Origin of the sequence: Nonomuraea sp. NPDC050202 (assembly GCF_040656115.1) — a bacterium.
GTDB lineage: Bacteria > Actinomycetota > Actinomycetes > Streptosporangiales > Streptosporangiaceae > Nonomuraea.
Map to the genome: position 1 here is coordinate 225,691 of NZ_JBFALF010000004.1, position 223,819 is coordinate 449,509.

Annotated in this window: 213 protein-coding genes, 5 tRNA genes, 2 pseudogenes and 1 riboswitch (2 of these 221 running past the window's edge); of the genes and pseudogenes, 122 read left to right on the forward strand and 98 right to left on the reverse strand. The window is 71.7% G+C overall.

Annotation, left to right across the window (positions count from 1 at the left end; translation table 11 throughout):
- From ilvC to AB0I79_RS14770, 3 genes are all read left to right on the forward strand, one after another.
- A protein-coding gene (gene ilvC, locus AB0I79_RS14760) for a ketol-acid reductoisomerase (RefSeq protein ID WP_357873053.1) crosses the window boundary here: on the forward strand, positions 1–691 show its 3' portion. It extends 293 nt beyond the left edge of the window; 691 of the gene's 984 nt are visible here — the last part of the coding sequence; its start codon lies off the left edge, out of view; the stop codon is at positions 689–691.
- A gap of 76 nt (positions 692–767) precedes the next feature.
- Positions 768–1,343 (forward strand): PadR family transcriptional regulator, encoded by a 576-nt coding sequence (locus tag AB0I79_RS14765; protein WP_357872177.1) that lies wholly within the window; start codon positions 768–770, stop codon positions 1,341–1,343.
- A 56-nt stretch (positions 1,344–1,399) separates the two neighbouring features.
- The gene (locus tag AB0I79_RS14770) at positions 1,400–2,368 is read left to right on the forward strand and encodes an NAD(P)-dependent alcohol dehydrogenase (protein ID WP_357872179.1); all 969 of its coding nucleotides are present in this window, start codon (positions 1,400–1,402) and stop codon (positions 2,366–2,368) included.
- On the opposite strand, the gene AB0I79_RS14775 is transcribed toward AB0I79_RS14770, so the two are convergent.
- Positions 2,358–3,149 carry a type II CAAX endopeptidase family protein gene (locus AB0I79_RS14775; RefSeq protein ID WP_357872181.1) on the reverse strand — a complete coding sequence of 264 codons (792 nt, stop codon included), beginning with the start codon at positions 3,147–3,149 and terminating at the stop codon, positions 2,358–2,360. The two genes, AB0I79_RS14770 and AB0I79_RS14775, sit on opposite strands and share 11 nt — an antisense overlap.
- Positions 3,150–3,276: 127 nt before the next feature.
- On the opposite strand from AB0I79_RS14775, the gene AB0I79_RS14780 reads away from it, so the two are divergent.
- The 4 genes from AB0I79_RS14780 (at position 3,277) to AB0I79_RS14795 (ending at position 6,626) form a co-directional block, all read left to right on the forward strand.
- The gene (locus AB0I79_RS14780) at positions 3,277–4,527 is read left to right on the forward strand and encodes a sensor histidine kinase (protein WP_357872184.1); all 1,251 of its coding nucleotides are present in this window, start codon (positions 3,277–3,279) and stop codon (positions 4,525–4,527) included.
- Positions 4,524–5,171, forward strand: coding sequence for a response regulator transcription factor (locus AB0I79_RS14785; RefSeq protein WP_357872187.1), 648 nt, complete (start codon positions 4,524–4,526; stop codon positions 5,169–5,171). The genes AB0I79_RS14780 and AB0I79_RS14785 overlap by 4 nt, the downstream gene beginning before the upstream one ends.
- 111 nt (positions 5,172–5,282) lie before the next feature.
- Positions 5,283–6,050 carry a type I methionyl aminopeptidase gene (gene map, locus AB0I79_RS14790; RefSeq protein ID WP_357872190.1) on the forward strand — a complete coding sequence of 256 codons (768 nt, stop codon included), beginning with the start codon at positions 5,283–5,285 and terminating at the stop codon, positions 6,048–6,050.
- 312 nt (positions 6,051–6,362) lie between these two features.
- A complete protein-coding gene (locus AB0I79_RS14795) occupies positions 6,363–6,626 on the forward strand; it encodes a hypothetical protein (protein WP_357872193.1) in 264 nt (87 codons plus the stop codon).
- 68 nt (positions 6,627–6,694) lie between these two features.
- Here the strand turns inward: AB0I79_RS14795 and AB0I79_RS14800 are convergent, their stop codons facing one another.
- Entirely contained in the window at positions 6,695–7,621 is a 927-nt protein-coding gene (locus AB0I79_RS14800; RefSeq protein WP_357872196.1) for an adenosine deaminase, read from the reverse strand.
- An 87-nt stretch (positions 7,622–7,708) separates the two neighbouring features.
- Here AB0I79_RS14800 and AB0I79_RS14805 point away from each other — a divergent pair, with 87 nt between their 5' ends.
- Positions 7,709–8,956 (forward strand): helix-turn-helix domain-containing protein, encoded by a 1,248-nt coding sequence (locus AB0I79_RS14805; RefSeq protein ID WP_357872198.1) that lies wholly within the window; start codon positions 7,709–7,711, stop codon positions 8,954–8,956.
- On the opposite strand, the gene AB0I79_RS14810 is transcribed toward AB0I79_RS14805, so the two are convergent.
- The gene (locus tag AB0I79_RS14810; protein ID WP_357872201.1) at positions 8,912–10,105 is read right to left on the reverse strand and encodes an amidohydrolase family protein; all 1,194 of its coding nucleotides are present in this window, start codon (positions 10,103–10,105) and stop codon (positions 8,912–8,914) included. The genes AB0I79_RS14805 and AB0I79_RS14810 overlap by 45 nt on opposite strands.
- 219 nt (positions 10,106–10,324) lie before the next feature.
- Between AB0I79_RS14810 and AB0I79_RS14815 the strand changes: the two genes are divergently transcribed.
- From AB0I79_RS14815 to AB0I79_RS14835, 5 genes are read left to right on the forward strand one after another with little or no spacing between them, the layout of a single operon-like run.
- Positions 10,325–11,377, forward strand: coding sequence for an ABC transporter substrate-binding protein (locus AB0I79_RS14815; protein ID WP_357872204.1), 1,053 nt, complete (start codon positions 10,325–10,327; stop codon positions 11,375–11,377).
- Positions 11,374–12,126, forward strand: coding sequence for an ABC transporter ATP-binding protein (locus AB0I79_RS14820; RefSeq protein ID WP_357872206.1), 753 nt, complete (start codon positions 11,374–11,376; stop codon positions 12,124–12,126). The genes AB0I79_RS14815 and AB0I79_RS14820 overlap by 4 nt, the downstream gene beginning before the upstream one ends.
- Positions 12,123–12,872, forward strand: coding sequence for an ABC transporter permease subunit (locus tag AB0I79_RS14825; protein ID WP_357872208.1), 750 nt, complete (start codon positions 12,123–12,125; stop codon positions 12,870–12,872). Before AB0I79_RS14820 ends, AB0I79_RS14825 begins: the two co-directional genes overlap by 4 nt.
- Complete coding sequence (locus tag AB0I79_RS14830) at positions 12,869–13,648, forward strand: ABC transporter permease subunit (RefSeq protein WP_357872211.1); 780 nt, start codon at positions 12,869–12,871, stop codon at positions 13,646–13,648. The genes AB0I79_RS14825 and AB0I79_RS14830 overlap by 4 nt, the downstream gene beginning before the upstream one ends.
- A gap of 48 nt (positions 13,649–13,696) precedes the next feature.
- A complete protein-coding gene (locus AB0I79_RS14835) occupies positions 13,697–14,593 on the forward strand; it encodes a hypothetical protein (RefSeq protein ID WP_357872214.1) in 897 nt (298 codons plus the stop codon).
- 141 nt (positions 14,594–14,734) lie between these two features.
- On the opposite strand, the gene AB0I79_RS14840 is transcribed toward AB0I79_RS14835, so the two are convergent.
- From AB0I79_RS14840 to AB0I79_RS14850, 3 genes are all read right to left on the reverse strand, one after another.
- On the reverse strand, positions 14,735–15,544 hold the full coding sequence (locus tag AB0I79_RS14840; RefSeq protein WP_357872217.1) for a CAP domain-containing protein: 810 nt from the start codon (positions 15,542–15,544) through the stop codon (positions 14,735–14,737).
- A gap of 196 nt (positions 15,545–15,740) precedes the next feature.
- The gene (dacB, locus tag AB0I79_RS14845) at positions 15,741–17,285 is read right to left on the reverse strand and encodes a D-alanyl-D-alanine carboxypeptidase/D-alanyl-D-alanine-endopeptidase (RefSeq protein ID WP_357872220.1); all 1,545 of its coding nucleotides are present in this window, start codon (positions 17,283–17,285) and stop codon (positions 15,741–15,743) included.
- A 91-nt stretch (positions 17,286–17,376) separates the two neighbouring features.
- Positions 17,377–17,925, reverse strand: coding sequence for a DUF1707 and FHA domain-containing protein (locus tag AB0I79_RS14850; RefSeq protein ID WP_357872222.1), 549 nt, complete (start codon positions 17,923–17,925; stop codon positions 17,377–17,379).
- 89 nt (positions 17,926–18,014) lie between these two features.
- On the opposite strand from AB0I79_RS14850, the gene AB0I79_RS14855 reads away from it, so the two are divergent.
- Genes AB0I79_RS14855 through AB0I79_RS14865 form a run of 3 tightly spaced genes read left to right on the forward strand, consistent with a single transcriptional unit; the run spans position 18,015 to position 21,777 of the window.
- A complete protein-coding gene (locus AB0I79_RS14855) occupies positions 18,015–18,524 on the forward strand; it encodes a PadR family transcriptional regulator (RefSeq protein WP_357872225.1) in 510 nt (169 codons plus the stop codon).
- Entirely contained in the window at positions 18,521–19,201 is a 681-nt protein-coding gene (locus AB0I79_RS14860) for an ABC transporter ATP-binding protein (protein ID WP_357872228.1), read from the forward strand. Before AB0I79_RS14855 ends, AB0I79_RS14860 begins: the two co-directional genes overlap by 4 nt.
- Positions 19,198–21,777, forward strand: a complete 2,580-nt coding sequence (locus AB0I79_RS14865) for an FtsX-like permease family protein (RefSeq protein WP_357872231.1) — start codon at positions 19,198–19,200, stop codon at positions 21,775–21,777. Before AB0I79_RS14860 ends, AB0I79_RS14865 begins: the two co-directional genes overlap by 4 nt.
- Here AB0I79_RS14865 and AB0I79_RS14870 read toward each other — a convergent pair.
- Both AB0I79_RS14870 and AB0I79_RS14875 read right to left on the reverse strand, forming a co-directional pair.
- On the reverse strand, positions 21,737–23,098 hold the full coding sequence (locus tag AB0I79_RS14870) for an MFS transporter (protein WP_357872233.1): 1,362 nt from the start codon (positions 23,096–23,098) through the stop codon (positions 21,737–21,739). The two genes, AB0I79_RS14865 and AB0I79_RS14870, sit on opposite strands and share 41 nt — an antisense overlap.
- Before the next feature lie 68 nt (positions 23,099–23,166).
- A complete protein-coding gene (locus AB0I79_RS14875) occupies positions 23,167–23,928 on the reverse strand; it encodes a hypothetical protein (RefSeq protein ID WP_357872235.1) in 762 nt (253 codons plus the stop codon).
- Between the two features lie 330 nt (positions 23,929–24,258).
- On the opposite strand from AB0I79_RS14875, the gene serA reads away from it, so the two are divergent.
- Complete coding sequence (gene serA, locus AB0I79_RS14880; protein WP_357872238.1) at positions 24,259–25,848, forward strand: phosphoglycerate dehydrogenase; 1,590 nt, start codon at positions 24,259–24,261, stop codon at positions 25,846–25,848.
- Positions 25,849–26,263: 415 nt separating this feature from the next.
- Here serA and AB0I79_RS14885 read toward each other — a convergent pair whose 3' ends face one another.
- Positions 26,264–26,560: a hypothetical protein gene (locus AB0I79_RS14885; RefSeq protein WP_357872241.1), complete on the reverse strand. Its 297-nt coding sequence runs from the start codon at positions 26,558–26,560 to the stop codon at positions 26,264–26,266.
- 100 nt (positions 26,561–26,660) lie between these two features.
- Here AB0I79_RS14885 and AB0I79_RS14890 point away from each other — a divergent pair, with 100 nt between their 5' ends.
- Positions 26,661–27,050 (forward strand): SSI family serine proteinase inhibitor, encoded by a 390-nt coding sequence (locus AB0I79_RS14890; protein WP_357872244.1) that lies wholly within the window; start codon positions 26,661–26,663, stop codon positions 27,048–27,050.
- A gap of 57 nt (positions 27,051–27,107) precedes the next feature.
- Here the strand turns inward: AB0I79_RS14890 and AB0I79_RS14895 are convergent, their stop codons facing one another.
- Positions 27,108–27,512, reverse strand: coding sequence for a C40 family peptidase (locus tag AB0I79_RS14895; protein ID WP_357872247.1), 405 nt, complete (start codon positions 27,510–27,512; stop codon positions 27,108–27,110).
- Between the two features lie 207 nt (positions 27,513–27,719).
- Positions 27,720–27,864, reverse strand: a riboswitch (cyclic di-AMP (ydaO/yuaA leader).
- A gap of 98 nt (positions 27,865–27,962) precedes the next feature.
- Here AB0I79_RS14895 and AB0I79_RS14900 point away from each other — a divergent pair.
- Positions 27,963–29,000, forward strand: coding sequence for a 3-isopropylmalate dehydrogenase (locus AB0I79_RS14900; RefSeq protein ID WP_357872250.1), 1,038 nt, complete (start codon positions 27,963–27,965; stop codon positions 28,998–29,000).
- Positions 29,001–29,227: 227 nt separating this feature from the next.
- Positions 29,228–30,325: a branched-chain amino acid aminotransferase gene (locus AB0I79_RS14905; RefSeq protein ID WP_357872253.1), complete on the forward strand. Its 1,098-nt coding sequence runs from the start codon at positions 29,228–29,230 to the stop codon at positions 30,323–30,325.
- A 31-nt stretch (positions 30,326–30,356) separates the two neighbouring features.
- Here the strand turns inward: AB0I79_RS14905 and AB0I79_RS14910 are convergent, their stop codons facing one another.
- Positions 30,357–30,896: a Uma2 family endonuclease gene (locus tag AB0I79_RS14910; RefSeq protein ID WP_357872255.1), complete on the reverse strand. Its 540-nt coding sequence runs from the start codon at positions 30,894–30,896 to the stop codon at positions 30,357–30,359.
- A 74-nt stretch (positions 30,897–30,970) separates the two neighbouring features.
- The gene (locus AB0I79_RS14915) at positions 30,971–31,615 is read right to left on the reverse strand and encodes an O-methyltransferase (RefSeq protein WP_357872258.1); all 645 of its coding nucleotides are present in this window, start codon (positions 31,613–31,615) and stop codon (positions 30,971–30,973) included.
- 59 nt (positions 31,616–31,674) lie between these two features.
- Here AB0I79_RS14915 and AB0I79_RS14920 point away from each other — a divergent pair, with 59 nt between their 5' ends.
- Positions 31,675–32,322, forward strand: a complete 648-nt coding sequence (locus tag AB0I79_RS14920; protein WP_357872261.1) for a thioredoxin domain-containing protein — start codon at positions 31,675–31,677, stop codon at positions 32,320–32,322.
- A gap of 207 nt (positions 32,323–32,529) precedes the next feature.
- Positions 32,530–34,107, forward strand: coding sequence for a citramalate synthase (gene cimA, locus AB0I79_RS14925; RefSeq protein WP_357872264.1), 1,578 nt, complete (start codon positions 32,530–32,532; stop codon positions 34,105–34,107).
- Position 34,108: 1 nt separating this feature from the next.
- Here cimA and AB0I79_RS14930 read toward each other — a convergent pair whose 3' ends face one another.
- Positions 34,109–35,764 (reverse strand): heparinase II/III family protein, encoded by a 1,656-nt coding sequence (locus AB0I79_RS14930; RefSeq protein ID WP_357872267.1) that lies wholly within the window; start codon positions 35,762–35,764, stop codon positions 34,109–34,111.
- A gap of 112 nt (positions 35,765–35,876) precedes the next feature.
- Between AB0I79_RS14930 and AB0I79_RS14935 the strand changes: the two genes are divergently transcribed.
- On the forward strand, positions 35,877–36,473 hold the full coding sequence (locus tag AB0I79_RS14935) for an HD domain-containing protein (RefSeq protein ID WP_357872270.1): 597 nt from the start codon (positions 35,877–35,879) through the stop codon (positions 36,471–36,473).
- Between the two features lie 33 nt (positions 36,474–36,506).
- Here AB0I79_RS14935 and AB0I79_RS14940 read toward each other — a convergent pair whose 3' ends face one another.
- From AB0I79_RS14940 to AB0I79_RS14970, 7 genes are read right to left on the reverse strand one after another with little or no spacing between them, the layout of a single operon-like run.
- A complete protein-coding gene (locus AB0I79_RS14940; protein WP_357872272.1) occupies positions 36,507–36,863 on the reverse strand; it encodes an antibiotic biosynthesis monooxygenase in 357 nt (118 codons plus the stop codon).
- 17 nt (positions 36,864–36,880) lie between these two features.
- Positions 36,881–37,462: an alkaline shock response membrane anchor protein AmaP gene (locus tag AB0I79_RS14945; protein WP_357872275.1), complete on the reverse strand. Its 582-nt coding sequence runs from the start codon at positions 37,460–37,462 to the stop codon at positions 36,881–36,883.
- Positions 37,463–37,522: 60 nt separating this feature from the next.
- Entirely contained in the window at positions 37,523–38,161 is a 639-nt protein-coding gene (locus AB0I79_RS14950; RefSeq protein WP_357872278.1) for a DUF6286 domain-containing protein, read from the reverse strand.
- Positions 38,158–38,511 carry a hypothetical protein gene (locus AB0I79_RS14955; protein WP_357872281.1) on the reverse strand — a complete coding sequence of 118 codons (354 nt, stop codon included), beginning with the start codon at positions 38,509–38,511 and terminating at the stop codon, positions 38,158–38,160. Before AB0I79_RS14955 ends, AB0I79_RS14950 begins: the two co-directional genes overlap by 4 nt.
- Positions 38,508–38,696, reverse strand: a complete 189-nt coding sequence (locus AB0I79_RS14960; protein WP_357872284.1) for a hypothetical protein — start codon at positions 38,694–38,696, stop codon at positions 38,508–38,510. Before AB0I79_RS14960 ends, AB0I79_RS14955 begins: the two co-directional genes overlap by 4 nt.
- Positions 38,693–39,109, reverse strand: coding sequence for a hypothetical protein (locus tag AB0I79_RS14965; protein WP_357872287.1), 417 nt, complete (start codon positions 39,107–39,109; stop codon positions 38,693–38,695). The genes AB0I79_RS14960 and AB0I79_RS14965 overlap by 4 nt, the downstream gene beginning before the upstream one ends.
- Positions 39,106–39,597 (reverse strand): Asp23/Gls24 family envelope stress response protein, encoded by a 492-nt coding sequence (locus AB0I79_RS14970; RefSeq protein ID WP_357872288.1) that lies wholly within the window; start codon positions 39,595–39,597, stop codon positions 39,106–39,108. Before AB0I79_RS14970 ends, AB0I79_RS14965 begins: the two co-directional genes overlap by 4 nt.
- Before the next feature lie 182 nt (positions 39,598–39,779).
- Here AB0I79_RS14970 and AB0I79_RS14975 point away from each other — a divergent pair, with 182 nt between their 5' ends.
- Together AB0I79_RS14975 and gltX are read left to right on the forward strand one after the other, a co-directional pair.
- Positions 39,780–40,556, forward strand: coding sequence for a fumarylacetoacetate hydrolase family protein (locus AB0I79_RS14975; RefSeq protein WP_357872291.1), 777 nt, complete (start codon positions 39,780–39,782; stop codon positions 40,554–40,556).
- A complete protein-coding gene (gene gltX, locus AB0I79_RS14980) occupies positions 40,549–41,922 on the forward strand; it encodes a glutamate--tRNA ligase (RefSeq protein ID WP_357872293.1) in 1,374 nt (457 codons plus the stop codon). The genes AB0I79_RS14975 and gltX overlap by 8 nt, the downstream gene beginning before the upstream one ends.
- Here the strand turns inward: gltX and AB0I79_RS14985 are convergent.
- Entirely contained in the window at positions 41,816–43,195 is a 1,380-nt protein-coding gene (locus AB0I79_RS14985) for an MATE family efflux transporter (protein WP_357872296.1), read from the reverse strand. The two genes, gltX and AB0I79_RS14985, sit on opposite strands and share 107 nt — an antisense overlap.
- 54 nt (positions 43,196–43,249) lie before the next feature.
- Between AB0I79_RS14985 and AB0I79_RS14990 the strand changes: the two genes are divergently transcribed.
- Together AB0I79_RS14990 and AB0I79_RS14995 are read left to right on the forward strand one after the other, a co-directional pair.
- Entirely contained in the window at positions 43,250–43,795 is a 546-nt protein-coding gene (locus AB0I79_RS14990) for a PadR family transcriptional regulator (protein WP_357872298.1), read from the forward strand.
- A 17-nt stretch (positions 43,796–43,812) separates the two neighbouring features.
- A complete protein-coding gene (locus tag AB0I79_RS14995; protein WP_357872300.1) occupies positions 43,813–44,646 on the forward strand; it encodes an NmrA family NAD(P)-binding protein in 834 nt (277 codons plus the stop codon).
- Here AB0I79_RS14995 and AB0I79_RS15000 read toward each other — a convergent pair.
- Positions 44,624–46,594 carry a M3 family metallopeptidase gene (locus AB0I79_RS15000; protein WP_357872303.1) on the reverse strand — a complete coding sequence of 657 codons (1,971 nt, stop codon included), beginning with the start codon at positions 46,592–46,594 and terminating at the stop codon, positions 44,624–44,626. The two genes, AB0I79_RS14995 and AB0I79_RS15000, sit on opposite strands and share 23 nt — an antisense overlap.
- 164 nt (positions 46,595–46,758) lie before the next feature.
- Here AB0I79_RS15000 and AB0I79_RS15005 point away from each other — a divergent pair.
- Positions 46,759–46,830: transfer RNA gene (locus tag AB0I79_RS15005), tRNA-Gln, on the forward strand.
- Positions 46,831–46,868: 38 nt separating this feature from the next.
- Here AB0I79_RS15005 and AB0I79_RS15010 read toward each other — a convergent pair.
- The gene (locus AB0I79_RS15010; RefSeq protein ID WP_357872305.1) at positions 46,869–47,792 is read right to left on the reverse strand and encodes an alpha/beta fold hydrolase; all 924 of its coding nucleotides are present in this window, start codon (positions 47,790–47,792) and stop codon (positions 46,869–46,871) included.
- A 109-nt stretch (positions 47,793–47,901) separates the two neighbouring features.
- On the opposite strand from AB0I79_RS15010, the gene AB0I79_RS15015 reads away from it, so the two are divergent.
- The 4 genes from AB0I79_RS15015 to AB0I79_RS15030 all read left to right on the forward strand — a co-directional run bounded on the left by AB0I79_RS15015 (position 47,902) and on the right by AB0I79_RS15030 (position 50,009).
- Entirely contained in the window at positions 47,902–49,137 is a 1,236-nt protein-coding gene (locus AB0I79_RS15015; protein ID WP_357872308.1) for a sensor histidine kinase, read from the forward strand.
- Positions 49,137–49,748 (forward strand): response regulator transcription factor, encoded by a 612-nt coding sequence (locus AB0I79_RS15020; RefSeq protein ID WP_357872311.1) that lies wholly within the window; start codon positions 49,137–49,139, stop codon positions 49,746–49,748. Before AB0I79_RS15015 ends, AB0I79_RS15020 begins: the two co-directional genes overlap by 1 nt.
- Positions 49,749–49,842: 94 nt before the next feature.
- Positions 49,843–49,918 (forward strand) — tRNA-Glu (locus AB0I79_RS15025).
- Between the two features lie 18 nt (positions 49,919–49,936).
- A tRNA-Glu gene (locus AB0I79_RS15030) sits at positions 49,937–50,009 on the forward strand.
- A 208-nt stretch (positions 50,010–50,217) separates the two neighbouring features.
- Here the strand turns inward: AB0I79_RS15030 and AB0I79_RS15035 are convergent.
- On the reverse strand, positions 50,218–51,927 hold the full coding sequence (locus AB0I79_RS15035) for a hypothetical protein (protein ID WP_357872314.1): 1,710 nt from the start codon (positions 51,925–51,927) through the stop codon (positions 50,218–50,220).
- Positions 51,928–51,985: 58 nt separating this feature from the next.
- On the reverse strand, positions 51,986–52,702 hold the full coding sequence (locus AB0I79_RS15040) for an IclR family transcriptional regulator (protein WP_043618626.1): 717 nt from the start codon (positions 52,700–52,702) through the stop codon (positions 51,986–51,988).
- Positions 52,703–52,764: 62 nt separating this feature from the next.
- Here AB0I79_RS15040 and leuC point away from each other — a divergent pair, with 62 nt between their 5' ends.
- From leuC to AB0I79_RS15060, 4 genes are all read left to right on the forward strand, one after another.
- Positions 52,765–54,150, forward strand: coding sequence for a 3-isopropylmalate dehydratase large subunit (gene leuC / locus AB0I79_RS15045; RefSeq protein WP_357872317.1), 1,386 nt, complete (start codon positions 52,765–52,767; stop codon positions 54,148–54,150).
- Between the two features lie 15 nt (positions 54,151–54,165).
- A complete protein-coding gene (leuD, locus tag AB0I79_RS15050; RefSeq protein ID WP_357872320.1) occupies positions 54,166–54,753 on the forward strand; it encodes a 3-isopropylmalate dehydratase small subunit in 588 nt (195 codons plus the stop codon).
- On the forward strand, positions 54,732–54,983 hold the full coding sequence (locus AB0I79_RS15055; protein ID WP_357872323.1) for a hypothetical protein: 252 nt from the start codon (positions 54,732–54,734) through the stop codon (positions 54,981–54,983). Before leuD ends, AB0I79_RS15055 begins: the two co-directional genes overlap by 22 nt.
- 99 nt (positions 54,984–55,082) lie before the next feature.
- Complete coding sequence (locus AB0I79_RS15060) at positions 55,083–55,382, forward strand: HU family DNA-binding protein (protein WP_185101339.1); 300 nt, start codon at positions 55,083–55,085, stop codon at positions 55,380–55,382.
- A gap of 53 nt (positions 55,383–55,435) precedes the next feature.
- Here AB0I79_RS15060 and AB0I79_RS15065 read toward each other — a convergent pair whose 3' ends face one another.
- The gene (locus AB0I79_RS15065; RefSeq protein ID WP_357872326.1) at positions 55,436–55,654 is read right to left on the reverse strand and encodes a hypothetical protein; all 219 of its coding nucleotides are present in this window, start codon (positions 55,652–55,654) and stop codon (positions 55,436–55,438) included.
- Positions 55,655–55,706: 52 nt separating this feature from the next.
- On the opposite strand from AB0I79_RS15065, the gene AB0I79_RS15070 reads away from it, so the two are divergent.
- Positions 55,707–56,918: an MFS transporter gene (locus tag AB0I79_RS15070; protein WP_357872328.1), complete on the forward strand. Its 1,212-nt coding sequence runs from the start codon at positions 55,707–55,709 to the stop codon at positions 56,916–56,918.
- A 59-nt stretch (positions 56,919–56,977) separates the two neighbouring features.
- Here the strand turns inward: AB0I79_RS15070 and cofC are convergent, their stop codons facing one another.
- Positions 56,978–57,643 (reverse strand): 2-phospho-L-lactate guanylyltransferase, encoded by a 666-nt coding sequence (cofC, locus tag AB0I79_RS15075; RefSeq protein ID WP_357872331.1) that lies wholly within the window; start codon positions 57,641–57,643, stop codon positions 56,978–56,980.
- A gap of 240 nt (positions 57,644–57,883) precedes the next feature.
- Here cofC and AB0I79_RS15080 point away from each other — a divergent pair.
- The 4 genes and pseudogenes from AB0I79_RS15080 to AB0I79_RS15095 all read left to right on the forward strand — a co-directional run.
- Positions 57,884–58,015: pseudogene (locus AB0I79_RS15080) on the forward strand (RNA-guided endonuclease TnpB family protein); the annotation flags it as partial.
- Positions 58,016–58,130: 115 nt separating this feature from the next.
- A complete protein-coding gene (locus AB0I79_RS15085) occupies positions 58,131–58,841 on the forward strand; it encodes a lysophospholipid acyltransferase family protein (RefSeq protein WP_357872334.1) in 711 nt (236 codons plus the stop codon).
- A gap of 4 nt (positions 58,842–58,845) precedes the next feature.
- Positions 58,846–59,856 (forward strand): NAD(P)H-dependent glycerol-3-phosphate dehydrogenase, encoded by a 1,011-nt coding sequence (locus AB0I79_RS15090; protein ID WP_357872337.1) that lies wholly within the window; start codon positions 58,846–58,848, stop codon positions 59,854–59,856.
- A 64-nt stretch (positions 59,857–59,920) separates the two neighbouring features.
- Complete coding sequence (locus AB0I79_RS15095) at positions 59,921–61,015, forward strand: D-alanine--D-alanine ligase family protein (protein WP_357872340.1); 1,095 nt, start codon at positions 59,921–59,923, stop codon at positions 61,013–61,015.
- A gap of 94 nt (positions 61,016–61,109) precedes the next feature.
- Here the strand turns inward: AB0I79_RS15095 and AB0I79_RS15100 are convergent, their stop codons facing one another.
- A complete protein-coding gene (locus AB0I79_RS15100; RefSeq protein ID WP_357872342.1) occupies positions 61,110–61,541 on the reverse strand; it encodes a DUF3515 family protein in 432 nt (143 codons plus the stop codon).
- 13 nt (positions 61,542–61,554) lie between these two features.
- Positions 61,555–61,788 carry an Lrp/AsnC ligand binding domain-containing protein gene (locus AB0I79_RS15105; protein ID WP_225268994.1) on the reverse strand — a complete coding sequence of 78 codons (234 nt, stop codon included), beginning with the start codon at positions 61,786–61,788 and terminating at the stop codon, positions 61,555–61,557.
- Positions 61,789–61,835: 47 nt separating this feature from the next.
- Between AB0I79_RS15105 and AB0I79_RS15110 the strand changes: the two genes are divergently transcribed.
- Together AB0I79_RS15110 and AB0I79_RS15115 are read left to right on the forward strand one after the other, a co-directional pair.
- Positions 61,836–62,804, forward strand: coding sequence for a thiamine-phosphate kinase (locus tag AB0I79_RS15110; RefSeq protein WP_357872345.1), 969 nt, complete (start codon positions 61,836–61,838; stop codon positions 62,802–62,804).
- Between the two features lie 266 nt (positions 62,805–63,070).
- Positions 63,071–64,954, forward strand: a complete 1,884-nt coding sequence (locus tag AB0I79_RS15115; RefSeq protein WP_357872348.1) for a hypothetical protein — start codon at positions 63,071–63,073, stop codon at positions 64,952–64,954.
- Positions 64,955–65,346: 392 nt separating this feature from the next.
- Here the strand turns inward: AB0I79_RS15115 and rpmB are convergent, their stop codons facing one another.
- The gene (gene rpmB, locus AB0I79_RS15120; protein WP_357872351.1) at positions 65,347–65,532 is read right to left on the reverse strand and encodes a 50S ribosomal protein L28; all 186 of its coding nucleotides are present in this window, start codon (positions 65,530–65,532) and stop codon (positions 65,347–65,349) included.
- Positions 65,533–65,731: 199 nt separating this feature from the next.
- On the opposite strand from rpmB, the gene AB0I79_RS15125 reads away from it, so the two are divergent.
- The 8 genes from AB0I79_RS15125 to mutM all read left to right on the forward strand — a co-directional run bounded on the left by AB0I79_RS15125 (position 65,732) and on the right by mutM (position 73,583).
- The gene (locus AB0I79_RS15125) at positions 65,732–67,276 is read left to right on the forward strand and encodes a DAK2 domain-containing protein (RefSeq protein WP_357872354.1); all 1,545 of its coding nucleotides are present in this window, start codon (positions 65,732–65,734) and stop codon (positions 67,274–67,276) included.
- Between the two features lie 78 nt (positions 67,277–67,354).
- Positions 67,355–69,532 carry an ATP-dependent DNA helicase RecG gene (gene recG / locus AB0I79_RS15130; RefSeq protein ID WP_357872355.1) on the forward strand — a complete coding sequence of 726 codons (2,178 nt, stop codon included), beginning with the start codon at positions 67,355–67,357 and terminating at the stop codon, positions 69,530–69,532.
- Between the two features lie 327 nt (positions 69,533–69,859).
- Entirely contained in the window at positions 69,860–70,426 is a 567-nt protein-coding gene (gene rsmD / locus AB0I79_RS15135) for a 16S rRNA (guanine(966)-N(2))-methyltransferase RsmD (protein WP_357872358.1), read from the forward strand.
- 14 nt (positions 70,427–70,440) lie between these two features.
- Positions 70,441–70,917: a pantetheine-phosphate adenylyltransferase gene (gene coaD / locus AB0I79_RS15140; RefSeq protein WP_225268989.1), complete on the forward strand. Its 477-nt coding sequence runs from the start codon at positions 70,441–70,443 to the stop codon at positions 70,915–70,917.
- A gap of 72 nt (positions 70,918–70,989) precedes the next feature.
- Positions 70,990–71,541, forward strand: a complete 552-nt coding sequence (locus tag AB0I79_RS15145; protein ID WP_357872361.1) for a YceD family protein — start codon at positions 70,990–70,992, stop codon at positions 71,539–71,541.
- A 1-nt stretch (position 71,542) separates the two neighbouring features.
- Positions 71,543–71,722 carry a 50S ribosomal protein L32 gene (gene rpmF, locus AB0I79_RS15150; protein WP_033409409.1) on the forward strand — a complete coding sequence of 60 codons (180 nt, stop codon included), beginning with the start codon at positions 71,543–71,545 and terminating at the stop codon, positions 71,720–71,722.
- A gap of 215 nt (positions 71,723–71,937) precedes the next feature.
- Entirely contained in the window at positions 71,938–72,657 is a 720-nt protein-coding gene (gene rnc / locus AB0I79_RS15155; RefSeq protein ID WP_185111701.1) for a ribonuclease III, read from the forward strand.
- A gap of 80 nt (positions 72,658–72,737) precedes the next feature.
- Positions 72,738–73,583, forward strand: coding sequence for a bifunctional DNA-formamidopyrimidine glycosylase/DNA-(apurinic or apyrimidinic site) lyase (gene mutM, locus AB0I79_RS15160; protein WP_357872364.1), 846 nt, complete (start codon positions 72,738–72,740; stop codon positions 73,581–73,583).
- On the opposite strand, the gene AB0I79_RS15165 is transcribed toward mutM, so the two are convergent.
- Positions 73,531–74,769 carry an MFS transporter gene (locus tag AB0I79_RS15165; protein WP_357872366.1) on the reverse strand — a complete coding sequence of 413 codons (1,239 nt, stop codon included), beginning with the start codon at positions 74,767–74,769 and terminating at the stop codon, positions 73,531–73,533. The two genes, mutM and AB0I79_RS15165, sit on opposite strands and share 53 nt — an antisense overlap.
- 94 nt (positions 74,770–74,863) lie before the next feature.
- On the opposite strand from AB0I79_RS15165, the gene AB0I79_RS15170 reads away from it, so the two are divergent.
- The 6 genes from AB0I79_RS15170 to AB0I79_RS15195 all read left to right on the forward strand — a co-directional run bounded on the left by AB0I79_RS15170 (position 74,864) and on the right by AB0I79_RS15195 (position 83,723).
- On the forward strand, positions 74,864–75,760 hold the full coding sequence (locus AB0I79_RS15170) for a LysR family transcriptional regulator (protein WP_357872369.1): 897 nt from the start codon (positions 74,864–74,866) through the stop codon (positions 75,758–75,760).
- A gap of 10 nt (positions 75,761–75,770) precedes the next feature.
- On the forward strand, positions 75,771–76,055 hold the full coding sequence (locus tag AB0I79_RS15175; protein WP_357872371.1) for an acylphosphatase: 285 nt from the start codon (positions 75,771–75,773) through the stop codon (positions 76,053–76,055).
- A gap of 190 nt (positions 76,056–76,245) precedes the next feature.
- Positions 76,246–76,440, forward strand: coding sequence for a hypothetical protein (locus AB0I79_RS15180; protein WP_043618321.1), 195 nt, complete (start codon positions 76,246–76,248; stop codon positions 76,438–76,440).
- Positions 76,441–76,641: 201 nt separating this feature from the next.
- A complete protein-coding gene (smc, locus tag AB0I79_RS15185) occupies positions 76,642–80,346 on the forward strand; it encodes a chromosome segregation protein SMC (RefSeq protein ID WP_357872374.1) in 3,705 nt (1,234 codons plus the stop codon).
- 76 nt (positions 80,347–80,422) lie between these two features.
- Positions 80,423–81,601, forward strand: coding sequence for a signal recognition particle-docking protein FtsY (gene ftsY, locus AB0I79_RS15190; protein ID WP_357872377.1), 1,179 nt, complete (start codon positions 80,423–80,425; stop codon positions 81,599–81,601).
- A gap of 436 nt (positions 81,602–82,037) precedes the next feature.
- The gene (locus AB0I79_RS15195) at positions 82,038–83,723 is read left to right on the forward strand and encodes a tetratricopeptide repeat protein (protein WP_357872380.1); all 1,686 of its coding nucleotides are present in this window, start codon (positions 82,038–82,040) and stop codon (positions 83,721–83,723) included.
- Here the strand turns inward: AB0I79_RS15195 and AB0I79_RS15200 are convergent.
- The 4 genes from AB0I79_RS15200 to AB0I79_RS15215 form a co-directional block, all read right to left on the reverse strand.
- Positions 83,720–84,535 carry an ABC transporter ATP-binding protein gene (locus AB0I79_RS15200; RefSeq protein WP_357872382.1) on the reverse strand — a complete coding sequence of 272 codons (816 nt, stop codon included), beginning with the start codon at positions 84,533–84,535 and terminating at the stop codon, positions 83,720–83,722. The genes AB0I79_RS15195 and AB0I79_RS15200 overlap by 4 nt on opposite strands.
- On the reverse strand, positions 84,532–85,575 hold the full coding sequence (locus AB0I79_RS15205; protein ID WP_357872384.1) for an iron chelate uptake ABC transporter family permease subunit: 1,044 nt from the start codon (positions 85,573–85,575) through the stop codon (positions 84,532–84,534). Before AB0I79_RS15205 ends, AB0I79_RS15200 begins: the two co-directional genes overlap by 4 nt.
- The gene (locus AB0I79_RS15210; protein WP_357872387.1) at positions 85,575–86,609 is read right to left on the reverse strand and encodes an iron ABC transporter permease; all 1,035 of its coding nucleotides are present in this window, start codon (positions 86,607–86,609) and stop codon (positions 85,575–85,577) included. The genes AB0I79_RS15205 and AB0I79_RS15210 overlap by 1 nt, the downstream gene beginning before the upstream one ends.
- A 71-nt stretch (positions 86,610–86,680) precedes the next feature.
- Positions 86,681–87,754, reverse strand: a complete 1,074-nt coding sequence (locus tag AB0I79_RS15215; protein ID WP_357872390.1) for a PLP-dependent cysteine synthase family protein — start codon at positions 87,752–87,754, stop codon at positions 86,681–86,683.
- A gap of 253 nt (positions 87,755–88,007) precedes the next feature.
- Between AB0I79_RS15215 and AB0I79_RS15220 the strand changes: the two genes are divergently transcribed.
- Positions 88,008–88,592, forward strand: coding sequence for a sigma-70 family RNA polymerase sigma factor (locus AB0I79_RS15220; RefSeq protein WP_043618296.1), 585 nt, complete (start codon positions 88,008–88,010; stop codon positions 88,590–88,592).
- On the opposite strand, the gene AB0I79_RS15225 is transcribed toward AB0I79_RS15220, so the two are convergent.
- Positions 88,589–89,533 (reverse strand): sensor histidine kinase, encoded by a 945-nt coding sequence (locus AB0I79_RS15225; protein ID WP_357872393.1) that lies wholly within the window; start codon positions 89,531–89,533, stop codon positions 88,589–88,591. The two genes, AB0I79_RS15220 and AB0I79_RS15225, sit on opposite strands and share 4 nt — an antisense overlap.
- Positions 89,534–89,552: 19 nt before the next feature.
- Complete coding sequence (locus tag AB0I79_RS15230) at positions 89,553–90,392, reverse strand: DMT family transporter (protein WP_357872395.1); 840 nt, start codon at positions 90,390–90,392, stop codon at positions 89,553–89,555.
- Between the two features lie 91 nt (positions 90,393–90,483).
- Between AB0I79_RS15230 and AB0I79_RS15235 the strand changes: the two genes are divergently transcribed.
- The 4 genes from AB0I79_RS15235 (at position 90,484) to AB0I79_RS15250 (ending at position 93,054) form a co-directional block, all read left to right on the forward strand.
- On the forward strand, positions 90,484–91,095 hold the full coding sequence (locus tag AB0I79_RS15235) for a cupin domain-containing protein (protein WP_357872398.1): 612 nt from the start codon (positions 90,484–90,486) through the stop codon (positions 91,093–91,095).
- Positions 91,096–91,214: 119 nt separating this feature from the next.
- Positions 91,215–91,550, forward strand: coding sequence for a hypothetical protein (locus tag AB0I79_RS15240; RefSeq protein WP_357872400.1), 336 nt, complete (start codon positions 91,215–91,217; stop codon positions 91,548–91,550).
- A gap of 30 nt (positions 91,551–91,580) precedes the next feature.
- Positions 91,581–92,372: a polysaccharide deacetylase family protein gene (locus AB0I79_RS15245; protein WP_357872403.1), complete on the forward strand. Its 792-nt coding sequence runs from the start codon at positions 91,581–91,583 to the stop codon at positions 92,370–92,372.
- Between the two features lie 31 nt (positions 92,373–92,403).
- Positions 92,404–93,054 (forward strand): DUF2461 domain-containing protein, encoded by a 651-nt coding sequence (locus AB0I79_RS15250; RefSeq protein WP_357872406.1) that lies wholly within the window; start codon positions 92,404–92,406, stop codon positions 93,052–93,054.
- Between the two features lie 39 nt (positions 93,055–93,093).
- Here AB0I79_RS15250 and AB0I79_RS15255 read toward each other — a convergent pair whose 3' ends face one another.
- Entirely contained in the window at positions 93,094–95,490 is a 2,397-nt protein-coding gene (locus AB0I79_RS15255; protein ID WP_357872408.1) for a hypothetical protein, read from the reverse strand.
- A gap of 351 nt (positions 95,491–95,841) precedes the next feature.
- On the reverse strand, positions 95,842–97,692 hold the full coding sequence (typA, locus tag AB0I79_RS15260) for a translational GTPase TypA (protein WP_357872411.1): 1,851 nt from the start codon (positions 97,690–97,692) through the stop codon (positions 95,842–95,844).
- Positions 97,693–97,907: 215 nt separating this feature from the next.
- Between typA and AB0I79_RS15265 the strand changes: the two genes are divergently transcribed.
- The 4 genes from AB0I79_RS15265 to AB0I79_RS15280 all read left to right on the forward strand — a co-directional run bounded on the left by AB0I79_RS15265 (position 97,908) and on the right by AB0I79_RS15280 (position 102,487).
- The gene (locus tag AB0I79_RS15265; protein WP_357872414.1) at positions 97,908–98,651 is read left to right on the forward strand and encodes an AMP-binding protein; all 744 of its coding nucleotides are present in this window, start codon (positions 97,908–97,910) and stop codon (positions 98,649–98,651) included.
- 52 nt (positions 98,652–98,703) lie between these two features.
- Positions 98,704–101,118, forward strand: coding sequence for a LuxR C-terminal-related transcriptional regulator (locus AB0I79_RS15270; protein ID WP_357872416.1), 2,415 nt, complete (start codon positions 98,704–98,706; stop codon positions 101,116–101,118).
- A 76-nt stretch (positions 101,119–101,194) separates the two neighbouring features.
- A complete protein-coding gene (locus AB0I79_RS15275) occupies positions 101,195–101,575 on the forward strand; it encodes an AMP-binding protein (RefSeq protein ID WP_357872419.1) in 381 nt (126 codons plus the stop codon).
- A gap of 186 nt (positions 101,576–101,761) precedes the next feature.
- A complete protein-coding gene (locus AB0I79_RS15280) occupies positions 101,762–102,487 on the forward strand; it encodes an alpha/beta fold hydrolase (protein WP_357872422.1) in 726 nt (241 codons plus the stop codon).
- Between the two features lie 197 nt (positions 102,488–102,684).
- On the opposite strand, the gene AB0I79_RS15285 is transcribed toward AB0I79_RS15280, so the two are convergent.
- Positions 102,685–104,118 (reverse strand): aldehyde dehydrogenase, encoded by a 1,434-nt coding sequence (locus tag AB0I79_RS15285; protein ID WP_357873055.1) that lies wholly within the window; start codon positions 104,116–104,118, stop codon positions 102,685–102,687.
- Positions 104,119–104,375: 257 nt separating this feature from the next.
- Here AB0I79_RS15285 and AB0I79_RS15290 point away from each other — a divergent pair, with 257 nt between their 5' ends.
- A complete protein-coding gene (locus AB0I79_RS15290) occupies positions 104,376–105,272 on the forward strand; it encodes a hypothetical protein (RefSeq protein WP_357872424.1) in 897 nt (298 codons plus the stop codon).
- Here the strand turns inward: AB0I79_RS15290 and AB0I79_RS15295 are convergent.
- Complete coding sequence (locus tag AB0I79_RS15295; RefSeq protein ID WP_357872426.1) at positions 105,254–106,567, reverse strand: GH1 family beta-glucosidase; 1,314 nt, start codon at positions 106,565–106,567, stop codon at positions 105,254–105,256. The two genes, AB0I79_RS15290 and AB0I79_RS15295, sit on opposite strands and share 19 nt — an antisense overlap.
- Positions 106,568–106,653: 86 nt before the next feature.
- Here AB0I79_RS15295 and AB0I79_RS15300 point away from each other — a divergent pair, with 86 nt between their 5' ends.
- The gene (locus AB0I79_RS15300; RefSeq protein ID WP_357872429.1) at positions 106,654–107,280 is read left to right on the forward strand and encodes a TetR/AcrR family transcriptional regulator; all 627 of its coding nucleotides are present in this window, start codon (positions 106,654–106,656) and stop codon (positions 107,278–107,280) included.
- A 73-nt stretch (positions 107,281–107,353) separates the two neighbouring features.
- Here the strand turns inward: AB0I79_RS15300 and AB0I79_RS15305 are convergent, their stop codons facing one another.
- Entirely contained in the window at positions 107,354–108,277 is a 924-nt protein-coding gene (locus AB0I79_RS15305; protein ID WP_357872432.1) for an aldo/keto reductase, read from the reverse strand.
- Between the two features lie 81 nt (positions 108,278–108,358).
- Here AB0I79_RS15305 and AB0I79_RS15310 point away from each other — a divergent pair, with 81 nt between their 5' ends.
- The gene (locus AB0I79_RS15310) at positions 108,359–108,718 is read left to right on the forward strand and encodes a MerR family transcriptional regulator (RefSeq protein ID WP_357872434.1); all 360 of its coding nucleotides are present in this window, start codon (positions 108,359–108,361) and stop codon (positions 108,716–108,718) included.
- A gap of 36 nt (positions 108,719–108,754) precedes the next feature.
- Positions 108,755–110,227, forward strand: coding sequence for a penicillin-binding transpeptidase domain-containing protein (locus AB0I79_RS15315; protein WP_357872437.1), 1,473 nt, complete (start codon positions 108,755–108,757; stop codon positions 110,225–110,227).
- A 71-nt stretch (positions 110,228–110,298) separates the two neighbouring features.
- On the opposite strand, the gene AB0I79_RS15320 is transcribed toward AB0I79_RS15315, so the two are convergent.
- Complete coding sequence (locus AB0I79_RS15320) at positions 110,299–112,161, reverse strand: ABC transporter ATP-binding protein (protein ID WP_357872440.1); 1,863 nt, start codon at positions 112,159–112,161, stop codon at positions 110,299–110,301.
- An 85-nt stretch (positions 112,162–112,246) separates the two neighbouring features.
- Between AB0I79_RS15320 and AB0I79_RS15325 the strand changes: the two genes are divergently transcribed.
- From AB0I79_RS15325 to AB0I79_RS15345, 5 genes are all read left to right on the forward strand, one after another.
- Entirely contained in the window at positions 112,247–114,613 is a 2,367-nt protein-coding gene (locus AB0I79_RS15325; RefSeq protein WP_357872443.1) for a LuxR C-terminal-related transcriptional regulator, read from the forward strand.
- Positions 114,614–114,962: 349 nt separating this feature from the next.
- Entirely contained in the window at positions 114,963–115,736 is a 774-nt protein-coding gene (locus tag AB0I79_RS15330; RefSeq protein ID WP_357872446.1) for an AMP-binding protein, read from the forward strand.
- 147 nt (positions 115,737–115,883) lie between these two features.
- Positions 115,884–117,179 (forward strand): extracellular solute-binding protein, encoded by a 1,296-nt coding sequence (locus tag AB0I79_RS15335; protein ID WP_357872449.1) that lies wholly within the window; start codon positions 115,884–115,886, stop codon positions 117,177–117,179.
- A gap of 48 nt (positions 117,180–117,227) precedes the next feature.
- Positions 117,228–118,109: a sugar ABC transporter permease gene (locus tag AB0I79_RS15340; RefSeq protein ID WP_357872452.1), complete on the forward strand. Its 882-nt coding sequence runs from the start codon at positions 117,228–117,230 to the stop codon at positions 118,107–118,109.
- Positions 118,106–118,966 carry a carbohydrate ABC transporter permease gene (locus AB0I79_RS15345; protein WP_357872455.1) on the forward strand — a complete coding sequence of 287 codons (861 nt, stop codon included), beginning with the start codon at positions 118,106–118,108 and terminating at the stop codon, positions 118,964–118,966. The genes AB0I79_RS15340 and AB0I79_RS15345 overlap by 4 nt, the downstream gene beginning before the upstream one ends.
- On the opposite strand, the gene AB0I79_RS15350 is transcribed toward AB0I79_RS15345, so the two are convergent.
- The 9 genes from AB0I79_RS15350 to AB0I79_RS15390 all read right to left on the reverse strand — a co-directional run bounded on the left by AB0I79_RS15350 (position 118,956) and on the right by AB0I79_RS15390 (position 128,694).
- The gene (locus AB0I79_RS15350; protein ID WP_357872458.1) at positions 118,956–119,960 is read right to left on the reverse strand and encodes a 2-hydroxyacid dehydrogenase; all 1,005 of its coding nucleotides are present in this window, start codon (positions 119,958–119,960) and stop codon (positions 118,956–118,958) included. The two genes, AB0I79_RS15345 and AB0I79_RS15350, sit on opposite strands and share 11 nt — an antisense overlap.
- The gene (locus AB0I79_RS15355; RefSeq protein WP_357872460.1) at positions 119,957–120,574 is read right to left on the reverse strand and encodes a histidine phosphatase family protein; all 618 of its coding nucleotides are present in this window, start codon (positions 120,572–120,574) and stop codon (positions 119,957–119,959) included. Before AB0I79_RS15355 ends, AB0I79_RS15350 begins: the two co-directional genes overlap by 4 nt.
- Entirely contained in the window at positions 120,571–121,992 is a 1,422-nt protein-coding gene (locus AB0I79_RS15360; protein WP_357872463.1) for an FGGY family carbohydrate kinase, read from the reverse strand. Before AB0I79_RS15360 ends, AB0I79_RS15355 begins: the two co-directional genes overlap by 4 nt.
- The gene (locus tag AB0I79_RS15365; protein ID WP_357872465.1) at positions 121,989–123,464 is read right to left on the reverse strand and encodes an FGGY-family carbohydrate kinase; all 1,476 of its coding nucleotides are present in this window, start codon (positions 123,462–123,464) and stop codon (positions 121,989–121,991) included. Before AB0I79_RS15365 ends, AB0I79_RS15360 begins: the two co-directional genes overlap by 4 nt.
- Positions 123,464–124,696, reverse strand: coding sequence for a sugar ABC transporter permease (locus tag AB0I79_RS15370; protein ID WP_357872466.1), 1,233 nt, complete (start codon positions 124,694–124,696; stop codon positions 123,464–123,466). The genes AB0I79_RS15365 and AB0I79_RS15370 overlap by 1 nt, the downstream gene beginning before the upstream one ends.
- Positions 124,693–125,454, reverse strand: coding sequence for an ATP-binding cassette domain-containing protein (locus AB0I79_RS15375; RefSeq protein ID WP_357872469.1), 762 nt, complete (start codon positions 125,452–125,454; stop codon positions 124,693–124,695). Before AB0I79_RS15375 ends, AB0I79_RS15370 begins: the two co-directional genes overlap by 4 nt.
- On the reverse strand, positions 125,454–126,542 hold the full coding sequence (locus tag AB0I79_RS15380; protein ID WP_357872472.1) for a sugar ABC transporter substrate-binding protein: 1,089 nt from the start codon (positions 126,540–126,542) through the stop codon (positions 125,454–125,456). The genes AB0I79_RS15375 and AB0I79_RS15380 overlap by 1 nt, the downstream gene beginning before the upstream one ends.
- 133 nt (positions 126,543–126,675) lie before the next feature.
- Positions 126,676–127,641 (reverse strand): sugar-binding domain-containing protein, encoded by a 966-nt coding sequence (locus AB0I79_RS15385; protein ID WP_357872475.1) that lies wholly within the window; start codon positions 127,639–127,641, stop codon positions 126,676–126,678.
- 84 nt (positions 127,642–127,725) lie between these two features.
- Positions 127,726–128,694: a DUF5937 family protein gene (locus AB0I79_RS15390; RefSeq protein ID WP_357872478.1), complete on the reverse strand. Its 969-nt coding sequence runs from the start codon at positions 128,692–128,694 to the stop codon at positions 127,726–127,728.
- A gap of 65 nt (positions 128,695–128,759) precedes the next feature.
- On the opposite strand from AB0I79_RS15390, the gene AB0I79_RS15395 reads away from it, so the two are divergent.
- A complete protein-coding gene (locus AB0I79_RS15395; RefSeq protein ID WP_357872481.1) occupies positions 128,760–130,025 on the forward strand; it encodes an MFS transporter in 1,266 nt (421 codons plus the stop codon).
- Here AB0I79_RS15395 and AB0I79_RS15400 read toward each other — a convergent pair.
- On the reverse strand, positions 130,022–130,996 hold the full coding sequence (locus AB0I79_RS15400) for a LacI family DNA-binding transcriptional regulator (protein ID WP_357873058.1): 975 nt from the start codon (positions 130,994–130,996) through the stop codon (positions 130,022–130,024). The two genes, AB0I79_RS15395 and AB0I79_RS15400, sit on opposite strands and share 4 nt — an antisense overlap.
- An 80-nt stretch (positions 130,997–131,076) precedes the next feature.
- Between AB0I79_RS15400 and AB0I79_RS15405 the strand changes: the two genes are divergently transcribed.
- Positions 131,077–132,249, forward strand: coding sequence for an MFS transporter (locus AB0I79_RS15405; protein WP_357872483.1), 1,173 nt, complete (start codon positions 131,077–131,079; stop codon positions 132,247–132,249).
- Positions 132,250–132,268: 19 nt separating this feature from the next.
- Positions 132,269–132,937, forward strand: coding sequence for a hypothetical protein (locus AB0I79_RS15410; protein WP_357872485.1), 669 nt, complete (start codon positions 132,269–132,271; stop codon positions 132,935–132,937).
- Here AB0I79_RS15410 and AB0I79_RS15415 read toward each other — a convergent pair.
- A complete protein-coding gene (locus tag AB0I79_RS15415; protein ID WP_357872488.1) occupies positions 132,906–133,499 on the reverse strand; it encodes a cysteine dioxygenase family protein in 594 nt (197 codons plus the stop codon). The genes AB0I79_RS15410 and AB0I79_RS15415 overlap by 32 nt on opposite strands.
- A complete protein-coding gene (locus AB0I79_RS15420; protein ID WP_357872491.1) occupies positions 133,496–134,428 on the reverse strand; it encodes an amidohydrolase in 933 nt (310 codons plus the stop codon). The genes AB0I79_RS15415 and AB0I79_RS15420 overlap by 4 nt, the downstream gene beginning before the upstream one ends.
- 632 nt (positions 134,429–135,060) lie before the next feature.
- Here AB0I79_RS15420 and AB0I79_RS15425 point away from each other — a divergent pair.
- Positions 135,061–136,050, forward strand: a complete 990-nt coding sequence (locus AB0I79_RS15425) for a LacI family DNA-binding transcriptional regulator (RefSeq protein ID WP_357872494.1) — start codon at positions 135,061–135,063, stop codon at positions 136,048–136,050.
- A 160-nt stretch (positions 136,051–136,210) separates the two neighbouring features.
- Here AB0I79_RS15425 and AB0I79_RS15430 read toward each other — a convergent pair whose 3' ends face one another.
- A complete protein-coding gene (locus AB0I79_RS15430; RefSeq protein WP_357872496.1) occupies positions 136,211–137,557 on the reverse strand; it encodes an aromatic amino acid lyase in 1,347 nt (448 codons plus the stop codon).
- Positions 137,558–137,566: 9 nt separating this feature from the next.
- On the reverse strand, positions 137,567–137,947 hold the full coding sequence (locus AB0I79_RS15435; RefSeq protein ID WP_357872499.1) for a phage holin family protein: 381 nt from the start codon (positions 137,945–137,947) through the stop codon (positions 137,567–137,569).
- A gap of 132 nt (positions 137,948–138,079) precedes the next feature.
- Here AB0I79_RS15435 and AB0I79_RS15440 point away from each other — a divergent pair, with 132 nt between their 5' ends.
- On the forward strand, positions 138,080–138,355 hold the full coding sequence (locus tag AB0I79_RS15440; protein WP_357872502.1) for a hypothetical protein: 276 nt from the start codon (positions 138,080–138,082) through the stop codon (positions 138,353–138,355).
- A gap of 330 nt (positions 138,356–138,685) precedes the next feature.
- Here the strand turns inward: AB0I79_RS15440 and AB0I79_RS15445 are convergent, their stop codons facing one another.
- Both AB0I79_RS15445 and AB0I79_RS15450 read right to left on the reverse strand, forming a co-directional pair.
- Entirely contained in the window at positions 138,686–139,489 is an 804-nt protein-coding gene (locus AB0I79_RS15445) for an FAD:protein FMN transferase (RefSeq protein ID WP_357872505.1), read from the reverse strand.
- Positions 139,490–139,540: 51 nt separating this feature from the next.
- On the reverse strand, positions 139,541–140,242 hold the full coding sequence (locus AB0I79_RS15450; protein ID WP_357872508.1) for a hypothetical protein: 702 nt from the start codon (positions 140,240–140,242) through the stop codon (positions 139,541–139,543).
- A 51-nt stretch (positions 140,243–140,293) separates the two neighbouring features.
- On the opposite strand from AB0I79_RS15450, the gene AB0I79_RS15455 reads away from it, so the two are divergent.
- The 3 genes from AB0I79_RS15455 to AB0I79_RS15465 all read left to right on the forward strand — a co-directional run bounded on the left by AB0I79_RS15455 (position 140,294) and on the right by AB0I79_RS15465 (position 141,984).
- Complete coding sequence (locus AB0I79_RS15455; protein WP_357872510.1) at positions 140,294–140,686, forward strand: OsmC family protein; 393 nt, start codon at positions 140,294–140,296, stop codon at positions 140,684–140,686.
- Between the two features lie 250 nt (positions 140,687–140,936).
- Positions 140,937–141,863 (forward strand): nucleoside hydrolase, encoded by a 927-nt coding sequence (locus AB0I79_RS15460; protein WP_357872512.1) that lies wholly within the window; start codon positions 140,937–140,939, stop codon positions 141,861–141,863.
- Between the two features lie 44 nt (positions 141,864–141,907).
- Positions 141,908–141,984, forward strand: a tRNA-Lys gene (locus AB0I79_RS15465).
- Between the two features lie 48 nt (positions 141,985–142,032).
- Here AB0I79_RS15465 and AB0I79_RS15470 read toward each other — a convergent pair.
- Both AB0I79_RS15470 and AB0I79_RS15475 read right to left on the reverse strand, forming a co-directional pair.
- On the reverse strand, positions 142,033–142,368 hold the full coding sequence (locus tag AB0I79_RS15470; RefSeq protein ID WP_357872515.1) for a hypothetical protein: 336 nt from the start codon (positions 142,366–142,368) through the stop codon (positions 142,033–142,035).
- Between the two features lie 64 nt (positions 142,369–142,432).
- On the reverse strand, positions 142,433–143,296 hold the full coding sequence (locus AB0I79_RS15475; RefSeq protein WP_357872518.1) for a DUF4429 domain-containing protein: 864 nt from the start codon (positions 143,294–143,296) through the stop codon (positions 142,433–142,435).
- A 49-nt stretch (positions 143,297–143,345) separates the two neighbouring features.
- Between AB0I79_RS15475 and AB0I79_RS15480 the strand changes: the two genes are divergently transcribed.
- The gene (locus AB0I79_RS15480; protein ID WP_357872521.1) at positions 143,346–143,930 is read left to right on the forward strand and encodes an HD domain-containing protein; all 585 of its coding nucleotides are present in this window, start codon (positions 143,346–143,348) and stop codon (positions 143,928–143,930) included.
- A gap of 4 nt (positions 143,931–143,934) precedes the next feature.
- Here the strand turns inward: AB0I79_RS15480 and AB0I79_RS15485 are convergent, their stop codons facing one another.
- A complete protein-coding gene (locus tag AB0I79_RS15485; RefSeq protein WP_357872523.1) occupies positions 143,935–144,645 on the reverse strand; it encodes an FCD domain-containing protein in 711 nt (236 codons plus the stop codon).
- A gap of 134 nt (positions 144,646–144,779) precedes the next feature.
- Between AB0I79_RS15485 and AB0I79_RS15490 the strand changes: the two genes are divergently transcribed.
- Genes AB0I79_RS15490 through AB0I79_RS15510 form a run of 5 tightly spaced genes read left to right on the forward strand, consistent with a single transcriptional unit; the run spans position 144,780 to position 151,236 of the window.
- Positions 144,780–146,384, forward strand: a complete 1,605-nt coding sequence (locus AB0I79_RS15490; protein ID WP_357872526.1) for an ABC transporter substrate-binding protein — start codon at positions 144,780–144,782, stop codon at positions 146,382–146,384.
- Positions 146,381–147,340: an ABC transporter permease gene (locus tag AB0I79_RS15495; RefSeq protein ID WP_357872529.1), complete on the forward strand. Its 960-nt coding sequence runs from the start codon at positions 146,381–146,383 to the stop codon at positions 147,338–147,340. The genes AB0I79_RS15490 and AB0I79_RS15495 overlap by 4 nt, the downstream gene beginning before the upstream one ends.
- Positions 147,337–149,271 (forward strand): dipeptide/oligopeptide/nickel ABC transporter permease/ATP-binding protein, encoded by a 1,935-nt coding sequence (locus tag AB0I79_RS15500; protein ID WP_357872531.1) that lies wholly within the window; start codon positions 147,337–147,339, stop codon positions 149,269–149,271. The genes AB0I79_RS15495 and AB0I79_RS15500 overlap by 4 nt, the downstream gene beginning before the upstream one ends.
- On the forward strand, positions 149,264–150,253 hold the full coding sequence (locus tag AB0I79_RS15505; protein WP_357872534.1) for an ABC transporter ATP-binding protein: 990 nt from the start codon (positions 149,264–149,266) through the stop codon (positions 150,251–150,253). The genes AB0I79_RS15500 and AB0I79_RS15505 overlap by 8 nt, the downstream gene beginning before the upstream one ends.
- A complete protein-coding gene (locus tag AB0I79_RS15510) occupies positions 150,250–151,236 on the forward strand; it encodes a dihydrodipicolinate synthase family protein (RefSeq protein WP_357872537.1) in 987 nt (328 codons plus the stop codon). Before AB0I79_RS15505 ends, AB0I79_RS15510 begins: the two co-directional genes overlap by 4 nt.
- 40 nt (positions 151,237–151,276) lie before the next feature.
- On the opposite strand, the gene AB0I79_RS15515 is transcribed toward AB0I79_RS15510, so the two are convergent.
- The 6 genes from AB0I79_RS15515 to AB0I79_RS15540 all read right to left on the reverse strand — a co-directional run bounded on the left by AB0I79_RS15515 (position 151,277) and on the right by AB0I79_RS15540 (position 156,666).
- Positions 151,277–151,549, reverse strand: a complete 273-nt coding sequence (locus AB0I79_RS15515) for a DUF1876 domain-containing protein (protein ID WP_357872540.1) — start codon at positions 151,547–151,549, stop codon at positions 151,277–151,279.
- 59 nt (positions 151,550–151,608) lie between these two features.
- Positions 151,609–153,267 carry a catalase gene (locus AB0I79_RS15520; protein WP_357872542.1) on the reverse strand — a complete coding sequence of 553 codons (1,659 nt, stop codon included), beginning with the start codon at positions 153,265–153,267 and terminating at the stop codon, positions 151,609–151,611.
- A gap of 76 nt (positions 153,268–153,343) precedes the next feature.
- Positions 153,344–153,715 carry a BlaI/MecI/CopY family transcriptional regulator gene (locus AB0I79_RS15525; protein WP_357872545.1) on the reverse strand — a complete coding sequence of 124 codons (372 nt, stop codon included), beginning with the start codon at positions 153,713–153,715 and terminating at the stop codon, positions 153,344–153,346.
- Between the two features lie 98 nt (positions 153,716–153,813).
- Positions 153,814–154,860: a hypothetical protein gene (locus AB0I79_RS15530; protein WP_357872547.1), complete on the reverse strand. Its 1,047-nt coding sequence runs from the start codon at positions 154,858–154,860 to the stop codon at positions 153,814–153,816.
- Between the two features lie 109 nt (positions 154,861–154,969).
- Complete coding sequence (locus tag AB0I79_RS15535; protein WP_357872549.1) at positions 154,970–155,914, reverse strand: sugar kinase; 945 nt, start codon at positions 155,912–155,914, stop codon at positions 154,970–154,972.
- Entirely contained in the window at positions 155,911–156,666 is a 756-nt protein-coding gene (locus tag AB0I79_RS15540; RefSeq protein WP_357872552.1) for an IclR family transcriptional regulator, read from the reverse strand. Before AB0I79_RS15540 ends, AB0I79_RS15535 begins: the two co-directional genes overlap by 4 nt.
- 119 nt (positions 156,667–156,785) lie before the next feature.
- Between AB0I79_RS15540 and AB0I79_RS15545 the strand changes: the two genes are divergently transcribed.
- Genes AB0I79_RS15545 through AB0I79_RS15555 form a run of 3 tightly spaced genes read left to right on the forward strand, consistent with a single transcriptional unit; the run spans position 156,786 to position 159,720 of the window.
- On the forward strand, positions 156,786–158,030 hold the full coding sequence (locus AB0I79_RS15545) for an extracellular solute-binding protein (RefSeq protein ID WP_357872554.1): 1,245 nt from the start codon (positions 156,786–156,788) through the stop codon (positions 158,028–158,030).
- On the forward strand, positions 158,027–158,908 hold the full coding sequence (locus tag AB0I79_RS15550; protein ID WP_357872556.1) for a sugar ABC transporter permease: 882 nt from the start codon (positions 158,027–158,029) through the stop codon (positions 158,906–158,908). Before AB0I79_RS15545 ends, AB0I79_RS15550 begins: the two co-directional genes overlap by 4 nt.
- A complete protein-coding gene (locus AB0I79_RS15555; RefSeq protein ID WP_357872558.1) occupies positions 158,905–159,720 on the forward strand; it encodes a carbohydrate ABC transporter permease in 816 nt (271 codons plus the stop codon). The genes AB0I79_RS15550 and AB0I79_RS15555 overlap by 4 nt, the downstream gene beginning before the upstream one ends.
- Here AB0I79_RS15555 and AB0I79_RS15560 read toward each other — a convergent pair.
- The 3 genes from AB0I79_RS15560 to AB0I79_RS15570 form a co-directional block, all read right to left on the reverse strand.
- Positions 159,691–160,791 carry a winged helix DNA-binding domain-containing protein gene (locus tag AB0I79_RS15560; protein WP_357872560.1) on the reverse strand — a complete coding sequence of 367 codons (1,101 nt, stop codon included), beginning with the start codon at positions 160,789–160,791 and terminating at the stop codon, positions 159,691–159,693. The two genes, AB0I79_RS15555 and AB0I79_RS15560, sit on opposite strands and share 30 nt — an antisense overlap.
- A gap of 93 nt (positions 160,792–160,884) precedes the next feature.
- Positions 160,885–162,432 carry a clostripain-related cysteine peptidase gene (locus AB0I79_RS15565; RefSeq protein WP_357872562.1) on the reverse strand — a complete coding sequence of 516 codons (1,548 nt, stop codon included), beginning with the start codon at positions 162,430–162,432 and terminating at the stop codon, positions 160,885–160,887.
- Positions 162,432–163,454, reverse strand: a complete 1,023-nt coding sequence (locus AB0I79_RS15570) for a hypothetical protein (RefSeq protein WP_357872564.1) — start codon at positions 163,452–163,454, stop codon at positions 162,432–162,434. Before AB0I79_RS15570 ends, AB0I79_RS15565 begins: the two co-directional genes overlap by 1 nt.
- A gap of 176 nt (positions 163,455–163,630) precedes the next feature.
- Here AB0I79_RS15570 and AB0I79_RS15575 point away from each other — a divergent pair, with 176 nt between their 5' ends.
- From AB0I79_RS15575 to AB0I79_RS15590, 4 genes are all read left to right on the forward strand, one after another.
- Complete coding sequence (locus AB0I79_RS15575) at positions 163,631–166,531, forward strand: AAA family ATPase (protein WP_357872566.1); 2,901 nt, start codon at positions 163,631–163,633, stop codon at positions 166,529–166,531.
- 97 nt (positions 166,532–166,628) lie between these two features.
- The gene (locus tag AB0I79_RS15580; protein WP_357872569.1) at positions 166,629–167,633 is read left to right on the forward strand and encodes a hydroxyacid dehydrogenase; all 1,005 of its coding nucleotides are present in this window, start codon (positions 166,629–166,631) and stop codon (positions 167,631–167,633) included.
- A gap of 85 nt (positions 167,634–167,718) precedes the next feature.
- Positions 167,719–169,335 (forward strand): methionine--tRNA ligase, encoded by a 1,617-nt coding sequence (gene metG / locus AB0I79_RS15585; RefSeq protein WP_357872571.1) that lies wholly within the window; start codon positions 167,719–167,721, stop codon positions 169,333–169,335.
- 33 nt (positions 169,336–169,368) lie between these two features.
- Entirely contained in the window at positions 169,369–171,342 is a 1,974-nt protein-coding gene (locus tag AB0I79_RS15590; RefSeq protein ID WP_357872573.1) for a protein kinase, read from the forward strand.
- Between the two features lie 80 nt (positions 171,343–171,422).
- Here AB0I79_RS15590 and AB0I79_RS15595 read toward each other — a convergent pair whose 3' ends face one another.
- The 3 genes from AB0I79_RS15595 to AB0I79_RS15605 form a co-directional block, all read right to left on the reverse strand.
- Positions 171,423–175,400, reverse strand: a complete 3,978-nt coding sequence (locus AB0I79_RS15595; protein WP_357873060.1) for a protein kinase — start codon at positions 175,398–175,400, stop codon at positions 171,423–171,425.
- A gap of 112 nt (positions 175,401–175,512) precedes the next feature.
- A complete protein-coding gene (locus tag AB0I79_RS15600; RefSeq protein WP_357872576.1) occupies positions 175,513–176,031 on the reverse strand; it encodes a GNAT family protein in 519 nt (172 codons plus the stop codon).
- Between the two features lie 48 nt (positions 176,032–176,079).
- A complete protein-coding gene (locus AB0I79_RS15605) occupies positions 176,080–176,589 on the reverse strand; it encodes a shikimate kinase (RefSeq protein WP_357872579.1) in 510 nt (169 codons plus the stop codon).
- A gap of 38 nt (positions 176,590–176,627) precedes the next feature.
- On the opposite strand from AB0I79_RS15605, the gene AB0I79_RS15610 reads away from it, so the two are divergent.
- Positions 176,628–176,909 carry a hypothetical protein gene (locus AB0I79_RS15610; protein ID WP_080045654.1) on the forward strand — a complete coding sequence of 94 codons (282 nt, stop codon included), beginning with the start codon at positions 176,628–176,630 and terminating at the stop codon, positions 176,907–176,909.
- Between the two features lie 13 nt (positions 176,910–176,922).
- Positions 176,923–177,303, forward strand: a pseudogene (locus AB0I79_RS15615) (ChaB family protein); the annotation flags it as partial.
- A 402-nt stretch (positions 177,304–177,705) separates the two neighbouring features.
- On the opposite strand, the gene AB0I79_RS15620 reads toward AB0I79_RS15615, so the two are convergent.
- The 3 genes from AB0I79_RS15620 to AB0I79_RS15630 all read right to left on the reverse strand — a co-directional run bounded on the left by AB0I79_RS15620 (position 177,706) and on the right by AB0I79_RS15630 (position 180,942).
- Positions 177,706–179,535, reverse strand: coding sequence for a transketolase (locus AB0I79_RS15620; protein WP_357872581.1), 1,830 nt, complete (start codon positions 179,533–179,535; stop codon positions 177,706–177,708).
- A 122-nt stretch (positions 179,536–179,657) separates the two neighbouring features.
- Positions 179,658–180,671: an SDR family oxidoreductase gene (locus AB0I79_RS15625; RefSeq protein WP_357872584.1), complete on the reverse strand. Its 1,014-nt coding sequence runs from the start codon at positions 180,669–180,671 to the stop codon at positions 179,658–179,660.
- A 7-nt stretch (positions 180,672–180,678) separates the two neighbouring features.
- Positions 180,679–180,942: a hypothetical protein gene (locus tag AB0I79_RS15630; RefSeq protein WP_357872586.1), complete on the reverse strand. Its 264-nt coding sequence runs from the start codon at positions 180,940–180,942 to the stop codon at positions 180,679–180,681.
- A 54-nt stretch (positions 180,943–180,996) separates the two neighbouring features.
- Between AB0I79_RS15630 and AB0I79_RS15635 the strand changes: the two genes are divergently transcribed.
- The 3 genes from AB0I79_RS15635 to AB0I79_RS15645 are packed head-to-tail and all read left to right on the forward strand — an operon-like array spanning position 180,997 to position 183,055.
- Positions 180,997–182,022, forward strand: coding sequence for a DNA topoisomerase IB (locus tag AB0I79_RS15635; RefSeq protein WP_357872589.1), 1,026 nt, complete (start codon positions 180,997–180,999; stop codon positions 182,020–182,022).
- Positions 182,023–182,067: 45 nt separating this feature from the next.
- Positions 182,068–182,316 (forward strand): BON domain-containing protein, encoded by a 249-nt coding sequence (locus AB0I79_RS15640; RefSeq protein WP_148442239.1) that lies wholly within the window; start codon positions 182,068–182,070, stop codon positions 182,314–182,316.
- Complete coding sequence (locus AB0I79_RS15645; protein ID WP_357872592.1) at positions 182,309–183,055, forward strand: metallophosphoesterase; 747 nt, start codon at positions 182,309–182,311, stop codon at positions 183,053–183,055. The genes AB0I79_RS15640 and AB0I79_RS15645 overlap by 8 nt, the downstream gene beginning before the upstream one ends.
- Positions 183,056–183,089: 34 nt before the next feature.
- Here AB0I79_RS15645 and AB0I79_RS15650 read toward each other — a convergent pair whose 3' ends face one another.
- Entirely contained in the window at positions 183,090–184,871 is a 1,782-nt protein-coding gene (locus AB0I79_RS15650; RefSeq protein WP_357872595.1) for a SpoIIE family protein phosphatase, read from the reverse strand.
- Between the two features lie 136 nt (positions 184,872–185,007).
- Positions 185,008–185,157: a GPGG-motif small membrane protein gene (locus AB0I79_RS15655; RefSeq protein WP_165959640.1), complete on the reverse strand. Its 150-nt coding sequence runs from the start codon at positions 185,155–185,157 to the stop codon at positions 185,008–185,010.
- A 63-nt stretch (positions 185,158–185,220) separates the two neighbouring features.
- Between AB0I79_RS15655 and AB0I79_RS15660 the strand changes: the two genes are divergently transcribed.
- Positions 185,221–186,174, forward strand: a complete 954-nt coding sequence (locus tag AB0I79_RS15660) for a TIGR03557 family F420-dependent LLM class oxidoreductase (protein ID WP_357872598.1) — start codon at positions 185,221–185,223, stop codon at positions 186,172–186,174.
- Here AB0I79_RS15660 and AB0I79_RS15665 read toward each other — a convergent pair.
- The gene (locus tag AB0I79_RS15665) at positions 186,141–186,734 is read right to left on the reverse strand and encodes a TetR family transcriptional regulator C-terminal domain-containing protein (RefSeq protein ID WP_357872600.1); all 594 of its coding nucleotides are present in this window, start codon (positions 186,732–186,734) and stop codon (positions 186,141–186,143) included. The genes AB0I79_RS15660 and AB0I79_RS15665 overlap by 34 nt on opposite strands.
- A gap of 81 nt (positions 186,735–186,815) precedes the next feature.
- Between AB0I79_RS15665 and AB0I79_RS15670 the strand changes: the two genes are divergently transcribed.
- On the forward strand, positions 186,816–187,988 hold the full coding sequence (locus AB0I79_RS15670) for an FAD-dependent monooxygenase (RefSeq protein WP_357872603.1): 1,173 nt from the start codon (positions 186,816–186,818) through the stop codon (positions 187,986–187,988).
- Here AB0I79_RS15670 and AB0I79_RS15675 read toward each other — a convergent pair.
- From AB0I79_RS15675 to AB0I79_RS15685, 3 genes are all read right to left on the reverse strand, one after another.
- Complete coding sequence (locus AB0I79_RS15675) at positions 187,915–188,895, reverse strand: DMT family transporter (protein WP_357872606.1); 981 nt, start codon at positions 188,893–188,895, stop codon at positions 187,915–187,917. The two genes, AB0I79_RS15670 and AB0I79_RS15675, sit on opposite strands and share 74 nt — an antisense overlap.
- A 187-nt stretch (positions 188,896–189,082) precedes the next feature.
- On the reverse strand, positions 189,083–189,454 hold the full coding sequence (locus AB0I79_RS15680; protein ID WP_357872609.1) for a VOC family protein: 372 nt from the start codon (positions 189,452–189,454) through the stop codon (positions 189,083–189,085).
- A 93-nt stretch (positions 189,455–189,547) separates the two neighbouring features.
- A complete protein-coding gene (locus tag AB0I79_RS15685) occupies positions 189,548–189,892 on the reverse strand; it encodes a PRC-barrel domain containing protein (protein WP_357872611.1) in 345 nt (114 codons plus the stop codon).
- Between the two features lie 195 nt (positions 189,893–190,087).
- On the opposite strand from AB0I79_RS15685, the gene AB0I79_RS15690 reads away from it, so the two are divergent.
- The 3 genes from AB0I79_RS15690 to secA2 all read left to right on the forward strand — a co-directional run bounded on the left by AB0I79_RS15690 (position 190,088) and on the right by secA2 (position 194,284).
- A complete protein-coding gene (locus AB0I79_RS15690; RefSeq protein WP_357872613.1) occupies positions 190,088–190,891 on the forward strand; it encodes an SAM-dependent methyltransferase in 804 nt (267 codons plus the stop codon).
- Between the two features lie 186 nt (positions 190,892–191,077).
- A complete protein-coding gene (locus AB0I79_RS15695) occupies positions 191,078–191,938 on the forward strand; it encodes an EamA family transporter (RefSeq protein WP_357872616.1) in 861 nt (286 codons plus the stop codon).
- Between the two features lie 222 nt (positions 191,939–192,160).
- Positions 192,161–194,284 carry an accessory Sec system translocase SecA2 gene (secA2, locus tag AB0I79_RS15700; protein WP_357872619.1) on the forward strand — a complete coding sequence of 708 codons (2,124 nt, stop codon included), beginning with the start codon at positions 192,161–192,163 and terminating at the stop codon, positions 194,282–194,284.
- Between the two features lie 15 nt (positions 194,285–194,299).
- Here secA2 and AB0I79_RS15705 read toward each other — a convergent pair whose 3' ends face one another.
- Positions 194,300–194,896 carry a nucleotidyltransferase gene (locus tag AB0I79_RS15705; RefSeq protein ID WP_357872622.1) on the reverse strand — a complete coding sequence of 199 codons (597 nt, stop codon included), beginning with the start codon at positions 194,894–194,896 and terminating at the stop codon, positions 194,300–194,302.
- Positions 194,897–194,978: 82 nt separating this feature from the next.
- Here AB0I79_RS15705 and AB0I79_RS15710 point away from each other — a divergent pair, with 82 nt between their 5' ends.
- A complete protein-coding gene (locus tag AB0I79_RS15710) occupies positions 194,979–195,455 on the forward strand; it encodes a DUF1360 domain-containing protein (protein WP_357872625.1) in 477 nt (158 codons plus the stop codon).
- Positions 195,456–195,515: 60 nt separating this feature from the next.
- Here AB0I79_RS15710 and AB0I79_RS15715 read toward each other — a convergent pair whose 3' ends face one another.
- Together AB0I79_RS15715 and AB0I79_RS15720 are read right to left on the reverse strand one after the other, a co-directional pair.
- Positions 195,516–198,065 (reverse strand): hypothetical protein, encoded by a 2,550-nt coding sequence (locus AB0I79_RS15715; RefSeq protein WP_357872628.1) that lies wholly within the window; start codon positions 198,063–198,065, stop codon positions 195,516–195,518.
- A gap of 21 nt (positions 198,066–198,086) precedes the next feature.
- Positions 198,087–198,677 (reverse strand): GNAT family protein, encoded by a 591-nt coding sequence (locus AB0I79_RS15720; protein WP_357872631.1) that lies wholly within the window; start codon positions 198,675–198,677, stop codon positions 198,087–198,089.
- Between the two features lie 106 nt (positions 198,678–198,783).
- Between AB0I79_RS15720 and AB0I79_RS15725 the strand changes: the two genes are divergently transcribed.
- Genes AB0I79_RS15725 through AB0I79_RS15735 form a run of 3 tightly spaced genes read left to right on the forward strand, consistent with a single transcriptional unit; the run spans position 198,784 to position 202,189 of the window.
- Positions 198,784–199,986 (forward strand): acyl-CoA dehydrogenase family protein, encoded by a 1,203-nt coding sequence (locus AB0I79_RS15725; RefSeq protein ID WP_357872632.1) that lies wholly within the window; start codon positions 198,784–198,786, stop codon positions 199,984–199,986.
- Positions 199,983–201,146 (forward strand): acyl-CoA dehydrogenase family protein, encoded by a 1,164-nt coding sequence (locus AB0I79_RS15730; RefSeq protein WP_357872635.1) that lies wholly within the window; start codon positions 199,983–199,985, stop codon positions 201,144–201,146. The genes AB0I79_RS15725 and AB0I79_RS15730 overlap by 4 nt, the downstream gene beginning before the upstream one ends.
- A complete protein-coding gene (locus AB0I79_RS15735; RefSeq protein WP_357872638.1) occupies positions 201,143–202,189 on the forward strand; it encodes an acyl-CoA dehydrogenase family protein in 1,047 nt (348 codons plus the stop codon). Before AB0I79_RS15730 ends, AB0I79_RS15735 begins: the two co-directional genes overlap by 4 nt.
- Here the strand turns inward: AB0I79_RS15735 and AB0I79_RS15740 are convergent.
- Positions 202,160–202,768, reverse strand: coding sequence for a TetR/AcrR family transcriptional regulator (locus AB0I79_RS15740; protein ID WP_357872641.1), 609 nt, complete (start codon positions 202,766–202,768; stop codon positions 202,160–202,162). The two genes, AB0I79_RS15735 and AB0I79_RS15740, sit on opposite strands and share 30 nt — an antisense overlap.
- A 173-nt stretch (positions 202,769–202,941) precedes the next feature.
- Here AB0I79_RS15740 and AB0I79_RS15745 point away from each other — a divergent pair, with 173 nt between their 5' ends.
- The gene (locus AB0I79_RS15745) at positions 202,942–203,709 is read left to right on the forward strand and encodes a nuclease-related domain-containing protein (protein ID WP_357872643.1); all 768 of its coding nucleotides are present in this window, start codon (positions 202,942–202,944) and stop codon (positions 203,707–203,709) included.
- A gap of 3 nt (positions 203,710–203,712) precedes the next feature.
- Here the strand turns inward: AB0I79_RS15745 and AB0I79_RS15750 are convergent, their stop codons facing one another.
- Positions 203,713–205,089, reverse strand: coding sequence for a VWA domain-containing protein (locus tag AB0I79_RS15750; RefSeq protein ID WP_357872646.1), 1,377 nt, complete (start codon positions 205,087–205,089; stop codon positions 203,713–203,715).
- Positions 205,082–205,921: a MoxR family ATPase gene (locus AB0I79_RS15755; protein WP_357872649.1), complete on the reverse strand. Its 840-nt coding sequence runs from the start codon at positions 205,919–205,921 to the stop codon at positions 205,082–205,084. The genes AB0I79_RS15750 and AB0I79_RS15755 overlap by 8 nt, the downstream gene beginning before the upstream one ends.
- 126 nt (positions 205,922–206,047) lie before the next feature.
- Here AB0I79_RS15755 and AB0I79_RS15760 point away from each other — a divergent pair.
- Positions 206,048–206,121, forward strand: a tRNA-Lys gene (locus AB0I79_RS15760).
- 79 nt (positions 206,122–206,200) lie between these two features.
- Here the strand turns inward: AB0I79_RS15760 and AB0I79_RS15765 are convergent.
- Positions 206,201–208,567 carry a right-handed parallel beta-helix repeat-containing protein gene (locus tag AB0I79_RS15765; protein WP_357872652.1) on the reverse strand — a complete coding sequence of 789 codons (2,367 nt, stop codon included), beginning with the start codon at positions 208,565–208,567 and terminating at the stop codon, positions 206,201–206,203.
- Positions 208,568–208,710: 143 nt separating this feature from the next.
- Positions 208,711–209,499 (reverse strand): hypothetical protein, encoded by a 789-nt coding sequence (locus tag AB0I79_RS15770; RefSeq protein WP_357872655.1) that lies wholly within the window; start codon positions 209,497–209,499, stop codon positions 208,711–208,713.
- A gap of 108 nt (positions 209,500–209,607) precedes the next feature.
- Between AB0I79_RS15770 and AB0I79_RS15775 the strand changes: the two genes are divergently transcribed.
- The 3 genes from AB0I79_RS15775 (at position 209,608) to AB0I79_RS15785 (ending at position 211,690) form a co-directional block, all read left to right on the forward strand.
- On the forward strand, positions 209,608–210,018 hold the full coding sequence (locus tag AB0I79_RS15775; protein WP_357872658.1) for a RidA family protein: 411 nt from the start codon (positions 209,608–209,610) through the stop codon (positions 210,016–210,018).
- 76 nt (positions 210,019–210,094) lie between these two features.
- A complete protein-coding gene (locus AB0I79_RS15780) occupies positions 210,095–210,736 on the forward strand; it encodes a hypothetical protein (RefSeq protein WP_357872661.1) in 642 nt (213 codons plus the stop codon).
- A gap of 105 nt (positions 210,737–210,841) precedes the next feature.
- Entirely contained in the window at positions 210,842–211,690 is an 849-nt protein-coding gene (locus AB0I79_RS15785; protein ID WP_357872664.1) for an SDR family oxidoreductase, read from the forward strand.
- A gap of 77 nt (positions 211,691–211,767) precedes the next feature.
- Here AB0I79_RS15785 and AB0I79_RS15790 read toward each other — a convergent pair whose 3' ends face one another.
- The 3 genes from AB0I79_RS15790 to AB0I79_RS15800 all read right to left on the reverse strand — a co-directional run bounded on the left by AB0I79_RS15790 (position 211,768) and on the right by AB0I79_RS15800 (position 215,714).
- Positions 211,768–212,184, reverse strand: coding sequence for a VOC family protein (locus AB0I79_RS15790; RefSeq protein WP_357872666.1), 417 nt, complete (start codon positions 212,182–212,184; stop codon positions 211,768–211,770).
- A gap of 69 nt (positions 212,185–212,253) precedes the next feature.
- Complete coding sequence (locus tag AB0I79_RS15795; RefSeq protein WP_357872669.1) at positions 212,254–213,885, reverse strand: serine/threonine-protein kinase; 1,632 nt, start codon at positions 213,883–213,885, stop codon at positions 212,254–212,256.
- Positions 213,882–215,714 carry a serine/threonine-protein kinase gene (locus tag AB0I79_RS15800; protein ID WP_357872672.1) on the reverse strand — a complete coding sequence of 611 codons (1,833 nt, stop codon included), beginning with the start codon at positions 215,712–215,714 and terminating at the stop codon, positions 213,882–213,884. The genes AB0I79_RS15795 and AB0I79_RS15800 overlap by 4 nt, the downstream gene beginning before the upstream one ends.
- A gap of 126 nt (positions 215,715–215,840) precedes the next feature.
- Between AB0I79_RS15800 and AB0I79_RS15805 the strand changes: the two genes are divergently transcribed.
- On the forward strand, positions 215,841–216,536 hold the full coding sequence (locus AB0I79_RS15805) for a class I SAM-dependent methyltransferase (RefSeq protein WP_357872675.1): 696 nt from the start codon (positions 215,841–215,843) through the stop codon (positions 216,534–216,536).
- Between the two features lie 146 nt (positions 216,537–216,682).
- Positions 216,683–216,799 (forward strand): SEC-C metal-binding domain-containing protein, encoded by a 117-nt coding sequence (locus tag AB0I79_RS15810; protein WP_357873062.1) that lies wholly within the window; start codon positions 216,683–216,685, stop codon positions 216,797–216,799.
- Positions 216,800–216,988: 189 nt separating this feature from the next.
- Here AB0I79_RS15810 and AB0I79_RS15815 read toward each other — a convergent pair whose 3' ends face one another.
- Positions 216,989–217,501: a hypothetical protein gene (locus tag AB0I79_RS15815; RefSeq protein ID WP_357872678.1), complete on the reverse strand. Its 513-nt coding sequence runs from the start codon at positions 217,499–217,501 to the stop codon at positions 216,989–216,991.
- A 110-nt stretch (positions 217,502–217,611) separates the two neighbouring features.
- On the opposite strand from AB0I79_RS15815, the gene AB0I79_RS15820 reads away from it, so the two are divergent.
- On the forward strand, positions 217,612–217,914 hold the full coding sequence (locus tag AB0I79_RS15820) for a YciI family protein (protein WP_357872681.1): 303 nt from the start codon (positions 217,612–217,614) through the stop codon (positions 217,912–217,914).
- Here the strand turns inward: AB0I79_RS15820 and AB0I79_RS15825 are convergent.
- Positions 217,895–219,127, reverse strand: coding sequence for an ATP-binding protein (locus AB0I79_RS15825; RefSeq protein ID WP_357872684.1), 1,233 nt, complete (start codon positions 219,125–219,127; stop codon positions 217,895–217,897). The genes AB0I79_RS15820 and AB0I79_RS15825 overlap by 20 nt on opposite strands.
- Positions 219,124–219,780: a response regulator transcription factor gene (locus AB0I79_RS15830; RefSeq protein ID WP_357872686.1), complete on the reverse strand. Its 657-nt coding sequence runs from the start codon at positions 219,778–219,780 to the stop codon at positions 219,124–219,126. Before AB0I79_RS15830 ends, AB0I79_RS15825 begins: the two co-directional genes overlap by 4 nt.
- Before the next feature lie 187 nt (positions 219,781–219,967).
- On the opposite strand from AB0I79_RS15830, the gene AB0I79_RS15835 reads away from it, so the two are divergent.
- The 4 genes from AB0I79_RS15835 (at position 219,968) to AB0I79_RS15850 (ending at position 223,579) form a co-directional block, all read left to right on the forward strand.
- Positions 219,968–220,498, forward strand: coding sequence for a hypothetical protein (locus AB0I79_RS15835; protein ID WP_357872689.1), 531 nt, complete (start codon positions 219,968–219,970; stop codon positions 220,496–220,498).
- Complete coding sequence (locus tag AB0I79_RS15840) at positions 220,498–221,628, forward strand: peptidoglycan-binding protein (protein ID WP_357872691.1); 1,131 nt, start codon at positions 220,498–220,500, stop codon at positions 221,626–221,628. The genes AB0I79_RS15835 and AB0I79_RS15840 overlap by 1 nt, the downstream gene beginning before the upstream one ends.
- Positions 221,625–222,329, forward strand: coding sequence for an ABC transporter ATP-binding protein (locus AB0I79_RS15845; RefSeq protein ID WP_357872694.1), 705 nt, complete (start codon positions 221,625–221,627; stop codon positions 222,327–222,329). Before AB0I79_RS15840 ends, AB0I79_RS15845 begins: the two co-directional genes overlap by 4 nt.
- A gap of 74 nt (positions 222,330–222,403) precedes the next feature.
- A complete protein-coding gene (locus tag AB0I79_RS15850; RefSeq protein WP_357873064.1) occupies positions 222,404–223,579 on the forward strand; it encodes an ABC transporter permease in 1,176 nt (391 codons plus the stop codon).
- Between the two features lie 30 nt (positions 223,580–223,609).
- Here AB0I79_RS15850 and AB0I79_RS15855 read toward each other — a convergent pair whose 3' ends face one another.
- A protein-coding gene (locus AB0I79_RS15855; RefSeq protein WP_357872697.1) for a hypothetical protein crosses the window boundary here: on the reverse strand, positions 223,610–223,819 show its 3' end. It continues 231 nt past the right edge of the window; only the last 210 of its 441 coding nucleotides appear in the window; its start codon lies off the right edge, out of view; the stop codon is at positions 223,610–223,612.

Here is a 223,819-nt window from a genome sequence, read left to right on the forward strand (position 1 = left end):
CGACGCGCTCTTCTTCGGCCACGGCCTGAACATCCGCTACGGCCTCATCGAGGCCCCGGAGGGCGTGGACGTCTGCATGGTGGCCCCCAAGGGCCCGGGCCACCTGGTCCGCCGCCAGTTCGAGGCCGGCCGCGGCGTGCCGTGTCTCGTGGCCGTCGAGAAGGACGCCTCGGGCAAGGCGCTCGACCTCGCGCTCTCCTACGCCAAGGGCATCGGCGGCACCCGCGCCGGCGCGCTGCGCACCACGTTCAAGGAGGAGACGGAGACCGACCTGTTCGGTGAGCAGGCCGTGCTGTGCGGCGGCGTCTCCGAGCTGATCAAGGCGGGCTTCGAGACGCTGATCGAGGCCGGCTACCAGCCCGAGGTCGCCTACTTCGAGTGCCTGCACGAGATGAAGCTCATCGTCGACCTCATGTACGAGGGCGGCATCTCGAAGATGTACTGGTCGGTCTCCGACACGGCCGAGTACGGCGGCTACACCCGCGGCCCGCGCGTCATCAACGAGGAGTCGCGCCAGGAGATGCGCCGCATCCTCGCCGAGGTCCAGGACGGCACCTTCGCCCGCCAGCTCGTCGAGGAGTTCGACAGCGGCCAGAAGGAGTTCCAGCGCTACCGCGAGGAACTGGCCGAGAACCCGATCGAGAAGACCGGCGCCAAGCTCCGCCCGATGATGAGCTGGCTCAAGGCCTGAGTGTCCGGTACGGCCGGCGGGCGGGGCCTGCTCCCCGCCCGCCGTCTTTCATCCCAACTAGTCAAGGTTGAATAGATTGTCGGCGATTCGCTTGCTGGTCCTGGGCGCGGTACGGCGGCACGGCCGCGCCCACGGCTACCAGGTCCGCAACGACCTGGAGTTCTGGGGTGCGGACGAGTGGTCGAACACCAAGCCGGGTTCGATCTACCACGCGCTGAAGCAGCTGGCCAAACAGGGTTTCCTGCACGCCTACGACATCGCGCCGAGCACGGTCGGCGGCCCGCCGCGCACGGAGTACGAGCTCACGGAGAAGGGCACGGGCGAGTACTTCTCGCTGCTGCGCGGCGCGCTCACCACGCACGACCGGCTGGACCTGCTGTCGGCCGGTCTCGGCTTCATGGCTGACCTGCCGCGCGCGCAGGTGCTGGACCTGCTGCGGCAGCGGATGGAGCACCTGTGCGGCTGGCGGGAGTCCGTGACCGGCTACGCCACTCCCGAAGGGCACATCGGCGAGATCACGCGCCTGTGGGTGCACTCGGCCGAGGCCGGCGTCGAGTGGACGCGGGGGCTGATCGAGCGGATCGAGGGCGGGGCGTACTCGTTCGCGGGCGAGGGCGGAGACCCCTTCGCGGGGGTGCTCGCGGAAGAGTAGCGCGAGGTATGGTTTTCATATGTCAGCATTTTCTTTCATGTGTCAGAGGAGCTGCGATGAAGGCCATCCGGTACTACGCTTACGGCCCGCCTGACGTCATCGAGCTGGAGGAGACCGGCAGGCCCGAGCTCGGTGACGACGGCGTGCTCGTCCGCGTACGGGCGGCCGCGGTCAACCCGGGCGACTGGCACCTGCTGCGGGGCAGCCCGTACATCCTGCGCGCCATGGCGGGGCTGACCCGGCCGAAGGCCCACGGGCTGGGGGCCGATCTCGCCGGGGTCGTCGAGGCGGTGGGCAAGGGCGTCAGCCGGTTCGCGCCCGGCGACGAGGTGTACGGCTGCGCCCCCGGCTCCTTCGCCGAGTACGTCGCCGTCCCCGAGAGCGGGCCGCTGACCGGGAAACCGGCCGGGCTGACGTTCGAGCAGGCCGCGGCCGTGCCCACGTCGGCGCTGACCGCGCTGCAGGCCTTACGCGACAAGGCACGCCTGGAGCGGGGGCACCGGGTGCTGGTCAACGGGGCGGCGGGCGGGATCGGCACGTTCGCGGTGCAGCTCGCCAAGGCGTACGGCGCCGAGGTCACCGGCGTGTGCGGCAGCGCGAACGTCGAGCTGGTGCGCTCGATCGGGGCCGACCACGTGATCGACTACACCAAGGAGGACTTCACCCGCACCGGCCGCCGCTACGACGTCGTCCTCGACAACGTGGGCAACCGCCCGGTGGCCGACTGCCGGCGCCTGCTGACCCCGGCGGGGGCCTACCTCCACAACAGCGGCTCGGGAGGCCGCTGGCTGGGCCCGATGGGCCGCATCATCAAGCTGAACGTGATGAACCTGTTCGTCCGCCACACGCTCCCGTCCTTCGTCACCCGCGAGAACGCCGACGACCTGGCCACGCTCCGCGAGCTGATCGAGGCAGGCCGGCTGACCCCGGTCATCGAGCGCACACACCCGCTGAGCGAGGCCGCCGAGGCCATCGCGCACGTGGAGCGGGGGCACGCGAAGGGCAAGGTGGTGATCACCGTGTGAGACCCGGCTGCGCGTCCGGCAGGCTCGCCTGCGGGGCTGACCCGGGCCTGCGGACGACGAGGACCAGGGCGGCGGCCAGCGCCAGCGTGACGGTCTGGAAGGCGAGCTGCACGCCGTAGTCAGTGGGCTTGATCGGGATGAGCTGGCCCAGGTAGATCGCGGTGTGCACGCCGACCGCCATCCAGATCGCGCCCGTACGCTCCCTGGTGGCCCCGCACAGCAGGAAGAGCGCGATCGCCTGCACCATGAACAGCACCTTCTCCCCCGCCCCTGACGCGGGGCTCTGCGAGAACAGGTGCAGCAGGCCGAACGACACCGACGTGACCACGAGCACGGCGCGAGGGCCGAGCCGGTCGGAGAGCACGTCCCACAGGTGTCCCCGGAACAGCAGCTCCTCCGGGAAGGACGCCCGCAGCACGATGAGCGCGAAGCCGGCGACCAGCCCTGTCACCGGAGGCAGCGGAGCGGCCTGCCCCCAGGTCGCCGCGCCCGCCCACACGGTGACGGCGCAGCCCGCGAGCAGCGCGGCCACGCCCACCGCCGCGCCGAGCACCGCTTGCGGGAACGCCCACCAGGTACGGGTGAGGCCCAGCCCGGACCACGGCGGGCGGCCGGTCAGCCGCCGGTAGGCGTAGAGCAGGCCGAGGGTCGCCAGGGTGATCAGCGGCGGGGCGGCGAAGCCCGAGACGTTCTCGGGCAGGGCACTGACGATCATCATCACGCCGAACGTGACCGCGAGGAGTATCGCGATCGGAGCCAGGATGGCAGCCAGGATTCTCATACCGCCCGACGCTAGGCTCGCACCCGGCGTGCGCACATCGAGCCCGGGATAGATCCGGCCATGACGGAAGTCATGGTGCCTGGGGGAGGATGCCGGCCCGGGCTTCGGCCGCGTATGGTCCGAAGATGTGAAATTTCGGGACGTGGGGCAGCCGCGGGTGCTCACCGTGACGTTCTGGGCCGTGTACGCCGTGATGCTGGCCGGCGGCGCCGTCTCCGTACGCGGCCTGCCCGAGGCGGCGCTGTTCGCCCTCACGATGGTGCTGGTGGCGGGGCTCTGGCTGGTCATGCCGGCCGGCCGGGACGCCGGCGCCGCGCGCAAGCTGGCCGCCCCCGGGCTGCTCGTGGTAGTCCCGTTCGCCGGCCAGTTCGTCGGCGGGCTGCACTCGGCCATGCTGCTCATCGCCATGGTGCACGTGGCCTTCCTGTACGGCATGCGCGTGGCCGTCGGCGTGGTCTGCGCCTACGTCGTCGCCATGGGCGCGGTGATCGTCGTGCTGTCCGGCGGCGACTGGGCGGTGATGGCCGACCAGATCGTGCTGCTGGTGCTGTTCGCGATCTTCTCGCTGGCCATGGCCGCCGCGCTGATCGAGGCCCGCACGCAGCGGGAGGCGGCCCAGCGGCTCATCGAGCGCATCAGGGAGCTGGCGGTGGCCGAGGAACGCGCCCGGATGGCCAGGGACATGCACGACTCCATCGGGCACCAGCTCACCCTGATCAAGATGGGCCTGGAGAACGCGGAACGGTTCAGGCGGCGGCGGCCCGAGGCGGTCTGGGAGGAGGTGGGGCAGGCCAAGGAGCTGACCGTGCAGGCGCTGGCCGACTCGCGCCGCTGGGTGCGGGCCCTGCGGCCGCTCGCCCTGGACGGCCATGTGGGCAGCGGCGCGCTGGAGCGGCTGGCCCGCTCGTTCGACGGCACCGGGGTCGAGGTCGGGTTCCAGGTGGAGGGGGCCGAGCGGCGCATCGACCCGGACTCCGAGCTGGTCCTCTACCGGGTGCTGCAGGAAGGGCTCACGAACGTGCTGCGCCACGCCGGGGCCCGGCGGGTGCGGGCGCGGCTGGCGTACGGGGAGGACCGGGTGGCGCTGACGATCGGCGACGACGGGCGGGGCACGGAGAACACCGCGGACACGGCGGGCGCGGCGGGTGCGGCGGGCATGGCGCGCTCGATGGGCATGGCGGGCATGGCGGGCATGGCGGGCATGGCGGGCATGGCGGGCATGGGTGCGGCGGACGCGGTGGACACGGTGGATGCAGCGGGATTCGGGCTGTCGTCGCTGGCCGAGCGCGTGCGCGGCCTCGGCGGGGCCTTCCGTGCGGGCAACGCGGAAGGCGGCGGGTTCGAGCTGCACGCGGAGGTGCCGGTGGTACGCCCATGACCCCGGGTCGGGTGATCAGGGTGCTGATCGTGGATGATCAGGACCTGATGCGCGCGGCACTGCGCAAGCTGCTGGAGGTCGAGGACGGCATCGTGGTCGCGGGGGAGGCGGCCGACGGCCGGCAGGCGCTGGCGGCCGTGCCGCGCTGCGAACCGGACGTCGTGCTGGTGGACGCCAGGATGCCGCGGATGGACGGCGTCGAGCTGGTCGCCGGGCTCGCGGCGGCGCATCCCGGGCTGGCGGCGCTGGTGCTGAGCACGTTCGAGGAGGACGAGTACGTCTTCGGCGCCCTGCGCGCGGGCGCCCGCGGCTACCTGCTGAAGGACTGCTCCCCCGAGGAACTGGTGGCGGGCATCAGGAAGGCGTACGAGGGGGAGACCGTGCTCGACGGCCCGGTCGCGGCGCGCCTGGTGGCCGAGCTGCGGCTGCGCCCCGCACCGGGGACGGGCGGCTTCAGGGGGCAGGCGTCGCTGTCGGGCAGGGAGCTCGACGTGGCGCGGATGATCGCGGTCGGCGCGACGAACAAGGAGATCGCGGCCCGGCTGTTCATCACCGAGGGAACGGTGAAGAACCACGTCTCCAGCATGCTGCGCAAGCTCGGCCTGCGCGACCGTACGCAGCTCGCCCTGTACCTGCGCGACTAGCGCGACCCCGGCAGGAGAGGGACGGGCCGGGCGGGGTAGAGGTCCCTCCTTGGCTCTCTCCACCATGATCCGTGATAGTAATACCGGTATAGTTATCGGCAAGGAGGGGTCGTGATCGAGTACAAGTCAGCCGGTGAGATCGCCGCTATGCGGGAGTCCGGCAAGGTCGTCGCCGCCGTTCATGCCGCCGTGCGGGAGCAGGCGGCCATCGGGGTGTCGCTCAAGGAGCTGGACGAGGTGGCCAGGACCGTCATCGAGGAGGCCAGGGCGAAGGCGTCGTTCCTCGGGTACCACCCGTCGTTCGGGGCCACGCCCTACCCCGGCGTGATCTGCACCTCGGTCAACGGGGTCATGCTGCACGGGCTGCCGTCGCCGTACCGGCTGCGTGACGGTGACCTGATCAGCATCGACTGCGCGGCGTACATCGACGGGTGGCACGCCGACGGCACGGTCAGCTTCACCGTCGGGGAGCCCCGCGCGGAGGACCTCAAGCTGATCAGGGTCGCGGAGGAGACGCTGGCGGCGGGCATCGAGGCGGCCCTGCCCGGCGGCCGGATGGGCGACATCGGGCACGCGATGTCCACCGTCGGGCGCGGCGCCGGCTACGGCATGCAGAACGACTTCGGCGGCCACGGCATCGGCCGGGCCATGCACGAGGAGCCGTTCGTGCCCAACGAGGCCCGCGCCGGGCGCGGGCTGCGGCTGCGCCCCGGGCTGGTGATCGCCATCGAGCCCAGCCTGATGGCCGGCGGCGGCGACCGCTACTACATGTCCTCCGACGGGTGGTCGGTGTGCTCGGGCGACGGCAGCAGGAGTGTGCACGTCGAGCACACCGTGGCCATCACCGAGGACGGCCCGGTCATCCTGACCTTGCCGTAGGCGTCCGGCCCGGAGGCCTGGACGGATAGTCCGAGATGTGTGGTCATGATGTCCCGTCTTCCCGCGACATAAACCAGCAGGACGCCGCATGAGGCCGCGATCCATGGTCATGGGCCGGTAAGGGCTGAGGTGGTTGCTTATCGCCTAGGGCTACATATTCGTCAAGTTGGGCGATCTCGCCCCACCATTCGGCCATGCGTTCATTTCACCAGGTCAAGAGCAAAATGGCAGCGTTTGTCGAAGTTGAGCACAGGGCAGACCTTCCTCCGATAGCTACGGAGAGTAGTCGAGGGTTATCAGAGGAGAATCGAAATGTACAAGCAAGGGCTCATTCTGGCCGGGCTCGTCGGAGGGCTGCTCATGTCCGGCGGCGCCGCGCTCGCCGACGACGAGGTCGAGGCCAACAGCTCCCACTCCAGCGCGCGGAGCCTCGAGGTCTGCGCCATTGGCGACGCCATCTTCGCGCAGGGGGACGTTGACAAGGGCACGGAGGGCGTTCTCGTCCTTGAGATCGGCGACGTCCTCAGCCAGATCCTCGGCATCAAGAAGGAAGAGAACACCTGCGCGATCGGCTGAAGTCAGTCCTCAGCGGCGAAGTAGTGTAGCTCAGGGGCCCACCCACGGGGTGGGCCCCTTCGCCGTGCTCACGCTCCGTACACGAAGGCCGCTTCGAAGGAGTGGCGCGCGATCCGATCGAGCTGGTCGTCGGTCATCCCCAGCTCGCGCCGCAGCGCCTCGTAGTTGTCGTCCACGTAGCCGCCGAAGTAGGCGGGATCGTCGGAGTTCACGGTCACGACCAGGCCCTCGTCCAGCATCGCGGGCAGGATGTGGTCGCGCAGGGTCGGCACCGCGCGCAGCCGTACGTTGGACAGCGGGCACACGGTCAGCGGGATCCGCTCCGCCCGCAGCCGGGCCACGAGCTGCGGATCCTCCATCGCCCTGATGCCGTGGTCCACCCGCTCGACGCGCAGGATGTCCAGCGCCTCCCACACGTAGTCGGGCCCGCCCTCCTCGCCGGCGTGCGCCACCCGGTGCAGTCCCTCGGCGGCGGCCATCTCGAAGACCCGCCGGAACAACGACGGCGGATACCCCACCTCCGCCGAGTCCAGGCCCACCCCGATGAAGTGCTCCCGGTACGGCAGCGCCGCCCGCAGCACCTGCTCGGCCTCCTCGGCGCCCCGGTCGCGCAGGAAGCACAGGATCAGCGCGGCCGACAGCCCGCTCTCCTTCAGCGCCGCCGACAGCCCGTCGAACACCACCTGCAACGGCACGCCCCTGCTCAGATGTGCCTGCGGGTCGAAGAAGATCTCCGCGTGCCGCACCCCCTGCTCGGCGGCCCGCCGCAGGTAGGCGGTGGCCAGGTCGTAGAAGTCCGCCTCGGTGCGCAGGACGGCCATGTTCTCGTAGTACACGTCCAGGAACGACTGCAGGTTCGCGAAGGAGTACCGCGCGCGGATGGCCTCCACGTCGAAGGTGGGCAGGTCGATCCGGTTACGCCGGGCCAGCTCGACGACGAGCTCGGGCTCCAGGGTGCCCTCGATGTGCAGGTGGAGTTCCGCTTTGGGACGCATGCATGAAGTAAACCGGACCCCGGGGAGCGGAGGTATCGTGCGAACCTCTGAACTCTCACGCTCTGAGCTGGCATAACATCAGATTTCATGAGGCTGTCGGATCTGCTCGCCCGCGAGGACCTACGGCTGACGCTGGTGACGGGCGCCGACGCCGTCGATCGGGAGGTGCTGCGGGCGTACCCGACGGACCTGCCCGACCCCCGCCGCTACCTGCGCTCCGGCGACCTCGTGCTGACCAGCGGCGTCTGGTACACCCGGCCGTCCGACTGCGAGCGCTTCGCCGACGCGTTGTGGGCGGCCGGTGTCGCCGGTCTCGTGGTCGGCCTGATCGTGCTCGGCGAGCTGCCGGAGGAGCTGGTCGAGGCGTGCGAGCGCAGGCGGCTGCCGCTGCTGCTGGCCGCGCCCGACCAGGCGTTCGGCGCGATCAGCGAGGTGGTGACCGCCGAGGGCTTCGCGGCCGAGCAGCGCAGGGCCGAGCGGGCCAGGGCGCAGACGCTGCTCGACGTGCTCGGCCAGATCCCGCCCGGCGAGGTGTCGGCGCACCTGCGGCTGCTCGGCGCCGACCCCGGCCTGCCGACCACCGCCATGGCGGTCGCCAGGACCGGCGGGCCCGAGCTCGACCTGCCCGAGCTGCTGCACGAGGGCCTGGCGAGGAAGGGCCGCCACCTGATCGTGGGCGGCACGCCCGGCGAGGCGATCGTGCTGGTCAACGGCCGCGCCTCGCGCAAGAGCCTGGCCGACGAGCTGCGCGCCCTCATCGCGGGGCAGCGGGCGACGGAGACCGCGGGACGGCCGGGGGCCGGCGCCGCCGGCAGGCCGGGGGCGAGCGCCGCCGGTAGGCAGGGGATGAGCGCCGCCGGTAGGCAGGGGGTGAGCATCGCGGCCGGGATCAGCGAGATGACGGCCAGCGTGTCGCAGCTCGGCGAGGCCCTGGAGACGGCCAGGCGCGGCATGGAGTCGGCGCGCGGCGGGCCCGGGCCCGTGTCGATCATGTCGGTGGCCGACATCGACAGCTTCGACCTGCTGCTGGCCTCGCTCCCGTCGAGCATGCGCCGCTCCTTCCGCGACCACCTGCTCGGCCCCGTGGCGGAGTACGACGCGCGGCACGGCTCCGAGCTGCTGCGCACGCTCGACACGTTCCTGGAGACGTGCGGATCCTGGCAGCGCACGGCCGACGAGCTGTACGTGCACGTCAACACGTTGCGCTACCGGATGCAGCGGATCGAGGAGCTGACCGGGCGGCGGATGTCGTCGATGCGCGACCGTACCGACCTGTACCTGGCGCTGCGCTCAGGCGACGCGGGGCAGGCGGCCCGCGACGACCTGGCCCCGTGAGACCACGGCCACGATGTTCTCGGTGGCCAGGTCCTCGATGCGCTCCCACGGCCGGCCGCGCAGCACGACCAGGTCGGCGCCCAGCCCTGGCGCGACGCGGCCCACGGGCATGCCGATCGAGTCGGCCGCGTCGGAGGTGGCCGCGCGCAGCGCCGACTCGGCGTCCATGCCGAGGATCCGCGTCATGTGCACGACCTCGGCGAGCTGGTCGCCGAACTGCACGTGGTGCCCGTTGGCGTCGGTGCCCAGCACGAACCGCACGCCCAACGCCGCGGCCTGGGCCAGCAGCACGTCACGGGTGGCGACCAGCTCGGCGGCCTTGGCCATCGCCTCGGCCGTGACGGGGACGCGGCCCTGCGCGATGGCCTCGTTGATGAGCAGGGTCGGCGCGACGGGCGTGCGGCGGGCGGCCAGCGTCTCGGCCAGGTCCCGGCTCATCAGCGTGCCGTGCTCGATGGAGTCGACCCCCTCCTCGACGGCGACGCGGATGCCGTCCTCGGAGTGCGCGTGCGAGGCGACGAGCATGCCGAGCGCGTGCGCCTCGTCCACGGCCGCCCTGATCTCGTCGCGGGTGTAGTTCCGCCAGACGTTCTTGTCGCCGATGGACAGCACGCCGCCGCTGGTCGTGAGCTTGATGCCGTCCATGCCGGCCCTGGCCCAGGTCCGTACGAGCTTGCGGCACTCGTCGGGCCCGTCGGCCGTCGGCTTCCTGATCGGGAACGCCGGCGGCACGAACAGGTCGTTGTGCCCGGCCGTCATCCCCACCACGCCGTGCACCTGGATGCGCGGCCCCGGCAGCACCCCGGCGTCGAAGGCCCGGCGCAGCGCGATCTGCGCCTCGTCGCCGGCCAGGTCGCGCAGCGTGGTGACGCCGTGCCGCATGGCCCGCTGGGCGTGCGCGGCGCCGTGCAGCACCTGCTCGTCGCGGGTGGTGGTCAGGGGCCAGGTCGCGAAGTCGGGCGGCTCGCCCGGCCCCGCGTAGCCGACGAGGTGCACGTGCGTGTCCACCAGGCCCGGCAGCACGCACAGGCCGGCGTGGTGCGCCCCGGCCACGGGGGTGACGCCGGTGATCCGGTCGGGCTCCCAGGTCAGATCGACCGGGCCGCGGAATTCGGTACCGTCCCAAAGGGGGATTCCGTCGAGTCTCATCTCGGGCTCGACGCTACCGGAGCCCCCGGGCGGCTGGAGGGATCTACGGTCCTCGCGCGGCGCTCTCGTAGGGACCTACAGGGGCCGCCAGCGGTTTTCCCGGCTTCCCGGCCCGCGGCCGTTCCCCGGGCCGTAGTGTCCGAAACCATCGTCACACGATGGTAATAATCGAGGGATACCGTCCTGACCTGCATGTTCTCGGCCGTTCAAGGAGAATTAATGGCTACCCTCGACCGTCGCGCGTTCCTGCGGACGACCGGTCTGGCCGGTCTGGCGCTCGGTCTGGCCGCCTGTGGCGACGGCGGCACGACGACTTCCGGCGGTGGCAGCGGCGGCGGGTTCGGGTCGGTCAAGCTGCAGCTCTCCTGGAAGAAGAACGTCGAGTTCGCCGGCGAGTACTTCGCCGACACCAACGGCTACTTCAAGGCCGCCGGGTTCTCGCAGGTCGAGCTGCTGTCCGGCGGCGGCTCCGGCACCTCGGTCGAGTCGGGCCTGGCCACCGGGCGCTGCTGGGCGGGCCTGTCGGCGCCGACCATCACCGCGCCCGCCGTGCTCCAGGGCGCGCCGCTGAAGATCGTCGGCGCCACGTTCCAGAAGAACCCGTTCGCCGTCATCTCCCTGAGCAAGAACCCGATCGAGAAGGCCGAGGACCTGGTCGGCAAGAGGATCGGCGTCCAGGACTCCAACGAGCTGGTCTGGAACGCGCTGCTCAAGGCCAACGGCATCGACGCCGCCAAGGTGACCAGGGTGCCGTTCCAGTCGGACCCGTCGATGCTCACCTCCGGCCAGCTCGACGGGTACGTGGGCTTCGTCACCAGCGGCCCGGTCAACCTGCGCATGAAGGGGCACGACCCGGCGTACCTGCTGCTCGCCGACGCCGGCCTGCCGCTGGTCGCCGAGACGTTCACGGTCACGCAGGAGACCATCGACAACGAGCGCGACAAGCTCAAGGCGTTCCTGACCGCCGAGATCAAGGGGTGGAAGGACGCCGTCGCCGACCCGGCCAAGGCCGCCGAGCTGGCCGCCACCGTCTACGGCAAGGACCAGAACCTCGACGTCAAGGAGCAGACCGAGGAGGCCAAGATGCAGAACGAGCTCGTCGTCACCGACGACGCCAAGGCCAACGGCCTGTTCACGATGACGCCCGAGCTGATCGAGCAGAACATCTCCTCGCTGTCCAAGGCCGGCCTGAACATCAAGGCCGAGCAGCTCTTCGACCTGTCGATCCTGAACGAGATCTACCAGGCCGACCCGAGCCTGAAGCTCTCATGAGCGGCATCGGCATCTCCGGCCTGAGCAAGACGTTCGGCAAGGGCCTGACCGCGGTCGAGAACGTGGACCTGCGGACGCCGAAGGGCTCGTTCCTGTCGCTGCTCGGCCCGTCCGGCTGCGGCAAGTCCACGGTGCTGCGCATCCTGGCCGGCCTGGAGGAGCCCACGACGGGCGAGATCCTGGTCAACGGCGAGACGCCGCAGGAGCTGCGCAGGAGCCACCACCTCGGCATCGCCTTCCAGGACTCGGCGCTGCTCGCCTGGCGCAGCGTCGCGGCCAACATCCGGCTGCCGCTGGAGGTGGCCGGCATCAAGCCGGAGCCCGGCGTGATCGAGGACCTGATCAAGCTGGTCGGCCTGGAGGGCTTCGAGAAGGCCCGCCCGGCCGAGCTGTCCGGCGGCATGCGCCAGCGCGTCTCGATCGCCCGCGCCCTGGTGGTCAAGCCCAGCGTGCTGCTGCTCGACGAGCCGTTCGGCGCCCTGGACGACATGACCCGCCAGCGGCTCAACCTGGAGCTGCTGCGCATCTGGACGGAGAAGCCCGCCACCACCCTCATGGTCACCCACGGCATCGGCGAAGCGATCTTCCTGTCGGACCTGGTGGCCGTGATGAGCCCGCGCCCCGGGCGGGTGGTGGAGCTGGTGGAGATCGACCTGCCCCGCCCGCGTACGCCGGAGATGATGCGTACCCCCGAGTTCCACGCCTTCCACGACCACCTCAGCGACCTGCTGTTCGGGCACGGCTCATGAGGCGAGTGCAGGGGCTGGCCGGCGTCGTCGCGCTCGTGGCGATCTGGTGGCTGCTGGCCGCGACCGTGTTCGCCGACGGCGGCGCGGTGCCCACCCCGGTCGCGGTGCTGCGGTCGATGGGCGCCGACGGCTGGGCCTTCTACGGCCCCAACGCCACCGCCACGCTGTCCGCCGCCGTCCAGGGTTTCCTGTGGGGCAACGGGCTGGCCATCGGCGTGGCGCTGCTGGTGCTGCTCGTGCCCCGGCTCGAAGCCGTCGCCACGCAGCTCGCGGTGATCAGCTACTGCATCCCGCTGCTGGCCATCGGGCCGATCGTGCTGGTCGTCTTCGGCGGCGAGGCGACCGTGGTGTTCCTGGCGGCCATCTCGGTCTTCTTCACCACGCTCATCGGCGCCCTGCTCGGGCTGCGCTCCGCCGACCGGGCCAGCCTCGACCTCGTCACCGTCTACGGCGGCGGCCGCCTGGCCAGGCTCCGCTACGTGCAGGTCGTCTCCGCCCTGCCCAGCACCTTCGCCGGCCTGAAGATCTCGGCCCCGTCGGCGCTGCTCGGCGCCATCATCGGCGAGTACCTCGGCAGCAACGACCAGGGGCTCGGCGTGTCCCTGATGATCTCGCAGCAGCAGTTCCAGGTGCCGCGCACCTGGGGGCTGGCGCTGGTGTCCGGCCTCGTCGCCGGTCTCGGGTACGCGATCGTGGCGCTCGTCGCCCGCGTGGTGACGCCCTGGTCGAGAGGGGAAGCCCAGTGATCGGCCGTACCGTGCTGCGGATCGTGGGGCCGCTGGTGCCCTCCGTCGTCATCGTCGTGGCCGCGTGGTGGCTGGCGCTGGAGGCGTTCGGGATCAGCCCGCTCGTCGGCAAGCGCCCGCCGCAGGTCTGGGAGTACCTGGCCGCGTCGCAGGCGCACCGCGAGGCCGTGTTCGGCGCGCTGGGCATCACGATCAGGGACGCGGCCATCGGCTTCGTCGCGGGTATGGTGGCCGCGATCGCCGTCGCCGTCGCGTTCGTGCTGGTGCGGGCCGTCGAGCAGACGTTCATGCCGGTCGCCATGCTGCTGCGCTCGGTGCCGCTCGTGGTGATGACCCCGCTGATCACGCTGGTCTTCGGCCGCGACCTGGTCGGCGTGGCCGTGATCGGCGGCATCGTGGTGTTCTTCCCGGCGCTGGTGAACATCGCCTTCGGCCTGCGCTCGGCCTCGCCGCAGGCCACCGACCTGATCATGGCGTACGGCGGCACCCGCCTCACCGTCCTGCGCAAGGTGGCGGTGCCGACGGCGATGCCCTCGGTGTTCGCCTCGGCGAGGATCTCCGTGCCGGCCTCCATCATCGGGGCGCTGATCGCCGAGTGGCTGGCCACCGGCGAGGGCATCGGCGCCGAGATCCTGCGGGCGATCGGCGGGTTCCGCTACGACGAGGTGTGGGCGGACATCGTGGTCGTCACGGGGGTGTCGATCCTGGCGTACGCGGTCGTCGGCGTGGTCGAGTCGCTCGTCCTGGCCCGCTTCTCGGACCGGCGGCCCCAGTGAGTTGCGCGAGTTGCGCCTGACACGGTGTCAGGCGCTTCACTGGCCGCCATGCTGACCTACACCGGTTCAGGACCTTACTGTTACGCCAATTCGCTGGCCATGATGCTCGGTCCCGCCTCGCCCGGGGCGGGGGTGATCGAGACGCTGACGGGCTCGCCGTTCGGGATGCAGCTCGTCGGCGGCTCCCAGCCGTTCTTCGACCCCTACGGCTGGGACCCCGAGCTCGGGCTCGACGCCGCCGTCGAGCTGCTCGGCTGGAGCTGCGAGCGCAGCCACGGGGGCACGGCGGAGGAGGCGCTGGAGCGCCTGCGGGCCGCCGGCCCGGCCCTGGTGGGGCCCGTGGACATGGCGCTGCTGTCGTACACGCCGGGCGGGGGCGGCGACCATTACGTGGTGGTGCTCGCCGTGGAGGGCGACACCGTCGTGCTGCACGATCCGCACGGGCATCCCTTCGCCACGCTGCCGGCCACCGACTTCCTGGCGGCCTGGCGGGCGGAGTCGGTGGAGTATCTGGACACGTCGTACGTCATGCGCACCGGCTTCGTACGGGTCCGCGACACGTCCGTGGAGTGGGCGTTGCGCGATTGCCTGCCCGCCGCCGTGCGCTGGCTGGAGGGGCGGGACGACCTGCCGGCGCCGCCCGGCACGCTGGGCGGTGCCGCGGCGGCGCTGCGGCTGGCGGAGCAGGTGGAGGGCGGGCTGGCGGGGCAGGCGCGCGGGATGCTGGTGCACTTCGGGGTGCGGGTGGGGGTGCGGCGGCTCGCCGATGCCGCGACCTGCCTGGCCGGCCTGGGGCTGTCGGAGCCCGCCGCGGCCGCCTGGGAGCAGGCGCGCGTGCTCGGTGCCCTGCAACATCCGCTGGTCACGGGTGACGACGAGGCCGTGGCGGCGGGGCTGCGGCGGCTCGCGCCCGGTTACGACAAGCTGCGGTCCGCACTCGGTTAGTGCGGACCCGGCCGCGGTCCTGTGTGCGGGGGGAGGCGCGGCCGGGTCCGCCCGTAGGGGAGCGCATGGGCGTGCGGTGGGAACCGGCTCGGGGTGGGGCCGGTGAAAGCCCGACGCTCCCTTGGTCGGGGGAGTGGTGCTCTAGCGGGAGGCGAAGTCCTGCGTCCAGGTGGGGCCCTTGGCGTGGTGCCCGACGCCGATGTGGGTGAACGAGCAGTTCAGCATGTTGGCCCGGTGCCCGGGGCTGTCGAGCCAGGCCTTGACCACGGCGGCGGCGGTGGGCTGGCCCTTGGCGATGTTCTCGCCGGCCCGGCGGAAGGCGAAGCCGGTGGCCCTGATCCGCTGGCCGAACGCCCGGCCGTCGCGCGAGGTGTGCGAGAAGTAGCCGTGGCGCGCCATGTCCGCCGAATGGCGCTCGGCGGCGAGGTGCAGCTTGGCGTCGTGGGCGAGGGGGCGGCAGCCGTTCTCCGCCCTGGCGCGGTTGGTGAGGGCGACGACCGCCGTCTCGGCGGAGGAGGCGAAGCTCCCGCCGGCCGCCGGGCGCCCGCACGACAGCTTCACCGAGCGCGACTGGCTGGTGCGCCCCTGCGAGTCGAGCGCGATCGTGTAGTAGCGGCGCGGGGTGCCGGCGCAGCTCGCCCTGGCGGTGATCCGGCCGTTGCCGACGATCTGGGAGCCGCTCTTGACGACCCGGTCGGGGCCGGAACCGGCGACCTTGACGCGTACCCTCAGCCGGGCCTGGTCGGCGCAGCCGGACCGGACGGCCGTCGCGCGCACCGTGCCCTGGACGACGGACGGCTTGAGCGCGAGCACGCGGCACGCCTGCCGGGCGGCGGCCTGCTGAGCGGCGGCCTGCTGGGGGACGGCCTGCTGGGCGGAGGCGGCGGGCGCGGGGAGGCTCAGTGCCGTCAGACATCCGACACAGGCCACCGCCTGGAGCTCTCTACGCATACCGTCCTCCGATGAGGGATTCGACTGTGCGTCGAACCCGCATTCTGGTCCCCCCAAGTCGGCTATGTACGGAAATTAGCGACCTAACTTGGAGCTCCAAGTGGCTGAATCGTAATATCACCCGCTCTGATCTCGGTAAACCACAGCGGCCCCCTGGGCGTCAGGGGGCCGCGAAAATCTTTCCGTCAGCGGGTGGCTAGCATGGCGCGGGCTTGAGCCACGAGCACTCCAGGTCGCCCGTCGCGCCCCCGGTCGCGGCGCGGAGCCCGGCGGCGTCCCCCGCGGCCGCCGACCGCGAGAACTGCGCGAGCCGTACGGCGATCTTGTCCTCGATGTCCTTCGGCGAGCCCGACAGGTACTGGTTGAGCATGATCGAGAAGATCAGCGGCTCGCCGTCGGCGCTCGTGACGTAGCCGGACAGCGAGGTGACGCCGGTGAGCGAGCCGGTCTTGGCGTGCACGTTGTTCTCGGCGGGCGTGCCGCGCATCCGGCTGCGCAGGGTGCCGCCGGTGAACCGGTCCGGGTTGCCCGCGATGGGCAGGGACTCGTACCAGGTGGAGAACCACGGCTTGCCGCGAACGGCCGACAGGAGCTGCACGATCGAGCCCGGCGAGAAGCCGTCGCGGCGCGACAGGCCGGAGCCGTCCCGCATGTTGATCACCTGTACGCCGTTCGCCTTGGCGAAGTCGGTGCTGACCTTGAGCCCGGCCGGCCACGTGCCCTGGTTCGCCACCTTGCGGCCCATGGCCTTGGTGAGGATCTCGGCGTGGATGTTGTTGCTCAGCTTCATGAACGGCACGAGCAGCTCGCCCAGCGTCATCGACTCGTGCCGGGCCAGCTCCTTGGCCCCCGAGGGCGCGGCGCCTGCGATGGTCGGCCCGAGCACCTTGACGCCGTGCCTGGCCAGCGACTTGCGGAACAGCGAGGAGACGTACGCGGTGGGGTCGTCCACCGCCACCCACTCCTGGTACGGGTCCGCGACCGTGCCGGTGATCACCACCGTGCGCGTGCCGTGCTGGCGCTCGATGAGCACGTCCGTCTCGGCACCCACCGTGGCCTTGTTGACGATCTTCAGGTAGTCGGTCTCGGGCGTGGTGGAGACCTTGACCTTGTCCCCGTCGGCCGCCACGGACACGATCACCGAGCCGGCGTCGTAGTCCCTGTCGGGCGAGGCCGTCAGCGCCGAGATCGGCGCCGCGTAGTACGCGGTCTCGTCGTCCCAGGCCCAGTCGTTGCCGAGCCGCTGGGAGTCGAACCAGGTGTCGTCGGCCACCAGCTTGCCGGTGACGACCTTGACGCCCGCCCCGGCGACCTCGGCCGCCAGCGCGTCGTAGTCCTCGGCCAGCATGGTCGGGTCGCCGGTGCCGCGCAGCACCAGGTCGCCGGTCAGCAGGGAGCCGGCCTTGCGGCCGGTGCTCAGCACGGTGGTGGGGAAGCGGTAGTCGAGGCCGAGCGTCTCCGCCGCGGCGGCCGAGGTGAACAGCTTGGTGTTGGAGGCCGGGATGAGGAGCTTGCCGGCGTCGGTGGCGTACAGCTCCTCGCCGGTCTGGGCGCTCTTGACCACGACGCCCGCCCTGGCGATCGTGAGCCGCGAGTCGCTGAGGATCTGGTTGATGTCCTGCGCCAGGTCCGCCACGCCCACGGAGGGGTCGAGCGCGACGGCGGGAGAGGAGGGTCCGGACGCCCACGCGAGGGCCGCGACGAGCGCGCCCGCGACGAGGGAGGCTGAGGTGCGCCGCATGGGGTCTCCAAGTCGACTGGGGGATCGCATGAGAGCATGGATCAGCGCAGTCAGCCTGTAATCCGCAAAATTCCGTATTTGTTGGGGCCCGTTAGGTCGGCTGCTCCGACGTCACCATGAACCCGCAGTCGCCGAACGAGACCTCGTCGCCCGACTTCACCCGGGCGGGGCCCACCAGCCGCCACCCGTTGAGCCGGGTGCCGTTCAGCGAGCCGAGATCGACCAGCATCCAGCCGCCGTCGCCCTCGCGGCGCAGCTCGGCGTGGACGCGGGAGACCGTCAGGTCCGACAGCACGAGGTCGCAGGCCGACCCGCGGCCCACCACGTAACGCAGGCGCTCGTCGTCGGGCAGCGCGAGCCGGGGCAGCCGGGGCCGCCGCCAGGCGGACTGCAGCTTGGTGGTGAACTCCGAGACCGAGGAGACGGCGTCGGTCAGCCGCTGCCGGAACGTGGGCCGCCGCGGCAGGTCCGCGACCACCTCGTCGAGCTCGTACCTGTTGCGCGCCCGCAACACCTGGTCCACCCGGCCCACGAAGGTGTCGTGCGAGATGCGGCCCTCTACGGCGCGTTCCCTGAGCTCGTCGATCGCACGGTCACGTTCCCCATCTGAGGCGCGAAAGGGCGGATGCGTGGAGCTCATAGAGCGAGTATCGGCCTCAACCTCGGCTTGTGTCCAGAATACGCGGATCAGGTTGCCCTAGGCATACTGAGTATGCATACTCAGTATCCATGTCGATCAGGCACGGGCTGCTGGCCTTGCTGAGTAGCGGACCGCGGTACGGCTATCAGCTGCGGGTGGAGTTCGAGGCGTCCACGGGGGCGACCTGGCCGCTGAACATCGGCCAGGTCTACACGACGCTCTCCCGCCTGGAACGCGACGGGCTCGTCGCGCCCGGCGGCGCCGACGAGCAGGGCCGCGCGGTCTACACGATCACCGAGGCCGGTCGGGAGGAGCTGGGGCGATGGTTCAGCACCCCCGTCGCCCAGACCGACCGGCCCCGGGACGAGCTCGCGATCAAGATCGCGATGGCCGTGGCGGGCGGCGTGGACGTCGCCGAGGTCATCCACACGCAGCGCGCCGCCACCATGCGCGCCCTGCAGGAGCTCACGAGGGCCAAACGGGGCGCCACCGGCGGCCTCGCGCAGCGGCTGGTCCTGGATTCGTTGATCTTCAAGACCGAGGCGGAGCAGCGCTGGCTGGACCACTGCGAGGCCGTTTCCAAGGAGAAGAACCGATGAGTGTGGTGGAGCTGCGGGACGTCACCCGCGAGCACGGGCAGGTGCACGCGCTGAGGGGGGTGAGCCTGGAGGTATCGGCGGGCGAGCTGGTCGCGGTCATGGGGCCGTCGGGGTCGGGCAAGTCCACGCTGCTCAACCTGGCCGGCGGCCTCGATCTGCCCACCTCCGGGACGGTGACGATCGAGGGCGAGGACCTCTCCCGGGTCAAGGACCTGGCCGCGCTCAGGCGGGGCCGCGTCGGGTACGTCTTCCAGGACCTGAACCTGATCCCGTCCCTGACCGCCGCCGAGAACGTGATGCTGCCCAGGGAGCTCGACGGCGTGCGCACCGGGCAGGCCCGCACCGAGGCGCTGGCCGTGCTGGCGGAGGTGGGCGTCGAGGAGATCGCCGACCGCTTCCCCGAGGAGCTGTCCGGCGGCCAGCGCCAGCGCGTGGCCATCGCCAGGGCGCTGGTCGGAGAGCGGCGGCTGCTGCTGGCCGACGAGCCGACCGGCGCGCTCGACACCGCCACCGGCGACGAGATCCTGGAGCTGCTGCGCGCCCGCTGCGACGCCGGCGCGGCCGTGCTGCTCGTCACCCACGAGCCGCGCTACGCCGCCTGGGCCGACCGGGTGATCCACCTGCGCGACGGGCTCGTCGCCGAGCCGAGCGCCGCGCGGCTGGAGAGCTCCCGATGAGCGCCCTGCGCGCCGCGCTGCGCATCTCCCGCAGGGACGCCCTGCGCGCCAGGGGCCGCACCGCCCTCGTCATGATCATGATCGGCCTGCCGGTGCTGGCCATCACGGCGCTGCTGACGTTGTCGGAGACCACGGACCTGACGGTGCGCGAGGAACTGCCCTCCCGGCTGGGCTCGGTGGCCGACGCGGCCGTCTTCTCCCAGGCGACCAAGCTTCCCGTCGAACAGGACCCCGCCGGCCGGTTCGCCCACCAGAACCCGAACAAGCCCGCCCCGCCGGCTCGATGGACGACCGCCGAGGTCGCCGCGCTGACCGGCGGCCGGGTGATCCCCTTCTACGCCTACTCCACCGAGGCCCGGCTCCAGGACGGCTTCGACCGGGTGGAGCTGCTGGAGATCGACCTGCGCGACCGGCTCAGCGCAGGCATCAGGACGCTGGCCGAAGGCCGGCTCCCGGCCTCGCAGGAGGAGATCGCGGTCACGCCCGCGCTGCTGGGCCGCGGCGTGAGCGTCGGTGGCGAGCTCCAGCTCACCCGGCGGGGCGAGCCGAAGCGCGTGGTCGGCGTCGTGGAGAACCCGACCAGGCCGGGCGTCCTGGAGGTGGTCGGCCCCTACGCGTCGGTGTTGCCGGACAAGACGGACCCGCAGGGCGATGGCTGGCTGCTCGACGCCCCGGCCCCGGTCACCTGGGAGAAGGTGCGCGAGCTGAACCAGGCGGGGCTCCGCGTGGCCTCCCGCGCGGTGATCGAGAGCCCGCGCGCGGAGAACCACCCCTACCTGCACACGCAGAGTGAAGAGTGGCTCTGGATGGCCATCGGCGTGCTCCTCGTCGTCACCGAGACGGTTCTCCTGGCCGGTCCCGCGCTCGCCGTCGGGCTGCGACGGCGCAGGCGGGAGCTGGCCACCATCGCCGCGCAGGGCGGGTCGCCGGCTCACCTGCGCACGATCGTGCTGGCCGACGGGCTGCTCCTGGGCGGCGTGGCGGCCCTGCTCGGCACCGTGCTGGGCATCGGCGCGGGGGCGGTGGCCGAGTCGATCGCGGCCAGAATGCTGGACTGGCGCAGCGGCCCGGTCGACGTGCCCTGGGCGCAGGTGGTCGCCGTTGCCGCGCTCGGCCTGGTCAGCGCGCTGGTGGCGGCCGTGGCCCCGGCGATCCAGGCCGCGCGGCAGAGCCCGGCGCGGGTGCTCGCAGGCCGCCCTGACGAGGTACGTGAGCGCGGCGCCCGTCCGCTGCTCGGGCTCGCGCTGCTGGTGCTCGGCGTGGCGGCGGCGATCTACCTGTCGTCCCGGAGCGAGCTGGCCGTGGTGACGGCGTCCACCGTGGTCCTGTTCGGGCTGATCGTGCTGATGCCCTGGCTCGTCCGGCGCACCGGCCTCCTGGCCGCGCGCCTGCCGCTGCCGGCGCGCCTGTCGGTGCGCGACGCCACCCGGCACCGGGCCCGCACCGTCTCGGCGGTCGCCGCCGTCATGGCCGCCACGATGGGCGCGGTCACCGTCGGCATCGCCTACACCAGCGTGTACGCCAACGAGCAGGGCCTGAACCGGCTGACGGTCCCGCCGGGCACCTTGACGGTGAGCGCGCACGCCGCCGACGAGGCGGCCTGGTCCAAGGTGCGTGCCGTCACTCAGGAGAAGCTGCCGGGTGCGCGCCTCGTACCAGGGCTGGTGGCCGTGGACGGCACCGGGGCGAGCATGGAGACGATGGTGCAGGCGCCGTCTCAGGACTGCCCCGGTGCGTGCGCCGTGTACGGCGTGCTCTATTACGACGTACCGATCGGGGACGATCGGCTGCTCGCGCTGTTCCAGGAGCGGCCGGATCCGCAGGCGGCGACCGCCCTGGCGGCCGGCAAGGCGGTGGTGTTCGACCCCCGGCTGATCAGCGACGGCGCCGTCAGCGTGACGGTGCAGAGGCTTGACGGCGGGGAGAGCGGCAGGGCGACGGTCCCCGTACCGGCCGTGCTGGCACGGGCGGCCCAGGCAGAGCAGGGTGGCGTCGTGTTGCCCGCCTCGGCACTGGCGGCGGCCGGGGTCAAGGCGGTCGAGCGGCGCGTCTACGCCCAGTCCACCTCGTTCGACGCGGAGCTTGCCGTGACCGACCACCGGGAGGCGCAGCGTTTCGGCCGCGACCTGCAGGCGGTGGCGCGCAGCGCCTTCGCGGTGCTGGCCGAGGACTCCAGGGGCGAGAGGCTGACGGTCCTCCTGTCGGCGGCCCTGGTGGCCGCGGTGGTCCTGGTGCTCGGCGGCACGTTCGCCGCTACGGGGCTGGCCGTCGCCGACATGCGCCGCGATCTCGACACCCTGTCGGCCGTGGGCGGCAGGCCGGCGACCCGCAGGCTGGTGGTGGCAGCCCAGGCCGGCTACATCGCCGGGCTCGGCGCCGGCATCGGGCTCGTCGCCGGAGTGGTGACGGGAGGAGCTCTGTCGCAGTCCATGGCCCCGCAATGGCTCGGCGGCAGCCCGATCGTGGTGCCGTGGGCGTTCCTGGCCACGGTCGTTCTGGGGCTGCCGCTGCTGGCGGCCCTGCTCGCGGGCCTGTTCACCCGGACGAGGATGGAGCTGGCGCGGCGGGTGGCGTGAGCCGGTACTTCAGCGTGATCAGCGCCGAAGCGAAGATGATCAGTGCGGGGATCGCGGTCTGACCGATCAGGACCGCGGTCACCGCGCTGTCCGGCTGCTGCACGGGCGTGCTGGGGTCGGACTCGATGAAGCCGCCGATCGTCAGGATGATGCCGAAGATCAGCGCGCCGAACGAGCTGAACCCGCTCTCGATGGCCGTCCACAGCCCGGTCAGCACCCCGGCCCGCCGCTTGCCGGTGGTGACCGCGTCCGCCGCGATCACGTCCGCGAGCATGGAGAACTGCATGAGCTGCAGCCCGGCGTACCCGACGCCGACCAGCAGGATCGTCAGGTGCGCCCACAGCGGGCCGAACAGCGGCGTGGCCATGGCGGCCGTCGTGCCGCCGCCGAACAGCAGGATCGCCAGGATCATCGCGCCGCGCTTGTCGAGGCGCCTGGCCACCCGCACCCACAGCGGCATCGTGAGCAGGATCGGGCCGACCAGCACGGCGAAGAGCGTCTGCGTGGCCGCGGCCGAGCCCAGCGTGTACGTGGCGAAGTAGGGCGCGGCGGCCAGCATCATGCTGACGGCCAGCATCTGCACGCAGGCCAGCACCGTCAGCCACAGGAACGCCGGGTTGCCCCTGATCGCGGCGAACTGCTCGCGCCACCCGCCGCGGTCCGGCTCCGGGGCGCCGGTCATGGGGGCGCGGGCGGTGCCGAAGAACGAGCCGAGCATGGCGAGGAGCAGGATGCCCGCGATCGTGATCGCCATCAGCCGGTAGCTGCCCAGCGTGCCGTCCCCGCCCTCGCTCGTGGCCAGGACCGGCGCGAGGATGCCGCTGATGGCGGTGGCCGCGCCGATGAACACCATCCGCCACTGCAGCAGCGACGTGCGCTCGTGGTAGTCGTTGGTCATCTCGCCGGGCATCGCCTTGTACGGCACCTCGAACAGCGCGTACGCCGTCGCCGCGGCCAGGAAGCACGCCCCCACGTACAGCGCCGCCGGCACCCCGGTCAGCGGCGGCCCCGCGAACACCAGGAAGAACGTGATCGGCAGCGTGCACGCCCCGGCCAGCAGCCAGGGCCGGCGCGGCCCCCAGCGCGAGACCGTCCGGTCGGACCAGCGCCCGACCAGGGGGTTGATGATCAGGTCCCAGACCTTCGGCGCGGTGACCACGACACCGGCCAGCCACGCGGGCACGGCCAGGAAGTTCGTCATGTAGAACAGCAGCAGCAGCCCGGGCACGCCGTTGAAGGTGGCCGTGCAGAACGAGCCCACCCCGTAGCCGAGGCGCACGCCCTTCGGAACGCTGGCCGTGCCCACCGCCGGTGTGATCATCCCCTCATTAGAACCGAGCGAGGGATTGTTTGGGAGGGCCCAGTTTTCCCGGGCCCTCCGCCACGGGCCTAGTCCGAGACGTTGGCGCAGACGACGTGCGCGCCGATCTCGATCATGCGGCGCTCGCTGCGCGCGTCGGCCACCCTGGCCATCAGGATCGGCGCCCCGGAGGCGGCGAACTGCGGCAGCCGGGCGCGTACCAGGCGGTGCAGGTCGCGCACGACGTCCTCGGCGGCCGACATGTGCACCTTCACGTGCAGCATGATCCCCGTCGCCCCGGACGCGGTGCCGGCCTCGGAGATCCAGACGTGGTGCACGAGCGGGAAGTCCATGAGCAGGTACGCGATCGCCTGCCGCAGCGCGGGCAGGATCGGGTGCGTGCACCGGCGGTATCCCGGATCCACCTGCTGCATCGGCCCCGACAGGTGCGGCCGGGGCGCGGGCACCCAGGGCAGCGAGGGGGCGTGCGGGCTCGGCGGGGCCACCTGGGCCAGCGCGGCACCCCTCGACACGGTGGCCATCGCGCCCGTGGCGTAGGCGGCGGGAACCGCCCCCGACAGGACGGGCGTGGGCCCGGTGCGTGTCGTGGTCATGAAGTGCTGGAGATCGTCGATGGGCACGGCCGCGGCGGCTGGTCCGGCCGCGTCGATGACGATCTCGCGCACCCCGGTGACGCGCTGGATGTCCAGGATGGTGTCGGCGTCGCAGGCCGACAGGGAATGGCTGCCGCGGTGTCTGGCATAGGTCGCTGGGCTGGTGTATCCGAGCAGGACCCGGTCACCGGCCTGTGTCGTCCCCAGGACGACGGAACGATCTGGTCGCACTGCCACCAGGACTCCACCGTCGGCAAGAGCGCCCAGCAGGCGATGGGGCGTGCCATGCTGTGCGAGCACGTCGGCAAGCGCAGGATTCCCGATGCTCATATGACGAACCATAGGTAGTCGGCCACGGCTTATCAGGCTAATGGCGAATAAATCTCCCGATCAAGACAAAGATGTGAGCGGAGTGGATGAGTTTGCCGCGAGCTGGGTACGCCGCGTTCCGTCTCACATGCTGGCCCCTCGTGAATACGTTCACAAGCTGCGGATACACTCTGTGGGACCGCTGGGGGGTTCCGTGGACGGTGACCCCCCTCCGCCGTGCCTTAAGGATGCACAGACGTGAACAAGCCCGTCGTTCTGGTCGCAGAGGAGCTGTCCGAGGCTGGCCTCGCCGTGCTCGGTGCTGATTTCGAGGTCCGCCACACCGACGGCGCCGACCGTTCCCAGTTCCTGCCCGCTCTCGCCGACGTGGACGCGCTCATCGTGCGCTCCGCCACCCAGGTCGACGCCGAGGCCATCGCCGCGGCCCCCAAGCTGCGCGTGGTCGCCCGCGCCGGCGTCGGGCTCGACAACGTCGACGTCGAGGCGGCCACCAAGGCCGGTGTCATGGTCGTGAACGCCCCGACCTCCAACATCACCAGCGCCGCCGAGCAGACGATCGCCCTCATCCTGGCCAGCGCGCGCAACACGGCCCAGGCCCACGCCGCGCTGAAGAACGGCGAGTGGAAGCGGTCGAAGTACACCGGTGTCGAGCTCGACGAGAAGGTCATCGGCATCCTCGGCCTGGGCAAGATCGGTCAGCTCGTGGCGCAGCGCCTGCAGCCGTTCGGCGTCGAGCTGATCGCCTACGACCCCTACCTGCCGGCGGCCCGCGCCGCGCAGATGGGCGTCAAGCTGGTCAGCCTCGAAGAGGTGCTCAAGCAGGCCGACTTCATCACCGTGCACCTGCCCAAGTCCAAGGAGACGATCGGGCTCATCGGTGACAAGGAGCTGCACCAGGTCAAGCCGAGCGTCCGCATCGTCAACGTGGCCCGCGGCGGCATCGTGGACGAGAGCGCGCTCTACTCGGCGATCAAGGAGGGCCGGGTCGCGGGAGCCGGCCTGGACGTCTTCTCCAAGGAGCCGTGCACCGACAGCCCGCTGTTCGAGCTGGACCAGGTCGTCGTCACGCCGCACCTCGGCGCCTCCACGCACGAGGCCCAGGAGAAGGCCGGCACCCAGGTCGCGCGGAGCGTGAAGCTGGCGCTGGCGGGCGAGTTCGTGCCGGACGCGGTCAACGTCCAGGGCGGCGCCGTGGCCGAGGACGTCAAGCCGGGCCTGCCGCTGGCCGAGAAGCTCGGCCGCGTCTTCACCGCGCTGGCCGGCGAGGTGGCCACCAAGCTCGACGTCGAGGTGCGCGGCGAGATCGCCGCCCAGGACGTGCGGGTGATCGAGCTGGCCGCGCTCAAGGGCGTCTTCGCCGACGTGGTCGAGGAGCAGGTCACCTACGTCAACGCGCCGCTGCTGGCCAAGGACCGCGGCATCACCGTCGAGCTGGTCACCAGCTCCGAGAGCCCCGACTGGCGCAACGTGGTGACCGTGCGCGGCGTGCTCGCCGACGGCCGCACCGTGTCGGTCTCCGGCACGCTCTCCGGCCCCCGGCAGATCACCAAGATCGTCGAGGTCAACGGCTACGAGATGGAGATCGAGCCGACGGCCCACCTGTGCTTCTACACCTACACCGACCGCCCCGGCATCGTCGGCGTGGTGGGCAGGCTCCTGGGCGAGCACAGCATCAACATCGCCTCGATGCAGGTGGCCCGTGACGTCAAGGGCGGCAAGGCGCTCATCGCGCTGACCGTCGACTCCGCCATCCCCGCCGAGGTCGTCGAGCAGATCGGGTCCGAGATCGGCGCCGAGAGCGGCCGCTCGGTGGACCTGGAGGACTGACCTCCCGGATCTCGCGCAAGGGCCGTCACCCGTCCGGGTGGCGGCCCTTTGTGTCTCAGCATGCAAGATACTAGGACTTCCGAGCAGATCCTCGGGTACTGTGGCTGCTAATGCGCCAGGTGTTCGTACTCATTGCCTGCCGCGGCGGGGCCTGTTAGGGCAGGTCGACGACCCGCCGCGGAGTGCGGCGTTGTGTCGGCCAGTAAGTCCCATTCGTCCGGTCCGTGACCCGGACCACGAGATCAGGCCCGGTCGGATTCGCGACCGGAGTCCGGCTTCCCACTGGAACGCGTCCGCGAAATGAGCTGAGTCACATGTACGACATGTACGCCTGGAACCGCACCGAAGAGCAGCAGGACGAGGCCGCCGAGGCCCTGCAGACCGCGCTGGACCGCCGCGACAACGGCGGCGCCCCTCAGAATTCGAGCCGGTAGAAGACGGCTGTCCGCCGTAGCGCGGGCACGAGCTTGATGATCGAGGCCACCGTCCGGTGCACGGCCGACAGGCGATCGAAGCCGTCGATGTCGAACGCGCTCACCGCCTCCAGGCAGCGCAGCCCCGGATGGATGGCCTGGTCGATCCGCTCGATCGCCTCCGCCGCCATCCGGTCGCCGAGTATCGGGTGCGGGGAGGTCGCGTCGAGCGCTCTGCCGTACAGGGTGGCCAGGAGCGTCGCCTTCTCCCCGGTCAGGTGCACCTTCTCGGATGACATATCCGACACGCTACGCCCGTGGTACCAACACCTGCCCTTCTGGATACGAAGAGTGTTGATAGCGTCGCTCTACGTATTCATCCCTGCAGGAGGTTCCCCCATGCGCGCTTCCCTGAGCGTGATCCGTCGCGCCGCGACCGTAGCCCTGCCCGCTCTGACCGTCGCGGCGCTGCTCGCCGTCCCCGCCCACGCGCAGGAGTCCTACCTGCGCATCACCACCTACCACGGCGGCAGCACCACGCAGTGGTTCCTGACCTGCCGTCCGGAAGGCGGCGTCCACCCCGACCCCGTCGCCGCCTGCGACAGGCTGGACGAGTTCGGCGGCGACCTGGACCGGATCAGGTACCGGCCGGACGTGCCCTGCCCGAAGATCTTCGACCCGGTGCACGTCGAGATCCGGGGCGACTATCGGGGCGAGCCGAAGGACTTCGCCGACGACTACCCGAACCCGTGCTTCGTGGCGCACCTCGCCGCCCCGATCGTGCCCTGACCGCCTGCTGAGGAGGGCGAGCGGCCCCGCGGGGGAAAGCGGGGCCGCTCGGGCTTCTCAGAGGGTGGCGGTCACGTCGGCGGGTACGGATTCGCGGCGCTGTTCGAGCTGTTCGGCCCACTGGCGCACGCCCTTGGGGTCCGGCCGGACGGCACCGACGAAGGCCTGCCTGCGCCAGTCGGAGAGCTTCTCCTCCTTCACCACGTCGCCCGACCGCGGCGCGTGCACCATGTGGCCGGGCTTGGAGATCATCCCGACGTGGCCCAGGTTGCTGAAGAACACCAGGTCGCCGGGTCTTAGATCGTTCCAGGAGATCTTCCTGGAGAAGGCCCCGTACTGCTCGCGGGCCGTTCTCGGCAGGTCGATCCCCGCCTTCTCGTACGCCCGAAGCATGAGCCCCGAGCAGTCGTACCCTCGATCGCTGGTTCCGCCCCAGACGTACGGGATGCCGCGCTTGTTCATGGCGAAGTCGAGGGCGATCTTCCAGGCGGGTCTGGGCGCCTGGGCCTGCCTGATGCGCCGGATCTCGGCGCCGGTGAGGGTGGTGGTGTCCTTGTCGGTGGCGGACCGGGCGGCGACCTCGTCGCCGGTGGCCGCCTGGGCGGCGGGGGTGGCCAGGATGAGTCCGGCAGAAGCTGCTGCCAGGACGATGGCGGTGCGAGACAGAGCACTGTCCTTCCATGCGGCCGACCGGGTTAGCTGACGGGCTCGGGCCTGGAAGACAGCCCTACGGCGATGACCGCCGATTCGCCCCTGGGGGAAAGTGGGTCCCCGGCTCCACGCAGCGGCTGCGTGGATTAGGCTCGACGGACTCTAACGAAACGGTCAAAAGGTCGCAATCCCCCCAAACCGGACGTCCGGAAAATGAGATGGTGTGTTCGTCAGACGAGACGAGCCGGTATGGTTGCCGTCATGGAGTCGCGTAACATCCGCCTGGCCGTCATCCCTGGGGATGGCATCGGCACCGAGGTCGTCGCCGAAGGGCTCAAGGTCCTGGAGGCAGTAGGCACGAAGATCGAGCCCACGCACTACGACCTGGGAGCCGCACGCTACCACCGTACCGGCGAGACTCTCCCCGACTCGGTGCTCGACGAGCTGCGCGGCTACGACGCGATCCTGCTCGGCGCCATCGGCGACCCCAGCGTGCCGCCCGGCATCCTCGAGCGCGACCTCCTGCTGCGACTCCGCTTCGCCTTCGACCACTACGTCAACCTGCGGCCGGTCAAGCTGTTCCCCGGCGTGGCGACCCCCCTGGCCGACACGCCGACGGAGAACATCGACATGATCGTCGTGCGTGAGGGCACCGAGGGCCTCTACGCCGGCACGGGCGGCGTCATGCGGCGCGGCACGCCGCACGAGATCGCCACCCAGGAGTCGCTCAACACCGCCCACGGCGTCGAGCGCGTGGTGCGTTACGCGTTCGAGAAGGCCAAGTCCCGGCCGCGCAGGAAGCTGACCCTCGTCCACAAGACGAACGTGCTCACCTTCGCCGGCGACCTGTGGCAGCGCACGGTCAACCGCGTGGCCGAGGAGTACCCGGAGGTCACCACCGACTACTGCCACATCGACGCGGCCTCGATGTTCTTCGTGACCCAGCCCGAGCGCTTCGACGTGGTCGTCACCGACAACCTGTTCGGCGACATCATCACCGACCTCGGCGCGGCCATCGCCGGCGGCATCGGCCTGGCGGCCAGCGGCAACATCAACCCGGAGGGCGCGGCGCCCAGCATGTTCGAGCCGGTGCACGGCAGCGCCCCCGACATCGCCGGCCAGGGCAAGGCCGACCCCACCGCGACGATCCTGTCCGTCTCCATGCTCCTCGACCACCTCGGCCTGCACGACGAGGCGGCCAGGGTCGAGCGGGCGGTCGCCGACGACATCGCCGGGCGCGGGGCAAGCCGCAGCACCAGCGAGATCGGCGACGACATCACCGCGCGAGTATCCGGCTAGGACCGCCTAGCCCCGTACGCGCCTGGCGGTCCGAGGAGGACTGCCGGGCGCGTTTTCGTGTACCCAGGCCACGGCGGTAATCGGACCAACCACCCCATCAACCGCTTGCCATCCCATATAGCGAGACAATAGGAAGTACGGACCGCCCCCCGGGAGCGCGACAGCTCCCGGAGGGGTGACCGGATTCCGGTAGATTTCGGTAGACCGTAGAGAGAAGGACCGCCGTCATGACCATCGCTCAGAAGCTCAGCTTCGACGTGCAGCTATCCGACCACGCTCGCACCGCAGCCGAGCGGGAGCAGGTACTGGCGAACCCCGGATTCGGGCAGACGTTCACCGATCACATGATCTCGATCGACTACACCGAGGGCGAGGGCTGGCACGACGCCAGGCTCATGCCGTACGGTCCGCTCTCGCTCGACCCCGCCACCTCGGTCTTCCACTACGCGCAGGAGCTGTTCGAGGGCCTGAAGGCCTACCGGCAGATCGGCGGCTCGATCGTCACCTTCCGCCCGTACGCCAACGCCGGCCGCTTCAACCGCTCGGCCGCGCGCATGGCCATGCCCGAGCTGCCGGAGGAGACGTTCGTCGAGTCGCTGGAGCTGCTCGTCCAGACCGACAAGGAGTGGGTGCCCACCACCGAGGGGCACAGCCTCTACCTGCGCCCCTTCATGATCGCCACCCAGGCGGGGCTCGGGGTCAACTACCCGTCGAAGACCTACAAGTACATGGTCATCGCCTCGCCGGCCGCCTCGTACTTCACCGGTGGCGTCAAGCCCGTCTCCGTCTGGCTGTCCACCGAGTACACCCGCGCCGCCCCCGGCGGCACCGGCTTCGCCAAGTGCGGCGGCAACTACGCCGCGGCGTTCGTGGCGCAGCGGCAGGCGGTGGAGAACGGCTGCGACCAGGTCGTGTGGCTGGACGCGCAGGAGCACCGGTACGTCGAGGAGATGGGCGGGATGAACCTGTTCTTCGTCTTCGGCGACAAGCTCGTCACGCCCGCCCTCACCGGCACCCTGCTGCCCGGCATCACCCGCGAGTCGATCCTGGAGCTGGCCGGCGATCTGGGGCTGGAGACGGAGGAGCGGCTCATCACGGTGGACGAGTGGCAGGAGGCGAGCGCGTCCGGCGACCTCACCGAGGTGTTCGCGTGCGGCACGGCGGCCGTGGTGACGCCGGTCGGCACGGTCAAGGGCGCCGACCGCTCCTGGACCGTGGCCGACGGCACGCCGGGCCCGGTGACGATGCGGGTGCGCGAGGAGCTCGTCGGCATCCAGTACGGCGCCCGCCCCGACACCCACAACTGGATCCACAAGATCGGCTGAACCGGCCGGTGGTGAGCCCTCCCGGCAGGGCTCACCACCATTCCCCGGTATTCAGCGACAATTCCCACGGCGCCGGCAGGAACAGCGGCTCGGTGAGCGTCGCGACCGTTTCCCGGCCGTATGCGCGGCCACCCGGCTCGCTGAAGAGCCGCACCGTCCGCTGCGCCGGATCGACCACCAGATAGAGCGGCACCCCGGCCGGCGAGTAACTGCGCGGCTTGACGTAGAGGTCGTCGTAGGAACTGCCCGAAGAAACGATGTCGACGAGCAGCAGCGTCGAATCCCCGTGCACCGCGTAATCCTTGTGCAACCGCGGCGCCCGGGGCACCACCGTCAGGTCCGGCACGTACCGATCGGCCTGACGGCCCAGGTAGACGGTGATGTTCGGCCAGATCTGCCAGCCCCGCTCGACCGCCGGGGCGAGCAGCCCGCGCAGCACCCGGAACATGCACGTGTTGTGCTGCCAGGTGCCCGCCTCGTTGACCACGATCCGGCCGCTCACCGTTTCCACCCGATATTCGGGGTGCAATTCACGCACGGTACGGAATCGCTCTTCGAGGGGCACGGCCATGCACTCCGTCCTTTCTGGCGGCGGAGTGACAGAGCGTATGCCGGAACGGGTGTGTGAATACAGGGCGTGCGGCGCTAGTTCTTTCTGATCAGCGTCATCCCGTCGGCCACGGGCAGCATCACGACGGTCACCCGGGGATCCTCCATCACCAGATCGTTGAACTGCCGCATCTGCACGGTCGTCGGCTCGTCGTGCGCGGGATCGGCCACCCAGCCCCGCCGCAGGGTGTTGTCCGCCAGGATCAGCCCGCCCGGCCGCAGCCGGTCCATCAGCAGCTCGTAGTAGACCGGGTAGTTCTGCTTGTCGGCGTCCAGGAAGGCCAGGTCGATCTGCTGGTCGAAGGCGGTGAGCGTGTCCGCGGCCGGCCCGATCGTGAGCGTCACCCGATCGTCGAGGCCCGCCTCGTGCCAGTAGCGGCGGGCGATGGACGTCCACTTCTCGCTCACGTCGAAGCAGTGCAGCGTGCCGCCGGACAGCCCGCGCGCGATGCAGATGGACGAATATCCGGTGAACGTTCCCACCTCCACGGCCACCCGCGGCGCCATGAGCTGCGTGATCATGGTGAGCAGCCGGCCCTGGTCGAAGGAGATCTGCATGGTCGCGTCCTCGCCCGCGACCTCGGCGGTCTCCCGCTCCAGCGCTGCCAGCAGGGGGTCGGGGGCTGTGGTGTGCTCGGACACGTACCGCGCTACGGCGGCGTCGAGGAGGTATGCCTTCATGCGGCCATTTGCTCCGTTTCGGGTAGGGTCTGCGCGATCAATGAGGTGAGAGTGGGCTGATGAAGAAGCGGTTGATGGCGGTCGCGCTGGCGTGCGTGGCGATCGCCGTACTCGGGGTGCTGGCGTTCTCCCAGGCGGGCGCGTCGTCGTCCGGTGAGGTGACGCTCACCCGGCAGGCGGACGGCTCGATGGTCCTGGCCGACCTGGGGAGCGACGCTCCCGTGCTGGACGTGTACGAGGACTTCGACTGTCCCGTCTGCAAGGACATGCACTCCAAGGTAGACGCCACGATCAGGAAACTCGCGCAGGAGGGCAAGGTCAAGGTCGTCTTCCACACCGTGACGATCTTCGGGGACGAGCCCATGCGCTCCAACTCCATCCGCGCCGCCGCGGCCGCCCGCTGCGTCCCGGCGGCGAACTGGCTGGCGTTCAGGGACGAGGTGTACGCCATGCAGCCCGCGCCGCACGGCACGGCGTCCGGCTTCACCGTCGAGGAGCTGACCAGGGCCGCGCGCAAGGCGGGCGCGTCGGTGGACTCCTGCGTCACGTCGCAGACGTACGCCGAGGCGCACCTGGCGGAGACGGCCAAGATCCCGCTGCAGGGCACGCCGACCGTGGTGCTCGACGGCCAGATGCTGGGCAACGAGGCGTTCGACCCCGCCGCGCTGGAGCGCCTCGTGACCGGAGGCGTCGGCGTGCAGGTGTGAGCTGCGGTGTCCCATGTGGTGAGACCGGTGTGCCGAATGGTGAATGCGTATGGCAGACTGGACGGCACCATGTTCTACGGTCTGCTCATTATCGGCAGGCGCGCTGGCTGACGCAGGGACACCGCCAGCGCGCAGACCTCTCACGTCCGTGAGGGGTCTTTTTGTTTTCCCGAACGCATACCCGACTTCCGCGGAGAAGAGAGACTCATGGCCGACGACCGCTTCCACGTATACGACACGACGCTGCGGGACGGCGCACAACAGGAGGGGCTCAACCTCACCGTCGCCGACAAACTCGCCGTCGCGCGCCACCTGGACGGTCTGGGAGTCGGGTTCATCGAAGGGGGCTGGCCGGGCGCCAACCCCAAGGACACGGAGTTCTTCAGGCGCGCTCGAACAGAGCTCGACCTGAAGCACGCGCAACTAGCCGCGTTCGGCGCGACCCGCCGGGCAGGTGTGCAGGCCGCCGACGACCCTCTGGTGGCCGCCTTGCGCGAATCCGGCGCGCCGGTCGTGACCCTTGTCGCCAAGAGTCACGACCGGCACGTGGAGCTGGCCCTCCGCACGACTCTCCAGGAGAACCTCGCGATGATCCGCGACACGGTCTCTCACCTTCGTGCGGAGGGACAGCGAGTCTTCCTCGACGCCGAGCACTTCTTCGACGGCTACAAGTCCAACCCAGCCTACGCGCTGGAGGTAATCAAAACCGCCGCCGAGGCAGGCGCCGACGTCATCGCCCTGTGCGACACCAACGGCGGCATGCTCCCCGACGAGCTCGCCGAGATCGTCCAGGACGCCGTACGCACCAGCGCCCGCGTCGGCATCCACTGCCACGACGACACCGGCTGCGCCGTGGCCAACACCCTGGCGGCCGTCAAGGCCGGCGCCACCCACGTCCAGGGCTGCGCCAACGGCTACGGCGAGCGCTCCGGCAACGCCAACCTCTTCACGGTCGTGGCCAACCTCCAGCTCAAGCGCGGCTTCGAGCTCGTGCCGCAGGAGTCGCTGGCCGAGATGACCCGCATCGCCCACGCGATCACCGAGGTCACCAACGTCACCCCCAACTCCCACGCGCCCTACGTCGGCATGTCCGCCTTCGCCCACAAGGCCGGGCTGCACGCCAGCGCCATCAAGGTCGACCCCAACCTCTACCAGCACATCGACCCCGCCCAGGTGGGCAACGACATGCGCATGCTCGTCTCCGACATGGCGGGCCGCGCGTCGGTGGAGCTCAAGGGCCGCGAGCTCGGCTACGAGCTGACCCCCGAGCACACCAAGTCGCTGGTCGACCGGGTCAAGGACCTGGAGTCCAGGGGCTTCACCTTCGAGGCCGCCGACGCCTCGTTCGAGCTGCTGCTGCGCGACACCGTGCACGGGGAGCGCAAGCGCCACTTCGAGGTCGAGTCCTGGCGCGTGATCGTCGAGCGCACCAAGGGCGGCGAGCTGGTCAGCGAGGCCACGGTCAAGCTGCACGCCAAGGGCGAGCGCATCGTGGCCACCGGCGAGGGCAACGGCCCCGTCAACGCCCTCGACAAGGCCGTCCGCCAGGCGCTGGAGAAGCTCTACCCCGAGCTGGCCAAGCTGGAGCTGGTCGACTACAAGGTCCGCATCCTCGAAGGCACCCACGGCACCGACGCCATCACCCGGGTCCTCATCACCTCCAGCGACGAGACGGCCGAGTGGGCCACGGTCGGGGTGGCCGAGAACATCATCGACGCCTCCTGGCAGGCCCTGGAACAGGCGGTCACGTACGGCCTGCTCCGCGCGGGCCGCGACTGCAACTAGCTCAGATCAGCCCGGCGGAGAAGGACACGCCGTTCACGGTGACCTTCCCGCCGGAGCACGACACCTCGGGCGAGTCCGTCCCCGGCACGATCACCGTCAGCAGCGACTTCGCCGCCGGGGACACCACCACGTTCGTGGCCTGCTTCGACAGGTACGTGGGGGAGACCCAGCCCAGCTTGCCGCCCCGCTCCACCTTCTGCCCGCCGACCCTGTCGCACGACGAGAACTGCAGCAGGGTGACCTTGAACTTGCCGTCGCCCAGCACGACCTTGCCGCCGCCGTTGGAGACCACCTTGAGTGACGGGGCGAACCGCCAGATGTTGCTGACCTTCTTGCCGCCCGAGGCCGTGTCCAGCACCGCCATCACGTCGTCGCCGTGGTGGACCAGCACCGACCTGGTACGGCTGACCCCGTACGCCTTGTCGGTCACCTTGAACGCCTGCCGGTCCTTGCCGTACGCGGTGTCGGCGAGCTTGCTGGCCGTCCTCGGCCGGAACCTCGCGCCCACCACGGTCGGCACGTTGTGCGCCTCGGGAGAGAGCGTCCAGTAGCGGTAGGAGCTCTTCTCGTAGGAGTGGAACCCGCCGTCCACCAGGATGTCGCGGCCCTCGGCGTAGTACGTCACGCCCAGGTGGTCCTCGTGGCCGTGGAACTTCATGCCGGGCCCGAACCTGATCGAGTAGTACGCCGACTCCGGCTTGCCCCAGGCGGTGCGGCCGAAGACGTAGCCGGCCCGGTACGCCTTGACCTCCTCCTTCGGCGTGCCCGTCTCCATCTTCGGCTCGGTCTCGGCACTGCCGTCGCCGATGGGCACCATGTAGCCGTTGGGCATGGTCGAGTGGGCGATGAAGGACTTCAGGGCCTCGGCCCGCTCGGCGATCGCGCCGGGCACCTTGCGGTCGCACGCCTTCATGTTCGTCATGGCGACCTGGAGGCGGCCGTACACGTACACCGCGTACCTCGGCGCCTGCTCCATGAGCGCGCCCTGGGAGTCCACGTCCAGCTTCACCGTGCTCGTCAGGCGGCTGGAGGCCAGGTTCGCCCAGTCCTTGCGGCCGTACCTGCAGCCGATGCCCATGAGCGCGATGTCCTGGTCGATGCCGTGGTTGTGGCCCTTCTTGTACAGGCTCGGGTTCGACAGCAGCTTGGCGTGCGTGGCCAGGCTGTCCTTCAGCCAGCTCGCGTTCACGTGCCTGCTGAGGCAGAGCAGCGGCTGGGTGCGCAGCGAGACCGGGTGGTCCTTCCAGACGTACGGCTGGGTGCCCCTGGCGCCGTACTTGTTGTGCTCCACCCAGTCCTTGGTGATCTCGGTGGCGCGGTCCAGGTAACGCTGCTCGCCGGTGTTCTCGTACTCGACGACGAGCGTGCCCATCCAGCGCAGCGACTGGAAGACGAACTCCCACGACCGGTTCTTGTACGGGCTGGCGTCCCAGTTGATGGTCTTGCCCAGCTTGTACGCGGGCAGCCCCACCAGCGAGATCTCGCCCTTCATGACGTCCTCGGCCGTCGGCGTGCCGGGCAGCCAGTCGCCCTGGCACTCGGCGGTGCGTGTCACCTTGTCGGCCGCCTGCGCCGGGCCCGCGACGGTGCCGGTCACCATGCCGGTCGCCGTGCCGGATGCGAGCATGAGGGCAAGAGGGATCGCGAGGCGGCGCACGCCAGGTTCCTTTCGGACAAAAAGGTGAAGGCGGAACATGCTTTCGGAATCTCGATCAACTGGTCAAGTTGAGTGCCCGATTCGTTAGCCGCCCGATGAGATGCTGGTGCATGTGAGATACGACGACCTGGTGATCCCCGACACGCCCGCCGCCCGCGGCGCGCTGGAGGTGGCAGCCCAGTACCACACGCCTTCGCTGCTCAACCACTCGCTCCGCGCCTACCTGTGGGCGGCCGCCTACGCGCAGGGCAACGGCATCGCGTTCGACGCGGAGCTGCTGTACGTGTCGGCCATGCTGCACGACATCGGGCTGGCGGCCGAGTTCGACAGCCACACGGTGCCGTACGAGGAGGCCGGCGGGCACGTGGCCTGGGCCTTCTGCGCCGGGGCCGGCTGGTCGCCCGAGCGCCGCGTACGCGCCTGTGAGGTGATCATCCGGCACATGTGGGAGGAGGTGCCCCTGGAGGAGGACCCCGAGGGACACCTGCTGGAGCTGTCGACCGGCATGGACATCTCGGGCCGCCGCACGGACGAGATCCCCGCCGAGGTGCGGCAGGAGGTGCTGGAGCGGCACCCGCGGCTGGAGATCGCCAAGGAGTTCAGCGTCTGCATCGCCGACCAGGGCGCGCGCAAGCCGTCGAGCTTCGCGGCGCGGTTCGTGCGCGACGGCATCGTGGACCGGATCATCCGCAACCCGCTGGACGGCTGACCCGGCCGCGCCTCCGGGCCGGTGCGCTCCCGGTCAGCCCTTGGGGCCGGTGCTCTCGGCGACCTCGAACGTCCACACCTCGGACCCCGTCGCCGCGGGCCCCTGCCCGTGCCCATGACCGTGGCCGTGCCCGGCCTGCGCCGCCGCGGCGGCAGCCTGGGCGTGACCGCGCTGGAACGCCTCGCCCTGCTGCCACTTCTGGAAGTCCTCCTCGGAGCGCCAGCGTGTGTAGACGAGGTACTGCTCCGTGCCCTCCACCGGCCGCAGCAACTCGAACCACTCGAACCCGTCGGCGGACTCCACCATCCCGGCCCGGTTGGAGAAGCGCCGTTCGAGCTCGTCCCGCATCTCGGCGGGCACGGTCAGCACGTTGATCTTCACGACGGACACCAGAGGAACCCCTCTCGTCAGCGCACGACTCGGTGCGGCGAAGGTGAGGGCTCCAGGCTAACGCGGGCCACCGCCGGCACCCGATCCCGGTCCAGCGCGTCCCGCACGTGCGGCAGCGCCACCGTCGACAGGTGCCGGCTCAGCTCGCCCATGGGGGCCGACTCGTCGGCGACCACGCGCAGCCGTACCTCGGGGCGCGGTCCCACCAGGTGCGCGGCGGCGTGGAACACGGCCGGGCTCGACTCCACGTCGGCGGCCACCGCCTGCGCCATCCCCGACTCCGACACCTCCGTGACCCCGGTCGGGCCGTCCTCGATGCGCAGCACGCGCCGCGCATCCCTGCGCCCCTGCACGAGTAGCCACCGCAGCGCCAGCACCGCCACGACCAGCGCGGCCAGCGCGGCCAGCCACCAGATCCACGGGCTGGTCCGCGTGAAGAAGGCGACCACGTTGCCGTCCACGACCGTCGTCCGCGCGGCGGCCCAATTCTGCGGGAACGCGCCCAGCCCGCGGGCCAGCGCCGACCCGCCCAGGATCACCAGCACCAGCCCGACCAGCGCCAGCCCCCACCGGTTGCCCCGCCCGGTCTTCCTGCTCACGGCTGCCCCCTGACGTCCGCTCCCACGCTCACCGCTGCTCCCTGACGTCCGTCTTCCTGCTCACCGCTGCTCCCTGACGTTCACGGACACCCGGTACGGCTCCACGAGGTCCAGCGCGGCCAGCCTGGTGAGCACGGCGCCGCGGACGTCCTGGCCGAACCCCTCCACGTCCCGCCTGCACGTGGTCGGCGTGACGGCGAACGTGTGGCCGCGCAGGGTCGCGCGGGCCGAGCGCACGCCCGGCACCTGCTCGGCCGCGTGCGCCAGGGCCCGGGTGACGCTCCTGGGGCGCAGGCCGATGATCAGGTCGGGGTCGCCGCTGCGTACGGGCACCATCCTCGGCCGGCCCGGCACCAGCGCGATGGCCAGCAACACCAGCCCGAGCAGCGTCGCGACCGCCGCGCCGATCAGTACCCGCGGGTCCGACCACAACGTCGAGCCCGCCCAGGCCAGCATGCGGTCGTACGGGATCAGGCGCAGCGGCCGCCCGGCCAGCGCCGAGATCGTCTCGGCGAGCACGAGCAGGCTGAGCAGCGCGAGCAAGGTGGCGACCACGATGGCCGGGACCCGCCGCGACGGCCGGAAGGCCCGCACCGCGGCCCGGTCGGCGGCCCTGGAGTGCTGCGGTGGAGCGGGAACCCGGTGCGCGCCCGACGGCGGCTCCTGCACGACGTCCCGCCTGGTCTCGTGTGTTGTCATGGCAGGTCTCCGCCCACGTCGGTCATGGTGATGTCCAGGCGGGTGACGTACAGGCCCGTCTGGGCGGCGACGCGGCGGATCACGTGCTCCCGCAACCGCGCCGCCACGGCGTGCAGCGGGGACGGATAGGCCACGCTCACGTTGAGCCGCACGACGGCCTGATCGCCGTGCACCTCCCCGGCCGACGGCGTCCACGGCAGGCCGCGCGGCTGCACGTCGCGCACCTCGGGCACCTCCGCTGCGGCCACGCAGGCGATCTTGCTGACCACCCGGTCGGCGATCTCCGTGCGGCCGCGCCGCTCGGGCGCGGGCAGGGGAGCGCGCCGCTGGGCGGGCACCGTCATGGTCATTTACGCCTCACGGACAGCCCGGACAGGTCGATCTCGCCGGTCTCGGCGATCCGCCCGATCAGGAAACCGACCGCGCCCAGGACCAGGACGAGCAGGAACGCGCCCAGCCCCCCGAACGCCCCGACCAGCCCGAGCACGATGCCGACGGCCATGCCGATGATCGGCATCCACTGGATGTTGTTCATGATCCCTCCACGATGATGTCGTCGATGCGCACGTGCACCGGACGGCCCCCGGCCAGGTCCGCCACGGCGCCGCGCACCTCGTCGGCGGTCTGCGGCAGCGGGCGGTCCAGCGTGGCGACGATGGCGATCTCCACCTCGCGCTCGTCCGCGGACACGCCCGTGAGGCGCCCACCGGGCAGGTACGTGGCCACCGTCCCGAACGGCCCACCGGACAGCCGGGCCACCCCGTGGCAGGCCAGCGCCCGGTCGGCGATCAGCCGTTCCTCGGTGGCGGGGCCGGAGCGCGCTTCACCGGCGGCGCTCGCTGTGCCACCGGCGCTCGCTGTGCCACCGGGGCTCGCCGAGGCGCCGGGGCTTGCCTGGCCGCCCGGGCTCGCCGGGCCGCCGGGACCGGTCGGGGCGGCGGACGTCATTGGACCCGGGGCTCCTGCTCCATGTCCCCCCGGTGCCCGTCAGTCCCCCGGTCGCGGTCCTGCTCCGGCAGGTGCACGTCGTCCACGCGGATGTTGACCTCGGTCACCTCGAGCCCGCACATCCGTTCGACAGCGCCGATCACGTTCTTCCTGACCGCCGCCGCCAGGTCGGGGATCGCGGTGCCGTACTCGGCCACCAGGTCCAGGTCCACGGCCGCTTGCCGCTCGCCCACCTCGACCGAGACGCCTTGGGCGACGTTCCTGTCCCCGCCGACCATGCCGCGCATGCTGCCGAGTGCCCGTGCCGCGCCTCCGCCCATGGCGTACACGCCGGACACCTCACGGGCCGCGAGCCCGGCGATCTTGGCGACGACCCCGTCGTCGATGCTCGTGGTGCCCTTCTCCGTTACCAGCGAGGTCGTGCTCTCCTGGGTCCTGGCCCGTGGCACGGTCCCCGTCGCGCCGGCCCCCGTGGGCCGATTGGACATCGTGTCCGACACGATCCGTCACCCCCTCAGGTGTCTTCTCCAAGGGGAGAGATAACCCCTGTTACACTCCCGAAGCCCTACAAAACGGACTCTGGGTATAAAAATGGACGGCTCCTGACTCGTGCGGGGTGGCGCGCGAAAAAGGTGACGGACCCCTCCGGCGGCGGCGATAGCCTTGTCAGGTGCGTATAGCGAGGTTCTCCACAGGCGAAGGCGTCTCGTTCGGCGTGGTCGAGGGCGGGCCCGGCGAGGAGTTCGTCTCCGCGATCTCCGGCCACCCGTTCGGCCAGGTGCAGTTCACCGGCGAGCGCCTCCCGCTGTCCCAGGTGAAGCTGCTGGCTCCGATGCTGCCGAGCAAGGTGATCGCCATCGGCAGGAACTACGCCGAGCACGCCGCCGAGTTGGGCAACGAGGTGCCGGAAGAGCCCCTCATCTTCATGAAGCCGTCCACCACGGTGATCGGCCACGGCGAGAACATCGCCTACCCCACGTCGCTGTCCGACCGCGTCGACTACGAGGGCGAGCTGGCCGTGGTGATCGGCAGGCTCTGCCGTGAGGTCCCGGTCGAGCGGGTCAAGGACGTCATCTTCGGCTACACCTGCGCCAACGACGTGACCGCACGCGACCTGCAGAAGAAGGACGTGCAGTTCACCCGGGCCAAGGGGTTCGACACGTTCTGCCCGCTCGGCCCGTGGATCCAGACCGATCTCGACGCGAGCGACCTGGCGCTGACGACCACGGTCAACGGCGAGATCCGGCAGAGCGGGCGCACCAGCCAGCTCATCAACGACATCCCCGCGCTGGTGGCGTACGTCAGCGCGGTCATGACGCTGATCCCCGGCGACGTCATCCTGACCGGCACGCCGGCGGGCGTCGGCCCGCTCGAGATCGGTGACGAGGTCAGCGTCGGCATCGAAGGCATCGGCACACTCACGAACAAGGTGGTCTCCCGTGACTGACGTACGGGTGCGGTTCGCCCCGTCTCCAACCGGCATGTTCCACGTGGGCAGCGCCCGCGCCGCGCTGTTCAACTGGGCGGTGGCGGAGCAGTCCAAGGGGCGGTTCATCCTGCGCATCGAGGACACCGATGCCACCCGCAACCGGCCGGAGTGGACCGAGGGCATCATCTCGGCGCTCGACTGGATCGGCATCAACGGCACCAACCCGGTGTTCGAGGGCCCCTACTTCCAGTCGGCCTACGAGCCGCAGCACCGCGAGGCCGTGGCCAAGCTGCTGGCCGACGGCAAGGCGTACTACTGCGACTGCACCCGCGAGCAGGTCCAGGAGCGCACCGGCTCCAAGGACAAGGGGTACGACGGCCACTGCCGCGAGCGCGGGCTGACGGCGGGCGCGGTGCGCTTCCGCACCCCCGACGAGGGCATCACGGTGGTCGACGACCTGGTGCGCGGCCGGGTGGAGTTCCCCAACAACGCGCAGGAGGACTTCGTCATCGCCCGCAGCGACGGCTCGCCCCTGTACGTGCTGGCCAACGCCGTGGACGACATCACCCAGGGCATCACCCACGTGGCCCGCGGCGAGGAGCACCTGCCCAACGCCGCCAGGCAGGAGCTGCTCTGGCCCGCGCTGGGCGCGACGCCGCCGGTCTGGGCCCACCTCCCGGTGATCGTCAACGAGCAGCGCAAGAAGCTGTCCAAGCGGCGCGACAAGGTGGCGCTGGAGGACTACCGCGCGGAGGGTTACCTGCCCGAGGCGATGGTCAACTACCTCATGCTGCTCGGCTGGGGGCCTGGCGAGGACCGCGAGATCATGCCGTGGTCGGAGATGGTGCCGCTGTTCCGGTTCGAGGACGTCAACGCCTCCAACGCGTTCTTCGACGAGAAGAAGCTGCGTGCCTTCAACGGCGAGTACATCCGGGCGCTGCCGCTGGAGACGTTCGAGGAGCGCTGCGCGCCCTACCTCGACCCCTCCTGGGACCGCGAGCTGTTCAGCAAGGTCGCGGCGCTGGCCCAGACGCGCATCGCGGTGCTGTCGGAGATCCGGCAGAACGTCGACTTCCTCTTCCTGGCGGAGCCGGTCTTCGACCAGGCGTCGTGGGACAAGGCGATGAAGAACGCCCCCGAGGAGATCCTCGCCGGCTACCTCGAGCGCCTGGAGACCGTGAGCTGGGACCCTGAGTCGCTCAAGCAGGCGCTGGAGGAGGTCGGCACGGCCCACGGGCTCAAGCTCGGCAAGGCGCAGGCGCCGGTGCGGGTGGCGATCACGGGCCGGACGGTGGGTCTGCCGCTGTTCGAGTCGATCGAGGTGCTGGGGCGGGAGCGCGCCCAGGACCGCCTGCGCGCCGCTCTGACGCGCCTGAAGGGCTGAGGCTCGCAAGCACCACCAGCGCGCCGGTGAGGCTGATGGTGGCTCCCGCGGCCATCGACAGCCACACGCCGGTGATGCCGAGCCACGCGCTCAGGCCGTACGCGAGGGGTAGCTGCACCGCGAAGCCCGCCAGCGTGGCGGCGAGCAGCCGGCTGCCCCTCCCGCTCGCCTGCAGCACCCCGCCGACGGCGATCAGCCCGCCGAAGGGCACCAGGTAGAGCGTCATCCATCGCAGGAACTCCACGGCCACCGCCGGATCGCCGGTGAACAGCCCGGCGACCGGCGCGGCCGGCACGTTCAGCACGATCGCGATCACCACGCCGGCCCCGAGCCCGAGCGCCAGCGGCGACCGCACGGCCTCGGACCGGGCGGTGCGGATCATCGCCGCCTGCCGCAACGCGTAGAACACCATCACACCGGCCAGCATGATCTTCTGCCCGATCCCGTAACCCGCCACCGCCGCCGTGCCGAACCCGGCCACGATCTCCACCAGCGCCATCCCCACCAGCGCGCGTGCCAGGAAATCTCCGGACATGGGCAGCCCGGTACCGATGACCTCGCCGGCCACCCGCCCACGGTCGCCACGGGCCGGCCCGCCCGCAACGGGCCCACCCGCAACGGGCCCACCCGCGACGGGCTCATCCGCGACAGGGCCGTCCGTGACGGGGCCGCCGGCCGCGTCGCGCAGGCGTGTCACGGACGCGAGCGCGACCGCCAGCGTGAGCGCCCGAGCGATCACCGTGGCCAGCGCCGCACCCTGCACCCCCATCCCGAGCCCGTAGATGAACAGCGGGTCCAGCACGACCACGAGCACGTTGCAGATGATCGCGTGCCGCATGGGCCGCCTGGTATCGCCCAGCCCCTTCAGCACCCCGTCCACGACCGTCTGGGCGAAGTACACCGGCAGCCCGCCCAGCGAGATCAGGAAGAAGTCCGCGGTCAGCGCGGGCGAGTCGGTGAACAGCGCCGCCAGCGGCTCGCGCAGCAGCACCCCCGGCACCGCGACGGCCACCGAGAAGACCGCCCACAGTACCCACCCCGCCCTGATGACCGGCCCCAGCGGCGCGTGCCCGTCACGCCGCCCGACCAGCACGGTCACCCCCGTCGGCACGGCCAGGAAGAGGCCGTAGGCCAGGTACTCGGCCGTCGTGCCCACGGTGACCGCCGCGATCGCCGCCTCGCCCAGCCCCGAGACCCAGAGCAGGTCGATCACGCCGACCGCGACCACCGCGGTGAGCAGCTCGACGTAGATGGGCAGCGCCAGCCTGATCATTGATACCTCTTTTCGATATATATCGCTTAGAGGTATAGCGTTACGATGCATGCCATGGCAAGCGGCGGCGACCTCGCTCTCACGATCCTGGGCTTCCTCAACGAGCGCCCCATGCACGGCTACGAGCTCAAGTCCCGCCTCGCCGCGCTGACCGGCCACCTGCGCCCGGTCAGCGACGGCGCGCTCTACCCGGCGATCGCCAGGCTGGAGGCCAAGGGCCTGGTCGAGCGGCACGAGGAGGCGGGGGCCGCGGCCGCGCGCCGGCAGGTGCTGACGATCACCGAGGCCGGCCGCGAGGAGCTGCTGCGGCGGCTGCGCGAGCCCGCCGACCTCGACATCAGCGACCAGGCCAGGTTCTTCGCGCTGCTGACGTTCCTGTCGGCGCTGCCCGACCCGGCCGACCAGGTGAAGGTGCTCAGCCGCAGGCTGGCCTTCCTGGAGGCGCCCGCGAGCTTCTTCTACGAGGGCGGCGAGCCGGTCAGGGCGCGGGACGAGCCGGACCCGTACCGCCGCGGCATGCTGCTGATCGCCCGCGCCTCCAGCCGGGCGGAGAAGGAATGGCTCCGCCAGCGCATCGCGGAACTGAACGTTCCGCAATAGTCCCTAACGTCGTCGCCATGACCTTCTTGGTGACGGGAGCCACGGGCTCCGTAGGCAGGCACGTCGTCGCGCATCTCCTCGAAGCGGGTCACCGCGTCCGCGCCCTGACCCGCGACCCGGCCAGGGCCAGGCTGCCCGAAGGGGCCGAGGTCGTCCAGGGCGATCTCAGCCGTGCCGGAAGCCTCGTGCCGGCCCTGAAGGGCGTCGAGGGTGTGCACCTCATCGACGCCGCCGACTCCGCGTACGCGCCGCTCCAGAACGGCACGGAGATCGTGGCAGCGCTCCGGGAGGCGGGAGTGCGCAGGGTGACGCTGCTCAGCGGCTGGTCACCGGGCACGCTGGAGGCCGCGGTCACCGGCAGCGAGCTGGCCTGGACGTACGTGCAGCCGACCGAGTTCATGGCCAACGCGCTGGCGTGGGCCGAGTCCGTACGGACGAAGGGCGTGATCGAGGAGCCGTTCGCGGCCACCAGGACCGCCATGGTGCACGAGGCCGACATCGGCGCCGTCATCGCCACCGCGCTCACCGAGGACGGTCACGAGGGCCACTCCTACGGCCTCACCGGCCCCGAGCTGCTCGACGTGCCCGCCAAGGTGCGGATCCTGTCGGAGGCGATCGGCCGCGAGATCACCTTCAGGGAGCTGACCGTGGACGAGATGCGCGAGCGCTACCGGGCCCAGGGCGTGCCGGAGCAGATGATCGAGTTTCAGATCGAGGTCTTCGGCAACGTGCCCGAGGGCGCCTACCAGGTCACGCCCACGGTCGAGCAGGTGACGGGGCGGCCACCGCGCACGTTCGCGCGGTGGGCCGCAGAACACGTCGAGGCGTTCAGTCCAGACCGCGGCGCTTGAGCAGCGGCTGGATGCTGGGCTCGCGCCCGCGGAAGTTGCGGAAGGCGGTCAGCGGGTCGAGGCTGCCGCCCCTGGACAGCAGCTCGCGGCGGAAGTGGTCGCCGTTCGCCCGCGTGAGCCCGCCGTTCTCCTTGAACCACTCCACGCTCTCGGCGTCGAGCACCTCGCTCCAGATGTAGGAGTAGTAGCCCGCGCTGTAGCCGCCGGAGAAGATGTGCGCGAAGTAGTTGGTCCGGTAACGCGGCCGGACCAGCGGGAACGCGATCCCGGCGGCCTCCAGCGCGGCCTGTTCGAACGCCTCGGGGTCGGCCACGGTCTCGCCCGGGGCCAGCTTGTGCCAGGCCCAGTCGAGCAGCGTGGCGGCGAGGTACTCGACGGTCTTGAAGCCCTGGTTGAACTTCTCGGCCGCCTGCAGCTTCTCCACCAGCTCGGCCGGCATCGGCTCGCCCGTCTCGTGGTGCTTGGCGTAGTTGGCCAGCACCTCGGGCCAGGTCACCCACATCTCGTTGACCTGCGACGGGTACTCGACGAAGTCGCGGGGCACCCTGGTGCCGGAGACACGAGGGAAGCGCACCTGGGAGAAGAGCCCGTGCAGCGCGTGGCCGAACTCGTGGAAGGCCGTGTTCACCTCGTCGTACGTCAGCAGCGTCGGCCCCGAGGCCGGCTTGGTGACGTTGAGGTTGTTCATCACCACCGGCCGCTGCCCGAACAGCAACGACTGGTCGACCAGGTTGTTCATCCACGCGCCGCCGCGCTTGCTCGGCCTGGCGTACGGGTCGAGCACGAACAGCCCCAGCGGGCTCCCGTCCTCGTCGAACACCTCGTACACGGTCACGTCCGGGTGGTACCCGCCCAGCTCGGGCCGCTCGGTGAAGGCGATCCCGTACAGCTTGGTGGCCGCGAAGAACACGCCGTCGCGGTAGACCCGGCCGAGCTCGAAGTACGGCCGCATGGCCGCGCCGTCGAAGTCGTAGCGGGCCTGGCGCACCTTCTCGGAGTAGTACGACCAGTCCCACGGCTCGATCGGGAACCCGGCCTGCTCCGCCAGCGCCTCGGCCTCCCGCCCGGCGTTGCGGACGGCGGGGCCGACGAGCTGGCCGAGCATCTCCTCGACCGCCTCGACGGTCTTGGCCGTCTGGTCGGCCACCGTGTAGGCCGCGTGCGTGGGGAACCCGAGCAGCGCCGCCCGCTCGGCCCGCAGCGCCGCCATCCTGGCCGCCACCTCGAAGTTGCCGGGGGCCCGGCCGACGCTCAGCTCGTACAGGCGGCGGCGCACCTCGCGGTCGGTGAGCTGGGCCAGGCCGGGCTGGCTGGTGAAGTTGAGCAGCGGCAGGACGTACGTGCCGTCGTCCTGGCGCAGCGACTCGATCTTGGCCTCGTCGAAGCCGTCGAGCTCCTTCGGGTCCGTCACCACCAGCGCCGACTCCGTGGAGGCCTTCAGCAGGCTCTGCGCGAACTGCGTGGAGAGCTTCGACAGCTCCTCGTTCAGCGCGCGCAGGCGGTCCTGATCGGGCTCCGACAGGTCGGCGCCGGCCCTGATGAAGTCGTCGCGGTACTTCTCCAGCAGCCAGGACTCCTCGGCGTCCGCCGTGCTGACCTGCTTGATCCTGGCCCACAGCGCCCGGTTCAGCCGGATCGCGTCGCCGTGCCGGGTGAGCTGGGGGGAGATCTCCTTCTCGATCTCCATGATGCCGTCGGTCGTGTGGGACGCGGCGACGCTGAAGAAGACCGTGGCCGTGCGGTCGAGGATCCGGCCCGACCGTTCGAGCGCGGCGATCGTGTTCTCGAACGTCGGAGTCTCGGTACTGCTCGCGATCGCCTCGACCTCGGCGAGCTGCTCCGCCATGCCGCGCTCGAACGCCGGCAGGTAGTGCTCCTCACGGATGTCCGCGAAGGGCGGCAGCTCGTACGGCAGGTCGCTTGGGGCGAAGAACGGATTCTCGGCCAACGCTCGGGCTCCTCCACGTGGTGTTTTGTCCCCTTCAGCTTGGCACGATCGGGCACGTGGTGGGGGCTCGGGAGGCCGGGTCGGCTAATCGTTTTGGTCTTAGCCCCGGAGCTGGGCTATTCTTTCGGACGTCGCCAAAGCGCTCCGCGAGGAGATCGCAGCGGTGGGGTATGGTGTAATTGGCAGCACGACTGATTCTGGTTCAGTTAGTCTAGGTTCGAGTCCTGGTACCCCAGCATTTGCAACGGACATCTTCTTCGGAGATGTCCGTTTTTCATTTCGCGAGCCCGTCGAGGATTTTCGTGATCTCCCGGTAGGCCCTGCGCGTCGGCGCGTGCGGCGTCCTGACCGTGAAGACCTCGAACCTGTTGCCCGGCGTCGCCTCGTCCGCCTCCCTGATCATGCGGTCCTGCAGGGCCGGCGGGATCACCCGGTCCAGCGACTGCCTGACGTACACGCGGCGCACCCGTCCCCAGGCGTCCTTGCGGCCACGGGCGTCCGCGCTCGACACCTCCAGGCTCTCGTCCGGCAGCGACGAGTTGAGCAGCGCCAGGAACTCCCCGTCGGTCCCCTCGGCCATGAACGCCGCCTTGGCCGCGTCCAGGAACTTCCTGTCGTTCGTGCGCCAGTTGATCCGGATCGCCTTGAGCACCCGCGGATCCCCGACGACACCCGGCAGGATGGCGGCCCCCAGGCTCGTCCTGCCCTCCGGTGTCTCCAGGTACTCGGCAGGGGAGCGCAGCTTCGTGCAGCAGTAGGCGCCGATGTAGACGAGGCGGTCGATCAGGTGGGGCACTTCGTCGGCGGCCTTGGTGATGGTCGAGCCGCCCAGGCTGCCGCCCACGAGGATCACCGGGCCGTACCGGGAGACCCTGCGCACCACGTCCACCGTGGCCTCGACGTAGTCGTCCAGCGTCACCCCGGCCATGGTGGAGGGGAGCGCGGCCAGCTTCGCCAGGTCCTGCGGAGCCTGGTAGGCCACGTGGAGCTGGTCCTCGGGGCCGTGCCCGGGCAGGCTCACGCCCACGGTGCGGTGGCCGCGCAGCGTCAGCTCCGCGTCGCCGCTGGCCACGCCGTTCGAGCCGGTCACGAAGACGAACGTGGTGACCTCCTTCCGCTTGGTCAGGGACGTGGCGGTGGCTCCCGCGCCGGCGGCAGCCGCGAGCTGGAAGGCTGTTCTGCGAGTCAGATCGGTCATGCCTCGATGCTCGCCGAGGACGTACACGGGCCACATCGCCCACCCGGGCGGAGAAGCGGTTGACGGCCGCCATCCACCGATCGGTTGACGGCGTGCCAGGCTTGGGGGCATGAGCTGGATCGACGGGCGCGAGAGGTGGGTCTACGCGGCGCTGGCGTACGCGCTGCTCGCGATCTCCGCGATCACGGCGGCCTGGCAGGGCACAGGTACGGGGCCGGGCCTGATCCCGGCCGGCGGCGGGGCGGGCACCGAGCGGGCCGCCGCGCTCTGGGCCGGGGTGCCGTGGCCGGTGCCGGCGCTGGCGGCGGCCGCCTGGCTGGCTCCCGTTCCCTGGCTCTACCAGCGCCGCGACACGCACAGGGCACTCGTCGTGGTCCACTACCTCCTCCTCATGGCCCTCGCCGCGGCGCTGGCCGTCAAGAGCCTGGCCTTCGTCCTGTTCGTCTCGGCCGGCTACCCGCTGGCCATCGCCATGCTCCCCGGCCGCCTCGTCATGGCCGGCGTCACGCTCACGGCGCTCGTCAACGTGACCACCCAGGCGGGCCCGGGAGCCGGGACGACCCTGCTCACCGTCATCGCCGGCGTGGCCGTGCCGCTGGTCGTGGCCGGCTGGTACGTCTCCGCCGAGCACGACAGGCGCCGCCGCCTCGTCGAGCGCCTGCGCGCCGCGATGGAGGAGAACGCCGAGCTCAACGCCAGGCTCCTCGACCAGGCCAGGCGGGCGGGCGTGCTGGACGAGCGGCACCGCGTCGCCGGCGAGATCCACGACACGCTCGCGCAGGACCTCGTGGCGCTGATCGGCCAGCTCTCCGCCGCCGACCGCGCCCCGCACGAGGACTCCCGCCGCTGCCACCTCGACCGGGCGGCCGAGCTGGCCCGCCGCGGCCTGTCCGAGACCCGCAGATCCGTACGAGCCCTGCGGCCCGAGCCGCTGGAGGACACCGAACTGCCGGACGCGATCGGCCACATGGCGAAGTCGTGGGCGGAGGCGGCGGGTGTGGAGTTGCGGTTCGAGGTCACCGGCACCCCGGTCGCCCTGGCCGCCGGCGTGGAGGCGGCGCTGTTCCGCGTGGCGCAGGAGGCCCTGGCGAACGTGGCGAAGCACGCCGAAGCCACCAGGGCGGCCCTCACCCTGTCGTACACGGACGAAACGGTTCTCCTTGACGTCCGAGACGACGGGACGGGCTTCGACCCGCAGCGGCCCGCTGACGGCTTCGGGCTGGACGGCATGCGGCAGCGGGCCCGCAGCGTGGGCGGCACCCTGGACATCGAGTCGGAGCCCGGCCAGGGGACCACCGTCGCCGCCGCCGTCCCCGCCATCCCGAACGATGAGAGGCTGGACTGATGCCACTGCGCCTGCTGATCGCCGACGACCACCCGATCGTGCGTGACGGCCTGCGGGCGGCGCTCGGCGGCGAGCCCGGCCTGGAGATCGTCGGCGAGGCGGCCGACGGGGCGGAGGCCGTGCGCCTGGCCGCGGAGCTCGCCCCCGACGTCGTCCTCATGGACCTGCGCATGCCGGGCCTCGACGGGGTGAGCGCCATCCGCCTGCTCAGCGGCACCGGGCCGCGGGTGCTGGTGCTGACCACCTTCGACACCGACGTGCTGCCAGCGCTCGAGGCGGGCGCCAGCGGCTACCTGCTCAAGGACGCCCCGCCGGACGAGCTCGTCCGCGCCGTCCTGGCCACCCACCGCGGCGAGACCGTGCTCGCCCCGGCCGTGGCGGGGCGGCTGGCCGACCACCTGCGCAGGCCCGCCAGGGGGAAGCTGAGCAAGCGGGAGCTGGAGGTGCTGCGCCTGGTGGCCGGCGGGGCGACGAACAAGGAGGCGGCGGCGAGCCTGTTCATCAGCGAGGCCAGCGTGAAGACGCACCTGCTGCACATCTACGCCAAGCTCGACGTGCGCGACCGCGCGGCCGCCGTCGCCGAGGCCTTCCGCAGGGGGCTGCTGGGTTGATCTGGTGGGCGGATAAGCGGTTTGGTGTGGTCTTCCGGGTGCGGTAGAGTTACCTGCGTTGCCGGGGAGGCCCGGCAGAGCAGCTTGTGGGCAAGGTCCCGTCGTCTAGTGGCCCAGGACGCCGCCCTCTCAAGGCGGTAGCGCCGGTTCGAATCCGGTCGGGACTACCACTGCCACAAGCCCGCTAAGGTCCCGTCGTCTAGTGGCCCAGGACGCCGCCCTCTCAAGGCGGTAGCGCCGGTTCGAATCCGGTCGGGACTACCTGCTCTTCTCTCCGAGAAGAGCTTTTTTGTTTTTACGGCAAGCGGTGGGCGACGCCACCCGCCGCACGGGGCCGGGCCCCGTCCAGGGAAACGCTCCTCCGGTTCACGAGCTGATCGCCGTTACGTGCGCCCCTGTTGACCGTCGAGAGTCGCCGGCCAAAGCCGAACGCCCCCACCACGACCGGTGGGGGCGTTCGACTGTGACGTCAGACCGAGCGGGCCTTGAACAAGGCTCGGCGGGCGGCCTTGGCGACCTGCTTGTCCGGGTGGACCTGGGAGATGAGGTCAAGGAGCTCCTCCACGTGGGCGTGGGGGATCTTCCAGATCACCTCCAGCAGGTTGTTGACCATCTCGGGGCCGATGTCGCGCAGGCTGCTCACGAACTCCGAGCGGCCCAGGCCCGCCGAGATCGTCCACATGTCGAGGATGAGCCAGTGCGTGTCGTCCTGCGTCGGCTCGGGCGCGCCCTCCACCTCGAGCTGGCTCAGGTGCGTGGCCGCGTACGGGCGCAGCGACGGCTGCTTGAGCGCCGCCTGCCAGGCCGGGATGGCGGCCTCGCCCAGCGTGCCGACGACGCTGGCCGCCTGCACCCTGATCAACGCGTCGCTGTCGTCCTCCGCCGCCGCGTCCAGCAGCTCCTCGGCGGCCTTCTCCGGCTCGCGCAGCCGCATCCAGGCGGCGAACTCGGCGTCGGCTTCCTCCTCGGGCAGCTCGGCGCTCAGCGCGAGCAGCTCGTGGGCGCTCATGGACTCGATGGCGGGCCGCGCGTCGACCTCGATGTCGGCGTCGTCGATGAGGTGGACGACGCCCTCGGTGCCGAGCGGCGTGAGGCGGACGGTGTCGCCGTCGAGCTCGACCATGCCGTAGCCGATCAGCCAGTCGATCGCGGGCGCCAGCGGGTCGCCCGCCGCCTCCCACGCGTCGGAGCCCAGCTCGTCGAGGTCGGCCGCGGCCTCCGCGAGGTCCCGCGCCAGGTCGGCGCGCTCGCGCGAGCCGCCCGCCAGCAGCAGCCGGATGAGCGTTCCCCGCGTCAGGCCCGCCAGGGCCATCGTGAGGTCGTCGTCCTCCAGCTCGGGGTCGCCGTAGTCGACCGAGTGGAGCCCGAGCATCCAGGCGTCGAGCACGTCCTCGTCGTCGTCGAACGGCCACTCCGCGGTGTCGTCCTGGACGGCCACCGTGCCGGCCTCGCCCGGCTCGAGGAACTCGAGGTCCACGGCGAGGTTCCAGATGTTCCAGAGCTGGGGGACGGCCTCGGCGATGGGGCCGTCGGTCTCCGGCCGGGGCAGGCCGACGGCCGCCAGCGCCTCCTCGACCTCGGCGTCGCTGAGCAGGGTGTCCTCGCCCACCGTGCGCCCTGAGCCCACCCAGACGGCCAGATCGCGCGCCTTGGCGATCAGCGGCGCCTGGCGGGCCGCCTCGGCGAGCTCGGCGTCGGGCCGCAGCCTGATCGTGTCGAGCTCGGCCAGCTCGTCGGCGAACGGCTCGAAGTCGCCCAGGTCGCCGGCCTCGTCCTCCTCGTCGTCGCCCTCGGTGTCGTCGAGCAGCTCCTCCATGAGATCGACGAACTCGTCCTCGACGTCGTCCAGCTCTGCCTGCAGATCGGCGAGGCTGTCCGAGCCCTTGTTCAGCCGGCCGGTCTGGGAGAGGAACGTCAGGTACGCGTCCACGGCCGGGAGCATCCCGTCGGCGGCGGCGTCGGGATCCTCCACGACCTTGGGCATGCGGTCGAGCAGCAGGTTACGCAGGTCGGCGCGCTTCCACGTGCCGAGGTCCTGCGAGAAGGCGAGACGGTGCCACAGAGCGGCTGGTCCCACAAGCTCGGGGTCGCTCCCGGGGGCGTTCGCACGCGCCCACATGATGAACTCTTCGAGCAGGGGTCGCAGCTCAGTGGCGGCTACCTCGATGCGATCTGTCACGCACTCAGGCTAGTGCGCCGGGGAGGCAGTCGGCTCCCCAAATACATCCTTTTCCCGATCATGACGTGCGGCGCATCGCCTCGGTGATGCGTTCGGCGGCCGCCATCACGGGCACCGCGTGGAGCCGTCCGGGCGCCCGCGTGAGCCGCTCGATGGGCCCGGAGACGGACACGGCCGCGATCACCTTGCCGCCGCTGCCCCTTATCGGCGCTGAGACGCTCGCCACACCCTGCTCCCGCTCGCCCACGCTGTGGGCCCAGCCGCGGCGGCGCACGGAGGCGAGCGTGGCGGCGGTGAACTTGGCGCCGCGCAACCCGCGGTGCAGCCTGTCGGGCTCCTCCCAGGCCAGCAGGATCTGCGCCGCCGAACCGGCCGTCATGGGCAGCGCGGAGCCCACGGGAACGGTGTCACGCAAGCCGCTGGCACGCTCGGCCGCGGCCACGCAGACCCGTTCGTCACCCTGGCGCCGGTAGAGTTGCGCACTCTCCCCGGTGAGGTCCCTGAGCTGCATCAAGACCGGTGCGGCCACCGCCAGCAGCCGGTCCTCGCCGGCCGCCGTGGACAACTCGGAGAGCCGCGGGCCGAGCACGAACCGGCCCTGCGTGTCACGGCTCACGATGCGGTGGTGCTCAAGAGCGACGGCCAGCCGGTGGGCAGTGGGTCGGGCCAGGCCGGTGGCCTGAACGAGCTGAGCCAGTGAAGCGGGTCCCGCTTCCAGGGCATTGAGTACAAGAACTGCCTTGTCGAGTACTCCGACTCCGCTAGAGTTGTCCATACACCGATACTGCAGTCTCGACATATGAGAAAGCAAGTCGGAGGATTCTCAAGGAGGAGATCATGGGCCGCACACTGGCCGAGAAGGTCTGGGAGCAACACGTAGTCCGTCGCGCGGAGGGCGAGCCGGACCTGCTCTACATCGACCTGCACCTCATCCACGAGGTGACCAGCCCGCAGGCGTTCGACGGGCTCCGTCTCGCCGGCCGGAAGGTGCGGCGGCCCGATCTCACCATCGCCACCGAGGACCACAACGTCCCGACGGTGATCGGCCCGATCTCTGACCCGGTGTCGAAGACACAGGTCGAGACGCTGCGCAAGAACGCCGCGGAGTTCGGCATCCGGCTGCACCCGATGGGCGACGCCGGTCAGGGCGTGGTGCACATCATCGGCCCGCAGTTCGGCCTGACCCAGCCGGGCATGACCATCGTGTGTGGCGACTCTCACACCTCCACGCACGGCGCGTTCGGCGGCATCGCGTTCGGCATCGGCACCTCCGAGGTCGAGCACGTGCTGGCCACGCAGACGCTGCCCGCCTACCGGCCCAAGACGATGGCCATCGAGGTCTCCGGCGAGCTGCCGGTCGGCGTCACGGCGAAAGACCTGATCCTGGCCATCATCGCCAAGATCGGCACCGGCGGCGGCCAGGGTTACATCGTCGAGTACCGCGGTGAGGCCGTGCGCAAGCTCTCCATGGAGGGCCGCATGACGGTCTGCAACATGTCGATCGAGGCCGGCGCCCGCGCGGGCATGATCGCGCCGGACGAGACCACGTTCGCCTACCTCAAGGGCCGCAAGCACGCCCCCGAGGGCAAGGCGTGGGACCAGGCGGTCGAGTACTGGAAGTCGCTGCGCACCGACGACGACGCCGTGTTCGACAAGGTCGTGGAGATCGACGCCTCGACGCTGACCCCGTTCGTCACGTGGGGCACCAACCCGGGCCAGGGCCTGCCGCTGGGCGCGAGCGTCCCGAGCCCCGAGTCGTTCGCCGACCCCGTCGAGCGCTCGGCCGCCGAGCGGGCGCTGGAGTACATGGGCCTGACCGCCGGCACGCCGCTGCGCGAGATCGAGGTCGACACGGTGTTCGTCGGCTCGTGCACCAACGGCCGCATCGAGGACCTGCGCTCCGCCGCCGAGATCCTGCGCGGCCGCCAGGTCAGGACCCGCACGCTCATCGTGCCCGGCTCGATGATGGTCAAGAAGCAGGCCGAGGAGGAGGGCCTGCACGAGGTGTTCAAGGCCGCCGGCGCCGAGTGGCGCGAGGCCGGCTGCTCGATGTGCCTGGGCATGAACCCCGACACGCTCCAGCCCGGCGAGCGCAGCGCCTCCACCTCCAACCGCAACTTCGAGGGCCGCCAGGGCAAGGGTGGCCGTACCCACCTGGTGTCGCCGCAGGTCGCCGCCGCGACCGCCGTCACCGGCCGCCTGACCGCGCCCGCCGACCTGTAAGGGAGATCACGTTCCATGGAAGCCTTCACCACCCACACCGGTACGGCGGTGCCGCTGCGCCGCAGCAACGTCGACACCGACCAGATCATCCCCGCTGTGTGGCTCAAGCAGGTCAGCCGCACCGGCTTCGAGAAGGGCCTGTTCGCCGCCTGGCGCGAGGACCCGACGTTCGTGCTGAACGACCCGGCCTACGAGGGCGGCTCGATCCTGGTCTCCGGCCCCGACTTCGGCACCGGCTCCTCTCGCGAGCACGCCGTGTGGGCGCTGCAGCAGTACGGGTTCCGCGTCGTGATCGCCGCCCGCTTCGGCGACATCTTCCGCAACAACTCCACGAAGATGGGCCTGCTGCCGGTCGTCCTGCCCGGCGACAGGGTCGAGGCCCTGCAGGCGGCCGTCGAGGCGGACCCGAAGCTGGAAATCACCGTCGACCTGGTCGAACGCCAGGTCAGGTGGGCCGATGAGGTCGTGCCCTTCGAGATCGACGACTACACCCGCTGGCGGCTGATGGAGGGCCTCGACGACATCGGGCTGACCCTGCGTCACGCCGACGAGGTGGCGGCGTACGAGAATGGTCGGCAGCCATGGCTGCCGACGACCGTCTAGAAGACGACGAACTGGCGCGGCGGTTGCGCGATGCGCACCGCCGCGTCCGCATGCTCCCCGCCGCCGACAAGGAACGCAGCGCGCGCCGCTATCTGGCGATCTGCGATCTGGCCAAGCGTGATCCGGAAAGGGCCGCCGCCCGCCTTGAGGTGTTTCTGACGGCCCTTGACGAGCTCCTTCCCGGGCCGCTCGACACGCCACGCGATGGGGAAAACACGCTGGGTGATTGAGTTCCCCCGCGATCCCGCCTACTTTCGAGCGCGTAAGGGGTTTCTACGTCGAAGTCGTGAGCTGGAACCCCGAGCCGTAACTGGGGGAGCAGGACTTTCATGAACAAGCGTGAACTCGTCGAGGCCATCGCGGATCGGGTGGGCGACAGGAAGACGGCCACGGAGGCCGTCAACGCGGTCATCGACGCCATCCAGAAGGCCGTGGCCGGCGGCGACAAGGTCTCGATCACGGGCTTCGGCGCGTTCGAGATGGTGAACAAGCCCGCTCGCACGGCGCGCAACCCGTCGACCGGCGCGGAAATCAACGTCGCGGAGAGCTGGGCGCCGAAGTTCCGTCCCGGATCGGATTTCAAAGATCTCGTGAACGAGGGCGGCAAGAAAATCGGCAAGCGGAAGTAACTCCGCGAAGCTTGACCAGCACGCCCGGGCCCACGGCCCGGGCGTGACGTTTGTCACGCGCGCTGGAAATCCTCCGGAACCGGAAATGTGGACAGCGTGACGTAGGCGATCTGCCCGCCCGACATCCCGAGGTTGACCCGCTGACCGGAGCGCAGCAGCCGCAGCGGCCCCGCGTCGAAGGCGGAGGTGGCGAACTCCAGCACGGTCCCGTCGTCGAGGAACACCGTGCCCGAGCGCGTGGTCTCGTCGAAACTCCGTACGGTCGCCTGCACGCGTCCAGCGTAATCGGTTGCCCCCGGGCGGACGAGCACGCACGATCGCGGCATGGGGCCTCGGGGGAACTTCGGGCGCATGGTGTGGTCCAACGGGATCTCCGGTTTCGGCACCCAGGTCACGATCGTCGCCCTCCCGCTGACCGCCGTGCTCACCCTGCAGGCCAGTGCCTTCCAGCTCGGCCTGCTGTCGGCCGTGCAGACGGCCGCGTTCCTGCTGATCGGCCTGCCCGCGGGGGTCTGGGTGGACCGGCTGCGCCGCCGTCCCATCCTCGTCCGGGCCGACCTGGTCAGGGGCGTGCTGCTGCTCACCGTGCCTGCAGCCGCCTGGATGGGCGTGCTCACGCTGCCGCACCTGTACGCGGTCGCGCTCGTGCTCGGCGTGGGGGCCGTGTTCTTCGACGTGGCCCACATGAGCTTCCTGCCCGCGGTCGTGCCCAAGGCGCGGCTGGAGCAGGCCAACGGGCGCCTGGAGGTCACCCGGCAGGTGTCCGTGCTGGCGGGGCCCGGGGCGGGCGGATGGCTGGTGAGCGCGCTGACGGCGCCGTTCGCGCTGCTGGCCGACGCCGTCGCCTACCTCGCCTCGGGGCTGCTGCTGTCGAGGGTGCGGGTGGAGGAGCGGCCCCGCCCCCCGCAGAGACGGCCATTACGGGCGGACGTACGCGAGGGCATCACGTTCGTGATCAGGGAGCCGGTGCTGAACCGGGTGGCGCTCGGCGGGGCGCTCACCCGGATCGCCCTCGGCGTCTGCGCGGTCGGCTACCCGCTCTACCTCGTCGTCGACCTGGGCGTGGACGCCACCACCTACGGCCTGCTGCTGTCGGCGCCGGCCGTCGGCGCCCTGGTGGGCGCGCCGCTGGTGGCCCGGATGACGCGCCGCCACGGCGTCGGCCCCACTCTGTACGGCTCCGCGGTGCTCGTCATCGCGCTCCAGCTCCCCGCCGTGGCCACCGGCCCCGGATGGCGGCTGCTGTTCTTCCCCGTCGCCTCGGCCCTGGCGGCCGCCGCCGCGGTGGTCTTCAACGTGGCCCAGCTCAGCTACCGCCAGCGCATCACCCCTGAGCCGCTGCTGGGCCGCGTGAACGCCAGCATGCGCTTCCTGATGTGGGGCACGACCCCGCTGGGCGGCCTGGCGGGCGGGGTGCTGGGGGAGTGGCTGGGCGGTCACGGGGTGTTCGTGGCCGGCGTGGCCCTGCTCGGGCTGTCGTACCTCGCGATCGTCACCGCCCCCGCGATCAGGCGGGCGGGCGCGGAGGCACGCTGACGCCCGCCACCGCGATCAGGCGGATGCGTGGGGAGGCACGGTGACGCCCGCCACCGCGATCAGGCGGATGCGCGGGGAGGCGCGGTGACGGCGGCGTCCGGCCACAGGTCCGCCACCACCGCGGCCGTGTGCCGGCCCAGCCCCAGCGCGATGGCCGCGCGCAGGTCGTCGGGCGTGTCCACGTCGCGCCTGACCGAGTCGATCCCGGGCACGCACAGCTCCTTGGCCCCGCCGGCCAGGTGCTTGGCCCGCGACTCCCCGCCGAAGCGGGGCGCGAACGGACTGCCGGGCCGTACCCCGTAGAACGTCGTCCCGACGTCCAGCGCGTCGGGCACGAACGCCTGGTCGAACTCGGCCGCCGCCTCCAGCGCCACCGCCAGCTCGGCCGGCCGCAGGGCGGGCAGGTCGGCCTGGAGCGCGCCCACCGCGTCGCCCGGCGCCACGCGTACGGCATGCGCCGCCCCCGTACGCAACGCCGTGTTCAGCCCGCGGTCGGGGTCGGGCACCACGTCGGCGCCGAGCGCGGCGAGCGGCCCCGCGGCGGCGGGGTCGGCCGTCACGACGATCACCCGCGCGACCGGCGGGCAGGAGAGCGCCGCCGCCACGGTGTCGGCGGCGACGGCCACGGCCAGGCGGGTGCGGTGCGGGCCCGTCGCGGCGGCCAGCCGGGTCTTCGCCGCGACCAGCGTCTTCACCGGAATGACCAGGGACCAGCGGATGCTCATCAAGTCTCCTTGAGCGTGGAACCCGTCCTCGCAGGCCCAGGGCGGGGGAAGCTGTGGAAGGGCGGCAGGATCGAACGTGTGCACGACGGGTGAGGGATCGGTACGAGAATGTCGTTGTGGCGTCGCTCGTGCGGCGGAGGTAGGCGGAGGTACAAGTACCGCTTCTACCCGACCGCCGGGCACCAGGCGCGCACGCCGGCCTGCGAGCGCGCCCGGCGCGGGCCGAAGTGGGCCCGCGCCTGCGGTACGGTGCACGACCGGGATGCCAACGCAGCCCGCAACACCCTCGCCGCCGGGCTGGTGGAGAGGCGAAACGCTTGCAGAGCTGATGTAAGACCTCAAGAGGAGTCCTCGGCGGGCGGTCGGCGGTGAAGCAGGAATCCCCGTCCTCCGGGCGGGGAGCAGCCAAAGGCCTAGCATCGCGCCTCGACATCCCGAGCGGCCAACCGGGAGACTTGGGCGCATCCCGTACGGGTTGGAGGAGACCATGAGCCGCCCCACGCGACCGTCGCGTTTTTGGGAGACCTTCGCCGTCGTCGTGGTCAAGCCACTGTCGCGGCTCCTGGTGAAACGCGACTGGCGCGAGGGCGACCGCATCCCGAGGACCGGCGGCGTGATCATCGCCGCCAACCACCTGTCGTGGACCGACCCCGTCCTGCTCTCGCACTTCCTGTACAACAACGGACGCTGGCCGGTGATTCTCGCGAAGTCGGGGCTGTTCAGGGTGCCGTTCCTGGGCTGGGCCGTCCGCTCGCTGCTGGCGATCCCGGTCGAGCGGGGCAGCAGCGAGGCGGCCAGGTCGCTGCGCATCTCCGCGCAGCGGCTCAGCGACGGGTGCGCGATCCTGTTCTACCCGGAGGGCACCTGCACCCGCGATCCCGACCTGTGGCCCATGGTGGGCAAGACGGGCGCGGCCCGGCTGGCGCTGGAGAGCGGCGCGCCGGTCATCCCGGTGGCCCACTGGGGGGCGCAGGAGCTGCTGCCGTACGGTGAGAAGAGGCCCAGGCTGTTCCCGCGCAAAACGTTCCGCGTGAGCGTGGGGCCGCCGGTGGACCTGTCCAAGTACGCGGGCAAGCCGACGCACGCCGACGTGCTGCGCGACGCCACGGCCGACATCATGGCCGCGATCACCGCGCAGCTCGCCGAGCTGCGCGGCGAGAAGGCCCCGGCGACTCCCTACGATCCGGCCGGACGGTGATGGAATGACGAAGGTGGCCGTTTTCGGCGCAGGCTCGTGGGGCACCACGTTCGCGATGATCCTGGCGGAGGCCGGCAGCCGCACCACGCTGTGGGGCCGCAGGCAGGAGGTGGTCGACGCGATCAACCGCGACCACGTCAACGCCGACTACCTGCCCGGCGTGACGCTGCCGGCCGCCCTGCGGGCGACGACCGACCCAGCCGAGGCCCTCGACGGGGCCGAGTTCGTCGTGCTCGCCGTGCCGTCGCAGACGCTGCGCGCCAACCTGACGGGCTGGCGCGGGCTGATCCCGGACGGCGCGGTGCTCGTCAGCCTGATGAAGGGCATCGAGGTCGGCACCACCAAGCGGATGAGCGAGGTCATCCGCGAGGTGGCGGAAGTGCCGGAGGAGCGGGTCGCGGTCGTCTCCGGGCCGAACCTGGTGCCCGAGATCGCCGCGCGCCAGCCCGCCGCCACCGTCGTGGCCTGCGCCGACCTGTCGGTGGCCGAGCGGCTGCAGGCGATCTGCCACCTGCCGCCGTGGTTCCGCCCGTACACCAACCCCGACGTGGTCGGGGTCGAGCTGGGCGGCGCGGTGAAGAACGTGATCGCCCTGGCGGTCGGCGTCTCCGCGGGCATGGGCATGGGCGACAACGTCAGCGCCATGCTCATCACCAGGGGCCTGGCCGAGATCTCCCGCCTGGGGGCGGCGCTCGGGGCCGACGCGCACACGTTCGCGGGCCTGGCCGGCATGGGCGACCTGGTGGCGACGTGCACGTCCCCGCTGTCGCGCAACCGTACGTTCGGGGAGAACCTGGGCCGCGGCATGACGCTGGCGGAGGTCGTCGCGGTCACCAAGCAGACCGCGGAGGGCGTGAAGTCCTGCGAGTCCGTGCTGGAGCTGGCCAGGAAGCACGACGTCGAGATGCCGATCACCGAGGTGGTCGTGGGCGTCGTGCACGACGGCATGTCGCCGTCGGAGGCGGGCATGCTGCTCATGTCCCGCTCGCCCAAGCCGGAGCGTTACGGAGTGTGAGAATGACCTGAATACGGCGTGCTTGGCTCGCTGTGACAGGGACACCCCGGTAGATTCGGACACCATGAGCAAGCCACGCGTCGCCGTCGTTTTCGGAGGCCGCAATTCCGAGCACGCCGTGTCCCTGATGGGCGCGGGCAGCGTGCTGGATGCGATCGACAGGAGCAAGTACGAAGTGGTCCCGATCGGGATCGCCCAGGACGGCAGGTGGGTGCTGGCCGCTTCCGACCAGCGGTTCGCCATCGAGGCCGGAGAGCTGCCGGTCGTCGACACCACCGGCGCGGCGCTGGCGCTGCCGTCGGGCTCCGGCTCGCTGGTCGCCTACGACCCCGGCAGCATCCCCGTCGAGCTGGGCTCGGTGGACGTGGTGTTCCCCGTCATGCACGGGCCGTTCGCCGAGGACGGCACGATCCAGGGGCTGCTGGAGATGGCGGGGGTGCGGTACGTCGGCTCCGGCGTGCTGGCCAGCGCCGTCGGCATGGACAAGGCGTACATGAAGACCGTGATCGCCGCCGCCGGGCTGCCGACCGGCCCCTACACCGTCATCCGCGACCGCGACTGGCGGCTCAACCGCGAGCAGGTGCTCAAGGAGGCCGAGGAGCTCGGCTACCCGGTCTTCGTCAAGCCGGCCAGGGCGGGCTCGTCCCAGGGCATCTCCAAGGCCTCCGACAGGGCCGAGCTGGAGGCGGCGGTGGAGTTCGCCCGGCAGCACGACCCCAAGGTGCTCGTCGAGGCGGCGATCGCCGGCCGCGAGATCGAGTGCGCGGTGCTGCAGTCGCTCGGCGACGAGCCGGCCACCGCGTCGATGCCGGGAGAGGTGCGGGTCGAGGGCGGGCAGGAGTTCTTCGACTTCGAGGCCAAGTACTACCCCGACCAGATGTCGCTGACCGTGCCCGCCGACATCCCGCAGGAGACGGCCGAGGAACTGCGGGCGATGGCCGTGCGCGCGTTCGAGGCGCTCGAGTGCGAGGGGCTCGCGCGGGTGGACTTCTTCTACACGCCCGACGGCAAGCTGGTCTTCAACGAGATCAACACCATGCCCGGGTTCACGTCGCTGTCGGTGGCGCCGCAGCTCTGGGCGGCCTCCGGCCTGTCCTACCCGGCGCTGGTGGACCGGCTCATCGAGCTCGCCCTGTCGCGCTCACCCGGCCTGCGGTGAGACCGTTCGCGCTCACCAGCCTGCGGGGGAGGCCGCTGGCCGCTCACCCGGCCTGCGGGGTGGCTCACCCGGCCTGCGGTGAGGCTGCTCGCGTTCAGCCGGCCTGCGGGGAGAGCTGCGCGATCGGCTTGGACAGGTCGGCCAGCACCTCGGCGGCCACGTGCTCGCCGCCGACCGTGACCTCCACGTAGGCGGTGTCGGTCACGGCCGTGAACAGCGCGGGCTTGTCGGGATCGGGGAACCAGCCCACGCCGCCGATCTCCTGGAGCGTGTCGGTGGGCGCCATCCTGGCGGGCCGGGGCACGCCGCAGCGCAGCGCGACGGCCCCCGAGCCCCAGACGGCCACGTACGGCGACTCGGGCGTGGACGTGCCGCGCTCGTCGCCGTCGAGGGTCTGTGGCAGCAGGGTGGCCAGCTTGTCGCAGGCCGCGACCGCCTCGCCCTCGGGGACGGGTGGCTCGACCTGTACGGTGCCGCCGCAACCGGCGAGTGCCAGGAGAACGAGCAGGACGGCGGCGGCACGCATGCGACGACTACCTCTAGATGTGAACGATCGGGCACGTCAGCGTACGCGTGATCCCGGCCACGGCCTGAATCTGCGCGACGACGAGCTTGCCCAGCTCGTCGACGTTTCTCGCCTCCGCACGAACGATCACGTCGTAGGGCCCCGTCACGTCCTCCGCTTGGGTGACCCCCGGAATCCCGGAGATCTCGCGGGCCACGGCGGCGGCCTTGCCGACCTCGGTCTGGATAAGGATGTAGGCCTGCACCATCACGTCCTCCCGGGCGATTGGATCACGCCGAACGCCCACCGTACCCTGTGTGCGTCAGGAGGTGCGTCATCACAGTCGGAGATCTCGGCGAATTCGGTGTGGTAAATCGTATTACCGCTCGTCTGCCCCAAGGTGAGGCGGTAATGCTCGGCCCGGGTGACGACGCCGCCATCATCGGCGCCCCCGACGGGCGCGTGGTCGTCTCGACCGACCTGCTGCTCGAAGGCAGGCACTTCCGCCGCGACTGGTCCACGGGCTACGACGTGGGCCGCAAGGCCGCCGCCCAGAACCTGGCCGACGTCGCCGCCATGGGCGCCGGCCCGACCTCCCTCGTGGTCGGGCTCGGCCTGCCCGCCGACCTGCCGCTGAGCTGGCTGGACGCGCTGACCGACGGGTTCGCCGACGAGTGCGCCACGGTCGGGGCCAGCGTGGCGGGAGGTGACGTGACCCGGTGCGACCTGGTCGTCATCGGGGTGACCGCGCTGGGCGACCTCGGGGGCCGGGCTCCCGTGCTGCGTTCGGGCGCTCGGCCCGGGCACGTGGTGGCGGTGGCGGGCCGGCTCGGGTACGCCGCCGCCGGATGGGCACTGCTGGAGGCGGGCGTTCCGGCCGACAGCGGCGCGCTGCTGGAAGCCGTGGCCGGCCACCGCACGCCGTGCCCGCCGTACGCGATGGGGCCCGTGGCGGCAGAGCTGGGGGCGAGCGCGATGCTGGACGTCAGCGACGGGCTGCTGCAGGACCTGGGGCACATCGCCGAGGCCAGCGGCGTACGCGTGGAGCTGGACCCCGAGGCGTTCCCCGTGGCGGAGCCGGTGGCGGCGGCGGCCAAGGAGCTGGGGGCCGATCCGCTGGAGTGGGTGCTCGCGGGTGGCGAGGATCACGCCCTTGCGGCGGTGTTCCCTCCGGAGGTACGGCTGCCGGCCGGGTGGCACGTGGTGGGCCGGGTGGTCGAAGGGGAGGGCGTGCTGGTGTATGGGCGCGAAATCGGGCATCGCGGATGGGATCACTTTGGGTGATGATCTGTCCCGATTTAAGTGATATTTTCCGTGTTTGGGGTATGACTAGTGGGATTGCTGTGACAACGGCGTAGCAAAGGTGTTATGAAGATTGGCGGCCACTGTAACCGGAAGAAAGGGCAGCCATGGGCCGCCACGGCACAGGTGGATCCGACGACGGGGATGAACGGGGGGACAGCGCTTTCTGGGGTCCTGACGAGCAGGCCGAGCCGCCAGGCTGGCCATCGCTGCCGGACCGACCGGAGGTGACGGGGCAGTGGGCCCCCATGCCGCGGCGCACCGACGCGCCGCCGCCGCATGGGCCGCAGCCGGAGCCGTTCGAGACCACCGGGGCCTTCGCGCTGCCCAACGACCTCGCCGGCGGCTTCCCGGCTGCCAACGACCCTGCGGGTGCCTTCCCGCCGCACAGAGGGCCGAGGGAGGACGAGGTGGGCCCGTTCGAGACGACGGGCGCCTTCGCCCGGCCGCCGGAATGGGACCAGCCCGCCGGCCACGGCGGCTTCTCCGGCCCCTCGACCGGCGACTTCCCCCCGGCTCCCAACGGGCCGGGCGAGCCCCCCTTCCGCGGCCCCGAGCAGACGGCCGCCTTCGGTGGGCCGGGCATGCCCGGGGCACAGGGCCCTGGGGCGCAGGGCTCCGGCCCTTTCGACCGGCCGAGCCCGCTTGACGCCGCCGCCGAACGCACCAGCTTCTTCGACGTACCGGCTGAGCGCACGGCGTTCTTCGACGGACCCGCCGACCGCAACGGGCCCGCCGACCGCATGGGCGCGCCCGACGGGCCGCCCGGGCATCCCGGGCCGTTCGACGGTCCGGGCGACGGGCCTGGACCCTTCGGCCGGCCCGGTGACGGGACGGGTCCCGGTCCCTTCCGCCAGCCTGGTGACGCGCCTGCGCCGTTCGGCCAGCCTGGTCACGGGCCTGGGCCGTTCGGCCAGCCCGGTGACGGGTCAGGTCCGTTCGGCCCGTCCGGGGCCGATTCGGGGCCGTTCGGCGGGCCTGGGGCGTTCGACGGGGACGCCGACCGCCGCGACCCCTTCGACGACCCCGAGCGCACGGCCAGGTTCGACTCGCCGTCGGACCCCAGCCAGGTCTACAGCGCCCCGCCCGAGCCCGGCGACGTCAAGGTGGCCGGCGAGCCGACCGCCGCGCTGGCCCCGGCCTGGGCGAGCGCGGAGACCGGCTTCCTCGACTCCGGCTGGTCGAACGACACCGACGCACCCGACGAGGAGCCCCGTGGCCGCCGAGGCCGCCGCAAGTCGGGGCGCGGCGGGGGCGGTGGCGGGGGCGGTGGCGGGGACGACGTGCTGGCCGCCCCCTCGGGCGCGGGCAAGGGCCGGGTGGCCCTGCTGTCCGTGGCCGCCGTCGCGGTCGTGCTCGGCGGGACCGTGGCGGGCGTCAAGTTCATGAGCTCGTCGGGTGACCCGGCCGGGTGCCAGGGGACGACGTGCGCGGCCGTACAGGCCACCAGCAGCAATCCGGGCCCGTCGGTGTCCGGGCCCGCCGAGGAGGAGTCCGAGGCGCCGCCCGAGGACGAGCTCGCGGAGGAGGCCGCCGAGGAGACCGAGCCCGCGCAGACGCCGACGCCGACCGCCTCCTCCAACGTCCGCACGCCGCCCCGTACGGCCGCCTCGCCCACGCCCACGCCGAGCAAGAGCAGGACGAAGAAGCCGGCGGAGCCCGCGGACGAGAAGACGGAGGACCCGCCGGTCGAGGAGAGCGCGTCGGAGACCCCGAGCGAGGAGGTCTCGACGCTGGACGACTCCCACACCGACACGGGCGAGGGCTCGCCCAGCGGCAGCACCCCCGTGCCCACCTCCACGGGCACGGTGAGCTCGTCGGGCAGCGGCGCGGGCAGCTCGGTCAACGTCAAGCAGACGATCAAGCAGCGCATCGCCACCTACTCGGCGAACCTGACGCTCTCGAACACCTCTCCCGAGACGCTCCAGAACCCCACCGTCTCCGTCCCGGTGGACGGCCGGGTCACGGACGTGGACGGGGCCGAATGGACTCAGGACGGCGACCTGCTGATCCTGGACCTGACGGCGTCGATCGCGGCCGGGGCCTCGGTGGAGGTCACGTTCACGGCCACGGGCAGGGGTTCGGAGGCGCAGAACTGCGGCCTGGTCGCGGGGGAGTGCGCCGTCACCTGAGCCGGCCGCGCCCGGAGAGGGCCTGTCCCGCACCAGAGGGCCGGCCGCGCCAAGAAGGCCCGCCCACTGCGCAGAAGGCCCGCCCACGGCGCTGACCGGTCGCCTGCACACGCTGAGGAGGGTCGCCTGCACGCGCTGAGGGTCGGGCGCCTGCGTGCCGGCGCCCTCCCTCACACCTGCGCCGGCCATGCCGGCCATGCCTGCGGGCCGGCGCCCTCGCACTGGCGCCGGCCATGCGTGTGCGGCGCCAGTCCTGGCCTGCGCGGCGCCGGGCCTGCCTGTGCGGTCCGGCCCGTTCTCAGGGTGCGGTGCCGGCGGCTCGTGCGTCCCAGGGCATGACAAAGGCCCGCCGCTCCCTCAACGGGAGACGCGGGCCTTCGCGGATGTGCGAACTAGCGGGTGACCTTGCCCGCCTTGATGCACGACGTGCACACGTTCAGCTTCTTCGGCGTGCCGCCGACGACCGCGCGGACCGTCTGGATGTTGGGGTTCCAGCGACGGGGGGTACGGCGGTGCGAGTGGGACACGTTGTTGCCGAAGGTCGGTCCCTTGCGGCAGACATCGCAGACGGAAGCCACGGTATCGCTCCTTAAAACAGTCGATGTAGCCCTGTCCGCTGATGCTTTCCGGGCGGAGGGCATGCCGGGACAACCGGCCAGCCAGACGAGGATATCTGATCCACGCCGATGGGCGCGAACCAGAGCATCTGGACCGGATCCCGAGCGGCGATATTCTCCACGGACAACGGTAGCGCATCCTGGCTGGGTGGGAGGTCGTATGAAGATCCTCGAACCACCCGCCGTGCGGCGCTGGGCCCGCCTGGCCGCCGACGCGCTCGGCCAGGCCAGGACGGAGATCGACGCGCTCAACGTGTTCCCCGTGGCCGACGGCGACACGGGCACGAACCTGCACCTGACCATGCTGTCCGCCGCCGAGGCCGTCGAGTCGCTGCCCGACGACGTGGACGTGGCCGTGGTGTGGCAGACGCTCTCGTACGGCGCCCTGGTGGGGGCGCGCGGCAACTCGGGGGTGATCGTCAGCCAGGCCCTGCGTGGCCTCGCCGAGGTGCTGAAGGACGGCCCCGACCTGCGGGCCGGGCTGCTCAGGGCGGCCGTGCTCGCCAGGGCGGCCGTGGCCAGGCCGGTCGAGGGCACGGTGCTGAGCGTGCTGGAGTCCGCGGCGCGGGCCGTACAGGACGTGGACGGGGATCTGCACGAGGTGGCCAGGCAGGCGGCGGGGGAGGCGCGGGCGGCGTTGCGCCGCACGCCCGGCCAGCTCGAGGTGCTGGCCCGCAGCGGCGTCGTGGACGCGGGCGGCGCGGGGGCGGCGATCGTGCTGGAGACCCTCGCCGAGGTGATCGGCGGCTCCTCCGCCGGCCACTACGACGTGCCCGCGCCCACCTCAAGGGTGTCGCCGATGACGGAGGTGGGGGTGGGGTACGAGGTGATGTACCTGCTGGAGGCCGACGACGGGGCGGTGGCGCGGCTGCGGGGGGAGCTCGACACCATGGGCGACTCGCTGGTCGTGGTCGGCGGCGACGGGCTGTGGAACGTCCACGTGCACGTGCCTGAGGCGGGGCCCGCCGTCGAGGCCGGGATCCGTGCGGGCAGGCCGCACCGGATCCGGATCACGTACCTGGCCGAGCGCGTCCACCGCGGCAGCGCGGGTCGTGGCGTCGTGGCGGTGGCGGCGGGCGACGGGATCGCGGCGCTGTTCGAGGAGTGCGGCGCGGTCGTGGTGCGGCGCGCGCCCGGCACCCGGCCGGCGCTTCCCGCGATGCTGGCCGCGATCAGGGAGGCGGGCAGCGAGGTCGCCGTCCTGCCGAACGACGACGGCGTGCGCCCCGTCGCCGCCGCGGCGGCGGAGATCGCCCGCGAGGACGGCGTGACGGTCAGCGTGCTGCCCACGAAGGCGACCGTGCAGGGGCTGGCGGCGCTGGCCGTGCACGACCCGCTGCGCCGCTTCGACGACGACGTGGTGGCGATGACCGACGCGGCGGGGCACACCCGGTACGGGCACGTGACGGTGGCGGACAGGGAGGCGTTCACGAGCGCGGGGGTGTGCCGGCCGGGTGACGTGCTCGGCATGATCGACGGGGACGTGGCGGTGATCGGCGGCTCGGTCGACGGCGTGGCCACCGTCGTCGTGGACCGGATGCTGGCGGGCGGCGGCGAGCTGGTCACGCTGGTCACGGGCGCGCAGGCGCCGGAGGGGCTGGCGGGCGGGCTGGAGGAGCACCTGCGGCGTACGCGGCCGGACGTGGACCTGGTGGTCTACGACGGGGAGCAGGGCGGCTACCCGCTCCTGATCGGCGTGGAGTGACCTCGGCCACTGCACGAAACCGGTGCCGGCGGCGTCATCGGGGATTCCTGTCGGCCCCAGGCGGTAGAACATAATGCCGTGAGCCGTTTCGACGAGCCTCTGACGAAGGCGCTCGACCCGAAGACCGCCAAGCTGCTGCACAGCGTGCTCGGCCTGGAGACGGTCGGCGACCTGCTGCGCCACTACCCGCGACGCTACGCCGAGCGCGGCGAGCTGACCTCGCTGGACGCGCTGGAGGTCGACGAGCACGTCACCGTGGTCGGCGAGGTGACCAGGCTCATGCGCAAACCCATGCGCAACCGCGGCGGCACCTGGCTGGAGGTCGAGGTCGTCGACGGCAACGGCAGCAAGATCTACCTGTCGTTCTTCGGCAAGGGCTCCCACGTGGCCGAGTCGCGGCTCAAGCCGGGCCGGCGCGGGATGTTCGCCGGCAAGGTGGGGCTGTTCGGAGCCCGCGCGAACCCGCGCTGGCAGCTCACTCACCCCGAGTTCGAGCTGTTCGAGGAGAGCGAGGCGAGCGCGGAGGAGTTCGCGTCGGCCCCGGTGCCGATCTACCCGGCGGGCAAGGACCTGACGCCGTGGGCGATCAGGCGCGCGATCGGCATGGTGCTCGACACGCTCGGCCCTCTCGACGACCCGCTGCCCGCGAGCCTGCGGGCCCGCCACAAGCTGCAGGACCTCGGGGAGGCGCTGGTGGCCATCCACCGGCCGAAGGACTTCGCGGAGGTGGGGCGGGCGCGCAACAGGCTGAAGTTCGACGAGGCGTTCGTGCTGCAGGCCGTGCTGCTCCAGCGGCGCCAGGCCGCCACCGCCTGGCCGGCCAAGCCCAGGCCGCGGCGCGCCGACGGGATGCTGGCCGACTTCGACGCGCGGCTGCCGTTCTCGCTGACCGAGGGTCAGGCCCAGGTCGGCGAGGAGATCGCCGACGACCTGGCGCGCGAGCACCCCATGCACCGGCTGCTGCAGGGCGAGGTCGGCGCGGGCAAGACGGTCGTGGCGCTGCGGGCGATGCTCCAGGTCGTGGACGCCGGAGGCCAGGCGGCCCTGCTGGCGCCCACGGAGGTGCTGGCCCAGCAGCACCATCGTTCGATCACGAGCATGCTGGGCGACCTGGCGCAGGGCGGCATGTTCGGCGGCACGGCGGTCACGCTGCTGACCGGTTCGATGGGCGCCGCCGCCCGCCGTTCGGCCCTGCTCGACGCGGCCTCGGGCACCGCGGGCATCGTCGTCGGCACGCACGCGCTGCTGCAGGAGCACGTGCAGTTCGCCGATCTGGGGCTGGTCGTGGTGGACGAGCAGCACCGGTTCGGGGTGGAGCAGCGTGACGCGCTGCGCGAGAAGGCGGGCGGCGGGCGGCCGCACGTCCTGGTCATGACCGCCACCCCGATCCCGCGCACGGTCGCCATGACCGTCTTCGGCGACCTGGAGGTCTCCACGCTCTCCCAGCTCCCGTCGGGCCGCGCCCCCATCACCACCCACGTCGTCCCGGCCGCCGAGAAGCCCCACTACCTGGAGCGCACCTGGCAGCGGGTCAGGGAGGAGGTGGCGCTGGGCCGGCAGGCGTACATCGTGTGCCCCCGCATCGGCGACCTGGAGGGCGACGAGGGCGACCTGGCGGGCGCGGCCTCCGACGACGAGCGCAGGCCCCCGCTGGCCGTCCTGGACGTGGCCGACCTGCTCACCCAGGGGCCCTTCCACGACCTGCGCGTCGGCACCCTGCACGGCAAGCTCCCGCCGGAGGAGAAGGACGCGATCATGCGCGCGTTCACCCGCGGCGAGCTCGACGTCCTGGTGGCCACGACCGTCATCGAGGTCGGCGTCGACGTGCCCAACTCCTCCGTCATGATCATCATGGACGCCGACCGCTTCGGCGTCTCCCAGCTCCACCAGCTCCGTGGCCGCGTCGGCCGGGGCGGCCTGCCCGGCCTCTGCCTCCTGGTCTCCGACTTCCCCGAGGGCACCCCCGCCCGCGCCCGCCTGGACGCGGTGGCGGCCACGCTGGACGGCTTCGAGCTGTCGCGGGTGGACCTGGAGCAGCGGCGGGAGGGCGACGTGCTGGGCGCCGCGCAGTCGGGCAAGCGGTCGTCGCTGAAGCTGCTGCAGCTGCTCCGCGACGAGGACGTGATCGCCGTGGCCCGCGACGAGGCCGCCACGCTGCTGGACTCGGACCCGGAGCTGACGCGGCACGAGGGGCTGCGGGCGGAGATCGAGCGCCTGCTGGCCGACGAGCGGGCGGAGTACCTGGAGAAGGCCTGACCGCCGCTGGTGGTTTATCGCCGGCCGTACGCGTGGTTGGCCACGTCGGCCGCGCCGTGAAAGATCACGATCTGGAAAAGAACCCAGCCGCGGGGACGGCCTCCCCCCGAATGCCGTCCCCGGCTGGGCCCACCCTCGGGTCAGGTGCCGAGGGAACCGGCGTGCGGAAGGGCTCACGATCACGCCGGTCGGCCTTCACGTGGGTCACCTTGAAGGCCGCAGTCATCATCTTGCGGGCCAGGCCCCCCGATGTGAATCACCCTTGCGCACTCGAGGCAGACACTTGTCCACTCTTGACCTGCGTGAACATGCGGAACAATGGGTCACATGACGCGGATCATCGCAGGCGTGGCAGGTGGGCGGCGGTTGGCCGTGCCGCCGGGGCGCGGCACGAGGCCGACCAGCGACAGGGCCAGGGAAGGGATCTTCTTGACGCTCGATTCACTGTACGGACTCCGCGACGCCCGCGTCCTCGACCTGTACGCCGGCTCGGGCGCGATCGGCCTGGAGGCCCTGTCGCGGGGCGCGGCCGAGGCGGTGCTGGTCGAGTCCGACCCGAAGGCGGTCCGCACGATCAAGGCGAACGTGGCCTCGCTCGGCCTGGAGGGCGCCCAGGTGGTGGCCGACAAGGTGGAGCGGCTGCTGGGCAAGCCTCCGGAGGCGCCGTTCGAGATCGTGTTCGCCGATCCGCCCTACGCCGTGCCGGACGACGAGGTCCAGACGGTGCTGGCGCTGCTGCGCGACAACGGCTGGCTGGCGGGCGAGGCCTTGGTGGCGTTCGAGAGGGAAAGCAGGGGAAAGTCCTTGATGTGGCCGGAAGGCTACGTTGAGGAGAGGGTCCGTCGTTATGGCGAAGCGTCCGTTTGGTACGGTCGCGCCGCCGGGAACCCGTAGACCTGGGAGGCGTCTTGCGCCGCGTAGTCTGCCCGGGGTCGTTCGACCCCATCACCAATGGCCACCTCGACATCATCGGCCGTTCCGCACGGCTGTACGACGAGGTGACCGTGGCAGTCCTCATCAACGTCGAGAAGAGCAGCCTGTTCACGGTTGACGAACGGATCGAGATCCTGCAGACCGTGACCAAGGAATTTCCGAACGTCAAGGTGCAGAAGTTCCACGGCCTCCTGGTCGATTTCTGCAGGCAGAACGACATCCCCGCCATCGTCAAGGGCATCAGGGTGGTCAGCGACTTCGACTACGAGCTGCAGATGGCGCAGCTCAACTACCGCCTGTCGGGGGTCGAGACGCTGTTCATGCCCACGAACCCCGAATACTCGTTCCTGTCCTCCTCCCGGGTGAAGGAGATCGCCCGGTATGGTGGGGACGTCTCGGGTCTGGTGCCCGATCTGGTGCACAAGCTGCTCATCGAGCGGCTCAGGGGCTGACCGCGAGCTGCTATCCTTTCATTTCGGCCTTGTACGACGGCGATTGTTTTCGCCATGCCTAGCGAGAGCAGGATGACTCAGCACCTCGACCCCCGCTCCCCGTGGGTGATCTCCACTCATGACCTGGGTAAGCGTCCGGGGACGATGCGGCAGATGACCCTGACCCTCCCGGCACCGGCGAATCTCGGCGTCGACATGATCGGTGTCCCCAAGGACGCCGAAGTCGAGCTGGATCTCCGGTTCGAAGCAGTGATGGAAGGCGTGCTCGTCTCAGGCACGGCGCAGGCCCCGCTCGCCGGGGAGTGCGCCCGCTGTCTCGACCCGGTCTCCTCGGAGATCGAGGTCGACCTGCAGGAGCTGTTCTTCTACTCCGACGAGGACGCCTCGGAGGAGGATTCGCTGCTCGACGGCGAGCTGCTCGACCTCGAGCCGACGTTCCGCGACGCGGTGGTGCTCGCACTGCCGTTGAGCCCCGTGTGCCGAGAGGATTGCGAGGGGCTCTGCACGGAGTGCGGGATCAAGCTGGCCGAGGCCGGCGACGATCACCGGCACGAGAAGATCGACGCCCGCTGGGCGTCGTTGCAAGGTCTGATTACCGACAAAGATAACGATCAGGAGAAGTGACGTGGCCGTCCCGAAGCGAAAGATGTCGCGGAGCAACACCCGCGCCCGTCGCTCCCAGTGGAAGACGACTGCTGTCGCCCTGGTGAGCTGCCCGCAGTGCCGTTCGCCCAAGCAGCCGCACATCGCGTGCCCCACCTGCGGCACCTACAACCGTCGTCAGGTCATCGAGCCGTCCGCCTGATCCTGTAGCAGTTGACGTGATGCCGACCGGGTGCCAAAGTGCCTCGGTCGGCGTTAACGTCTCAGATGCGTGCGGCGGCGGTTCGCCCGCGGCCGTGGTGGACGCCGGGGCTAACGCGTTACCCCGACGCCCACCACGTTTTCGGGCATCTTCCGCAGTCGGCGCGCCATGGAAGATGTCCGAGGAGGAAGCACGTGGGCGCAGGTCCTAAGCCGGTGGCCGTCGAGGTCGCCAGAGACGAGCTGGAGCGGGTCCTGTCGGTCGGCCTGGACCCCGACATCCTGGAGCGAGCGCTGACGCACCGCTCCTACGCGTACGAGAACGGCGGCCTGCCCACCAACGAGCGCCTGGAGTTCCTCGGCGACTCGGTGCTGGGCCTGGTAGTCACCGACACCCTCTACCGCAACCACCCCGACCTGCCGGAAGGCCAGCTCGCGAAGCTGCGTGCCGCGGTGGTCAACATGCGCGCGCTGGCCGACGTGGCCAGGGGCCTGGGGCTGGGCCGGTTCCTGCGGCTCGGCAGGGGCGAGGAGGGCACCGGCGGGCGCGACAAGTCCTCCATCCTGGCCGACACCCTCGAGGCGCTGATCGGCGCGATCTACGTCGACAAGGGCCTCGACGAGGCGTTCCGGGTGGTGCACCTGCTGTTCGACCCGCTGATCGTCCGCTCGGCCTCGCTCGGCGCCGGGCTCGACTGGAAGACCTCGCTGCAGGAACTGACCGCCTCCGAGGCGCTCGGGGTGCCGGAGTACCACGTCGAGGAGAGCGGCCCCGACCACGCCAAGTCGTTCACGGCCATGGTCCGCGTCGGCGGCGAGTCGTACGGGTCGGGCACCGGGCGCAGCAAGAAGGAGGCCGAGCAGCAGGCGGCCGAGGCGGCGTGGACCCGCATCAGGGCCCGTCGCGACCAGCGTGAGAGCCAGCCCGCGGGCTGAGCCCCCGGGAAGGTACGCGGGGCCGCCGGGCGTTGGCCACAGGGTGACAGTCGTGTACCCCCGTTCGGAAGAGGTCGGAAGTGCCTGAGCTGCCGGAGGTCGAGGTCGTCAGGCGCGGCCTCGCGCAGTGGGTGACCGGGCGCGAGATCGCCTCGGCGGAGGTGCTGCACCCCCGCGCGATCAGGCGGCACGTGCCCGGCGCCGACGAGTTCGCCGCGCGGCTCAAGGGCCGCACGGTGCTGTCGGCGCAGCGCCGCGGCAAGTACCTGTGGCTGCCGCTGTCGGGCCCCGATGAGGCGCTCATGGCCCACCTGGGGATGAGCGGCCAGCTCCTGGTCGTGCCGCCGGACTCGCCGCTGGAGAAGCACCTGCGGGTCCGCCTGCGGTTCGCGGACGGCGGCCCCGACCTGCGTTTCGTGGACCAGCGCACGTTCGGCCACGTGATGCTCAGCCCCCTGGCCGGGGGCGTGCCCGAGCCGATCGCGCACATCGCCCCCGACCCGTTCGAGGCGGCGTTCGACGAGGCCGAGTTCACCCGCAGGCTCAGGGCCAGGCGCACCGAGGTCAAGCGGGCGCTGCTCGACCAGTCGCTGATCAGCGGCGTCGGCAACATCTACGCCGACGAGGCCCTGTGGATCGCCAGGCTGCACTGGGCCCGGCCGACGGAGACGCTGACCAGGCCCAAGGTGGCCGAGCTGCTGACGGCCGTGCGCACCGTGATGGGGGCCGCGCTGGAACAGGGCGGCACCTCGTTCGACAGCCTGTACGTCAACGTCAACGGCGAGAGCGGTTACTTCGAGCGCTCGCTGGAGGTGTACGGGCGGCGCGACCTGCCCTGCTCCCGCTGCGGCACCGCCATCAGGCGCGAGGCGTTCATGAACCGCTCGTCCTACTCCTGCCCCCGGTGCCAGCGCCGGCCGCGCTGACCCCGCCTCGGGCGCCGGTCCCGCCTCCGACGGCGGCCAGGGCCGCGCTGATCACGGCGAGCCCGGCTCCGGCCCACATCACGGCCGAGACCGACAGCCCGTCGGCGATCCGCCCGCCGGCGAGCGCGCCGAGCGCGATGGAGACGTTGAAGGCGCCGACGAACAGCGCCGTGGCCAGCTCGCCGCCGCCCGAGCGCATGATCCACAGTTGCAGGGTCACTCCGACGCCGCCGTAGCCGAGCCCCCAGACCACGAGCGCGGCCAGTGCGGGCACGCCGGTCAGCACCAGCGCCGCCATGGCCGCCGCCATGAGCGTGACCAGCGTGATCAGGGTCAGCCGGGGGTTCCTGGCCGCCCGGGCGCCCGCGGCGAAGTTCCCCGCCACGCCCGCGGCGCCGTACAGCAGGAGCGCGGTGCTCACGAGGGCGGGGCCGGCCTGCGCGACCTCCTCCAGGAACGGGCGGACGTAGGTGTAGGCCACGAAGTGGCCGGAGACGGTCAGGGCCGTCAGCACCAGGACGAGCTTGAGCGGCCCTGAGAGCCACGAGGAGCGCTTTTCCGGCATGGGTGACGATTCAGACCCCGGCTGCGGCTCAGGCCCCGTCAGCGGCTTCAACGGGGGCAGCGACGTGGCCAGCAACGCGAGCAGGGCCAGCGCCAGCACCCCCGCGGCGGCGAACGCGCTGCGCCAGCCCGCGAACGACGAGACGAACGTCGCCGCCGGCACTCCCAGCACCGACGCCACGGACACCCCGCCCAGGATGATCGACGTGGCCCGCCCGACGGACCGTTCCGGCACCAGCCGCGTCCCGATCCCGGCCGCGAACGCCCAGAACCCGCCGATGCTCACCCCGGTCAGCACCCTGGCGGCCAGCATGACGGGATAGGCGGGCGCCGCCGCTGCCGCCAGGTTGGCCACCGCCAGCAGCGCCATCAGCCCCAGCAGGATGAGCCGCCGGTCGGCCCGGCGCGCGGCGATCGCCAGGACGGGCGCGGCGGCCGCGGCCACCAGCCCGGGGGCCGTCATCGTCAACCCGGCCGTGCCCGCCGAGACGCCCAGGTCGGCGGCCATCGAGGTGAGCAGGCCCACCGGCAGCATCTCGCTGGTCACCACCGTGAACGTGCCCACCGCCACCGAGGTCACGGCGAGCCAGCGCGCCTGTACGGAAACATCTGTCACAGTCATGCGGCCCAGCCTCTTGCGGGCCGCGGGCGGGAACAATGACGAACCTCGAAGGCTTGGTTTAGGCAGGTTAAGCGATCGAGCCGGAGGGCGGGCCATGGAGTTCAGGGAGCTGGAATGCTTCATCGTGCTCAGCGAGGAGCTGCACTTCGCCCGTACGGCGGAGCGGCTCTACCTGTCGCCCGGCCGGGTGAGCCAGCTCATGCGCTCCCTGGAGACCAGGATCGGCGGCCGGCTCTTCGACCGGACGAGCAGGCGCGTGCGGCTCACGCCGCTCGGCGAGCGCTTCCTGGCGGACCTGCGGCCCGCCTACGACGGCATGGCGCAGGCCGTGACCAGGGCCAAGGCGGCGGCGCGCGAGGTGACCGGGGTGGTCAGGGTCGGGTTCCTGGCCACGCCGACGGACGTCGTGACGGGCAGCGTGCGAGCCTTCGAGCGCCGCAATCCCGGGTGCGCGGTCGAGCTGGTGGAGATCCCGCTCTCCGACCCCTTCAGCAAGCTGCGGGCGGGGCAGGTGGACATCGCGTTCACGCTGCTGCCGGTGGACGAGCCGGACCTGGCGACCGGTGAAGGGCTGAACCACGTCTCCCACCTGCTCGGCCTCTCCGTCCGGCACCCGCTGGCGGGCCGGGCGGGCCTGGGGGTGGAGGAGCTGGCCTCCGTCCCGCTGATCGGTCTCGACGGGCCGGCGCCGCGCTGGTGGCACGAGCGGATATCGCCCTCCGTCACCCCTTCCGGACGTTCGATTTCCCGGGCCGGTAAGGTGGCCACCACGCAGGAGGGCTTGACTCAGGTGGCGCTCAACAGGGGCGGCATGCTGTTCTGCACGCCCACGGCGCTCCAGCTCGCCCGCCCCGACCTCAGCTTCGTGCCGGTCACCGGGCTGCCTCCGTCGGTCCTGGGCCTGGCCTGGGTGCGGGGCAGGGAGACGGCCGCCGTCAGGGCGTTCAACGAGGCGGCGGTCCGCGAGTCGGCCATGGCACTGGTCGCGTGAAGGGGATGGCATGTCGCAGAGCGAGGACGTCCGGCTGACGGCCTGGGTCCGCGGACGGGTCCAGGGGGTGGGCTTCCGCTGGTGGACCCGGGCGCGCGCGCTGGAGCTCGGCCTGGTGGGCTGGGCGCGCAACACCGATGACGGCCGGGTCGAGGTGGTCGCGGAGGGGACGCGCGAGGCGTGCGTCAAGCTCCTGGAGCTGCTCAGAGGTTGCGACACGCCGGGCAGGGTGGATGGAGTAGTGGAACGCTGGAGCGAACCCCGAGGTAGTTTGGGCGGATTCATGGAGAGGTAGCCCGTTTCGTCAAACCGCCTAAATAGGGTATAGTTGTATGTCGGGAGTGCCCATCAGTAGGGCTCAGCGGTTCGTTCGACTTGACCGCCCACACTGCCGGTGCGACTCTTGTTAGGTACCACGCGCACCCCTCCCGCGGAATAGAAGTGCGCGAACCAGTCTGGTCACTCAGCGTGGAGGACCCTTTACCATGGCGAAGGCTCTACTCGGCCACGTCGGCGGTCCTGACCCTCGGATGGTCTCGGAGATGCGCCGCCTGCAGCAGCGTATCCGGGATCTGGAGGCAGAACTCATCCGACTTCAGGCCACGAATGACGCTCTTGCAGCGCAAACCCGCGACGAGGCGCTAAGCCGCGTGCAGGAGCGCGAGCCGGCACTCACCTGAGAGTGATCGGAGCGCAAGACCCAGGGACGTCTCGAAGAGGCGTCCCTTGTTATTTGCGCAGAAACTCCTGGCACTGAAACTCCTGGCAGGGAAACTCCTGGCGGAGCGCGGACCCGACTGTAGATGCCCACCCCGGACAGCTGGGACCAGTAGGCTCTTCCGAGGTCTGTTCAAGGTCCGTTCAGGAGAAGGGGGTCGCGCTTGTACCTGAAGACCCTCACCCTGCGCGGCTTCAAGTCCTTCGCCTCGGCCACCGCCCTCCGCTTCGAGCCCGGCATCACCTGCGTGGTCGGCCCCAACGGGTCCGGCAAGTCCAACGTCGTCGACGCCCTGGCCTGGGTCATGGGCGAGCACAGCGCCAAGTCGCTGCGCGGCGGCAAGATGGAGGACGTCATCTTCGCCGGCACCTCCTCCCGGCCGCCGCTGGGCCGCGCCGAGGTGACGCTGACCATCGACAACTCCGACGGCGCGCTGCCGATCGACTACACCGAGGTCACGATCAGCCGGCTGATGTTCAGGTCGGGGCAGAGCGAGTACGCGATCAACGGCGACACCTGCCGCCTCCTCGACATCCAGGAGCTGCTGTCCGACTCGGGCATCGGCCGCGAGATGCACGTGATCGTCGGGCAGGGCCAGCTCGACACCGTGCTGCACGCGGGCCCCGAGGACCGGCGGGCCTTCATCGAAGAGGCCGCGGGCGTGCTCAAGCACCGCAAGCGCAAGGAGAAGGCGCTGCGCAAGCTCGACGCGATGCAGGCCAACCTCACCCGCGTCCAGGACCTCGCCACCGAGCTGCGCCGCCAGCTCAAGCCGCTGGGCCGCCAGGCCGAGATCGCCCGCAAGGCCGCCGTCATCCAGGCCGACCTGCGCGACGCCCGGCTGCGGCTGCTGGCCGACGACGTGTGCATCCTGCGGGCCACGCTGGAGCGCGAGGCCGCCGACGAGGCCGCGATCACGGCCAGGCGGCAGCAGGTGGAGACCGAGCTGGCCCAGGCGCAGCAGCGCGAGAGCGCGCTGGAGGCCGCCGAGGCCGAGGCCCAGCCCCGGCTGGCCGCCGCCCAGGAGACCTACTTCAGGCTGTCCTCCCTGCGCGAGCGCATCACCGGCCTGGAGCAGCTCGCCGCCGAGCGCCACCGCCACGCCCTCGACGCCGCCGCCATCGAGCGCCGCGGCCGCGACCCGGAAGACCTCGAACGCGAGGCCGCCGAGGTGCGCGAGCGGGAACTCATCCTCAGGGCCGAGCTGGAACAGGCCCAGGAGCTGCTGGAGGACGCCGTCCAGCGGCGCGCCGAGGCCGAGGCCGGGCTGAGCGCCGAGGAACAGCGGCTCGCGCTGGCCGCCAGGGCCGCCGCCGACCGCCGCGAGGGCCTGGCCAAGCTGCGCGGCCAGGTCGACTCCGTACGCAGCCGCGCCCGCGCCGCCGGGGAGGAGATCGGCCGCCTCCAGCAGGCCGTGGCCGACGCCGGCGAGCGTGAGCGGCAGGCCAGGGAGGATCTGGAGGCCCAGCGGCTGGAGGAGCCCGCCGTCGATCCGGGGCTGGCCGAGGAGCTGGCCGCCGCGCAGGCCGTGGTCGAGGAGGCCGGGGCGGTGGCCGACGAGGCGCGCGCCGCCCTCGAGGAGGCCAAGTCCGGCCTAGACGCGCCCCGCGCCGCCCTGCAGTCCGCCAAGTCCGGCGTGAGCACGGCTCGCGCCGCCGACCAGGAGGCCCAGCGCGCGGTCGCCGCCCTCGCCGCCCGCCGTGACGCCCTGGAGCTGGGCCTGGCCAAGGGCGACGGCGGCGCGGCGGTGCTGGACGCCGACCTGGCGGGGGTGCTGGGGCCGCTGGCGGCCTCGATGCAGGTGACACCGGGCGCCGAGCAGGCGGTGGCGGCCGTCCTGGGCCCCGCCGCCGAGGCCGTCGCCGTCAAGACCCTGGACACCGCCGTCGAGGCACTGGAGCTGCTGCGCTCGCAAGGGGCGGGCCAGGCGACGCTCCTGGTGGCCGGCAACGGGTTCGGCCACGGCGAGGAGGCGCCCGGCGGGGCCCGGCGCTCGCGTGCGGCGGCTCCAGGCGGCGGCCGGTGGGTGGCGGACCTGGTGACGGTGCCCGATCACCTCCTCCCCGCGCTGGAACACGTGCTGGCCGATGTCGTGCTCGTGGACGACCTGGAGGCCGCCCGGGCGATCGCCGACCGCCACCCTCACCTCAGAGCGGTCACCAGGGCGGGCGACCTCGTCAGCGCCCACCTGGCCGCCGGAGGCGCCGAGGGCGGCACGTCCGTCCTCCAGGTGCGGGCCGCGCTCGACGAGGCCGTCAGGGACCTGAAGGAGGCCGAGGCCAGGGCGGAGGCGAGCGCCACGGCCCTGGACGAGGCCGTCGAGGCGGAGCAGGCCGCGCAGGCGGCCCTGGAGGCCGCTCAGGCCCACGTCGGCGAGGCGCAGACCGCCGTCACCACCGCCCAGGCCGGCGTGAGCGCCGCCCAGGGCGCGCTGGACCAGGTACGCGCCCGCCAGCGGGAGGCCGACCAGCGCAACGCGGCGGCGGCCAAGCGGCTGGCCCAGATCGAGGCCGCCGCCAACGCGGCCCGCGACGAGGCCGAGCGCCTGGCCAGGAGCGTGGCCAAGGCGGAGGAGGCCCGAACGGAGCGCCAGGAGGAGCTGGCGGAGCTGGAGATCCGCCTGGCCGAGGCCGAGTACGCCCAGGAGCTGGAGTCTGAGCCCACCACCGACCTGCGCGACGACCTGGCGAGCGCCGTGGAGACCGCCAGGCAGCGCGAGATGGACACCCGCCTGCAGGTGCGCACCGCCGAGGAGCGCGTCACGGGCATCGAGGGCCGCGCCGACGGCCTGCTGAGGGCGGCCAGGCGCGAGCGCGAGGAGCGCGCCCAGGCGGCCGCTCAGCGTGCCAGGCGCAGGCGCCAGGCGGCGCTGGCCGAGGCCGTCAGCAAGGGCGCCAAGCAGGTGCTCCAGGCCCTGGCGGCGTCCGTCCAGCTCGCCTCCAGGGAGCGTGACGAGGCCGATCTGACCAGGGTGGCCGTGGACGCCGAGCTCAAGCAGGTCCGCCTGCGCGTCCGCGAGCTGGGCCAGGAGCTGGACAAGCTGGTCAACCGGGTGCACGGCAACGAGGTGGCGCGCACCGAGCAGCGGCTGCGGCTGGAGCAGATGGAGCAGCGGGCGCTGGAGGAGTTCGGGGTCGAGGCCGAGGCGCTGATCGCCGAGTACGGCCCCGAGGCGCCGGTGCCGGGCGAGCCGCCCGTGCCGTACGTGCGCGAGGAGCAGGAGAAGCGCGCCAGGGCGGCCGAGCGGCAGATGAACCAGCTCGGCAAGGTCAACCCGCTCGCGCTGGAGGAGTTCGCGGCCCTGGAGGAGCGGCACTCCTTCCTCAACTCCCAGCTGGAGGACCTCAAGAAGACCAGGCGCGACCTGATGACCGTGGTCAAGGAGGTCGACGACCGGGTGGAGCAGATGTTCGCCTCGGCGTACGAGGACGTGGCCCGCGAGTTCGAGCAGATCTTCGGCCGGGTGTTCCCCGGCGGCGACGGGCGGCTGGTGCTGACCGACCCCGATGACATGCTGACCACCGGCATCGAGGTCGAGGCCAGGCCGCCGGGCAAGAAGGTCAAGCGGCTGTCGCTGCTGTCGGGCGGCGAGCGGTCGCTGACGGCGGTGGCGTTCCTGATCTCGATCTTCAAGGCGCGACCTTCGCCGTTCTACGTGATGGACGAGGTCGAGGCGGCCCTCGACGACACGAACACGCAGCGGCTGCTCATGCTGTTCGAGGAGCTGAGACAGAGCTCACAGCTCATCGTCATCACCCACAACAAGCGCACGATGGAGATCGCCGACGCGCTCTACGGGGTGTCGATGCGCGGCGACGGCGTGACCCAGGTCGTCAGCCAGCGGCTCAGGGAGCGCGAATCCGCCTGATCGGCTGGCGCGAGTCCGCCTGATCGGTGTGCCCTTGGGCGTGACCATGGTGGTCGATCTGGAAAACTGACATCTTGTGGATGGTTACCTCGGCGTCATCGTGATCGTGGCCGTCGTCGCCCTGCTGGCGGCCGGCGGTCTCTTCCTGCTGTTCAGGCCGGGTCGCAAGGCGGCCCCGCCGGTCAAGCCGCCAGAGGCCCCCGTGCTTCCCGAGGAGGAGAAGCGGCCCGCGGGAGCGGGTGAGGAGGCCGAGGGCGCGACCACCACGCTTCCGCCGCCGGTCAAGCCCGCCGAGCCGATGGTCGTCGCGCCCGAGATCGAGGTCCCGCCGCCGTCCGCGGGGCGGATGGTGCGGCTGCGCTCGCGCCTGGCCCGCTCGCAGAACGCGCTCGGGCGCGGGCTGCTGGAGCTGCTGTCCCGCGACCGGCTCGACGACGAGGTGTGGGACGAGATCGAGGAGAGCCTGATCACCGCCGACGTGGGGGTCGCGCCGACCCGCGCCATGGTGGAGGAGCTGCGCACCAAGGTGAAGGTGCTGGGCAGCCGCACCCATGAGGAGGTGCGCGGCCTGCTCAGGGAGCAGCTCCTGGCCCAGGTCAACCCCGACCTCGACCGTACGCTGCACGTCCAGAGGCACGGCGAGCGGCCCGCGGTCGTCCTCGTCGTGGGCGTGAACGGCACCGGCAAGACCACCACCACCGGCAAGCTGGCCCGCTCCCTGATCGGCGACGGCAAGAAGGTGGTGCTCGGCGCGGCCGACACCTTCCGCGCCGCCGCCGCCGACCAGCTCCAGACGTGGGGCGAGCGGGTGGGCGCCGACACGGTGCGCGGCCCCGAGGCCGGTGACCCGGCGTCCGTGGCGTTCGACGCGGTGGCCAAGGGCATCGAGGAGAAGGTCGACGTCGTGATCGTCGACACCGCCGGGCGGCTGCACACCAAGACCGGGCTCATGGACGAGCTGGGCAAGGTCAAGCGGGTCATCGAGAAGAAGGCCACGGTCGACGAGGTGCTGCTGGTCCTCGACGCGACCACCGGGCAGAACGGGTTGCGGCAGGCGCAGGTGTTCGCCGAGGTGGTGAACATCACGGGCATCGCGCTGACCAAGCTCGACGGCACCGCCAAGGGCGGCATCGTCATCTCGGTGCAGCGGGAGCTGGGCGTCCCGGTCAAGCTGGCGGGGCTGGGCGAGGGGCCCGACGATCTGGCGCCGTTCGATCCTGAGGTGTTCGTGGACGCGATCCTCGGCGGGGAGTGAGCTTTCGGGCTCGTCCAAAATGTCGTTGAAATGGGCCTTTACCAGATGAAACCTTGATCGACGACTTTTCGATGTGTTGACATGTACCGGTCATTGATCGTTCGGTCCCGTTGGAACGTGAAAGGCCATTCATGAAGAAGATCGTTGTTCACAAGCCCGGCACCGTGAAGCCGACTGCCGGGGCTGCGCCCAGGCACAGCGCCTGATCCGCCCGTAGCCCGCTGTGCGGGCCCGCGTCCCCTTCCCGCCCGCCGCACTCCGGCGGGGGTCCTTGGGGAGGGGATGGGGCGGACAGGCGGCGGCAGGGGCTGGCCGTGGTGGGGTCACGGGGTTCAAGCTGGTGCCGTGACAGGTGTCGGCCGTGGTGGGGCACGGCTGACGGAGGGGTGTGCCGCGCGGGGGCGCCGGCCGTGTCTGACCACGGGAGAGGGACCGCGTGGACACGATCTTCATCGACGCGGATCGCCGTATCGGCGGCCCGTACACGCTTGCCGCCGCGCTGCTCGGGCACCTGGTCCCGGCAGAGCTGGAGCACCGGCCGGAGCTGGTCGCGGCGCACGACATCGAGATCAGGGCGGCGGCGCCGCGGTTGCGCGACGTGGTGCCCGTCCGGCGGCGATCGCTGGCCGACGACCTGCCCAGGGAGCAGCGGGTGCTGGTGCCGGGCGTGCGCCGGAGCCTGCGGATCGCGAACGGGCTGGCGGAGTTCGTCCGCGGCTGCCTGAGCCGCTCAGGGCCGCTCCGCGTGCACGTGGCCAACCTCGGCGAGGCCGACCACACAGACGCGGAACTGGTGGCCGTGCTGCGGCGCAGGCTCGATCCCGGCCTGCTGGCCATCGAGGAGGGGCCGTCCCGCCCCGGCGCGGGGCCGCTGCCCGCCGACTTCGACCGTTACCGCGACGAGGGTTTCCACCACGCCATGGCCGAGTCGGGCCTGGAGGTGCTGCGCGGGCTGGCGTACGAGGACGATCCGGAGCGCTGGCAGCGGCTGCTGCAGCGGGTGGCCGCGTCCCTGGAGGCCGTCGGGCGCGAGGAGGAGGCCCGCGAGCTCTACGACCGCACCAGGCGCCTCAGCACCGACCCCAAGCACCGCGCCACCGCCGCCTACGCCACGGCCATGATCCTGGTACGCCACCACGACCCCGCCCGGCGCGACCCCGAGCAGGCGCTGGCCTGGATCAACGAGGCGGTCACGATCACGTCGCTGTTGCCCGACCCGGGTGAGCGCGCCTTCCACCTGGGTTTCGACCTCAACGGCAAGGCCCTGGTGGAGCTGCGCAGGGGCCGCAGGGACGCCGCCATGGAGCTGGTGGGGCAGGCCATCGGGCTGGCCGAGGCGCACCTGGCGGAGGAGCACCCGATCCACCGGCTCGTGCTGTACGCCAACCGGGCCCAGCTCCTGGCCATGGCCGGGCTGCGCGACGCGGCGCTGGCCGACTACACGCGCGCCATCGAGGCCGACCCCGGCTATCCCGACTACTACCTCGACCGGGGCAACCTGCTGCACGAGCTGGGCCGGGAGGAGGAGGCGCTGGCCGACTACGAGGCGGTCATGCGGCTCAGCCCGCCGTTCCCCGAGGCGTACTACAACCGGTCGGAGGTGCGTTACGCCGCCGGCGACGTCGAGGGGGCCCTCGCGGACCTGGATCACACGCTGGAGCTGGATCCCGGGTTCGCCCCCGCGTACGTCAACCGCTGCGGCATCCACGCGGCGGCCGGCGACTACGCCAGGGCGAGGCAGGACGTGGAGCGCGGCCTGGCGCTGACGCCCGGCGACGCGTACCTGCTGTGCGTGCTCGGCCAGGTGGAGCTGGCCGAGGAGTGTTACCCGGAGGCGCGCATGGCCTTCGACCGGGCGCTGGAGCTCGACCCCGAGCTGGTGCCCGCCTGGGCGGGCCGGGCCGAGCTGGCGTTCGAGCGGGGCGACCACGAGGCGGCGCTGGCGGATCTGACGCGGGCGCTGAAGCTGGAGGAGTCGGCGGAGCTGCTGTTCAACCGGTCGCTGGTGTATCGGGCGGTCGGCCTGGACGCGCAGGAGCGCGAGGACCTGCTGAGGGCCGCGGAGCTGGCTCCCGGGGACGGGGACGTCCAGCGAGCCCTCGCCCGGTGGAGCTCGTCCTAGCCGTGGGTGAGGGGCGCGCCGCCCCGGCTGTGGCTGAGCGGGCCGATCGGGACGACCAGCGGCGTGCCGGCCACCGGGTCGGCGATGACCTTGGCGTCCAGCTCGAACACCTCCCGCAGCAGGTCCTCGGTGAGCACCTCGTGCGGGGTGCCGGAGGCGATCACCCGGCCGGCGCGCATGGCGACCAGGCGGTCGGCGTAGCGCGCGGCCAGGTTGAGGTCGTGCAGGACCATGACCACCGTGCGGCCGGCCTCCTCGTGCAGGTGGCGGACGAGCTCCAGCACCTCCACCTGGTGCGCCAGGTCCAGGAACGTGGTCGGCTCGTCGAGCAGCAGCAGGTCCGTGCCCTGGGCGAGCGCCATGGAGATCCACGCCCGCTGCCGCTGCCCGCCCGACAGCTCGTCCAGCGGCCGTTCGGCCAGGTCGGACAGGCCCGTCATGTCGAGCGCCGCCGCGACCGCGCCCTCGTCGTCGGAGGACCACTGCCGGTACCAGGTCTGGTGCGGATGCCGCCCGCGCGCCACCAGGTCGGCAACGGTCAGGCCCTCGGGCGCGGAGGGCGACTGCGGGAGCACGCCGAGGATCTTGGCCACCTCGCGGGTGGGGATCTTGTCGATGCGCTTGCCGTCCAGCAGCACCTCGCCGCCCTGCGGCTTGAGCAGCCGGCCGAGGGCGCGCAGCAGCGTGGACTTGCCGCAGCCGTTCGGGCCGATGATGGTGGTCACCGTGCCGGCCTCGATGCCGAGGTCGAGCCCGTCCACGATGACGCGGTCGCCGTACCCGAGCTTGACGCCGGCTGCCTGCAGTCTCACTTTCGCGACCTCCAGATCAGGTGGATCAGGTACGGGGCGCCCAGCACGGCCGTGACGATGCCGACGGGCAGCTCGATGGGGGAGAAGGCCGTCCTGGCGATCAGGTCGGCGGCCGTGGTGAGCACGGCGCCGACGACCGCGGAGCACAGCAGCGGCGGCCGGCCCGAGCGGACCAGGCGCAGCGCGATCTGCGGCGAGGCCAGGGCCACGAACGCGATCGGCCCCGCCGACGCGACGGCCACGGCGGCCAGCAGCACGGCGGCCAGGATCAGCAGGGCACGGGCCGGGTTCATGCGGATGCCGAGCCCGGTCACCGTGTCGTCGCCGAAGCGCAGGGCGTCCAGCGAGCGGGTGCCGAGCAGGGTCAGCGGCACCAGCACGGCCAGGGCCAGCGCGGTGGGCGTCACGTGCTCCCAGCCGCGCCCGTTGAGCGAGCCGCTGATCCAGACCATGGCCCTGGCGGTGTCGTTGACGTCGCCGATGGTCAGCAGCCAGAACTTGACGTTGGTGAACACGGCGGCCACGCCGATGCCGACCAGCACCAGGCGGTAGCCGTCCAGGCCGCGCCGCCACGCCAGGCCGTACACGACGGCGGCGCCGGCCAGGCCGCCGAGCAGGGCGAGCACGGGGATGCCGAGGGTGGCCAGCAGGCCGCTGACGGTGCCGTACGCGCTGCCGGAGGCCACCAGCCCGGCCACCACGGTGACGGAGGCGCCGGTGGTGACGCCGAGGATCTCGGGGCTGGCCAGCGGGTTGCGGGCGATCGACTGGATGATCGCGCCCGACAGCGCGAGCGCGGCGCCGACCAGGGCGCCGGTCAGCGCGCGGGGCAGGCGCAGCTCCATGATGACGAAGTGGGCGGCGCTGTTGACGTCGAAGGTGCCGGAGAGCACCTCGGGCAGGGTCAGCTCGATGTCGCCGATGCGCATGTTCGCCGCCATGAGCAGGACGAGCAGGACGAGCCCCGTCACGGTGAGCGCGATGCCGCGCAGCCGTACCCGCCAGGACAGGGCGCCGATGCGGAGGGGGAGGGTGGTCATCACAGGCGCACGGGCTTTCTGCGGCGGACCAGGGCGACGAAGAAGGGGGCGCCGAGCAGCGCGAGCACCACGCCGACCTCCAGCTCGCCCGGCGGGGCGACGACGCGGCCGACGACGTCGGCGATCAGCAGCAGGCCCGCGCCGATCAGCCCCGAGTACGGCAGCAGCCACCGGTGGTCGGTGCCCGACAGGGGGCGGGCCAGGTGCGGCACGATGAGCCCGACGAAGGCCAGCGAGCCGCACGCGGCGACGGCCGCGCCCGACAGCAGCGTGACGGCGGCCACGCCGATGGTCCTGGTCCTGGGGATGTTCTGGCCGAGGCTGCGGGCCACGTCCTCGCCGAGGGAGAGCGCGTTGAGCCCGGGGGCGTTCACCAGCGCGAGCACCAGCCCGGCGAGCACGAACGGGAGCACCTGCCAGACCACGTCGGCGCCCCTGGAGGCGATCGAGCCGGCCTGCCAGAAGCGGAAGACGTCCATCGCCTGCTCGTCCAGCAGCACGATGGTCGAGGTCAGGGCGTAGAGCAGGGCGCTGACGGCGGTGCCCGCCAGCGCCAGGGTGACCGGGGTCGGGCCGCCCCTGCCGCCGGCCATGCCGAGGGCGAACACGGCCACGCTGGCCACCAGGGCGCCCGCCAGGCCGTACCAGATGTAGGCGAGCAGGCTGGAGGCGCCGAGCAGGATGATCGAGGCCACCATCGCGAACGCCGCCCCCTGCGTGACGCCGAGCAGGCCGGGGTCGGCGAGCGGGTTGCGCGTGTGGCCCTGCATGAGCGCGCCGGCCACGCCGAGCGCGATGCCGGCCAGGACGCCGAGGGCGGTCCTGGGCAGGCGCAGGGAGCGGATGACGATGTCGTTCTCGGTGCCGGTGGGGGTGGTGAGCGCGTGCCAGGCGTCGCCGGGCGGCACGGACTTGGAGCCGATCGTGATGCTCAGCACGACCGCCACCGCCACGCAGGCGAGCAGCGCGAGCAGCACGGTGACGCGGTGGCGGCGGAGGTCATGGAGGCGCGGGGCGACGGCGGTTGCGCTCACCCAGGTCCTCCTCAGCAATTCCCGATCCCGCTGAAGTATGACAGCTTAGGCTGCCCTAACCTAACTCGGGTTCAGGTGGCGAGGAAGGCGCGCAGCTCCGCCAGATGGGGCTCGATGTCCAGGCCCTGGTCCGCCAGCCAGCGCGGGTTGCCGTACGTGCCCTTGTACCGGTCGCCGCTGTCGCACACCAGGGTCACGATGCTGCCCTGCTCGCCCGACTCGCGCAGTTCCTGGACGAGGTCCACGCAGGCCGCCAGGTTCGTGCCCGTGGAGCCGCCGACGTCCAGGCCGGTCACCTCGCGGGCCCAGTGCATGGCGGCGATCGAGCGGGCGTCCGGCACGGCGATCATGCGGTCGATGACCGTGGGCTGGAACGAGGGCTCCACGCGGGGGCGGCCGATGCCCTCGATGCGCGAGCCGGGGGCGGTGACGGAGGTGTCGCCCGAGGTCCAGCTCGGGTAGAAGGCCGAGCCTTCCGGGTCCACGACGGCCAGGCGGGTGGCGTGGCGGCGGTAGCGGATGTAGCGGCCGATGGTGGAGGAGGTGCCGCCGGTGCCGGCGCCCACCACGATCCAGGCCGGCTCCGGGTGGGGCTCCAGGGAGAGCTGGGAGAAGATGGACTCGGCGATGTTGTTGTTGCCGCGCCAGTCGGTGGCCCGCTCGGCGTAGGTGAACTGGTCCATGAAGTGGCCGCCGGTCTCGGCGGCCAGGCGGTGGGACTCGTCGTAGATGGTGCCCGGGTCGTCGACGAGGTGACACTTCCCGCCGTAGAACTCGATGAGGTGGATCTTCTCCGGCGACGTGGCCGCCGGCATGACCGCGATGAACGGCAGGCCGAGCAGCCGGGCGAAGTACGCCTCGCTGACGGCCGTGGAGCCGCTGGAGGCCTCCACGATCGTCGTGGACGGGCCGATCCAGCCGTTGGCGAGACCGTACAGGAATAGGGAGCGGGCCAGACGATGTTTCAGTGAACCGGTTGGGTGCACCGACTCGTCTTTCAAGTAGAGGTTTACGCCCCAGTGCGAGGGAAGCGGAAAGACGTGCAGATGTGTGTCGCAACTACGGTTGGCATCGGCCTCGACCTTGCGTATGGCCTCAGCCACCCAGCGGCGTGTACCCGAATGGTGCCGGTCCACGAATCTCATCCTCATACGCTATCCCATGTGACTCTCGCCACTATTCCTACAAAATTGGGTGGGTAGTGTTATGATAATGAGATCTTGTCCGGCCGTGGACGTGACCACGCACGCCGCGAGCAGATGGACGATCAACCCCTTCTGACCAAGGCGGAGCTCTCTAACGCGTCCCTTACCAGGGACTTGCGAAGATGGGACCGCTGTCAGGCGGCTTGTGCCGAATACGGGGGATAGCGCAAGGGGGAATGAAATTTTGATCACTATGACCGATGAGCAGCGTCAGGACTGGTTCGAGCGCGATGTCGTGCCCGTGACGTCGCAGCTGTTCGCCTCCGCCATGCGCCTGACCCGTAACACAGCCGACGCCGAGGACCTGGTGCAGGAGACGGTGGCCAAGGCCTACACGTCGTACCACCAGTTCCGCGAGGGCACCAACCTCAAGGCATGGCTCCACCGGATCCTGACCAACAACTTCATCAACGACTACCGCAAGAAGCAGCGCTCGCCGAAGCTGTCCGCCGCCGAGGACATCGAGGACTGGCAGCTGCACGCCGCGGAGTCGCACAGCTCGACGGGCCTGCGCTCGGCCGAGACCGAGGCGCTCGACCGGCTGCCCGACAGCGTCGTGATGAACGCCCTCCGCTCGCTTCCCGAGGACTTTCGCGTGGCCGTCTACCTGGCCGACGTCGAGGGGTTCGCCTACAAGGAGATCGCCGAGCGCATGGGCACGCCCATCGGCACCGTGATGTCGCGGCTGCACCGTGGCCGCCGCCAGCTGCGGGGCATGCTGGAGGAGTACGCCCGCGAGGAGGGCGCCGTGCGCCTGCCCGCGCAGCGTGCCGCCTAGGCCCCCATGCCGAGATGGAGGCGGACGCGTAACAGCCCGTCCTCCGCGCGCAACTCCACCAGGTCGCAGAGCTGCCTGCTGATCCAGAGCCCGTATCCCCGTGGGGATTCGGGCTCCGGTGGTATGTAGCCGGGTAACGGGTCGTCGAGCGCGCCTCCGGGGTCGGCGATCTCGCAGACCAGCTCGCCGTCGCCGGTCCACATCGTGATCGTGCCGTACCCCGCTCCGTGCTCGACGCTGTTGGCGGCGATCTCGGACACGCTGATCACCAGCGAGGTGATGAGGTTGCGGTCCATGCCGGCGGACCTGGCGTAGTCGCCGACGTGGTGGCGCAGCCGCTTCAGCTCCCTGGCGGTGAAGCGGAAGGTGCCGGCGTCGCCGGGCGGCTCCGGCAGCGGGGCCTGGTCGTCGTGCAGCACCAGCTCGTGCGGCTCGACGAACCGGTTGCTGGCCATCTCGCCCTCGGAGCCGAGCAGCACGGGATGGTTGACCGGGCCGTAGTGGAGCACGGCCTCCGGGACGCGGCGCAGGTCGTACAGGCAGAGCATGATGGCCGCCGTCGCGCGGAGCGCGGCGTTGATGACGGAGTCGCAGCGGATGAGCTCCCTGACCTGGCGCCGGCTCATGCCCGTCCAGCTCGGCTCGCCGATCACCAGGGTGCGGCGGCCGCGGGTGTACTCGTGGTAGGCGGCCAGCATCCGGTACGGATGGTCGTACCAGGAGGCGGGCACGCGGCTGTCGACGCGCTCGGCGTCGCCCCCGAGGGCCTCGCGCAGCTGGGCCAGCTTGGCGGCGCCGGTGATCACCAGCACCCGCCTGCCCTCGTCCAGCGCGGCGCGCACCCGCGGCACGGCCAGATCCAGAAAGCGCTCATCAGAGTCGTACGGCACGGCCACGTGCTTCAACGACTCGCCATCGGAACGTGCCCGCACAGGGCGCACGGGCGAAACGTAGCAAGCGCTAGAGGTGCTGCGCAACGGCTATGAGCGCCACCGCGGCGAGCGCGCACACCACCCCGAACACCTGGACGGCCCGCAGCCGCTCCCCGAGCACGCGGTTGGCCAGCAGCAGGGTGCTGGCGGGGTAGAGCGAGACCAGCACGGCCACCAGGCTGAGCAGGCCGTCACGCTGCGCCAGGAGGTAGAGCACGTTCGCCGCCATGTCGAGGACGCCGGCCGCGAGGATGACGGGCAGCGAGCCGGGGCCCGGCTTGAGCGCGCGCCGCGTCAGCAGCGCCAGCAGGGCCACCGTGGACACCGACGACAGTCTCGCGCCGACCAGCGGCCACAGGCCCGCCTCGTGCGGCGCCATGGCGAGCAGGATGAAGAACCCGCCGAACCCCGCGCCGGCGGCCAGCGCGGTCAGCACCGAGCCGAGCGAGCCACGTCCGCCACCCGGCTTCTCCTGGCTGACCAGCAGCACCGAGCCGAGCGCCAGCACCACCCCCACGAGGGCCCAGACCTGCGGCCGCTCGCCCGCCATGAGCCCGAACACCACGGGCAGCGCGGCCGAGGTGACGGCGGTCGTCGGGGCCACCACGGACATGACGCCCGTGGCCAGCGACCGGTAGAACAGCACCAGCCCGGCCGCCCCCGACAGCCCTCCGGCCAGGCCCCACGCCAGCGCCGCATCGCTGTACGTGCCGGGCAGCAGAGGCAGCAGGCCGAGGATCAGCGCCAGGCCGGCGAGTTGCGAGAGCACGACGACGGAGAGCACCTGCGTGCGCCGGGTGGCCAGGCCGCCGAAGAAGTCAGCCGTGCCGTACACGATCGCGCAGGCGGTCGCCAGGAGCACCGTCACCGTGATCTCCCCTCAGTTCAATGGATTGCACTGGTAGTACAACACAGAGGGTACATTCCACTGCAAATTCATTTCACTAGACTGCACTCCCATGGAAGACCCGGAGCTGATCACGCAGGCCATCGCGAACAACGTCCGCGCCCAGCGGGCGCACCGCGGGCTGACACTCGACGCGCTGGCCGCCAGGTCGGGCGTGAGCAGGGGCATGCTGGTGCAGGTCGAGCAGGGGCGGACCAACCCCAGCGTCTCCACGCTGACCCGGATCGCCTCGGCGCTCGGCGTCACCGTGGCGCGGCTGGTCGAGGTGGGCGACGTGCCGATGGTGCGGGTGGTGGACAAGGCGGACGTGGTGGCGTTCCGGCAGGGGAACGGCGAGGCCCGGCTGCTGGTGGGCGCGGACATGCCGATGATCCTGGAGCTGTGGGACTGGCGGCTGGCCCCCGGCGAGCACCATGACGGCGACGCCCACCCGGCCGGCACCCGCGAGATGCTCACGGTGCTGGAGGGAGAGCTGACGCTCACGGTGTACGGCAAGAGCCATGTGATCGGGAAAGACGATGCCGTGCTCTTCACCGCCGACCGCCCCCACCGCTACGCGAACAGGGGTGAGGCCGAGCTCAGGTTCGTGATGGTGGTGGCCGAGCCACGCGAGCCCCACGACTCCCGGTATCCTCTGGACTCCCAGGACTCGCCTGACCAATAAGCGCGAAAGTCCCCCTGATCACGCCCCGGAGTTTCATGATTACTCCATGTCTTGGACGGCTGATGCCCGTTGTTGGGTACATCCCTTGTGTGCGGTGAACGCCTGCGACGATCACCGCGTTGCTGCACGACGTCGGCAGGGGGTGGCGTGTGAGTGAGGCCCGAGCGGCGACGGAGAAACTCCATGCGGAGCTTCATGGTCTGGGTGTCACCAGTGCGTACGAGGTGGGCGACGACGAGACCATCTCGGTATGGATCGGCCTGGTCGTCCGGTACAGGGATGGTTTTTACCGGTGGCAGGAAGGACCGGTGAAACGTCGGCATCTGGGTACGGATCCGGTCGGATGTGCCATGCGCGTGGCGCGCCGCTACCAGGAATTGCAGGCTGATGTCCCACTCTGGTGGGATGACCTGGCCAGGGAGCTGCGGGGGGTACCGGTCCAGGATTATCCGTAGGCCCCCGCATGCGGCGTTTCGGGGGGAAGCATGCGCGTATGGGCCCTGCCGCTGGCCCTTGTCGCCCTGGTGAGCTGCGTGACACAGTCGGTGCCGCGCCGGCAGCAGGCCAGGGTGCAGATCGTGCCGTCACGGCCGGTCGTCGTCGATCCCGTGGCACTCGCCAAACGGCTGAGATCGATGCAGCACGGCTGGCCGGCCAGCCGTAAGTTCGACTGCGCCCGGCTCAAGTGCGTGGCTCTGACCTTCGACGACGGCCCCGGCGAGCACACCGGGCGGCTGCTGGACATGCTGCGCCAGCGCGACGTGCGGGCCACGTTCTTCGTCATCGGGCAGATGGTGGCCGCCGACAAGGGCGGGCGGACGGTCCGGCGCATCGTGGACGACGGTCACGAGATCGGCAACCACTCCTGGAGCCATCCGCCGCTCGCCGAGCTGCCGCACGAGGCGCTCAAGAAGGAGCTCAAGCACACCGAGAACATCGTGCAGCGGCTCACCGGCGTGCGGATGCGGGTGATGCGGCCGCCGTACGGGTCCACCGACGACGACGTCGCGGCCGAGACGCGCCGCGAGGGCCTGGCCCAGATCCTGTGGAACGTCGACACCCTCGACTGGCAGGACCGGGTCGCCACCACCGTGGCCAAGCGGGCGGGCGCCGCCAAGCCCGGCTCGATCGTCCTCCTGCACGACATCCACCGCAGCACGGTGGACGCGGTGCCGGCGATGCTCGACACGCTCGGCAAGAAGGGGTACACGTTCGTCACCGTGTCGGAGCTGTACGGCAAGACGCCCGCGCCGGGCAGGACGTACACCGCCCGCTGACCTGTCGGTGCAGCGTGGCAGTCTTGTCGGCATGGGTTTCAGCGGCTTTCCCGACGAGGCGTTCCTGTTCTACGAAGGGCTCGAGGCGGACAACTCCAAGACGTACTTCGGCCGGCACAAGCAGCTCTACGAGGAGGCGGTGCGGGCGCCCATGCTGGCGCTGACCGACGAGCTGGCCGCCGAGTTCGGGCCGGCCCACCTCTTCCGGCCCTACCGCGACGTGCGCTTCTCCAAGGACAAGGCGCCTTACAAGACCCATCAGGGCGCGTTCGTGGAGGCCATGCCGGCGATCGGGCTCTACGTGGAGATCAGCGCGGCGGGGCTGTTCGTCGCCGGCGGCGTCTACTCCACGGCCTCCGACCAGGTGGCCCGCTACCGGGCGGCCGTGGACGAGGACCTGTCGGGCAAGCCTCTGGAGTCCATCACCGGCGCGCTGGCGGCCCAGGGGTACGAGCTGCTGGGCGATCGGCTCAAGACGCGGCCCCGGGGGTTCGACGAGAACCATCCGCGCATCGAGCTGCTGCGGCACCGGTCGCTCTTCGCCGGGATGCGGTTCGAGCCGCAGGAATGGGTGCACACGGCGCAGGTGCGCGGGCGGGTCGAGCACGCCTGGCGGGCGTTCGGGCCGCTGGTGGAGTGGCTGTGCACGCACGTACGCGGGAGCGAGCTGCCCCGCCGCTGACCTGCCTGCCCAGGCGCCGCGCCGCCCGCCGGCGGCAGGTCAGCGCGGCGCCTGGATCGTCACGATCTGGTCGCCCTTCAGGATGCGGTCCACCGTCTGCCCGGCGGCCGAGGAGGCCGCCGTGGTGCCCGCCGCCAGCACCAGCGCCAGCGTCGGTGCCGCCAGGCTGCGGATGCTGCGCAGGTTGCGCACGCGCGCCCACGGCTCCCCGGCCAGGTGCATGATGCGCCACTCCCAGAACAGCCCGAGCCCGACGCACACCATCATGACCTGCCCCACCACGATGGCCACGACCTGCGCCTTGTCCATCGCCCCGATGTCCGGCTCGGCGAGCGTCGACAGGTAGCCCGACAGCTCCGTCAGCAGGGCGGCGGCCGTCAGGTGCAGGGCCTTGGTCATCGGCTGGGTGCCCCGGATGCGCGGGTAGAAGTAGCCGAACAGGAACCCGAAGGCGGGCAGCGTGATCAGGTAACGCCCGTCGAAGACGAAGCTGGTCAGGTCCACCCCCTCGGGCCAGCCGTAGACGAGGGCGAAGGGCAGGCTCAGCAGCAGGCTGACGGTGAACGCGTGGATGCCGTTGTACCAGGGCGTGCAGCCGGAGGAGGTGGCGAACGCGGTCTCCGGGTGCCTGCCGTGCCGGTTCAAGGCCGCTTCCAGCGTGTTGCGCTGCTGGTCGAAGTCGGCCATGGTCAGCTCGCCCGCGCCGATCCTGCCCCGCCCGATCCGGTACAGCTCCTGCTCGGAGACGAGCAGCAGCCGCTTGTGCAGGGCGGCCCTGACCAGGGCCCGGTGCTCCTCCAGGTCCATCGGCTCGGGGATGGCCATGCGCGGCCCCGTGAGCAGCCACTGGGCGGTCGCCCAGGCCACGAGCGAGGTGATGGCAAGCAGGGGCAGCGGCACGTCGATGTCGGCCAGCGTGGTGCTGCCGCTGGGGGTGATGTAGAGCACCATCAGCACGCAGATCATGGTCGACTCGGCCACCGGGTTGTCGACCGTGGAGAGCTGCCCGCCGAGCCGCCGCAGCCGCAGCACCAGCATCACAAACCCGAGCAGCAGCAGCCCCATCACCCCGCGCACGATCGGCGTCAGCACGAGGCTGCCGATCCGCGGCTCCTCCTGGGCGACGGCCAGGCTCCACGACCCGGCGTCCAGCCACTCGGTGGGCCACCCCTGAACGAGCAGGCTGATGAACACGGCGCCCACCACGGCCTGGCGCTTCCACTGCTTGGTCGCCACGGCCATGGCGGCGATCGGGATCAGCGCCCAGCTCAGCGCGAACACCAGCCGGACGCTGTCGGGCGGGTACACCCCGTCGGCCAGCGCCCGCAGCCACAGCGCCAGCGCCAGCAACCCGATCGCCGCCTCCGCCGACAGGACCGCCAGGCGCACGACGACCGGCCGCACCCCCAGGTCCACGCTGAACGCGATGGCCGAGCCCGCCGCCGCGACGGCCGCCACCGCCCCGCCCGCCAGCAGGGCCTGCCCGGACAGCTGCCCGTGCAGCCACGACCAGACGAGCATGCCGAGCCCGATCATCACCCCCACGCCGGTCACCACCAGCAGGTCGCGGGTGTCCCACGGCGGGCTGGTGGGCAGCACCCGGCCGGCGTGCCGCAGCGCCAGGAGGGGCACGGCGATGAACAGGATCACGTACGCCACCGCCGACCAGTCCTCCGCGAACAGCGGGATCAGCAGCGCGGGCGCGGCCAGCGCCAGCCCGATGACCAGCTCCCTGTTGGCCAGCCGCGCCCACCAGCCCTCGCCGAGCGAGCGCACCAGGAAGACCATCAGCGCGATCGCGGTGAGCACGCCCAGCGCGGTGGCCCACGAGAAGTCCTCCTCGACGACCACGTCGGCGAAGCCGAAGGAGTCGTGGGCCAGCGTCATGCTCACCGGGTACGCCCCGACGGTGAACGCCAGCCGCTCCACCTCCTCCTGCTCCGGCGTGATGCCCTCCAGCCGCAGCACGGTCCACTCGGCGGGCAGCACGGAGATGGACCGGCCGGTCACGATGAGGGGGAAGGCCTTGGGCTCCTCGAAGTCCAGCTTCAGCAACTGGTCGGGCCGTAGCTGGCGCAGCACCGTCACCGTGAACCGGGCCGTGGTGCGCCCGCCCTGCGAGGTGAGGACCGGTGCCAGGCGCGTGGTGGGCGCCAGGGCGGGGCCGTCCACCTTGATCGCGCCGAACGCGGCGTCGGTGACCTGTTGCAGCGTGCCCGGGAAGCCGCTGCCCTGGCGTAACGCCTCGATGAGGGTGTCCTTGCCGGCGAGGTGGAGCCGGTGCTCGATGGTCACCTTGACGTGGCGCTGCCGGGGATCGAGCCGGCCGTCAGGGACCGGTTCCAGGTCGGCGTGGCCCGCCCTGGAGATCATCACCGTGGTCTCGGCCCTGCGGGCCCAGCGCACGTCGGGGTCGGCGCGGGTGGCCGCGGCCACCCACGGGTTGGGACCTGCGGTGCCTTTCGGCGGAGCAGGCTCCGCTACCGGTCTGGCTGCAACGGTGCACCAAACGATCGCCCCCAACGACACCAGCGCCAGCCCGAACGCGATTGCCATCCGGAGCTTTCCCACAATTTGGATGATTCTCCGGCATGCGGCATTGTTCTATCTCTCCGGGTCACGGTGTGATTACAGCTGCTCCCATAACAACTTTTCTTTACGGCGTGACCCGGGAGAGTCCATCCATCGCACGTGGCCGAGCCGGGAGGCTTACTCCCCGTACTTACCGGAAAGCCGCGCTTTGTTCGCGAAAAGCGAGCAAAACGCGGCTCGGTATGAAGCTTTCCGTCAGCTCCGCTTGGCGCGGGCGGCGGCGCGGCCCCGGGTGGCGGCGTCGAGCACGACCTTGCGGATGCGCACGGCCTCAGGAGTGATCTCCACGCACTCGTCCTCGCGGATGAACTCCAGGGCCTGCTCCAGCGACAGGACGCGCGGCGGGATCAGCTTCTCCGTCTCCTCGCTGGTGGAGGAGCGCATGTTGGTGAGCTTCTTCTCCTTGGTGATGTTCACGTCCATGTCGTCGGAGCGGGAGTTCTCGCCGACGATCATGCCCTCGTAGACCTCGGTCGTCGGCGAGACGAACAGCACGCCGCGCTCCTGCAGGTTGAGCATGGCGAACGCGGTCACCGGGCCCGACCTGTCGGCCACCAGCGAGCCGTTGTTGCGGGTGCGCAGCTCGCCGAACCACGGCTCGTAGGAGTCGAACACGTGGTGCACCAGGCCCGTGCCGCGCGTCTCGGTGAGGAACTCGGTACGGAAGCCGATCAGGCCGCGCGCCGGCACCACGAACTCCATCCGGATCCAGCCGGTGCCGTGGTTGGTCATGTGCTCCATGCGGCCCTTGCGCACCGCCAGGAGCTGGGTGACCGCGCCGAGGTACTCCTCGGGGCAGTCGACCGTCAGCCGCTCGACCGGCTCGTGCACCTTGCCGTCGACGACCTTGGTGACCACCTGCGGCTTGCCGACCGTCAGCTCGTACCCCTCGCGGCGCATCTGCTCCACCAGGATGGCCAGCGCCAGCTCGCCACGGCCCTGCACCTCCCAGGCGTCGGGCCGGTCGGTGGGCAGCACGCGCAGCGAGACGTTGCCGACCAGCTCCTTGTCGAGGCGGTCCTTGACCATGCGGGCGGTCACCTTCGAGCCCTTGGCCTTGCCGACCAGGGGCGAGGTGTTGGTGCCGATGGTCATCGAGATGGCCGGCTCGTCGACCGTGATGAGCGGCAGCGGGCGCGGGTCGTCGGGGTCGGCCAGCGTCTCACCGATCATGATCTCGGGGATGCCGGCGATGGCGATGATGTCGCCGGGCCCGGCCTCCTCGGCGGGCTTGCGCTCCAGCGCCTCGGTCATGAGCAGCTCGGTGATCTTGACCTTCTGGATCGAGCCGTCCGTGCGGCACCAGGCCACCTGCTGGCCCTTGCGCAGCACGCCCTGGTGGACCCGGCACAGCGCGATGCGGCCCAGGTAGGAGGAGGCGTCGAGGTTGGTGACGTGGGCCTGCAGCGGGGCGTTGGGGTCGTAGGTGGGCGCCGGGATCGTCGACTTGATGATGTCGAACAGCGGCTCGAGGTCCTCGGAGTCGGGCATGCCGCCGTCGGCGGGGCGCTCCATGGAGGCCCGGCCCGCCTTCGCGGAGGCGTAGACGATCGGGAAGTCGATCTGCTCCTCGGTGGCGTCGAGGTCCATGAACAGCTCGTAGACCTCGTCGACGACCTCCTTGATGCGGGCGTCGGGCCGGTCGACCTTGTTGATGCACAGGATGACCGGCATCTTGGCCGACAGCGCCTTGCGCAGCACGAACCGCGTCTGCGGCAGCGGCCCCTCCGAGGCGTCCACCAGCAGCACGACACCGTCGACCATCGACAGGCCGCGCTCGACCTCGCCGCCGAAGTCGGCGTGGCCGGGCGTGTCGATGATGTTGATCGTCATGCCGCCGTGCTGGACGGCGGTGTTCTTCGCGAGAATGGTGATGCCCTTCTCGCGCTCGAGGTCGTTGGAGTCCATGACGCGGTCGTCGACATCCTGGTTGGCGCGGAAAGCCCCGGACTGCCAGAGCATGGCGTCGACCAGCGTGGTCTTGCCATGGTCGACGTGCGCGATGATCGCGATGTTCCGCAGGTCGTCGCGGCTGTTCAAAGGCATGATGACGTCTCGCTCTGTGTCGTGGGGGCCGCCGCGCGAAGTCGCGACCTACTAAGTCTAGTTGATCCCCTCTGATGGCAAGAGCGGGACAAGGTGGCGGTGAGCGTACGCGCGGGTGAAGCGACGGTGCTTTCCGGCCGGATGAGCCTCACCTACATAGGGGCTTGCACAATTGTGCGCATGGCAATCCTGGCCCTGGTCCCTAGATTGTGGTCATGACCTGGACAGAGCTCGTGATGGCGGCGGCACCGATGCAGGGCGAGCAGCCGGCGGTGAGCGACGTCAGGACCGGCGAGGTGCTGTCCTACACGACCTTCGCCAGACGGGTCACCCGCGCCGCCGCGGGTCTGCGCGCCCAGGGCCTGCGTTACGGCGACCACGTGCTGGTCAACATCCCGCTCGGCGCCACCATGCCCGTGGCCGTCCACGCCGTCGCCTGGGCCGGCGGGGTGGCGGTGCTCTCGGCCACCGGCAGCGCCCGCTTGATGATCGCCCAGGACCACTACGACCCCGCCGCCGTGAAGGTGGACCAGGTCTTCGCGTTCCGGCCCACGCCGGGGGCCAGGTCGTTCACCGAGCTGCTGACCGCGGGCGCGGTCGAGTTCGGGCCGCTGGCCGGGCCCGCGCTCACGCTCGACGGCGCGCGCCTGTTCGACAACACCGAGCTGGCGACCGACCTGCGCAGGCTCGCCACCCGGCTCGTGGTCGGCAAGGACGACGTCGTGATCAGCGCGGTGAGCGAGCCGTTCAGGGGGCTGCGGGTGATCGACCTGGCGATGACGGCCGGCGCCCACGTCGTGGTCGCCCACGAGCCGAGCCTGGTCGGCTGCCGCGTGCTGGCCCAGGAGCGGCGGGCCACCATGGTCGTGGCGCCGTACGACCTGGCCAGGAGGCTGCTCGGGGATCCCATCCTGCGCGTCGTCGACGAAAGGGCGGTCGTGAGCTCGCTTGGCCTGTGAAAAGTGCGACACTGTGGGAGAGTGTGATCCTTCCGCGACGCAGGGTGAGCACATGCCAACTACCCCCCGGCACAACCTTCCGGCAGAGCCCAACCGGTTCGTCGGACGCGAGCGCGACCTCGATGACCTCCACGACCTGTTCGGCGAGACGCGCGTGGTGACGCTGTGCGGGGTCGGCGGCATCGGCAAGACGCGGCTGGCCCTCCAGGTGGCGGCCGGGCTGCTGCCGTCCTACCCGGATGGCGTGTGGCTGGTGGAGCTGGCCAGGTTCGGCCGGCCCGAGCTCGTCGAGCAGGAGGTGGCCCGCGTGCTCGGCGTGCGCGAGGAGGCCGCCAGGCCGCTGCTCGACACCATGACGGCCCGGCTGCGCGACCAGCGCTGCCTGCTGCTGCTGGACAACTGCGAGCACCTGGTGGACAGGTGCGCCGAGGTGGTCGCCGCGCTGGTCTCGGCGTGCCCGTCGCTGCGCGTCCTGGCCACCAGCAGGGAGCCGCTGCGCATCGCCAGCGAGCTGATCTGGCGGGTGCCGCCGCTCGACCTGCCGGACCGCGTCACGCCCGACGCCGAGTCCGTGCAGCTCTTCATGGACCGTGCGGCGGCCGCGGGCACCCGGCTGGGGCCGGAGAGCCTGCCCGACGTGGTGCGGCTGTGCCGGGCGCTCGACGGGCTGCCGCTGGCGCTGGAGCTGGCCGCGGCCCGTACGAGCCTGCTGAGCCCCGGCCGGATCGCCGACCGCATCGACGACCGGTTCTCGCTGCTGACGACCGGTGGCCGCACCGCTCCGCCCCGCCAGCGCACGCTGCTGGCGGCCGTCGAGTGGAGCTACGACCTGCTCTCGGCCAAGGAGCAGGTGCTGCTGCGGCGGTTGTCGGTGTTCGCCGGTGATTTCGACCTCGGGCTGGCCGAGCGGGTCTGCGCCGAGCGGCCCATCCCCGAGGGCGAGATCGTCGATCTGCTCGGCGGGCTGGTGGACAAGTCGCTCGTGCTGTGCGACGAGAGCCGCAGGCGCTACTGGCTGCTGGAGACCATCAAGCGGTACGCCGTCGAGCGCCTCGAACAGGCCGGCGAGCGCGAGGTCCTGCGCGAGCGGCACCTCGACGTGCTGTGCGAGCTGCAGGAGCGCCACTTCACGACCGAGATGGTGCAGCCGGACGTGCCGTGGCCGGCGCGGCTGGAGGCGCTGACCGCCAGCCGCGACCTCATCGACGACCAGCGGGTGGCGCTCGACTGGGCGGTCGAGTCCGGCAACGTGGCGGCGGGGCTGCGCCTGTGCAGGACCAGCACGGGGCTGCTGCCCCTGGCCGGCAACGTGATGGAGATCGTCGGCCGGCTGGAGCGGCTGCTCTCGCTCGATCTGGCCGGGGTGCCCGCGGGCCAGATCGCGCACGCCAAGGCGTACCTCGCCTACGGGCTGGAGGCGCGCGACGAGCTGAGCCGGGCCCTGGAGGCGGCGCAGGAGAGCCTGGCCAGGATGTCGCGCGACGACGTGTTCCCGCGCTGCGTCATGCACAGCCTCCTCGTCGTCGTGCTGCTGCGGATGGGGCGCGCCGACGACGCGCTGCACCACGCCGAGGAGGGCCTGGCCCTGGCCGCCCGCACCGGCGACACCTGGAACCAGGCGGCGGGCCTGCTCGGGCTGTCGGCGGTGGCGCTGGTGCGCGGCAGGCTGCGGGAGGCGCAGCGGCACGGCGAGGAGGCGCTGGCGCGGGCGCGCGAGCACGGTCATCGCTGGCTGATGGCCAGGACGGCGGTCCAGCTCGGCTCGGTGGCCGAGGCCCGCGGCGACCTGATGACGGCCAAGACCCAGTACGAGATGGCCGTCCCCTGGCTGAGCGAGCTGGGCAGCGACCCCGAGCTGACCCGCTGCCTGGCGAGGATCGGCAGGGTGGCGGCGATGCTGCACGAGTTCGGCGCCGCCCGCGAGCAACTGGCGGCCAGCCTGGAGCTGGCGCGGGCCACCGGCCAGCGGCAGGGCGTGGCCCGCTGCCTGGTGGGGCTGTCGGTGCTGGCCGAGTGCCAGGGCGACCTGGAGGGCGCGGTGCTGGCCGCCGCGGCGGCGGCGGGACTGCGCGAGTCGATCGGGCAACATTCGGCCACGACCAGGATCGAGGAGCTGCTCGGCCGGGCCCGTACCAAGCTGGGCGAGGGCCGGACGACCTCGCTGTGGTCGCGCGGCCGGACGACGAGCCCCGACGACGCCGCCCGCCACGTGCTGGCGGGCGAGCGGTTCGCGCCGAGGGCCCCGGTGACGGCCGAGCCGGTCAAGCACTCGTTGCTGACCTCGCGCGAGCTGGAGATCGCCGGGCTGCTCACGCGGGGGCTGTCCAACCGGGCCATCGCCGAGGAGCTGGTGATCAGCCCCGCGACGGTCGCCCGCCACATCGCCAACATCATGGAGAAGCTCGGTTACACCTCGCGGGCGCAGATCGCGGTGTGGGCCACCGAGCATCAGAAGGGCGCCCCGTAGCCGCGCCGAGTTCTGCATAGGGATCTGCATATTCCGCCCCATGTGTGCACGAGACGCCCTCCCTACGGTGGGCCCCATGGATGAGCGCATCGTGATGGTGGACTCGGGCACGGGCCTGAAGCTCACCGAGGAGCAGCTGGACGAGAGGTCCGCGGTCGCGACCGTCCAGTTGCGACGCAGGGGAGTGCGCGCTGGAGACACCGTGCTCATCTGCCTGCCCGTGGGGCCCGACCTGCTGGTGTCGACCAACGCGGTGATCGCGGCGGGCGGTGTCGTCTGGCCCCTGCCGCCCGATCTCGACACCGCCGCGCTGCGCGACCGCATCCAGGAGAGCGGCGCCCGCGTGATGGTCTCCAACGTCCGCCAGGCCCTCGACGCGGCCGACGAGTCGCGGGTGCGGATCATCATGAGCGTCGCAGACCTGAGCGCCTCGCATTCGTATCCGACCGGTTGCTGACCCCGCACGCCAGGTGATCGCCCAGGGCGGTGCGGGGGTCGCTGCCCGCCGGCGTGGGGGCGGGCCCGCGGTACGCCTGCCTGACGCCGAGGGAGCGCGGGATCGCGGTGCGGGTGGCCGGGCGCGGGATCGACGTGCGGCGGACATAACCTCGTTGCCATGCCTCTCGCGCCCAACTTTCCCGTCATGCTCAGAACCGAGGACGGGGTCCGCATCGACGCCGCGCACACCCCCTCCGCCCGCACCGACGTGGGCATCGTGGTGGCGCACGGCTTCACCGGGTCGTGGCGGGACCGCCCCGCGCGCCGCATCGTGCACGTGCTGAGCGGGTACGGCGGGGTGATCGCGTTCGACTTCCGCGGGCACGGCAGGTCCGGCGGCGAGACCACGGTGGGCGACCGGGAGATCCTCGACGTGCAGGCGGCGGTCAGGCACGCCCGCGTGGTCGGCTACTCCAAGATCGCGGTCGTCGGCTTCTCCATGGGCGCGGCGGTGGCCGTGCGGCACGCCGGGCTGCGCGGCGGGGTGGACGCGGTGGTGGCGGTGAGCGGTCCCGCCCGCTGGTACTACCGGGGGACCAAGCCGATGCGGCAGGTGCACTGGGCCATCGAGCGGCCGGCCGGGCGGTGGGCGGCGCGGGTGGCCAAGCGGACCCGGATCGCGCGGGAGGAGTGGGACCCGATCCCGATGCCCCCGCACGAGGCCGCCGGGCTCATCTCGCCCGCGCCGCTGCTGATCGTGCACGGGGACGCGGACACGTTCTTCCCGCTGGATCACCCGCGGCAGCTCTACGACGGCGCCCGGGAGCCGAAGGAGCTCTGGATCGAGCCGGGATTCGGCCACGCGGAGGCCGCGGCGACGCCCGAACTCGTCCGCCGGATCGGCAAATGGATCTCTTCGAACTTTTCCTGAGTAAAACACGTCTACCTAGGGCGGATGGAAGGAAACCGCCGGGAGAAAGTCCCTGGGGAAGGAAACCGCCGGTGCGGTGGACGTGGGACATACTGCTGTAGTCGGGCGGTAGCCCAGCGTCGCGGGGGCGCGCTGGGTCACCATCCGCGAAGAGGGCCCCGCCGTGGGTGGCGGGGCCCTCCGCTTCGTGTGGAACCTCAGCCGAGCCGGCTGATCGTCTTGTACTCCAGGTAGCTGTTGAGACCCTCGGGGCCCAGCTCGCGGCCGATGCCGCTGGCCTTGTAACCGCCGAAGGGCGCGTTGGTCTCCAGCATGAAGCAGTTCACGCCGTACGTGCCCGTGCGGACCTGGCGGGCCACCTCCATGCCGTGGTCGGCGTCGGCCGTCCAGACCGTGCCGGCCAGGCCGTAGTCGCTGTCGTTGGCGATGCGGACGGCGTCGGCCTCGTCCTCGTACGGGATCACGGCCAGGACCGGGCCGAAGATCTCCTCGCGGGCGATGCGCATGTCGTTGCTGACGCCCGCGAAGACGGTGGGCGCGACGTACCAGCCCCTGTCGTACGGCCGGTCGAGCCCGCCCACCACGATCTTGGCGCCCTCGTCCATGCCGAGCTTGATGTAACCCTCCACCCGCTCCTGCTGCCGCTTGGCCACCAGCGGGCCGATGCCGGTCGTGGCGTCGGCGGGGTCGCCGACGGCCTGGGAGCTCACCATGCCCGCGATCGCGTCCACGACCTCGTCGTAGCGGTTGCGGGAGGCCAGGATGCGGGTCTGCGCGACGCACGCCTGGCCGTTGTTCATGAGGGAGGCCATCGACAGGAAGCCCATGCTGGCGGCCAGGTCGGCGTCGTCCAGGATGATCGCGGCCGACTTGCCGCCCAGCTCCAGGCTGACCCGCTTGAGCTGCTCGCCGCAGACGGCGGCGATGCGCCGTCCGGCGGCTGTGGAGCCGGTGAAGGCCACCTTGTCCACGCCCTTGTGCGAGATCAGGTGCTCGCCGACCTCGCGGCCGGCGACGACGATGTTGAGCACGCCCGCGGGCACGCCGGCCTCGGCCGCCCACTCGGCCAGCAGGTACGCGTCCAGCGGCGTCTCGGGCGCCGGCTTGAGCACGATCGTGCACCCCGCCAGCAGCGCGGGCGCGACCTTGGTCATGGTCACGAACTGCGGGACGTTCCACGGCACCACGGCCGCCACCACGCCCACCGGCTCCCGGCGCACGGTGATCGGGCCGAACAGCCCGGGCCGCTGCTCCTCCTGCTGGAAGGTCTTGCCGAGTTCGGCGTAGTACTGCAGCATGCCGAGCGGCTGCGGTGCCTGCGCGAGGTTGGAGAAGGTGATCGGCGAGCCCATCTCCTCGGTGATGAGCTGGGCCATCTCGCTCTGCCGCTCGTTGTAGATGGCGGCGAGCCGGCCGATCACGCCGGCCCGCTCGGCGAACGTCATCCGCGGCCACGGCCCGTGGTCGAACGCTTCCCTGGCGGCGGCGATCGCGCGCTCCATGTCCTCGGCGGTGCCGTCGGGCACCCGGCCGACGATCTCCTCGGTGTGGGGCGAGATGACGTCTATCGTCCCGGTGCCCGCTGGGGCCACCCATTCGCCCCCGATGAACAGCTTGTCGTGCTGGCGCATGTCGTGAGCCTCCCGCTTGACCGAATGCTTGCTTGTCTTCGGCATGTCCCAAGGCGACCGAATCATGTTCTGTCCGCCCGCGCAAGAGCCGTGCGGGGCCGGCGCGCCGCACCCCTCTCGATGACGCCAGGGGGAGTCACCGATTCGGACAAAACCCTATAAGTTTCGCCAAAGGTGCAGCAGTTCGGTCGTTCGGATGACAGAGATCAAGATCATCTTCTATAGTTTCGGTCCGTCTATGAGGGGAGGGGACGGGTGTGAGAATCTGGCGGCTCGCCGTTCTCGTCGCCGTACTCTCCGGGCTGCTCGGACTGCCTGCACCCGCACCGGCCCTGGCCGATCCCAGCCCAGCCGAGCTGCGCAAGCTCACCAAGCAGGCCGCCCGGCTGAACGAGCTCTACCGCGGCCAGATCCAGAGCCTGGAGGAGATCAGGATCCAGGCCAAGAAGGCCACCGACAACTCCGGCAACCTGCAGGCCCAGCTCAGGGCCGCCCAGGCCGAGGTGAGCCGGATCGCCCAGACCTCCTACATGCTGGGGCCGCTCGACGGCGTACGGCTCCTCACGCCCAGCAGCGACCCGTACGCGATGCTGGGCGGCGCCGCCAACCTGACCTACATGGCCAACGAGCGGGCCGAACGGGTCGAGAGCATCAAGAAGCTCATCGACAAGTCCAACGACGCCAAGCTCAACGCCAACGAGAAGATCGAGAAGCTGCGCAAGGAGATCAAGGCCCTCGAGAACAAGAAGGACGACATCCAGAAGCTGCTCCAGAAGTACGGCTTCCAGCAGCCCGGCGGCGCCGAGGGCCTGACGCCGCGCATGATCAACGTACGCGCTGAGATCATGGCGAACTTCCCCATGAAGTACGGCGTCGGCTGCCTGCGCCCCGGCGACCCGGGCGAGCACGGCAAGGGCCGGGCCTGCGACTTCATGATGTCGAGCGGCGGCAGGATGGCCGGGGGCTCCGACGCGGCCAACGGCGACGCGCTGTCCGCCTGGCTGATCAAGAACGGCCCCCGGCTGGGTGTCATGTACATCATCTGGAAGCAGCGTTACTACGACATCCGCTCAGGCGGCGGCTGGGACCCGATGTCCGACCGCGGCGGCGTGACCGCCAACCACTACGACCACGTTCACGTGTCGGTGTTCTGACCCCTGAGGAACTCCGCGAACCAGTGGTAGGAGCGCTTCGGCGTGCGGCGCTGCGTGTCGAAGTCCACGTGGACCAGGCCGAAGCGCTGGTCGTAACCCTCGGCCCACTCGAAGTTGTCCAGCAGCGACCAGACGAAGTAGCCGCGCACGTCCACCCCCTGGGCCATGGCCTGGCGCATGGCGGCGATGTGCCGGTCGAGGAAGTCGACGCGGGCGGCGTCGTCGATCGTGCCGTCCGCGGCCGGGACGTCCTCCTGCGAGCAGCCGTTCTCGGTGATCAGGATCGGCGGGAGGGCGGCGCCGTACCGGGTCCGCAGGCCGGTGAGCAGCTCGCGCAGGCCGTCGGGGACGACCGGCCAGCCGAAGGCGGTGGTCGGGTAGCCGCTGACGCCGGCGTCGTCGAACGGCAGCCCGTCGCCGGTCGGGGCGGCGATGCGGGTGGGGTTGTAGTAGTTGACGCCGAGGGCGTCCAGCGGGGCGGCGATGGTCGCCAGGTCGCCGTCGCGGACGAAGTCCAGCGCGGGCGTGTACGCCGACAGGTCCGGATATCTGCCCAGGAGTACGGGGTCGTTGAACAGGCGGTTGTGCAGGATGTCGTACGCGTCGGCCGCCCGCACGTCCGGCTCCTTCCGGGAGGCCGGCCAGACGGGCGTGCAGTTGTTCGTGAGCGCCACCTGGCGGGCGCCGGCCGCCCTGAGCGCCTGGACGGCCAGCCCGTGGCCGAGGAGCTGGTGGTGGGCGGCGGGCAGGGCGCCGGTCAGCAGGGCCCGGCCCGGGGCGTGCACGCCCATGGCGTAGCCGTACGCCATGTGCACGAACGGCTCGTTCAGCGTGATCCACAGCGGGACGCGGTCGGCCAGCCGTCCGGCGGTCACGGCGGCGTACTCGGCGAACAGCTCGCAGACGTCGCGGTTCAGCCAGCCGCCGCGCTCCTCCAGCGCCTGGGGCAGGTCCCAGTGGAACAGCGTCGGCACCGGCTGGATCCCGGCCGCCAGCAGGGCGTCCACCAGCCGGTCGTAGAAGTCCAGGCCCGGCGCGTTCACCTGGCCCGAGCCGAGGGGCAGCACGCGCGGCCAGGCGATCGAGAAGCGGTAGGCGTTCACGCCGAGCCCCGCCATGAGGGCGACGTCCTCGCGCCAGCGGTGGTAGTGGTCGCACGCCACGTCGCCGGTCTGCCCGCGGCTGGTGCGGCCGGGCTCGTGGGAGAAGGTGTCCCAGATGGAGGCGCCCCTGCCGTCCTCGCCGGTCGCGCCCTCGATCTGGTAGGCCGCCGTCGCCGTGCCCCACAAGAACATTCCCGCCTCCTACGTGAGGGTGGCTCATGTTATCCCGCGGTCACAGACTCTGACTCATCGTGGCGGCGATGCGCAAGGATGGAGGCATGACCAGTACCCTGCGCCGCCGACCCGCTCAGCGCCGGAGCGTCGAGCGAGTGGAGCGGATGCTCGACGAGTGCGCGCTCCTGCTCGACGAGGTCGGCTACGATGCGCTGACCACGAAGGAGGTCGCGCGCCGGGCCGAGGTGCCCATCGGCACCTTCTACCAGTTCTTCCACGACAAGCAGGGGCTGGTGCGGGCGCTGGCGCGGCGCAACCTCGAGGCGTTCCTTCAGCGGATCATCGAGCTCATCCCCACGGCCGACCTCGGCCACTGGACGGATCTGGCCGATCTGGCCATCGACGAGTTCGTCGACATGAAGCGCACCACCCCCGGCTTCGCCGTGGTCGACTTCGGCGAGGTGCTCGGCGCCCCCGGCGACGGCGGCAAGTGGGCGCTCGACGAGACGCAGGAGAACAACGTCGTGGTGGCCGAGCGCCTGCGCGCCCTGTCGATGGAGCTGCTCGACGCCCCCGTCGGCCCCGGGCTCGACCGGGCGCTGGTGGTGGCGGTCGAGGCCACCGACGCCGTGCTCAAGCTGGCCTTCCGCGTCGATCCCGCCGGCGACCCCGAGCTCATCGCCGAATGCAAGCAGCTGGTCCGCCGCTACCTGGCGGACCACCTGCCCTGACGTCGCCCAGGAGGCGGCTGGGCGGCTGCTGAGCGGGCTGCCGGGCGGCGGCCAGGAGGCGGCCGGCGGCGGCTCAGGCGGCGGCGTCCATGCGGGCGCGCAGCTCGTCGTCCAGCTTGAGGTCCGCCGCCCCGATCGCCTCCTCCAGCTGCTCCATCGTGGAGACCCCCACGATCGGCACGATGCCACCGGCCATCAGCCAGGCCAGCACCACCTGGTTCGGGGTCGCGCCCAGCTCGCCGGCCATCTCCCGCAGCACGGCCAGGCGGCGCGTCGTGCCCGGGTGATCGTAGATCTCCGGGATGGTCCGGTCGGGCCGCGTGTAGGCGCCGAACATCAGCGTGTTGTACGCCCACAGCGTCAGGTCCGGCTCGGCCGCCAGGTAGCCCAGCAGGTCGTCCGACACCAGCGTGTGCCCCGACTCGGGGAGCCTGGTGCCCGGGCGCGGGCGCAGGTAGGTGTGGCGCTGCTGCACGTAGGTGTAGGGGATCCAGCCGCGGGCCGCGGAGACGTTCCTGGCCCGCTCCAGCCGCCAGGCCGGCATGTTGCTCGCGCCGATGGCCCGGACCTTGCCGGCCCGGGCCAGCTCGTCGAACGCCCCCAGAGTCTCCTCGAACGGGACGGAACGGTCCTCGATGTGCGACCAATACACATCGATGTAGTCCGTCCCCAATCTCGTGAGGCTGCCCTCCGCGCCCTTGGCGATCGCGGCCGCGGACAGGCCCTCCGCCGAGTCCAGGGTGAGGTCACCGGGGACGGTGGGGCGGGCGCCGACCTTCGTGCTGATGACGACCTCGTCCCGGTTGCCGCGGGCGGCCAGCCACGCGCCGATGGCCAGCTCGCTCTCGTCGCCCGTGCGGCCCTCCACCCAGAACGGGTAGTTGTTGGCCGTGTCGATCCTGGTGCCGCCGGCCTCCACGAACCGGTCCAGGATGGCGAAGGTGGTGTCCAGGTCGACGGCGGTGCCGAACGGGATCGTGCCCAGTGCGATGTCCATGGCGCAGACTCTGGGACCTGGAGCGCACTCCATGTCAAGCCGGTTGACCTGGAGTGCGCTCCAGGTGAGATTCTTGGCTACGTGAGCGTGTACACACCTGCGGAAGTCGTCGAAGAGACCGGGTTCAGCATCGACACCCTCCGCTACTACGAGAAGATCGGCCTGCTGGAGCGCGTCGACCGCAACGCGGCCGGGCAGCGCAGGTTCAGCCAGGAGGACGTCGGCTGGCTGGGCATGGTCCGCTGCCTGCGCGACACGGGCATGCCCATCGCCACGATGCTGCGCTTCGCCGAGCTCGTACGGGCGGGCGACCACACCATCCCCGACCGCATCGAGCTCCTGGAAGAGCACGAGCGGCAGGTCCAGGCCCAGATCGCGAACCTCGCCGAGCGCCAGAGCTACATCCACCACAAGATTTCCTACTACCGCAGCCTCCTGTAGCCCTGCCTTTGCGGCCCGGTTGCTACACCTCGATCCATGGCTGGATCGAGGGGGAGGCGGCGCGACGTCCCGCTGAGCCGGGTCGCCACACTGTGCGCCGCGATGTTGTTCGCCCTGCTCGCGCACATCACGCTCATCCAGGCGTTCGGCTCGCACGCGCTCAACGCCGACCGCAGGAACGAGCGCACGCTGATCGACAGGTACGGCCGCCCGCGCGGCGACATCCTCACCCACGACGGCACCCCCATCGCCACCAGCCTGGCCACCGGCGGCCCGTACCGGTACCGGCGCGCCTACCCCCGGGGCGAGGAGTACGCCGCCGTCACCGGGCACGTGTCGCTGCACCGCACGACAGGCATCGAGCAGGCGCAGGACGCGGTGCTGTCCGGCGACGACGCCAAGGTCAGGGTCAGGTCGCTGGTCGGGGACGGGACCGTCGGAGGGGCCGACGTCCGGCTGACGATCCGCGACCGGGTGCAGCGGGCGGCGTACCAGGGGCTGCGGACCGCGGGCATCCCGGGGGCGGTGGTGGCACTCGACCCCGCCACCGGGGCGGTGCTGGGGCTGGCCACGTACCCGACGTACGACCCGAACGCGCTGACCACCTTCGACCGGAGGCTGCTGGCCGACACCGCGCGGCGGTTCCGGCAGGCGCCCTCGCAACCCCTGCTCAACCGGGCGCTGAACCAGCTCTATCCGCCCGGGTCCACGTTCAAGCTCGTCACCGCGGCGGCGGCGCTGGCGTCCGGCGAGTACACGCCGGCGGGCCCGGTGCACGCGCCCGCCCGGCTGCGGCTGCCGGGGGCGCCGGCGTACCTGGAGACCGGGCGGTGCGGGAACGGGCGGCCGACGCTCGCGTACGCGTTCCAGGCGTCCTGCGACACCGCCTTCGCCGCCATCGGGCTGCAACTCGGGCAGGACCTGCTGCGGGATCAGGCGGAGGCGTTCGGGTTCAACGCGGGCCAGCTGCGGATCCCGCTGCTCGCGACGCCCAGCCGGTATCCGACGGTCGTGGACAGGACCCAGATGGCGCTGGCGGCCATCGGGCACCACGACAGCCGGGTGACGCCGCTGATGGTGGCCATGTTGTCGGCGGCCGTGGCGAACAACGGGTTGTTGATGCGGCCGTACCTGGTGGAGGAGGCCCGGCTGCCGGACGGGGCGGTCATCAACCGGGCCTCGCCCGTGCCGTATCGGACCGTCGTGCCGCCGCTGCTGGCGCGGTACCTGGCGGCCATGATGACGGCCGCCTCGCCCGCCTCCGGGAAGGGGTCCAGGGCCGGGACGGGGATGCCTGAGGTGGGTGGGGTGCCGGGGGCGCCCGGCGTGCGCATGGCGGCCAAGACGGCCGCGTCGGAGGGGGTGCCGGGGGAGAACGCCGTGATCACGGCCTTCGCGCCCGCGGAGGCGCCTGAGGTGGCCGTGGGGGTGGTGCTGGAGCGGCCGGGGGATCGGGTGGACGCCGTGGCCGCCATCGCCCGTGCCGTCATCCAGGCCGCGCTGCGGTGAGCCGGGTCTGCGCGCAGGGCCGCGGCCAGAGCCCTGGCGAGTGTCAGCAGTAGGCGGCGGCCTGGCGGGTGTCAGCGGTAGGCGGCGGCCTGGAGGGTGTAGAGGTCGGCGTAGAGGCCGTTGAGGGACATGAGGGTGTCGTGGTCGCCCTGTTCGGTGATCTCGCCGTGGTCGAGGACGTAGATGCGGTCGGCGTAGCGGACGCTGGCCAGGCGGTGGGTGATGAGCAGGACGGTGCGGCCGTCGGCGTGGTGGCGGATGCGTTCGAAGAGGGCGTGTTCGGCGCGGGCGTCGAGGGCGGCGGTGGGTTCGTCGCAGATGAGCAGGTCGGCGTCGCGGTGGAAGCCGCGGGCGACGGCGATGCGCTGCCATTGGCCGCCGGACAGTTCGTGGCCGTCCTTGAAGCGGCGGTCGAGCAGGGTGCGGTAGCCGTGCGGGAGGCCGGCGATGACCTCGTCGGCGCCGGCGACCGCGGCGGCGGCGTGCAGGGCGGGCTCGCCCTTGCCGGTGCCCATGGTGATGTTGTAGCGGGCGGTCAGCGGCCAGCGGGTGTGGTCCTGGGCGATGACGGCGGTGCGCAGGCGGAGGGCTTCGGGGCTGACCTGGCGCAGGTCGGTGTCGTCCCAGTGGACGGTGCCGGTGTCGGGTTCGTACAGGCCGGACAGGATCTTGGCCAGGGTGGTCTTGCCGGAGCCGTTCTCGCCGACGAACGCGATCACCTCGCCCTGCTTGATCTCGATGGACACCCCGCGCAGGGCGGGGGCGGGGGCACCCGGGTAGGAGAAGGTGATGTCGGTGGCCGTGATGCGCTCGAAGGACTCCGGGACGGGAGCGTGGCGGGGGCCGGGGATGCGGTTCTCGGCGTCGGCGCAGAAGTCGAGGAAGTCGGTGAAGTAGAGGCCCTCCTCGTAGAGGCGGTTGGTGGCGTACATGAGCCGGCCGAGCGATCCCTGGGCCGAGCGGATGGCCAGGACGGCGGTGCCGGCCACCGCCAGGGGGATCGCGGCGACGGCCAGCAGGACGCCGAGCGCTATGTAGACGAGCGCGGCGCCGAGGCCGCCCAGGGCCTCGCCCGCCAGGCGGGCCAGGGTCTGGCGGCGGGCCAGGCCGAGCAGGACGTCCTGCTCGGCCTTGGCCACCGCGTCGTACATGCGCAGCAGGAAGCCGCGCATGGTGAAGGAGCGCACCTCGGCGGCGGGATCCCGTTCCGCCAGCAGCTGGCCGATGATCCACTTGCGGCGGTTGGCGGGGATGAGGGAGTACATCGTGGCGTACTGCATGCGGGCGCTGCGCACGGCGGCCCAGGCGTCGGGGAGCACGGCCAGGAGGAGGAGCGGCAGCAGGACGGGGTGCAGCACGCCCAGCACGCCCGCGACGGCGGCGATGCCGACGGCGGCGGTGACCACGTCGATGGTGCAGGTGACCACCGAGTCGGCCATGGCAGCCCCGCGCAGCCGGGCGCGCTGCAGGGCGTCGTGGAAGTCGGGGTCGTCGTAGGCCACCAGGTTCACGCGGCTGGTCAGGCCGTACAGGCGCTCCTCCGTCAGCCGGGTGACCTGCGGGTCGAGGCGTGACTGGGCCCACCCCGCACCGGCCTGCGTGGTCGTGCGCAGCACGGCCGCCCCGGCGACCAGGGCGAGGCTGGGCAGGGCGGCCATGACGCGGTCGGGGGTCGGGCCCTCGCTGAACAGGGCGGTCAGCACGCCGGTGGTGGCCAGGAGACCGAACGCGGTGAACACGCCGCCGAGCAGGTTGAGCACGATCGTGGCCGCCGTGTCGCGAGGGCTGGCCCGCCAGGCCATCCGCATCGCCTGCCTGACCAGGGACGGCAGCTTCCTGGCGATGGTCAGGAAGCCGACCTCCGCCATCTTGTCGGTGTGGGCGTACCACTCGGAGAAGGACATCTCCCCGAGTTCGAGCGGCTCTTCGGCCATGGTGTGAGTGTGCCCACCCGGGGCGGCACTTCTTCATCCGAATATGGTCTGGGCGCGGAGCGTGGTTAGTGACACACTCACAGTGATGCAGCGATTCGCGGACCTCAGCAGCCTCCCGGCGGAGCCGAACCCGTTCGTGGGCCGGGAGGCGGATGTCGACGAGCTCGTCCACCTGATGCGCGTCTCGCGGATCGTGACGCTGTGCGGGGCGGGCGGCATCGGGAAGACCCGGCTGGCCCTGCGGCTGGCCGCCAGGCTGGCCTGCGCGGACGCGGGCGGCGTGTGCGTGAGCGAGCTGGCCGACCTGGAGAAGGGGCAGCTCAGGGAGCAGGTCGCGGCCGCGCTCGGCATCTCGGGCGAGCTGGTGGAGACGATCGGCGACCGGCGCGTGCTGCTGCTGCTCGACAACTGCGAGCCGGTCATCGGGGAGTGCGCCGAGCTCTGCCGCGACCTGCTGCGCGCCTGTCCGGGCGTGACGGTGCTGGCGACCAGCAGGGAGCCGCTGCGGGTGCCGGGCGAGACGGTGTGGCGGGTGCCGCCGCTGTCGGTGGGCGAGGCGGGGGAGGGCGCCGAGAGCGAGGCGGTGCGGCTGTTCGTGGCCCGGGCCACGGCCGCGCGGCCCGGCTTCGAGCTGACCGGCGAGACGCGGCCGCTGGTGGTGGAGCTGTGCCAGGCGCTCGACGGGTTGCCGCTGGCGATCGAGCTGGCCGCCGCCATGGTGCGGGTGCTGTCCGTGGGGCAGCTCGTCGAGCGGCTGGACGACCGGTTCAGGCTGCTGGCGGGCGGCGCCCGTACGGCTCCGGCCCGGCACCGCACGCTCAGGGCGGCGGTGGACTGGAGCTACCGGCTGCTCACCCCGCAGGAGCGGCTGCTGCTGCGCCGTACGGCCGCCTTCCGCTCCGCCTGGACGCTGGACCTGGCCGAATGGGTCTGCTCGGGCCCCGGGCTCGCGGAGGAGGAGGTGCTGCCCCGGCTCTGCGACCTGGTGGACAAGTCGCTGGTCGTGCTCGACGGCGAGGTGGCGGGGCACGCGCGTTACCGGCTGCTGGAGACCGTCCGCGAGTACGCGCTGGAGCAGCTCGCCGAGTCCGGCGAGGAGGCCGAGCTGCGCCGCCGCCACCTGACGGCGCTGGCCAGGCTGGCCGCCGGGTTCAGGGAGTCGCTGGCCCCAGGGGTGCGCACGTCGTGGCCGGTGATCGAGCGCTACGTCAACCTCTTCGACGGCCTCAAGGCCGAGGTGAACTCCGCCTGCGACTGGTCGATCGCCATCGGCATGCCGGAGACCGCGCTCACCCTGCTGACCGACATCCGCTTCCTGCTGATCGGCAGCGGTCGCAAGCTCGACTCGACCGAGCGGCTCGACCGGCTGCTCGCCCTCGACGCCCCGCAGGTGCCGCAGGGGCTGCGCGGGCGGGCCACGATCGTCCGCGGAGAGCTGGCGCTGGCCGCGGGCGACTTCGAGCCGGGCCTGCGGCACGTCCGCGCCGGGCTGGAGCTGTGCTCCGCCGCCGGGGACGTGTACGGCACGGCCCTCGGCACGATCGCGCTGGCCCAGCTCACCGGCGAGCAGGCGGCGATCGACCGGGCGCTCGACACGGCCAGGCGGTCGGGCGATCTCGTCCTGGAGTCGCTGGCCCAGGCCACGAGGGCACGCTACGGCCTGCACCAGGGCCGCCTGCACGAGGCGCGGCGCGCCTACCAGGAGGTGCTGTCGATCAGCGAGGAGCTCGACAACCACTACGGCCGGACCGTCGGCCACATCGGCCTGGCGCAGGTGGCCAGGCGGTCGGGCGACCCCGGCACCGCCAGGCGGCACTACGAGTCGGGGCTGAGCCTGCTGAAGCACGTGGACGCCAGGCAGCAGATCGTGAGCTGCCTGGCCGGGCTCGGCCGGGTGGCGCTGGACGAGGGCGACCTGGCGGAGGCCAGGGCCAGGCTCACCGAGGCGCTGCTGCTCAGCCGCGACGCGGGCCTGCGGGCCGGCATCGCGCGCCGGCTGGAGGCGTGGGCCGCGCTGGTCACGGCCGAGGGCGACCACCGGCGCGCGGTCCTGCTGGTGGCGGCGGCGGTGACGCTGGGCGGGCGGCAGCCGGACGCCCGCACGGAGGACGTGCTGCGACCGGCCCGCGAGAGCCTCGGCGAGGCCGTCGTCGGCGTGTTGTGGGCGGAGGGCACGCGGTTCACCGCCGACCAGGCCGTGGCCTGCGCGCTCGAGGGCGACCTGCCCGAGCCGCCGGCCGTGCCGGTCGTGCCGGTCCGCCAGGACAGCAGGCTCACGGCCAGGGAGCAGGAGATCGCCGAGCTGGTCGCCAGGGGGCTCAGCAACCGGGGGATCGCCGACGAGCTCGTCATCAGCCCGGCGACCGTGGCCCGGCACGTGGCCAACATCCTGGCGAAGCTGGGCTTCGCCACGCGTACACAGATCGCCGCATGGGTGATCGGCAGCCGGTGAGCCTTCTACACATCGCGCGTACATCGTCGAATGGCCATGTCAGCGCATGTGCGGGCACCCTGTGCACGCCTACCGTTCCCTATGTGATCGACCGCACCGCGCGTACCTCGCCCCTCGCGACGGGGGCGCCGCGGCCGATCGGTCGGGGACGTCACGCGTCCGCGTGGGGCTGGACCTTCTCGGAGGGGTGGGGGTCCGGCTCCGGGCGTGTGACAGCGGGCTCGAGCCGCGCAGGGCTCGGGCCCGCCCACCTGGCGAAGGGAGTGCAGGGCTCCCGCAGGGGAATGCACAGTGGCCTACATACATCGGTGGATGCTCGGGCCGTCCCGGCGGCCGTACGTTGACGGGCATGAGACCCACCGCCTCGGCCACCGGCACCGTGATCCATGAAGTGTTCCGCCGGGCCTACGAGCGCGGCGACCGCCCCGCCCTCATCGACCTGCGCGGCGGCCACGTCCATGGCTACCGCGGGCTGGTGACCGAGGTGACCAGGGCGGCTTCCGGGCTCGTGCGCAGGGGCGCCCGGCGTGACCAGGTGGTGGGCGTGCACGTGTCCACGGCGGGCGCCCAGACGCTGGCGGTCCACACGGTGGTGGCCGCCGGCGGGGTGGCGGCGCCGATCGATCCGGGGCTGGGCGCGTACGAGATGGCGGCGTGGTTGCGCGAGTGCGACGCCCGCGTCCTGATCACCACGCCCGACCTGGCGGAGACGGCGATCCTGGCGGCCGAGGAGTCGCGGGTGCGCCAGGTCGTCTCGCTGGGCCCGGCGCTCGACACGATCGACTTCCGCTGCCTGCTCACGCTGGAGCCCACCGCGCTGCCCGCGCTGGACGCCAAGCGCCAGCTCGCCGTGCTCCTGGCCGACGGCGCCCGCCTGTCCCACGCGGACCTGCTGGCCAGGATGGCCGCGCTCGACCTCCCGGTACACCTGTCCGAGACGGACGTGGTGCTGGCCACGTGGCCGCCCGACGGCGGCTGCGGCCTGCTCGCGCTGGTCGGGCTCGGCGTGTCGAAGGGCGCGCTGGTGGTGGCCGCGGACGGTGGCGATCTTGACGGCACCCGCCACGACTTCGGCGTCACGGTCGTGACCAGGGCCGACGGCACGCTGGAGCGCGTCGCCTGAGGTCGCATGTCCGCGAGCGCTCTGTCGAATATGCGGAGCTGTTACCGCCCATCCCTTGACGACGCGCGGCCCGAAGTGGGTTGATAGCCGTTGTTGACAACGTTGTCAAATCACCAACTTCGGGGGATTTCGAAGGGATGGTGTGGAATGCGACGGTGGTTAGCGGCCGTATCGATCACGATGGCGAGTGTGCTCGGCCTGGCGGCCTGTGGAGGCGGTGGCGGAGGGCAGGCCACTCAGGCGCCCGCCGCGAGCGGCGGCGGGAAGCAGCAGGTTGAGGTCTTCTCCTGGTGGACGGGCCCGGGCGAGGCCGACGGCCTGCAGGCGATGAGAAAGCTCTTCGAGCAACAGAACCCGAACCTCACCTTCTTCGACGCGGCGGTGGCCGGCGGCTCCGGCGACAAGGCCAAGGCGCTGCTGCAGTCGAAACTCCAGGCGAACACCCCGCCCGACACCTTCCAGGGCCACGCGGGCGCCGAGTTGCAGGGCTACATCAAGGCGGGCAACCTGGAGGACCTCACCCCGCTCTACGACGAGCTCAAGCTCAAGGACGTCTTCCCCGCCCAGCTCGTCGAGCAGATCAGCGTCGACGGCAAGATCTACTCCGTGCCGGTGAACATCCACCGTTCGAACGTCCTGTGGTTCAACCCCGCCGTGCTCAAGGACGCCGGGGTCGCCGCCGCGCCGAAGACGATCGAGGAGTTCATCGCGGCGCTGGAGAAGGTCAAGGCCAAGGGCAAGATCCCGCTGTCGATCGGGTCGGAGTGGACGGTCACCCACCTGATGGAGAGCGTGCTGCTCGGCACGCTCGGCGCCGACGCGTACAACGCCCTGTTCAAGCCGGGCGCCGACTGGAACAGCCCGCAGGTGACCACGGCGCTGACCAACTTCGCCAAGATCATGGAGTACGCGGGCGACCCGCAGGACGACTGGCAGCCCGCGGCCAAGCAGGTGGCCGACGGCCAGGCGGCGTTCAACATCATGGGCGACTGGGCGTACGGCTACTTCCACAACCCGCCGGAGGGCGGCCTGGGCAAGCAGTCGAAGACGGACTTCGACTGGGCGCCCGCGCCGGGCACCGAGGGCACCTACCTGTGGCTGTCCGACAGCTTCACCCTGCCCAAGGGCGCCAAGAACCGTGACGGGGCGATGGCCTGGCTGAAGGTCGCCGCCAGCAAGGAGGGCCAGGACGCCTTCAACCCGAAGAAGGGCTCCATCCCCGCCCGTAAGGACGCCGACCAGTCGCTCTACACCGACTACCTGGCCGACGCGCTGAAGGACTGGTCGAGCAACAAGCTCGCCGGGTCGATCCAGCACGGCGTGGCGGTGAACCAGCCGTGGCTGGCCGCGATCAACGAGGCGGTCGGGCTCTACCTGGGCAGCAAGGACGTCAAGGCGCTGCAGCAGGGGCTGGCCGACGCGGCCACGGCCAACGCCCAGTAATTCGGCACACGGGGGACGGCCGCGGCCGTCCCCCGGAAGGGAAAGCATGTGAGGCGGGCACGCACGTGGCTGCCCGGACTGCTCCTCGTCGCGCCGTCGATCATCCTGATCGGCGTGTTCGTGTACGGCATGCTCGGCTGGAACTTCCGGGTCGCCATGACCGACCAGCACGACGCGGTGTCCGAGGGGGAGTTCGTCGGGCTGCAGAACTTCATCGACATCTGGGATCAGCAGCGATGGCACCTCTCGGTGAACCACGCGATCATGTTCACGATCGTGTTCGTGCTGGGCGCGCTGGTGCTCGGATGGTTGCTGGCGTTCCTCATGGAGAAGGGGATCAGGGGCGAGGGGACGTTCCGGGCGATCTACCTGTTCCCGATGGCCATCTCGTTCGTGGCGACCGGCATCGTGTGGCGGTGGCTGATGAACTCGGGCACGCAGGAGCGGGCGGTCGGGCTGAACCGGCTCTTCGACTGGATCGGGCTGCCGCAGTGGCAGTGGTTCCGGGACCCGGACTGGGGGATGGCGGCGATGGCGCTGCCGGCCATCTGGCAAATGTCCGGATATGTCATGGCACTCTTCCTGGCCGGCTTCCGGGGGGTGCCCGAGGAGCTGCGGGAGGCCGCGCGGGTGGACGGCTGCACCGAGTGGGGCGTCTACCGGTACGTCGTGCTGCCGCTGCTCCGGCCGGTCACCCTCTCCGCGCTGATCATCCTGGGGCACATCTCGCTCAAGGTGTTCGACCTGATCGTGGCGGTGTCCGGCAAGCAGATCATCACCGACGTGCCGGCGGTGTTCATGTGGGTGGCGGTGTTCGACTCCAACGATCCGGCCAAGGGGGCCACGATCGCCTCGTACATCGTGCTCAGCGTGGCGATCTTCGTGATCCCGTACCTGATCTGGTCGGTGCGCAAGGAGAGGCGATCATGACGGCGGTGGCGGGGCGCAGGGCGGCCGTCTTCGGGTGGGCCAGGTTCGGGCTGCTGGTGCTGTTCGTGGTGGTCTTCCTGATCCCCATCTACGTGCTGCTCGTCACCAGCTTCAAGCCGCTCACCGAGGCGGACCCGAGCCAGGCCTGGAACCTCCCGGTGACGTGGACGACCGAGGCGTGGCGGGTGGCGTGGGAGAAGCTCGCCCCCGGACTGTGGAACAGCGTGCTGCTCGCCGTCCCCGGGTCGCTGCTGTCGTGCGCGCTCGGCTCCATGAACGGGTACGTGCTGTCCAAGTGGCGCTTTCCCGGAGCGGACCTGCTGTTCACGCTGTTCCTGTTCGGGATGTTCATCCCGTACCAGGGGGTGATGATCCCGCTGGTGCAGCTTCTCGTGTCGATCGACCAGTTCGCCGGGCTGCAGGGGGTGTTCTACGGCGGCATCCCCGGGCTGGTGCTGGCGCACGTGGTCTACGGCATCCCGATCTGCACGCTGATCTTCCGCAACTACTACGTGACGATCCCCGACGAGCTGATCGAGGCGTCGCGGGTGGACGGGGCGGGGCTGCTGCGGGCGTACTGGTCGGTGGTGCTGCCCGTGTCGGGGCCCGCCATCGCCGTGGTGATCATCTGGCAGTTCACCTCGCTCTGGAACGACTTCCTGTTCGCCGTCTTCCTGACCGGGCCGACGAGCTGGCCCACGACCGTGATGCTGAACAACATCGCGGGCGCGCAGGCCACCCCGTACAGCCAGCAGATGGCGGCGGCCATCCTCGCGTCCATCCCGACGATGCTGATCTACGTGCTGCTGGGCCGGTTCTTCATGCGCGGGCTCATGGCGGGGGCGCTCAAGGGGTAGCGACGTGCGCCAGGGGCTCGCCGCGCACGTAGCGGGCCACGTCGGCGGCCACGATCGCGGCGGCCTTCATCGCCGTCTCCTTGCTGGCCCCGGCCAGGTGCGGGGTCATGACCAGGTTCGGCGTCGTGAGCAGGCGCGAGCCCTGGGGGATGGGCTCCTCGGGGAAGACGTCCATCGCGGCGCCGAACAGGTGGCCGGAGTCGAGCGCGTCGCACAGGGCGTCGTAGTCGAGCAGCGCGCCCCTGGCGCAGTTGACCAGGACCGAGCCCTTCGGCATGGCGGCGATCTCGGTGGCGCCGATCAGGCCGGCGGTCTCCGGGGTGGCGCGGGCGTGCAGGGAGACGAACAGGGAACGTTCGAGCAGCTCAGGCAGGCCGACGCTGTTCGGGGCGGCCACGTACGGGTCGTGGACGAGGACGTTCGCGCCGAAGCCCTCCAGCATGCGGGCCACGCGGCGGCCGATCGCGCCGTAGCCGACCAGGCCGACCGTGTTGCCCTCCAGCTCGGGGCCGACGTTGTCGTAGGTGTAGTAGTCGCCGCGCCACACGCCCGCCGCCAGGTCGGCGTGCGTCTGGGGGATGCGGCGGGTGGCGGCCAGCAGCATGGCCAGGGTGTGCTCGGCGGTCGCCACCGCGTTGCGGCCCGGCGCGAACGTCACCGCGACCCCGGCCCGCGCGGCGGCCTCCAGGTTGGCGTTGACCGGGCCGCCCCTGCTCACGCAGAACAGCCGCAGGTCGGGCGAGGCGTCCAGGACGCGCTTGGTGAGCGGGGCCATCTGGGTCACGCACACCTCGACGCCGCGCAGCGCCTCGATCAGCTCCTCCTCCACGTCGGAGGCCTCGTCCACCTCGCCCACCCGGCCGAACGGCACCACCGGCCACGGCAGCGTCAGCTCGCGGATGTCCACCTCGGTGGGGACCGCGTGCCGGATGGCGTCGATGAGCAGGCGGTTCTGGACGAAGTGATCGCCCGCGGCAAGGACTCGGATGGTCAACGAACGGCTCCAATCGGGGAGTTGTACTGCAGCATCGCCACCTGCCCGTCATCGCGGAGGCGCAGCTCGGTCAGGGCGCAGTTGTCCAGGCGCGGGAACAGCCGCCGGTACTCGCCCAGCGGCACGCCGATGAGCCGGCACAGGGCCAGCCTGATGGCGGTCGTGTGCGCCACCACCAGCACGCGGCCGCCCGGGTGCGCCGCCGCGATGTCGTCGAGCGCGGCGACGAAACGGCCGGCGGCGCGGTGCGGGTCCTCGCCTCCCGGGAGCGGGTGCGCGGCCGGGTCGGCCTCGAACGCGGCGCGGGCCTCAGGGAAGCGGGCCTTCATCTCGGCCGAGGTGAGGCCGTCGCCCTGGCCGAAGTCCAGCTCCCGCAGCCGCTCGTCGAGCCGTACCGTGGCGCCGGCCTTGGCGGCGGCGGTCTCGGCGGTGATCCTGGCGCGGCTGAGCGGGGAGGCCCAGACCGCCTCCAGGCCCGCTCCGGCCGCCCAGCCCGCCAGTCGCGCGGCCTGGTCGAGGCCGCGCGGGGTCAGCTCGACGTCGGTGATCCCGGCGTAGCGGTTCTCGGCGTGCCAGACGGTCTCGCCGTGGCGGACGAGCACGAGGTCGGTCATCGGGTGGTGGTCCTCTCGCGGGCGTGTGCGGCGGCGGTGGCGTCGAGCCAGCCGCGCCGTTCCAGCTCGGTGACGAACCGCAGGTACGGCTCGCGCAGGTCGGCCCCCGACGGCTCCACGACCGCCCTGGTCCTGATCATGCTCGCCGGGTCGCCGCCCGCCAGGACGGCCATGCCCAGCGCGGGCTCGGCGTTCTCCCGCAGCGTCACGGGCCGCCCCAGGACGTCCGCCCTGAGCCGGGTCCAGTACGCGCTCCGGGTGGCGCCGCCGGTCAGGACGAGCTCGCCGTCCACGGGGGCGCCGAGGAGGTCGAGGTAGTCGAAGCACAGGCGCTCGACGAAGGCCGCCCCGAGCAGGATGGCGGCGTACCGCTCGACGTCGTCGACCGGCTCGCCGAGCGTGAAGCCCTCGGCGCCGGGGGCGTCGAAGGGGAACCGCTCGCCGCGCGACACGAGCGGGTACGTGACGGCAGGGGGCAGCTCGCGGGTGGCCGCCTCGGCGCTGAGAGCGTCGAGGTCGCGGCCCGGCAGGTCGCGGGTCAGGGCGCCCGCGCCCGTGCTGGACGCGCCGCCCGGCAGCCAGGACCCGTCAGGAGCCCGGTGCGAGTACACGACGCCCAGCGGGTCGTGGATCAGCTCCTTCGTCACGCCCTTCAGCACGAGGGTCGTGCCCAGCACGGAGTTCCAGCTCCCCGCCCGCAGGGCCCCCGCGCCGAGCTGGGCCGCGCAGCCGTCCGTGGTTCCGGCGATCACGGGGGTGCCGGCAGGGAGGCCGGTCTCCTCGGCCGCCGCGGCGCACACCACGCCCAGCCGGGTGCCGGGCCGCACGACCTCGGGCAGCATCGCGCCGGGAACGCCCAGCGCGTCGAACACCTCCAGCGGCCAGCGCTCCTCGATGAGGTCCACGCCGGTCTTGAGCGCGTTGCTCAGGTCGGTCGCGACGGCGTGCCCGGTCAGGCGCCGGTTGACGAAGTCGCTCTGGTGGGCGAGCCGGGCTCCGGCCGGCGCGTCGCGCAGCAGCCACAGCAGCTTCGGCAGCGCCCAGTTCGGCTGCATGCGCCGGTAGCCGAGCCGCTCCCACACCTGCGCCCCCACCTCGTTGGCCCGGGAGGCGTCGGCGCGGCGGTCGTCGTACATGAGGGCGGGTGTCAGCGGGCGGCCCGACGTGTCCGTGAGCAGGATCGTTCCAGAGGTCGCGGCCACCGCCACGCCCTCGATGGGCCCGCCGGCGGAGCTCACCGCCTCGCGGGTGGCCGCGGCCAGCTCGCGCCACCACTGTTCGGGGTCCTGCTCGTGCCGGGGCCCGTCGCGGTGGCTGGTCAGCGGCCGGCTGCCGGTGCCGAGCACCCGGCCGTCGGCCGCGACGGCCATCGCCCGCACGCTCTGCGTCCCGAGGTCGATGCCGATCCACGCGCTCATGGACGGCTCCTCATGTCGCCCAGCAGCGGCCACGTGCTGGAGCTGGTGCCGCGCAGGGCGAGGAAGTCCTGGAAGAGCCGGTCGTAGAAGGCGCGGCGGCCGGGGTCGGGCTCGACCGCGTCGCGCAGCCGTACGTGCTCGGCGGCGGCAGCGGCCACGGACGGCGCGGCGCCCGTGGCGGCCAGCCCCACCAGGTACGCCCCCCGTGCCCCCACCTCGGTGTCGGCCGAGCGGTGCACGGGCAGCCCGGTGACGTCGGCGATCAGCCGCAGCCACGTGGCGCTGTTCGAGCCGCCCCCGCACACCCGCAGCTCGCCGGGCGCCGCCCCGGTGGCCGCCAGGCAGTCGCGGATGACCATCGTGAGCCCTTCGAGCACCGCCCTGGCCACGTCCGCGCGGTCGTGCTCGAACGACATGCCCAGCAGCGCCCCGCTGGCCAGCGGGTCGGAGAACGGCGCCCGCTCGCCCGCGGGCGACAGGTACGGCAGGAACGCCAGCCCGCCCGCCCCCGGCCGGCTCGACATTGCCAGCTCGCCCAGCTCGGCGGGCTCCGACAGCCCCAGCAGCCGGCACGTCCACTGCACCACCTCGGTCCCCGCGAACGTCGGGAACGCCCGCAGGTAGCCGCCGGGCAGCGCGATCGTGATGCCGATCGGCTCGCCGTCGAGGTCGGGGGAGCCGACGACGACCTCGGTGCAGAGCGTCGTGCCGAGGATGCCGCACGCCTGCCCGGGCTCCACCGCCCCCGCGCCCAGCGCGGTCGAGGCGATGTCGTACGGGGCCATCACGACGGGCGTGCCGGTGGCCAGCCCGAGCGCGGCGGCCGCCTCGGAGGTGAGCCCGGCGACGGGGCAGGGGCGGACCTGCGGGAGCAGCCGCTCGGCCCAGCCCAGCCCGAACATGGACAGCAGCTCCGGCGCGTACGCCCGCGCCCGCAGGTCCATGAACGGCGCCGACGCGTCGGACTCGTCGGCCACCAGCTCCCCGGTCATCCGGGAGAAGATCCACCCGCCGCAGGTCAGCATGGTGCTCGACCGGGCCAGCCGCGCGGGGCTGTGCTCGCCCAGCCAGGCGAGGACGGCGTGCGGCAGCCCGGACGCGGCCGAGGAGCCGTTGACCCGGAACGCCTCGGCGGCCAGCCCGTCGCGGGTCCACCTGTCGACGATCGAGGCGGCCCTGGCGTCGTTCCAGAGGACGGCGGGCCCGGTGGGCTCGCCGTCGGCGTCCACCAGCCAGCAGCCGTCGCCCTGGGCCGTGACCGCGACGAAGTCGGCGCCGCCGACCTGGGCGGCGACCTCGCGCACGGTGGCGGCGACCGCGTCCCAGACGGCGTGCATGGCCTGCTCGGCGTGGCCGGGCGCGGGCCTGGACACGACGGTCCCGCGCCTGGCCACGGCCGCTTCGGCGCCGGTGGAGTCGTACCCGACGGCCTTGATGACCGTGGTGCCCGCGTCCACGCAGATGATCGCCATCAGGCCCTGCCGTGGGAGGTCCTGGACCGGCGCGACACGGAGTCGACGATGACGGCGAGCAGCAGCACCGCCCCGGTGACCACGAACCGGATCGAGGAGTCGAGGTTGAGCAGGGTCAGGCCGCTGGAGATGGACTGGATCACGATGATGCCGAGCAGCGCGCCGAACGCGGTGCCGCGCCCGCCGAACAGGCTGGTGCCGCCGATCACGGCCGCCGCGATGGCGTTGAGGTTGACGTCGCCCGAGCCGCTGCTCTGGTTGGCCGCCGCCAGCCGGGCCGCGGCCAGGATGCCGCCGACCGCGGCGAACGTCGAGCAGAGCACGAAGACGGAGGTGTAGACGGCCCTGACGTTGATGCCCGCGCGGCGCGCGGCCTCCACGTTGCCGCCCACGGCGTAGACGGCGCGGCCCCACTTCGTCCGCGACAGCAGGTAGTGCATGATCAGCACGAGTGCCACGAAGAAGACGAACATCCAGCCCACGCCGCGCGTCTGCCCGAGGTACCAGACCACGAACGCCAGGACGGCCAGCAGCGCCACGCTCCTGAGGGCCAGCGTGGAGACACCCTTGGCCGACAGCCCGGCCCTGCGCCGCTCCCGCGCGTGCAGGTATCCGCCGGCGAACAGCCAGACGGCCGCGATCACGGCGAAGGTGTACGACAGCCAGGCCGGTACGAAGTCGAGCTGGGCGAAGTTCACCAGCCCCGAGTCGAAGGGCAGGTTGATCGAGCCCTTGGTGCCCAGCACGTAGAGCTGGAGCCCCAGGAAGGCCAGCAGCCCGGCCAGCGTGATGACGAAGCTGGGCACGCCGAACCGGTTGAAGAGCTGCCCGTACAGCCAGCCGATGACGGCGCCCATGAGCACCGACGCCAGGATGGCCAGCCAGACCGGCAGTCCCTCGCTCACGAACAGCACCGCCAGCACCGCCCCCGACAGGCCGCTGACGGAGCCGACGGACAGGTCGATCTGGCCGACCAGCAGCACGCAGACGATGCCGAGCGCGATGATGCCGACGGCGGCGGACTCCAGGGTGAGGTTCACCAGGTTCGCGCTGGACAGGAAGATCGGGTTCAGGATCTGGAACACCGACCAGATGACGATGAGCCCCACCACGACCGGGATGACGCCCAGGTCGCCGCCGCGGGCCCGCTCGACCACGTCGGTCAGCGCGCCGCGCAGCCCTTCCCGGCTCTGGAGCCGCTCGTCCTGGCGGTCGGTCGCCGTTGTCGTCACGACCTCTGTCCTTTCTGGGCGCGCCGGGACACCACGTTGTCGGTGGCGCCGGTGATGGCGGCGACGATGTCCTCGGTGGAGACGCTGCCCACGTCGAAGAGCCCGTTGTTGCGGCCGAGCCGCAGCACCGCGACGGTGTCGGCGACGGCCTTCACGTCCGCCATGTTGTGGCTGATCATGATGACGCCCAGGCCGTTCTCGCGCAGCCGCTCGACCAGGTTGAGCACCTCGGCCGTCTGGGCCACGCCGAGCGCGGCGGTGGGCTCGTCCAGGATGATGACCTTGGGGTCGCCGAGCAGCGACCTGGCGATGGCCACCGTCTGGCGCTGGCCGCCCGACAGCGCGGCGACCGGCACCCGCACGCTCGGGATCTTGGCGGAGAGCTGGCGGAGCAGCTCCCACGAGCGGGTCTCCATAGCCACGTCGTTCAGCCGGAGGGGGCGGATCTCCTGGCCGAGGAACAGGTTCTGGATGACGTTGAGGTTCTCGCAGAGCGCCAGGTCCTGGAAGACGGTGGCGATGCCCAGCTTGTGGGCGGCGGCCGGGGTGGGGATCTCCACCTCGCGGCCCTCGAACGTGATCGTGCCGCCGTCCGGCGGGTGCACCCCGGAAAGGATCTTGACCAGCGTCGACTTGCCCGCGCCGTTGTCGCCGACGATGGCGACGACCTGGCCGGCCGCGACATCGAGCTCGATGTCGGTGAGCGCGGCCACGGCGCCGAAGGTCTTGCTGATCCCGCGCAGGGACAGGACGGTCATCACTTGATCCCGAGCTCTTCGCAGCCCTTGGCGTACTCACCGGAGCAGACGTCGGCGGCCTTCATGATGCCGCTGTCGAACAGCACCTCCTTGATGTTCTCCTTGGTCACGACCGTGGGGACGAACAGCTCGGACGGCGTCTCGTAGAGGGTCGTCTTGCCGGCGGGCTTCTTGCCCTGCATGAACTCCCAGGCCACGTTGGCCGACGCCTCGGCGACGATCTTGATGGGCTTGGAGATCGTGTTGTACTGGTCGCCCGAGATGATGCGCTGGGCGGCGGCCACCTCGGCGTCGTTGCCGGTGACGGGCGGCACCTTCACGCCCGCCGCCTTGAACGCGGCGATCGCGCCGCCGCCGGTGCCGTCGTTGGCCGCGACCACGCCGACGATCTGGTCCTTGAACTGGGTGATCTGGCCGCTGACCCAGGTCTGGGCCTTCTCCGGCTGCCAGTCGGGAGTGTCGTACTCGGCCAGCAGCTTGAACCCGCTCGGGTCCACCGCGCTGTGGATGCCCTTCTTGATCAGCCCGGCCGCCGCGTCCGTGGGCGAGCCGTTGACCTGGAGGATGCCGCCCTCGGCGTTCTCCGCCTTGAGGTGGTCGACCAGCGATTGGGCGATCAGGGAGCCGATCTTCTCGTTGTCGAAGGAGATGTAGTAGTCGGCCGGGGTGGCCGGGATGGGCCGGTCGTAGGCGATGATCGGCACCTGCTGCGCCTGCGCGGACTTGACGATGGTGGCCGCGGCGGCGGAGTCGACCGGGTCGATCACGATGGCCTTGACGCCCTGGGCGAGCGCGGAGTTGGCCTGCTGCTGCTGCTTGGCGGCGTCGGAGTCGGCGTTCTGGTAGATGACCTCGCAGGTCGGGCAGAGCTGCTTCATCCTGGCCTCGAACAGCGGCTTGTCCTGCAGCTCGTACCGGGTGGAGGCGAGGTCGGGCATGAGGAAGGCGACCTTGGCGTTCTGCACGCCACCGTCGCCACCGCCGGTGCCCCCGCCTGCGTCCGGGCCTGAGCCGCAGGCCGCCAGCACGGAGACTGCGAGCACTGCCACTGCGGCGAACGCGGAGGTCCGCATATGAGCTCTGTTCACGGGTTTTTTTCCTCACTTACGCCGGGTCTGAACGCAACCTGCCCCCGACACAGGGAACGCCTTCACACGAGCGCACACCCTGTGGTGCGGCTCACGTTAGCGCGCGTTCAGAAACTTTGTCCAGCAAAAGTGTTCAGACTTGGTGAGCGGCTGCCAGGAGGCCCTCCGCCGTAGGCGTATCCGTCACGAGCTGGTTGAAGTACCCGCCCTTCGCGCCGGCCACGATCGAGAGCACCTTCTCCGCGCCGACCGCCACGGCGATCGTGTGGGGGATGCGGCGCAGCTCCTCCGGCTTGGCGGCCACCAGGCGCTCGCTGCCCGGGTACGTGACGGGCGCGCCGTCGCGGTCGTAGGTCCGCATGCACACGTCGCCCACCGCCTGGCGCAGGCCCTCGGCGTCGCGGGGCATCAGGGAGGGCACCATCTGCCTGGTCAGCGGGGGCGAGCCGACGCCCACGACCGCGCACTTGGCGTGCGCCCACAGATCCATGACGCGGCGCACGGAGGGCTCGTGCTGGAGCGAGTAGAACAGCTCGGGCCCCGGCAGCGCGGGCGCGTAGAGGTAGGCGGGCACGCCGCCGATGCGCTCGGCCAGGATGCGGGTGGTCTCGTTGGTCTGGAACCAGGGCTGCGGCTCCTCCTGGCCGCCCACGGCGGGGGCGATCGTGACACCGGGGTAGTGGCCGAGGCCCTCGCGGGCGCACTCGTACACCGTGGTGCCGGAGGAGACCAGCACGACGTCGCCCGACTCCAGGCCGACGGTGGCCAGCGCGCGGGTCACCCCGGGGGCCAGCCACGGGCCCAGCGCCGGGCCGCTGACCTTGGGCACCAGGTGGACGCGGTCCAGGCCGAGCGCCCGCGCCACCTCGGCGGCCAGCGGGCCGTCGCCCAGCGCGGCCGGGCGGTGCACCTTGATCTCGACGATGCCCTGCTTGCGGGCCTCGGTGAGCAGCCGGCTCACGGTCGCCCTGCTGACGCCCAGGCGTTTGGCGATGTCGCCCTGGGTGGCGTCCTCCAGGTAGTACTGCTGGGCCGCCGCGTACATCAGCTCGTGGGGGAACCTGGCCTGAGCCTCGGGTGCGACGTCGGCGGCATTCATTCGCGCGCTCCTGGGTGCGGTGCGTGAACATTTTTGCAGAACTGATGCGCAACAACTATAGCTTCGTGCTTCCCGGAGCACAGGCTAGCCGTTGATCAAGGCGTCGCCGAGTGGCGTGCGCGCGTACAACACGCTGCGGCCCGTACGCGTGCCCGCGATCAGCCCCGTCCTGCGCAGCGCGGCGATGTGCTCGCCCGCGGTGCCCACGCCCTGCCCGAGCAGGACGGCGAGCTGGGTGGTGGTGGCGGGCTCGGCCAGCTCGCTCAGGATGCGGGCCCGGCTGCGCCCGATCAGCGCGGCCAGGTCCCGCGGTGGCGGTGCCGGCGCGGCCGCGATGCCCCTGGCGGGATAGACCATCGCGTACGGCCAGTCGTCCTCCAGATAGGTGCCGATGGTCTCCATGAACGCCGAGGGCACGAAGAGCAGCCCCTTGCCGCCGAGCCGGTGGCTGCCCGTGGAGTTCATCTCGATCTCGATCCGGCCGCCGGCCCGCCAGTGCACCTTCGGGCTGAGGTCCTCCAGCGCCGCCTGCCAGCCGTACGCGGCCAGCCGCCCGGCCCGGTAGGCCACGTCCCGCTGCAGGATCGCCCGGAAGCGCGGCCAGTCGTGGGCGAGGATCTCCGTCCACAGCGCCTCGTACGCATCAGCGAACCGCGCCACCACCTCGGGCCCCAGCAGCAGCTCCCTGACCCAGCGGGCCACCGGAGGCCGCTTGGCCAGGACCCGCTCGATCTCCGCGTGCGCCTGCGCCGGCGGGGTCGCCCGCATGGCCGCCAGCTCTGCCTCGAACGGCACGTCCACGGCGGTCGGCGGAGGCGCGATGAAGTCGACGTTCGCGTCCCCCCTGTTGCCGCTGACGGCGCCGGCGGCCCGCAGCACGGGATGCCGCCGCACCAGCTCCCTGTACGTCCCGCGCCACCGCGCCACCCACGGGCCGTGCGCGCCCGCCCGGTAGCGGCCCGTCAGCACCCACTGCGCGTGCATGGTCTCGATCAGGGGCGAGATCGCGAACCTGCTCGCCATCAGATCCTGCGGAACGACCTCGATCGTCATCAGCACCTTTCGGTTATATCCGAAGAATTCGCCCCAGAGCTGGGGCCGGACCCAGCATCGTGAGCGTGAAGGCAGCGACGTTCGGCGAGGTGTTCGCCGTCAGGGAGTTCAAGGTGCTCTTCGGCAGCTTCGTGCTGCTGATCGCCGGCGACGGGGTCAAGATGCTGGCCCTGTCCGTGCTGGTGTACGAGCGGACCGGGTCGCCGGGGCTGTCGGCCGCGGCGTACATGGCCGGGTGGCTGCCGTTCTTCCTCGGCGGGATGTTCCTGCTCTCCCTGGCCGACCGGCTGCCGCCGCGGGCGCTGATGATCGCGGGGGAGCTGGTCAGGGCGGTCACCTGCCTGCTGCTGGCCTACGCCGGGCTGCCCGTGTGGGGCATGCTGGCCCTGGTGGTGGCCACGGGATTGTTCTCGCCGGTGTTCTTCGCGGCGCGGGCGGCGATGTTGCCCGAAGTGCTGCCGGGCGACGCGTTCGTGCTGGGACGGTCGGTCCTGAACGTGGCCTCGGCCGGGGCGCAGATCGTGGGGCTGGCCGCCGGGGGCGCCTTCCTGGCCTTCGCCGGGCCGCCAGGGGCGCTGGCGGTCACGGCCGGGCTGTCGGTGGTGGCGGCGCTGGTGCTGCGGTTCGGGCTGCCGTACCGGGCGGCGCGGCAGGCCGGTGGTCAGGGGGCGGCGCGGCAGGCCGGTGAGCAGAGGGCGGCGCGGCAGGCCGGTGGTCAGGGGGCGGTGCGGCAGACCTGGCAGGTCAACCGGCGGCTGCTGGCCGACGGGCGGGTGCGCGGGCTGCTCCTGGCCGGGTGGCTGCCGTGCGTGTGCCTGGCGGGCGCGGAGGCCATGGTCGTGCCCTACCTGGGCGGGCAGGGGGAGGCCGGGGTGGTGCTCGCGGCGGCGGCGGGCGGCATGGCGGTCGGCGAGTTCGTGGTGGGGCGGTTCGCGGCGCCCGCGCTGCGGGAGCGGCTGTCGATGCCGCTGGCGGTGCTGCTGGGGGTGCCGTGGCTGGGGTTCGCCGCCTCGCCGGGGGTCGGCTGGGCGGCCGCGCTGGCGGCGATGGGGGCGGCCGGGCTGGCGTACCAGCTCGGGTTGCAGCGGCGGTTCGTGGACGCGGTGCCGGAGGAGGCGCGGGGGCAGGCGTTCGGGTTGCAGTCGGCGGGGCTCATGACCGGGCAGGCGGTGGGGGCGGCGCTGATCGGGGCGCTGGGTGAGGTGATCGCGCCGGGGCAGGCCATCGCCGTGTCGGGCGCGGCGGGGATCCTGGTCGCGCTCGCGCTGGTGCGCGTGTTGCGGCCCGCGCCCGCCCAGGTCACGGCCCAGCCTTCCCCGAAGCGGGCCTAGCCTGCCGGAGGGAGTTCGCCCGAGCCGCGGGGGATGAGCCGTACCGGGAGTTCGAGGTGCTCGGACGGGCCGCCGTCGCCGCGCAGGCGGCGGAACAGCAGCTCGGCCGAGACCCGTCCCATCCACGACGGATCCTGCGCCACCACGGTCACCCCCGGCCTGAGCAGGTCGGCCAGCTCGAAGTCGTCGAACCCGACCAGCGCCACCCGCCGCCCTTCCAGGGCCCGCAGGGTGGTCACGGTGTGGCGGCCGTTGCCGGTGAACAGCGCCGTCGGCGGATCGTCCAGGGCGAACATGCGTGCCAGGTCCTCGCGGGCGGCCTCCATCGCGGGCGGCCGCATCGACACCAGCCGCCCGTCGAAGAGCCCGCCCAGCTCCTCGCGGTAGCCGCGCAGCCGCTGCGAGGCCGTGAAGATGGCCGGGTCGTCGCCGAGGAAGGCGATCCGGCGATGGCCGTGCGTCATGAGGTGGCGGACCGCCTGCCTGGCCCCGCCCACGTTGTCGGTGAGCACCGTGTCCACGTCGATCCCCGCACCCGGCGGCCGGTCGGCGAACACCACCGGCGTGCCGGTCTCCAGCTCGGGCCGCAGGTACGTGTGGTCGTCGCCCGCGGGCACCATGATCAGCCCGTCCACCCGGCGCGCGCAGAACGTCTCGACCAGCTCCCGCTCCCTGCCGGGCTCCTCCCCGGACGAGCCGCTCAGCAGCAGGCAGCCGTGCTCGATGACCACGCCCTCCACGGCCCTGCTCAGCCCCGAGTAGAACGGATCGGCCACGTCCTCGATGACCAGCCCGATCGTGGCGGTCCTGCCTCTGCGCAGCACGCGTGCGCTCTCGTTGCGGCTGTAGCCCAGCCGGTCGATGGCCGCGCGCACCCGCTCGGCGGTGGCGGGGTGCACGCCGGGCTCGCCGTTCACGACGCGCGAGACGGTCTTGAGCGCCACGCCCGCCGCCGAGGCGACGTCCTTCATCGTCGGTCTCACGCCTGGATCATGTCTCATGCGGCAGGGGCAGACAACGTTGTCAAGGCGTTGTGCGAGAGTGGTCCTCTATGTCGTTGAGATCCGCCTTGCTCGTGACCGGGTTCGCCCTGGCCGCGCTCAACCTCCGCCCGGCCATCGCGGGCATCTCCCCCCTCCTCGACGAGATCATGAACGACGTCGGCCTCTCGCCCGCGGGCGGCGGCGCGATCACCACGGTCATGGTGGTCTGCCTGGGCGTGTTCGGGCCGGTCACGCCGCTGCTGGCGCGGCGCATCGGGCTCGACCGCACGCTGATGGCGGGCCTGCTGGTCATCGCCGCGGGCGTCGCGCTGCGCGGCCTGGACGGCGCGCCCGTCCTCTACCTCGGCTCCGCCCTGGCCGCCACGGCCATCGCCGTCATGAACGTCTCCATGCCCGGCGTCGTCAAGCAGCACTTCCCCACCCGGGTCAACCTCATGACCGGCGTCTACGTCTCCTGCGTGGTGGCCGGCGCCGCGGCAGCGTCCGCCCTGGTCATCCCGATCGAGCACGCCTCCGGCTACGGCTGGCGCGGCGTCTCCGCCCTGCTCGCCGTGCCCGCCCTACTGGCGGCGCTGCTCTGGCTCCCGCAGGCGCTGCGCAAGCAGGGGGGCGGGCAGAACGGGCCGCGGCCGTTCGGCACCGTGCTGCGCAGCCGCGTCACCTGGTACGTCACCGGCCTCATGGGCCTGCAGTCGCTGACCTTCTACGTCATGCTGGCCTGGCTGCCCACGATCTTCCTGGAGGCGGGCCTGGCCGCCGACCAGGCCGGTTACCTGCTCAGCCTGACGAACGCGGTCCAGGTCGGCACCTCGCTGGCCGTTCCCGTCCTGGCGGGCCGGCGCGCCTCGCAGGTCCCGTACGTGGTCGGGGCCGGCGTGCTGACCGTGCTCGGCTACCTCGGCATGCTGCTCGCCCCGACGACCCTGCCGTGGGTGTGGATGATCGTGCTCGGCATCGGGCAGGGGGCCTCGTTCGCCCTGGCGCTGCTGATCATCGCGCTGCGCCCGTCCGATCCCGCCGAGGTGACGGCGCTGTCGGCCGTGGCGCAGTCCGTGGGGTACGTGATCGCGGCCGTGGGGCCGCTGCTGTTCGGGTTCCTGCGGCAGGTCTCAGGCGGGTGGACGGTGCCGCTGCTGGCGGGGCTGGGGGTGCTCGCGGGGCAGATCCTGGCGGGCTGGTTCGCCGGACGCCCTGCTACGTTGGGCAGAGCCGACCCTTAGATCCTCCAGGAGTTGCAGCGTGCTGACCGAGACGCTCCAGCGGATGGCCGACGGGCGCGGCGGGGTGATCGGGGTGGAGCCCGGCCTCGTCATCGAGCCCGACGAGAGCTGGACACCGGTGCGCGAGCTGGTGCGGGAGCCGTACACGCTGCTCACGCGGCTCGTGGACGAGACGGCCGCGCGCTGGAACGCGCCGCGGCACGTCGGCGCGGCGCTGTTCTGGAAGACCTACGGCTACTGGCACACGCTGCCCATGGCGCTCGGGTGGGCGCTGGACGGGCGGGTGCCGGTCATGCGGTTGGCGGAGACGTACTTCAAGGTGTCCGGCGCGGGGGTGACGCTCGCGGCCACGCGCGTGAGCTGGGCCTCCGGCGCCGGCGCGATCCGCGAGGCGCTGGAGGAGTCGCAGCGGCCGCTGGTCGAGGCGATCAGCTCCCTGGCCAAGGTGGGCGAGCGCACGTTGTGGGGCTCCACGGCCGAGGCCATCGCCCACCCGCTGACCTCGATCGTGCCGGGCGACTACATGAAGCTGCTCAGGGAGCTAGGCCGGCCGCTCGACGGGCTCGTCGAGCCCGCCGGCGACGGCTACTTCCGCAGGACCTGCTGCCTGTGGATCGCGCTGCCCGGCGTGGAGCCCTGCGGGAGCTGCTGCGTGCTCAGGCCACGGAGCCGACCGGATCGGGGCTGAGCGCCGTCACGCCGGCGGGCTCGGGGGCGACCGGCTCGGGGCCGGTGTCCATCGGCCGCAGCTCGTCGGCGTAGCTCACCGAGACCCGGCGCATGACGCCCGTGCCGTCGATCGAGTACTGGCCCAGCCGCCACAGCGGCGGCGAGTACGCGTGGATCGACACGCTCTGCTCCACCGCGCCGGTGAGCCGGTGGATGTGGTCGGGCCCGAACGAGAACGACTGCCCCTCGGGAACCACCGTCTCCAGGTGCTCGCCGCCGATGCGCGGGTTGCACTCCTTCAGCGCGCCCTGGACCACGTGCACGGCTCCCGAGGAGGTGTCGTGGTCGTGCCAGCCCGTGTCGTCCTCGGGGCGCCAGCACAGCAGCCAGACGTCCACGTACGCGTCGCGGTAGAGCGAGGCGTAATGACGGCCGCCGTCGGCCGGGAAGTCCACCTGGTCGCGCCACTCCGCGGGGTTGGCGGCCAGCTCGTTCACCAGGTCGCGCAGCTCGCGCCGGTCGAGCACGCGCTCCGGGAGCCTGGCACAGGTGCCCCCGTCCTGGATCTGCTCAGTGTTCACGTACGAGTCTCCTTTCCGCTGATGAGGCGACGGGGGTTGACGACCTTGATGGCGTGGTCGGCGGCCGCGCCGAGGCCGGGTTCGGGTGCTCTGGCGTAGGGGGCGTCGGAGCCGTTGACGACGACGTCGATGCCGAGCTCGCGGACGATCGCGTCGATGGCGCGCGGGCCGTAGGAGGAGGTCTCCACGAAGAAGTTCGGGTCGACCAGGCCGCGCCCGCCGCCGCCCCTGGCGATCAGGCGCTCGGAGTGCAGCGGCGCCAGCCCCGCGAGCAGCGCGAAGCAGACCCGCAGGCGCGGGTGCCTGGGGCGGACGACGGCGTGGAAGTAGTGCCACGACGCGTGCATCTGCTGCACGTACGGCACCAGCGCGGGCCACCACGGCGGCGTGGCGGGCGCGTGCTCGCCGCGCGGGGACGGTGGCGTGGCGGATGCGTGCCCGCGGTGCGGGAACGGTGGCGTGCCGACCGCGGGTCCGGCCGGCCCCGGGTGCACGAACAGCGGCAGGTCGCGGCTGGTCAGCACCTCGAGCAGCTCGTCGCCGGGCGTGGCCGTGGCCGGGATCTGCAGCCCCGCGAACCCGCGGTCGAGATCCTTGGCCAGGCGGTCGGGGTCGGGCTCGCTGTGGCAGGTGGCCGCCCAGGCCCCGTACGGCTCGCCCAGCGCCAGGGCGCCGTCGTGGTAGGCGTCGATGAGCGGCCAGCACTCCTCGGGCGGCAGGAACTCGATGCCGAGCGGGCTCGACAGCGACACCAGCGCCAGCTCAAGGCCGGTGGTGTCGCGCTGCTCGTGGTCGGCGGGATCCACCTCGTACGGCGGCTCGCCGTCGAGGACGAGCGTCCAGCCGTCGAGGTACGGAGGGGTGTCGCGGGCGCGCAGGGCATCGACGAACGCACTCGTCCACAGGTGCTGATGCACGTCGATGCTCATCGGCGGGCGCCTCCTTCCGCTATTTCCTACTCACAATACATGTAAACGCTCTGTACTGCGACGTCCATACCGTGAACCGTTTCAGTGATACGGTTCAGTGAACCGCTTCACTTAGCGCTTGTCAACGGGCGGGGACCCCCGGAGGGCCGCCACGAGCTCGGCGAGCGCCGGCTGGGCGGCGGCCGAGGCGCAGGGACCGAGGCGCAGGGACCGAGGCGCAGGGACCGACGGCCACGAGGGAGGCCGCCGGCGCCGACGTCCCGCCCGGGGTGAGGGCGAGCGGGGGTAGTTCCTTGCGGGCGTCGATCGCGTACCCGCCGCCCGTGCCGCGGATGCCGGTAATCGGCACGCCGGCGGCCCGGAGCGCGCCAGCTGACGCTCGACCGTCCTGGAGCGCGGCCAGCTGACGCTCGACCGTCCTGGTGCTCACGCCGGTCCGCTCGGTCGGCGAGCGCGCTGTGAGCTTTGCGCGGCGCGGTGGCCCGCAGCTCCTCGATCAGCCGGCGCCGGCGTTCGACCCGGGGTACGACGGGGTGCGGGCTGGTAAGCACGGATTTACGGGATGACGGCAAACCTGACAAATCGATGACAGGGAATCTGCTTCTGTCGGCGTCACGCAATAGGCTTGCGGAATGCCTCGCAAGAGAGCGACCATCCGTGAGGTGGCCCAGGCCACAGGCCTGTCACCGGCGGCCGTCTCCTACGCGCTCCGCGGCCTGCAGGTGTCGGAGGAGACCATGGAGCGGGTGCGCGCCGCCGCCGCCGAGCTCGGCTACGAGGCCGATCCCATCGCCAGGGCTCTGGCCAGCGGGCGCACCGGCATGATCGGCCTGCTGTGCGGCTCGCTGGAGGATCTCTGGCAGCAGTCCCTGGCGGTCGGCATCAGCAGAGGGCTGCGGGAGAAGGACCGCTACGCCCTCATCCTCGACGCGTTCGGCGATCCTGCCAGGGAGCGGGCCCTGGCCCAGCAGCTCCGCGACCAGCGCGTCGACGGCATGATCGTGCAGCCGATCGACCCGGCCGCCGAGTTCTGGCCCGAGCTGTGCGAGTCGCTGCCGGTGGTGGCGATCGGCGACTCGATCTCCGGCACGGCCGGCGAGGTCGTCTTCGACAACCGCAGCGGGGTGACGCTCGCCCTCGAGCACCTGCGCGCGCTCGGCCACCGCCGCGTCGCTGTGCTCACCTCGACCCAGGCCAGCACGCCCGACCGGCCCGCCGACGTGTACGTCACGGCCGAGGCCGACCGGCTGGGGCTGGACATCGAGGTCGCCACCGCCCCCCACGGGCTGGCGGGGGCCACCGCGGCCGCCCACGAGCTGCTCAGCGGCGAGAAGCCGAGCGCCGTGTTCTGCTTCGCCGACTCGATCGCCTACGGCGTGTACGCGGCGGCGCAGGAGCTGGGGTTGTCGATCCCGGGTGACGTGTCCGTCATGGGCTACGACGATCATCCGATGTCGGGGCTGCTGTCGCCGGGGCTCACGACCGTCGACTGGGACATCGCCGGGATCGTGCGGGCGGCGGTGCGGCTCATCTCGGCGGCGGCCGACGGCGGGGCCCGACGGCGGCGCGTCATGCAGAAACCCACGCTCAGGGAGCGCGGGTCGGTGGCGCGCGTGCCCTGAGGTCGCGCTGGTGGCGCGGGTGCCCTGAGGTGGTGCCGATCGCTCGGATGCCTTGCGGTCGCGCTGGTGGCAGGGGTGCCCTGAGGTGGCGCCGGTCGGCCGGGTGCCTTGAGGTCGTGCCGGTCGTTCGGGTGCCTTGAGGCCGCGCGTCCTGAGGCGCCTAGCCCGGTGACAGCGCGCTGCGGGAGCCCTCCAGGTCCGCCGTGAGGGGGCGGTCGGGGCCCGGTGCGCGCAGGGCGCGGGTGGCGGCGGTGCGCTCGCAGGCCAGGACGAGCTCCAGAGGCTCCACGCAGGACAGGGCGTGACGGGCGGCCTGGGTGGCGAACCCCGCGTGGTCCTCCACGCCGCGCGAGATCACCGCCGTGCCCGTGGTCACCGGGCCGGCCAGGTGGCGCAGGGTGGCCAGGGCGTCCTGGGCCACGTACTCGAGGATCAGCGCGCCCGAGGCGCCCGGCCGGTCGGCGAGGAACGGCAGGCGGCCGGTGTAGGCCGGGTCCATGAGCGTGCCCAGGCGGGACGTGCTGAGCTGGGCCGTCTGCACGAGCGCGGCCCGCAGCGCGTCGAGCGCCAGGGCCACGGGGGCCGAGTGGAAGTTGCCGTTGTGCCAGGCGAGGGAGGCGGCGAAGAGGGGGTTCTCGGTGGCCGCGTTGAGGTCGGTCTCGATCGTGGTGACGGCCCGGCCGAGCGTGTCGAGGGCGGCGCCGTGCACCTGGGCGAAGGCGCGGAAGCCGTACGGGTCCTGGACGCGGGTGGTGGGCTCGGGGGCGAGCAGGCCGCGCAGCCGGGCGGCCACGACGGCCTGGCCCGGTTGCGGGCGGGCCTCCTGCACGACGGCGGCCAGCGGCTCGGGCGAGGCGTCCACGGCGGTGAACGACATCACGGCCACGTCCATGGCCGCGTCGAGGAGGTGGCCCAGGCGGTGACAGGCGAGGGCGGCGTCGGCGAGGGTGGCGGCGCCCGAGCTGATGAACGGCAGCGCGTCATCCGAGGTGAGGGGGTGGCGGGGGCCGCGTTGGGATGGGGTGGGAGCGTGCGCGCGCGACGCCGGAGGGTCGTGGTGCCAGGGCAGCTCGCCCAGGAGGCACAGGGCGGTGGTGGCGAGGGCCGTCAGGTCGCCGGTGCCGATGGCGCCGTACGTGTGCAGGGGCGGGGTGTAGCCGTGGTTGATCGCGCGGGCCAGCGCGAGGCAGACGGCCGGGTCCACGCCGGAGCCGCCCGCCAGGATCTGGTTGAGCCGGACCACCAGCATGGCCCTGGCCCGGGCGGGCGGGATGGGCGGCCCGGCGGCCACCGTGTGGCTGCGCAGGAGGTCGAGGCCCGCGCCCGCCACCACGACGTCGCGGTTGGCGCCCACGCCGGTGCTCCTGCCGTACACGGGGCTGGTCAGCTCCTGGGCGGTGACCCACGCGGCCCGGGCACGATCGAGGGAGGCGATCGTGACCCGGGCCCCGCCGTACGCGACCTCGTGGACCTGCGCGCAGGTCAGGCCGGCACCGTCGAGCTCCATGGGGGAGGGTCAGTCCTTGTCGGGGATGAACAGGCCGAGCAGCCAGCTCACCAAGCTGACGATGACCGCGCCCCAGAACGCCGCCGGGTAGAAGTTGTCGACGTGGAAGGGGATGTCGAACTCGCCCGCGATCCAGCTCGTCAGGTAGAGCATGGCGGCGTTGATCACGAGGAGGAACAGGCCCAGGGTCAGCACGATGACGGCGCAGCCGAGCGCCTTCACGATGGGCTTGACGATGGCGTTGATGACGCCGAAGATCAGCGCCACGAGCAGCAGGACGCCCCAGTATCTGGCCGAGTTGGTGGGAGCGTCGACGTCGATGCCGTCGATGAACTGGATGGCCACCCACAGCGCCACCGCGGCGGCGAGGGTTCTGATGATGAATCTCACGCTGGTTGATCCTCCCACTTGAGATCGGCACTCGATAGAGGGCGTAGTCACAACGATGCCCGACCGTCACTGTCCGTAGTCCCGGTTATCGTCGCTCCAACGGGGGAACAGGCGTGCAGGGGAGGGAGCGAAATGGACGCGAACGGGCTCGAGTCGCTGCCGGCCAACGAGTTGCACGAGCGAGCGGTGCGGTACGCCGTACGCCATGGGGACCTGGGGTTCCTGTGGGAGCTGCTGAAGGTGATCCCGGCCGCCGAGGCCGCCAGCGGTCACGCCAACGAGACCGCCAACGACCTCAGCAAGGTCTCCGCGCTGCTCAGCGACGCCATCGCGGCGGGCGAGGGCAAGCTGGGCGATGCGCTGCGGCCGGTTTACATCGACTACCTGCGCAAGCATCCCGACGCCTAGCCGGCCTACCGGCGCCTGGCCGGCGCGGGCCGCCGCCCCCGGCGTGCCCCGTCGGCCGGACGCCTCGCAAGGGCGCGGCCCGCTCAGGTGACGGGCGTGACCGGCCAGGCGAAGGATGCCCCGAGGCAGGCGGAAGGCGTGGCCGAACCCCGCGGAAGGCCGGACCAAGCGAAAGGCCGGGCCGGACGGGGTTGCGCCGGACCAGGCGAAGGGCCGGGCCGGACGGGGTTGCGCCGGATCAGGCGAAGGGCCGGGCCGGACGGGCCGCGCCGGGCGGGGCCGGCGAGGGTGTGCCGGGCCAGGCGGAGGGCCGGGCCGGAGCGAGGTGGGTCAGCCTGCGAGGCGGGCCTGCGTGCCGCTGTGGTCGAGGAAACCGGGCGTGGTGAGCTCCTGGCCGTCCCTGGTGATGATCATCGTCTCGTACGGCCCCGACCGCGCGAGGTCGGCGGCGAAGCGGCGGCCCCGGACGGGCCCCATGGCGTAGACGGCGGTGGCGTAGCCGTCGGCCATGCCGAGGTCCGGGCCGATCACGGTGACCGAGCCGAGCCCGTCGGCGGCCTGCCCCGAGTGCGGATCGACGACGGACGAGCCGCCCGAGGTGGCGACGCCCAGGTCGTGGGCGAAGACGACCTTGCGTACGGTGTCGGTGCGTGGGTCGCGGATGCCGATGCGCCAGCGCCTGCCCGGCGCGGAGGAGCCGCGCACCCTGATGTCGTTGCCCGCGGTGATGCGGTGATCGCCGGCGCCGGCGTTGGACAGGGCCCGCGACAGGCGCTCCAGCGCCCAGCCCTTGATGTAGCCCGACGGGTCGATCACGCCGCCGATGCGGGGCTCGTACCAGCCGCCGGTGGCCTCGCTGAGCTCCTCGCAGCGGTGCAGGACCTCGATGAGCTCGGGAACCTGCCTGATCGTCCCGCCGCGGTTGAGGCGGGCGATCTGGCTGTCGGGCCTGGCCGGGTCGAAGGTGTCCTCCACCCACCTCAGCCAGGCGAACGCGTCATCGAGCAGGGGGGTCAGCTCACGAGCAGGGAGCGCCGTGCGGATGTCCACGCTGACGGGCGTGCCCATGATCATCTCGACACGGGCGCTTCCTGGGAACGTCGTCGCGGACTGGGCGATCTGAGAAGTCGTCACCTTGCCTCCTTGTCCTGGGACCCACGCTGCCAGGTGGGGCGTATGGTGAGCCTAAACCCTTTGTCCTGATTTGAAATGAATCTGTGACTTGGGGATGGCAAGGCGTGACAGCGCGCCCCCCACGTACCGCTTGAACCGCCGCGGCCCCGCCACGACCACCTCGCGCTCGGCGATGTCGGGGATCTCGCGGCTCAGGCCGGAGGCGCTGACGCGCTCCTTGACCCGCGGGTCGTGCTCGTCGCCCACCACGAGGATGAGGCTGTAGCGCCGCTCCAGGTCGCGCAGCTCGTCGGTGGCGCGATCCGCTCGGTAGACGGCCACGGTGTCCGTCGCGCCGGCCAGGCGCTCGCGCAGCGAGTCCGGGTCGAGCCCGGTCGCGATCAGCAGGGCCGGCCTGGTCCCGTGGGGAACCCGGTGGCTCCGGACGGCCATCACCGCCGCCATGGCGTAGAGCAGCAGCGAGCCCACCCGGCTCAGGCTGGTCACGTGGGCCGTGGAGCTGAACTGGTGCGCCACCAGCAGCGCGCCCGCGAGGTAACCGCCGAGCCGCAGGCGCTGCCTGGCCTCCTCGGTGCGCAGGTAGTCGGCGGCCTTGACGCTGAGGAAGCCGAGCGCCACGAGCAGCGCCGCCGCCGCCAGGGCGGCCGGGGACCAGGGGTAACCGAAACCAGGCCCGATCGCGCCGAACTCGGCCACCGCGACCCCGCTCCAGAAGAGGATCGGGCCCTGACGAACATTCACCTCGCTAGCCATGACTTCACGATCCTGAACGAACATGAAAGGTTCCTGAGTAGGGTCTGAAACATGGCTAACGTACGTGTCGAGCGGACTGAAGAAGGCGGATTCCGGGCAACCAACGCCCGCGGCGCCGAGGTGCTCATCGGGAGCGGCGACGAGGACGGGGTGTTCACCCCCGTCGAGTTGCTGCTGGCGGCGGTGGGCGGGTGCAACATCGTGACCGTCGAGCCGCTCACCGCCAAGCGCGGGCATCGGCTGGTGCGGCTGGCGATGACGGTGCAGGCGGAGAAGGTCGAGCAGAACAAGCTCGGCCCGGTGACGATCACGTACGACGTGGAGTTGCCCTCCGAGGAGGCCGACGAGGTGTTCAGGGCGGTGGCGGGCCGCGTGCACGAGAAGTACTGCACGGTGAGCCGGTCGCTGGAGGAAGGCACTGAGGTGCGGTTGGAGCTTCCGTAGGCGGATAAGACAGATATTCGACCCCGTTATGACGCGAGCGTTGCATTCGTCTCGGTAGCGTTGTAGCAGGTCAGGAGCTCTGCGACTGGCCGAAGGACCTTCACCGATGCGGACGCGGAGGGGGACCGCGGTTCGCAAGTGCGGGACCGCCGGCGCTTTTGGGGGAAAGCGCCGGCCTGGACCGCCAGTGATCGGGCCGGGCAGCTTTGGGGGAACTGCCCGGCCCGATCCATGCGTATCCTCCGGTTACGTGAAGAAAGTTCTCATCGACTGTGACCCCGGCATCGACGACGCCCTCGCCCTGGCCCTGGCGGCCGGATCCGCCGACTCCCTCGACCTCGTCGGCGTCACCACGGTCGGCGGCAACGTCGATCTGGAGCTGACCACGGCGAACGCGCTGGCGCTGCGCGAGTTCCTGCAGCTCGGCGACGTGCCCGTGACGCCGGGCAGCGCGGGCGCGCTGCTGCGCCGCACGGTCAGGGCCACCGCCGTGCACGGCACCACCGGGCTCGGTGACGTGGTGCTGCCCATGCCGGCGCGGGGTCCGTCCGAGGGGCACGCGGTCGACTTCATCGTGGAGACGCTCAAGGCCGCGCCCGGCGAGATCACGCTGGTGGCCGTGGGCCCGCTGTCGAACATCGCCCTCGCCGTACGCCGCGAGCCGCGCGTCGTGGAGTGGGCCCGCGACCTGGTCATCATGGGCGGCTCCTACACCCGCGGCAACCACAACCCGGCGGCCGAGTTCAACATGCTGGCCGACCCCGAGGCGGCGGCGATCGTGTTCGAGGCCGGGTGGACGGTCACGATGCTCGGGCTCGACGTGACGCTGAAGGCCGTGGTCAACTCCGGGGTGCTGGACCGGATGCGGCCGCTCGGCCGGCTGGCCGACCTGCTGGTGCCGGCCGCGCAGTTCTACGGGGTGGTGACGGCGGAGGGCGGCCCGGCCATCCACGACGCGTGCGCGGTGGCGTACGTGCTCGACCCGGCGCTGTTCACCTGCGTGCCGGCCGTGGTGAACGTGGAGACCGCCGGGGAGTTCACCCGGGGCATGACCGTGACCGACTTCAAGGTGACGGACCGGGAGGCGAACGCGCTGGTGGCGACCTCCGTGGACGTGCCCGCGTTCTGGGACCTGGTGATCGGGGCGTACGAGAAGCTGGCCACCCGGCTGGGGTGACCCGGCGCGACCACTGCCCGGCGGCTGATAGAGTTTCTCTTGTTGCGCCGCTAGCTCAGTTGGTCAGAGCAGCTGACTCTTAATCAGCGGGTCCGGGGTTCGAGTCCCTGGCGGCGCACCACCACTGACAAGGGCACCGTCCGGCGACGGTGCCCTTCGTCTTTCCCGCTCAGGCGAGCCGCTCGTCCACGCCGACGGCCCCGACCCCGCTGGTGAAGATGCCGCCGCAGTAACCCTGCGACTCGCCGTAGCCGCCCGGCGGGAGCGTCACCCACTCTCCCACCACGTCCGGCGCCCGGCCGCAGACCACCACGGCCCGGAAGATCCAGGTCTGGCCCGTGGGGTTGCTGCAGGCGGCGATGCCGAGGTCGTTGTCGTTGGCGTGCACGTAGGTGTCGCACCGCAGCACCGTGGCCGCCGCCGACGCCGAGGTCGGCATCCCCGCCGACATGAGCGCGAAGGCTGCCCCGGTCGCCGCGGCCGCGATGTGTGATCTTGCGATCATTGCCCCTCCCGAAGTCACTGTGCGTGGTCGAGCGTACGCAACAAGTGGCGACGGGAAAAGCGGATTACGACTCCTGGAGCCGGCGGATCATCGCCTGCTTGGCCACGGCGAACTCCTCGTCCGTCAGCACCCCCGAGCGGTGCAGCTGGCCCAGCTCGGCCAGGCGGCGCAGGACCGCGTCATGCACGTCGTCGGCGACCGGCGGGGGCGCGGCGGGCAGCTCGGGCTGCTCGCGCGGCAGGCGGGCCAGCACGGCCGCGGCGACAAGGGCCGTCGCGCCGCCGAAGCGCTGGACACCCCAGGACACGCAGCGCAGGTCCTTCTGCGGCGGCCTGGCGCTCGGCGCCTCGCCCTTGATGCGGAAGCGCAGCGTGCCGTACCCCATGCCGGACTGCGGCTTCCACTCCACGCCGGAGACGTCGGACAGCGGGAACTCCTGCGGGCCCGCCTTCTCCTTCTCCGAGCTGGCCCATCCGGTCCACTCCAGCCGTACGCGCTCGCCGTCGAAGAGCGCCGCGCCGTCGCCTGCCGTGGCCGAGATCGGCACGTCGGGGACGGGCAGGAGGTAGCCGTCGCAGGGGCCGCCCGGCGTCTGGTAGACGGCCATGGTGTCGCGGATCTCGTCGGCGAAGTACTCGGCCGCGCCCGCGCGGGCCTTCGGCACGGCCAGCCGGTAGGGGTCGGCGGGCGGGCCCAGCGCCCCGGCCGCCACGTCGAACAGCGCGTCGGCCCCCTTGCGCAGCCGCAGGCGGAGGTGCCCGCCCTTGCGCGCGGGCTCGAAGGCCACGCCGGCGATCGCCTCCAGCGGCACCCGCACCTCGCCGAGGGTGCGGCGCAGCTCGTCGATGTCCTTGTCGCTACCGGGGACGATCCGCAGCATTTCCCCATTGAACGTCCATGACCCGTCTGGGACAGCGATCTCGGCCATATTCTCAGCCTAGGACACGCTCGCGGCACCACCCATGCGAAGGAGCGGGATGCAGATCTTCACGAGCTGGCCGTCCTGGGCGCACGCGGAAGGCCCGCTGAGCCGGGCGCTCCCGGCGTCCACCGTCGCCTCCCTGCGCGACGCGGTCGCCTTCGCCCGGCGCATGCACGGGTCGCAGCAGCGGCCGACCGGGCGGCCGTACGTCGAGCACCTGCTGGAGGCGCTGGAGGTGGCGGTGACCGGCGCGGGGCTGAGCGACAGGGAGGTGCTGGTGGCCACCGTGCTGCACGACGTGCTGGAGGACACGTCGTGCACCGAGGGCGAGGTCGCGCGGCGCTTCGGGCCCGAGGTGGCGGCGCTCGTGCGGTGGGTGACCAAGCCCGGCGGCGGCTCGAAGGCCGACTACCTGGCCTCGCTGGTCAAGGCGCCGCCGCGGGCCGTGCTGGTGAAGCTGTCGGATCGGGTCAGCAACGTGCAGGAGCTGCACCGGATGGCGTGGCGGTTCCAGCGGCGCTACTACCTGGAGACCGTGGCGTACATCATGCCGCTGGCCGGGGCGCACCCGTGGTTCGCGCAGTGGTTCGGCGAGTGGCGGGGGCGGTGGCGGCGCGTCGAGCGCTGGCCGGCTTCATGAGCCGCTAGCCGCCGATCCTGGCCGTGCGGTTGCGCACGCCCTCGAAGTGCGCGTGCACGGCGGCCACGGCGGCGTCGCTGTCGCCCTTGAGCACGGCGGTGTAGATGTCGCGGTGCCGCCTGGCCACGTCGGCGGGCGGCTCGTCGGGAGCGCCCAGCGCGTCGCGGAGCTGGTAGTAGACGTCCCAGAACGCGCCCAGGAGCCGGCTCACCAGGGGGTTGCCCAGCGGGCGGTAGAGGACGTCGTGGAAGAGGCGGTCGGTCTCGGGGGAGACCAGCCCGGCCTGCGCCTCGCTCTCCATCCGGGCCATGACCTCGGCGACCGGCGTCAGGTCCACCTCGGGGCCCAGCTCGATCAGGCGCTGGACGAGGCCGGTCTCCAGGATCTCGCGGATCTCGACCAGGTGGGCGAGGTGGTTCGCGCCGTTCTGGAGGGTGATGCGGCTGTGGAAGGTCAGCTCGTCCACCAGCCCGGCCAGGGACATGCGGCCGACGAACATGCCGAAGCCGTGGCGGATGTCCACGATGCCCACCGCCTGCAGGGCCTTCAGCGCCTCCCGGATCGAGTTGCGGCTGACCTGGAGCTCCTCCATGAGCTCCGACTCGGTGGGGAGGGGGTCGCCCGCCACCAGCCCGCGTCTGACGATGAGGTCCTTGACGCCCTCCTGGGCCTCGACGGCGCGGCTCGGGCGCGCCGGACGCGGGACTGTGGTCATGAAGAATCCTTTCATCACAGGTAACAATCCGGAAATCTTCCGTTGACCTCAAGCCGTGGTGGCAATTAGCGTCCACCTTACGCACATCGTAGGACATGGGATGTCCCACGTCCTATCATCTTCAGGAGGCAACCGTGAGCTCTGAGTTCAGTCGCCGCGACTTCCTGCGTTACAGCGGGGCGACCGGTGCGGCGGCGTTCATCGCGGCCACGCTCTCCGCTTGCTCCGGAGGCCCGGCCTCGACCGGCTCGGTCGGCGCCGGATCCAACAAGGACCTCATCACCGCCGTCATCGGGTACGGCAACGACCAGAGCTGGGACCCGACGCAGACCGCCTCGGCCTTCGCCATGGCCGGCATCAACCACGTCTACGAGGGCCTGCTGGACACCGACCCCATCACCCGCGAGCCCTATCCCGCGCTCGCCACCGCGCTGCCCGCCGACCCGGACGCGACCACGTGGAAGTTCACGCTCAGGGACGGCGCCAAGTGGCACGACGGGCAGCCCGTCACGGCCGACGACGTGGTCTTCACCTTCGAGCGGATCCTCGGCCCCGACAACGTGCTGGCCGGCAACTTCTTCAAGTCCTGGCTGCGGGAGGTGAGGAAGGTGGACGACAGGAACGTGGAGCTGGTGCTGAAGTTCCCGTTCCCGGACGCGGCGCCCCGCCTGACGATCGCCAAGATCATGCCGAAGCACGTCTTCAGCCAGGCCGGCGCGTGGGACCAGGCCAAGGGCGGCAAGGCCGTCGGCTCGGGGCCGTACCGGCTGACCGCGCACAACCCCAAGTCCAACACCTCGTTCGAGGCGTTCGACGGCTACAACGGGCCGCGCCCCGCCACCGTCAAGAAGATGAACTGGCTGACGATCGTGGACGCCGCCGCCCGCGTGGCCAAGATCTCCGGCGGGTCCGCCGAGGCGCAGATCGCCGACAACATCCCGTACGCCAACGTCGAGCAGCTCAAGCAGCAGGGGCTGACGGTCGAGGGCGGCAAGGGCATGAACCACATGTTCCTGATGTTCAACACGGCCACCAAGCCGTTCGACGACGTACGGGTGCGCCAGGCCCTGCACTACGCCATCGACAAGCGGAAGATGATCGACGTGGCGCTCAAGGGCCACGGCACGGCCTCCAGCTCCTTCCTCAACGAGGGCCACCCCGACCACCAGCGGGCCTCCGTCGTCTACGACCACGACCCGGAGAAGGCCAAGGCGCTGCTGAAGGAGGCCGGCGTCAGCAACCTGACGATCAACCTCATGGCCGTCAACGTGAGCTGGATCGCCGACTGCCTGCCCACCATCGCCTCCTCCTGGGAGGCCGTCGGCATCAAGACGACGCTGGAGCCGCAGGACACGGCCGCCCTGTTCACGAAGATGGACCAGTTCCAGGAGTACCAGGTCGTCGCGGCGGCCTCGAACCCCAACCAGTTCGGCATGGACGCCGACCTGATCCTGCACTACAACTACGTGCCCGGCGGCCTGTGGATGAAGTACGCCCACTGGGACGGCACCGAGGACGCCGAGAAGTTGTTCGCGATGATGGACGAGGCCGCCAAGGAGACGGACAAGGCCAAGCGCACGGAGCTTATCCACAAATATCTGGACTTCGTGGCCGAGCAGGCCATCCTCTACCCGGTCGTGCACAACGAGCTGATGACCGCCTGGGACCCGAAGAAGCTGTCCGGCATCCGCGCCCAGCCGTACCCGGGCATCAACCTGCTGCAGGCCAAGAGGACATGACGCTCGTCGCCCGGATGCTGCTGCGGCGGCTCCTCATCCTGATCCCGCTGGTGCTCGGCGTGATCGCGTTCGTGTTCATCGTCATGCGCTTCTCCGGCGTCAAACCGGAGTACGCCTACTTCCAGGGCGCGAACCCGACCCCCGAGCAGATCCACCAGTTCCAGCTCGAGAACGGCCTGCTGGACCCGCTGCCCGTCCGGTACGTGCGCTTCGTCGCGGACCTGGCGCAGGGCGACCTGGGCACCAGCGTGCTGACCAAGAAGCCGGTCCTCGAGTCCGTGACGACCGCGCTGCCGCTGACGTTGCAGCTCACCTTCCTCGGCCTGGCCGTGGCGGTGGTGCTGTCGCTGGTGTTCGGCGTGACGGCGGCGCTGTTCCGCGACCGGTGGCCCGACCAGGTGATCCGCATGGTGTCGCTGATCGGGGTGGCGGCTCCGGCGTTCTGGCTGGCGCTGCTGATGATCCAGTGGCTGGCCGTCGGCGAGGGGCTCTTCCCGACCGGCGGCTACATCAACCCGGCCGACTCGCTCGCCGGCTGGCTGCAGTCGATGACGCTGCCCGCCCTGTCGCTGTCGCTGCCGATCGCCGCCCAGCTCACCCGGATCATCCGTACGTCGATGGTGGAGGAGCTGGACCGCGACTACGTGCGCACCGCGATCGGCAGCGGCCTGCCCATGATCGTGGTCGTCGGCCGGAACGTGCTGCGCAACGCCCTGATCAACCCGCTCACGGTGCTCGGGCTGCGCATCGGCTACCTGATCGGCGGCACGGTCGTGATCGAGACGATCTACGGGTTGCCCGGCATGGGCCAGCTCATGATCAACGCCGTGCGCGACGGCGACCCGGCCGTCGTCCAGGGCGTGGTGCTGACCATCGCGATCGGCTTCATGGTCGTCAACCTGGTCGTCGACATCCTGTACCTGCTGGTCAACCCCCGCCTCAGGAGTGCCACATGAGACGTGGACTGACAGAGCGCCTCGCACGGCCCGGCCTCGCCTTCCGCCGGTTGAAGCCGCTGTCGTGGGTCTCGGTCGGCATCATCGCGGTGGTCGTGCTGGCCGCGGTGCTGGCGCCGTGGATCGCGCCGCACTCGCCGTACTTCCAGGAGGCGGCGGGCGGAGGCCCGTCGGCCCAGCACTGGATGGGGCTCGACAGCGCCAACCGCGACATCCTGTCCAGGCTGCTGTACGGCGCCCGCTGGTCGTTGATCATCGGCCTCGGCGCGACCGGGCTGGCCCTGGTCGCCGGGGCGGTCATCGGCGCCGTCGCGGCCACCTCGCGCAGGGCCGTGGACGAGACCCTGATGCGCGTGCTCGACGTGATCATGGCCTTCCCCGGCATCGCGCTGGCCGCGGTGCTCGTGGCCGTGTTCGGCGGCAGCATCCCCGTGCTGGTCATGGCCATGGCGTTCCTCTACATGCCGTCCGTGGCCCGCGTCGTGCGGGCCAACGTGATCGCGCAGTACGGCGAGGACTACGTGGCGGCCGAGCGCATCATCGGCGCCCGCACGCCGCACATCGTGGTCAAGCACGTCGCGATCAACTGCGCCGCGCCCGTGCTGGTGTTCTGCACGGTGATGGTGGCCGACGCGATCGTGTTCGAGGCGTCGCTGTCGTTCATCGGCGCCGGCGTGCGCCCGCCGAACCCGTCCTGGGGCAGCGTCATCGCCGACGGCAAGAACCTGGTGCTGCTCGGCGGCTGGTGGGCCACGGTCTTCCCCGGCCTGCTCATCCTCATCACCGTGCTGGCGCTCAACATCCTGGCCGAGGGCATCTCCGACGCCTGGGCCGCCCCGGCGGCACGCAAGGCGCAGGTGCGCAAGGACGACGACGCGTTCGAGCAGGCCCGGCCCGGCTCCGGCGAGATCGTCGAGCTGCCGGGGCTGGAGGAGGCCGCGCGCAGGCTGGCCGAGCGGGCCCGCCCGCTGCCGCAGGGCCCGCCGATCCTCGCCGTGGAGCGGCTGCGGATCGGCTTCGCCGAGGGCGTCGACATCGTGGACGGCATCGGCTTCGAGGTACGCCCCGGCGAGGTGCTCGGCCTGGTCGGCGAGTCCGGCTGCGGCAAGTCGCTGACCGCGCTGACCATCATGGGCCTGCAGCCCCGCGACGCCCGCGTCAGCGGCCACGTCCGCTTCGACCAGCGGGAGCTGCTCGCCGAGCCCAGGCGCGCCCGCCGCCGCCTGCTCGGCCACGAGATGGCGATGATCTACCAGGACGCCCTCTCCTCGCTGAACCCGGCCATGACCATCAAGGCCCAGCTCAAGCAGCTCACCCGGCGAGGCGGCCGGCGCACCCCCGCCGAGCTGCTCGAACTCGTCGGGCTCGACGCCCGCCGCACCCTGTCGGCCTACCCGCACGAGCTGTCGGGCGGGCAGCGGCAGCGCGTGCTGATCGCCATGGCGCTCTCGCGCGACCCCAAGCTGATCGTCGCCGACGAGCCCACCACCGCGCTCGACGTGACCGTGCAGGCGCAGGTCATCGAGCTGCTGCTGAAGCTGCGCGAGGAGCTCGGGTTCGCGCTCATCCTCGTCTCGCACGACCTGGCGCTGGTGGCCGACGTGACCGACCGCGTGGTCGTCATGTACGGCGGCCAGATCGTCGAGACCGGCGTCACCGCGTCCCTGGTCGGCAAGCCCGCCCACCACTACGCCCGCGGCCTGCTCGGCTCGGTGCTGTCGCTGGAGGCGGGTGCCGAACGGCTCACGCAGATCCGCGGCGTGGTGCCGGCACCGGCCGACTTCCCGCCCGGCTGCCGCTTCGCCGACCGGTGCCCGATGGCCACGGACGTGTGCCGTACCGAGAAACCGGTGCTGGAAGGGGACGCCACGCACCAGGTGGCCTGCCACCACCCGGCGCAGACGCTGGTGAGGAGCGAGCAGCATGCTTGAGCTGAAGGACGTGCACGTCGTGCACAAGGCCCGCTCGGGCGGCCTGCTCGGGCGCGACCGCGTGTACGCGCTGACCGCCGCCAACCTCGTCGTGAACCCCGGCGAGACGGTCGGCGTGGTGGGGGAGTCGGGATGCGGCAAGTCCACGCTGGCCAAGGTGCTGGTCGGGTTGCAGAAGCCGACCGCGGGCACCGTGACCTTCCGCGGCCGGGACCTGTGGGGGATGAAGGAGTCCGAGCGGCGCGAGCTGGTCGGATCGAGCGTGGGAATGATCTTCCAGGACCCGTCCACGGCGCTCAACCGGCGGCTGCCGATCAGGCAGGTGCTGCGCGACCCGCTCAACGTGCACGGCCGCGGCACCCCCGCCCAGCGCGACGCCCGCGTACGGGAACTGCTCGACCTGGTCGGGCTGCCCGCCGGCGCGGCCGACGCGCTGCCCGGCCAGCTCTCCGGCGGCCAGCGGCAGCGCGTGGCCGTGGCCAGGGCCCTGGCGCTCGAACCCGACCTCGTCGTGGCCGACGAGCCGACCAGCGCGCTCGACGTGTCGGTGCGGGCGCAGATACTCAACCTGCTGCTGGACCTCAAGGAGCGGCTCGGGCTGGCGCTGGTCTTCGTCTCGCACGACATCCAGACGGTCCGCAGGATGAGCGACCGCGTGGTCACCATGTATCTGGGCAGGATCGTGGAGCGGACGCCGGCGCAGTCGGTGCCGCTGGGCGCGCGGCATCCGTACACCAGGGCGCTGTTCTCCGCCACGCCCGGGCTGATCTCGCCGATCAACCCGATCCCGCTGGTAGGCGTCGTGCCGTCGGCCACCAGGCCGCCGAGCGGCTGCCCGTTCCGCACGCGGTGCTGGCGCGCGGACGACGTCTGCGCCGCCGAGATGCCCGAGGCGACGGTCGAGGGCGACCACCTGTTCCATTGCCACCATCCGGTGGCGGCCGGGGCGACCGACATCGAACTGATCCAGGAGCGAGTATGACGATTCCCCATGTCGCCGAGGCCGCGACGCCTTCTCACGTCGCCGAGCCCGCGACGCCTTCTCACGTCGCCGAGCCCGCGACGCTGTCCGGTGTGATCCCGCCGGTGTGCACCCCCATGACCCCCGAGTACGAGGTGGACACCGTCTCACTGGTGCGGCTGGTGGACCACCTGATCGACGGCGGGGTGGACGCGCTGTTCGTGCTGGGCTCCTCGTCGGAGGTGGCCTACCTGACGGACGCGCAGCGACGCACGGTGCTGGACACCGTGGCCGGACACGTGGGCGGCCAGGTGCCGGTGCTGGCCGGGGTGATCGACATGACCACGCCGCGGGTGCTCGAACACGCGCGCGTCGCCGCCGAGGCCGGGGCGTCCGGGCTGGTGGCGACCGCGCCGTTCTACACGCGCACGCATCCCGAGGAGATCCGCACCCATTTCCGGACGATCGCCCAGCGGTCCGGGCTGCCCGTCTACGCCTACGACCTGCCGGTGTCCGTGCACACCAAGCTGAGCGCCGGGCTGGTGCTGGAGCTGGCCGCCGAAGGCGTGCTGGCCGGGCTGAAGGACTCCAGCGGCGACGACGGCGGCCTGCGCGCGGTCGTCATGGGCCGCGAGGCGCCGTTCAGCGTGCTCACCGGGTCGGAGGTGACCGTCGACTCCGCCCTGTGGATGGGCGCCGACGGCGTGGTGCCCGGGCTGGGCAACGTGGACCCGCAGGGGTACGTCGAGCTGTACCGGTGCGCCTCCCAGGGCGACTGGGAGGCGGCCAGGGCCGAGCAGGAACGCCTGGTCAGGCTGTTCGAGATCGTCCACGTCGGTGGCGACCGCATGGGCGGCAGCTCGTCGGGCCTCGGGGCGTTCAAGGCCGCGCTGCACCTGCGCGGCGTCATCGACTGCCCGATCACCGCGCTGCCGCAGATCCCGCTGAACGAGGACGAGGTCGGCCGGATCGGCAAACTCCTGGCCGGCGCCGGGCTCCTCTAGGCAGGCCTGCCTGAGCGGGCCTCCTCTGAGCGGGGCTGCTCTAGACAGGGCTCCGCTGCGCGGGGCTCGTCAACTGGGCCACGTCCGCGGCGCCGTCCTCGATCAGCTTCGAGGCCAGGTCCGACAGCGCCCGTCCGACGGCCAGCTCGTCCCCGATCCCGGGCACGGGCTGGTCGGTCGGGTTGCGGCGGGCGTGCGACACGCTCTCGTGCCGCTTGCCGTCGGGCGTGAACAGCACGGCCGTGGCCGTGGTCAGAGCGTCGTCGTCATCCTCGCTGATCCAGATCTGCACGTTCCACTGCTTGTACTCCATGACGACCACCTCCCTACGTCCAGCCTCTCTCCAGGAGAGGCGGACGTAAAGAGAAGCGGTCAGCGGTCGGCGTGTGCCGCGCGCTCGTTCGGCACGCAGTGGGTCATCTTGAGGTTCTCGACGTCGCGGGGGCCGTTCCTGCCCAGCTTGGCCAGCCGGCTGCGGTCCTCGTCGGTCAGGTCCTGGCTCTGCAACGGCTCCAGCCCCGCCACGTCGTCCGGCGTGATGCCCAGCCCCTCGCCGACGCGCAGCCCCAGGTCGTCCTCGGCCAGCAGGAAGTGCCAGACCATGCGCTCCTGGATGATCCGGTCGCACTGCTTGAGGTTGGCGACGAGGTTGCGGACGAGGTCGTCGCGCTCCCACTCCTCCATCAGCAGGTAGCGCTGGCCGGCCTGCACGTAGTCGTTGGTACGCGGGATGCGCTTGCGGGTGAGGCGGCCGGTGACGACCGGGCCCACCTCGTCCGGGTGCGGGTAGTGGGCCTCGCGCAGCCCGCCGCGCAGCGAGGGCTCGTAGTTGATGTGCGGGCTCTCGCCGGCCGTGTCGACGAAGTACGTCATCTGGCCGTCCCGCTGGTTGGTACGGCACGGCGCCTTCGTCTGGTTGACCGGGAGCTGCAGGTAGTTCGGGCCCACCCGGTAACGCTGCGTGTCGCTGTAGGAGAACGTCCGGCCGATCAGCATCTTGTCGTCGGAGAAGTCGAGCCCGTCCACCAGCACGCCGGTGCCGAACGCGGACTGCTCGTTCTCGGCGAACTGGTTCTCCACGTTCCTGTTCAGCACCATCCGGCCCACCGGCAGCGCAGGGAAGTCGTTCTCCGGCCAGACCTTGGTGTCGTCGAGCGGGTCGAAGTCCAGCTCGGGATGCTCGTCGTCGCTCATGATCTGGACCAGCAGCTCCCACTCCGGGTAGTCGCCGCGCTCGATCGCGTCGTGCAGGTCCTTGGTGGCGTGGCCCAGGTCGTGCGCCTGCACGGCCGCCGCGTCCGCCTCGGTCATGCTGCGCACGCCCTGCTTCGGCATCCAGTGGTACTTCACCAGGAACGACTGGCCGTCCTTGTTGACCCACTTGTAGGTGTTCACCCCGAACCCCTGCATGTGCCGGTAGTCGGCCGGGATCCCGCGCGGGCTGAACAGGTTGACCAGCATGTGCAGGCTCTCCGGAGTCTGCGACATGAAGTCGAAGATCCGGTTCGGGTCCTGCCGGAAGGTGACCGGGTCCGGCTTGAGCGAGTGGATGACGTCGGGGAACTTGATCGCGTCCCTGATGAAGAAGACCGCCAGGTTGTTGCCGACCAGGTCCCAGTTGCCGTCCTCGGTGTAGAACTTGATGGCGAACCCGCGCGGGTCGCGGGCGGTCTCGGCCGAGTCGCGCCCGCCGATGACCGTGGAGAAGCGCACCGCGACGTCCGTGCGCTTGCCCTCCTGCTGGAAGAGCTTGGCCCTGGTGTAGCGGTCGATCGGCTCGTCGCCGAGCCTGCCGTACGCCTCGAAGTAGCCGTAGCTGAGCGTGCCCCTGGCGTGCACCACGCGCTCGGGGATGCGTTCCCGGTCGAAGTGGCTGATCTTCTCCAGGAACTGGTAGTTCTCCAGCGTCGCCGGGCCCCGCGGGCCGATCGTGCGCTGGTTCTGGTTGTCGTAGACCGGGTGCCCCTGCCGGTTGGTGAGCACCTCGCGCTTGTCGTCAGGCCCTGAACCCATGCCCGAAACGTCTGTCATCGCACTGTTCCTTCCCCGGGACGAGATCTTCCCCGCCTGCCCTCAAGGCCGGAACGGAAACGGGCAAAGGTTGCTCCTACCGGCGGCTGCCGGGCGGGAAGACCTGCAGCGCCGCCTCCAGGGCGGTGGCCTCCTCCGGGGTGAGGCGCTCGAGGAAGTGGACCAGGGTGGCGGCCTGGTTGCCGCTGGTGGCCAGCGCGTGCCGCATCAGCTCGGCGGTGTAGGCCTCCTTCGTGGCGACCGGCTCGTAGACGTAGGCCCGGCCGACCGGCTCGCGCCGCAGCAGGCCCTTGGTGTGCAGCTTGTCCATCACGGTCATGACCGTGGTGTAGGCGATATCGCGCTCCGTACGGAGGTCCTCGAGCACGTCACGGACGGAGGCGGGCCTGCGGTAGGACCACATCCTGTCCATGATCGTGGATTCGAGCTCTCCGAGAGGGCGCTTCATGCCCCACATGGTAAGGGCTGAGCCCCGATCGGCCCGTCGCCGATCGGGGGCCGGTGCGGCCCGGTTCCATGACCGAGGCCCGCGCCGCCGGATCGGGCCTACTCGGTGCCGCCCTCCGGGGCGATCCTGGCCATCCAGGCCGCGGCCTCGTCGGCCGGCAGGATCCGCTCCAGGCGGATGGTGCCCGGCATCATGGGGTAGCGCCTGCCGGGGCTCCACGACCGCGCGTACGGCGGCGGGTCGAGGACGACGACCCGCACCCCGTCCAGCCGCGGGATGTCGGCGGGGACACCCTCGTTCCAGATCCACTTGCCGTAGGCGTCCACCAGGTTGAACTGGCCGTGAACCGGGCCGTCCTCCGGATCCACGTCGCCGTCGGAGGCGGCCATGACCCACTCGGGGTCCGGCTGCACGCCCTCGATCAGCCCGTGGTCGGACGGGCCGCTCACCACGTCGGCCAGCAGGGTGTGGAGCTGGAAGTTGTCGCCGATCCCGCCGATGACGACCTCGTAGCCGCGGCCGGTCTCCCTGTGCAGGACGATCAGGTGCTCGTCCTCCAGCACCGCGAGCAGGCCGGCCAGCCACTCCAGGTCGTCGCGGTCGCCGGCCACCGCCGACAGGGCCGCCACCAGGCGCTCGCGGCCGGGCAGCGCGGCGCGCAGCTTCGGGGAGAGCTGCAGGATGGACAGGATCGGCATGTGCGCCATGTGGACGCTCGCCCAGGCGTCGGCCAGCCCGAACGCCTCCCGCTCCGGCAGGCCGGTCAGGCGGCCGGCCGTGCTCTGCAGCCAGCCGGGGTCGTTGTCGTCGGGCTCGGGCGGCTCCTCGCCGGTGGCCGACCGCCAGGCCGCGGCGAACCTCGCCGACTGCTCCAGCAGCCCGGTGAGCTGGTCGACCAGGGGCTCGGCCAGCGGGACCGGGTCGGCGCCGCGCTCGGCCAGCGCGCCGGCCACGATGCCCAGGCGGGCGCCGATGCCGGGCGGCACCAGGTCGAAGACCGCGCCGAAGCGGGCCGCCACGGCGGACAGGGTCGCCTCGTCGGCGGTCTCCGTGGCCGCGTAGAGCTGCGAGGCGTGGCCGAAGAGCCGGTCGGGGTCGCGGTCGGCGGCGGCCTGGAAGAGCGCGTCGAGATGGTGATCAAGCATTCCGGCAGGCTACGACATGTCGGGACTGCACCGCATTTCCCAACACAGCCGACCACCGCGCCACCGCGCCACCGCGCTGCCGGGCCGCTGGCTGCCGGGCCGGTGGTGGTCAGCGGCTGACGCCGTCGGCGGGGCGGCGGAGCAGGTCGAGGTCGGCGCGGCGGGGCAGGCTCTCCCAGTCGCCCTGGCTGGTGACGGCGAACGCGCCGGCCGCGCACGCGGTGGCCAGCCGCTGCTCGGGCTCCGCCCCCGCCAGCCAGTCGGCCAGCCAGCCGGCCGCGAAGGCGTCTCCTGCGCCCACCGAGTCGACCTCCGTCACCCGGTACGGCTCCGCCCGCCGTACGACGCCGCCGGACAGCTCCATCGCCCCCTCGGCGCCGAACTTGAGCAGCACGTGCCGCGGCCCCAGCCCCGCCAGCGCCCTGGCCAGCTCCTCGGCCCCCTCGACGTCGGCGATCAGCTGGCCCTCCGCCTCGGTCGCGAACAGCACGTCCACCTCGCCGACCGCCTCCCGCAGCCACGCCCCCGCCTCCTCGGGCGTCCACAGCGCGCGCCGGTAGTTGACGTCGAGCGAGACGGTCACCCCGGCGGAGCGCGCCTCGGAGATCGCGTGGCGCACGGCCTCCCGCGCCGACTGCGACAGCGCGGGCGTGATGGCGGAGACGTGCAGCACCCTGGCGGCGCGGATGAGGCCGGGGTCGAGGTCGGCGGGGCTCAGCCGGGAGCCCGCGCTGTCCTTGCGGTAGTACCGCACGTCGATGAGGTCGGCCGTGCGCCTGCCCTTGATCATCAGACCGGTGGGCGCGGCGGGGTCGGGGATCGCGTGCGCGTGCACGCCCTCGCCCGCGAGCGTGGCCCGGATCAGGTCGCCGAACTCGTCGGCCCCCACCCTGCCGATCCAGGTCACGTCGTGGCCGAGCCGGGCCACGCCGATCGCGACGTTGGACTCGGCGCCGCCCAGGCCGAGGTCGAAGTCGCGGGCGAAGCGCAGCGGGCCCGTGCGGCGGGCGGCGAACAGGGCCATGGTCTCGCCGAAGGTCACCAGCTCAGTCATCGGCTCGTGCTACCCAGCTTTCTCGAGATGCGCGCCGCCGCCCCGGCCACCAGCGGCCCCAGCTCGCGTACCCGCGCGGCGGTGATGCGCGAGGTGAGGCCGGAGACGGAGATGGCCGCGGCGACGGCGTCGTGGTGGTTGAAGATCGGTGCGGCGACGCAGCGCACCTCGGGTTCGTTCTCGCGGTCGTCCACGGCGTAGCCGCGGCGCCTGATGTGCGCCAGCTCCGCGCGCAGCCGCTCGGTGTCGGTGATCGTGTGCCTGGTCCTGGGCTCCAGGACCAGCTCGGCCAGGAGCTCCTCGGGCAGCCAGGCCAGGATGGCCTTGCCCACGGCGGTGGAGTGGAGGGGGCCGCGGCTGCCGATGCGGGAGGCCATGCGCACGTTCGCCTCGTTCTCCACCTTGTCGATGTAGACGACGTGCGGGTGGTCGTGGACGACCAGGTGGACGGTCTCGCGCACCTCGCTCATCAGCCGGTGCGACTCCTCGGCCGCCACGGCGCGCAGGTCGAGCGTGGCGAGGTAGGCCTGCCCGAGCCGGAGCGTGCCGTGGCCCAGGCGGTAGACGCCGGTCCTGCGGTCGCGGTCGAGCAGCTTGGCCTCGACGAGCGGCACGGTCAGCCGCAGCACCGTGCTCTTGGACAGGCCGACCGCCTCGGCGAGCTGGGTGAGCGTCAGGCCCGAGTGCTCGCGTACGTGGTCGAGCACCGTCAGCGCACGCCTGAGCGAGGCGGACTGGTTGCGTTCCTGCACGTCGCCCACCATAGCGGGGGAAGTCGCTATGCAAGATGCTGTTGTGCATTGCACAACAACCTGCGTGAGCGCTTTCCGTCCCGCCCGGCGCTTCCTAGGGTCGCGCTCGGGAGGTAATAGTGAAGTTTCTTAACTATGTTGCCGCCGGCGCCGCCCTGCTCGCGCTGGCCGCCTGCGCCCCCTCGACCGCCCCCGCCCCGGGCGGCGCCGACGAGAAGACCGGCACGCTGCGGGTCTGGCTCTTCGACGAGCCGAACCGCGCGCCCAAGGAGAAGGTCGTCGGCGAGGCCATCAAGGAGTTCACCGCCGCGCACGCCGGCGTCCAGGTCGAGGTGACCTACATCCCGACCACGCCGGCCAGGCACGAGAGGTTCAAGGGCGCCTTCAACGACCCGGCCAGCTCGCCCGACGTGGCCGAGTACGGCAACACCGACCTGGCCGAGTACGCGGCCGCCGGCGGGTTCGCCGAGCTCGGCCTCCCGGCCGGGGACCTGACGCCGGCCCTGGTCGAGTCGGCCACCGTGAACGGCAAGCAGTACGGCATGCCCTGGTTCATCGGCGTCCGCGCCCTGTACTACCGCACCGACGTCTTCGAGGAGCTGAAACTGGAGCCGCCGTCGTCGATCGCCGAGCTGACCGAGACCGCCCGCACGATCCGCGCGAAGAAGCCCGGCCTGTACGGCATCGCCGTCGGCGGCGAGTACACCTTCGGCGCCCTGCCCTTCGTCTGGGACGCCGGCGGCGACATCACCGCCCTCGACTCACCGGCCTCGCGCAAGGGCGTCAAGGCGTACACGGACCTGCTCGCGGACGACATCTGCCCGCCCCGGGCCTGCGTGTCGCTCACCGGCGGCAAGACCGTCGAGCTGTTCGCGAGCGGCAAGGCCGCGATGGGCATCCTGGGCAACTTCAACCGCTCCGCCGTGGACGCGGGGGCGGCGGCCGGCAAGTACGCGGTGGTCCCGCTGCCCGGCTCGGCCGAGGGCTCGATCGCGCCGGCCTTCGCCGGGGGCAACAACCTCGGCGTCATGAAGCACGCCAGGCACCGCACGCTGGCGGTGGAGTTCGTCGAGCTGCTGGGCGGCAAGGCGTACCAGGTCAAGATGTACGAGGCCATGGGCAACCTGCCGACGCTGACCTCCGCGCGGGACGAGCTGGCGGCCAAGGACCCGTTCCTGAAGCCGTTCCTCGACACGGTCGCCAAGGGCACGAGGTTCGTGCCGATCGACCCCGCCTGGGTGAAGATCGACAACGGCAAGGTCATCCCCACGATGCTGCAGAAGATCGCCACCGGCCAGGCCACCGTGGACGCCGCCACCACCGAGGCGGCAGCCGCCGTCAAGACGGCCTTCGGCCGCTCGTGAGAGCCCGGTTCGACCACCGGCCGTGGCTCTACCTGCTGCCCGCCGCGGCCGTGCTCGTGCCGCTGTTCGGCTACCCGCTCTACATGCTGGGCCTGCTGTCGGTCTTCGACTACCGGCAGGCCCAGGTCAGCGGCGGGCAGCCGAGCACGTTCGTCGGATTCGGGAACTACGCGACGCTGCTGGGCGACGGCCGGTTCTGGGAGGTGCTGCTGCAGACCGTCGCCTTCGCGGCGGCGCTGGTGCTGGCCACGCTGGCGGTCGGAGCGGCGCTGGCGGTGCTGCTGACCCGCACCGGGCCGGTGCCGAGGACCGCGCTGTCGCTGGCCGCGCTGGGCGCGTGGGCGGCGCCCGCGATGACCGGCAGCACCGTGTGGATGTTCCTGTTCGACGCCGATCTCGGGCTGGTCAACCAGGTGCTCGGCCTGGACGGGTTCAACTGGTTCTACGACCGGTGGGTGACCTTCCTCGTGGTCGGGGCGACGATCGTGTGGCACTCGTTCCCGCTGGTCATGCTCACCCTGTACGCGGGCATCCAGGCCATCCCCGGCTCGGTGCTGGAGGCGGCGGCGCTCGACGGGGCCTCTGCCTGGCACGCGTTCTGGAAGGTGATCGTGCCGATGTTGCGGCCCCTGGTCACCATCGTCGTCATCCAGTCGGTGATCTGGGACTTCAAGGTGTTCACCCAGATCTACGTGATGACCAACGGCGGCGGCGTCGCCGGGCAGAACACCGTGCTGAACGTCTACGCCTACCAGACCGCGTTCGGCTCCTCGGAGTACGGGCTCGGCTCGGCCATCGCCGTGGTCATGACGCTCGTGCTGCTGGTGTTCACCCTGCTCTACATCCGGGCGCTGCATCGCGGAGGGGAACGGCTATGAGGAGAATCGTCCCCGGCACGGTGGCCTGCGTGGTCGCGTTCCTGACCGCGTTCCCGCTGTACTGGATGGTGCTGTCGGCGCTCAAGCCCGACGGCGAGATCCAGTCGCTGGACGTCAGGCCGTGGACCCTCCACCCGACCCTGGACAACTTCGCCAGGGTGCTGACCGGGGAGGGTTTCGGGCGTTACCTGCTCAACAGCGCGGGCGTGGCGCTGAGCGTGGTCGTGCTATCGGCCGCGGTGGCGTTCCTCGCGGCCGTGGCGGTGACCAGGTTCAGGTTCCGGTTCAGGACGACCGTGCTGATCATGTTCCTGATCGCGCAGATGGTGCCGGTCGAGGCGCTGACGATCCCGCTGTTCTTCGTGGTGCGGGACCTGGGGCTGCTGAACACGCTGGTCTCGCTGGTCGTGGTGCAGCTCGCGTTCACGCTGCCGTTCGCGATCTGGATGATGCGCGGGTTCGTCGCCGCCGTGCCCGAGGCGCTGGAGGAGGCGGCGATGATCGACGGGGCCGGGCGGGCGACCGTGCTGTGGCGCATCCTGTTCCCGCTGGTCGCGCCCGGACTGGTGGCGACCAGCGTGTTCTCCTTCATCACCGCCTGGAACGACTTCGTCTTCGCCAGGACCTTCATCATCTCCGCCAAGGACAACCAGACCCTGCCCGCGGCGCTGCTCGTCTTCTTCAAACCGGACGAGAACGACTGGGGCGGGATCATGGCGGCCTCGACGCTGATGACGATCCCGGTGCTGATCTTCTTCGTCGCCGTTCAGCGGCGGCTGGTGTCAGGACTTGGAGGGGCCGTCAAGGACTGAGATCTCGTGCTTGTCGCCCGGGGCCAGGAACTCCAGCAGCCGCCGTCCCTCCTCCTCGGCCTCGTCCAGGACCTTGATCGGCTCCCACTGGTGGAGGTTGAGCGTGGAGACGCCCTTGGCCCGGGTGACCGTCCAGTCGCCGGCCGTGACACCGTCCACCAGGATCACGCGGGGCATCACGTTCGTGCCCATGAAGCCCTGGAGCACCGCCGCCCCGGTCTCGGTGATCGCCCTGGAGCGGTCGGCGTAGGACAGGAAGAGGTTGTCGAAGTCGTACATGAGGCGCACCGGGGCGGGCACGTCCTCGCCGGGCCGGGGCGCGTCCGGGAGGTCGTACAGGGTCCTGCCGGCGTCGTCCCTGAACCTGACCAGGTCCATCGACTCGACCACCTCGCCCAGCCGGGTCAGCCCCGACCACGCCTGCACGTCCTGCACCGACGCGGGCCCGAACGCGGCCAGGTAGCGCCGCACCAGCTCGGCCGGCGTCATCGGCGGCACCTCGAACCCGATCCAGGACTCCGCGCTCGTGTGGGCGATCGGCCCGCTCTTCCCCCACACGCCGCGCGGCGGCACCTGCACCAGCGGCACCAGGCAGCGCACGCCCTGGCCCAGCGCGTGCGGGTCGTTGCCGGGCCAGCGCTCGGCCAGCGCCCGCCCCAGGTCGGCGAACGTCATCGGCCGTTCCTCCAGCAGCGCCCGCCCCGCCGTCGCCAGTTCGTCGAGGTCCACGCCCGCCAGCCGCTTGCCGAACGTCGTGCGCGTCATGCGCTCGGTCACCGCCTGCAGCAGCGGCCGCATGGCCAGGCAGTCGCGGGCGGAGACCAGGTGGATGGTGGAGCGCTGCAGCGCGATGCGCACGAGCTCGCGCGAGAGCAGCAGGTCGGCGGCGTCGGCGGGCCTGAACCCGGCGATGCGGTTCCACAGGCCGGTGTACCAGGTGTGCGGGGTCTGCGCCTGCAGCCCGCCCAGGTGCTCCACGACCTCGGTCACGGAGCTGCCGGTGCGGCGCAGCAGGTGCTGGCGCTCCAGCGTGGCCCGGTTGAGCGCCCTGCGGCTGATGAGGGGATCCATGACAGTAAAGGTAGGGGCTATTGCGGCCGGTCCCGGGCCGCAATAGCCCCAGCGACGCCGGCGGAACGCCGGCATGTGGCCTCTGACGCCCTCCTACCGTCTGATGGTACGCGCCTTCGCGTAGTCCCTGAGGAATTCGTCCCACTCGGTGTGCTGGGCGATCTGGAGGTCCCCGTAGTAGCGCGAGATCGTGCGCTCCATCGGGAAGTACGCGCTCAGCCCGCCGCACTCCTCGACCTTCTCGCCCAGGTGCCCCTCGTTGATCACGAAGCCGCCCGGCCCGTGGATGGCCAGCAGCTTGTCGGCCACCGAGGCCAGCGTCGGGTCGGTCCGCGAGTCGGCCACCAGCGCCAGGCAGATCGTGCGCAGGTCCGTCAGCGACCGGTCGATGTGGAAGCGGGTCGCGACCGACTGCACGCTGTCCACCACGGACCGGTTGACCCGCACCTGCCGGCGCATGCCTTCGGCCAGCGTCTGGAACTCGCGCATGAACTCCTCGATGCGCGTCGCGTCCACCGCGCACTGGGTGACGGTCTGGTGCGTGCCGCGGTAGGACTTGACGTACTCCTCCACCACGATCCGGCCGAGCTCGCGCGCGTCCATGCGCGGGTCGGCCGCCATGGCGGTGAGGATCTCGGTGTACGGCCAGCCCTCGTTGGGTTCGAGCTCCTCCGAGCCCACCACGACGCCGGCGTGCTCGCGGATCTCGTAGCAGACCTCGAGGTTGCTCATCAGGCAGGCGTCCATGCCGAGCAGGTCGATCGGCCGGCCGAGGTCCTGGTGGACGGCCCGCATGACGTTGCACAGCTCGATGGTGTCCAGCGAGTGCAGCGTGCCGTCGTCGCCGGCGATCGCCCGGTCCTGCCCGGTCGGCAGGCGGAGCACCTCGGTCAGGGACGTGGTGAACAGCGCCTTGGTGATCTCCTGCGACTCCGTCAGCCTGGACAGCTCCGAGAAGGCCGGCTCGCCGTCGGCCATCGCCGCGCGCGGCGCCCTGCGGACGTAGCCGCTCTCCACGTCGCGCCGGACCGCGCGGCCCCTGACCTGGGTGTAGATCTGGTCGAGGTCGTCCGGGGTCCAGCCGCCGCCGTGGTTCCAGATCACCAGCGCGTACCGCCTGGCGGGCGCGCGGGCGGCGGACCAGCGCACGAAGTCCAGCAGCGTCTGGGGGTGGCCGGAGTCGACCGGCGGGTGCAGCTCCTCGATCAGGTCGGGCGCGCCGCCTGCCCTGATCTCCATGTGCTGGGCCCGCCCGCCGGCGTCCTGCCGCTTGACGAAGCAGGTGACCCGGACGCCGTTGTAGGACTGGACGGCGCGCAGCTCCTCCAGGTCGCGTCCCGCGGCGTCGGACAGGTTGTTGTTGCCCGCCATGTAGATCATGACGGTCCACTCGGCCTGCCCGTCCGGGCGGGGCTCGTCCGCCATGGCCGTCGGGGTCCGGCCGAGCGCCCGCCACGTGGCGGGGCCCGCCACGCCGTCGGCGGGCAGCCCCGCGCGCTGCTGGACGCTCAGCACGGCCCCGTAGGTGGCGCCGCCGAAGTACCCGTCGGCCCGTACCCGGTGGCCGCGGGCGCGCAGCAGTTCCTGCAGCCGCCTGACCTCTTCTCCTCTGCTGCCGAGCCGCAGCGTGGGCCCGGCCATCAGTCGGCGGCCCAGTGGAAGTTGAAGCACTTGCCGTCCGGCGACAGGTCGCCGACCGGGATGACGTACATCGGCGCGTGCTCGCCGAACATCCGCGCCTTCCACAGCACGATCGAGCCGCCGGCCTGCACGGCCCTGGACTCGAAGACGGCGTAGCGGTCGCCGTCGGTCTCGACGAAGCAGAGCTGCCTGTCGGTCTCGTCGGTGACCTGGATGCCCTTCCACCAGATGCTGTGCGGCGCCGTCGTGATGCGGATCTCGGTCGTGCCGGGCTGGGCCGGGGTCTCGGTCAGGTGGAGGACGTCGCCGTCGCGCAGCCGGTGGGCGCTGGCGAGGTCGTTCCTGGTGATCCGCATGAGCTGCATCGGGCCGCGGCCGGGCATGCGCTCGTAGCGGAGGGGGGAGCGCTGGTCGCCGTGCACGATGGCCAGCAGCTCGGGGAGTTGCGAGACGATCGCGGGCAGCGTGGCCTGCGCGATAGGGCCGAAGTAGCGCTGGTTGAGCTCACGGTCGGTCACGCGTACGGGGTGCTCGGCCCGCATGCCGTGCATGGCCTGGAGCAGGCCGGGCAGCACCTGCATCATGATCGGGGTGACCGTGCCGAGCAGGTGCGGCACGAACTGCAGGAAACGGTCCTCCTCGTTCTGGTCGGTGTCGGCCTTGGCCGGGCCGAAGGAGAGGAGCTGCTCCACCAGCGGCGGGATGATGGCCTGCACGACCGGCATGAGGACGGCGGCCACGTCCATGAACGACCGGTCGGCGGCGAGCCGGGCGTAGGTCTCCGGGCCGGCGTACTGGTGCTGCTGGTACTCCACGGGCCGGTGCTCCATGCGCGGCCTCATCGGCAGCATGTGCGCCTGTTGCGGACGTGCGCCGAACTGGTCCGCTGCCTGGTGGGTCAGCTGGAGTCCCTGGAGGATCGTGGGGAACAGCACGTTGAGGATCCGTGTCTCCGCTCCCCGCTGCTCCTCTGCGATGTAGGACGGCATCATGTTCTCCCGGCGTTTGGGGCATTCGTCCACGTTGGACGGTATGAACGGGTTTTGCCGCGAGCATCAGGGAACGCCCTGGGGATTACCCCGGGGCGTTTCCCTAATGACCGAAAGAGCTGACTCGGGTCAAGGACACTGGACGCCCGCCGGGCCAAGGCACACGATGAACTTCGGCCCAGGGAACATCCGGCGAGGGGGTGAGTCCGATGGCAGCCCGCGCCCTCCGCAAGGGACCCGAGCGCTCCCGGGACGAACAGTTCGTCGGCCGGTGCCGGGAACTGGCGGTGCTCCACGCCCAGCTCGGGCGGGTCTGTGAGGGAAGGTCGAGCCTCGTCGTGCTGGAGGGGCCGGCCGGGATCGGCAAGACGGCGCTGGCAGGGGAGTTCCTGTCCGCGATCGAGAACGCGGTCGTGCTGGAGGTCAGCGGGGACGACGGCGAGTCCGAGCTGCCGTACGGAGTGCTGGCCCAGCTCGGGGCGCAGGCGCAGCACGTGCCCGAGGTGCTGGCCGGGCTGGCCGCCGGGGCCACCCCCGACCCGCTGGCGGTGGGGGCCGCGCTGCTGGAGCTGCTGGCCCAGCTCCAGCTCACCGCGCCCGTGGTCGTCGCGATCGACGGGGCGGACTGGGCGGACCTGCCCTCGTTGCAGGCGCTGACGTTCGCGCTGCGGCGGCTGCGTACCGACCGGGTGCTCGCCGTCGTGATCGTCAGGGAGAACGACCATCCCCGGCTGCCCGAAGGGTTGCGGCGGCTGCTGCGCAGCAGCGCGGCGCTGCGGCTGCCGCTGGGCGGGCTGAGCGCGCGCGAGCTGCAGGCGCTCAGCGCCGGGCTCGGTCCCGTACGGCTGACGCCCCAGGCCGCCGAGCGGCTGCACGAGCACACCAAGGGCGTGCCGCTGCACGCGCGGGCGCTGCTCCAGCAGGTGCGCGCCGAGACCCTGGCCGACGTGGACGCCCCGCTGCCGGCGCCGCGCGCGTACGCCACGCTGGTGCGCGGGCGGCTGGTCGGGTGCGAGACCTCCGCGCAGCGGCTGCTCACGGCCGCCGCCGCGCTCGGCACGTCCGCGCCCCTGCACCTCGTGGCCCGCATGGCCGAGCTGGCCGAGCCGCTGCCCGCGCTGGAACAGCTCACCGCCGCCGGGCTGCTCGTGGAGTGGCGTACGGGGGCGGGGGTGTCGGTGGGCTTCCCGAACCCGCTGGTCAGGGCGGCCGTCTACCACGACCTCGGGCCCGCCACGCGGCGGCGGCTGCACCTGCTGGCCGCCTCCCTGGTGGACGACGTGGTGCATCGGCTGCACCACCGGCTCGCCGCCGCCGACCAGGTGGACGACGCGCTCGTCCGCGAGGTCGCCCTGGTGGGGCGGCGGCAGGCGGCGGCCGGGCACTGGGCCGGCGCGTGCGGGTGCCTGACCCGGGCCGTGCAGCTCACGGAGAACGGGCCGGAACGGGACCGGCTGATCGCCGAGGCGGTGGAGGCCCTGCTGGCCGCCGGCCGGCCGGGAGACGCCGGGGTGCTGGGAGCCCAGGTGGCGCCCGGCGGGGATCGCGGGGTGCACGGTTACGTGCAGGGGTCGGTGGCGCTGGTGGCGGGGCGGGTCGAGGAGGCGGTGCGGCTGCTCGACGAGGCGTGGACGCACGCGGGCGGCGACGCGTGGCTCGCCTCGGCCATCGCCGCCCGCCAGGCGATGGCCGGCCTGCTCCGCGGCCGCGGCGCGGACGCGGCCCGCTGGGCGGAACGCGCCACGGCGGAGCGCGGTACGGCGGAGCGCGGTACGGCGGAGCGCGGCACGACGGAACGCGGCACGACGGAACGCGCCACGAAGGAGGGCGGGGCGGCGGAGGGCGGGGCGAGCGGTGGGCGGGTGGCTGCTCGTCGGCGGCAGCCGTGCGGTGCCGAGGCGGCCGGCGGCGGGCGGGCGTTCGTGCGGTTCGCCCGGCTGGTCGGGCTGGGGCTGGCCGGGCACGTCCAGGAGGGGCTGGCGGCAAGCGCCGAGCTGCCGGTGCCGGCCCAGGGCACGGCAGGGGAGCTGGGCGCGCTGCTCGGCCGCGGCACCCTGCGCCTGTGGGCCGACGACCTGACAGGCGCGCAGGCGGACCTGCTCGGCCTGCTCGCCGTGAGTGCCGGCAGGTCGGCGCCGTTCCAGCTCCTGGTGGCGATCACGCTGGCCCAGGCCGAGTACCGGCTCGGCAGGTGGGACGACGCCGCCGGGCACGCCGAGCTCGGCGCCTCGACCGCCGACGACTTCGGCCAGGCGTGGCTGGCGAGCTACGCGCACGCCGTGGCCGCTCTCGTGCCGGCCGCGCGCGGCGAGTGGGAGCGGGCCGCCACCCACGTACGCGCCGCCCGCGCCGCGTGCTCGCCCGGCAACGTCTGCGCCCAGGTCAGCACGGCCGCCGCCGAGGCCCTGGTGGCCACGGCCCGCGGCGACCACGACGCGGTCGTCACCGCGCTCACCCCGCTCACCAGGACGGACCTGCCCGACGAGCCGGCCGCCGTGCTCTGGCGCACGCTCCTGGCCGACGCCCTGGTCAACGCCGGCAGGCCGGAGGAGGCCGAGCAGGTCCTCCTGCCGTGCGAGCTGCTGGCCCTGGACAGGGAGCGGCGCGGCGCCCTGGCCGCCGCCGCGCGCGCCAGGGCGGGGCTGCACGCGGCCAGGCACGAGCCGGGCGAGGCGGAGGCCTGCTACCAGGTGGCGCTGGAGCACACCGCCAAGATCGAGACACCGTTCGAGGAGGCGAGGATCCAGCTCGCCTACGGAACGTTCCTGCGCCGCAGGGGCCGCCGCTCGGCCGCCGCCGAGCAGCTCGAAGCGGCGCAGCTCACGCTCTCCAGGCTGGGCGCGCTGCCGTACCTGGAGCAGTGCGACCTGGAGCTGGCCGCGAGCGGGCGGGCGGTGCTGCGCCCGCAGGACACCGCCAGGCTCGGCCTGACGCCGCAGGAGCACACGGTCGCGGTGCTGATCAGCAGGGGGCTGACCAACCGGCAGGCGGCACGCAAGCTGGTGCTGAGCGTCAAGACCGTCGAGTACCACCTGAGCCACATCTACACCAAGCTCGGCATCACCTCCCGGACAGCGCTGATCGGGAAGCTGAGCGATCTCGGTGAGTGACGCGCCCCCGGTGGCGCCGTCAAGGCGGCCCGCGCGGGCCCGGCCCGCGCGTGATCGTTATGATCGCGTTGACCGTATTGACGTTCGGGGGAGCGTGATGACCGTTTCGCGGCCGAAGACCCTGCTCGCGATGGGACCCGACATCGCCACCCGGCTCATCACGGGGCCGGTGCGCGAGCGCCTGGTCGCGATCGCCGACGTGGACCCCGGCCTGGTGGCCGCCGACTTCGCCGACCCGGCCGTGGCCGGCGCGCTGGCCGAGGCGGAGGTGCTCTACACGAGCTGGTGGTGCCCGCCCATCACCGCCGAGGTGCTGGCCGCCGCGCCGCGCCTGCGGGCCGTCGTGCACGCGGCCGGCTCGGTCAAGCACCACGTCACCGAGGCGTGCTGGGAGCGCGGCCTGCTCGTCTCCTCCGCGGCGGCGGCCAACGCCGAGCCCGTCGCCGAGTACACGCTGGCCGCGATCCTGTTCGCCAACAAGCGGGTGACCGACATCGCCCGCCTCTACCGGGAGCACCGGGAGACGCGGCTCGACTACGACGGGATGTTCCCCGGGTTCGGCAACTACCGCCGCACGGTCGGCATCATCGGCGCGTCCAAGATCGGGCGGCGGGTGATCGAGCTGCTGCGGCCGTTCGAGCTGGACGTGCTGGTCGCGGACCCGTACCTGACCGAGGACCTGGGCGTGCCGCACGTCGAGCTGGACGAGCTGTTCGAGCGGTGCGACGTGGTCAGCGTGCACGCGCCCGCGCTGCCCGAGACCCGCCACCTCGTCAGCGCCGCCCGCCTGGCCCGCATGCGCGACGGCGCCACGCTGATCAACACCGCCCGCGGCGTGCTCGTCGACCAGGACGCGCTCGTCGCCGAGCTGGCCTCCGGGCGGCTGTACGCGGTCATCGACGTCACCGAGCCCGACCTGCTGCCGGCGGACTCGCCCCTGTACGACCTGCCGAACGTCCTGCTCACCCCGCACATCGCCGGGTCGCTGGGCGGGGAGCTGGCCCGCATCGCCGACCTGGCCGTGGACGAGCTGGACAGGTACGCCCGGGGCCTGCCGTTCGCGCACGGCGTAGCGGCGGACGAGCTGGCCACGCTCGCCTGACCGGCAGCATCCTGCTCGCGCGGCGGATCCGGCGTCCGGCCCGTTCACGCGAAACGACGGTCACGCGGCCAGTAGGATCTCGCCCATGGCGGCCTCCGGATCAGGGAATCAGAGTGGAAAGGCGTTCTACGTCACCACTCCCATCTACTACGTCAACGACGCTCCGCACCTGGGCCATGCGTACACGACCGTCGCGGGCGACGTGCTCACGCGCTGGCACCGGCAGCGCGGCGAGCGGGTGTGGTTCCTGACGGGCACCGACGAGCACGGCCAGAAGGTGCTGCGCACCGCCGAGGCCAAGGGGGTGAGCCCGCAGGAATGGTGCGACAAGCTCGTGGAGGAGGCGTGGAAACCCCTCTGGCGGCATCTGGAGATCGCCAACGACGACTTCATCCGCACCACGGAGAAGCGGCACACCGACCGGGTGCGCGAGTTCGTCCAGGACCTGTACGACAAGGGGGAGATCTACCAGGGCGGGTACGAGGGCCCGTACTGCGTGGGCTGCGAGGAGTACAAACTCCCCGGCGAACTGATCGCCGGTGAGGGCGAGCACGCGGGTGAGCAGCTCTGCCCGATCCACAAGCGGCCGGTGGAGATCCTCAAGGAGGAGAACTACTTCTTCAAGCTGAGCGAGTACGGCGACAGGCTGCTCGCTCACTACGAGGCCAACCCGGACTTCATCCAGCCCGAGTCCGCCCGCAACGAGGTCGTCAACTTCGTCCGGCAGGGCCTGCAGGACCTGTCCATCTCCCGCTCGACCTTCGACTGGGGCGTGCCCGTCCCGTGGGACGGCCGGCACGTCATCTACGTGTGGGTGGACGCGCTGCTCAACTACGCGACGGCGGTCGGCTACAACCAGAACCAGGACACGTTCGAGGGCAGCTTCCCGGCCGACGTGCACCTGATCGGCAAGGACATCCTCCGCTTCCACGCGGTCATCTGGCCGGCGCTGCTGATGGCCAACGGGCTGCGGCTGCCCGGCCGCATCGTCGCGAACGGCTGGCTGCTGGTCGGCGGCGAGAAGATGTCGAAGTCGAACCTGACCGGCATCAGCCCGCGCGACATCACCTCCCACTTCGGGGTGGACGCCTTCCGCTGGTACCTGCTGCGCGCGATCGCCTACGGCCAGGACGGCTCGTTCTCCTGGGAGGACCTCGCCGCCCGCTACACCTCCGAGCTGGCCAACGACTACGGCAACCTCGCCTCCCGCGTGGCGGCCATGGTCGGCAAGTACTTCGACGGCGTCCTGCCCGAGGCGACCGCCGACGGCGAGGCCGAGAGGGCCGTCCACGACAGCCTGGCCAAGACGGTCGCGGAAGCCGACAGGAAGATCGGCGACGACGTGGAGTTCCAGGCCGGCATCCAGGCCATCTTCGACTTCGTCAAGCAGGTCAACGGCTACATCTCCGAGCAGGAGCCGTGGAAGGTGGCCAAGGACGCCTCCCCGGAGGGCCGGGCCCGCCTGGCGACGATCCTCTACACCGCCGCGGAGTCCCTGCGCGCGGTCGCGGTGCTGCTGAACCCGTTCATGCCCGAGAGCTCCCAGCGGCTCTGGGAGTCGCTCGGCGCGGAGCCCGCCCTCGGCGCCCTCGCCGGCCAGCGGGTCCAGGACGCCGGTGAATGGGGCAGGCTCCCGGCCGGCTCGACGATCACCAAGGGCGCCGTCCTGTTCCCGCGCCTGGAGGACAAGCCGGGCGCGTAGCGGACCCCGGCGGCCCGGCCCTACGCTTCCCGCATGGACAAGAGGGTGATCGACGGTCGCTTCGAGCTCGTGGAGCGGCTCGGTGGCGGGGGCATGGGCCTGGTGTGGCGCGCCTGGGACGTGGCCCTGCACCGCGAGGTCGCGCTCAAGGAGGTACGCCCGCCCGACCCCGCCATCGAGGAGCACGACCCCACCCTCGCCCGCGAGCTGCGCTCCAGGGTGCTGCGCGAGGCCCGCGCCCTGGCCCGGCTGAACCACCCCCACGTGGCCACCATCCACCACATCGTGGACCCGGGGGAGCACGGTTACCCCTGGATCGTCATGGAGCTGGTCACCGGCGGCTCCCTCCAGGACCACCTCCAGCACGGCCCCCTACCGGTCAGGGAGGCGGCGCGGCTGGGGCGGGAGGTGCTGTCCGGGCTGCGGGCCGCCCACTCGGTCGGCATCCAGCACCGCGACGTCAAGCCCGCCAACGTGCTGCTGCGCGAGGACGGCCGCTCGGTACTGACGGACTTCGGCATCGCGGCGATGCGGGAGTCCACGAGCCTCACGGCCACCGGGTCGTTCATCGGCTCGCCCGAGTACATGGCGCCCGAGCGGATCAACGGGGTCGAGGGCGATCCCGCCTCCGACCTGTGGTCACTGGGCATGATGTTGTACGTCGCGGTGGAGGGGCGGCACCCGCTGCGCCGCGGCACCACGCTGGCGACGCTCGCCGCGGTGCTCAACCAGGACGTGCCGCCCGCGGAGCGGGCCGGGGCGCTCACCCCCGTGCTGAGCGCCCTGCTCGTCCGGGAGCCGTCGGCCCGGCCGGACCCCGAGACCCTGGACCGGATGCTGGCGGAGGCCGAAGCCGGCCGCACACCCCCGCAGCCCGGCCCGTACGCCGGCGGCCCCGCGACGCCGCAGCCCATGGCTCCCGGCCCCGCCTTCCCCGGGCCCGCGCACCCCGCGCCCCCCTTCTCCGGGCCCGCGCACCCCGCGCCCCCCTTCTCCGGGCCCGCGCACCCCGCGCCCCCCTTCTCCGGGCCCGCGCAGCCCGCGCCCGCTTCCTCCGGGCCCGTGCAGGGCGCGCCTGCCTTCTCTGGGCCTGCGCAGCCTGCGCCCGCTTCCTCCGGGCCGGGCGCGCCTGCCTTCTCCGGCCCCGCGCAGCCCGCGCCCGCCTTCCCGCCTGCCGGGCACACCGTGCCGCCCGGGCACGCCTTCCCGTCCGCCGCAGGGCAGACCGTGCCGCCCGGGTACGCGAAGGCCCCGCAGCAGCCCCCGTGGGGCCCGGGGCCGGTCCAGGGCGCGGACACCGCGAACACGCGCCGCAGCCGGCGCGGAGCGGTGGTGGCGGTGTCCGTGTCCGCGGCGGCGATCGCGGTGGTGGCGGCCGTGCTGGTGTGGCGGTTCCTCCCGCCAGCCACCCCGGGCGCCGGCGGCGACCCGCGAGCCACCAGCCTGAGCCTCGGGACCGGCCCCGCCACCACGGAACCAGCCGATGAGCCCGTCGAGGAGCGCACGGACGACCCCACGGACGACCCCACGGATGAACGCACGGACGAACCCACGGAGCAGCCCGCCGAGAAGGACCTGCTGACCCCGGCCGGCATGCGCGGGATGATCGCCAAGCTGAAGCCGGTCATCGGCGGCACCAAGGTCGTCAAGATGTCGATCCATCCGACGCACGCCTCCGTCTACGTGCCCCGCAAGGACGACCCGGAGGTCTACGACAGCTACGACTACCGCGACGGCGAGGTCACCGGCCCCACGGCGGGAAGCACGTTCGACACGCCCCTGGTGGACCTGGCCAAGTTCAACTGGAACGCCCTGCCGAACCTGCTCAAGAAGGCGAAGCAGGACCTCGGCGCGCGCGCTCCGATCTCCCACCACATGATCGTGGACCCCGACTACTCGTTCACCTCGACGAGGCAGGTGCTGCTGGTCTACGCATCCGACGAGTACAACCGGGGCGGTTACCTGGTGGCCAACCCCCAGGGGAAGGTGCTCAAGGTCGTCGACTGACCGGAGCAAGCCGCAGCAAGCGCCGCCGCAAGCAGGCCGCCGAAGGCGGCGCCGGGTCGGCGGGGCGTCCGTCCGCAGGGTCAGCAGCTGTCCTGGTAGCCGCTCTCCGGGATCAGGCGCGCCCACTCCGCCCTGCTCAGCGCCCCGCCCGCCCGCGCGCACACCTCGCGCGCCGTCAGCCCCGGGTCGACCGCGACCTCCCGTACGGTCCCGTCGAGCGCGACCCCGCGCAGCCGCTTGCCGTCCTGGCTGAAGGCCAGCCCGGCGGCCCACGACCCGACCTGGCCGACCTCGCGCAGTGCCGCGGTGTCCCAGAGCGAGGTACGGGCGGCGTCGACGGCCAGCAGGTCGCCGCCGGGGGAGAAGCGCAGCTCGTCCACCGGGGCCGAGCCGGTCTCGATCGTGCCGATGGGCTCGCGCTCGCGTACGTCCCACAGCAGCACCCTGCCGGCGTCCAGCGCGATCGCCAGCCTGGCGCCGTCGGGGGAGAAGGCCAGCGCCGTCGGGGCCGCGCCGTCGCTCAGGTCGAGCGGGGTGATCCGGCCGGTGGACAGGTCGAGCAGGTTCGGCCCGGCGGCCAGCGTGGCGCCGTCGGGGCTGAAGGCCAGCGCCAGGTCGCCCGCGCCCGCGTACGCCTTGATCCGCCGCCCCGTGCGCACCTCCCACGTCTCCAGCAGCGTTCCGCGAGCGGTGGCCAGGGTGCCGCCGTCGGGGGAGAGCGCCACGGCGGGCACGTCGCCGCCCGCCCTGATCATGGACACCTGCCTGCCGCCGGCCACCTCCCACACGGTCACCGGGTCGCCCGCCACCGCCAGCAGCCGCCCGCCCGCGTCGAACGCCAGGTCGCCGGCCGCCGCGATGCGGCCCAGCTTCCTGTGCTCCTCGGTGTCGGTGAGCTCGATGGCGTCGCCGACCTCCTTGGCGGCGACCCGGCCGTTGCCGGAGAACGCGGCGACGTGCCCGTCGTCGGACGGCGCCGGCAGGCCGGACACGTCGAGCGAGACGACCGAGCCGCTGCCGCTGAGGTAGCGCAGCTGGCGGCCGTCCGAGGAGAAGGTCAGGCCGTGGCCGGGGTTCTGGAGGGGGTAGGAGCCGGCCAGGCGGCGCTCGGCGACGTTCCAGACGCGTACCTCGCCGTCGCCGGGGAGTGCCAGCAGGCGGCCGTCAGGGCTGAAGACCAGCGGGCCCGCCGACGCGTCAGGGGTCGTCTCCAGCCCCTCCACGACCTCGGCCCCCCACGCCCCGTCCTGCGGCGGCCCGGCTTCGGCCTCCCGCCCCGTGGTCGGCGCGGCCCCCGTATCGCCGCCCGGCCGGGTCGCCTCGCCGTCGCGGGTCCGCGCCGCCTCGCCGTCGCGGGCGCGTGCCGCCTCGCCGTCGCGGGCGCGTGCCGCCTCGCTGTCGCGGGTGCGCGCCGCCTGGGGATCGCCGCCGTCGGGCTGCCCGGCACCCGCATCGCCGGCGTCCCGCCGGTCCGCTCCGGTCGCGCGAGGCTGCGGCCGGGCGGTGCCCGAGTCGCCGGTGCCCGGCCTGGTGGCCTCGCTCGCGCGGGTCTTCGTGTCGGGTTGCGCCGTCCCCGCCCGCGCGTCCGGCCGGCCCGTTCCGGTCGCGCGGGCCTGCGGCCCGGCGGTCTGGCCGCCGCCGGCGCTGAAGGTCTGGACCCCGTCCCGCCCGGTCGCCGGCGCGCCCGCGCCGGTGCCCTCGGACGCGCCCGCCGCGGGAGCCTGTGAGGCGCCCGCCGTGGGAGCCTGCGAGGCGGCTGCCGTGGAGGCCTGTGAGGTACCCGTCGCGGGGGCCCGCGAGGTGCCCGTCGCTGGAGCCTGCGAGGCGGCCGTGGCGGGAGCCGGGGAGGCGGCCGGGGCCGAGGGGCGGGCCTGGGCGGGGGTCGGAAGCGCGAGCACACCAGGGCTCTGCGCGGCCGCGGGCGGGGCGGGCCCCGGGCTGCGGGCGAGGTCGGCGGGGGTATCGGGGCCCGGCTCCACGGCCGCGCCGAACGTCTCCGCGGACCCCGCACGCGACCGGACGTCCTTGGCCCCCACCAGCGTGACCCCGTCGCGCCCCGCCACCGCCAGCGTGCGCCCGTCGGGGCTGAAGGCGAGGGCGGGGGCGGCCGCGTCCGCGAGCGGTTCGACCTCCACCACCCCGGTCCTGGTACGGCCCGCGGCCAGGTCCCACAGCTCGACCCGCCCGGTCGACCGCGAGACGGCCGCCCGAGTCCCGTCGGGCGACAGCGCCACCTTCGCGTCCGGCACGTCGAGCAGCACGCGTGTCCCCCGGTAGACCCGCGTCCTGTTCCCCCTGCTGATCGCGTAGACGGCGGCGGCGGGCGCGCGCCCGGTGGTCACGTCGATCGGCCCGCCGCCGCCCCCCTCCGCGTACCGGCCGTCGTCGCTCAGCGCCGTGGCCCCGGCAGGCAGCGCGTACGACGCCGCCCGCCGCCTCGACGGCACGTCCCAGACGGTGAGCGCACCGGTGTCCCACCTGACCAGCGAGTCGCCGCGCAGCAGGTAACGGGCCCGCGCATCGGCCTCGGGATCGGTGAACACGGCCAGCTCCGGCTGCACCAGCGAGGCCTGCAGCGCCGCCCGCGCCTCGAAGACCGGCGCCAGCCGCCACGCGGCCACGCTCAGCCGCATCGCCGTACGCGGGTCGGAGGTGCGCAGCGCCTCCGCCCTGGCGGCCACGGCGCGGGCGTCGGCCTCGATGAGGCGCTCGCGCAGGTCGTTCTGCCCGTGAACGGACACGACGGTCATCGTGACCGCCACCGCCAGCACCGCCGCCACCGTCGTCAGGGAGGGCACCAGCAGCTTCCTGCGCTGCTTGGACAGGGCCACGCTGTCGTTGATGAAGTCGCGTTCGAGCTGGTTCAGCCGCACGTGGCGGCGCTTGGTCGCGGCCCAGCCGAGCGCCGTGTCGAGCTCCTGACCGCGCAGCAGGTGGCCGCGCCCACGCCGGTGCTCGGACCAGTGCCTGGCGGCCTGGCGGATGCGGCGGTGCACCAGCATGCCCTCGCGCTCGTCGGCCACCCAGCCGCGCAGCCGCGGCCAGGCCCGGTAGAGCGCGGCGCTGGCCGGCGCGACCCGGTCGTCGCTGACGGCCACGAGCTTGCCGACGGAGGTCTCGACGCCCGTCACGCGTACGCTGCGGCGTACCAGCAGGCCGGCCTCCATGAGCGGCCGCAGCACGTCGCCCTCGTCGTGCGGCGTGTCGCCGTCGAGCAGGCGCAGCAGCAGGCCGGGCACCTCCTGCTGCTGGGCGGGCGTGAGCCCCGCGTACACCTCCTCGGCCAGCTCGCCCAGCGACCGCTGCCGCACGTACGCCTGCGGCGGGCGCAGCTCCGCCACGCCGTCCACCAGCAGCTCGGCCGCCGTGGGACGGTCGGCGGGGTCCTTGGCCAGCGCCCGCCCGACCAGCTCGCACAGGGAGTCGGGCAGGCAGCTCAGGTCGGGATCGACGGTCAGCAGCCGGTGCATGACGCCGCCGAGGCTCTCCCCGCGGAACGGATCGTGCCCGGTCGCGGCGAACACCACCACCGCGCCCCACGCGAACACGTCCGCCGCCGCCTCGGCCGCCTGGCCGGTGAGCACCTCGGGCGCCTGGTAGGTGTACCCGCCCACCGGCCCGGAGACCGGCAGCCCCAGCTCGATCACCTTGGGGCCGTCGTCGGCCAGCAGCACGCTCTCCGGGTTCAGCCCCCGGTGGGTCAGCCCCGCGTCGTGCAGCGCGCGCAGCACCTCCGCCAGCGCCCCGGCCAGCGCGACCAGCTCGTCACCCGTGTACGGCCCCCGCAGCGCGACGGCCTGCCGCAGGTCGGGCCCGTTCACGAACTCGCTCACCACGTACGGGACGCCTTGGTCGGACCCGACGGCGACCACCTCCGCCAGACGGCGGCAGGTCACCCGCTCGTACCGGCGTCCGACCTCGCCCCGCGGCACCGTGACCGCGAACCTGCGGCCCTCGTCGTCGTAGGCGTCGTAGACGACGCCGCGCCCGCCCGCGCCCAGCCTGGCAGCCAGCCAATAGCCGCCAAGCCTTTCTGGGTCACCGGGCACCAAGCGCATCGTCACTGGAGCTTAGATGCACGACACCGCCCATTGGTTGTCCGGGACCACGTAACCGGGAGGGACGCCACAGGTCCCCCGCGCGCCTCGGGGGACCCATGCGTCATGATCATTATGCCAGGCTTCGCGATCCGGCCTGCCACTCGTGCCGCAGGACGGCCATGAGCACGCAGTCGTGCCACTCCCCGTCCCACAGGAGCGCGTCGCGCTCGACGCCCTCCTCGACGAAGCCGAGCTTCTTGTAGACGTGCCGCGCCCGCTCGTTGAAGGCGTAGACGCCCAGCCTGATCCGGTGCAGCGGCGTGGTGGTGAAGGCGTGGCGGAGCACCAGCTCGATGGCCTCGGTGCCGTAACCCTTGCCGAACACGCGGGGGCCGATCAGCCCGATGCGCAGGTTGCACGCCAGGTTGGCGGCGTCGAGCTCGTTGAGCACCACCTCGCCGACGTACTCGCCGTCCGCCATGATGGCCAGGTCGAGGCGGTCGGGATGGTCGCCGCGCGTGGCGTACCACAGGCGCAGGCCCTCGGCGTCGAACTCGGCGTGCGAGCCCGTCAGCTTGCGCACGTCGGGGTCGGAGACCAGTTCCAGCAGGCCCTCGACGTGCTCGGGACCGACCGGGCGCAGCGTCACGCGCGCACCCTTCAGCGTGGGTTTCTCGGCGAACATCCCTTCTGGCTATCAGTCGCGATCAACACCGGGCAAACCCATTTTCCCGAGCACCGTGTCCCGCACCTGCTCGGGGCTGAGCACGCCGACGTCGCAGATCAGGTCCGCCACCTCGCGGAAGTACACCTCGCGGCGGGCCCGCATCTCCCGCGGGTCGTAGTCGGGGCGGTGCTTGCTGGTGCGCATGCGCTCGGCCAGCACCGCGTCGTCGGCGTCCACCCAGACCACGAACGCCGCGCGCATCGCCGCGCGCACCTGGGCGTTCTCCAGCACGCTGGCCGCCGCGGCGATCACCTTCGGCTCACCCGCCAGCGACTCCAGCACGTGCTCGGCCTCGTACCGGTGCAGCGCCTGCTTGCCCTCGCGGGCGGCGATCGGCGCGGAGGTGGCGCCGTGCCTGTCCTGGAGGTACTGGTCGCTGTCGGTGAAGGGCAACCCGAGCGCCTCAGCGATCAAGCGGCCGGCGGTCGTCTTACCCGCGCCCATGAGCCCGATCATCACGACTGGTTTGTTTTTCGACATGTGGATAGAGGTTCCTTCGTGTCAAGGAGGTAAATCTGATGACCATCGCCGGAAGCATCATCCTCATCATGCTCGGTGCGATCCTCACCTGGGCCGTCGAGTTCGACCTCGCCGGCCTCGACATCAACGTAGTGGGCGTCATCCTCATGCTCGGTGGCCTGGTCGGGCTCCTGTTCGGCATATACAGGATCACCGTCACGCGCCGCGCGGTCGGCCCGATCGACGAGCCGGTGCACCGTCACGAGATCTACGAGGAGCCCGAGACGCGCAGGACCACGGTCTACGAGGAGCGTCGCCACTACGACGAACCACCGCTGTAGGAGGTGAATCGACATGCCAGCCGTTGAAGAGCTGCCGTCGACCATCAAGCGTTCTCCGAAAAAGGCGCAGAACACGTGGATCAAGGCGCACGACTCGGCCGTCAAGGAGTACGGCGAGGGGCGGCGCGCCCACATGACCGCGTTCGCCGCGCTGAAACATTCCTTCGAGAAGGTGGGCGACCACTGGGAGGCGAAGAACGGCAAGGGCCCTTCCGACAAGGGCGCCACCGACCGCTCCGGCCGGACGGCCGAGGGCGTGGACGCCAACGCCAGCAAGGAACACCTGCAGAAGGTGGCCGCGAAGCTGGGAGTGACCGGCCGGTCGAAGATGACCAAGCAGGAGCTGGTCGGCGCCATCCAGAAGGCCAACAGGACGGCCACGGCCAAGTCCCGCCCGGGCGCGAAGTCCAACGGCGCGACGAAGTCCAACGGCGCGAAGTCCAGCAGCACGAGGTCCACCGGCACGACCAAGTCCACCGGCACGACGAAGTCCACCGGCACGAAGTCCACCGGCACGAAGTCCAGCAGCACGAAGTCCGGTGCCAAGTCCACCAGCACGAAGGCGGCTTCCTCCTCGAAGTCCGGCCCCAGGACGACGTCCAAGGTGAAGTCGGGGCCCAAGTCGACGACGTCCAAGTCGACGTCCAGGACGAAGACCGCTGCCAAGAAGAGCTCCACGGCGAAGAAGTCCCGCTGACTGAGCGGGGCGTACCTGCGCCACTGGCAGACCGACCAGAGGGCCGCCGATCTCGATGGATCGCCGGCCCTCACTCATGCCCGCCCGCAGCCGCCCCGCTCACAGCAGCCGCTTCACCGCGTCGGCGATGGCGTGACGGTCGATCCGCGCGTCGGCGAGCTGCTCCTGCGGCGTCGCCGACCCGGGCAGATCGGTCACGGCCAGCTTCACCACGCGCGGCCCCAGCTCGCTCACCGCGTCCATCACCGCGTCACCCAGGCCGCCCTCGATCCGGTGGTCCTCCACCGTGATCAGGTTGCCGGTGGTGGTCGCCGCCTCGACCAGCGCGGCCGTGTCGACGGGCTTGATCGAGTACAGGTCGATTACCCCCACGCGGACGCCGTCCGCCTGGAGGTCGTCGGCCGCCGCCAGCGCCTCGTGCACGGTGACGCCCGCCGCCACGATCGTGGCCCGGTCGCCGGGCGACTGCCGCAGCACCCGCGACCCGCCCACGGGGAACCGCTCACCCGGCTGGTAGATCACCGGCGTGTCGCCCCGCGTGGTGCGCAGGTAGGACACGCCCTCCAGGTCCGCCATCTCGGCGATCAGGGCCACCGTCTGGTTGGCGTCGCACGGGTACAGCACGGTGCTGCCGTGCACGGTCCGCATCATCGCCAGGTCCTCCAGGCCCATCTGCGAGGGCCCGTCCTCGCCGATGGCCACCCCGGCGTGCGAGCCGACCAGCCGGATGTCCGCCCGGCTCACGCCCGCCATCCTGATGAAGTCGTGCGCCCTGGTCAGGAACGCCGCGAAGGTGGCCGCGTACGGCTTCCACCCCCGCACCTGCAGCCCGACGGCCGCCGCGACGAGCTGCTGCTCGGCGATGTACATCTCGAAGAACCGCTCGGGATGCTCCTTGCCGAACGTCTCCGTCTTCGTCGAGTCCGCCACCTCGCCGTCCAGCGCCACCACGTCCCCGCGGGCCGAGCCGAGCGCCGCCAGCGCCGCCCCGTACGCCGTCCGCGTCGCCACCTTCTCACCCACCGGGTACGAGGGCAGGGCCATCCCGTTGCTCCCGAACCGGAACGGCGCCGCGTCCACCTCCGGCTTGTGCACCTCGACCCGCACGCTCCTGGGCCCGCCCAGCTCCTGGACGGCCTTGCCCGGGTCCTTCAGCGCCTTGCCGTGGGCGCCCTCGCGGTTCTCGACCTCCAGGACCCCTTCGCCCTTGCGGGTCTTGGCCAGGATCACGGTCGGCCGCCGCCGCGTGTTGCGGGCGTCGCTCAGTGCGTAGTCGATCTGGCCGGGGTCGTGCCCGTCGATCTCGATCGTGTGCCAGCCGAACGCCCCGAACCTGCGCGCGTACGCCCCGGTGTCCCAGCCGTGCCTGGTGGGGCCGCGCTGGCCGAGCCGGTTCACGTCCACGATCGCGGTCAGGTTCGCCAGCCCCTCGCTGCCCGCGTGCTCGGTCGCCTCCCAGATGGAGCCCTCGGCCAGCTCGCTGTCACCGCACAACACCCACACCCGGTACGGCACCCGCTCCAGCCGCCCGGCCATCGCCACCCCCACCCCCACGGGCAGCCCCTGTCCCAGCGACCCGGTGGCGACGTCCACCCAGGGCAGCCGGGGCGTGGGGTGCCCCTCCAACCGGCTGCCTCTTCGCCTGAACGACAGCAACTCCTCGTCACTGATCACCCCGGCCGCCTTGTAGAGCGAGTAGAGCAGGGGGGAGGCGTGTCCCTTGGAGAAGATCAGGTGGTCGTTGGCCGGGTTGCCCGGGTTGTCGAAGTCGTAGCGCAGGTGGCACGCGAACAGCACGGCCATCAGGTCGGCCGCGGACATGGACGAGGTCGGATGGCCGGAACCGGCCTCCGCCGCCGCCCGCACGGAGTCCACCCGCAACTGCGCCGCCAGCTCGGCCAGGTACTGAAGATCGCGGTCAGGCATCATGACCTCCCCTGAGATGGTTTCCGCCCCGCCTACCCCGGTGTCGCCGCTTAACTCGGCACACACGCCCGCGCCCCCGGCCGCCGCGCTCCGGCCGGGGTCCTCTCAGGGGAAGGGCGGGTGGGTCAACCGCGCCGCGTACGCCGTACGGCGGCGAGGGCCGCGGCGGCGGCGGTGCCCGCGAGGGTGAGCAGGACGGGGCCGCGGTGCTGGGAGAGCCACAGCTGGGGGCTGCGCTTGTGCGAGCGGTGGTCGAACGAGCCGTGCGCCCCGTAGTCGCTGTTCTCGTCGGCGGGCTCCCACAGGTTCGCCACCCCGGTGGGCGCCTTCTCGTCCGTCACCTGCGACTGGGCACCCGTCCTGGCAAGGTAGCGGTCCACCAGGGCAGGCGCGACGCGCTGAGCGAGCATGGTGGCGACGGTGCTGGTGCCGACCCAGTACTCCTTGCGCTCCGGATGCGTGGCGGCGTGCACGATCGCCCGCGCGGCCACCTCCGGCTGGTAGATCGGGGGGACGGGCTGCGGATGGCGGCGCAGCTTGGACAGCACCCAGTCGAACTGGGGGGTGTTGACCGCCGGAAGCTGGACGAGGGTGACGTGCACGTTGCTGCCGTCGGACATGAGCTCGGTACGCACCGACTCCGTGAAGCCCTTGATGGCGTGCTTGGCCCCGCAGTAGGCGGACTGCAGCGGGATGCCGCGCTGCGACAGGGCGGACCCGGTCTGGACGATGGCGCCGGCGTTGCGCGGGCGCATCAGGTCGAGGGCGACCTTGGTGCCCCAGACGTAGCCCAGGTACGTCACCGCAGTGGTGCGCTCATACTCATCTGGGGAAATATCGGTGAATTTGGCGAAGACGGAGGAGAAGGCGGTGTTTATCCAGACGGAGATCGGGCCCATCTCCTTCTCGATGCGCTCCGCCGCCGCCCGTAGCTGCTCGTAGTCGGCCACGTCGGCCTCGTACACCTGCCCCGTGCCGCCCTCCACCCCCACGTCCACGGCGGCGGCGCCCAGGCCGGCCGTGCCGCGGGCGATCAGCGCCACCTTGGCGCCCTGCGCGCCGAGCTCGCGCACCACCGCGCGCCCGACCCCGCCGCTCGCGCCCGTCACCACTACCACGCGTCCACGAAGTGGTGCCATGTCGTGATCAGCCCGCCTCTCTGTCCGGTCCTTGCTGCTGCTTCTGCCGCCGTATGGCCAACGTGATGTCGACCGCCGTGGCGATGGCCAGCACGACCGCGACGCCCGTGATGAGGAAAGCCCCGGTGAGAAGCCCCAGCACCGCGAACGCGAACAGGAACACCAGGATGAAGGAGCCCACCCTGACGTGCATGATGTCGCGCGGGGTGGCAGGCACCATGGCATGGCCTCTGCGGTCCCGTTCCTCGTGCCATTCTCCGTTGTCAGACATGCGGCTCACCTGCCCGTGCCGTTTGCCGCCTAACGTCCGGGGTAGCCCGCCTGCGTGCCCGAGCGAGATCAACGTACCGACGAGTTGCACCCCAGCGACCAGAGCGAGCCGGGCATCGTGCGGCGGCGGCGCGGGCGCGGGTTCAGCTACGAGGGCCCCGACGGCCGCCCGGTGCGCGACCCGGCCACGCTCGCCCGGATCAGGGCGCTGGCCATCCCCCCTGCCTGGCAGGACGTGTGGATCTGCACGTCACCCAGGGGGCACCTGCAGGCCGTCGGCACGGACTCCGCGGGCCGGCGCCAGTACCGCTACCACGACCTGTGGCGCGAGCAGCAGGACCGGGCCAAGTTCGACCGGGTGCTGGAGGTGGCCGAGCGGCTGCCCGCGTTCAGGAAGGCCGTGGACGACCAGCTCCAGGGGCGCGGGCTGACCAGGCAGCGGGTGCTGGCCGCCGCGGCCAGGCTGCTCGACATCGGCTTCTTCCGCATCGGCGGCGAGAGCTACGACACCTACGGCCTGGCCACGCTCAGGATGGAGCACGTCACCTGCTCCGGCGGCGTGGTCACCTGCTCCTACCAGGCCAAGGGCGACGTGGCGCGCGAGGTCGAGGTGGCCGACCCGGCCGCGTGCAAGGTGCTGCGCTCGCTCAAGGCGCTGGGCGTGGACGGCGAGCTGCTGCGTTACCGGCACCGGGGCGGCTGGAGCGACATCAGGAGCGAGGACATCAACGAGTACCTGCGCGAGATCATCGGCTACGAGGTCACGGCCAAGGACTTCCGCACCTGGCACGCCACCGTCCTGGCGGCGGTGGGCCTGGCGGTGTCCAGGCCCGCGCGCACGGGCGTCACCAGCAAGAAACGCGCCGTCACGCGGGTGATGCGCGAGGTCGCGGAGTACCTGGGCAACACCCCGACCGTGGCGCGGGCGTCGTACGTGGACCCGCGCGTGGTGGAGGCGTACGACCAGGACAGAACGATCGCGGCGGCGCTGACCGAGCTCGGGGCGGACGCGAATTTCGGGCAGCTCGCCACGGCGGGCCCCGTCGAACGGGCGGTCATTGAGCTGATTCGAGCCGTTTGAGCGGTTCGCAGCCGGGCATGCGCCGACAGAAGAAGGAGGCGAGCGATGGAAGCTCCGCAGTACGTCGCGGCCCGTGTCCAGCAGGCGCTGGCCGAGGACGGACGCACGCACGAGCTCGGAATTCGCGTCGATATCAGAGGCGACCAGCTTTTCCTGCGCGGACAGGTGAGCGGGGCCGAGCAGCGTGAGCGGCTCGGCCAGGTGGCGCACGAGGTCGCGCCCGAGCTCCATGTGCACAACGAGATCAACGTCGTTGAGGCGAACGCGCCGGGGGAGGATGAGCATCTTGACTGACCTGCGTATAGCCGCCGTGGGGGACATCCACCTAGGCGAGGACGTCAGAGGCCAGTACAGGAAGAAGCTCGAAGGCATCGAGGACCGCGCGGACGTGTTCATGCTGGCCGGGGACCTCACCCGGCACGGCACGCTGGAGGAGGGCAAGGTGGTGGCCGACGAGCTGCGCGGCCTGCCGATCCCCGCCGTCGCGGTGCTCGGCAACCACGATTACCACTCCGACCTGCAGTACGAGATGGCCGCCGAGCTGCGTGACGCCGGCGTCATCGTGCTGGACGACGACGGCGTGGTGGTGCAGTGCGGTGACAAGAAGCTGGGCGTGGTCGGCGGGAAGGGGTTCGGAGGCGGGTTCGCGGGCAAGTGCGCCAGCGAGTTCGGCGAGCGCGAGATCAAGAACTTCGTCTCCCACACGCGCTACATCGCCGAGGCGTGGAAGGTGGCGTTGAAGGAGATCGTCGCCGACCACCGCGTGGTGCTGTCGCACTACTCCCCGATCAAGGAGACGCTGGAGGGCGAGCCGCACGAGATCTACCCCTTCCTCGGCAGCTACCTCCTGGCGGAGGCGGTGGACACGGCCGGCGCCGACCTGATCCTGCACGGGCATGCGCACAAGGGCAGCGAGAAGGGCATGACGCCGGGCGGCATCCGGGTGCGCAACGTGGCGCTGCCGGTGCTCGGCAGGGCCTACTCGGTGTACTGCCTCAACTGCGCCGACGACATGCAGCTGCACGAGCACTAGCCGGACGGTCCGCAGCCACGCGAGCGCCGGCCCGCTAGAGCACCCGTACGGCGAGCACGCACACGTCGTCCTCGGCCGTGTCGGCGCCCAGCCGGTCGAGCAGGCAGTTGATCATCTGCTCGGGGTCGTCCCCGGTGCAGAGGTGCGCGGCCTGGAGCAGGGCCTCCATGCCCGCCTCCAGGTCCTGCCCGCGCCGCTCGACGATCCCGTCGGTGTAGAGCAGCAGGACGTCGCCCGGCTGGAGCTGCGTGGCCGTCATCCGGTACTCGGTCACGTCGAACGCGCCGAGCATCATCCCCTGCGTGCCGTCGATCGGCTCGGCCCGGCCGTCCCTGATCAGCAGGGGGGCCAGATGGCCGGCGTTCGTCCAGCGGAACGTGCAGTCCCCCGGGTCGAAGTGGCCGATGATGGCGGTCCCGGTCACGGTGACGCCCTCGTTGGAGTGCACGATCAGGTCGTTCAGCCAGGTGGCGAGCCGGTCGGCGGGCGCCTGCGTGTAGGCCAGCCCGGCCAGCCCCGAGCGCATCTGCAGCATGATGCTGGCGGCGGTCAGCCCGTGTCCCATGGCGTCGCCGATGGCGAGCAGCACCCTGCCGTCGGGGATGAGGCGGGCCTTGAACCAGTCGCCGCCGAGCCGGATGAGCTCCTCGCCGGGCAGGTAACGCACGCCGACGGTCAGCCCCGGCAGGTGGATGAGGCCGCGGCGGATCGGCAGGATCGTGTTCTGGAGCTGGACGGTGACCCGGTGCTCCTCCTCGGCCCGCTGACGCTGCCGGTGCGCCTGTTCGTGCGCCACGGCCAGGGCGCGCTCCCTGCGCCGGTGCTTCGTCACGTCCTGGGCCAGGCAGCGCACCTTGACCGGCACGCCGTCCGCGTCGAGTATCGGCTCGCTGAACACGCTCAGGTGGCGCACCCCGTGCCGCTGCTGGATCCTGAACTCCGTCTCGACAGCCTCCCGGTGCTCCAGCAGGGAACGCACCTGGTCCTCGACGATCGGCAGGTCCTCCGGCACCACCACGGCCGGCAGCTCCTCCAGCGACATCGGCCCCTCGTCGCGTTCGCGGCCGAACATCTCATACATCTGGGGAGTCCACAGCGTGCGCTGCGTGGCCAGGTTCCACTCGCCCCAGCCCAGCTCGGCCAGGCGCTGCGCGCGCTCCCAGCCGGAGACGAGCATTTCCTCGTCGTCCATGGTGCGCCAGCTCACCAGCAGCCCGTCGTCCACGCGGGCCGCGCGCACGCTCAGCGTGGCCGGCCAGAGCAGGTAGTCGAGCACCTCCACGAACTCCAGCCCCTCCCGGTGGATGGGCTCGCCGGTCTCGAAGACGCCGATGTAGTCGTCCAGCAGCCCCGAGCCGGCCACGCCGGGGCTGGCCACCATGAGCCGGTACCCGGTCAGCTCCGCGGCGGTACGCCCGGCCACCGTCCTGGCGTGCCGGTTGGCGGCGAGGATCAGGAAGTCCACGACGCGGCCCGTGGCGTCCTTGACGGGGGTCAGGTAGAGCGCGGAGGCGTGGACGGCCTCCAGCATGCCGGTCACCCAGACGGGCACGTCGAGCGGCTGCCTGGGCTCGTCAGCGGGACGCTCGATGCCCTTGGCCACCTCGACGAGCGCCAGGCCGCTGTGCCGGGCCATCCTCGTGAGCTGATCGGCCGCCTCGCCCGGCCGCACGTTCAGCGATGTGGCGAGCCGGGCGATGGCCTCGTCGAGGATGGCCTGGTCCCGCATGTGCAGGCGCAGCCGTACGAGCAGGTCACGAACCCTCGCCGAGACAGCCCCGGACTCGTAGCGGCTGAACGGCGGAAATCTACTCACACGCTCCTCATGCCCGCCGCGCGGGAATCGAGGAGCGTCACTGTCGATATTTCAGCAAAACGTAGAGACCGCTGGACCGTTCTCGGGGATCGGCCCAGCGGTGGGTTTGGGGCGATGAACGAATCGAACGTCGCCCCTACACATTGAAGATGCTGACCCCGCCAGGCCCGACCAGGAAACCGAGGACGATGAGCACGATTCCCCAGAGCAGGTCGCGCCGGGCCAGGATCACATAGATCCCGGAGATGACGAGAATTACTGCGATGATCCAGAGCAAAGTAGCCATGCGCTGGCATCTGCCCTGAGGAAGCGCCGCATAACATGAGGCGTCGGGGCAGGGAAAAACTTTATGACGACCTTCGGTTATTTCCTGTCGTGCGAGGAGCACGGCCCAAAGGAGCTGATTCGCCAGGCCAAGGCCGCCGAACGCGCCGGTTTCGAGGCTCTGTGGATCTCCGACCACTTCCACCCCTGGCTGGACGAGCAGGGGCAGGCCCCGTTCGTCTGGTCGGTGATCGGCGCGCTGGCCGAGGCCACGTCCCTGCCCATCACCACCGCCGTGACCTGTCCCCTGGTCCGTACGCATCCGGTGGTGATCGCCCACGCCACGGCCACCACCGCCGCGCTCACCGGCGGCCGGTTCCGGCTCGGCGTGGGCACCGGCGAGGCGCTCAACGAGCACGTGATCGAGTCCCGCTGGCCGCCGCTGAGCGAGCGGCTGGAGATGCTGGAAGAGGCGATCGAGCTGATGCGGGAGCTGTTCACGGGCAAGCTGGTCACGCACCGGGGCCGCCACTACCGCGTGGACACCGCCAGGCTCTACACGCTGCCCGACGAGCCGGCGCCCATCCTGGTGTCGGGGCTGGGCAAGAAGTCCACGGCGCTGGCCGGGCGGCTGGGTGACGGGTACATCTCGGTCGCGCCGGACGCCGGCGCCGTACGCGCCTTCCGCGACGCGGGCGGCGCCGGCAAGCCCGCGCTCGGCGGGCTCAAGGCCTGCTACGCCACCGACGAGGCGGCGGCCCGCAAGACCGTGCACCGCCTGTGGCCCACGCAGGGCGTCAAGGGCGAGGCCGCGCAGCTCCTGCCGCTGCCCCGGCACTTCGAGCAGCTCGCCGGGATGGTGACGGAGGACGAGGCCGTCGCCGGCAGCCCGGTCGGCCCCGACCCCGAGGTGCACGCCCAGGCCATCAGGCAGTACGTGGACGCCGGGTTCGACGAGGTCTACGTCAACCAGATCGGGCCCGAGCAGGACGCGTTCTTCGACTTCTACGAGCGCGAGGTCCTGCCGCTGGTCCGCTGACCTCCGGGTCGCAGCATGCCCGCCAGCAGGTCGTCCAGCGCGGCCTCGAGCTCCGCCGGCGTGGGCACGCTGCCCGCGCCGGCGATGGCGTCGAACATCAGCCCCTCCCCGAACGCCACCAGGTTGCGCGCGTGCGTCACCGGGTCGGCGGAGCCCAGGGCCGCCAGCATGGCGACGGCCGGGTCGCGGAAGCGCCGCCCGGCCTGGTCGTAGATCCTGCGCAGCTCCGGCCGCCTGGTGGCCTCCAGGGCCAGCTCGTAGCGGGCCAGCGTGCGGCGCCGGTCCATGAGCTGGATGTGCAGCGCCTGCGCCATGCGCGCGGGCAGGCGCTCCAGCTCGTCCGGGTCGCTGTCGTACGCCCCCGCCAGGGCCCGCATCTCCAGCTCGGTGAGCCGTGACAACGTCAGCTCCAGCAGCGCCGCGCGGGTGCGGGCGAGGTTGGACGTGGAGCCGGGCGGCAGGTCCGCCGCCTCGTCGACGGCCCGGTGGGTCAGCCCGCGCATGCCCCGCTCGGCGAGCAGGGTGATGGCCGTGTCGGCGACAAGGTCGGAGCGTTTCACGGAACCCGATACTACAGCGGTAGTGACCGGAAACTACAGACGTAGTATGGTGACACTACAGACGTAGTGAAGGGGGCCGTGATGGCAAGGGCTGTGGTGATCGGCGGAGGCGTCGGCGGGCTGGCCGCCGGGGCGGCGTTGCGGCGCAAGGGGTGGGAGGTGACCGTGCTGGAGCGCGCTCCCGTGATCGAGCCGGTCGGGTCCGGGCTGGCGATCGCCGCCAACGCGCTCAAGGCGCTCGACGTCCTCGGCGTCGGGGACCGGGTCAGGGAGCTGGCCACCGTGGAGGGCCGGCTCGGCCTGCGCCGGGCGGACGGGAGGTGGCTGACGCACACCACGGAGGCCGTCGCGGACGCCAAGTACGGCGACTCGGTGGTGGTCATGTTGAGGGCCACGCTGATGGAGGTGCTCATGGACGCGCTCGGCCGCGAGCACCTGCGCCTGGGCACGACCGTCTCGGAGGTGGACGCCGACAAGGGCCTCGTCCGGACCGACGCGGGCGACCTGGAGGCCGACCTCGTCGTGGGCGCCGACGGGATCAACTCGGCCACCCGGCGCGCGCTCTTCCCCGCGCACCCGGGGCCGGTGTACTCCGGGGTGACGGCCTGGCGCGGGCTCGTCCCGCGCGACGGGCTTCAGGTCCCGCGCTGCGAGAGCTGGGGCCGGGGCACGGTGTTCGGCATCCACCTGCTGGCCGGCGACGTCGTCTACGTCTACGCCACCGACGTGCTGCCCGCCGGCACCGTGCACGCGGACGAGCGCGCGGAGCTGCTGCGCAGGTTCGGCGGCTGGCACGACCCGATCCCGGCCCTGCTGCGGGCGGCCGATCCCGCCCGCATCATCCGCAACGACGTCTACTACAACGCCGAGCCACTGCCCGCCTTCCACCGGGGGAGGGTCGCCCTGGTCGGCGACGCCGCGCACGCGATGACGCCGAACCTCGGGCAGGGCGCCTGCCAGGCGATCGAGGACGGGGTGGTCCTGGCGCACCACGCCGGCCACGCCTCACCGGGAGGCGGCAGTGTGCTGCCCGGCGGGGCGCTGGCGGCCTACAGCGCCGCGCGCGTGGAGCGGACCGCGAAGATCGTCCAGCGCTCCTGGAGCCTGTGCCGCATGAGCAAGCTCCGCAATCCGCTGGCGGTGGGGCTGCGTGACTTCGGGCTGTCGGCCGCCGCGCGGCTCAGCCCAGATCTGATGTTGCGGTCGATGGACGAGGTGCTGAGCTGGCGTCCACCGGCTGAGGCTGGACGGTGACCGACGTCTGCACGACGACCGGCGCCGCCACCGGGAGCTCCAGCGGGACCGGAGCCTGCACGGCCTCGGCCGCGGCGGCCGGCTTGGCGTGGTGGTCGGGCGCGAGCCGGCCGAGCGTGATCGTGCCGGCGATGGTCAGCGCGGCGGCCAGCACGGCGGGCACGGCCGTCGAGGGGGACGTCGGCAGCGGCTCGCCGAGCAGGATCGCGCCGGCCAGCACGGAGGTGATGGGATCGATGACCTGCACTCCGGCGTAGGCGATGCCGAAGTAGCCCACGGCGTACGAGCGCTGCAGCAGCACCACAGCGCAGACCAGCAGCACGGGCACGGCCAGGCTGAACCAGTGGATCAACCGCCCCCAGTCGCCCTCCATCCCGCCGCCGACCACCCGCACGAACGTGGACACGCTCGCCGTCACGACCCCCGCCCCCACGGAGAGCAGCATGGCCTTCGCCGGCCCGTGCACCCGGCTCGCGATGAGCTGCGTGACCAGCGCGACCGCCGCGATCACGGCGATGAAGGCCAGCGCCGCGCCGTCGCTCAGCACGGGCGTCACGTTGTGCGCGGGCACCAGCAGCATGAGCCAGAGCAGGCCCACGGCCACCGCGATCGAGCCGAGGATCTCGGCGCGGTACGGCCTGCGGCCGTACATGAACGCGGCCAGCGGCACGGCGAACACCAGCGTGGCGACGCTGATCGGCTGCACGGCGACCAGCGGCGCGAAGCTCAGGGCCACGGCGTGCAGGCAGGCACCGCTGAAGGAGATGATGCCGCCGACCCACCAGCGGGGGCGTCTCACCAGGCTGAGCGAGGCGCCCTCGGCCACGACCTCGAACTGTTGCATCGCCGCGCCGAGCGCGTATCCCAGCGCTCCGGCCAGGGCGATCAGCATGCCGACCCAGGTCATCGCGGCCCGCGCAGGAGCAGGGGTCCTTTCAGGAGCATTGCTCCAGCTTAAGAGGCAGCAGAACCTCTAGAATCATCCTTTCGGCTGAAAAATGGGCACATGTTGCTTCCGACCTGCACGAACATGTGGCGCATCCTTGAGCCGGCGGTGGGCCGGCGGCCTGCTCCAGGGCCCGCGGAGGGCGGGGCTACGACGTGCGGCAGACGCAGAACAGGTGTCCCTGCGGGTCCCGCAGCACGATCCACCGCGTGCCCTCCTCGGTGACGCCGGGCTGGAACTCGGGCCTGGTGGCGCCGAGCTCGACGTACTCCGCGGCGGCGCGCTCCACGTCCGGCACCTGGAGGTCGAGGTGGAACTGCTTGTCGGGGCTCGGCCACTGGACCGGCTTGCGGTCGGGGACGCGGCCGAAGTAGATGTTGACGGTGCCGTCGGAGATCGCGGCGTACTCGTCCTCCGCGTACGTGACCTCCATCCCGGTCACCTCGTGGTAGAACGCGGCCAGCGCCCTGGGGTCGTCGCAGTCGATGGTGAAGGCCAGGAGGCTTGCTCTCGTCGTCATGCGGACCAGCCTTCCAGGCGTACCTGTCACCTACTGTCAGGTACGCCAGAGGGCCGCACCTTCTCGGCGCGGCCCTCCGCTTACGGCGTCAAGTCACCCGGGGAGGCGGCCGTAGTAGTCCCCCAGCCGCGTCCGGTACTCGGGCTCCTTGAACGTGCCCTCGTCGAACTCGGGCGCGTCCTTGATCTCGGCCTTGGTGCGGGCCACGAACACGTTGCGTTCCTGGGGATCGATGCTCGTGACCACTCGTGCCGGGAGCATGACCTTCTTACCGAAGATCCACGGACCGGTGTCGACGATGATGTAGCTCTCGCCGACCTCGTACGTCGCCTCGTCGACGGACCCGATCTTCCCGTCGGTGGCCTGGACGTGGTAACCGACCAGGTCCAGAGCCTGCCCGCGGTCGTAGACGTCAGGTCGATAGTCCCAGAGCTCCATTGGGCTCTCTTCCTCTCTTCTTCCGTCTTCTCGGGCAAGCCCTCACCTACCCGGCTGTGGTTTCGTAAACCCGTGGCCATGTCTGGGGCGATCCTTGACGGGTGGCCGACACGCTGATCTGACTCTCCTGACAACCGCCCGCCATCCGGGGCGCTGGAGCCCCGGGTGCGGATACGATCCGCGCGAGGAGGTCGGATGAGCGGTGAGTGGGCGCCTCCAGGGGTGGATCCGGAGCGGCCGAGCGTGGCGCGGGTGCACGACGCGCTGCTGGGCGGCATGGAGAACTTCGCCTCCGACCGCTCGGTGGCGCGCAAGCTCAGGACCGCGGTGCCCGAGGTGGTGGACCTCGTCTGGTGCAACCGCGCCTTCATCGGGCGGGTCGTCGACTTCCTGGTCAGGGAGGCCGGCATCAGGCAGATCATCGACCTCGGCTCCGGGCTGCCCACGGTGGAGAACACCCACGAGGTCGCGCAGTTCGCCCACCCCGCGTCCAGGGTGGTGTACGTGGACCTCGACCCCATGGTCGAGCCGCACGCCCGCGCGATACTCAACGGCAACCCCTGCGCCGACGCCATCACCGCCGACGCCCGTGACGTGGCGGGCGTGCTGGGCCACCCGGCGGTGCGCCGCCTGATCGACCTGTCGCAGCCCACGGCGGTCATGGCCATCGGGCTGCTGCACCTGTTCTCCGACCAGGAGGACCCGCACGCGCTGATCAGGGCCTACGCGGACGCGCTGCCGCCCGGCAGCTACCTGGCCGTCTCCAACTTCCTGGCCTCCGAGAGCCCCCAGGCCAAGGCGCTGGAGGTGATGCTCCAGGCCACGATGGGCACCGGCTACTTCCGCGACCGTCCGGCCATCGCGCGCTTCTTCGACGGGCTGGAGCTGGTGGAGCCCGGCCTGGTGCACTTCCCCGAGTGGCATCCGGACGAGCGCCTCCCCGGCCCGCTCGCGCCCTGGGAGGAACTGCTGCTGGGCGGCGTCGCCCGCAAGCCGTGATCCCGGTGGGAGGCGGGCTCGCGAGCGCCGTAAGCTGTGACCCGTGCCGAGACGTCTGATCTGTTCCCCGCCCCCCGCCCGCTAGCGGGCGGCGTTCACTGAGCTCTCCGGGTCCGAGCGATCCGGGGGTGGTTGCTGCCCGCACACCGGGCCCATTCCGACCACTCCACCCGGAGAACTCCTGTCATGACCCATGTCTCCGCCCGGCGGGGCGCCCTGTACGTCTCCGTGGCCGCGACCGCCTGGGGCACCGGCGGCGCAGCCGGATCCCTCCTCTTCGACACCGGCGGCCTCGGCCCCGTCGGCGTCTCCCTGTGGCGCTACCTCGTCGGCGCCGCCTTCCTCCTCCTGATCACCAGAAGCGCCCCGCTCGCGTGGAACGGCAGAACCGTGCTCGTCGGCGCCGGGATGGCCGTCTACCAGACCGCGTACTTCGCCGCGATCGACCACTCCGGCGTGGCCGTGGCGACCGTCGTCACGATGGGCGCCAGCCCGATCTTCACCGCCCTGGGCAGCCGCTTCCTGCTGCGCGAGCGGCTCGGCAGGCTCGCGCTGTGCGCCCTGGCCGCCGCGCTGGCCGGGCTGCTCCTGCTCACCGGTGAGGCCGTGCTGCAGGCCCGCTCGTCCGCCGGCATCGCCTTCGCGCTGGCCTCGGCCGCCGGGTACGCCGGGGTCACGCTGCTGTCCCGGCAGGGCAGGGACGACGACACGCGGGCCGCGGCGGTCGGCGGGTTCGTGGTCGGCGCGGTGTGCCTGGCGCCGTTCGCGCTGGCGGAAGGGGTGGTGCCCGAGGTGAGCTGGTCCTCCGTGGCGCTGCTGGTCTATCTGGGCGCGGTGCCGACCGCGCTCGCCTACGGCCTGTTCTTCCGGGCCCTGACCGCCCTGCGCGCCACCACCGTGTCGATCATCTCGCTCGGCGAGGCGGTGGGCGCGGCGCTGCTCGGCGTGTTGCTGTTCGGCGAGCGGCTCACGCCCCTGGCCTGGTCGGGCTGCGTGCTGCTGCTGGCCGCCGTCACGGTGCTCGCCGCACGAGCGGAAACCGCGTGATGTGACGGTCCGGGCCGCCGGATGAGTTAAGGTCCGGTACGGCGACGCTTGCCGAATCGTCGCTCCGCTCCCCGGCCCAAGGCCAAGCGACGGGCCCCGACGAATGAAGGGAACGGTGTCGGCGAAGCGTGCGTTGGAGGAACTGTGGCCTCGTTTAAGGGAATACTGAGGAACCTCCTGGACCGTCCGGGAGGCGTCCCTCTGACGCCCTACCAGAAGATCGTGAAAGCGGCCGACGGCCGGGCGGAGCAGGTTCGCAAGCTCGACGAGCTGCCCAGGCCCGGCATGAGCGATCTGGCCGAGTTCTGTGCCGTCGCGCGCGAGGCCGCCGACCGGACGTTGGGGCTGCGGCCGTACGACGTGCAGTTGCTGGGCACGCTCGCCCTGCTCGACGGCAAGGTCGCCGAGATGGCCACCGGTGAGGGCAAGACCCTGTCCGGGGCCATGGCGGCGGCGGGCTACGCGTTGCAGGGCAAGCGCGTGCACGTCATCTCGGTCAACGACTACCTGGCCAAACGCGACGCCGAGTGGATGGGCCCCTTCTACGAGGCGCTCGGCGTCAGCGTGGGCTGGATCGACCAGAACTCCACGCCGGAGGAGCGGCGCGCGGCCTACGCCAAGGACGTGACGTACGGGCCGGTCAGCGAGATCGGGTTCGACGTGCTGCGCGACCGCCTGCGTACGGACGCGAGCGAGATCATCGTGCCCGCGCCCGAGGTGGCCCTGATCGACGAGGCCGACTCCGTGCTCGTGGACGAGGCCCGCGTGCCGCTGGTCATGGCCGGGGCGGCCGACCCAGGCAACGCGGTGCCGGAGATGGCGGCGCTGGTGCGGCAGCTCGTGCGCGGCTACCACTACGAGATCGACGAACAGGCCCGCAACGTCTACCTCACCCCCAAGGGCGCCGACAGCGTCGAGAACCTGCTCGGCCTCGACCTCTACGACGAGCACGAGCCCGGCGCGCTCATCGAGCTCAACCTGGCGCTGCACGCCCACGCGCTGCTGACCCGCGACGTCGACTACATCGTGCGCGACGGCAAGGTGCAGCTCATCAACCCCTCCCGCGGCCGGGTGGCGCTGCTCCAGCGCTGGCCCAACGGCCTGCAGGCGGCCGTGGAGGCCAAGGAGGCGCTGGCGCCCAGCGAGAAGGGCGAGATCCTCGACTCGATCACCGTGCAGGGCCTGATCCGCCGCTACCCGCAGATCTGCGGCATGACGGGCACCGCCGTGGCCGTCAGCGAGCAGCTCGGCGAGTTCTACGGGCTCAAGGTCGCGGTGATCCCGCCGAACCGGCCGTGCGTGCGCGTGGACGAGCCCGACCGCATCTATCCGACCGCGCCCGACAAGGACGCGGCGCTGGTGGAGGAGATCCAGTCGGTCCACGAGAGCGGCCGGCCGATCCTCATCGGCACGCTCGACGTGGCCGAGTCGGAGAACCTGGCCAAGCTGCTGCAGCGGCGCGGCCTGGAGCCGGTCGTGCTCAACGCCAAGAACGACGCGGAAGAGGCCGCGATCATCGCCAGGGCGGGCGAGCGCGCCGCCATCACCGTCTCCACCCAGATGGCCGGCCGCGGCACCGACATCCGCCTCGGTGACGGCGTGGCCGAGCTCGGCGGCCTCTACGTGATCGGCTCAGGCCGGCACGCCAGCAGCCGCCTCGACGACCAGCTCCGTGGCCGCGCGGGCCGCCAGGGCGATCCCGGCGGCTCGGTCTTCTTCGTCAGCATGAAGGACGACCTGATCACCCAGTTCGTCCCCGACGAGCGCCCGCCCGCCGCCGACGCCGACGGTGTCGTACGCCACCGGCGCGGCGCGTACCTCGTGGGTCACGCGCAGCGCGTCGCCGAGGGCGTCAACCTGGAGATCCACCGCAACACGTGGCGCTACACCCGGCTGCTGGAGCACCAGCGCGAGCTCATCCTGGAGTGGCGCGACAAGGTGCTGCACGGCGACGCCGCCGCCAAGGCGCTGGCCGAGGCCGACCCCGAGCGCTGGGCGGCGATGCCCGAGGAGACCAGGGACGAGACGGCCCGCCAGATCGTGCTGTACGCCATCGACCGCTGCTGGACCGAGCACCTGGCGTTCCTGACGGACCTGCGCGAGGGCATCCACCTGCGGGCGCTGGGCCGGATGAGCCCCATCGACGAGTTCCACCGGGAGGCGGTGGCGGAGTACAAGTCGCTGCTGGCCGAGGTGGAGAAGCGCTCGCTGGAGGCGTTCGAGGCGCCGGAGCCGGATCTGAAGCGGCCCACGGCGACATGGACGTACCTGGTGCAGGACAACCCGTTCGGCACCGAGTGGGACCGCATCCTCAAGCGGGTCACGGCGGCCACCCGCCGCGGCTGACCGGCCCGCCCGGGATCAGGGCCACTTGGGGTCGCCGGACGGCACGACCGGCCCGGTCAGCACGCCCAGCCGCTCCAGCAAGGTGATGAACGTGGTCGCGTACGGCGAGTCGGCCGTCACGGCGGCCACGCGCGGCCAGTCCACCTGCTCGCGCAGCGCCCGTACCTGCGCCAGCAGGGCGCCGTAGTCGCAGGCGTGCTCCGACAGCGGCAGCAGCCAGGAGATGACCAGGTCGGTGGCCTCCAGCACGGGGACGATCACCGCGGACGCCTTCAGCGGCTCCGCCCGGTCGAGCAGCGCGTCGGTGATCGCCAGGTCGGAGACCCGGAAGATCAGATCCACCAGCCGGCCGTCGTCGTACGCCTTGACCAGCCAGTCCTCCGGCGGTTTGGCCGTCTGGAAACCTATCCCGCGCAGCGCCTCCAGCGCGGCGGGCACGTCGTGCTCGGTGAGGACGAAATCCACGTCATGCAGCGAGGGGGCGGCGCCACGCGCGTACGCCGCGCATCCGCCGGCCAGCGCGAACTTCACTCCGGCCTCTTTCAGCCCCGAGCTGGCACGCTTGAGCGTGTCGAGGATGGCGTCGGTGACCGCGTGACCGTGGCTACTCATGCGAACGGGCTACCCAAACGATCGTCAACTAGACGTTGGATGTCAGGGGTTCCGGGTAGCGCGGGAAGCTATGACCGACATTATGGAAAAGACGGAACGGGCCTACAAGAACGGGCACGACCGGCCGCTGGGAGGCTACGTCGGTCTCCTCGGCGCGTACGGCGGAACGGTCGCCGTGGCCGCCGCCGTGGCGATGCTGGCAGGGCGGAAGGCACCCGAGCACGTCAGCGTGATGGACCTGGCGCTGATGGCGGCCTGCACGCACAAGGTGTCGCGTCGCCTGGCCAAGGATCCCGTCACCAGCCCGCTGCGGGCCCCGTTCACGCAGTACGAGGGGCAGGGCGGCCCGTCGGAGGTGCAGGAGAAGCCGCGCGGGGCGCTCGGCGAGCTGCTCGCCTGCCCGTTCTGCCTGGCCCAGTGGGTGGCCACCGCGTACGCGGCCGGGCTCGTGCTGGCTCCCCGGGTGACCAGGCTCGTGGGGGCGACGATGACGGCGGTGGCGGTCTCGGACTGGCTGCAGCTCGCCTACGCGAAGCTGATGAAGTCGGCGGAGGAGTAGGTCCTTCGCCGGCACACGGTCATCCCCGGCGGCACCGCGCCGCCTTGTCCCGGCCGCGCTTCAGCACGTCTCCCGGTAGGGCACCTCGGGCAGGTGCCGCCGCCACTCCTCGGCCGAGAGCGGGCCGTACCGCTCGCACACCCACGCCTGCGGCTGCGCGGGGGCGGACGGCGCCGCCAGGTCGATGGTCAGGACCGTGCCGCGCCCGGCCAGCACGCGCAGCCAGCGGCCGTCCGCGGAGATCGCCGCCTGCGCGGGCCGATCGGCGGCGGCCGGCACCTGCCGGTCGGCGATCTGGGTGCCGTGGTCCAGCCGCCAGACCCGCACGCGGTCGCTGCCGGTGCTGACCAGCAGCCGCCCGTCCCAGCTGAACCGCAGGTGGCCGGGGGAGGGGCGGTAGCGGCTGTTGTGGGTGGGCACGCCGTCCAGCCCGTAGATCTGGATGCCGGTCTCCTCGGCGATCGCCACCCGCACGCCGTCGGGCGCGAACGTCGTGTACTCCCACGGCATCCTGTCCAGCCACGGCGCGGGCGACGACCGGCCGGCCCGCCTGATCTGCGAGCGTTTCCCGTCGAACACCAGCGCCACCCGGTCGCCGGGGCCGATCACCGCGTACTCGCCCACGTGCACGGCCCGCCCCGCCCGCAGGTCCCACGCCCACCGCTCGCCCGACTGCCTGGCCGCCGCGAACAGCAGCCCGCCTCCCGGGCTGAACCAGGCCGACTGCTCACCCGGCGCGCCCAGCCCGCGGCCGAAGGGACGGCCCATGACGCCGGTACGCGCGTCGTACAGGTACGAGCGGTCCACCCCCACCAGCGCCAGCGTCCGGCCGTCCGGCGACCAGGCCATCGCCCGCACGCTCTGCGCGGGACCTGTCGTGGTGGCCGTCGGCCGGCCGCCGGAGGCCAGGTCGTACAGCCGCAGCGTGCCCTCGTCCAGGGCGGCCAGCGTGGCCCCGTCGGCGGTGATGGCGTACAGCGTGTGGGGTCCCGCGTACGGGTCGGCGAACACCTCCACCGCCGGGTCGTGCGCCGTCAGCGCCCGCCTGCTCTCGGGGATCGGCGCCAGCAACCACGCGGCCAGGCCCAGCTTGCGCGCGGTCACCGGGTCGGCCACCCGCAGCGCCTCGGCCCGCGAGGCCGCCACCCTGGCCATCGCCTCGTCCAGCCGCCCGTCGGCCGCGCCGCGCTGCCAGAGCGCGAGCAGCACGGCCACCACGGCGACCGACAGCAGCCCCGCCATGAGCGTTCGCCGCCTGCGGGCGCGCCGGAGGGCGTGCCATCGGGCGTGCGCGAGCGCCTCGTCCAGGAAGGTCTGCTCGCCCGCGCTCAGCGTCACCCGCCGCCGCCCGCCGGCCGCCCACGCCAGCGCCCTGTCCAGCGGCTCGCCCTGGAAGAGCAGCGACTCCCGGCGCCCGCCCGCCTGCCACCGCCGCGCCGCCTCCGCCAGCTCCCTGTGCACGGCCAGCCCGGCCCGCTCGCCGTCCAGCCATTCCCGCAGCCGCGGCCAGGCCCGCAACAGCGCGCCGTGCGTGATCGCCGGAGGCTCCCCGATCAGCCCGGCCGACCCGTACGCCGCCAGCACCCCGTCGATCGCCGCCACCTCGTCGGGCCCGCGCCCGGCGACCAGCTCGTCCCTGCCGGCGCTCACGACGGCGTCGGCGCCCTCGGAGTCGAGGCCCACCAGCCGCAGGAACACGTCCGGCACCAGGTCCTGCTCGGCCGGGCTGAGCTTGGCGTAGACGGCCTCGGCGCGGGCTCCGAGCGGCGGGTCGTCGATGGGCTCGGGAGGCAGCAGGCGGCCCTGCTGCGACTGGGGCGCGTCCAGGAGGGACATCAGGAGCTGGCGGGCGCTCGGGCGGCGGTCGGGGTCCCGGTGCAGCGCGGCGGCCACGAGGCCGCGTAACGGCCGGTCGAAACGCTCGCCCCGGTCCGCTTGCACGCCGTCTAATCGGTCGTCCTTCGACCGCGGGTCGTCTGACTGGTCGTCCTTCGATCGCGGGCTGTCTGACCGGTCGCCGTTCGATCGCGGGTCGTCTAATCGGTCCTCGCTCGAGCGCGGGCCGTTCGAGCGCGGGTCGTGCGGCCGGTCGCCGGGCCCGTAGGCGGCGAAGACCAGCAGCCGGCCCCAGGCGGCCACGTCCGCGGCCGGCCCGCCGCCGTCGCCGGCCAGCCCCAGCCCGACCAGCCGGGGACCCTCCGAGCCCAGGACGACCTTCTCCGGCGTGAGCGCCCCGTGCACCGCGCCCGCCTCGTGCACCGCCGCCAGCGCGGTGGCCGTGGCGGCGGCCAGCCGGTAGAGGTCGTCGCCCGCGTACGGGCCGTGCCGCTCCACGACCTGGCGCAGCGTCGGGCCCTCGATGTACTCGCTGACCAGGTAGGGCGGCTCACCGTCCAGGCAGACCGCGGTCAGCTTGGCCACCGACAGCGAGCGGACGAGCTCCGCCGCCCCGGCCGAGGCGGCCAGCCTGGCCCGCGCGCCGGCGTCGGCCAGGCACGGCACTCCCAGCGCGTGGCGGACGCCCGCCTCGTCGTACGCCTCGCGCACGACGACCTGCCCGCCGCCGTCGAGCCGGGCGCCGAGCCAGTAGCCCCCCAGCCGGTCGGTCATGCGGGGTGAGACGCCGCCCTTCTAGGAAAGGTTCAAGCGGGCCGCCAGCCTATCCCGGTGCTGCGGCCATTCCTCTTCGAGGATGCCGAAACAGACGGTGTCGCGCCAGGTGCCGTCCGACCGCTTGCGGTGGCGGCGCAGGGTGCCCTCGTGCACGCCGCCGATGCGCTTGATGGCGTTCTGCGAGCGGAGGTTGAGGTTGTCGGTCTTGAGCAGGACGCGGTTGTAGCCCAGGGAGAAGGCGTGGTCGATCAGCAGCAGTTTGCAGCTCGTGTTCACGGCCGTGCGCCAGACGGCCCTGCCGTACCAGGTCCAGCCGATCTCGACGCTCGCCTCGAAGCCGGGTACGTCGGCGTAAGTGGTCCAGCCGACGGCCCGCCCGCTCTCCTTCAGCACCACGGCGTGCGGCACGTGCACGTCGTCGTCGATCAGCTTCCTGGCGACCTTGCCCAGCTCCTCCTCGGTGCGCGGGGCGTCGATGGGCAGCCAGCGCCACAGCTCCTCGTCACCGCCACCGGCGGCGAACAAGTCGGGTACGTGATCCATGGTGAGGGGCTCGAGGCGGACGACGCCGTTCTCGAGCACCACAGGCGCAGGCAGCTTCGCGGTCATGCGAAAACCTTATGAGAACCCATGTGCCACTTTTATGGCCACATGCCCCTTTTTGCGGGGAACCACCTGTCGACACTCATACCGGCCGGTCGGTAGGCTCACGCCCATGGACTTCGCCTTTGACACAGTCACCGAGGACCTGCGCGAGCGCCTGCTCCGCTTCATGGACGAATGCGTCTATCCCGCAGAGCCCGCCTTCGAGGAACAGGCCCAGACCAGCGGCTGGAGCCCGCCGCCCCTGCTGAGCGACCTCAAGGACGAGGCCAGGAAGCGCGGCCTGTGGAACCTGTTCCTGCCCGGCGAGCACGGCGCCGGCCTGACGAACCTCCAGTACGCCCCCCTGGCCGAGATCATGGGCCGGAGTCCCTCCATCGCCCCCGTCGCCACCAACTGCGCGGCCCCGGACACGGGCAACATGGAAGTGCTGTCCATGTTCGGCAACGAGTGGCAGCGCAAGGAGTGGCTCCAGCCGCTGCTCGACGGCGAGATCCGCTCCGCGTTCGCGATGACCGAGCCCGACGTGGCCTCCTCCGACGCCACCAACATCGCCACCTCCATCACCCGCGACGGCGACGAGTACGTCATCAACGGCCGCAAGTGGTTCATCTCCGGCGCCATGAACCCCGACTGCAAGATCTTCATCGTCATGGGCAAGACGAACCCGGAGGCGCCCAAGCACCGCCAGCAGAGCATGATCCTCGTCCCCCGCGACACCCCCGGCCTGCACATCAAGCGCGGCATGCACGTCTTCGGCTACACCGACGCCGACCACGGGGGCCATGCCGAGATCGTGTTCGAGGACGTCCGCGTCCCGGCCGGCAACCTCATCGGCGAGGAGGGCGGCGGCTTCGCCATCGCCCAGGCCCGCCTCGGCCCCGGCCGCATCCACCACTGCATGCGCCTGATCGGCATGGCCGAGCGCGCGGTCGAGATGATGTGCAAGCGGGCCCTGGCCAGGACGACGTTCGGCAAGCCCGTCGCGCAGCAGGGCGTCGTGCAGGACTGGATCGCCGAGTCCCGGATCAGGATCGAGCAGGCGCGCCTGCTCGTGCTGAAGACGGCCTGGCTCATGGACACGGTGGGCAACCAGGGCGCCCACACCGAGATCCAGGCCATCAAGATCTCCACTCCCATCACCGTGGAGTGGATCCTCGACAAGGCCGTGCAGGTGCACGGCGCGGGCGGCGTCTCCCAGGACTTCCCCCTGGCCGGTCTCTGGGCCGGCGCCCGCTCCCTGCGCCTGGCCGACGGCCCCGACGAGGTGCACAAGCGGTCGCTGGCCTATCGCGAGCTGAAGAGGTGGATGTGAACGAAGCGGAGATCAAGGAGCGCGTGGCCGCGTTCCTCGGCGAGCACGACCCGAGCGGGGACCGGCTGGAGTTCCTGCGGGCCAGGTTCGACGCCGGGCTGGCGTGGGTGTGGTTCCCCGAAGGGCTCGGCGGGCTGGCGGCCCCTCGCGAGCTGCAGCAGGTCGTCGAGCGGGAGCTGGCCGACACGCCGCAGATCAACGGCGGCAAGCAGGGCATCGGCCTGGGCATGGCGGCGCCGACGATCCTGGCGTTCGGGACCGGGGAGCAGAAGCGCCGGTTCCTGCGGCCGCTGTGGACGGGGGAGGAGATCTGGTGCCAGCTCTTCAGCGAGCCCGGCGCCGGCTCCGACCTGGCCACGCTGGCGACGCGGGCCGTCAGGGACGGCGACGAGTGGGTGGTGGACGGCCAGAAGGTGTGGACGTCCGGCGCGCACCACTCCCGGTGGGCCATCCTCGTCGCCCGTACCGACCCGGACGTGCCCAAGCACCGCGGCCTGACGTACTTCGTGTGCGACATGCAGGCGCCGGGCGTCGAGGTGCGGCCGCTGCGGCAGATCACCGGTGAGGCCGAGTTCAACGAGGTGTTCCTGACCGGCGTGCGGCTCTCCGACGACCTGCGGCTGGGCGAGGTCGGCGACGGCTGGCGGGTCGCGCAGACCACGCTGATGAACGAGCGCGTCGCCATCGGCGGGGCGCCCACGCGGCGCGGGGGCGGTGTGCTGGCCACCGTGCTGTCGGCCTGGCGCGAGCAGCCCGAGCTGCGCACCCACGACCTGCACCAGCGGTTGTTGTTGCTGTGGGTGGAGGCCGAGGTGACCCGCCTGTCGGGGGCGCGCCTGCGCGAGCAGCTCGCCGCCGGGCAGCCCGGCCCCGAGGGGTCGGGGATGAAGCTCTCGTTCGCCCGGCTCAACCAGGCGCTGACCGGGCTGGACGTTGAGCTGCGGCGCGACCTGAGCTACGACGACTGGACGTTCCGCCGCTCGGAGGACGTCGACTTCTACGGCCGCGGCCCCGGCTACCGCTACCTGCGGGCCAAGGGCAACTCCATCGAGGGCGGCACCTCCGAGATCCTGCGCAACATCATCTCCGAGCGGGTGCTCGGCCTGCCCTCCGAACCCCGTGTCGACAAGGACGTGCCCTGGAAGGACCTGCCGCGATGACCCTGCTGTACTCCGAGGTCGAGGAGGAGCTCAGGTCCTCCGTACGCGGGCTGCTCGCCGACCGCTGCCCGCCTGCGGCGGTGCTCAAGCGCATCGAGTCCGAGCCCTACGACCTGGACCTGTGGAAGACGCTGGCCGGCGAGATCGGCGTGGCCGGGCTGCTGATCCCCGAGGAGCTGGGCGGCGCGGGCGCGTCGGCCAGCGAGGTGGCCGTGGTGCTGGAGGAGCTGGGCAGGACGGTGGCACCGGTGCCGTTCTTCACCAGCTCGGTGCTGGCCACGCAGGCGCTGCTGCCGACCCGTGACGCGCTGCTCGGCGAGCTGGCCGAGGGGCGGCGGACGGCGGCGCTGGCCGTGTCGTTCGCCGCTTCCCCGTACGCGCCCGAGCGCGGCTCGTCCGTGACCGTGGACGGCGGCGGGCGGCTGTCCGGGACCGTCACCGGCGTGGCCGGGGCGGAGGTGGCCGACGTGCTGCTGGTGCCGGTCGGCGGCGACCTGTACGCGGTGGAGGGCGCCTCGGTCGAGGTCGGGCCCTCGCTGGACCTGACCAGGCCGGTGGCCACGGTCACGTTCGCCAAGGCGCAGGGGCGGCGCGTCGGCGCGTGCGACCTGGCGGCGGTGCTCAGGTTCGGGGCGGGGCTGCTCGCCTCCGAGCAGCTCGGGGTGGCCGAGTGGTGCCTGGAGACGACGCTGGCCTACGTCAAGGAGCGGCACCAGTTCGCCCGGCCGGTCGGCTCGTTCCAGTCGATCAAGCACCGGCTGGCCGATCTGTGGCTGGACGTGGTGCGGGCCAGGGCCGCGGCCAGGAACGCGGTGGCCGACGCCTCGTCCATCTCCGTGGCCGTGGCGCAGTCGTGGAACGCGGGGGTGGCCGTGCACGCGGCCGAGGAGGCCCTGCAGTTGCACGGCGGCATCGGGATGACCTGGGAGCACCCCGTGCACCTGTATCTCAAGCGGGCCAAGGCGACGGAGATCGCGCTGGGCACGCCCGGCGACCACCGGGAGGCGCTGGCCTCACTCGTCGACGTGCCCGGGCCCTCCTGACAGCGGGGCGTCGAGGGAGGTCAGCAGCAGGTCGGCGAAGTGCTTGCCCACCTGGGCGCCGGTCAGCGGGCCTTCCTCGTGGAACCAGGAGCCCAGGTGGTGCACCGAGCCGAAGAAGAAGTCCACGACCAGCTCCGCCGGGACGCGGTCGCTGAAGACGCCGGTGCGCTGCCCCTCGGCCACGAGCCCGCGGAAGCGCTCGTGATAGCGGCGGCGCTCGGCGCGCACGGTCTTCTGCGTCTCGGGCGCGAGCAGGTGGATCGACCTGAAGAAGATCTTCGAGTCGTCGAGGTTGGCGGCCGTCGTCTCCACGACGTCGGCCGCGGCCCTGTGCAGCCGCTGCTGGATCGTGCCGGGGCCGTCGGCGATCTGCGTCAGCCGGTCCATCTGCATGCGGAGCACCCGGGCGTAGATCTCGTGGAGCAGATCATCCTTGGAGTCGAAATAGTGGTACATGGCGCCCTTGGTGACACCGGCTGCCACTACGATCTCCTGCACGGACGTGCTCTCGAAGCCCCGCTCGGCGAACAGCCTGGTCGCCTCGGCCAGCAGGCGCTGCCTGACCGGTTCGTCTTTCACATCGTCCCCCTTGGTCACCGCCTTAGCATACCGACTGGTCGGTTGATGGTCTTGCGGGTACTAATTCCGTCACCTTAGGCTCGCCTTGGTTGGAGAGCGGGTATCTCTTGACCGGCGAGGGATCTTCGGCGTGGCAGATCCTGCACAACATCTACTCATTCGGGGAGTTTGCCGTGCCCGGTGGCTCTATCTACGTGCAGCCCAACGAGAAGTACACAGGGTCTTCCCCGCAGTGGTGGTACGAGAAGTTCTGGCGCGAGGACGCGCCGAACCGGCGTAAGTACCGTTATGTCAAGGCCGCAGTGGGATTCATCATCGGCGTGGCGCTCGGCCTGAGGTTCGACCTCTCGGGCGTCTCCGCGCTGACCGGCCTGCTGCTCGCGGGGCTCGTCTACGGCGGGGACTGGTTCCTCGACTGGTACTCCTTCCATCGCACGGCCGTGTGGCGCGGGGCCAGGCGTGGCGAGGTGATCACCGGTCGCGTCCTGCGCCGCTCGCTGCGCCGCCACGGCTACCAGGTCCTGGACGGCCGGGCCATCCGCGGCCAGGCCTCCATCGACCACCTCGTGATCGGCCCGGGCGGCGTGTGGATCGTCGACAACGAGTCCTGGGCGCCCGACATCGAGATCGCGTGCTACGTGGGCCGGCTGTTCTTCGGCGAGAAGTACGGCAGCAAGACCGCCAAGGCACTGGTGGAGAAGGCCGAGGCGTTCGCCGATCTGCTCACGCGCGAGACCGGCGTCCCGGTGACGATCAACCCCATGATCGCGGTCCACTGCGGGGTCCTGCCCAGGAACGGCGTGGTGGCCGCCGAGGGCCTCACCCTGCTCAGGCCGCGCACGGCGGCCCGCCTGATCAAGGCGGCCGACACGGGCGTGCTGAACGACTCGCAGATCGAGCTGCTGGCCCGCACCGCGGCCCGGGAGCTCCAGCGCGTCTGAGGGTCAGGCCAGCGTCTCGACGAACGCGGCGAGCTGGGCGACGTTCCGGCACTCCGACATGGGGACGACCGTGCCGTACTCGCCGGCGACCGAGTCGCCCGTGTCCCACTGCGGGCGCGGCTCGGGATTGAGCCAGTAGGCGGAACGGGTCCTCGACACCAGCGACTTGAGCACGTCCAGGGCGGGTGGCTGGTAGTTGGAGCGGGCGTCGCCCAGGATCAGCAGGGACGTCTTCGGGCCGAGCGCGTCGGCGTACCGCTCGGCGAAGCGCTCCAGGCTGTGCCCGTAGTTGGTGCGGCCGAAGCGCACCATGTCCGCCTCGTTCACCAGCCTGGTCATGGCCTCGACCACGTCGGAGCCCGGCAGGAAGAACCGGGTGATCTCGTCCACGGTGTCCACGAACCCGAACGCCCGCACCTTCGTGAACTGCTCGCGCAGCGCGTACGTCAGCAGCAGCGTGAAGTGCGCGAACGACGAGACCGAGTCGCTGGTGTCGCAGAGGATGACCAGTTCGGGCTTGTGCGGGCGGGGCGGCTTGAAGTGGGTGGCCAGCGGCACGCCGCCGCTCTGCAGCGAGGCCCGTACGGTCCTGCGGAAGTCGAGCCTGCCCCGCCTGCCCTTGCGGTGCTTGATCGTCAGGCGCGCGGCCAGCCGCCTGGCCAGCGGGTACACCTCCCTGCGCAGCGCGGCCAGGTCGGCCTTGGTGATGCGCAGGAAGTCGATCTGGTCGAGCGGCGGGCGCACGGCCGAGCGGGCGATCCGTTCGATCCCCGACTCCTCGGCGATGCGGCGGCGCACGTCGGTGGCCACGGCCTCCTCGAAGCGCCTGATCCCGGCGTTGACCTGCTGGCGAACGGTCTTCTCCGCCAGCCCGCCGCGCTCGCGGCCCTGCAGGACGTTGCGCAGGATGGAGGCCATCAGCGTCTCGGGGGACAGAGCGCGCATGACGCTGTAGGAGAACCAGTTCTGCCGGCCGGGCCCCGCCTCCTGCCTGCCGAAACGCTCCACCATGGCCTGCGCGAACTCGCGCATCTCCTGGTCGGTCGAGCTGGTCAGCAGGCCGGCGAGGTGCTCGCGCAGCTCCTTGAGGTCCGCCGTCCCCGGATCGACACGGCCCCCGGCACGGACGGCGGACAGGCCGGTGGTCGAGGCCGGGAACCACAGGTCGAACAGCACGTCGAACCCCGGCCGGTACGCCGGCTTCTTCACCAGCGTCGCCGCGTACGCGGCCCGCAGCGACTCGCGGTCGGCCAGCTCGATCACCCGCATCGCGTTGGCCGCGTCCAGCCCCTCGGCCACCGACACCGGCACGCCCGCCGCCCGCAACGCGTGCACGAACCCGACATGCCGGTCGACGAGCGACCCCCGCGGCTCAGGCATCCGGGAGCCCCAGCTCCTTGGCCGCGCGCTCGTGGTCGGAGGCGTGCTTGAGCACCACGCCCAGCGTCCCGGCCACGGTCGCCTCGTCCAGCTCCTCCCGCCCCAGCGCCAGCAGCGTGTTGGCCCAGTCGACGGTCTCGGCCACGGACGGCGCCTTCTTCAGCTCCAGCGCCCGCAGCGTCGCCACCGTCCTGGCGAGCTGCTCGGCCAGCTCGGCCCGGATGTCCGGCACCTGGGCCAGCACGATGTCCCGCTCCCGCTCGGGCGTGGGGTACTCGATGTGCAGGTAGAGGCAGCGCCGCTTGAGCGCCTCCGACAGCTCGCGCGTCGCGTTGGAGGTCAGCACCACGTACGGCCTGCGCGTGGCGGCGATCGTGCCCAGCTCGGGGATCGTCACCTGGAAGTCGGACAGCAGCTCCAGCAGCAGCCCCTCCACCTCGACGTCGGCCTTGTCGGTCTCGTCGATGAGCAGCACGGTCGGCCCGTCGGCCCTGATGGCCTTGAGCAGGGGCCGCTCCAGCAGGAACTCCTCGGTGAAGATGTCGTCGTCGTCGCTGGTGGCCTGGATCCTGAGGAGTTGCTTCTTGTAGTTCCACTCGTACAGGGCCCTGGCCTCGTCGAGCCCCTCGTAGCACTGCAGCCTGATCAGCTCGGCCCCGGTCGTCCGGGCCACCGCCTTGGCGAGCTGCGTCTTCCCGACTCCCGCCGGGCCCTCGACCAGCAGCGGCTTGCCCAGCGCCGCGGCCAGGAACACCGAGGTGGAGATGGCGTCGTCGGAGAGGTAGTCCACGGCGGCGAGCCGCTCCGTCACGTCGGCGGGCGAGTCGAACATGCATGATCCTGTCTGCCGGAGCCTGTGAGCCTGTGGCTGTGAGCCGAACTTTATTCTAGCCGGTGATGTGCCCCGGATACCGATTCGACCAGGATGCGGATCACCGGTATATTCCTTTCTGCCAGCGCGCCGCTAGCTCAGTTGGTCAGAGCAGCTGACTCTTAATCAGCGGGTCCGGGGTTCGAGTCCCTGGCGGCGCACTCCACGATCGGGCACCCTCGGTGAGGGTGCCCGAAGTCGTTTGCGGGCGCCGGCACGCCTACCCGCCGGCGGGACACCTCACGTGCGAGGGCCGATCCCTTCCAGGGTGAAGCTCCTGTTCCACTCCTTCACCCACGCGCGGCCGAAGCCCTCCGCCGAGCTCAGCGGCGTGGCACGTTCGTCGAACCTGCCGGTGGCCGGGTCGAAGGCGAACTCGGCGGGAGTGGCCCTCTTCACGTTGTAGGAGTCGAAGTCCGGGTTGAAGGTCTTGTTGCTCAGCCCGCCCGCGTCGTCGGTGTAGGCGAAGTCGCCCGTGCCGATGCTCACCGACCGCGTCAGCACGTTGTTCGCCGGGACGTACACGGAGTTCGGATTGCTCCACACGTACTCGTCGGTGCATTCCGTGGTGCCGACCGCCGTGCACGCCTGCCCCCGCGCATCGACGGGGACGTACCAGTCGCGGATGTTCGGGTACTGCTTGCCGTAACGGCGGTGCCACTTCCCAACGTTCTCCCGGGTGTTGGTGAACCCGGTGCCGTCGCCGGCCTTCAGCATGTCGTTGAAGCGCTCGACCACGACCTTCTGGTTGGCCACGGGCAGCCGCTTGCCGCCCTCGTGGTAGAGCTTGTCGTGGCCGATGTACGTGACGTCCTTGAACACGTTGTCCGAGGCGACGTTGCTGTGACCGGACTGGTAGAACAGGCCGTGCTGGACGTTGTCGAAGACGTTGTGGTGGACGACCATGCCGGTCATCCCGTCGTCCATGTAGATGGCCTGGTTGCCGTCCGCGCCGATGTCCTTGAACAGGTTGTACGCCACCACGTTGTTCAAGTACGTGTAGTCCCGGCCCGAATAGATCACCCCCTGGTCCGAGGCGTGCGTCACGAGCCGCTCGAACCTGTTGTGGCTGATCTCCATGTCGTTGCCCATGATCTGGATGGCCATGTGCGGCGCGTCATGGACGTGGTTGTACCTGAAGGTGTTGCCGACGCCGTACATGTAGCCGGCGGGCGTGTAGGTGGCCAGCTTCGAGAAGTCGTGGATCTCGTTGTGCTCGACGACGTGGTTGCCGCGTTCGAGCGAGTCGCGGTCGCCTCCGGCCGTGAAGACGCCGCCGCCGCCCAGGTCGTGCAGCCTGCTGTTGACGACGCGGTTGCGGTGGCCGCCCCGGCTGGTGCGGTATTCGGCGATGGCCGTGATCGCGTCGTTGGCCTGGCCGATCGCGACCGCGTCCATGCTGACGTTGAGGATCTCCAGGCCGTCGATGGTGCACGACTCCGCGTCCAGCAGGCGTACGCCGGTGCCGGTCGTGCCGTTCAGCTTCAGGCCCTTGAGGGTGACGTTCCTGACGTTCTCCAGGGTGAAGAACGGGGCGTCGAAGGAGGTGAAGCTGATCTCCTTGCCTTCGACGGTGCCGCCGGGCGGGTAGTAGTAGAGCGTGTTGTGGCCCTGGTGGCGGTCGATGTAGTACTCGCCTTCGGCGTCCAGCTCGCTCAGCACGTTCTGGGCCACGAACGACGACCACTTGTCGGTGGCGACGTACATGGTCGGGTAACCGGTCCTGATGTCGCCGCCGCCGACCGAGTCGATGCGCAGGCGGTCGTTGGCGTAGTTGTTGCCGAAGTAGCCGGACAGCCAGCCGTCGGTTTCGCGGGCCGTGTTGTCGGTGCCGGTCGTGCCGGTCGCTCTGGCCCACTTCTCGTAGCGGGCGGCCAGCTCCGGGTCCTTGACCGTGTAGACGGGGCCGGGGAGCTTGAGCATGTCCTCGTACGGCATGGTCGTGCCGTCGGCGGTCTTGTCCGAGAAGTAGTCGCGGGCGCCCTTGGGGGCTTCCTTCACGGTGAGGTAGTCGCGGTCGAGTTTCGCGTCACCGTTGGGATACTGCGCGAGGGTCTGCGTGACGTCGTCGGTGATCAGTGCGGGGGCGAAGGGCTGCGGTTTCCAGTTGAAGCCGTTCTTGTTGAGCGTTCCGGCGGGGATGCCCTCCGCGCCTAAGTCGTACACGAAGACGCCGGCGGCCGCGGCGGCCGGGACGCGGGACTTCGACGACCACTTGGCCTCGCCCGCCGGGACGTCGCCGAGCCTGCGGAACCGGTCCGGCGCGAGGGTGGTGACGCCGGCCAGCTCCACCTGCTCGCCGGGGTAGGCGGCGTACGTGACGTACGACTGGTCCGCGCCGGTCACCTCGATCGTCCTGGACGTCTGGTACACGCCTTCGCGGATGTAGACGGTTCCGGGATTGCGCGCGCTCGTCCTGCCCGCGAGCGCGTCGCGGGCGCGTTCAATCGTGGCGAACGGGGCTTTCTCCGTTCCGGTCGCGCCGTCGTCGCCGTTCTTGGCGACGTACACGACGTTCTTGGCGGGTGGGGCGGCGGCGGCCGGGTACGCGCTGACGCCGGTCGCCAGAGCCGCTGCCAGCAGGGGGATCATCGCTTTTCTTGGCATGCTGAAGCAGACCTCGTTAAGGGCAATCGATACAATATTACAGAAGCCGGAAAGTCACTTCTGTGGCACCGTAACGCCGGCGACGTCAGAGTTCAATGGTTTGACCGGCACCGGAGCCCTGCTCGCCGCGGTGCGGGAGCCTCCTACGCCTGGCGGCGGGGTCTGCGCAGGCGGAGGCCGACGACGGCGGCGAGCATGATCACGAGGCCGGTCAGCATCAGCGCCCGCCCGTCCGGGCCCGCCATTCCTCCGGCCCCGGTGTCGACCCCGCCGGACGGGATGTCGGTGGAGGTGACCGTGACGGTGCTGTCCGGCTCGCTGCCGCCGCCGTTCGTGTCCTCGTCCGAGCCGTCGTCCCCGGTGTCGTTCTCGGCGTCGGGAGTGGCGCTGTCGGAGGGGTCGGGGCTGGCCGAGCCGTCGGCGCCGGTGACGGTGAGCGGGTACTCCGTCCGTGAGCCCCTCACCTCGCACTCGACGAGGCGGTCCTGGGGCGTCAGGCCGAAGTTGACGGAGGCCGCGTGCACCGTGCCGGTGCCGGCCTTGCGCGGGGTGGTCGTCATCGTGGCCGTCGGGGGGATCGGGACGGGCTCGCCGGGGATGACCGTGCCGATGTCGGCGACGCCGGTGGCCGAGGTCAGGTCGTCGATGCCGCTGATCCCGGCGTACACGTACATGTTGAGCTCGCCCTCCATGCCCGTGGCGGGGGCCACCAGTTCCTTGCCCGTGACGAACACGCCGCTCCACCCGATCGTCATCGGCTGGCCCACGGTGGCCTGGGCGGGCACGGTCAGCTCGACGTCGAGGCTGACCTCCTGCTTCTCGCCCGTGGCAGCGGTGGTGCACTCGTACACCACGGGGGCGGCCGCCGCGGCCGGTGAGGCGGCGAACGGGAGGATCGTGGCGGCGGCTAAGACGGCCAGGTGGACACGCACGGCGACTCTCCCTTGAGCTGACGGTGCCTGAAGGATGGTATCGGCGCCGGCGGAAGTGGCGAAAAACTAGGAAGCTTCCCAGCTTGCCGAGTGAGAGGAAGAACAGTCATGACATCAGGTGTTCGACTTATTCGCAACGACCAGCTCACGCAGCAGGTCGACTACGCATATGCCGCCACCGTGGACGCCCCCGTACGCTCGATCTGGGTCGCGGGCGCCTGCCCCCTCGACCTCGACGGCAAGACGGTGGCCGTCGGCGACTACGCCGGGCAGGCCCATCAGGTGATGCGCAACCTCGTCACGGCCCTCGACGGGGCGGGAGCCTCGCTGACCGACGTCGTCAAGACCACCGTGTACGTGGCCTCCACCCGCCAGGCCGACCTGGTGACGGCCTGGGAGGTGTACCGGGAGTACATGGGGGAGCACGACGTCCCGAGCACGCTGCTCGGCGTCACGGTGCTCGGCTACCACGACCAGCTCGTCGAGGTCGAGGCGGTGGCGGTGATCGCTGGGTCATGACCGGTGGGAGGGTGAGCGGCTACGGGTTTCCCTCCGACACCTGTACGGTGAGTAAAGTGACTGCCACACTTTGTGCATGAGTATGTTTCGGTCGGCCGCGGGCCTGCCCGATCACGGGTGCGGCGCGCTCGGCAGGGTGGCGCACGGAGCGCTGACGGCACCGCTCGACTCTCGCGAGGCGCCTGGCCGGCCCAGGCTCTTCCTCGGCTACAACACGCTGCCGGACCCGCCGTTCCCGCTCGCGGGGTTCATCGAGTACGAGATGGACCCCAGGTTGGCGGAATACGACCTCGCCTCCATGCTGAGGTTCCTCGCCGAGTCCTTCCGGGCGCAGCCGGTGCCTCCGGAGGGCTCGTACGACGACGCGCACCGGCGCAGCGCGGCCGTGCTGCGGGTGGACGCCATGGTGATCGTCTTCTCGGGCCGGGCCTTCAGCCCCGAGCAGAGCCCGCCCGCCCGCGCCCTGTGGGAGAACCTCGCCGAGGGTTACTACCGCGAGGGCGATGCGGAGGCGTGCGCGGGCGCGCGGGAGGCGCTGGTGGGGCTGGGGGTGGATCGGGAGAACGACCGGGTGATCCTCATGGCCGAACGCGGCCCGGCCGGCGAGCACGCCCGGCCGGAGCGGGTGGGCGAGTCCCCGGAAGGAACGCTGTACGACCTGCTGGGCGAGCTGCTGGACGCCCAGTACCGGTGGACGCGCGCGGCTTTCGGCCTCTGAGCGGCGTCCTGCCGGAGGTCGCGCGGCGTTCGGGCGCTGGGTGGCGCCCCGCCGGTGGACGTGCGGCGTTCGGGCGCTGGGTGGCGCTCCGGCTAGGGTGCCGGTATGTCGTTCATCGTCACCACCGGTGCCACCGGGCGGCTGGGCGGCCGGGTCGCCGCGCTGCTCGCCGCCGCCGGTGCCGAGCAGCGGCTCGTCTCCCGGCATGCCGCCGACCGCGCCCCGCGTCTCGACCGCGCCACGGCCGCCGGCGCCTCGTACGGTGACCGTGCGGCGATGCGGGAGGCGCTCGACGGGGCCTCGACCGTGCTGTTCGTGTCGGCGTCGGAGAGCGAGGACCGCCTCGGCCAGCACCGTACGTTCGTGGACGTCGCCCGCGACGCCCGCGTCTCCCACCTCGTGTACGTCTCGTTCTACGGTGCGGCCCCCGACGCGACGTTCACGCTGGCACGCGACCACTGGGCGACCGAGCAGTACATCCGCGACAGCGGCCTGACCTTCACCTTCCTGCGCGACAACCTGTACGCCGACTTCCTGCCCGGCATGGCGGGCAGCGACGGCGTGATCAGGGGGCCGGCCGGGCAGGGGCGGGTGGCGGCCGTGGCGCAGGACGACATCGCCCAGGCGGCGGCCAACGTGCTGCTGGCGCCGAAGGAGCACGCAGGGGCCACCTACGACCTCACCGGGCCGCAGGCGCTGACCTTGGACGAGGTCGCCGCCCTGATCAGCGCGGCGACGGGGCGGGACGTCACCTACCACGCCGAGACGGTGCCGGAGGCCTACGCGTCCCGCGAGATCTACGGCGCGCCCCGATGGCAGGTGGAGGCGTGGGTGTCGACGTATCTCGCGATCGCGGCCGGGGAGCTCGAAGGGGTCAGCGGCGATGTTCCGGCGCTCACCGGACATCCGGCCACCAGCTTTGCGGAACTACTCGCAACAGGGTCATTTTCCTGATTTATCGGGATCGATTCTTCGAGTAATTCGCCGCGACGACATGCGGCCGGGCGCCAAATCTGCATGGGCCCGAAATCCTAGACGGCGAACACCTGTGAATCGTCCGCGAACGCCTTGAACTCCAGCGCGTTGCCCGCCGGGTCCAGCAGGAACATCGTCCACTGCTCGCCTGGCAGCCCCTCGAATCGCAGGTACGGCTCGATGACGAACGCGGTGCCGGCCGCGCGGAACCGGTCGGCCAGCTCATGAAATTCGGGAATTGTCAGGATCAGGCCGAAATGCGGGACCGGCACGTCGTGGCCGTCCACCGGGTTGTGCACCCGCTCGGCGCGCGCCGGGGCGAGGTGGGTGACGAACTGGTGGCCGTGCAGGTTCCAGTCGATCCAGCGGTCGGAGCTGCGGCCCTGGGCGCAGCCGATCAGGTCGCCGTAGAAGTGGCGGGCGGCGTCCAGGTCGTCCACGGGGATGGCGAGGTGGAAGCGGGGGAGTTCCATGCGGGGTTCCTTCCGGGTCGGTGATCACTTGAGTACCCGGGAGCGCGCACCCGTACGCCGTCCGCCCCCTCACCAGCCCTCGTCGAAGTCGCAGATCCTGACCGTGGTGCTCTTGCGGCTGGGGGTGGGGGTGACGACCTCGAAGACCACCTGGTACGTGCCGGCCTGCTTCCAGGTGATCGACGGGAGGAGGGGCCTGTCGGCGGAGGTGCCCTGCCGCCTGCCCTGGTTCTGGCCGTTGACCAGCCAGCGGTAGCTGTAGGTGCCGGAGGCGGTGACCTTGGCCCAGATGTTCGTGTCGGATCGCCAGCAGTCGCCCAGCCTGATGCCCTCGAAGGTGAACGCCACCGACTTCACGCCGCCCGCGCCGCCGGTCGTCGGCTTGGTGGTGGCCGGCCTGGTCGTCGTGGGTGTCCGCGCGGGCTCCGTGGTGGGGCTCTTCGTGCGTACGGAGGGGGTGGGGGTGGGGCGCGTCGCCGTCTTGCTGGGACGCAGGGGCTTGGCCGACTTCTTCGCCTTGCCGGCCGGGTGCGGGGTGGTGGGGGTGGCCTGCGTGGTGGTGATCGCGGCGGTGCTGGTGCCGTTGACGGGCGAGCCGGGCAGCAGGACCCACGCCGCCGCCGCGCCCCCGGTCACGACGACCGCCGTGCCGCCGGCCAGGAGCCCGGTGATCAGCCGGTCGCGGGACGCCCCGCGGACCGGGCCGGTGCTGGCATGGGAGATCGGCACCCGGCCGGCGGGCTGTTGCGTGGACTCGGCGGAGAACCCACGCGGAACACTGCCTGGAACGTGCGCCTGGCCCGGGCTGTCCGGGACGTACGCCCGGCCCGGGCGGCCCGGGATGTGCGCGTGGCCTGGGCCATCCGGGAGGTTTGCCTGTCCTGGGCCGCTCGGGGCGGGACCCTGGCCGGGGGCGTGGGAGGCGGGCACGTCCCTGAGGCCGGGGGCCGGAGCGCCGATGAGGCGGAACAGGACGTCCTGCATGGCGGGCCGGGCGGCGGGGTCCTTGGCCAGGCAGGCGTACACGATCGAGCGCAGCGGCTCCGGCACGCCCCCCAGGCGCGGCTCCTCGTACTGGATCCTCCTGAGCACCGCGGGCAGTGAGTCGTTGCCGAACGGCGGCGCGCCGGTGGCCGCGAACACCATCACCGAGCCCCACGCGAACACGTCCACCGCCGGCCCGGCGGGCGCGCCCAGGAACTGCTCGGGCGCCATGTACGCGGGCGTTCCCACGATCGTGCTGGTACGGGTCACCGCGTCGTCCATGGCCCGCGCGATGCCGAAGTCGATGACGCGCGGCCCGTCACGGCCGAGCAGCACGTTCGCCGGCTTGAAGTCGCGGTGCACGACTCCGGCCCGGTGGATGGCGGCCAGCGCGGTGGCCGTGGCGACGGCCAGGCGTTGCAGGTCCGCACCGGTGTGCACGCCGGCCTTCGCCAGGGAGGGGCCCTCGACGTACTCGGTCACGATGTACGGCCGCCCGCCCAGCGAGGCGTCCAGCACCTGCGCGATGCAGAACGGCTCCACCCGCCGCGCGGCGGCGATCTCCTTGGCGAACCGCCCGTCACCGGTCACCCCGTCGCGCAGCACCTTGATGGCGACCCGAGTGCCGTCGGGGGCCACGCCCAGGTACACCACTCCCTGGCCGCCCTCCCCGAGCAGTTCGACGACCCGGTACGGGCCGATGGCCTGGGGCGTCATGAGTAGTCGTCCAGGTCGCAGATGTCGATCGAGATGCTCTTGCTGGTGGTGGAGGGCGAGGTGACGCGCAGGGTGATCGTGTGGCTGCCCGCGTCCAGCATGTACTGGCCGGCCGTCACGAACGCCGTGTAGTCGTCCTCGGGGACCCAGGATCTGCGGCTCTCGCGGGTCTTGCCGTCCACGACCCAGGCATAGGAGACCCAGATGCCGGGCCGGGTGGACTCCACGTTGGTCTGGAAGTGGATCGGCGGCATGTAGCAGCCGTCGGCGTTCGACTGGCCCGGGCCGCCGAACAGCTCGATCTCCAGGATGCTGACCTTGGCGCCGGTGACCGGCTTCTTGGTGGTGCGGGTGGGGCTGGGGCTCTTCGTGGCCGTCGTCGGCGCGGTCGTCGCCTTCGGGGTGCTCTTCGGCGTGGGCGTCTGGGTGGGTCTTTGGGTCTTGCGGGTGGTCCTGCGCGGGCTCGGCGTCGCCGGCCGGTCCGTGGGCTTCTCCGTGGGGGAGGCCGATGGGCTCCGGGACGAGCTCGCGGTGGCGGGCGAGCCGGGGGAGACGGCGGCGAGCGACTCGGAGCCCGGCTCGCCCGTCCACGGAGCCAGCCAGATGGCCCCGCCTACCAGCGCCACCACCATGATCACGGCCACGCCGACGGCCACCGGCACACCGATCCGCCCCAGCGCTCCCCGCGAGGCCCGCCGTCGCCGCCCGGGCACCGGCCCGCCGCCACCCGGCATCGGCCCCGGGTACGGTCCCGGCATCGGGCCGGCGTGCGGTCCCGGCATCGGGCCGGCGTGCGGTCCAGGCGCCAGGCCGGCACCGGGCGCGGATCCCGGCCCGGCACCCGCCTCGCGCATCGACCCAGGCACAGGGCCAGGTCCCTGAGCGTGCACCCCCGTCGGCCCGAGCGGGAACCCGGAGCCGTGCGTAGGCATCCCCGTCGGCCCGAGCGGGCCTCCCGCGGCCGGACCGGCCCCGGCGGCGGAGCCGGGCGCCGCCCCGAAGGCCGCGCCGGGATGCCGCGGCCCCGGCCCAGGTGCCGCGTTCTGGCCGCTCAGCAGCCGCAGGAGCACATCGCGCATGCCAGGACGCCGGTGCGGGTCCTTGGCCAGGCACTCGTACACGACCGACCGGAGCGGCTGTGCCAGCTCACCGAGCTGGGGTTCGTTGTGCAGGATCCGGTTGATGATCGCGGGCAACGTGTCCTGCCCGAACGGCGGCGTCCCCGTGCCCGCCCACACCATCACGGACGCCCACGCGAACACGTCCGCCGCCGGCCCCACCGGCTGTCCCGCGAGCTGCTCGGGCGCCATGTACGCGGGTGTCCCGACGACGCCGCTGGTATGCGTGACGCCGTCGTCCAGGGCCCTGGCGATGCCGAAGTCGATGACGCGCGGGCCGCCGGGCCCGAGCAGCACGTTCGCGGGCTTGAAGTCGCGGTGCACGATGCCCGCCTGGTGGATGGCGGCCAGCGCGGTGGCCGTGGCGACGGCCAGGCGTTGCAGGTCGGCCCCGGTGTGCCGGCCGGCCTGCTGGAGGGACGGCCCTTCGACGTACTCGGTCACGATGTACGGCCGAGGCCCGCTCAGCGAGGCGTCGAGCACCTGCGCGATGCAGAACGGCTCCACCCGCCGGGCCGCCTCGATCTCCTTGGCCAGCCGCTCGCCGAACCCGGCCTGCCCCTCGCGCAGCACCTTGACCGCCACGGCCCGCCCGTCGGGCGCCTGCCCGAGGTAGACGGTGCCCTGCCCGCCGGAGCCGAGCCGGCCGAGCAGTCGATAGGCCCCTGCCGCCGCCGGGTCGTCCTCCCACAGCGGTTCCAGATGCGCCATGAGAGAAGTGACTCCTGAGACGGGTGCGGTGGATCTTACGTACGATAGCGACCCGTATCAGGATTTGTAGTGAAGTCGAGTACTTGTCCTAAATCCTCCCGGTAGTTCGGCAGCGAGGAGTCAGAAATGCACCTGACCACGGACGCCGAGCTGGAGCGGTCGACGGTGGTCGCCAACAACCTCATGAACCGCGAACGCCGCCTCCCCGGCTACAACCGCGAGCTCGGCATCGACGTCCCGGCCGTCCTGCGCCGCACCGCGACCACCAGACCCGCCCGCTGGCTCGACCTGTGCTGCGGCGCCGCGTACGCCCTCGGCGAGGCCACCCACCTCCTCGGCCGGGACGCCGAGATCGTCGGCGTGGACCTGGTCGGCTTCTTCGCCTGCCGCCCCGACCCCCCGCGCCTCCGCCTCGTCACGGCCTCCGCCACCACCTGGCACCCGGACGCCCCCTTCGACCTCATCACCTGCGTGCACGGCCTCCACTACATCGGTGACAAGCTCACCCTCCTGGCCAGGATCACCACCTGGCTGGCCGAGGACGGCCTCTTCGTCGCCAACTTCGACGCCGGCAGCGTCCGCCTGGCGGACGGCACCCCGGCGGGCCGCCGCCTCACCTCCGCCCTCCGCTCCCAGGGCCTGGCGTACGACGCGCGGACGAAGAGAATCCGCTGCACCGGCCCCCGCACCCTCGACCTCCCCTACCGCTACCTCGGCGCCGACGACCAGGCCGGCCCCAACTACACCGGCCAGCCCGCCGTCGACTCCTACTACGCACCGGAAAAACCGGTCGCGCCCCGGCGCACCGGCGACCTATCGTGACCTCCGTTCACCACGGACCGAGGAGGCCCGCCATGCACCGCGACGAGATGTCCTTTTGAGCTGACCAGCAAGCGCCGCAAGGGGTTCCCCTTAGCGAGACGCACGTCAAGCGCGGCGACCGCAGCACCGGCCGCGGCAAGGAGCTGATCGAGAAGCTCGGCGGCAACGACCCGTGCCCCTGCGGCTCCGGGCGCCGCTTTCCGCCGCTGCTGCCGCCCCACCGGCCGCTACGACGACACCCTCGGCCACTACTACGTCCGTGACCGCCCGTGAGCCGATTCTGTCGGTGGCTCCTGGCAAGGTGGCCTTCCTCGGCCCGCGTCCCCTCCCGCAGGGGCGTGGGCCGGAAGGCCGCGAGCCGGAAAGGGGTGTGCCGACATCTTCTCGCCACTGGCGATCCGCGATGTCCGCCCGCAGCGGCTCCGGCAGAGGGTCCGTCTTCGGGCGCGGGGTCACCTCGGGCGGATCTTGAGGATCATTCGCTTGCTGCCCAGCGGCGTCATCTCGATGTGGACGTCCGCCGTGCTGACGGATCCTGAGCCGCCCACGTAGCCGTGCATCCCGCCGTCGCCGTCGGCGGTGGCGAAGTACAGCGTCTGCTTGGCGACCCGCTGCACGTGGAACGCCTTGATGTCGTACTTGGCGGCGAACCGGATCGTGTCCCCGCCCTTCACCTCGACCTCGCACCGGAGGTCCTGGCACGCCGAGAGCTTCCGCCCGTCCGCGGCCTTCGTGACCTTAGGGGTCGCCGAAGCCGAAGCCGAAGGCGTCGAGGAGGGGGAGGGGGAGGGGGAGGGGGTGGGGGACGTGGTGGTGGCCGGGGGGTGGGAGGTGGAGGGTGGAGGTGTCGTGGATGCCGCCGGCGTCCCGCTGCCGCAGCCCGCCACCAGCAGCACGACCCCTACCCCGACTGCCCCGACCCCCACCAGCGCCGCACCGTACCGGGAGGAAAGCGTGAGATGCATGGCCTCGTTCTCCTGCGCATCGATGGGAGTACCGTCTGTCACGACGAACCCTGCCAGCACGAGCGCGGGACCCTTCCCGGCCACCTCTATATATAAGGAGGAATGACGACATGCTGCACGTGCTCCTCGTCCGCTACACCGCCCCTCCCGACGAGGTGACCCCGCACGTGCCAGGTCACGTGGCCTACCTGGAGCGGCACCACGCCGACGGCACGTTCCTGCTGTCGGGCCAGACGGTTCCCGACGATCTCGGCGGCGTCATCCTGGCCACCGGACCGCGGGAGCGGGTGGAGCGCGTGGCGGCAGGTGACCCGTTCGCGGTGGCGGGCGTGGCGGCGTACGAGATCGTCACCGTGGACCCGGGGCGGCTGCACGAGGACCTGCGCGAGCTGCTCACCACGAAGGGCCGGTGACCCGCGGCAGCGACGCGGCCACGATCAGGCCGCCGCCCTCCCGGGGCCGCGCCCGCACGTCGCCACCGTGGGCGACGGCCACCGACCGCACGATCGACAGCCCCAGCCCGGCGCTGGTCCCGGTCACGGCGCGCTCGCCCGCCTGCCGGTGGAACGGCTTGAACAGCAGCGGCACGTCGTACGGCGGCACGGCCGGCCCGGTGTTGCTGACCTCCACCTCCACCCTGTCCCCCGACACGGTACGGCTGACGACCCGCACCCACCCGGTGCCGTCGTCGAGGTTGTACCGGATGCCGTTCTCCACCAGGTTGTGCACGAGCCGTTCGAGCAGCAGCGCGTCGCCGGTGGTCGGGGCGGGGGCGACGACCTCGTACACGCTGACCTTGGCGTCGGCGGCCTGATCGGCGGCCTGGGCGGCCACGTGGGTGACGATGTCGGCCAGGTCCACGGGCGAGCGGTCGGCGATCTCCTGCTCGGATCTGGCGAGCAGCAGCAGGCCGCTGATGAGGCGCTCGTGGCGGGCGTTGATCTCCAGCAGGCTCTCGCCCAGCTCCTTGACGTCGTGGGAGGCCGTACGGCGGTGCATGGCCAGCTCGACCAGCGCCCGGTTGAGCGTCAGCGGCGTGCGCAGCTCGTGGGAGGCGTTGGCCACGAAGCGGCGCTGCCCGTCGAAGGAGTGGTCGAGCCGCTCCACCATGGTGTCGAACGTGTCGGCCAGGTCCTTGACCTCGTCCGCGGGCCCGCGCAGCGCGATCCGTTCGTGCAGGCCGCGCTCGGCCATGGGAGCGGCGGCGATCTTGCGTGCGGTCGCGGTGACCAGGTGCAGCGGGGCCAGCACCCGGCCGGCCACCCACCAGCCCAGCGCCACGGCCGCGCCGCCGACCACGACGAGCGCGATCGCCCCCTGGACGAGCAGCGAGGTCAGGGCGAGGTCGCGCAGCTCCTGCTGCTGCTGCCACAGCCACTCGACCGCGGCGTCGCCGTACAGCGTGACCCCGTCCTGCTTGATGAAGAGCTGCTTGACCCGGCCGGGCTCCGCCGGGGTGGCGTACCGGTCGTCGAAGGTTCGTACGAGCTGCTGGTTGAACAGCAGGTACGTGACAGCGAGCAGCACCAGCCCGGCCAGGAAGAAGACGGCCCCGTACACGAGCGTGAGCCGCAGCCGCAGCGTGGGCCGCACCCGGCTGCGCAGTGACGACGGCAGGAGGTTCACGCGATCCGGTACCCCACTCCCGCGACGGTCTCCACGATCGGCGGGTCGGCCAGCTTGCGGCGCAGCTTGAGGATGGTGAGCCGGACCGCTCCGGTGAACGGGTCGGCGTTCTCGTCCCACGCCTTCTCCAGGAGCTGTTCGGCGGAGACGACGTTGCCGTCGGCCCGCAGCAGCTCGGCCAGGACGGCGAACTCCTTCTTCGACAGCGGGACGAACCGCCCGTTCCTGAACACCTCCCGCCGCGCGGGGTCGAGGGTGATCCCGGCCCGCCGCAGCACGGGCGGCGCGGCCGGCCGGGAGCGCCGGCCCAGCGCCAGCACCCTGGCGGCCAGTTCGGGGAAGGCGAACGGCTTGGTCAGGTAGTCGTCGGCCCCCATGGACAGCCCGGTCACCCGGTCGTCGAGCTGCGCGGCGGCGGTGAGCATCAGCACCCGCGCGTCGCAGTCGGAGGCCACCATCTCCCGGCAGACCTCGTCGCCGTGCACGCGCGGCAGGTCCCGATCCAGCACGACCACGTCGTAGTCGTTGACCGCGATCCGCTCCAGCGCCGCCTCGCCGTCGTGTGCCAGATCGACCGCGTGCGTCTCCTCGCGCAGCCACTCGGCAATCGCGTCGGCGAGCATCGGCTCGTCCTCAACCACCAGCACCCGCATCGCGCACCCCAGGCCTTTCCATCCGCTTACAGAGCCGAGTGTGGCGGAGGCGGCATTTGCTCCGAATAAGCCCGCGACATGAACCCGCGACGGCCGTGGACGTGGAAACGCTGAGGAAACACCGCCCCCTATTGCATCTCCCATCGAACGACGTTCATCCGACGGTTCATTCGACGAGGAGAGCTTCATGCGACGACGAGTCTTCAGCGCGCTGGTCACGGCACCGTTCGCGCTCACCCTGGTCCTGACCGGCTGCGGTTCGGGCGACGGTGGCGGGTCGGACGTGGCCTCGGTGACGGGCACCGGCACCGGCAGCCAGGCCGCCAGCGCCAAGCCGAGCGAGGATCCGCAGGCGAAGGGCCTCAAGTTCGCCCAGTGCATGCGCGAGAACGGCATCGACATGCCGGACCCCGACCCCGACGGCAGGGTGATGATGAAGTTCGACAAGAACACGCCGCAGGAGAAGGTCCAGGCGGCCCAGGAGGCGTGCAAGCAGTACGCCCCGAGCGGCACGCGCCAGGGCGGCGGCGACCCCAAGCAGGCCGAGAACATGCGCAAGCTCGCCCAGTGCATGCGCGACAACGGCGTCGAGGCCTATCCCGACCCCGAGGGCAACATGATGCGCATCACCCCCGAGGTCGGCGAGGACCCCGACTTCAAGGCCGCGCAGGAGAAGTGCCAGAAGGAGTCCGCTGAGGCCGGCATGGGAGGTTCTTGATGGGTATGGCCACCATCGACGGAAAGGCGGAGCCGGAGGCCACGCCTCCCCGGCAGCGCCGCCGCCGCGGCAGGGGCAAGCTGGTGGCCGGGCTCCTGATCGCAGTGGTGGCGGTGGGCGGCGGGTTCGTCGCGGTCAACAGCACCGGCCTGCTGGAGGGCGGCGCCGGCCCGACCAGATCGGCCAGCGCCCTGCCCCCGGCCACCGCCACGGTGGCCAGGCAGACCCTGAACGACACCAGGGACGCCGACGGCGAGCTCGGCTACGGCCCTGTGACCACGGCCGTGAGCCGCGCGCCGGGCACGATCACGTGGCTGCCCGAGAGCGGCGCGACGGTCACGCGCGGGAAGTCGCTGTACCGGCTCGACAACGACCCCGTGACCCTCATGTACGGCGACACGCCCGCCTACCGCGACCTGAAGATCGGCGTGGAGGGCAAGGACGTGGAGAACCTGGAGCGCAACCTCAGCAAGCTCGGCTACGACGGCTTCACGGTGGACGACGAGTTCACCTACGACACCTACGAGGCCGTGGTGGAGTGGCAGGAGGATCGCGGCCTGGAGGAGACCGGGGTCGTCAAGCTGGGCCAGGTCGTCTTCGCCGACGGCAAGGTGCGGGTGGAGAGCGTCGAGGCCGAGGAGGGCCAGCCGGCCCAGCCGGGTCAGAAGGTGCTGACGTACACGGGCACGTCCAAGGTGATCACGGTGCAGCTGGAGGCCGAGGATCAGCGGATGGCCAGGAAGGGGGCCAGGGTCGAGGTCACGCTGCCGGACGGCAAGAGCGTGAAGGGCAAGGTCACCGAGGTGGCCACGGTCATCGTGCCGGGTGAGGGGCAGGAGGAGCCGGACACGCGGGTGGAGGCGCTGGTCTCGATCGGGAACGCGAAGTCGGCCAAGGGGCTGGACAAGGCGTCGGTGGACGTGACGTTCACGGCCTCGCAGCGCAAGAACGTGCTGACGGTGCCGGTGGCGGCGCTGGTGGCGCTGCAGGAGGGCGGGTTCGGCCTGGAGGTCGTCGAGGGCGGCACGTCCCGGTACGTCGCGGTCGAGACGGGGCTGTTCGCCGGGGGCAAGGTCGAGGTGTCGGGGGACGGGCTGCGTGAGGGCATGACCGTGGGGATGCCGAAATGACGGGCTATCCCATGATCGCTCTGCAGGAGGTGTCGAGGACGTATCCGGGCGGGGTGGCGGCGCTGAAGGGGGTGTCGCTGCGGATCGGCCACGGCGAGCTGGTGGCGATCGTGGGCCCGTCCGGGTCGGGCAAGTCGACCATGCTGAACGTCGTCGGCACCCTGGACCGGCCGTCGTCGGGGACGATCCACATCGACGGGTACGACGTGTCGAAGCTGTCGGACAACCAGCTGTCGGCGTTGCGGGCGACCACGATCGGGTTCGTCTTCCAGTCCTTCCATCTGGCCGCGAAGGTGCCGGCGCTGGACAACGTGGCGGACGGCCTGATCTACACCGGCCTGAGCAGGGCCGAGCGGCGCCGCCGCGCGGCAGCGGCGCTGAAGAGGGTGGGGCTGGAGCATCGCATGGACCACGAGCCGCACGAGCTGTCAGGTGGTGAACGGCAGCGCGTGGCCATCGCCAGGGCGGTCGCGGGTGACCCGCCGCTGCTGCTGGCCGACGAGCCCACCGGGGCCCTGGACTCCGTCTCGGGCACGGGGGTGATGGAGCTGCTGCACGAGCTGAACGCGGGCGGCACGACCATCGTGATCATCACGCATGACCGGGAGATCGCCGCCAGCCTGCCCCGGCAGGTACGGATGCGTGACGGCGAGATCATCTCCGACTCGGCGCGAGAGCCCGCGGAATCCGGGGTGGCGTGATGACGGTCACCGAGCGGCCCATCGAGCCTCCCGTCGAGCGGCCCGTCGAGCGGCCCCGGTTGTCCCCGGCCCGGATGCGGTCGGCCGACGTGATGCGGGTGGGCGCGGTCGGCCTGCGCACCCGGCCGCTGCGGGCGTTCCTGTCGGCGCTGGGCATCGCCATCGGCATCGCGGCCATGGTGGGCGTGGTCGGGCTCTCATCATCGTCGGGGGCCGAGCTCGACCGCCAGCTGTCGGCGCTGGGCACGAACCTGCTCACCCTCTCCTCGGGGTCCACGATCACGGGTGAGGCCGCCCAGATGCCGAAGGACGCCGAGGCGATGATCGAGCGGATCGGGCCGGTGGAGGCGGTCTCGTCCATCGGCAAGGTGGGCGAGGCCAAGGTCTACCGCTCGGAGCAGATCCCGGAGGCCCAGACCGGCGGGCTCACCGCGTACGCGGCCCGCCTCGACCTGCCCGCCACCGTGGGCGCGACCCTGCGCAGCGGAGCCTGGCTGAACGCGGCCACCGAACGCTACCCGGCCGCTGTGATCGGCTCGCTGACCGCCGAGCGGCTCGGCATCGGCGCGGCGGGCCCGGACACCCAGATCGTCGTCGGCGGCGTGCGGTTCACGGTCGTCGGCGTCCTGGAGCCCGTGGCGCTGGCCGCGGAGCTGGACAGCGGCGTGCTCGTCGGCTGGCCGGTGGCGGAGGAGCGGCTGGGTTTCGACGGCCACCCGACCACGCTCTACACCCGCTCGGAGGAGGCCAAGCTGGAGTCGGTACGCCAGGTGCTGGCGGGCACGGCCAACCCGGAGGCGCCGAACGAGGTGGACATCTCCCGCCCGTCCGACGCGCTGGCGGCCAAGCAGGCCACCAGCCAGGCGTTCGCCAACCTGCTGCTGGGCGTGGGCGCGGTGGCCCTGCTCGTGGGCGGGGTCGGCGTGGCCAACACGATGGTCATCTCGGTCCTGGAGCGCCGCGCGGAGATCGGCCTGCGCCGCTCGCTCGGGGCGACCAGGGGGCAGATCAGGACGCAGTTCCTGGCCGAGTCGCTGCTGCTGTCGGCGCTGGGGGGCACCGGCGGCGTCCTGCTGGGGACGGCGGTGACGATGGGGTACGCGCTCTACAGCGGCTGGCCCTCGGTCGTGCCGGCCTGGGCCACGGTCGGCGGCCTGGCCGCGACCCTGCTCATCGGCGCCGTCGCCGGCCTCTACCCGGCCATCCGCGCCTCCCGCCTGTCCCCGACCGAGGCCCTGTCCACGCCGTAGCCGCAGGGAGCCGAGTAGCCGCCCGGGCGGCTACTCGGCCGCGTAGCAGGTCGTCTTGCCCACCACCCGGACCCCGGCCTTCTCCCCGGAGAGCACGGTCAGCTCGAACTCCAGCCGGGTCCGGGGGTTGCGCAGCACCGCCACGCCCTGGTCGTGGTCCCGCAGGTCGAGATCGTCGACGACCTTGTCGTAGCCGAGTGCCCGCAACCGCTCCAGCAGCCCGTCCGTCGCTTCAGCCAG

Coding starts and splice junctions, on each gene's coding strand:
- AB0I79_RS15105 (WP_225268994.1), bottom strand. CDS start 61,788: ATGGTGCAGGCCTACATCCTTATCCAGACCGAGGTCGGCAAGGCCGCC.
- AB0I79_RS15180 (WP_043618321.1), top strand. CDS start 76,246: ATGGCGAAGGCTCTACTCGGCCACGTCGGCGGTCCTGACCCTCGGATG.
- AB0I79_RS15765 (WP_357872652.1), bottom strand. CDS start 208,567: ATGCCAAGAAAAGCGATGATCCCCCTGCTGGCAGCGGCTCTGGCGACC.
- AB0I79_RS15590 (WP_357872573.1), top strand. CDS start 169,369: ATGGACAAGAGGGTGATCGACGGTCGCTTCGAGCTCGTGGAGCGGCTC.
- AB0I79_RS14955 (WP_357872281.1), bottom strand. CDS start 38,511: ATGACCATGACGGTGCCCGCCCAGCGGCGCGCTCCCCTGCCCGCGCCC.
- AB0I79_RS15555 (WP_357872558.1), top strand. CDS start 158,905: ATGAGGAGAATCGTCCCCGGCACGGTGGCCTGCGTGGTCGCGTTCCTG.
- AB0I79_RS15085 (WP_357872334.1), top strand. CDS start 58,131: ATGAGCCGCCCCACGCGACCGTCGCGTTTTTGGGAGACCTTCGCCGTC.
- AB0I79_RS15720 (WP_357872631.1), bottom strand. CDS start 198,677: ATGACCGCGAAGCTGCCTGCGCCTGTGGTGCTCGAGAACGGCGTCGTC.
- AB0I79_RS14850 (WP_357872222.1), bottom strand. CDS start 17,925: ATGAGCTCCACGCATCCGCCCTTTCGCGCCTCAGATGGGGAACGTGAC.
- AB0I79_RS14815 (WP_357872204.1), top strand. CDS start 10,325: ATGGCTACCCTCGACCGTCGCGCGTTCCTGCGGACGACCGGTCTGGCC.
- AB0I79_RS14965 (WP_357872287.1), bottom strand. CDS start 39,109: ATGACGTCCGCCGCCCCGACCGGTCCCGGCGGCCCGGCGAGCCCGGGC.
- AB0I79_RS15020 (WP_357872311.1), top strand. CDS start 49,137: ATGCCACTGCGCCTGCTGATCGCCGACGACCACCCGATCGTGCGTGAC.
- AB0I79_RS15125 (WP_357872354.1), top strand. CDS start 65,732: ATGAAGATCCTCGAACCACCCGCCGTGCGGCGCTGGGCCCGCCTGGCC.
- AB0I79_RS15595 (WP_357873060.1), bottom strand. CDS start 175,400: ATGCGCTTGGTGCCCGGTGACCCAGAAAGGCTTGGCGGCTATTGGCTG.
- AB0I79_RS15285 (WP_357873055.1), bottom strand. CDS start 104,118: ATGCGCCAGCACGACAAGCTGTTCATCGGGGGCGAATGGGTGGCCCCA.
- AB0I79_RS15335 (WP_357872449.1), top strand. CDS start 115,884: ATGCGACGGTGGTTAGCGGCCGTATCGATCACGATGGCGAGTGTGCTC.
- AB0I79_RS14950 (WP_357872278.1), bottom strand. CDS start 38,161: ATGACAACACACGAGACCAGGCGGGACGTCGTGCAGGAGCCGCCGTCG.
- AB0I79_RS15400 (WP_357873058.1), bottom strand. CDS start 130,996: ATGAAGGACGTCGCCTCGGCGGCGGGCGTGGCGCTCAAGACCGTCTCG.
- AB0I79_RS14970 (WP_357872288.1), bottom strand. CDS start 39,597: ATGTCCAATCGGCCCACGGGGGCCGGCGCGACGGGGACCGTGCCACGG.
- AB0I79_RS15750 (WP_357872646.1), bottom strand. CDS start 205,089: ATGCCTGAGCCGCGGGGGTCGCTCGTCGACCGGCATGTCGGGTTCGTG.
- AB0I79_RS14785 (WP_357872187.1), top strand. CDS start 4,524: ATGACCCCGGGTCGGGTGATCAGGGTGCTGATCGTGGATGATCAGGAC.
- rsmD (WP_357872358.1), top strand. CDS start 69,860: ATGACGCGGATCATCGCAGGCGTGGCAGGTGGGCGGCGGTTGGCCGTG.
- AB0I79_RS15455 (WP_357872510.1), top strand. CDS start 140,294: ATGGCTAACGTACGTGTCGAGCGGACTGAAGAAGGCGGATTCCGGGCA.
- AB0I79_RS15470 (WP_357872515.1), bottom strand. CDS start 142,368: ATGATCGCAAGATCACACATCGCGGCCGCGGCGACCGGGGCAGCCTTC.
- AB0I79_RS14855 (WP_357872225.1), top strand. CDS start 18,015: ATGTCGATCAGGCACGGGCTGCTGGCCTTGCTGAGTAGCGGACCGCGG.
- AB0I79_RS15365 (WP_357872465.1), bottom strand. CDS start 123,464: ATGGCGATCATCTGCGTGGACGCGGGCACCACGGTCATCAAGGCCGTC.
- AB0I79_RS15495 (WP_357872529.1), top strand. CDS start 146,381: ATGACGCTCGTCGCCCGGATGCTGCTGCGGCGGCTCCTCATCCTGATC.
- AB0I79_RS15325 (WP_357872443.1), top strand. CDS start 112,247: ATGCAGCGATTCGCGGACCTCAGCAGCCTCCCGGCGGAGCCGAACCCG.
- AB0I79_RS15690 (WP_357872613.1), top strand. CDS start 190,088: ATGAGCGGTGAGTGGGCGCCTCCAGGGGTGGATCCGGAGCGGCCGAGC.
- AB0I79_RS15780 (WP_357872661.1), top strand. CDS start 210,095: ATGAGTATGTTTCGGTCGGCCGCGGGCCTGCCCGATCACGGGTGCGGC.
- AB0I79_RS14825 (WP_357872208.1), top strand. CDS start 12,123: ATGAGGCGAGTGCAGGGGCTGGCCGGCGTCGTCGCGCTCGTGGCGATC.
- AB0I79_RS15785 (WP_357872664.1), top strand. CDS start 210,842: ATGTCGTTCATCGTCACCACCGGTGCCACCGGGCGGCTGGGCGGCCGG.
- AB0I79_RS14865 (WP_357872231.1), top strand. CDS start 19,198: ATGAGCGCCCTGCGCGCCGCGCTGCGCATCTCCCGCAGGGACGCCCTG.
- AB0I79_RS15775 (WP_357872658.1), top strand. CDS start 209,608: ATGACATCAGGTGTTCGACTTATTCGCAACGACCAGCTCACGCAGCAG.
- AB0I79_RS15805 (WP_357872675.1), top strand. CDS start 215,841: ATGCACCTGACCACGGACGCCGAGCTGGAGCGGTCGACGGTGGTCGCC.
- AB0I79_RS14775 (WP_357872181.1), bottom strand. CDS start 3,149: ATGAGAATCCTGGCTGCCATCCTGGCTCCGATCGCGATACTCCTCGCG.
- AB0I79_RS15355 (WP_357872460.1), bottom strand. CDS start 120,574: ATGACCGACCTCGTGCTCGTCCGCCACGGCGAGACCGTCTGGCACGCC.
- AB0I79_RS15245 (WP_357872403.1), top strand. CDS start 91,581: ATGCGCGTATGGGCCCTGCCGCTGGCCCTTGTCGCCCTGGTGAGCTGC.
- AB0I79_RS14835 (WP_357872214.1), top strand. CDS start 13,697: ATGCTGACCTACACCGGTTCAGGACCTTACTGTTACGCCAATTCGCTG.
- AB0I79_RS14860 (WP_357872228.1), top strand. CDS start 18,521: ATGAGTGTGGTGGAGCTGCGGGACGTCACCCGCGAGCACGGGCAGGTG.
- AB0I79_RS15265 (WP_357872414.1), top strand. CDS start 97,908: ATGACCTGGACAGAGCTCGTGATGGCGGCGGCACCGATGCAGGGCGAG.
- leuD (WP_357872320.1), top strand. CDS start 54,166: ATGGAAGCCTTCACCACCCACACCGGTACGGCGGTGCCGCTGCGCCGC.
- AB0I79_RS15610 (WP_080045654.1), top strand. CDS start 176,628: ATGACCATCGCCGGAAGCATCATCCTCATCATGCTCGGTGCGATCCTC.
- AB0I79_RS15835 (WP_357872689.1), top strand. CDS start 219,968: ATGCGACGACGAGTCTTCAGCGCGCTGGTCACGGCACCGTTCGCGCTC.
- AB0I79_RS15715 (WP_357872628.1), bottom strand. CDS start 198,065: ATGACCGACCGGCTGGGGGGCTACTGGCTCGGCGCCCGGCTCGACGGC.
- AB0I79_RS15275 (WP_357872419.1), top strand. CDS start 101,195: ATGGATGAGCGCATCGTGATGGTGGACTCGGGCACGGGCCTGAAGCTC.
- AB0I79_RS15535 (WP_357872549.1), bottom strand. CDS start 155,914: ATGACTGAGCTGGTGACCTTCGGCGAGACCATGGCCCTGTTCGCCGCC.
- AB0I79_RS15840 (WP_357872691.1), top strand. CDS start 220,498: ATGGGTATGGCCACCATCGACGGAAAGGCGGAGCCGGAGGCCACGCCT.
- AB0I79_RS15480 (WP_357872521.1), top strand. CDS start 143,346: ATGCAGATCTTCACGAGCTGGCCGTCCTGGGCGCACGCGGAAGGCCCG.
- AB0I79_RS15165 (WP_357872366.1), bottom strand. CDS start 74,769: ATGACTGTGACAGATGTTTCCGTACAGGCGCGCTGGCTCGCCGTGACC.
- AB0I79_RS15505 (WP_357872534.1), top strand. CDS start 149,264: ATGCTTGAGCTGAAGGACGTGCACGTCGTGCACAAGGCCCGCTCGGGC.
- AB0I79_RS14840 (WP_357872217.1), bottom strand. CDS start 15,544: ATGCGTAGAGAGCTCCAGGCGGTGGCCTGTGTCGGATGTCTGACGGCA.
- AB0I79_RS15800 (WP_357872672.1), bottom strand. CDS start 215,714: ATGGCGCATCTGGAACCGCTGTGGGAGGACGACCCGGCGGCGGCAGGG.
- AB0I79_RS15440 (WP_357872502.1), top strand. CDS start 138,080: ATGGACGCGAACGGGCTCGAGTCGCTGCCGGCCAACGAGTTGCACGAG.
- cofC (WP_357872331.1), bottom strand. CDS start 57,643: ATGAGCATCCGCTGGTCCCTGGTCATTCCGGTGAAGACGCTGGTCGCG.
- AB0I79_RS14990 (WP_357872298.1), top strand. CDS start 43,250: ATGGCAAGCGGCGGCGACCTCGCTCTCACGATCCTGGGCTTCCTCAAC.
- AB0I79_RS14805 (WP_357872198.1), top strand. CDS start 7,709: ATGAGGCTGTCGGATCTGCTCGCCCGCGAGGACCTACGGCTGACGCTG.
- AB0I79_RS15705 (WP_357872622.1), bottom strand. CDS start 194,896: ATGAGTAGCCACGGTCACGCGGTCACCGACGCCATCCTCGACACGCTC.
- AB0I79_RS15560 (WP_357872560.1), bottom strand. CDS start 160,791: ATGGATCCCCTCATCAGCCGCAGGGCGCTCAACCGGGCCACGCTGGAG.
- AB0I79_RS15620 (WP_357872581.1), bottom strand. CDS start 179,535: ATGATGCCTGACCGCGATCTTCAGTACCTGGCCGAGCTGGCGGCGCAG.
- AB0I79_RS14820 (WP_357872206.1), top strand. CDS start 11,374: ATGAGCGGCATCGGCATCTCCGGCCTGAGCAAGACGTTCGGCAAGGGC.
- AB0I79_RS15640 (WP_148442239.1), top strand. CDS start 182,068: ATGGAAGCTCCGCAGTACGTCGCGGCCCGTGTCCAGCAGGCGCTGGCC.
- AB0I79_RS15100 (WP_357872342.1), bottom strand. CDS start 61,541: ATGCGTGCCGCCGCCGTCCTGCTCGTTCTCCTGGCACTCGCCGGTTGC.
- AB0I79_RS14915 (WP_357872258.1), bottom strand. CDS start 31,615: ATGAAGGCATACCTCCTCGACGCCGCCGTAGCGCGGTACGTGTCCGAG.
- AB0I79_RS14920 (WP_357872261.1), top strand. CDS start 31,675: ATGAAGAAGCGGTTGATGGCGGTCGCGCTGGCGTGCGTGGCGATCGCC.
- AB0I79_RS15475 (WP_357872518.1), bottom strand. CDS start 143,296: ATGGCCGAGATCGCTGTCCCAGACGGGTCATGGACGTTCAATGGGGAA.
- AB0I79_RS15500 (WP_357872531.1), top strand. CDS start 147,337: ATGAGACGTGGACTGACAGAGCGCCTCGCACGGCCCGGCCTCGCCTTC.
- AB0I79_RS14900 (WP_357872250.1), top strand. CDS start 27,963: ATGGAGTCGCGTAACATCCGCCTGGCCGTCATCCCTGGGGATGGCATC.
- AB0I79_RS15725 (WP_357872632.1), top strand. CDS start 198,784: ATGGACTTCGCCTTTGACACAGTCACCGAGGACCTGCGCGAGCGCCTG.
- AB0I79_RS14995 (WP_357872300.1), top strand. CDS start 43,813: ATGACCTTCTTGGTGACGGGAGCCACGGGCTCCGTAGGCAGGCACGTC.
- AB0I79_RS15235 (WP_357872398.1), top strand. CDS start 90,484: ATGGAAGACCCGGAGCTGATCACGCAGGCCATCGCGAACAACGTCCGC.
- AB0I79_RS15345 (WP_357872455.1), top strand. CDS start 118,106: ATGACGGCGGTGGCGGGGCGCAGGGCGGCCGTCTTCGGGTGGGCCAGG.
- AB0I79_RS15625 (WP_357872584.1), bottom strand. CDS start 180,671: ATGGCACCACTTCGTGGACGCGTGGTAGTGGTGACGGGCGCGAGCGGC.
- AB0I79_RS15300 (WP_357872429.1), top strand. CDS start 106,654: ATGACCAGTACCCTGCGCCGCCGACCCGCTCAGCGCCGGAGCGTCGAG.
- AB0I79_RS15425 (WP_357872494.1), top strand. CDS start 135,061: ATGCCTCGCAAGAGAGCGACCATCCGTGAGGTGGCCCAGGCCACAGGC.
- AB0I79_RS15795 (WP_357872669.1), bottom strand. CDS start 213,885: ATGACGCCCCAGGCCATCGGCCCGTACCGGGTCGTCGAACTGCTCGGG.
- AB0I79_RS15170 (WP_357872369.1), top strand. CDS start 74,864: ATGGAGTTCAGGGAGCTGGAATGCTTCATCGTGCTCAGCGAGGAGCTG.
- AB0I79_RS15845 (WP_357872694.1), top strand. CDS start 221,625: ATGACGGGCTATCCCATGATCGCTCTGCAGGAGGTGTCGAGGACGTAT.
- AB0I79_RS15360 (WP_357872463.1), bottom strand. CDS start 121,992: ATGAGCGCGTGGATCGGCATCGACCTCGGGACGCAGAGCGTGCGGGCG.
- typA (WP_357872411.1), bottom strand. CDS start 97,692: ATGCCTTTGAACAGCCGCGACGACCTGCGGAACATCGCGATCATCGCG.
- AB0I79_RS15675 (WP_357872606.1), bottom strand. CDS start 188,895: ATGACCTGGGTCGGCATGCTGATCGCCCTGGCCGGAGCGCTGGGATAC.
- AB0I79_RS15090 (WP_357872337.1), top strand. CDS start 58,846: ATGACGAAGGTGGCCGTTTTCGGCGCAGGCTCGTGGGGCACCACGTTC.
- AB0I79_RS14795 (WP_357872193.1), top strand. CDS start 6,363: ATGTACAAGCAAGGGCTCATTCTGGCCGGGCTCGTCGGAGGGCTGCTC.
- AB0I79_RS15680 (WP_357872609.1), bottom strand. CDS start 189,454: ATGACGACGAGAGCAAGCCTCCTGGCCTTCACCATCGACTGCGACGAC.
- AB0I79_RS15755 (WP_357872649.1), bottom strand. CDS start 205,921: ATGTTCGACTCGCCCGCCGACGTGACGGAGCGGCTCGCCGCCGTGGAC.
- AB0I79_RS15095 (WP_357872340.1), top strand. CDS start 59,921: ATGAGCAAGCCACGCGTCGCCGTCGTTTTCGGAGGCCGCAATTCCGAG.
- cimA (WP_357872264.1), top strand. CDS start 32,530: ATGGCCGACGACCGCTTCCACGTATACGACACGACGCTGCGGGACGGC.
- AB0I79_RS15565 (WP_357872562.1), bottom strand. CDS start 162,432: ATGGCCGGGCCCACGCTGCGGCTCGGCAGCAGAGGAGAAGAGGTCAGG.
- AB0I79_RS15525 (WP_357872545.1), bottom strand. CDS start 153,715: ATGAAGCGCCCTCTCGGAGAGCTCGAATCCACGATCATGGACAGGATG.
- AB0I79_RS15280 (WP_357872422.1), top strand. CDS start 101,762: ATGCTCAGAACCGAGGACGGGGTCCGCATCGACGCCGCGCACACCCCC.
- AB0I79_RS15575 (WP_357872566.1), top strand. CDS start 163,631: ATGGCAGCCCGCGCCCTCCGCAAGGGACCCGAGCGCTCCCGGGACGAA.
- AB0I79_RS15660 (WP_357872598.1), top strand. CDS start 185,221: ATGACGACCTTCGGTTATTTCCTGTCGTGCGAGGAGCACGGCCCAAAG.
- AB0I79_RS15510 (WP_357872537.1), top strand. CDS start 150,250: ATGACGATTCCCCATGTCGCCGAGGCCGCGACGCCTTCTCACGTCGCC.
- AB0I79_RS15175 (WP_357872371.1), top strand. CDS start 75,771: ATGTCGCAGAGCGAGGACGTCCGGCTGACGGCCTGGGTCCGCGGACGG.
- AB0I79_RS15790 (WP_357872666.1), bottom strand. CDS start 212,184: ATGGAACTCCCCCGCTTCCACCTCGCCATCCCCGTGGACGACCTGGAC.
- AB0I79_RS15485 (WP_357872523.1), bottom strand. CDS start 144,645: ATGACCACAGTCCCGCGTCCGGCGCGCCCGAGCCGCGCCGTCGAGGCC.
- AB0I79_RS15145 (WP_357872361.1), top strand. CDS start 70,990: ATGACTCAGCACCTCGACCCCCGCTCCCCGTGGGTGATCTCCACTCAT.
- AB0I79_RS15040 (WP_043618626.1), bottom strand. CDS start 52,702: ATGGACAACTCTAGCGGAGTCGGAGTACTCGACAAGGCAGTTCTTGTA.
- AB0I79_RS15270 (WP_357872416.1), top strand. CDS start 98,704: ATGCCAACTACCCCCCGGCACAACCTTCCGGCAGAGCCCAACCGGTTC.
- AB0I79_RS14985 (WP_357872296.1), bottom strand. CDS start 43,195: ATGATCAGGCTGGCGCTGCCCATCTACGTCGAGCTGCTCACCGCGGTG.
- AB0I79_RS15430 (WP_357872496.1), bottom strand. CDS start 137,557: ATGGAGCTCGACGGTGCCGGCCTGACCTGCGCGCAGGTCCACGAGGTC.
- AB0I79_RS15250 (WP_357872406.1), top strand. CDS start 92,404: ATGGGTTTCAGCGGCTTTCCCGACGAGGCGTTCCTGTTCTACGAAGGG.
- AB0I79_RS15295 (WP_357872426.1), bottom strand. CDS start 106,567: ATGTTCTTGTGGGGCACGGCGACGGCGGCCTACCAGATCGAGGGCGCG.
- AB0I79_RS15710 (WP_357872625.1), top strand. CDS start 194,979: ATGGAAAAGACGGAACGGGCCTACAAGAACGGGCACGACCGGCCGCTG.
- AB0I79_RS15385 (WP_357872475.1), bottom strand. CDS start 127,641: ATGAATGCCGCCGACGTCGCACCCGAGGCTCAGGCCAGGTTCCCCCAC.
- AB0I79_RS15305 (WP_357872432.1), bottom strand. CDS start 108,277: ATGGACATCGCACTGGGCACGATCCCGTTCGGCACCGCCGTCGACCTG.
- AB0I79_RS15830 (WP_357872686.1), bottom strand. CDS start 219,780: ATGCGGGTGCTGGTGGTTGAGGACGAGCCGATGCTCGCCGACGCGATT.
- AB0I79_RS14890 (WP_357872244.1), top strand. CDS start 26,661: ATGCGCGCTTCCCTGAGCGTGATCCGTCGCGCCGCGACCGTAGCCCTG.
- AB0I79_RS14910 (WP_357872255.1), bottom strand. CDS start 30,896: ATGGCCGTGCCCCTCGAAGAGCGATTCCGTACCGTGCGTGAATTGCAC.
- AB0I79_RS15655 (WP_165959640.1), bottom strand. CDS start 185,157: ATGGCTACTTTGCTCTGGATCATCGCAGTAATTCTCGTCATCTCCGGG.
- AB0I79_RS15850 (WP_357873064.1), top strand. CDS start 222,404: ATGCGGTCGGCCGACGTGATGCGGGTGGGCGCGGTCGGCCTGCGCACC.
- AB0I79_RS14770 (WP_357872179.1), top strand. CDS start 1,400: ATGAAGGCCATCCGGTACTACGCTTACGGCCCGCCTGACGTCATCGAG.
- AB0I79_RS15330 (WP_357872446.1), top strand. CDS start 114,963: ATGAGACCCACCGCCTCGGCCACCGGCACCGTGATCCATGAAGTGTTC.
- AB0I79_RS14960 (WP_357872284.1), bottom strand. CDS start 38,696: ATGAACAACATCCAGTGGATGCCGATCATCGGCATGGCCGTCGGCATC.
- AB0I79_RS15010 (WP_357872305.1), bottom strand. CDS start 47,792: ATGACCGATCTGACTCGCAGAACAGCCTTCCAGCTCGCGGCTGCCGCC.
- AB0I79_RS15630 (WP_357872586.1), bottom strand. CDS start 180,942: ATGTCTGACAACGGAGAATGGCACGAGGAACGGGACCGCAGAGGCCAT.
- AB0I79_RS14800 (WP_357872196.1), bottom strand. CDS start 7,621: ATGCGTCCCAAAGCGGAACTCCACCTGCACATCGAGGGCACCCTGGAG.
- AB0I79_RS15670 (WP_357872603.1), top strand. CDS start 186,816: ATGGCAAGGGCTGTGGTGATCGGCGGAGGCGTCGGCGGGCTGGCCGCC.
- AB0I79_RS15115 (WP_357872348.1), top strand. CDS start 63,071: ATGCCGCGGCGCACCGACGCGCCGCCGCCGCATGGGCCGCAGCCGGAG.
- AB0I79_RS14895 (WP_357872247.1), bottom strand. CDS start 27,512: ATGAACAAGCGCGGCATCCCGTACGTCTGGGGCGGAACCAGCGATCGA.
- AB0I79_RS15520 (WP_357872542.1), bottom strand. CDS start 153,267: ATGACAGACGTTTCGGGCATGGGTTCAGGGCCTGACGACAAGCGCGAG.
- AB0I79_RS14885 (WP_357872241.1), bottom strand. CDS start 26,560: ATGTCATCCGAGAAGGTGCACCTGACCGGGGAGAAGGCGACGCTCCTG.
- AB0I79_RS15580 (WP_357872569.1), top strand. CDS start 166,629: ATGACCGTTTCGCGGCCGAAGACCCTGCTCGCGATGGGACCCGACATC.
- AB0I79_RS15695 (WP_357872616.1), top strand. CDS start 191,078: ATGACCCATGTCTCCGCCCGGCGGGGCGCCCTGTACGTCTCCGTGGCC.
- AB0I79_RS15055 (WP_357872323.1), top strand. CDS start 54,732: ATGGCTGCCGACGACCGTCTAGAAGACGACGAACTGGCGCGGCGGTTG.
- AB0I79_RS15820 (WP_357872681.1), top strand. CDS start 217,612: ATGCTGCACGTGCTCCTCGTCCGCTACACCGCCCCTCCCGACGAGGTG.
- dacB (WP_357872220.1), bottom strand. CDS start 17,285: ATGCGGCGCACCTCAGCCTCCCTCGTCGCGGGCGCGCTCGTCGCGGCC.
- AB0I79_RS15390 (WP_357872478.1), bottom strand. CDS start 128,694: ATGACGATCGAGGTCGTTCCGCAGGATCTGATGGCGAGCAGGTTCGCG.
- AB0I79_RS14870 (WP_357872233.1), bottom strand. CDS start 23,098: ATGATCACACCGGCGGTGGGCACGGCCAGCGTTCCGAAGGGCGTGCGC.
- AB0I79_RS14810 (WP_357872201.1), bottom strand. CDS start 10,105: ATGAGACTCGACGGAATCCCCCTTTGGGACGGTACCGAATTCCGCGGC.
- AB0I79_RS15015 (WP_357872308.1), top strand. CDS start 47,902: ATGAGCTGGATCGACGGGCGCGAGAGGTGGGTCTACGCGGCGCTGGCG.
- AB0I79_RS15530 (WP_357872547.1), bottom strand. CDS start 154,860: ATGCTTGATCACCATCTCGACGCGCTCTTCCAGGCCGCCGCCGACCGC.
- AB0I79_RS15375 (WP_357872469.1), bottom strand. CDS start 125,454: ATGACCGTCCTGTCCCTGCGCGGGATCAGCAAGACCTTCGGCGCCGTG.
- AB0I79_RS15205 (WP_357872384.1), bottom strand. CDS start 85,575: ATGACCACCCTCCCCCTCCGCATCGGCGCCCTGTCCTGGCGGGTACGG.
- AB0I79_RS15420 (WP_357872491.1), bottom strand. CDS start 134,428: ATGAGCATCGACGTGCATCAGCACCTGTGGACGAGTGCGTTCGTCGAT.
- AB0I79_RS15685 (WP_357872611.1), bottom strand. CDS start 189,892: ATGGAGCTCTGGGACTATCGACCTGACGTCTACGACCGCGGGCAGGCT.
- AB0I79_RS15320 (WP_357872440.1), bottom strand. CDS start 112,161: ATGGCCGAAGAGCCGCTCGAACTCGGGGAGATGTCCTTCTCCGAGTGG.
- AB0I79_RS15070 (WP_357872328.1), top strand. CDS start 55,707: ATGGGGCCTCGGGGGAACTTCGGGCGCATGGTGTGGTCCAACGGGATC.
- AB0I79_RS15735 (WP_357872638.1), top strand. CDS start 201,143: ATGACCCTGCTGTACTCCGAGGTCGAGGAGGAGCTCAGGTCCTCCGTA.
- AB0I79_RS15515 (WP_357872540.1), bottom strand. CDS start 151,549: ATGGAGTACAAGCAGTGGAACGTGCAGATCTGGATCAGCGAGGATGAC.
- AB0I79_RS15815 (WP_357872678.1), bottom strand. CDS start 217,501: ATGCATCTCACGCTTTCCTCCCGGTACGGTGCGGCGCTGGTGGGGGTC.
- AB0I79_RS14905 (WP_357872253.1), top strand. CDS start 29,228: ATGACCATCGCTCAGAAGCTCAGCTTCGACGTGCAGCTATCCGACCAC.
- AB0I79_RS15215 (WP_357872390.1), bottom strand. CDS start 87,754: ATGAGATTCGTGGACCGGCACCATTCGGGTACACGCCGCTGGGTGGCT.
- AB0I79_RS15605 (WP_357872579.1), bottom strand. CDS start 176,589: ATGTCGAAAAACAAACCAGTCGTGATGATCGGGCTCATGGGCGCGGGT.
- AB0I79_RS15220 (WP_043618296.1), top strand. CDS start 88,008: ATGACCGATGAGCAGCGTCAGGACTGGTTCGAGCGCGATGTCGTGCCC.
- leuC (WP_357872317.1), top strand. CDS start 52,765: ATGGGCCGCACACTGGCCGAGAAGGTCTGGGAGCAACACGTAGTCCGT.
- AB0I79_RS15450 (WP_357872508.1), bottom strand. CDS start 140,242: ATGGCTAGCGAGGTGAATGTTCGTCAGGGCCCGATCCTCTTCTGGAGC.
- AB0I79_RS15405 (WP_357872483.1), top strand. CDS start 131,077: ATGTCGTTGAGATCCGCCTTGCTCGTGACCGGGTTCGCCCTGGCCGCG.
- AB0I79_RS15060 (WP_185101339.1), top strand. CDS start 55,083: ATGAACAAGCGTGAACTCGTCGAGGCCATCGCGGATCGGGTGGGCGAC.
- metG (WP_357872571.1), top strand. CDS start 167,719: ATGGCGGCCTCCGGATCAGGGAATCAGAGTGGAAAGGCGTTCTACGTC.
- AB0I79_RS15315 (WP_357872437.1), top strand. CDS start 108,755: ATGGCTGGATCGAGGGGGAGGCGGCGCGACGTCCCGCTGAGCCGGGTC.